This window comes from Rhizobium sp. B230/85, from assembly GCF_019355735.1.
Classification (GTDB): Bacteria; Pseudomonadota; Alphaproteobacteria; order Rhizobiales; family Rhizobiaceae; genus Rhizobium; species Rhizobium rhododendri.
Genome location: NZ_CP072156.1, coordinates 761,266 through 989,795 on the forward strand (window position 1 = coordinate 761,266; position 228,530 = coordinate 989,795).

214 protein-coding genes, 1 tRNA gene, 1 pseudogene and 1 riboswitch (2 of these 217 only partly in view) are annotated in these 228,530 nt (G+C 60.8%); of the genes and pseudogenes, 108 read left to right on the plus strand and 108 right to left on the minus strand.

Annotated elements, in window-relative coordinates:
• Window positions 1-883, minus strand: the 5' portion of a protein-coding gene (locus J5289_RS03625; protein ID WP_209206791.1) for a recombinase family protein. It extends 662 nt beyond the left edge of the window; the window shows 883 of its 1,545 coding nt (coding positions 1-883); its start codon is at window positions 881-883; its stop codon lies beyond the left edge, outside the window.
• Between the two features lie 33 nt (window positions 884-916).
• Between J5289_RS03625 and J5289_RS03630 the strand changes: the two are divergent.
• Window positions 917-1,819, plus strand: a pseudogene (locus tag J5289_RS03630) (YifB family Mg chelatase-like AAA ATPase); the annotation flags it as partial.
• Window positions 1,820-1,876: 57 nt separating this feature from the next.
• On the opposite strand, the gene cysK reads toward J5289_RS03630, so the two are convergent.
• On the minus strand, window positions 1,877-2,845 hold the full coding sequence (gene cysK, locus J5289_RS03635) for a cysteine synthase A (RefSeq protein WP_209182539.1): 969 nt from the start codon (window positions 2,843-2,845) through the stop codon (window positions 1,877-1,879).
• Window positions 2,846-3,102: 257 nt separating this feature from the next.
• Here cysK and J5289_RS03640 point away from each other — a divergent pair, with 257 nt between their 5' ends.
• Complete coding sequence (locus tag J5289_RS03640) at window positions 3,103-3,684, plus strand: hypothetical protein (protein WP_209182839.1); 582 nt, start codon at window positions 3,103-3,105, stop codon at window positions 3,682-3,684.
• A 25-nt stretch (window positions 3,685-3,709) separates the two neighbouring features.
• Here J5289_RS03640 and dut read toward each other — a convergent pair whose 3' ends face one another.
• On the minus strand, window positions 3,710-4,180 hold the full coding sequence (gene dut, locus J5289_RS03645; RefSeq protein ID WP_209182540.1) for a dUTP diphosphatase: 471 nt from the start codon (window positions 4,178-4,180) through the stop codon (window positions 3,710-3,712).
• Window positions 4,181-4,276: 96 nt separating this feature from the next.
• Between dut and J5289_RS03650 the strand changes: the two genes are divergently transcribed.
• Window positions 4,277-5,860 carry a peptide chain release factor 3 gene (locus J5289_RS03650; RefSeq protein ID WP_111216208.1) on the plus strand — a complete coding sequence of 528 codons (1,584 nt, stop codon included), beginning with the start codon at window positions 4,277-4,279 and terminating at the stop codon, window positions 5,858-5,860.
• On the opposite strand, the gene J5289_RS03655 is transcribed toward J5289_RS03650, so the two are convergent.
• The gene (locus J5289_RS03655; RefSeq protein WP_209182541.1) at window positions 5,839-6,879 is read right to left on the minus strand and encodes an AraC family transcriptional regulator; all 1,041 of its coding nucleotides are present in this window, start codon (window positions 6,877-6,879) and stop codon (window positions 5,839-5,841) included. The two genes, J5289_RS03650 and J5289_RS03655, sit on opposite strands and share 22 nt — an antisense overlap.
• A gap of 148 nt (window positions 6,880-7,027) precedes the next feature.
• Here J5289_RS03655 and J5289_RS03660 point away from each other — a divergent pair, with 148 nt between their 5' ends.
• Complete coding sequence (locus tag J5289_RS03660) at window positions 7,028-7,735, plus strand: hypothetical protein (RefSeq protein WP_209182542.1); 708 nt, start codon at window positions 7,028-7,030, stop codon at window positions 7,733-7,735.
• A gap of 39 nt (window positions 7,736-7,774) precedes the next feature.
• Here J5289_RS03660 and otsA read toward each other — a convergent pair whose 3' ends face one another.
• From otsA to J5289_RS03685, 5 genes are all read right to left on the minus strand, one after another.
• Window positions 7,775-9,163 (minus strand): alpha,alpha-trehalose-phosphate synthase (UDP-forming), encoded by a 1,389-nt coding sequence (gene otsA / locus J5289_RS03665; RefSeq protein WP_209182543.1) that lies wholly within the window; start codon window positions 9,161-9,163, stop codon window positions 7,775-7,777.
• 39 nt (window positions 9,164-9,202) lie between these two features.
• Window positions 9,203-9,997 (minus strand): trehalose-phosphatase, encoded by a 795-nt coding sequence (gene otsB / locus J5289_RS03670; RefSeq protein WP_142823746.1) that lies wholly within the window; start codon window positions 9,995-9,997, stop codon window positions 9,203-9,205.
• A gap of 172 nt (window positions 9,998-10,169) precedes the next feature.
• Window positions 10,170-11,402, minus strand: a complete 1,233-nt coding sequence (locus tag J5289_RS03675) for an MFS transporter (RefSeq protein WP_209182840.1) — start codon at window positions 11,400-11,402, stop codon at window positions 10,170-10,172.
• Window positions 11,403-11,443: 41 nt separating this feature from the next.
• A complete protein-coding gene (locus tag J5289_RS03680) occupies window positions 11,444-12,121 on the minus strand; it encodes a FadR/GntR family transcriptional regulator (protein ID WP_209182544.1) in 678 nt (225 codons plus the stop codon).
• A gap of 78 nt (window positions 12,122-12,199) precedes the next feature.
• Window positions 12,200-13,111 (minus strand): pirin family protein, encoded by a 912-nt coding sequence (locus tag J5289_RS03685; protein WP_209182545.1) that lies wholly within the window; start codon window positions 13,109-13,111, stop codon window positions 12,200-12,202.
• 259 nt (window positions 13,112-13,370) lie between these two features.
• On the opposite strand from J5289_RS03685, the gene J5289_RS03690 reads away from it, so the two are divergent.
• On the plus strand, window positions 13,371-14,189 hold the full coding sequence (locus tag J5289_RS03690; RefSeq protein ID WP_209206790.1) for a class II glutamine amidotransferase: 819 nt from the start codon (window positions 13,371-13,373) through the stop codon (window positions 14,187-14,189).
• Here the strand turns inward: J5289_RS03690 and coaBC are convergent.
• From coaBC to J5289_RS03705, 3 genes are all read right to left on the minus strand, one after another.
• Entirely contained in the window at window positions 14,176-15,387 is a 1,212-nt protein-coding gene (coaBC, locus tag J5289_RS03695; RefSeq protein ID WP_209182547.1) for a bifunctional phosphopantothenoylcysteine decarboxylase/phosphopantothenate--cysteine ligase CoaBC, read from the minus strand. The genes J5289_RS03690 and coaBC overlap by 14 nt on opposite strands.
• 113 nt (window positions 15,388-15,500) lie before the next feature.
• The gene (locus J5289_RS03700) at window positions 15,501-16,121 is read right to left on the minus strand and encodes a J domain-containing protein (RefSeq protein ID WP_142823751.1); all 621 of its coding nucleotides are present in this window, start codon (window positions 16,119-16,121) and stop codon (window positions 15,501-15,503) included.
• 167 nt (window positions 16,122-16,288) lie between these two features.
• A complete protein-coding gene (locus tag J5289_RS03705) occupies window positions 16,289-17,170 on the minus strand; it encodes a LysR family transcriptional regulator (RefSeq protein ID WP_209182548.1) in 882 nt (293 codons plus the stop codon).
• A gap of 94 nt (window positions 17,171-17,264) precedes the next feature.
• Here J5289_RS03705 and J5289_RS03710 point away from each other — a divergent pair, with 94 nt between their 5' ends.
• Window positions 17,265-18,527 (plus strand): MFS transporter, encoded by a 1,263-nt coding sequence (locus tag J5289_RS03710; RefSeq protein ID WP_209206789.1) that lies wholly within the window; start codon window positions 17,265-17,267, stop codon window positions 18,525-18,527.
• A gap of 25 nt (window positions 18,528-18,552) precedes the next feature.
• Here J5289_RS03710 and J5289_RS03715 read toward each other — a convergent pair whose 3' ends face one another.
• On the minus strand, window positions 18,553-19,443 hold the full coding sequence (locus J5289_RS03715) for a DMT family transporter (protein ID WP_209182550.1): 891 nt from the start codon (window positions 19,441-19,443) through the stop codon (window positions 18,553-18,555).
• A 237-nt stretch (window positions 19,444-19,680) separates the two neighbouring features.
• Between J5289_RS03715 and cobF the strand changes: the two genes are divergently transcribed.
• The 5 genes from cobF to J5289_RS03740 all read left to right on the plus strand — a co-directional run bounded on the left by cobF (window position 19,681) and on the right by J5289_RS03740 (window position 24,060).
• A complete protein-coding gene (gene cobF, locus J5289_RS03720) occupies window positions 19,681-20,451 on the plus strand; it encodes a precorrin-6A synthase (deacetylating) (protein ID WP_209182551.1) in 771 nt (256 codons plus the stop codon).
• Between the two features lie 78 nt (window positions 20,452-20,529).
• Window positions 20,530-21,930 carry a precorrin-3B synthase gene (cobG, locus tag J5289_RS03725; protein WP_247748977.1) on the plus strand — a complete coding sequence of 467 codons (1,401 nt, stop codon included), beginning with the start codon at window positions 20,530-20,532 and terminating at the stop codon, window positions 21,928-21,930.
• 2 nt (window positions 21,931-21,932) lie between these two features.
• A complete protein-coding gene (locus J5289_RS03730; protein WP_209182552.1) occupies window positions 21,933-22,565 on the plus strand; it encodes a precorrin-8X methylmutase in 633 nt (210 codons plus the stop codon).
• Window positions 22,562-23,299, plus strand: coding sequence for a precorrin-2 C(20)-methyltransferase (locus tag J5289_RS03735; protein WP_209182553.1), 738 nt, complete (start codon window positions 22,562-22,564; stop codon window positions 23,297-23,299). The genes J5289_RS03730 and J5289_RS03735 overlap by 4 nt, the downstream gene beginning before the upstream one ends.
• Window positions 23,296-24,060 carry a precorrin-3B C(17)-methyltransferase gene (locus J5289_RS03740; protein ID WP_209206787.1) on the plus strand — a complete coding sequence of 255 codons (765 nt, stop codon included), beginning with the start codon at window positions 23,296-23,298 and terminating at the stop codon, window positions 24,058-24,060. The genes J5289_RS03735 and J5289_RS03740 overlap by 4 nt, the downstream gene beginning before the upstream one ends.
• Here the strand turns inward: J5289_RS03740 and J5289_RS03745 are convergent.
• A complete protein-coding gene (locus J5289_RS03745; RefSeq protein ID WP_209182555.1) occupies window positions 24,024-24,794 on the minus strand; it encodes a cobalt-precorrin-6A reductase in 771 nt (256 codons plus the stop codon). The two genes, J5289_RS03740 and J5289_RS03745, sit on opposite strands and share 37 nt — an antisense overlap.
• Between J5289_RS03745 and cbiE the strand changes: the two genes are divergently transcribed.
• From cbiE to J5289_RS03760, 3 genes are all read left to right on the plus strand, one after another.
• Window positions 24,793-26,046, plus strand: coding sequence for a precorrin-6y C5,15-methyltransferase (decarboxylating) subunit CbiE (cbiE, locus tag J5289_RS03750; protein ID WP_209206785.1), 1,254 nt, complete (start codon window positions 24,793-24,795; stop codon window positions 26,044-26,046). The genes J5289_RS03745 and cbiE overlap by 2 nt on opposite strands.
• Complete coding sequence (gene cobM, locus J5289_RS03755) at window positions 26,043-26,801, plus strand: precorrin-4 C(11)-methyltransferase (protein ID WP_209182557.1); 759 nt, start codon at window positions 26,043-26,045, stop codon at window positions 26,799-26,801. Before cbiE ends, cobM begins: the two co-directional genes overlap by 4 nt.
• Before the next feature lie 136 nt (window positions 26,802-26,937).
• Entirely contained in the window at window positions 26,938-27,816 is an 879-nt protein-coding gene (locus J5289_RS03760; RefSeq protein WP_209182558.1) for a DMT family transporter, read from the plus strand.
• Window positions 27,817-27,834: 18 nt separating this feature from the next.
• Here the strand turns inward: J5289_RS03760 and J5289_RS03765 are convergent, their stop codons facing one another.
• The 6 genes from J5289_RS03765 to J5289_RS03790 form a co-directional block, all read right to left on the minus strand.
• A complete protein-coding gene (locus J5289_RS03765; RefSeq protein WP_209206784.1) occupies window positions 27,835-30,111 on the minus strand; it encodes a polysaccharide biosynthesis tyrosine autokinase in 2,277 nt (758 codons plus the stop codon).
• Window positions 30,112-30,247: 136 nt separating this feature from the next.
• Window positions 30,248-31,450 carry a polysaccharide biosynthesis/export family protein gene (locus tag J5289_RS03770; RefSeq protein ID WP_209182560.1) on the minus strand — a complete coding sequence of 401 codons (1,203 nt, stop codon included), beginning with the start codon at window positions 31,448-31,450 and terminating at the stop codon, window positions 30,248-30,250.
• A 316-nt stretch (window positions 31,451-31,766) separates the two neighbouring features.
• On the minus strand, window positions 31,767-32,936 hold the full coding sequence (locus J5289_RS03775) for an acyltransferase (protein WP_209182561.1): 1,170 nt from the start codon (window positions 32,934-32,936) through the stop codon (window positions 31,767-31,769).
• Window positions 32,937-33,009: 73 nt separating this feature from the next.
• Window positions 33,010-34,308 (minus strand): lipopolysaccharide biosynthesis protein, encoded by a 1,299-nt coding sequence (locus J5289_RS03780; RefSeq protein ID WP_209182562.1) that lies wholly within the window; start codon window positions 34,306-34,308, stop codon window positions 33,010-33,012.
• Window positions 34,309-34,369: 61 nt separating this feature from the next.
• Window positions 34,370-35,380 (minus strand): glycosyltransferase family 2 protein, encoded by a 1,011-nt coding sequence (locus J5289_RS03785; RefSeq protein WP_209182563.1) that lies wholly within the window; start codon window positions 35,378-35,380, stop codon window positions 34,370-34,372.
• 15 nt (window positions 35,381-35,395) lie between these two features.
• On the minus strand, window positions 35,396-36,295 hold the full coding sequence (locus tag J5289_RS03790) for a glycosyltransferase family 2 protein (RefSeq protein ID WP_209206780.1): 900 nt from the start codon (window positions 36,293-36,295) through the stop codon (window positions 35,396-35,398).
• A 250-nt stretch (window positions 36,296-36,545) separates the two neighbouring features.
• On the opposite strand from J5289_RS03790, the gene J5289_RS03795 reads away from it, so the two are divergent.
• The 8 genes from J5289_RS03795 to J5289_RS03830 are packed head-to-tail and all read left to right on the plus strand — an operon-like array spanning window position 36,546 to window position 45,776.
• Entirely contained in the window at window positions 36,546-37,562 is a 1,017-nt protein-coding gene (locus tag J5289_RS03795) for a glycosyltransferase family 2 protein (RefSeq protein ID WP_209182565.1), read from the plus strand.
• Complete coding sequence (locus J5289_RS03800) at window positions 37,559-38,758, plus strand: glycosyltransferase (RefSeq protein WP_209182566.1); 1,200 nt, start codon at window positions 37,559-37,561, stop codon at window positions 38,756-38,758. The genes J5289_RS03795 and J5289_RS03800 overlap by 4 nt, the downstream gene beginning before the upstream one ends.
• Before the next feature lie 60 nt (window positions 38,759-38,818).
• Window positions 38,819-39,895, plus strand: coding sequence for an acyltransferase (locus J5289_RS03805; protein WP_111216253.1), 1,077 nt, complete (start codon window positions 38,819-38,821; stop codon window positions 39,893-39,895).
• A 54-nt stretch (window positions 39,896-39,949) separates the two neighbouring features.
• On the plus strand, window positions 39,950-40,873 hold the full coding sequence (locus J5289_RS03810) for a DUF6492 family protein (RefSeq protein WP_209187306.1): 924 nt from the start codon (window positions 39,950-39,952) through the stop codon (window positions 40,871-40,873).
• Window positions 40,874-40,888: 15 nt separating this feature from the next.
• Window positions 40,889-41,542, plus strand: coding sequence for a hypothetical protein (locus tag J5289_RS03815; RefSeq protein WP_209182568.1), 654 nt, complete (start codon window positions 40,889-40,891; stop codon window positions 41,540-41,542).
• Between the two features lie 57 nt (window positions 41,543-41,599).
• Complete coding sequence (locus J5289_RS03820) at window positions 41,600-43,474, plus strand: acyltransferase family protein (RefSeq protein ID WP_209182569.1); 1,875 nt, start codon at window positions 41,600-41,602, stop codon at window positions 43,472-43,474.
• Window positions 43,475-43,500: 26 nt separating this feature from the next.
• Window positions 43,501-44,448 carry a glycoside hydrolase family 16 protein gene (locus J5289_RS03825; RefSeq protein ID WP_209206779.1) on the plus strand — a complete coding sequence of 316 codons (948 nt, stop codon included), beginning with the start codon at window positions 43,501-43,503 and terminating at the stop codon, window positions 44,446-44,448.
• Entirely contained in the window at window positions 44,445-45,776 is a 1,332-nt protein-coding gene (locus J5289_RS03830; RefSeq protein WP_209182571.1) for an O-antigen ligase, read from the plus strand. Before J5289_RS03825 ends, J5289_RS03830 begins: the two co-directional genes overlap by 4 nt.
• A gap of 20 nt (window positions 45,777-45,796) precedes the next feature.
• Here J5289_RS03830 and J5289_RS03835 read toward each other — a convergent pair whose 3' ends face one another.
• The 5 genes from J5289_RS03835 to J5289_RS03855 form a co-directional block, all read right to left on the minus strand.
• Window positions 45,797-46,768, minus strand: coding sequence for an ABC transporter permease (locus J5289_RS03835; protein WP_142823777.1), 972 nt, complete (start codon window positions 46,766-46,768; stop codon window positions 45,797-45,799).
• Between the two features lie 26 nt (window positions 46,769-46,794).
• Window positions 46,795-48,348 (minus strand): sugar ABC transporter ATP-binding protein, encoded by a 1,554-nt coding sequence (locus J5289_RS03840; RefSeq protein WP_142823778.1) that lies wholly within the window; start codon window positions 48,346-48,348, stop codon window positions 46,795-46,797.
• Window positions 48,349-48,468: 120 nt separating this feature from the next.
• Window positions 48,469-49,449 carry an ABC transporter substrate-binding protein gene (locus J5289_RS03845; protein ID WP_209182572.1) on the minus strand — a complete coding sequence of 327 codons (981 nt, stop codon included), beginning with the start codon at window positions 49,447-49,449 and terminating at the stop codon, window positions 48,469-48,471.
• Window positions 49,450-49,756: 307 nt separating this feature from the next.
• Entirely contained in the window at window positions 49,757-50,776 is a 1,020-nt protein-coding gene (locus J5289_RS03850; RefSeq protein ID WP_209206778.1) for an aldo/keto reductase, read from the minus strand.
• Window positions 50,777-50,809: 33 nt separating this feature from the next.
• Window positions 50,810-52,315 (minus strand): UxaA family hydrolase, encoded by a 1,506-nt coding sequence (locus tag J5289_RS03855; protein ID WP_161990927.1) that lies wholly within the window; start codon window positions 52,313-52,315, stop codon window positions 50,810-50,812.
• A 225-nt stretch (window positions 52,316-52,540) separates the two neighbouring features.
• On the opposite strand from J5289_RS03855, the gene J5289_RS03860 reads away from it, so the two are divergent.
• From J5289_RS03860 to J5289_RS03870, 3 genes are all read left to right on the plus strand, one after another.
• The gene (locus tag J5289_RS03860; RefSeq protein WP_209182575.1) at window positions 52,541-53,449 is read left to right on the plus strand and encodes a GntR family transcriptional regulator; all 909 of its coding nucleotides are present in this window, start codon (window positions 52,541-52,543) and stop codon (window positions 53,447-53,449) included.
• Window positions 53,446-54,549 (plus strand): mannitol dehydrogenase family protein, encoded by a 1,104-nt coding sequence (locus J5289_RS03865; RefSeq protein ID WP_209182576.1) that lies wholly within the window; start codon window positions 53,446-53,448, stop codon window positions 54,547-54,549. Before J5289_RS03860 ends, J5289_RS03865 begins: the two co-directional genes overlap by 4 nt.
• A 104-nt stretch (window positions 54,550-54,653) precedes the next feature.
• On the plus strand, window positions 54,654-55,463 hold the full coding sequence (locus J5289_RS03870) for a phosphate/phosphite/phosphonate ABC transporter substrate-binding protein (RefSeq protein WP_209182577.1): 810 nt from the start codon (window positions 54,654-54,656) through the stop codon (window positions 55,461-55,463).
• 27 nt (window positions 55,464-55,490) lie between these two features.
• On the opposite strand, the gene J5289_RS03875 is transcribed toward J5289_RS03870, so the two are convergent.
• The 5 genes from J5289_RS03875 to bcsN all read right to left on the minus strand — a co-directional run bounded on the left by J5289_RS03875 (window position 55,491) and on the right by bcsN (window position 64,485).
• Window positions 55,491-57,782 (minus strand): tetratricopeptide repeat protein, encoded by a 2,292-nt coding sequence (locus tag J5289_RS03875; protein ID WP_209182578.1) that lies wholly within the window; start codon window positions 57,780-57,782, stop codon window positions 55,491-55,493.
• On the minus strand, window positions 57,779-58,831 hold the full coding sequence (locus J5289_RS03880) for a glycosyl hydrolase family 8 (protein ID WP_209182579.1): 1,053 nt from the start codon (window positions 58,829-58,831) through the stop codon (window positions 57,779-57,781). Before J5289_RS03880 ends, J5289_RS03875 begins: the two co-directional genes overlap by 4 nt.
• Complete coding sequence (locus tag J5289_RS03885; RefSeq protein ID WP_209182580.1) at window positions 58,828-61,245, minus strand: cellulose biosynthesis cyclic di-GMP-binding regulatory protein BcsB; 2,418 nt, start codon at window positions 61,243-61,245, stop codon at window positions 58,828-58,830. The genes J5289_RS03880 and J5289_RS03885 overlap by 4 nt, the downstream gene beginning before the upstream one ends.
• Window positions 61,242-63,434 (minus strand): UDP-forming cellulose synthase catalytic subunit, encoded by a 2,193-nt coding sequence (bcsA, locus tag J5289_RS03890; RefSeq protein ID WP_111216292.1) that lies wholly within the window; start codon window positions 63,432-63,434, stop codon window positions 61,242-61,244. The genes J5289_RS03885 and bcsA overlap by 4 nt, the downstream gene beginning before the upstream one ends.
• A gap of 130 nt (window positions 63,435-63,564) precedes the next feature.
• Complete coding sequence (gene bcsN, locus J5289_RS03895; protein ID WP_209182581.1) at window positions 63,565-64,485, minus strand: cellulose biosynthesis protein BcsN; 921 nt, start codon at window positions 64,483-64,485, stop codon at window positions 63,565-63,567.
• A gap of 264 nt (window positions 64,486-64,749) precedes the next feature.
• Here bcsN and J5289_RS03900 point away from each other — a divergent pair, with 264 nt between their 5' ends.
• A complete protein-coding gene (locus J5289_RS03900) occupies window positions 64,750-65,892 on the plus strand; it encodes a fumarylacetoacetate hydrolase family protein (protein ID WP_209182582.1) in 1,143 nt (380 codons plus the stop codon).
• A 21-nt stretch (window positions 65,893-65,913) separates the two neighbouring features.
• On the opposite strand, the gene treY is transcribed toward J5289_RS03900, so the two are convergent.
• From treY to J5289_RS03960, 12 genes are all read right to left on the minus strand, one after another.
• A complete protein-coding gene (gene treY / locus J5289_RS03905; RefSeq protein ID WP_209206777.1) occupies window positions 65,914-68,562 on the minus strand; it encodes a malto-oligosyltrehalose synthase in 2,649 nt (882 codons plus the stop codon).
• Between the two features lie 202 nt (window positions 68,563-68,764).
• Entirely contained in the window at window positions 68,765-69,238 is a 474-nt protein-coding gene (locus J5289_RS03910) for a Crp/Fnr family transcriptional regulator (RefSeq protein WP_111216298.1), read from the minus strand.
• Between the two features lie 36 nt (window positions 69,239-69,274).
• Window positions 69,275-71,992: an ABC transporter ATP-binding protein gene (locus J5289_RS03915; protein ID WP_142823791.1), complete on the minus strand. Its 2,718-nt coding sequence runs from the start codon at window positions 71,990-71,992 to the stop codon at window positions 69,275-69,277.
• 169 nt (window positions 71,993-72,161) lie between these two features.
• The gene (locus J5289_RS03920) at window positions 72,162-73,292 is read right to left on the minus strand and encodes a glycosyltransferase family protein (protein ID WP_209182584.1); all 1,131 of its coding nucleotides are present in this window, start codon (window positions 73,290-73,292) and stop codon (window positions 72,162-72,164) included.
• The gene (locus J5289_RS03925; RefSeq protein ID WP_209182585.1) at window positions 73,289-74,554 is read right to left on the minus strand and encodes a glycosyltransferase family 4 protein; all 1,266 of its coding nucleotides are present in this window, start codon (window positions 74,552-74,554) and stop codon (window positions 73,289-73,291) included. Before J5289_RS03925 ends, J5289_RS03920 begins: the two co-directional genes overlap by 4 nt.
• A gap of 10 nt (window positions 74,555-74,564) precedes the next feature.
• Window positions 74,565-75,779, minus strand: coding sequence for a glycosyltransferase family protein (locus J5289_RS03930; protein ID WP_209182586.1), 1,215 nt, complete (start codon window positions 75,777-75,779; stop codon window positions 74,565-74,567).
• A gap of 99 nt (window positions 75,780-75,878) precedes the next feature.
• The gene (locus J5289_RS03935) at window positions 75,879-77,021 is read right to left on the minus strand and encodes an ABC transporter permease (protein ID WP_161990930.1); all 1,143 of its coding nucleotides are present in this window, start codon (window positions 77,019-77,021) and stop codon (window positions 75,879-75,881) included.
• A 29-nt stretch (window positions 77,022-77,050) separates the two neighbouring features.
• Window positions 77,051-78,049 carry an ABC transporter permease gene (locus J5289_RS03940; RefSeq protein WP_142823796.1) on the minus strand — a complete coding sequence of 333 codons (999 nt, stop codon included), beginning with the start codon at window positions 78,047-78,049 and terminating at the stop codon, window positions 77,051-77,053.
• The gene (locus tag J5289_RS03945; RefSeq protein WP_209182587.1) at window positions 78,042-79,961 is read right to left on the minus strand and encodes an ABC transporter substrate-binding protein; all 1,920 of its coding nucleotides are present in this window, start codon (window positions 79,959-79,961) and stop codon (window positions 78,042-78,044) included. The genes J5289_RS03940 and J5289_RS03945 overlap by 8 nt, the downstream gene beginning before the upstream one ends.
• Window positions 79,955-81,841: an ABC transporter ATP-binding protein gene (locus J5289_RS03950; protein WP_209182588.1), complete on the minus strand. Its 1,887-nt coding sequence runs from the start codon at window positions 81,839-81,841 to the stop codon at window positions 79,955-79,957. The genes J5289_RS03945 and J5289_RS03950 overlap by 7 nt, the downstream gene beginning before the upstream one ends.
• A gap of 153 nt (window positions 81,842-81,994) precedes the next feature.
• Window positions 81,995-83,335, minus strand: a complete 1,341-nt coding sequence (locus J5289_RS03955) for an adenylate/guanylate cyclase domain-containing protein (RefSeq protein WP_209182589.1) — start codon at window positions 83,333-83,335, stop codon at window positions 81,995-81,997.
• A 139-nt stretch (window positions 83,336-83,474) separates the two neighbouring features.
• Window positions 83,475-84,683 carry a DUF3095 domain-containing protein gene (locus tag J5289_RS03960; RefSeq protein ID WP_209182590.1) on the minus strand — a complete coding sequence of 403 codons (1,209 nt, stop codon included), beginning with the start codon at window positions 84,681-84,683 and terminating at the stop codon, window positions 83,475-83,477.
• A 156-nt stretch (window positions 84,684-84,839) separates the two neighbouring features.
• On the opposite strand from J5289_RS03960, the gene J5289_RS03965 reads away from it, so the two are divergent.
• Window positions 84,840-85,319 carry a class I SAM-dependent methyltransferase gene (locus J5289_RS03965; protein WP_209182591.1) on the plus strand — a complete coding sequence of 160 codons (480 nt, stop codon included), beginning with the start codon at window positions 84,840-84,842 and terminating at the stop codon, window positions 85,317-85,319.
• 3 nt (window positions 85,320-85,322) lie between these two features.
• On the opposite strand, the gene J5289_RS03970 is transcribed toward J5289_RS03965, so the two are convergent.
• Window positions 85,323-86,198 (minus strand): FkbM family methyltransferase, encoded by an 876-nt coding sequence (locus J5289_RS03970; protein WP_209182592.1) that lies wholly within the window; start codon window positions 86,196-86,198, stop codon window positions 85,323-85,325.
• A 28-nt stretch (window positions 86,199-86,226) separates the two neighbouring features.
• Entirely contained in the window at window positions 86,227-87,951 is a 1,725-nt protein-coding gene (locus J5289_RS03975) for an adenylate/guanylate cyclase domain-containing protein (RefSeq protein WP_209182842.1), read from the minus strand.
• Between the two features lie 231 nt (window positions 87,952-88,182).
• Here J5289_RS03975 and J5289_RS03980 point away from each other — a divergent pair, with 231 nt between their 5' ends.
• Window positions 88,183-89,277 (plus strand): glycosyltransferase family 4 protein, encoded by a 1,095-nt coding sequence (locus J5289_RS03980; RefSeq protein ID WP_209182593.1) that lies wholly within the window; start codon window positions 88,183-88,185, stop codon window positions 89,275-89,277.
• A complete protein-coding gene (locus tag J5289_RS03985) occupies window positions 89,267-90,013 on the plus strand; it encodes a polysaccharide deacetylase family protein (protein WP_209182594.1) in 747 nt (248 codons plus the stop codon). Before J5289_RS03980 ends, J5289_RS03985 begins: the two co-directional genes overlap by 11 nt.
• Here the strand turns inward: J5289_RS03985 and J5289_RS03990 are convergent.
• Window positions 90,010-90,840: an MBL fold metallo-hydrolase gene (locus tag J5289_RS03990; protein ID WP_209182595.1), complete on the minus strand. Its 831-nt coding sequence runs from the start codon at window positions 90,838-90,840 to the stop codon at window positions 90,010-90,012. The two genes, J5289_RS03985 and J5289_RS03990, sit on opposite strands and share 4 nt — an antisense overlap.
• A 355-nt stretch (window positions 90,841-91,195) precedes the next feature.
• On the opposite strand from J5289_RS03990, the gene glgX reads away from it, so the two are divergent.
• The 4 genes from glgX (at window position 91,196) to J5289_RS04010 (ending at window position 95,566) form a co-directional block, all read left to right on the plus strand.
• A complete protein-coding gene (glgX, locus tag J5289_RS03995) occupies window positions 91,196-93,361 on the plus strand; it encodes a glycogen debranching protein GlgX (RefSeq protein ID WP_209182596.1) in 2,166 nt (721 codons plus the stop codon).
• 12 nt (window positions 93,362-93,373) lie between these two features.
• Window positions 93,374-94,408: a DNA topoisomerase IB gene (locus J5289_RS04000; RefSeq protein WP_142823808.1), complete on the plus strand. Its 1,035-nt coding sequence runs from the start codon at window positions 93,374-93,376 to the stop codon at window positions 94,406-94,408.
• A gap of 70 nt (window positions 94,409-94,478) precedes the next feature.
• Window positions 94,479-94,730, plus strand: coding sequence for a hypothetical protein (locus tag J5289_RS04005; protein ID WP_142823809.1), 252 nt, complete (start codon window positions 94,479-94,481; stop codon window positions 94,728-94,730).
• Between the two features lie 2 nt (window positions 94,731-94,732).
• Window positions 94,733-95,566: a Ku protein gene (locus J5289_RS04010; RefSeq protein WP_209182597.1), complete on the plus strand. Its 834-nt coding sequence runs from the start codon at window positions 94,733-94,735 to the stop codon at window positions 95,564-95,566.
• An 18-nt stretch (window positions 95,567-95,584) separates the two neighbouring features.
• Here the strand turns inward: J5289_RS04010 and J5289_RS04015 are convergent, their stop codons facing one another.
• The 3 genes from J5289_RS04015 to J5289_RS04025 all read right to left on the minus strand — a co-directional run bounded on the left by J5289_RS04015 (window position 95,585) and on the right by J5289_RS04025 (window position 97,523).
• On the minus strand, window positions 95,585-96,391 hold the full coding sequence (locus tag J5289_RS04015) for a Ku protein (RefSeq protein ID WP_209182598.1): 807 nt from the start codon (window positions 96,389-96,391) through the stop codon (window positions 95,585-95,587).
• Window positions 96,392-96,415: 24 nt separating this feature from the next.
• The gene (locus J5289_RS04020) at window positions 96,416-97,150 is read right to left on the minus strand and encodes a glutathione S-transferase (protein ID WP_209182599.1); all 735 of its coding nucleotides are present in this window, start codon (window positions 97,148-97,150) and stop codon (window positions 96,416-96,418) included.
• Between the two features lie 106 nt (window positions 97,151-97,256).
• On the minus strand, window positions 97,257-97,523 hold the full coding sequence (locus tag J5289_RS04025; protein WP_209182600.1) for a DUF2934 domain-containing protein: 267 nt from the start codon (window positions 97,521-97,523) through the stop codon (window positions 97,257-97,259).
• 322 nt (window positions 97,524-97,845) lie between these two features.
• On the opposite strand from J5289_RS04025, the gene J5289_RS04030 reads away from it, so the two are divergent.
• Both J5289_RS04030 and J5289_RS04035 read left to right on the plus strand, forming a co-directional pair.
• Complete coding sequence (locus tag J5289_RS04030; RefSeq protein WP_209182601.1) at window positions 97,846-99,309, plus strand: phosphatidylserine/phosphatidylglycerophosphate/cardiolipin synthase family protein; 1,464 nt, start codon at window positions 97,846-97,848, stop codon at window positions 99,307-99,309.
• Window positions 99,310-99,400: 91 nt separating this feature from the next.
• On the plus strand, window positions 99,401-100,228 hold the full coding sequence (locus J5289_RS04035; RefSeq protein WP_209182602.1) for an endonuclease/exonuclease/phosphatase family protein: 828 nt from the start codon (window positions 99,401-99,403) through the stop codon (window positions 100,226-100,228).
• A gap of 9 nt (window positions 100,229-100,237) precedes the next feature.
• On the opposite strand, the gene J5289_RS04040 is transcribed toward J5289_RS04035, so the two are convergent.
• Genes J5289_RS04040 through J5289_RS04055 form a run of 4 tightly spaced genes read right to left on the minus strand, consistent with a single transcriptional unit; the run spans window position 100,238 to window position 104,048 of the window.
• Window positions 100,238-101,284, minus strand: coding sequence for a sulfate/molybdate ABC transporter ATP-binding protein (locus tag J5289_RS04040; RefSeq protein WP_209182603.1), 1,047 nt, complete (start codon window positions 101,282-101,284; stop codon window positions 100,238-100,240).
• A 9-nt stretch (window positions 101,285-101,293) separates the two neighbouring features.
• Window positions 101,294-102,166, minus strand: a complete 873-nt coding sequence (gene cysW / locus J5289_RS04045) for a sulfate ABC transporter permease subunit CysW (RefSeq protein ID WP_209182604.1) — start codon at window positions 102,164-102,166, stop codon at window positions 101,294-101,296.
• The gene (cysT, locus tag J5289_RS04050) at window positions 102,156-103,013 is read right to left on the minus strand and encodes a sulfate ABC transporter permease subunit CysT (protein WP_111216351.1); all 858 of its coding nucleotides are present in this window, start codon (window positions 103,011-103,013) and stop codon (window positions 102,156-102,158) included. The genes cysW and cysT overlap by 11 nt, the downstream gene beginning before the upstream one ends.
• Before the next feature lie 6 nt (window positions 103,014-103,019).
• Window positions 103,020-104,048, minus strand: coding sequence for a sulfate ABC transporter substrate-binding protein (locus J5289_RS04055; RefSeq protein ID WP_209206776.1), 1,029 nt, complete (start codon window positions 104,046-104,048; stop codon window positions 103,020-103,022).
• A 285-nt stretch (window positions 104,049-104,333) separates the two neighbouring features.
• On the opposite strand from J5289_RS04055, the gene J5289_RS04060 reads away from it, so the two are divergent.
• Window positions 104,334-105,563 (plus strand): nucleotide sugar dehydrogenase, encoded by a 1,230-nt coding sequence (locus J5289_RS04060; RefSeq protein ID WP_247749748.1) that lies wholly within the window; start codon window positions 104,334-104,336, stop codon window positions 105,561-105,563.
• Here J5289_RS04060 and J5289_RS04065 read toward each other — a convergent pair.
• Window positions 105,560-106,486, minus strand: coding sequence for an SDR family oxidoreductase (locus J5289_RS04065; protein ID WP_209182607.1), 927 nt, complete (start codon window positions 106,484-106,486; stop codon window positions 105,560-105,562). The two genes, J5289_RS04060 and J5289_RS04065, sit on opposite strands and share 4 nt — an antisense overlap.
• 192 nt (window positions 106,487-106,678) lie before the next feature.
• Here J5289_RS04065 and J5289_RS04070 point away from each other — a divergent pair, with 192 nt between their 5' ends.
• The 8 genes from J5289_RS04070 (at window position 106,679) to J5289_RS04105 (ending at window position 114,603) form a co-directional block, all read left to right on the plus strand.
• Complete coding sequence (locus J5289_RS04070) at window positions 106,679-107,254, plus strand: sugar transferase (RefSeq protein ID WP_209182608.1); 576 nt, start codon at window positions 106,679-106,681, stop codon at window positions 107,252-107,254.
• Between the two features lie 186 nt (window positions 107,255-107,440).
• Window positions 107,441-108,778: an O-antigen ligase gene (locus tag J5289_RS04075; RefSeq protein WP_209229140.1), complete on the plus strand. Its 1,338-nt coding sequence runs from the start codon at window positions 107,441-107,443 to the stop codon at window positions 108,776-108,778.
• Between the two features lie 203 nt (window positions 108,779-108,981).
• Window positions 108,982-109,461 carry a chemotaxis protein CheW gene (locus tag J5289_RS04080; RefSeq protein ID WP_209182610.1) on the plus strand — a complete coding sequence of 160 codons (480 nt, stop codon included), beginning with the start codon at window positions 108,982-108,984 and terminating at the stop codon, window positions 109,459-109,461.
• 235 nt (window positions 109,462-109,696) lie between these two features.
• Window positions 109,697-109,906, plus strand: a complete 210-nt coding sequence (locus tag J5289_RS04085; protein ID WP_111216365.1) for a cold-shock protein — start codon at window positions 109,697-109,699, stop codon at window positions 109,904-109,906.
• A 225-nt stretch (window positions 109,907-110,131) separates the two neighbouring features.
• A complete protein-coding gene (locus J5289_RS04090; RefSeq protein WP_111216367.1) occupies window positions 110,132-110,374 on the plus strand; it encodes a DUF982 domain-containing protein in 243 nt (80 codons plus the stop codon).
• A 194-nt stretch (window positions 110,375-110,568) separates the two neighbouring features.
• On the plus strand, window positions 110,569-111,780 hold the full coding sequence (locus tag J5289_RS04095) for an efflux RND transporter periplasmic adaptor subunit (protein ID WP_209182611.1): 1,212 nt from the start codon (window positions 110,569-110,571) through the stop codon (window positions 111,778-111,780).
• Window positions 111,781-111,783: 3 nt separating this feature from the next.
• Window positions 111,784-113,745 (plus strand): MacB family efflux pump subunit, encoded by a 1,962-nt coding sequence (locus J5289_RS04100; protein WP_209187311.1) that lies wholly within the window; start codon window positions 111,784-111,786, stop codon window positions 113,743-113,745.
• 387 nt (window positions 113,746-114,132) lie between these two features.
• A complete protein-coding gene (locus tag J5289_RS04105; protein ID WP_209182613.1) occupies window positions 114,133-114,603 on the plus strand; it encodes a hypothetical protein in 471 nt (156 codons plus the stop codon).
• 26 nt (window positions 114,604-114,629) lie between these two features.
• Here J5289_RS04105 and J5289_RS04110 read toward each other — a convergent pair whose 3' ends face one another.
• Together J5289_RS04110 and J5289_RS04115 are read right to left on the minus strand one after the other, a co-directional pair.
• Window positions 114,630-115,901, minus strand: a complete 1,272-nt coding sequence (locus J5289_RS04110) for an ATP-binding protein (protein ID WP_209182614.1) — start codon at window positions 115,899-115,901, stop codon at window positions 114,630-114,632.
• Window positions 115,898-116,629, minus strand: coding sequence for a response regulator (locus J5289_RS04115; protein WP_209206775.1), 732 nt, complete (start codon window positions 116,627-116,629; stop codon window positions 115,898-115,900). The genes J5289_RS04110 and J5289_RS04115 overlap by 4 nt, the downstream gene beginning before the upstream one ends.
• A 203-nt stretch (window positions 116,630-116,832) precedes the next feature.
• Here J5289_RS04115 and J5289_RS04120 point away from each other — a divergent pair, with 203 nt between their 5' ends.
• Entirely contained in the window at window positions 116,833-117,270 is a 438-nt protein-coding gene (locus tag J5289_RS04120) for a hypothetical protein (RefSeq protein ID WP_209182615.1), read from the plus strand.
• Between the two features lie 132 nt (window positions 117,271-117,402).
• The gene (locus J5289_RS04125) at window positions 117,403-117,663 is read left to right on the plus strand and encodes a DUF2934 domain-containing protein (RefSeq protein ID WP_209182616.1); all 261 of its coding nucleotides are present in this window, start codon (window positions 117,403-117,405) and stop codon (window positions 117,661-117,663) included.
• Between the two features lie 93 nt (window positions 117,664-117,756).
• On the opposite strand, the gene J5289_RS04130 is transcribed toward J5289_RS04125, so the two are convergent.
• The 3 genes from J5289_RS04130 to ubiE form a co-directional block, all read right to left on the minus strand.
• Complete coding sequence (locus tag J5289_RS04130; protein ID WP_209187312.1) at window positions 117,757-118,434, minus strand: spermidine synthase; 678 nt, start codon at window positions 118,432-118,434, stop codon at window positions 117,757-117,759.
• Window positions 118,435-118,521: 87 nt separating this feature from the next.
• On the minus strand, window positions 118,522-120,096 hold the full coding sequence (gene ubiB, locus J5289_RS04135) for a 2-polyprenylphenol 6-hydroxylase (RefSeq protein ID WP_209206773.1): 1,575 nt from the start codon (window positions 120,094-120,096) through the stop codon (window positions 118,522-118,524).
• Window positions 120,097-120,160: 64 nt separating this feature from the next.
• On the minus strand, window positions 120,161-120,937 hold the full coding sequence (gene ubiE / locus J5289_RS04140; protein WP_209182618.1) for a bifunctional demethylmenaquinone methyltransferase/2-methoxy-6-polyprenyl-1,4-benzoquinol methylase UbiE: 777 nt from the start codon (window positions 120,935-120,937) through the stop codon (window positions 120,161-120,163).
• 175 nt (window positions 120,938-121,112) lie between these two features.
• Here ubiE and mutM point away from each other — a divergent pair, with 175 nt between their 5' ends.
• From mutM to dnaA, 4 genes are all read left to right on the plus strand, one after another.
• On the plus strand, window positions 121,113-122,003 hold the full coding sequence (gene mutM, locus J5289_RS04145) for a bifunctional DNA-formamidopyrimidine glycosylase/DNA-(apurinic or apyrimidinic site) lyase (RefSeq protein WP_142823834.1): 891 nt from the start codon (window positions 121,113-121,115) through the stop codon (window positions 122,001-122,003).
• Between the two features lie 15 nt (window positions 122,004-122,018).
• A complete protein-coding gene (locus tag J5289_RS04150; protein WP_209182619.1) occupies window positions 122,019-122,792 on the plus strand; it encodes an enoyl-CoA hydratase in 774 nt (257 codons plus the stop codon).
• A 204-nt stretch (window positions 122,793-122,996) separates the two neighbouring features.
• Window positions 122,997-123,272 (plus strand): 30S ribosomal protein S20, encoded by a 276-nt coding sequence (gene rpsT / locus J5289_RS04155; RefSeq protein ID WP_142823836.1) that lies wholly within the window; start codon window positions 122,997-122,999, stop codon window positions 123,270-123,272.
• Between the two features lie 860 nt (window positions 123,273-124,132).
• Window positions 124,133-125,692 (plus strand): chromosomal replication initiator protein DnaA, encoded by a 1,560-nt coding sequence (dnaA, locus tag J5289_RS04160; RefSeq protein WP_209182843.1) that lies wholly within the window; start codon window positions 124,133-124,135, stop codon window positions 125,690-125,692.
• 91 nt (window positions 125,693-125,783) lie between these two features.
• On the opposite strand, the gene J5289_RS04165 is transcribed toward dnaA, so the two are convergent.
• The 5 genes from J5289_RS04165 to rph form a co-directional block, all read right to left on the minus strand.
• On the minus strand, window positions 125,784-126,287 hold the full coding sequence (locus J5289_RS04165) for a cysteine hydrolase family protein (protein WP_209182620.1): 504 nt from the start codon (window positions 126,285-126,287) through the stop codon (window positions 125,784-125,786).
• Window positions 126,288-126,447: 160 nt separating this feature from the next.
• Window positions 126,448-127,647: a radical SAM family heme chaperone HemW gene (gene hemW / locus J5289_RS04170; RefSeq protein ID WP_257623407.1), complete on the minus strand. Its 1,200-nt coding sequence runs from the start codon at window positions 127,645-127,647 to the stop codon at window positions 126,448-126,450.
• Between the two features lie 15 nt (window positions 127,648-127,662).
• Entirely contained in the window at window positions 127,663-128,307 is a 645-nt protein-coding gene (gene rdgB / locus J5289_RS04175; protein ID WP_209182622.1) for an RdgB/HAM1 family non-canonical purine NTP pyrophosphatase, read from the minus strand.
• A gap of 12 nt (window positions 128,308-128,319) precedes the next feature.
• Window positions 128,320-128,733, minus strand: coding sequence for a VOC family protein (locus J5289_RS04180; protein ID WP_209182623.1), 414 nt, complete (start codon window positions 128,731-128,733; stop codon window positions 128,320-128,322).
• Between the two features lie 16 nt (window positions 128,734-128,749).
• A complete protein-coding gene (gene rph, locus J5289_RS04185; RefSeq protein ID WP_111216399.1) occupies window positions 128,750-129,466 on the minus strand; it encodes a ribonuclease PH in 717 nt (238 codons plus the stop codon).
• Between the two features lie 163 nt (window positions 129,467-129,629).
• On the opposite strand from rph, the gene hrcA reads away from it, so the two are divergent.
• Both hrcA and grpE read left to right on the plus strand, forming a co-directional pair.
• The gene (hrcA, locus tag J5289_RS04190; RefSeq protein ID WP_209182624.1) at window positions 129,630-130,718 is read left to right on the plus strand and encodes a heat-inducible transcriptional repressor HrcA; all 1,089 of its coding nucleotides are present in this window, start codon (window positions 129,630-129,632) and stop codon (window positions 130,716-130,718) included.
• A 125-nt stretch (window positions 130,719-130,843) separates the two neighbouring features.
• On the plus strand, window positions 130,844-131,479 hold the full coding sequence (gene grpE, locus J5289_RS04195; RefSeq protein WP_209182625.1) for a nucleotide exchange factor GrpE: 636 nt from the start codon (window positions 130,844-130,846) through the stop codon (window positions 131,477-131,479).
• 276 nt (window positions 131,480-131,755) lie between these two features.
• Here the strand turns inward: grpE and ptsN are convergent, their stop codons facing one another.
• The 6 genes from ptsN to J5289_RS04225 all read right to left on the minus strand — a co-directional run bounded on the left by ptsN (window position 131,756) and on the right by J5289_RS04225 (window position 136,978).
• Window positions 131,756-132,220: a PTS IIA-like nitrogen regulatory protein PtsN gene (gene ptsN, locus J5289_RS04200; RefSeq protein ID WP_111216405.1), complete on the minus strand. Its 465-nt coding sequence runs from the start codon at window positions 132,218-132,220 to the stop codon at window positions 131,756-131,758.
• 67 nt (window positions 132,221-132,287) lie between these two features.
• Window positions 132,288-132,863 carry a ribosome hibernation-promoting factor, HPF/YfiA family gene (gene hpf, locus J5289_RS04205; RefSeq protein WP_142823841.1) on the minus strand — a complete coding sequence of 192 codons (576 nt, stop codon included), beginning with the start codon at window positions 132,861-132,863 and terminating at the stop codon, window positions 132,288-132,290.
• A 243-nt stretch (window positions 132,864-133,106) separates the two neighbouring features.
• Window positions 133,107-134,669 (minus strand): RNA polymerase factor sigma-54, encoded by a 1,563-nt coding sequence (gene rpoN, locus J5289_RS04210; protein WP_209182844.1) that lies wholly within the window; start codon window positions 134,667-134,669, stop codon window positions 133,107-133,109.
• Window positions 134,670-134,825: 156 nt separating this feature from the next.
• A complete protein-coding gene (gene lptB / locus J5289_RS04215; RefSeq protein WP_142823843.1) occupies window positions 134,826-135,620 on the minus strand; it encodes an LPS export ABC transporter ATP-binding protein in 795 nt (264 codons plus the stop codon).
• A 27-nt stretch (window positions 135,621-135,647) separates the two neighbouring features.
• Window positions 135,648-136,301, minus strand: coding sequence for an LptA/OstA family protein (locus tag J5289_RS04220; protein ID WP_142823844.1), 654 nt, complete (start codon window positions 136,299-136,301; stop codon window positions 135,648-135,650).
• A gap of 14 nt (window positions 136,302-136,315) precedes the next feature.
• Window positions 136,316-136,978, minus strand: coding sequence for an LPS export ABC transporter periplasmic protein LptC (locus J5289_RS04225; RefSeq protein WP_142829111.1), 663 nt, complete (start codon window positions 136,976-136,978; stop codon window positions 136,316-136,318).
• Between the two features lie 232 nt (window positions 136,979-137,210).
• Here J5289_RS04225 and sppA point away from each other — a divergent pair, with 232 nt between their 5' ends.
• The 3 genes from sppA (at window position 137,211) to J5289_RS04240 (ending at window position 138,973) form a co-directional block, all read left to right on the plus strand.
• Complete coding sequence (gene sppA / locus J5289_RS04230; RefSeq protein WP_209182626.1) at window positions 137,211-138,167, plus strand: signal peptide peptidase SppA; 957 nt, start codon at window positions 137,211-137,213, stop codon at window positions 138,165-138,167.
• A gap of 25 nt (window positions 138,168-138,192) precedes the next feature.
• Window positions 138,193-138,498, plus strand: a complete 306-nt coding sequence (locus J5289_RS04235) for an integration host factor subunit beta (RefSeq protein ID WP_142823847.1) — start codon at window positions 138,193-138,195, stop codon at window positions 138,496-138,498.
• A 142-nt stretch (window positions 138,499-138,640) separates the two neighbouring features.
• Window positions 138,641-138,973, plus strand: coding sequence for a LapA family protein (locus J5289_RS04240; protein WP_209182627.1), 333 nt, complete (start codon window positions 138,641-138,643; stop codon window positions 138,971-138,973).
• Between the two features lies 1 nt (window position 138,974).
• Here J5289_RS04240 and J5289_RS04245 read toward each other — a convergent pair whose 3' ends face one another.
• Together J5289_RS04245 and J5289_RS04250 are read right to left on the minus strand one after the other, a co-directional pair.
• Window positions 138,975-139,382 carry a GNAT family N-acetyltransferase gene (locus J5289_RS04245; RefSeq protein ID WP_142824439.1) on the minus strand — a complete coding sequence of 136 codons (408 nt, stop codon included), beginning with the start codon at window positions 139,380-139,382 and terminating at the stop codon, window positions 138,975-138,977.
• A gap of 78 nt (window positions 139,383-139,460) precedes the next feature.
• A complete protein-coding gene (locus J5289_RS04250) occupies window positions 139,461-139,913 on the minus strand; it encodes a carbon monoxide dehydrogenase subunit G (protein ID WP_209182628.1) in 453 nt (150 codons plus the stop codon).
• A gap of 111 nt (window positions 139,914-140,024) precedes the next feature.
• On the opposite strand from J5289_RS04250, the gene J5289_RS04255 reads away from it, so the two are divergent.
• The 10 genes from J5289_RS04255 (at window position 140,025) to murJ (ending at window position 154,702) form a co-directional block, all read left to right on the plus strand.
• A complete protein-coding gene (locus J5289_RS04255; RefSeq protein ID WP_209182629.1) occupies window positions 140,025-141,188 on the plus strand; it encodes a class I SAM-dependent rRNA methyltransferase in 1,164 nt (387 codons plus the stop codon).
• A complete protein-coding gene (locus J5289_RS04260) occupies window positions 141,185-142,045 on the plus strand; it encodes an RNA methyltransferase (protein ID WP_209182630.1) in 861 nt (286 codons plus the stop codon). Before J5289_RS04255 ends, J5289_RS04260 begins: the two co-directional genes overlap by 4 nt.
• Window positions 142,042-142,554, plus strand: a complete 513-nt coding sequence (gene lspA / locus J5289_RS04265; RefSeq protein WP_209182631.1) for a signal peptidase II — start codon at window positions 142,042-142,044, stop codon at window positions 142,552-142,554. Before J5289_RS04260 ends, lspA begins: the two co-directional genes overlap by 4 nt.
• A gap of 55 nt (window positions 142,555-142,609) precedes the next feature.
• Window positions 142,610-144,892 carry a hybrid sensor histidine kinase/response regulator gene (locus tag J5289_RS04270; RefSeq protein ID WP_209187315.1) on the plus strand — a complete coding sequence of 761 codons (2,283 nt, stop codon included), beginning with the start codon at window positions 142,610-142,612 and terminating at the stop codon, window positions 144,890-144,892.
• 121 nt (window positions 144,893-145,013) lie between these two features.
• On the plus strand, window positions 145,014-145,892 hold the full coding sequence (locus J5289_RS04275) for a GNAT family N-acetyltransferase (protein ID WP_209182633.1): 879 nt from the start codon (window positions 145,014-145,016) through the stop codon (window positions 145,890-145,892).
• 137 nt (window positions 145,893-146,029) lie between these two features.
• Window positions 146,030-146,911: an alpha/beta fold hydrolase gene (locus J5289_RS04280; RefSeq protein WP_209182634.1), complete on the plus strand. Its 882-nt coding sequence runs from the start codon at window positions 146,030-146,032 to the stop codon at window positions 146,909-146,911.
• Between the two features lie 208 nt (window positions 146,912-147,119).
• Window positions 147,120-149,777: a DNA mismatch repair protein MutS gene (gene mutS / locus J5289_RS04285; protein ID WP_209182845.1), complete on the plus strand. Its 2,658-nt coding sequence runs from the start codon at window positions 147,120-147,122 to the stop codon at window positions 149,775-149,777.
• 21 nt (window positions 149,778-149,798) lie between these two features.
• Window positions 149,799-150,101, plus strand: a complete 303-nt coding sequence (locus J5289_RS04290; protein WP_209182636.1) for a hypothetical protein — start codon at window positions 149,799-149,801, stop codon at window positions 150,099-150,101.
• Window positions 150,102-150,218: 117 nt separating this feature from the next.
• Window positions 150,219-153,116, plus strand: a complete 2,898-nt coding sequence (locus J5289_RS04295; protein ID WP_209182638.1) for a [protein-PII] uridylyltransferase — start codon at window positions 150,219-150,221, stop codon at window positions 153,114-153,116.
• The gene (murJ, locus tag J5289_RS04300; RefSeq protein WP_142823858.1) at window positions 153,113-154,702 is read left to right on the plus strand and encodes a murein biosynthesis integral membrane protein MurJ; all 1,590 of its coding nucleotides are present in this window, start codon (window positions 153,113-153,115) and stop codon (window positions 154,700-154,702) included. Before J5289_RS04295 ends, murJ begins: the two co-directional genes overlap by 4 nt.
• Here the strand turns inward: murJ and J5289_RS04305 are convergent.
• The gene (locus J5289_RS04305) at window positions 154,659-155,384 is read right to left on the minus strand and encodes a TetR/AcrR family transcriptional regulator (RefSeq protein WP_209182640.1); all 726 of its coding nucleotides are present in this window, start codon (window positions 155,382-155,384) and stop codon (window positions 154,659-154,661) included. The genes murJ and J5289_RS04305 overlap by 44 nt on opposite strands.
• Window positions 155,385-155,486: 102 nt before the next feature.
• Between J5289_RS04305 and J5289_RS04310 the strand changes: the two genes are divergently transcribed.
• Together J5289_RS04310 and J5289_RS04315 are read left to right on the plus strand one after the other, a co-directional pair.
• A complete protein-coding gene (locus tag J5289_RS04310) occupies window positions 155,487-156,872 on the plus strand; it encodes a cytochrome P450 (protein ID WP_209182642.1) in 1,386 nt (461 codons plus the stop codon).
• A gap of 403 nt (window positions 156,873-157,275) precedes the next feature.
• On the plus strand, window positions 157,276-158,145 hold the full coding sequence (locus J5289_RS04315; RefSeq protein WP_209182644.1) for an aldo/keto reductase family oxidoreductase: 870 nt from the start codon (window positions 157,276-157,278) through the stop codon (window positions 158,143-158,145).
• A 40-nt stretch (window positions 158,146-158,185) separates the two neighbouring features.
• On the opposite strand, the gene J5289_RS04320 is transcribed toward J5289_RS04315, so the two are convergent.
• Window positions 158,186-158,686, minus strand: coding sequence for a GNAT family N-acetyltransferase (locus tag J5289_RS04320; RefSeq protein WP_209182647.1), 501 nt, complete (start codon window positions 158,684-158,686; stop codon window positions 158,186-158,188).
• Window positions 158,687-158,824: 138 nt separating this feature from the next.
• Here J5289_RS04320 and J5289_RS04325 point away from each other — a divergent pair, with 138 nt between their 5' ends.
• The 16 genes from J5289_RS04325 (at window position 158,825) to trmB (ending at window position 172,852) form a co-directional block, all read left to right on the plus strand.
• Window positions 158,825-159,220: a VOC family protein gene (locus tag J5289_RS04325; RefSeq protein ID WP_209182649.1), complete on the plus strand. Its 396-nt coding sequence runs from the start codon at window positions 158,825-158,827 to the stop codon at window positions 159,218-159,220.
• 99 nt (window positions 159,221-159,319) lie between these two features.
• Window positions 159,320-160,384 (plus strand): tryptophan--tRNA ligase, encoded by a 1,065-nt coding sequence (gene trpS, locus J5289_RS04330; RefSeq protein ID WP_142823864.1) that lies wholly within the window; start codon window positions 159,320-159,322, stop codon window positions 160,382-160,384.
• An 88-nt stretch (window positions 160,385-160,472) separates the two neighbouring features.
• Window positions 160,473-160,964, plus strand: a complete 492-nt coding sequence (locus J5289_RS04335) for a universal stress protein (RefSeq protein WP_111216455.1) — start codon at window positions 160,473-160,475, stop codon at window positions 160,962-160,964.
• Window positions 160,965-161,079: 115 nt separating this feature from the next.
• Window positions 161,080-161,646 (plus strand): NifU family protein, encoded by a 567-nt coding sequence (locus J5289_RS04340; RefSeq protein WP_111216957.1) that lies wholly within the window; start codon window positions 161,080-161,082, stop codon window positions 161,644-161,646.
• Window positions 161,647-161,671: 25 nt separating this feature from the next.
• Window positions 161,672-162,340, plus strand: a complete 669-nt coding sequence (gene tsaB, locus J5289_RS04345; protein WP_209182657.1) for a tRNA (adenosine(37)-N6)-threonylcarbamoyltransferase complex dimerization subunit type 1 TsaB — start codon at window positions 161,672-161,674, stop codon at window positions 162,338-162,340.
• A gap of 3 nt (window positions 162,341-162,343) precedes the next feature.
• Window positions 162,344-162,832, plus strand: coding sequence for a GNAT family N-acetyltransferase (locus J5289_RS04350; protein WP_142823867.1), 489 nt, complete (start codon window positions 162,344-162,346; stop codon window positions 162,830-162,832).
• Between the two features lie 38 nt (window positions 162,833-162,870).
• Entirely contained in the window at window positions 162,871-163,299 is a 429-nt protein-coding gene (locus tag J5289_RS04355) for a Fur family transcriptional regulator (RefSeq protein ID WP_111216460.1), read from the plus strand.
• A gap of 125 nt (window positions 163,300-163,424) precedes the next feature.
• Window positions 163,425-164,222 (plus strand): 1-acyl-sn-glycerol-3-phosphate acyltransferase, encoded by a 798-nt coding sequence (locus tag J5289_RS04360; protein WP_209182659.1) that lies wholly within the window; start codon window positions 163,425-163,427, stop codon window positions 164,220-164,222.
• A gap of 49 nt (window positions 164,223-164,271) precedes the next feature.
• Entirely contained in the window at window positions 164,272-165,663 is a 1,392-nt protein-coding gene (gene miaB / locus J5289_RS04365) for a tRNA (N6-isopentenyl adenosine(37)-C2)-methylthiotransferase MiaB (protein WP_209206766.1), read from the plus strand.
• A 29-nt stretch (window positions 165,664-165,692) separates the two neighbouring features.
• Complete coding sequence (locus J5289_RS04370; protein ID WP_142823870.1) at window positions 165,693-166,748, plus strand: PhoH family protein; 1,056 nt, start codon at window positions 165,693-165,695, stop codon at window positions 166,746-166,748.
• A 15-nt stretch (window positions 166,749-166,763) separates the two neighbouring features.
• Window positions 166,764-167,270: an rRNA maturation RNase YbeY gene (gene ybeY / locus J5289_RS04375; RefSeq protein WP_209182668.1), complete on the plus strand. Its 507-nt coding sequence runs from the start codon at window positions 166,764-166,766 to the stop codon at window positions 167,268-167,270.
• An 8-nt stretch (window positions 167,271-167,278) separates the two neighbouring features.
• Complete coding sequence (locus J5289_RS04380) at window positions 167,279-168,454, plus strand: hemolysin family protein (protein ID WP_209182670.1); 1,176 nt, start codon at window positions 167,279-167,281, stop codon at window positions 168,452-168,454.
• Between the two features lie 93 nt (window positions 168,455-168,547).
• The gene (gene lnt, locus J5289_RS04385) at window positions 168,548-170,149 is read left to right on the plus strand and encodes an apolipoprotein N-acyltransferase (RefSeq protein WP_209182672.1); all 1,602 of its coding nucleotides are present in this window, start codon (window positions 168,548-168,550) and stop codon (window positions 170,147-170,149) included.
• A gap of 158 nt (window positions 170,150-170,307) precedes the next feature.
• Window positions 170,308-170,727 (plus strand): helix-turn-helix domain-containing protein, encoded by a 420-nt coding sequence (locus tag J5289_RS04390; RefSeq protein WP_111216473.1) that lies wholly within the window; start codon window positions 170,308-170,310, stop codon window positions 170,725-170,727.
• Between the two features lie 179 nt (window positions 170,728-170,906).
• Window positions 170,907-172,145, plus strand: a complete 1,239-nt coding sequence (metK, locus tag J5289_RS04395) for a methionine adenosyltransferase (RefSeq protein ID WP_142823874.1) — start codon at window positions 170,907-170,909, stop codon at window positions 172,143-172,145.
• Between the two features lie 5 nt (window positions 172,146-172,150).
• The gene (gene trmB, locus J5289_RS04400; RefSeq protein WP_209182674.1) at window positions 172,151-172,852 is read left to right on the plus strand and encodes a tRNA (guanosine(46)-N7)-methyltransferase TrmB; all 702 of its coding nucleotides are present in this window, start codon (window positions 172,151-172,153) and stop codon (window positions 172,850-172,852) included.
• 73 nt (window positions 172,853-172,925) lie between these two features.
• Here trmB and J5289_RS04405 read toward each other — a convergent pair whose 3' ends face one another.
• The 3 genes from J5289_RS04405 to J5289_RS04415 form a co-directional block, all read right to left on the minus strand.
• Window positions 172,926-173,363, minus strand: a complete 438-nt coding sequence (locus J5289_RS04405; protein ID WP_209182676.1) for an N-acetyltransferase — start codon at window positions 173,361-173,363, stop codon at window positions 172,926-172,928.
• A 125-nt stretch (window positions 173,364-173,488) separates the two neighbouring features.
• Complete coding sequence (locus tag J5289_RS04410) at window positions 173,489-173,746, minus strand: DUF1150 family protein (RefSeq protein ID WP_142823877.1); 258 nt, start codon at window positions 173,744-173,746, stop codon at window positions 173,489-173,491.
• Between the two features lie 49 nt (window positions 173,747-173,795).
• Entirely contained in the window at window positions 173,796-174,227 is a 432-nt protein-coding gene (locus J5289_RS04415; protein ID WP_142823878.1) for an Hsp20 family protein, read from the minus strand.
• 241 nt (window positions 174,228-174,468) lie between these two features.
• Here J5289_RS04415 and J5289_RS04420 point away from each other — a divergent pair, with 241 nt between their 5' ends.
• Entirely contained in the window at window positions 174,469-175,407 is a 939-nt protein-coding gene (locus J5289_RS04420; RefSeq protein ID WP_209187317.1) for a nucleoside hydrolase, read from the plus strand.
• A gap of 139 nt (window positions 175,408-175,546) precedes the next feature.
• Here the strand turns inward: J5289_RS04420 and J5289_RS04425 are convergent, their stop codons facing one another.
• Both J5289_RS04425 and J5289_RS04430 read right to left on the minus strand, forming a co-directional pair.
• Window positions 175,547-176,446: a ribokinase gene (locus tag J5289_RS04425; protein WP_209182680.1), complete on the minus strand. Its 900-nt coding sequence runs from the start codon at window positions 176,444-176,446 to the stop codon at window positions 175,547-175,549.
• Window positions 176,447-176,493: 47 nt separating this feature from the next.
• Complete coding sequence (locus tag J5289_RS04430) at window positions 176,494-177,687, minus strand: DNA recombination protein RmuC (protein ID WP_209182681.1); 1,194 nt, start codon at window positions 177,685-177,687, stop codon at window positions 176,494-176,496.
• A 208-nt stretch (window positions 177,688-177,895) separates the two neighbouring features.
• Between J5289_RS04430 and J5289_RS04435 the strand changes: the two genes are divergently transcribed.
• The 7 genes from J5289_RS04435 to truA all read left to right on the plus strand — a co-directional run bounded on the left by J5289_RS04435 (window position 177,896) and on the right by truA (window position 183,516).
• Window positions 177,896-179,401 (plus strand): globin-coupled sensor protein, encoded by a 1,506-nt coding sequence (locus J5289_RS04435; protein ID WP_209182684.1) that lies wholly within the window; start codon window positions 177,896-177,898, stop codon window positions 179,399-179,401.
• 87 nt (window positions 179,402-179,488) lie between these two features.
• Window positions 179,489-180,004 (plus strand): peptide deformylase, encoded by a 516-nt coding sequence (gene def, locus J5289_RS04440; protein ID WP_209182686.1) that lies wholly within the window; start codon window positions 179,489-179,491, stop codon window positions 180,002-180,004.
• Window positions 180,005-180,065: 61 nt separating this feature from the next.
• Window positions 180,066-180,329 carry a plasmid stabilization protein gene (locus J5289_RS04445; protein WP_209182688.1) on the plus strand — a complete coding sequence of 88 codons (264 nt, stop codon included), beginning with the start codon at window positions 180,066-180,068 and terminating at the stop codon, window positions 180,327-180,329.
• Window positions 180,326-180,745, plus strand: coding sequence for a type II toxin-antitoxin system VapC family toxin (locus tag J5289_RS04450; protein WP_209182695.1), 420 nt, complete (start codon window positions 180,326-180,328; stop codon window positions 180,743-180,745). Before J5289_RS04445 ends, J5289_RS04450 begins: the two co-directional genes overlap by 4 nt.
• Before the next feature lie 129 nt (window positions 180,746-180,874).
• A complete protein-coding gene (locus J5289_RS04455) occupies window positions 180,875-181,591 on the plus strand; it encodes a hypothetical protein (RefSeq protein WP_307877412.1) in 717 nt (238 codons plus the stop codon).
• 183 nt (window positions 181,592-181,774) lie between these two features.
• The gene (gene fmt, locus J5289_RS04460; protein WP_209182699.1) at window positions 181,775-182,713 is read left to right on the plus strand and encodes a methionyl-tRNA formyltransferase; all 939 of its coding nucleotides are present in this window, start codon (window positions 181,775-181,777) and stop codon (window positions 182,711-182,713) included.
• Window positions 182,713-183,516 (plus strand): tRNA pseudouridine(38-40) synthase TruA, encoded by an 804-nt coding sequence (gene truA / locus J5289_RS04465; protein WP_209182701.1) that lies wholly within the window; start codon window positions 182,713-182,715, stop codon window positions 183,514-183,516. The genes fmt and truA overlap by 1 nt, the downstream gene beginning before the upstream one ends.
• Before the next feature lie 3 nt (window positions 183,517-183,519).
• Here truA and J5289_RS04470 read toward each other — a convergent pair whose 3' ends face one another.
• From J5289_RS04470 to dapD, 3 genes are all read right to left on the minus strand, one after another.
• Window positions 183,520-184,122: a hypothetical protein gene (locus J5289_RS04470; protein WP_209182703.1), complete on the minus strand. Its 603-nt coding sequence runs from the start codon at window positions 184,120-184,122 to the stop codon at window positions 183,520-183,522.
• Window positions 184,109-185,302, minus strand: a complete 1,194-nt coding sequence (gene dapE / locus J5289_RS04475; protein ID WP_209182705.1) for a succinyl-diaminopimelate desuccinylase — start codon at window positions 185,300-185,302, stop codon at window positions 184,109-184,111. Before dapE ends, J5289_RS04470 begins: the two co-directional genes overlap by 14 nt.
• Window positions 185,303-185,434: 132 nt before the next feature.
• Window positions 185,435-186,292, minus strand: a complete 858-nt coding sequence (gene dapD / locus J5289_RS04480; protein ID WP_209182707.1) for a 2,3,4,5-tetrahydropyridine-2,6-dicarboxylate N-succinyltransferase — start codon at window positions 186,290-186,292, stop codon at window positions 185,435-185,437.
• Window positions 186,293-186,512: 220 nt separating this feature from the next.
• Here dapD and J5289_RS04485 point away from each other — a divergent pair, with 220 nt between their 5' ends.
• From J5289_RS04485 to J5289_RS29150, 3 genes are all read left to right on the plus strand, one after another.
• Window positions 186,513-187,373, plus strand: coding sequence for an LOG family protein (locus tag J5289_RS04485; RefSeq protein WP_142823891.1), 861 nt, complete (start codon window positions 186,513-186,515; stop codon window positions 187,371-187,373).
• Window positions 187,374-187,440: 67 nt separating this feature from the next.
• Window positions 187,441-187,520, plus strand: a riboswitch (Fluoride riboswitch).
• A 79-nt stretch (window positions 187,521-187,599) separates the two neighbouring features.
• Window positions 187,600-189,009, plus strand: a complete 1,410-nt coding sequence (locus J5289_RS04490; protein WP_247748961.1) for a voltage-gated chloride channel family protein — start codon at window positions 187,600-187,602, stop codon at window positions 189,007-189,009.
• Window positions 189,006-189,410 (plus strand): DUF190 domain-containing protein, encoded by a 405-nt coding sequence (locus J5289_RS29150; protein ID WP_247748962.1) that lies wholly within the window; start codon window positions 189,006-189,008, stop codon window positions 189,408-189,410. Before J5289_RS04490 ends, J5289_RS29150 begins: the two co-directional genes overlap by 4 nt.
• Window positions 189,411-189,422: 12 nt before the next feature.
• On the opposite strand, the gene J5289_RS04495 is transcribed toward J5289_RS29150, so the two are convergent.
• From J5289_RS04495 to argB, 4 genes are all read right to left on the minus strand, one after another.
• Window positions 189,423-190,301: an aminoglycoside phosphotransferase family protein gene (locus J5289_RS04495; protein WP_209182708.1), complete on the minus strand. Its 879-nt coding sequence runs from the start codon at window positions 190,299-190,301 to the stop codon at window positions 189,423-189,425.
• A 174-nt stretch (window positions 190,302-190,475) separates the two neighbouring features.
• Complete coding sequence (locus J5289_RS04500) at window positions 190,476-191,087, minus strand: EF-hand domain-containing protein (protein WP_142823893.1); 612 nt, start codon at window positions 191,085-191,087, stop codon at window positions 190,476-190,478.
• Window positions 191,088-191,201: 114 nt separating this feature from the next.
• Entirely contained in the window at window positions 191,202-191,906 is a 705-nt protein-coding gene (locus J5289_RS04505) for a pyrimidine 5'-nucleotidase (protein ID WP_209182710.1), read from the minus strand.
• A 52-nt stretch (window positions 191,907-191,958) separates the two neighbouring features.
• On the minus strand, window positions 191,959-192,846 hold the full coding sequence (gene argB, locus J5289_RS04510; protein ID WP_209182712.1) for an acetylglutamate kinase: 888 nt from the start codon (window positions 192,844-192,846) through the stop codon (window positions 191,959-191,961).
• A gap of 185 nt (window positions 192,847-193,031) precedes the next feature.
• Here argB and J5289_RS04515 point away from each other — a divergent pair, with 185 nt between their 5' ends.
• The 3 genes from J5289_RS04515 (at window position 193,032) to J5289_RS04525 (ending at window position 195,058) form a co-directional block, all read left to right on the plus strand.
• Window positions 193,032-193,571 (plus strand): sigma-70 family RNA polymerase sigma factor, encoded by a 540-nt coding sequence (locus J5289_RS04515; protein WP_209182714.1) that lies wholly within the window; start codon window positions 193,032-193,034, stop codon window positions 193,569-193,571.
• Entirely contained in the window at window positions 193,568-194,290 is a 723-nt protein-coding gene (locus J5289_RS04520; protein WP_209182716.1) for an anti-sigma factor domain-containing protein, read from the plus strand. Before J5289_RS04515 ends, J5289_RS04520 begins: the two co-directional genes overlap by 4 nt.
• Before the next feature lie 210 nt (window positions 194,291-194,500).
• Window positions 194,501-195,058 (plus strand): fasciclin domain-containing protein, encoded by a 558-nt coding sequence (locus J5289_RS04525; RefSeq protein ID WP_111216520.1) that lies wholly within the window; start codon window positions 194,501-194,503, stop codon window positions 195,056-195,058.
• Window positions 195,059-195,135: 77 nt separating this feature from the next.
• On the opposite strand, the gene yihA is transcribed toward J5289_RS04525, so the two are convergent.
• From yihA to rpmH, 4 genes are all read right to left on the minus strand, one after another.
• Window positions 195,136-195,795, minus strand: coding sequence for a ribosome biogenesis GTP-binding protein YihA/YsxC (yihA, locus tag J5289_RS04530; RefSeq protein ID WP_142823898.1), 660 nt, complete (start codon window positions 195,793-195,795; stop codon window positions 195,136-195,138).
• A gap of 128 nt (window positions 195,796-195,923) precedes the next feature.
• Window positions 195,924-197,735, minus strand: a complete 1,812-nt coding sequence (yidC, locus tag J5289_RS04535) for a membrane protein insertase YidC (protein ID WP_142823899.1) — start codon at window positions 197,733-197,735, stop codon at window positions 195,924-195,926.
• Entirely contained in the window at window positions 197,735-198,127 is a 393-nt protein-coding gene (rnpA, locus tag J5289_RS04540) for a ribonuclease P protein component (protein WP_111216526.1), read from the minus strand. The genes yidC and rnpA overlap by 1 nt, the downstream gene beginning before the upstream one ends.
• A gap of 33 nt (window positions 198,128-198,160) precedes the next feature.
• Complete coding sequence (rpmH, locus tag J5289_RS04545; RefSeq protein ID WP_111216528.1) at window positions 198,161-198,295, minus strand: 50S ribosomal protein L34; 135 nt, start codon at window positions 198,293-198,295, stop codon at window positions 198,161-198,163.
• A 445-nt stretch (window positions 198,296-198,740) separates the two neighbouring features.
• On the opposite strand from rpmH, the gene J5289_RS04550 reads away from it, so the two are divergent.
• From J5289_RS04550 to J5289_RS04565, 4 genes are all read left to right on the plus strand, one after another.
• Window positions 198,741-200,753 carry a methyl-accepting chemotaxis protein gene (locus J5289_RS04550; RefSeq protein ID WP_209182718.1) on the plus strand — a complete coding sequence of 671 codons (2,013 nt, stop codon included), beginning with the start codon at window positions 198,741-198,743 and terminating at the stop codon, window positions 200,751-200,753.
• A 214-nt stretch (window positions 200,754-200,967) separates the two neighbouring features.
• Entirely contained in the window at window positions 200,968-202,437 is a 1,470-nt protein-coding gene (locus J5289_RS04555; protein WP_247749751.1) for a HAMP domain-containing sensor histidine kinase, read from the plus strand.
• 122 nt (window positions 202,438-202,559) lie between these two features.
• Window positions 202,560-202,636 (plus strand) — tRNA-Arg (locus J5289_RS04560).
• 228 nt (window positions 202,637-202,864) lie between these two features.
• Entirely contained in the window at window positions 202,865-203,260 is a 396-nt protein-coding gene (locus J5289_RS04565) for a hypothetical protein (RefSeq protein WP_209206762.1), read from the plus strand.
• A 78-nt stretch (window positions 203,261-203,338) separates the two neighbouring features.
• Here the strand turns inward: J5289_RS04565 and J5289_RS04570 are convergent, their stop codons facing one another.
• The 4 genes from J5289_RS04570 to J5289_RS04585 all read right to left on the minus strand — a co-directional run bounded on the left by J5289_RS04570 (window position 203,339) and on the right by J5289_RS04585 (window position 206,341).
• Window positions 203,339-203,857, minus strand: coding sequence for a DUF992 domain-containing protein (locus J5289_RS04570; RefSeq protein WP_209182728.1), 519 nt, complete (start codon window positions 203,855-203,857; stop codon window positions 203,339-203,341).
• Between the two features lie 307 nt (window positions 203,858-204,164).
• The gene (locus J5289_RS04575) at window positions 204,165-204,878 is read right to left on the minus strand and encodes a hypothetical protein (RefSeq protein ID WP_209182730.1); all 714 of its coding nucleotides are present in this window, start codon (window positions 204,876-204,878) and stop codon (window positions 204,165-204,167) included.
• 212 nt (window positions 204,879-205,090) lie between these two features.
• On the minus strand, window positions 205,091-205,423 hold the full coding sequence (locus tag J5289_RS04580) for a chaperone modulator CbpM (RefSeq protein ID WP_142823905.1): 333 nt from the start codon (window positions 205,421-205,423) through the stop codon (window positions 205,091-205,093).
• 3 nt (window positions 205,424-205,426) lie between these two features.
• Complete coding sequence (locus J5289_RS04585) at window positions 205,427-206,341, minus strand: DnaJ C-terminal domain-containing protein (protein WP_142823906.1); 915 nt, start codon at window positions 206,339-206,341, stop codon at window positions 205,427-205,429.
• A 386-nt stretch (window positions 206,342-206,727) separates the two neighbouring features.
• On the opposite strand from J5289_RS04585, the gene J5289_RS04590 reads away from it, so the two are divergent.
• Window positions 206,728-207,606 carry an aldo/keto reductase gene (locus J5289_RS04590; protein WP_209182732.1) on the plus strand — a complete coding sequence of 293 codons (879 nt, stop codon included), beginning with the start codon at window positions 206,728-206,730 and terminating at the stop codon, window positions 207,604-207,606.
• A 424-nt stretch (window positions 207,607-208,030) separates the two neighbouring features.
• Here the strand turns inward: J5289_RS04590 and J5289_RS04595 are convergent, their stop codons facing one another.
• Entirely contained in the window at window positions 208,031-208,414 is a 384-nt protein-coding gene (locus J5289_RS04595; protein WP_142823908.1) for a hypothetical protein, read from the minus strand.
• A gap of 224 nt (window positions 208,415-208,638) precedes the next feature.
• Here J5289_RS04595 and J5289_RS04600 point away from each other — a divergent pair, with 224 nt between their 5' ends.
• Genes J5289_RS04600 through J5289_RS04610 form a run of 3 tightly spaced genes read left to right on the plus strand, consistent with a single transcriptional unit; the run spans window position 208,639 to window position 211,674 of the window.
• Window positions 208,639-209,889, plus strand: coding sequence for an FAD-binding oxidoreductase (locus tag J5289_RS04600; RefSeq protein WP_209182734.1), 1,251 nt, complete (start codon window positions 208,639-208,641; stop codon window positions 209,887-209,889).
• Between the two features lie 10 nt (window positions 209,890-209,899).
• A complete protein-coding gene (locus J5289_RS04605) occupies window positions 209,900-210,610 on the plus strand; it encodes an SDR family oxidoreductase (protein ID WP_142823910.1) in 711 nt (236 codons plus the stop codon).
• 14 nt (window positions 210,611-210,624) lie between these two features.
• Window positions 210,625-211,674, plus strand: a complete 1,050-nt coding sequence (locus J5289_RS04610) for a proline racemase family protein (protein WP_209182736.1) — start codon at window positions 210,625-210,627, stop codon at window positions 211,672-211,674.
• Window positions 211,675-211,734: 60 nt separating this feature from the next.
• On the opposite strand, the gene J5289_RS04615 is transcribed toward J5289_RS04610, so the two are convergent.
• Together J5289_RS04615 and J5289_RS04620 are read right to left on the minus strand one after the other, a co-directional pair.
• Window positions 211,735-212,661, minus strand: coding sequence for a carbohydrate kinase (locus J5289_RS04615; RefSeq protein ID WP_209182738.1), 927 nt, complete (start codon window positions 212,659-212,661; stop codon window positions 211,735-211,737).
• A 78-nt stretch (window positions 212,662-212,739) separates the two neighbouring features.
• The gene (locus J5289_RS04620) at window positions 212,740-213,438 is read right to left on the minus strand and encodes an orotate phosphoribosyltransferase (protein ID WP_209182846.1); all 699 of its coding nucleotides are present in this window, start codon (window positions 213,436-213,438) and stop codon (window positions 212,740-212,742) included.
• A gap of 356 nt (window positions 213,439-213,794) precedes the next feature.
• On the opposite strand from J5289_RS04620, the gene J5289_RS04625 reads away from it, so the two are divergent.
• Window positions 213,795-214,697 (plus strand): GGDEF domain-containing protein, encoded by a 903-nt coding sequence (locus tag J5289_RS04625; protein WP_209206760.1) that lies wholly within the window; start codon window positions 213,795-213,797, stop codon window positions 214,695-214,697.
• Here J5289_RS04625 and J5289_RS04630 read toward each other — a convergent pair.
• The 6 genes from J5289_RS04630 to J5289_RS04655 all read right to left on the minus strand — a co-directional run bounded on the left by J5289_RS04630 (window position 214,687) and on the right by J5289_RS04655 (window position 220,806).
• Window positions 214,687-215,883, minus strand: coding sequence for a GGDEF domain-containing protein (locus tag J5289_RS04630; protein WP_209182742.1), 1,197 nt, complete (start codon window positions 215,881-215,883; stop codon window positions 214,687-214,689). The two genes, J5289_RS04625 and J5289_RS04630, sit on opposite strands and share 11 nt — an antisense overlap.
• 143 nt (window positions 215,884-216,026) lie before the next feature.
• Window positions 216,027-217,067: a dihydroorotase gene (pyrC, locus tag J5289_RS04635; protein ID WP_209206758.1), complete on the minus strand. Its 1,041-nt coding sequence runs from the start codon at window positions 217,065-217,067 to the stop codon at window positions 216,027-216,029.
• 98 nt (window positions 217,068-217,165) lie between these two features.
• The gene (locus tag J5289_RS04640) at window positions 217,166-217,792 is read right to left on the minus strand and encodes a nucleoside triphosphate hydrolase (RefSeq protein WP_142823916.1); all 627 of its coding nucleotides are present in this window, start codon (window positions 217,790-217,792) and stop codon (window positions 217,166-217,168) included.
• The gene (locus tag J5289_RS04645) at window positions 217,789-218,571 is read right to left on the minus strand and encodes an ATP-binding cassette domain-containing protein (RefSeq protein WP_142823917.1); all 783 of its coding nucleotides are present in this window, start codon (window positions 218,569-218,571) and stop codon (window positions 217,789-217,791) included. The genes J5289_RS04640 and J5289_RS04645 overlap by 4 nt, the downstream gene beginning before the upstream one ends.
• A 1-nt stretch (window position 218,572) precedes the next feature.
• Entirely contained in the window at window positions 218,573-219,637 is a 1,065-nt protein-coding gene (locus J5289_RS04650) for an ABC transporter permease (RefSeq protein WP_142823918.1), read from the minus strand.
• A 143-nt stretch (window positions 219,638-219,780) separates the two neighbouring features.
• Entirely contained in the window at window positions 219,781-220,806 is a 1,026-nt protein-coding gene (locus J5289_RS04655) for a sugar ABC transporter substrate-binding protein (RefSeq protein ID WP_209182745.1), read from the minus strand.
• Between the two features lie 232 nt (window positions 220,807-221,038).
• Here J5289_RS04655 and J5289_RS04660 point away from each other — a divergent pair, with 232 nt between their 5' ends.
• Together J5289_RS04660 and J5289_RS04665 are read left to right on the plus strand one after the other, a co-directional pair.
• Window positions 221,039-222,286, plus strand: a complete 1,248-nt coding sequence (locus J5289_RS04660) for an ROK family transcriptional regulator (RefSeq protein WP_142823920.1) — start codon at window positions 221,039-221,041, stop codon at window positions 222,284-222,286.
• Window positions 222,270-222,701 (plus strand): RbsD/FucU family protein, encoded by a 432-nt coding sequence (locus J5289_RS04665; RefSeq protein ID WP_111216568.1) that lies wholly within the window; start codon window positions 222,270-222,272, stop codon window positions 222,699-222,701. The genes J5289_RS04660 and J5289_RS04665 overlap by 17 nt, the downstream gene beginning before the upstream one ends.
• Before the next feature lie 9 nt (window positions 222,702-222,710).
• Here the strand turns inward: J5289_RS04665 and J5289_RS04670 are convergent, their stop codons facing one another.
• From J5289_RS04670 to J5289_RS04695, 6 genes are all read right to left on the minus strand, one after another.
• Entirely contained in the window at window positions 222,711-223,103 is a 393-nt protein-coding gene (locus tag J5289_RS04670) for a VOC family protein (protein ID WP_209182746.1), read from the minus strand.
• Window positions 223,100-224,728: a glucose-6-phosphate isomerase gene (gene pgi, locus J5289_RS04675; protein ID WP_209182747.1), complete on the minus strand. Its 1,629-nt coding sequence runs from the start codon at window positions 224,726-224,728 to the stop codon at window positions 223,100-223,102. Before pgi ends, J5289_RS04670 begins: the two co-directional genes overlap by 4 nt.
• Window positions 224,729-225,148: 420 nt before the next feature.
• On the minus strand, window positions 225,149-226,843 hold the full coding sequence (locus J5289_RS04680; protein WP_209182748.1) for a long-chain-fatty-acid--CoA ligase: 1,695 nt from the start codon (window positions 226,841-226,843) through the stop codon (window positions 225,149-225,151).
• A 177-nt stretch (window positions 226,844-227,020) separates the two neighbouring features.
• Window positions 227,021-227,416 (minus strand): VOC family protein, encoded by a 396-nt coding sequence (locus J5289_RS04685; protein ID WP_142823924.1) that lies wholly within the window; start codon window positions 227,414-227,416, stop codon window positions 227,021-227,023.
• A 46-nt stretch (window positions 227,417-227,462) separates the two neighbouring features.
• Window positions 227,463-228,212, minus strand: coding sequence for an ABC transporter permease (locus J5289_RS04690; RefSeq protein ID WP_209182749.1), 750 nt, complete (start codon window positions 228,210-228,212; stop codon window positions 227,463-227,465).
• A protein-coding gene (locus J5289_RS04695; RefSeq protein WP_209182847.1) for an ABC transporter ATP-binding protein crosses the window boundary here: on the minus strand, window positions 228,209-228,530 show its final stretch. Its footprint extends 617 nt past the window's final position; 322 of the gene's 939 nt are visible here — the last part of the coding sequence; the start codon falls outside the window, past its right edge; it ends in the stop codon at window positions 228,209-228,211. Before J5289_RS04695 ends, J5289_RS04690 begins: the two co-directional genes overlap by 4 nt.

Consider the following 228,530-nt stretch of genomic DNA (forward strand, 5'->3'; position numbering starts at 1 on the left):
TGCTGGACATAGCCGCCACCTTATCGAAGTCCTCAGGGCTCACTACCGCTGGATAGTAATTCTCTAGTGGCTCTAGTGGCACTCTGGTCTTGCGCCCATCAACAACATCCAACTTGTGAGGAATGTACGTCCCAATCACAGCGGGGTTCTCCAAGATTTTCTTGACGTAAGATCGCTGCCACATCTCCGAGCCCTTGAACGTGGCAGTACCCGAGCTATTCAGCCTCGCCGCAATGGAGTGTTGTCCCATGCCCGCCAGACACATTGCAAAGATACTACGGATCACCTCCCCCCTGTCTGGGATAACTTCGTATCGCTGCCTGTCTGCGCTCAGCACCATCCAACCGGGGCAAATTGCAGTGAGCGGTCTCGTCGCTGCCGTAAGGCGCTTGCCTTCCCAAGCAGTCTTCAGCCGTCTGGATTTGGTGGCGCTTTCCTCGTTTGCGCGAGAGAATAGCATCAGCGTTACGATGAGGTTCGTGAAGTCGTTGTTGATGTTTTCAGTAGTGTACGCCCGCTCGTTGTCCAATGTAACAACAGTGATGCCTTCTCGCATGATGGCGCGAAGAGTATCCAGAGCATCCAAAGGGCTTTGGCGAGACAGACGATCCAGCGCTTCAATCAGCAACAGCGATCCTGCAGGGACATCACCGGACCTCACGTGTTCGAGGAAAAAGTTAAGTGCGCCGGTCTTTGCGTTCTGACCACGAAAGGCCGAAATACCTAAGTCCGTTAGCGATAGGCTTTCATCTAGCCACAGGCCATGCTTGGCGGCGTACGTTTGCGCCATCGTGTACTGACGTCGGAAGCTATCCCCTTTCATCTGATCGGGGGTAGAAAAGCGGATATATGAATAGGCTTTGACTTTTTGGGACTGAGGCATATCGATCGAATGCCTAAAGAGAGGTCTCTTGTCAACACCATGTTGATGGTCGGCCCTCCAGGGTCGGGAAAATCGATGCTGGCTGCCCGTTTGCCATCGATCCTGCCGCCGCTGTCGGCTGCCGAATTGCTGGAAGTCTCGATGATCCATTCCATTGCCGGGCAACTGTCGGGTGGCAAGCTCTCCGACCGCCGGCCATTCCGGACCCCGCATCACTCGGCCACCATGGCGGCGATGGTCGGTGGCGGGATACGCGCCCGGCCCGGGGAGGCTTCGCTCGCCCACCACGGCATCCTCTTCCTTGACGAGTTTCCGGAGTTTTCGCCGCAGGCACTCGATGCGCTGCGCCAGCCGCTGGAAACCGGAGAATGCATCATAGCTCGCGCCAATCACCGCGTCTGCTACCCGGCTGTGATCCAGCTGATAGCCGCGATGAACCCTTGCCGCTGCGGCATGGCCGGCGAACCCGGCCACAGCTGCGCCCGGGGACCGCGGTGCATGACAGACTATCAGAACAGAATTTCCGGACCGCTGATGGATCGCATCGACATCCGTATCGATGTGCCGGCCGTATCCGCCGCCGACCTTATCCGGCCGATGCCGGCCGAGAAGAGTGCCGATATCGCCAGACGTGTCGCAAGGGCGCGGGAATGGCAGCAGGAGCGGTTCTCGCAAGCCGGCATGCGCGGCGTGTCGACCAATGCGCGCTGCTCGACATCGATGATCGAGGTTCTGGCCGAGCCCGATGCCGGTGGCCTTCAATTGCTGCGCGACGCCGCCGAGAAGCTGAAGTTCTCCGCCCGAGGCTACCATCGCGTCCTGAAAGTGGCGCGCACGCTCGCCGATCTCGACGGTAAGCAGACTGTCGGCCGGATCCATCTGGCCGAAGCGATTTCCTACCGCATAGCCGGCACCCGCCTGTCAGCCGTCGCCTGAGCCGCAGATACTGAGAAGGGCGCCTCCGCCCTTCTGTTCTTTGAAAAGTGAAGAAAGTTAGCCGCCGAGGCCTTCGAACAGCGCTGTCGACAGGTAGCGCTCGGCAAAGGACGGAATGATCACGACGATCGTCTTGCCGGCATTCTCTTCGCGTTTACCGATCTCGATGGCCGCAAACAGCGCAGCACCGGAGGAGATGCCGACCGGCACGCCTTCGAGGCGGGCGACGTGCCGGGCGGTCTCGAGGGCTTCCGCGCTGGCGACGGTGATGATCTCGTCATAGATTTCGGTGTCGAGAATGGCTGGCGCGAAGCCGGCGCCGATCCCCTGGATCTTGTGCGGGCCGGGAGCGCCGCCGGACAGCACCGGCGATTCCGCCGGCTCGACGGCGATAACCTTGAGGCTGGACTTCTTGGATTTCAGCACTTGGCCGACACCGGTGATCGTACCGCCTGTGCCGATGCCTGCGACCAGGATATCGATGCTGCCCTCGGTGTCGTTCCAGATCTCCTCTGCCGTCGTCTTGCGGTGGATCTCGGGGTTTGCCGGGTTTTCGAACTGCTGCGGAATGACCGCGTTCTCGATGCTTTCTGCCAGTTCCGTCGCCTTGGCGATGGCGCCCTTCATGCCCTTGGCGCCTTCGGTCAGCACCAGTTCGGCGCCCAGCAGCGCCAGCATCTTGCGGCGTTCCACCGACATCGTCTCCGGCATGGTGAGGATCAGCTTGTAGCCCTTGGCGGCGGCGGCAAAGGCCAGCGCGATGCCGGTGTTGCCGGAGGTCGGCTCGATCAGCGTCGTCTTGCCGGGCGTGATCTTCCCCTGGGCCTCGAGGCTCTCGATCATCGCCACGCCGATACGGTCCTTGACCGAGGCAATCGGGTTGAAGAACTCCAGCTTGGCGAGCAGGTGGGCCTTTACGCCGTTCTCCCTGGCCAGCTTGTCGAGGCGAACGATGGGCGTGTCGCCAATGGTGTCGGTGATCGACGCATAGATGCGACCGCGGCCTGGCTTACGGGTGTCGGACATAGAACTCTCCCTTGGTATTTATTGGCGGGAGAATAGGATCAAACATGGCACTAGGCCAGAGTGCGTTTGTCCAACCAAGGCCACGAAGTTGGCATAAAAATCTCCGCCAAAGGCTTTTGGTAAAACGCAGCACAGTACCATTGGCAGGATGCCTGTCGCTGCAGCACGGAAAAACACTCATGGATGCAAAAATGCTATCGTTCTGTCGACCAGTGCCGCAACTGCGGGCACTCGTTCCGTTGCTCCTGATGATAACTATGACCCCAGCCGGTCCCGTCAGCGCTGCCTCTCCGCCGGGAGAGGAGACGATCGTCTTCCTGCGCCACGGTGAAAAACCTGTAGCAGGGCTCGGCCAATTGAGCTGCAAGGGCCTCAACAGGTCGCTGGCGTTACCCGCCGTGCTTTCCCGTCAATTCGGCAGGCCGGACGCCGTCTTTGCGCCCGATCCGTCGAAGCAGAAGGTCGATGACGGCATTCTCTATAGCTATGTCAGGCCGCTTGCGACGATCGAGCCAACGGCGATCGCCGCTGGACTGCCTGTCGATACCACGTTCGGCTACGACGAGATTACCAAGCTGCAGGCAGCACTGACGGCGCCGAAATATCGCTCGGCACTGGTCTTTGTCGCTTGGGAGCACAACGAGATTCAGGATCTCGTTGCCGCATTGCTGAAAGACAATGGCGGCGATCCGGCGGCTATGCCGAAGAAGTGGAAGGGCAAGGATTTCGACAGCCTCTACGTCGTCCGGATCAGGACCAGCGGGGCCGGGCCATCTGCGACATTCGAGGCAAAGGCTGAAGGCCTCGATCATGTCGCCGACGGTTGCCCGGTCAAATAGCGATCAACAGACGGGCATCGTGGTATCAGACACCGGTGGAGCCGAAGCCGCCGGCGCCCCGCGTGGTTTCACCGACATCCGTTGTTTCGACGATTAGAACCTGCGTGACCGGCGCGATCACCATTTGCGCGATGCGCATGCCGCGCGTCACGACGAAATCCTCGTTGCCATGGTTGATCAGCAGAACCTTCACTTCGCCGCGGTAGTCGCTGTCGATGGTTCCCGGCGTATTCAGGCAGGTGACGCCGTTCTTGAACGCCAGGCCGGAGCGCGGTCGGATCTGCGCCTCATAGCCATCAGGCACAGCAAACACGAAGCCCGTCGGCACCAGCGCGCGCATGCCCGGCGACAGCACCAGCGGCTCGCCTTCGCCGACCGCAGCCCTCAGGTCCATGCCGGCGGCACCGGATGTTTCGTAGGACGGAAGCGCGAGGCCATGGCCGTTGGCAAGGCGAACGATGGATAAGCTCGGACGGTTGTCTGTGTGAATATTCATGCCCTTATTAGCAATTCGGCGACGGTTCGGGTCAATCCGATTTGCAAGTTATCCACGGAGTCGCTAGATACGCGGCAATTCACAGGATCCGACATCATGGCCGAAAGTCTCGCCGAGGCGGTCTCCCGCCGCCGCACATTTGCTATTATCTCCCACCCGGACGCCGGCAAGACGACGCTGACCGAAAAGCTGCTGCTGTTCGGCGGCGCCATCCAGCTGGCCGGCGAGGTCAAGGCGAAGAAGGATCGCATCCAGACGCGCTCCGACTGGATGAAGATCGAGCGCGAACGCGGGATCTCGGTCGTCACCTCGGTGATGACCTTCGAATATGACGATGTCGTCTTCAACCTGCTGGACACGCCGGGCCACGAAGACTTCGCCGACGACACCTATCGCACGCTGACTGCCGTCGATGCCGCCGTCATGGTCATCGATGCTGCCAAGGGTATCGAGCCCAGAACCCTGAAGCTGTTCGAGGTCTGCCGTCTTCGCGACATCCCCATCATCACCTTCGTCAACAAGATGGACCGCGAAAGCCGCGATATCTTCGAGATTCTCGACGAGATCGAGGTGAAGCTGGCGCTCGATACCGCTCCAATCACCTGGCCCATCGGCCGCGCCAAGAGCTTCTGCGGCTCCTATCACCTTGCCAAGAACGAGGTTCGCGGCAACGACAAGGAGGCCGATACCACGCCCGTCAACGGCCCGCAGGCGGTGGCCGAGCGGCTGCCGGAAAACGAGCGCCAGGCATTCATCGACGAACTGGATCTCGCGCGTGATGCCTGTCGGCCGTTCGAGCGCGAGGCCTTTCTCGAAGGTCACCTGACACCGGTATTCTTCGGCTCGGCGCTGCGCAATTACGGTGTGCGAGACCTGATCAATGCCTTGGCCGAGATGGCGCCGCCGCCGCGCGACCAGGTCGCCGATATCAAGACGGTGCATGCCACCGATCCGAAGATGACCGCCTTTGTCTTCAAGATCCAGGCGAACATGGACCCGAACCATCGCGACCGTATTGCCTTCGTGCGCGTCTGCTCGGGTACGCTTGCGCGTGGCATGAAGGCGCGCCTGTCGCGCACCGGAAAGCAGATGAGCCTGTCCGCGCCGCAGTTCTTCTTCGCCTCGCAGCGCCACATCGCCGACACCGCCTTTGCTGGCGACGTCGTCGGCATTCCGAACCACGGCACCCTGCGCATTGGCGATACGCTGACAGAAGGCGAGGATCTGGTGTTCCAGGGCGTGCCGAATTTCGCCCCGGAAATCCTGCGACGCGTCCGTCTCGAGGATGCGATGAAGGCCAAGAAGCTGAAGGAAGCGCTGCAGCAGATGGCCGAAGAAGGCGTTGTGCAGCTGTTTTCCCCGGAAGATGGTTCGCCGGCTATCGTCGGCGTCGTCGGCGCGCTGCAGCTCGACGTCCTGAAGGAGCGGCTGCAGGGGGAATATGGCCTGCCGGTCTCCTTCGAAATGTCGCGCTTTTCAGTATGTCGCTGGGTGTCTGCCGATGCACCCGCCGACATGGACAAGTTCGTCACCGCCAAGCGTGGCGACATCGCCCGCGATCTCGACGGCGACCCCGTCTTCCTCGCACAGGACGGTTTCTCGTTGCGATACGAATCCGAACGCTATCCGGCCATCAAGATGGTCGCCATCAAGGAATATCACGCCATCAAGGCGGCGTGATTTTTCGATCGCCAGAGCGTCGGGCTGGTTCCTGTGATGCGCAGGAATTCGCGGTTGAAGTTCGATTTGCTGAGAAATCCGGCATCGAACATGATGGATGTCACCGGCGCGTCGGTTTCTGACAGCAACCGGCACGCCTCAGCGATGCGGAAGTTGTTGACATATTGCGACACGCTGGCGCCGTGCACGCGGTTGATCGCTATCGAGACGCTGCGGGCAGGGCAATTCAGCTTCCGCGCCAGCCGCCCGAGATTGAGTTCCGTATCCCTGTAGAGCGCCTTCGTCCGCATCAGGGCGTCGACAGCGGCAGCGGTTGCCGCAACGTCTTCCGGCGCTGACCCGGCTATGGCGGCCGTCGGTTCGGTTTCGCCGCGGTCGTGCACTGTGGCGCCGGAGCTTGCAACCGATGCTGCGGCGCCGAGCGCCAGCAATGCAAGCACATTTCCCACCGCCACCACTTCGCCGGCATGGCTGCCATCGCTCCAGGAGAAATCAAGGCTGATGGCGATGTCGGCAACCGCGGACATGAGCACGGCTGCTGCGGTGAGCTGCAGGGAGCGATAGGACCTGAGCGCGCCGTCTAGGCGGGAGGAGACGAGACCGTCCGGCCCCGTCAGGCACAGCCATGTCAGCGCAGCGCCATAGCCGAGAAAAACGAGGATAATGACGAGGCCCACCGGCTCCGGCCATACGATCCGCAGCAGGACAACTGTGGCTGTCGGCAGGCAATGTCGCCACGTCGTCCATGTTCGAAAGATCGATCCTTCGCTCGCCAGATCGTAGAAACTCAAGAAAGCCAGGGTCGCGATCACGGTGGCCAGCACGGCCTGGAACGGCAGCACCGCGGAAATCCCGTATCCCCAGCGCAGGCCGATCAGCACCGATTGCATTGCGTAGGCTCCGATCAGCAATGCAAACAGGGGCTGGTCGCGCAGGCCGTCGTCGCTCCGCCTATGCATCTGCAGCAGCAGTGTGAGGAGAAAGAGCGTCTCGACAAAGGGCAACGGGATAAAAATCATGGTGCGTTGTTCTGGCTGCTGAAACTGGATCAAAACGTCAGAATGCCCCGGATGGCGATCGAGGTCGACCCGCATCGCGTTCGAGGTCGCGACGGACAGTGATTTTCGCGAATTTGCGCTCAGCCCGATGACGGGACAGGAGCACATCATGAAACGAATTCTTTTGACAGGCATCGCGCTTTTCGCAGCGGCGACCGTCTGCAATGCGAGCCAGCCGCAGGGTCTGCCGTTGGATATTTCCGGTATCACGGCCGTGGCCATTGGCGGCGAGGCCAGTTCCATCGACATCACCACCGCGCCGGATCGACCCTATCAGGCAACTCTCATGCGCCATCGCTCGGGCTGGTTTGCGCGATGGAATTCGATCTGGTCCTACGATGACTGCAGTTCTTCCAGCCGAATGTGGATCGAGGGAACGCTGTTGCACATCGATGTAGGCCCATCCACCTGGTTCGGAGTGTCCGATTGCAGCTACGACATTAATCTGAATGTCAAAAAGGATGCGGCAGTCGCGATCCATCAGCAGGCATTGCGAGTCCGACTTACCGGGCAGTTCTCGGAGGTGACGATAGAATCGAAGGCCGCAGACGTCGCCCTGTCCGGCCACGTAGAAACGATTTCCGTGAACAGCGATGCGTTACGACTGGGGATCGTCCTTCATTCGCCCGGCAGGGCGGAAGCTGTTACCGTCAATGCCCGCATGCTAGAGGCCGATCTCGACTTCTCAGCGGTACCGCAGCTTGCCTACGCCGTAACGGCAAAGGCATCCTTCGTCGACACGTCAAGACTATCCACGCCGGGAGCGCCGGTCTCGCTGACGATTGCCGGCGAGTTGGTGCACGCGACGATCCGATGATGCATGCCTCTGCCCGCCGGCGCTCTCGCGCTGCCGAACTCAGGCGGCTTCGTCTTGCTCGGTAAGATCCTTCAGGAAATCGTCGCACCAGCGCACGACGTCGTGCTCGAGCAGATGCGTCATCATGCCTTTCCAGCGCTGGCGACGTTCCTCGAGCGGCATCTCCAGGGCCCTCGCTATGGCATTGGCTGTCGCCTCGACGTCGTAGGGGTTGACGATGATTGCACCGTAGAGTTCCCGCGCGGCTCCGGCAAAGCGGGACAACACCAGAACACCGGGATTTTCAGGGTCCTGCGCGGCGACGTATTCCTTGGCAACGAGGTTCATCCCGTCGCGCAGCGGCGTCACGAGGCCGATCTTTGCAAGCCGATAGAGGCCGGCTAGCACTGTGCGCGGGATCGAACGGTTGATGTAGCGGATCGGCACCCAGTCCACCGTGCTGATGGCACCGTTTACCCGGCCAGCCTGCTCGGCGACCATGCGCTGCATCTGCTCGTATTCAGGCACTTCCGAGCGCGATTTCGGGGTGATCTGCAGATAGGTGACCTTGCCCTGATGAGCGGCGTCGGCGGTGATGAAGCGTTCGAATGCGTCGATACGCTGGGTAATGCCCTTCGAGTAGTCCAGCCGGTCAACGCCGATGATGAGGTCGCGGCCCTCGACGCTTTGCCGCGCCTTGCGAACCATGACGTTGGTTGCCGCCTTGGTCGCGAATTCGGCAAAGGCCGCAGTCTCGATGCCGATCGAGTAATATCCGCCCTTGAATGTCCGTCCGTGTGCGCTGAACAGGCCTTTGCCGAGTTCGTCGCCAATGCCTTCCCGACGCAGGCAGCCGGCGAAGTTCTCGAGGTCATGGTCGGTCTGGAAGCCGACAAGATCGTAGTGAGAGAGCCCGCGCATGATTTCCTCATGCACCGGCATGGTGAAAATCACATCGGCCGGCGGCCATGGGATGTGCAGGAAGAAGCCGATCTTATTCTTGAACCCCATCTGGCGCAGCTCTGCAGCCAGCGGGATAAGATGGTAATCGTGGACCCAGATGATGTCGTCCGGCTGGATCAGCGGCGCCAGCCGATGCGCAAAGAAGCGGTTGACGCGGAAATACCCGGCCATCTCCTTGCGTCCGTATTCGGCCAGATCGAGCCGATAATGGCAGATCGGCCAAAGAACACGATTGGCAAAGCCGTGATAATATTCCTCGACGTCGGTATCAGTGAGATCTGTAAGCGCGTAGGTGATTTTGCCCTGCTCGTTCATGGTCAGAGGGCCTGGCTCGGCATCGCCGCTGGAATTGCCGGACCAGCCCATCCAAACGCCACCCTGTGCTTCGAGCGCAATCTTCAGGGCAACCGCGAGGCCGCCTGCCGGTGCGGCGCCGCCCTTTTCGGGCACGGGAACACGGTTGGAGACAATGATAAGACGGCCCATGGGAAAATCCCTTCAGAAGTTCGGTCGGGTATTGTGTGGTCAGGACGCAAGCTGTGCCAGAATCTGGCGAAGAATGGCCGGAGAGGCGACGCGGTTGCGTGCCTGGGTCTCGACGCTGTCGAGGCCGATGAACAGCGATTGCCCGCCGATGCGATTGACGGTGCGAAACATTGCCTCGTCGGTAAAATCGTCGCCGGCCGCAAAGGCGCGCCTTCCCTTGAAAGGCGCCTCGCTCAGGAACGCGGTGACGGCATCGCCCTTGCCGGCGCGCGCCGGGCGGATTTCAACGACCATCTTGCCGCGCTGCAGCGACCACTCAGGCCCGGCTTCCCGGAAGTAGCGCTCCATCATGGCTTCAACCAGATGCTGGCATTCCGGCGCAAGCCGGTAGTGTGCAGCCACCGCAGCACCCTTGTCCTCGACGAGGACGCCGGGCCACTGGCTTGCCTCTTCGGTCATGCAGCGCTTCATTTCGGTAAAGGCCGGGGTGACGGTGACCCGCTGGACATTGCCGGCAGCGTCGCGCCGCTCCGCTCCGTGGAGGCCGGCAACGGGGAACTGGAATGGATAGAACAGCGGATCGACGAACGACAGCGATCTGCCGGTTACCAGTGCCAGCGCGCCGCCAAGTTTTTTCGACAGCGCATCGAGATCGTAAGGGAGGGAGGAGGGGACGGTGATCGAGCTCGGCGTCTCCGCCAGATCGACAAGCGTGCCGTCGATATCGAGAAAAAGCGCCCATTCGGAGGGATGGGCTGCCAAAGCCGAAAGGGCTGTGCTTTCCATCACCGCCGCAACGGTCGCTTCGGTTGCGGGTTGTATTTGCTCAGACATGGCTACCTATTTATGGCGCGTTCGCCTCAAGGCAAGGCCGAATTGTGGTGAACGACCATTCTTTTGTTGCGCTGCAGCATCGTGTTGATGGCTCGTACAGCATAGCACTTAACCGCCGGAGCGCCACAGTGTCCATCGATGAGCGCGCGCTCCGGGATCTGAAAGGTGACTATCACGTAGCCAGCGGCACGCTCTTCGATCGCACATATTTCGACCTGCCGGCACCCCAGCCGTTGACGGCCGCGATGAGCCCGATAGCCACGAACAGGATAGCGCAGGGGCCGAAACTTCCGGTCCAGCTGCGGATCAGGCCGACGATCAGAGGCCCGATAGCGGCGAGCAGATAGCCGACGCATTGCGCCATGCCGGAGAGATGGGCGGCGATGTGGGCATCCGGCGATCGAAGAACGATAACCGTCATGGCAACCGCAATCAGTCCGCCCTGACCGATACCCTGCAGCACAGCCCAGAGCCAGACGGTCGACAGCGGCGCGAACAAGAGCCCGAGCAATCCGCCGACCGCAAAAAGGCAAAGTGCAACGTTGATGATCCGCTGGTCTTTGCCGCGTACAGCCAGATGCGGCATGAAAAGGCATGAAGCAGCTTGCACCATGACCGATGCCGAAACGATACCCCCGGCAGTGATGCCATCCAGGCCGCGTTCCCGCAGGATGGGGGCCAGCCAGCCGAATACGCTGTAGGCCAGCGCCGACTGCAGACCCATGAACAACGTCACCTGCCACGCTAGCGGATCGCGCCAGAGCCCCTCGACGCGAAACGCCGTCTTGCGCGCCCGGCTCTTCGTCGAGATCGCCTGCGGCAACCACAGCAGAGCGGTCGCCAGCGCCGGCACGGCCCAGACGGCAAGAGCAGCGCCTGTGGATCCGCCGAAAAGGCGTTCGGCCGGTAGGCTGAGGCCTGCGCCACAGGCTGCACTGGCGCAGAGCGCCATGGTATAAAGGCCGGTCATCAGCGCCGCCTTGTCCGCGAAGTCGCGCTTGACAAGGCCCGGCAGGAGAACGTTGCCAACGGCGATGCAGGCACCGGCCAGCCCCGTGCCGATAAACATGAGCGGGATCGAGCCCAGTCCGCGAAGGGCAATGCCGAGCGTCAGCAGGAAAAGGATAGCGAGCAGCGCCCGTTCGGCGCCCATGCGTTGCGCCAGTCTCGGCGCCAACGGGGAAAACAGGCCGAGGCAGAGGACCGGCACGGTGGTCAGCAGGCTGGCGCCTGTTGCCGACAGGTCGAATGTACTGCGGATCTCCGGCAGCAGCGCCGACGCGCTCGAAAACAGCCCGCGCAGATTGAAGGCGATCAGTACCAGGCTGATGCCAAGCACCAGACGCGAGCCCTTGGCGCTTGCGGCCGGCTGCGGAGCATCGTCGATTTCGGCGTCAACCAGCATTGCAGTTTCGGCGGCCAGCGTGTCACGTGAGAGGGAGACGGTCACGCGAACAGGCTCCGATCGAGAGCGGCAATGACGGGTGCCATGAAACTCCGCACCGCCGCATCGGCCTTGTCGGGGTCGCCTGTCTCGATGGCGTCGACAATCGCTGCATGGGCCAGATGATCGGGTTCCGGCACGTCGTCGCCTATGCTGGCCTCGATGGTCTGCTGGATCGAGGCCGAGAAGAAGGCATAGATGTCGATCATCGCATCATTGCCGGAGGCGGCGATGACAGCCTGGTGAAAGGCGAGGTCACGGGCGATAAATCCGGTATCGCCTCTTCCCTGATGGGTGCCGCGCAAAGCCAGCAATTCGCGCAGCTTGGCAATGACTGCCGGCGTATGCCGGAGTGCTGCCAGCCGCGCACCTTCGACATCCAGCGCGCATCGCGCCTCGAACCGGTCGCGCAGGCTCGCGCGCCGTGCCATGTCGAGACTATCGGTCCTGTCGACGGCCGAGCGCAGGTAAGTGCCGGATCCCTGCCGCGTTTCGAGGTATCCCTGGGAGACCAGAACGCGCACCGCCTCGCGGATCGTACCGCGGCTGACCGACAGCATCGCCGAAAGCGCGGCCTCGTTTGGCAGCTTTTCGCCCACAGACCAACGATTGGCCCGGATTTCACCGCGTATGATGTTGGCCGCGGTCTCGGCGAGGTTGCTTCGGGGGAGAGGTTGCATGATCGCACCAGTCATAAAGTCATCGGATGACTTTATGACTAATATGCGTACGGCCGGCCGTCAAGCCTGTAGGTCGTTTCAGTGCGCGGCCTTGATGAACGTGCCGTTTTGCAGTTCCTTCATCGCCTGCATGATTTCCTCACGGCTGTTCATGACGATCGGCCCATGCCAGGCGACGGGTTCCTGTATTGGTTTGCCGGAAACCAGCAGGAAGCGGATGCCCTCGTCACCTGCCTGCACGGTAACTTCATCGCCGCTGTCGAACACCACCAGCGTTCTATTGCCGGACATGTCGCGAATGTTCAGTTCTTCGCCGTCGACTTCCTTTTCAATGCGGACGCCAAACGGCCTGGAGGCATCCCTGAAGGTGCCCGAACCGGCAAAAATATAGGCAAATGCGTTGCGATAGGTGTCCACCGGCAGACGTTTCCTGACGCCGGGCGGGACGGAGACATCAAGATAGATCGGCTCGGCTGCAACGCCATCGACCGGTCCGGCCTTGCCCCAGAAGTTTCCGCAGATGATCCGGACAGCCGTGCCGTCATTGTCGATCACGAGGGGAATGTCCGTCGATTTGACGTCCTGATAACGCGGCGCGGTCATTTTCAACACCGACGGCAGGTTCGCCCAGAGCTGGAAACCGTGCATGCGCCCGGCAAAGTCGCCCTTCGGCATTTCCTGATGCATGATGCCGCTACCGGCCGTCATCCACTGGATGTCGCCGGCATTGAGGTCGCCGCGATTTCCGAGGCTGTCACCGTGCTCCACCGTGCCCGCCAGCACGTAGGTGATCGTCTCGATGCCGCGATGCGGATGCCAGGGAAAGCCCCTGATGTAATCGCTCGGCACATCGTTGCGGAAGTCGTCCATCATCAGGAACGGGTCGGTGAGCGAAGGATCTCCGAAGCCGAAGACGCGGTGCAGCTTGACACCCGCGCCTTCCATGGTCGGCGTGGCCACGCTTTCATACTTGACGGGACGGATGGACATCGCAGGCTCCTCATTTGGTTGACCATGCTGTCATACAACCAACCCACCGATGCCGCGAGCTTGGGCTCAAGAACGCACCGTTCACAAAAAGAAATTGCTGCGTTGCAAAATCGTGATCTGACTTGCGTCAAAAATATGTCATGCTCAACGGCAAGCTGCGGAATCATTAAGGTTTTGTTATCCATTCCGCTCAACAATCGTCCTTGATTTCGACTTTCTTCCGCCGGAGTAAATACAGGCGAGAATCGGAGCAAAAAGCATGTGTCGCTGGGCAGCCTATTGTGGAGACCCCCTCTATCTGGAGGAGCTCGTCTCGTCACCGGCCCACTCTCTAATCGAGCAATCGCACTGCGCTACCCGCGCCAAGACAGCGACAAATGGCGATGGTTTTGGCATAGCCTGGTATGGCGACAGGCCTGAACCCGGCCGATATCGCGACATTCTTCCAGCCTGGTCCGACTGCAATCTGAAGAGCATGGCGCGGCAGATCCGCTCTCCATTGTTTCTGGCCCATGTTCGCGCCTCAACCGGCGGCGGCACGCGGCGCGACAACTGTCATCCGTTCGTGTGGGACAACTGGTCCTTCATGCACAACGGCCAGATCAACGACTTCGAGCGTTTGCGTCGTCCGATGGAAGCCATGCTCGACGACGAGCTTTTCAATGCCCGCTCCGGTACGACGGATTCCGAGCTGATGTTTCTGCTGGCGCTGCAGTTCGGCCTTTGCCAGACACCGATGTCGGCTATGGCCGATACGATCAGCTTCGTCGAAGGCCTCGCCGAGCACATCACCGGTACGGCTCTTGTTCGCTTCACCGCCGCCTTTTCCGATGGCAAGTCGCTCTATGCCATCCGCTATGCCACGGATCGCAAGGCGCCGACGCTCTATGCCGCTCCGCTCGGCGCCGGCAAGGGCTATTGCCTTGTGTCTGAGCCGCTGAACGACGACATCGACAGCTGGGCCGAGATCCCGAACGGCAGCGCTGTGACGATCACACCTGCCGGTGTCGATGTTGCTGTTTTCCAGCCCGAACGGCGCGAAGTGGCACAATCGGTCGCGTTGGCTATTCCGGCCTAAACCGCTCGGCGATCAGTGCCGCCAGCCTTGCCGCCACTTCGTCCTTGCTCATCTCCGGCCACGCTTCCGTGCCTTCAGCGCGGATCAGCGTCACGCTGTTGCGATCTCCGCCCATGATGCCGGTGCCCGGCGAGACATCGTTCGCCACGATCAGGTCGGCACCTTTGCGGGCAAGCTTGGCCTTGCCATTGGCCAGTACATCTTGCGTCTCAGCCGCAAAACCCATGACGAACGTGGGGCGCATAGGGTGATGGCCGATCGTCTTGAGGATGTCGGGGTTTTCGACCAGCGACAGGCTCGGCAGCGGTTGGCCCGCCACCTTCTTGAGTTTCTGGCCAGAGGCATTTTCAACGCGCCAATCTGCCACAGCGGCGACCATGACAGCAATATCGGCCGGCAATGTCTTCACCACAGCCGCAAGCATGTCCTCTGCGCGCTCGACATGGACCGTCTGCACGCCCGATGGATCGGGGATCGATACCGGGCCGGACACCAGCGTCACGTCGGCGCCGAGATCAGCCAGAGCTGCGGCGATGGCGTGTCCCTGGCGGCCTGAGGAGCGGTTGGCAATATAGCGCACGGGATCGATGGGCTCATGCGTCGGGCCGGACGTGACGATTGCGGTGCGGCCTGCAAGCGGCAGTGGCCGGTCCTGGAACAATGCTTCGACGGCGGCGACGATCTGCAGCGGTTCCGCCATGCGGCCGGTGCCGGCCTCACGGCTTTCAGCCATTTCTCCCGCCATCGGTCCGATGAAGCGAATTCCGTCGCCCTGAAGGGTAGCCACATTGCGCGTCGTTGCCGCGTGCGACCACATCTTCGGGTTCATCGCCGGCGCCACGAGCACAGGCCTGTCTGTGGCGAGCAAGATTGTGGAGGCGAGGTCGTCGGCAAGGCCGTGAGCCATCTTGGCCATCAGGTCGGCGGTGGCCGGCGCCACGAGCACGAGGTCGCATTCGCGCGCCAGACGTATGTGGCCGACATCCTGTTCGTCCTGGCGGGAAAACAGGTCGGTGTAGACGTGGTCTGCGGCAAGCGCTCCGACGGCAAGCGGCGTGATGAACTGCTGCGCTCCCGCCGTCATCACCGGGCGCACGGACGCGCCGCGTTCACGCAAGCGACGGATAAGGTCGAGGCTTTTATAGGCCGCGATACCACCGGAAATGATGAGAAGGATGCGTTTGCCCGAAAGAACCATCGCCTGAACCTGTCGCCTGGGTTATTCAGAACACCTAGGGCTTCGACAGGCAACATGCAATCTCCGCCACGGATGGAGAAAAGACCGGTAGCGTCAAAGCTCCCGGGGTCGTATCAGCAGAAACCGTTCAGCTTCAGGATCTTGTGGGCCTCGATAGCGGCCTGCAGGTATGTCTCCGAGCCGCGATCGCCCTCGTTGGCGTCGGGGTGGTGGAGCTTCAGTTGTTCCTTGTACTTGGCCTTGATCTCTGCAGCCGTTGCCGTCTGCGGCAGGCCGAGCGTCTCGAATGCCTTGGCCTCGAGCGTCTTCAGCTTGCGACCGCGCACCTGCGGCTCGTATCGGTCGGCACTGTTGCGCTTTGCTGCGGGGCGTTTGAACTTGTAGGCCTGTGCCGCGCCCGATTTCACCTCGGACTGCGCCGGCGCGTCCTGCGCACCCTTGTTGACGCCCATGCTCCATGTCGGCCGCCCGCCGGTCGCGGCTTCCCGCTGATACCGGGCTATCTCCGCGTCGGAGAGGCCGGACATGAAGTTGTAGCCCTTGTTGTATTCCTTGACGTGCTCGAGACAGAACAGAAAGAATTCTCCTTCTGCCTCGCGGCCGACCGGTGCGCGATGAGTGCCCTTTTTGTCGCAACCGTCCCAATGGCATTTCGGCCCGGAATCGTCCGGTTGCGAGGCAGGCCGCTTGCGTTTTGTCCGGATGCTGTCGAATATTTTTGAATCAAGTCCCATGCCTCCTTATGCAGGCAAGAGCCGTTTCCGGCAAGAACCGCAGAAAAAAATCGTCTGAAATCCGGAGATCAATTCTTATCGGTCAGACATTGCCGCCTCCGATAGGCGTGGCTGCCAGATGACGTCGAGGGTTCGCTCAGGCCAAGGGCTGGCAGAATACGGCTCGTCTACAGAGCCGGCAGCAGGCTCATCAGATTGTCGGTCACGGGCGATCGCTGGCTCTTCAGCATGGCCAGGCCCAGTCGTGCCACCAGAGGCGGGCCGTCGATTTCGCGGTAGACGACGCCGTCGAGCTTGATCTGGGCGATAGAGGCCGGAACGATCGAGACGCCGAGATCGGCCGCCACCAGGTTGACCACCGACGGGATTTGCGGTGCCTCCTGGCTGACCACGAGTTCGAACCCCGCTTCGCGGCAGGCAGCGGCGATGTCGTCGTAAAGGCTGAGGCCCGCGACGCGTGGAAAGAGAATGAACTGTTCCTCGGCAAGCGCCGAAAGCGGCAGACGCGGGGCGGCGGCCAGTCGATGCCCGGTCGGCAATGCGATGACCATGCTCTCGACGGCAAGCATCCGGAGACGCACCTCACGCGGGTTTTCGAGGCCGGGCCGGATGAACGCGGCATCGATCTCGCCGCGCATCAGCCGCTCCATCAGCCCCTTGCTGTTCATCTCCGTCAGCGACAGGCGCACCTCGGGCCAGCGTTTGCGAAACTGGCGTATTGCGCCGCTGACATGGGTATTGAAGGCGGAGGACGCGGTGAAACCGAGCGCCAGGCGGCCGGTTTCACCTCGGTTTGCGCGCTGCGCCGAGAGCTTTGCCCTCTCGGCCGCATCGATCGCCGCCTGCGCCTCCGGCAGGAAGGCCTCCCCGGCGGCGGTCAATTCTGCGCCGTGCGGCACACGGTGAAACAATTGCACGCCGATTTCGGTTTCCAGATCGCGGATCTGCTGGCTGAGCGGTGGCTGGCCGATGCCGAGTTTCCCAGCTGCACGTGTGAAGTTGCCTTCATCCGCCAATGCCAGAAAGTAGCGCAGGTGACGCAACTCCATCGCTATCTCCAAAACAGATTGAAAACGTCTCTTTCATATATTGGACACATGAAGGCGGTTTGACTAGATCAGGGACAAGAAAAGGTTGGTGCTCATGTCCCTTGCCACTCCCCTAAAACCTCTCGCTGCCACACGCCCCGCACTGAAGATCGTTGCAACTTCCGAGGCGCCGCAGTTTCTCATTCGTGGTACGCCCGAATACAAGCGCGCCAGCCTTGCGCTTTTCCTGTCGGGCTTCTCGACCTTCTCGTTGCTTTATTGCGTGCAGCCGCTGATGCCCGTTTTCGCCAACGATTTCGGCGTTACTCCTGCTGCAAGCTCTCTGTCGCTGTCGCTGTCGACAGGCTTTCTCGCCTTCGCCATCTTCATCGCTGCGGCCATCTCCGAAGGCGTCGGCCGCCGCAGCCTGATGTTTGCCTCGCTGCTCGGTGCAGCGCTCTGCACACTCGGCTGTGCGCTCGCGCCCAATTGGCAGACCCTGCTGGTGATCCGTGCCCTGGAAGGTTTTTTGTTGGGCGGTGTTCCGGCCGTCGCCATGGCATACCTGGCGGAAGAGATCGATCCGCGCGGTCTTGGCGCTTCCATGGGCCTCTACATTGCCGGCAATGCGTTCGGCGGCATGGCAGGTCGCGTGGTGACGGGGATGATTGCCGAAAACTTCTCCTGGCGCCCGGCACTGGCAACGGTCGGCATGCTGGGCCTTGCTGCTGCGGTCGGATTTCTCCTGCTGTTACCAGCCTCGCGTAATTTTACGCCCCGTAAGGGCTTCAATGCGGCGTTCCATATGAGCGCCTGGCTCGGCCATCTCCGCAACCCGGCGCTTCCTTGCCTGTTTGCCATCGGCTTCCTGATCATGGGATCCTTCGTCACGGTCTACAACTACGCCGGCTTCCGCCTAGTCGCCGCTCCATTCAATCTCAACCAGACGGAGCTTGGCCTGATCTTCACGGCCTACTTGTTCGGCATAGCCGCCTCCTGGGCAGCTGGATTGCTGGGCGACCGATTCGGGCACTTCCGCGTCATGCCGGTCGGCATCCTGATTGCCGCAATCGGTGGCCTCGTGACGTTGTCATCATCGCTTCCGCTGATCATCTTCGGAATCGTAATGGTGACCATCGGCTTCTTCGGAGCCCATTCGGTCGCCAGTGCGCTCGTCGGACGGCTGGCACGCGACACCAAGGGCCACGCCTCGTCGCTCTACCTGCTGTCCTACTATTTGGGTTCCAGCATTGCCGGTTCGCTTGGCGGTTATTTCTGGCTGGCAGACGGCTGGTCGGGCGTAATCAGTTTCAACCTGCTGCTGCTCGTCGCCTGCATGACGGCGGCGCTCGCGGCGGCGAGGTTTGCCCGCCGCTAGTCCGATACCTGTTGCAGATACAACATCAAAACGGCTGGCCGGCCCGGGCAACGGCTGCCTTGCGCGCTGCCGAGTTTCGAAGGCCGCTCCACAGATACCATGCCACTGCCACCAGTATCAGGCTGGCGCCTGCAATCGTCGAATTGCCTGGCCATTCGGAAAAGGCAAGCCATACCCAGAGCGGGCCGAGAACGACGTCCATCAATCCGATCAAACCGGCTTCGCCCGACGGAATATAGCGGCCGCCGGTCATGTAAAGCAGGTAGGCGATCCCTGAGGTCGTCGATCCAAACAGGGCGAGGATCGCGAGATCCGACGGGCTCGGTAATGCATGCGACATCAGCGGCAGGCAGAGCAGCACGCAGAGGCCGGAGCCTAGGGCGTTGACCGGTGCCATCCGCAACGAGGGGTGTTTGCGCGCCATGACCAGGAGGATGCTGAAGGTGACCGTCATCAGCAGGGCGAGTGCGTTGCCTGCGAGATCTGTCAGTCGCGCCGCAAAGCCCGCGACCACGAGAACGCCGAGGAAAGCGACGCAACTGGCACTCAGAACGCGCCGCTCCACTTTTTCGCCGATCAGCAGATAGGCAAGCCCTGCTGCGATGAAAGGCACCGTGGCGTAGATCGACAGGACATTGGCAACGGTCGTCAGTTTCAGCGATGCCACGTAACCAAACATCGACAGCGCCGAAAACAGCCCGAGCAGGGCGTATATTCCATAAGGCGTGGCTGCGGTCGGCGGCGCGGCGCGCCGTCCGAACAAGGAAATTATGACCAGCGTCAGCCCGCCGAAGAAGGAACGCCAGCCCAGCGTTGTCCAGACATCCATATCGAGCATGCGGACAAAAAGTCCGGCGCTGCTCCACATCACCGTCGCAACGGTGACGAGCACGAGTCCGTAGGTACGGGGTTTCATTGATTCTCCGCATGTCTGGAGCTTAATGATCTGAAAAATATGTAGAAATATATCGTGTCTGTACCGGTCGCGCGCCTGGGCCAACCACCTTGCAGATAGCCTAGCAGATGTCGGCCCGAACGCAGGATATTGCTGGCGACAATCGATTTCGCAATTGGGACCGTTGCGACATGATGGCGTCGCTCATAAACAGGGCGGGAGCCGACGCACCAGGCAGGTCGGCGGCAGGAGCATGTCTTGAGACATCTGTATCTGATCGGGATCGGCACCGGTAATCCGGAGCATATGACCGTTCAGGGCATCAACGCCCTGAACGCCGCAGACGTCGTGTTCATAGCCGAAAAGGGAGACGCCAAGAGCGGGCTCGCCGATGCTCGCCGTGAAATCTGTGCCCGCTACCTGACACGTCCGGAAACACCCGTGATCGCCTACGATGTGCCCGTGCGCCAGACGAAAGACCGATCCTACCGCGAGGGCGTCGATGCCTGGCACGCCGACATCGCCCTGGTCTATGAGAAAATGCTGTCGGAGGCGATGACAGAGGATGGCTGCGCTGCACTTCTAGTCTGGGGAGACCCGGGCCTCTACGACAGTACCATCCGCATCCTGCAGCGCGTGATGGCCCGGGGCAATGTCGCCCTCGACTACAGCGTCGTTCCCGGCATTACGAGCATTCAGGCCTTGACGGCCAGGCACCGTATCCCCCTCAATCTGGTCGGCAAGCCGGTCGAGATCACCACCGGGCGACGACTGGCAGCGCGCTTTCCGGAACTGGAAGGCACAGCGGTCGTCATGCTTGACGGCGAGCAGGCCTTTGCCAGGCTCGACGACCCCGATGCCTATATCTATTGGGGTGCCTATCTCGGGAGCAAGGACGAGATCGTCCTTTCCGGTCGTCTTCACGAAGTGGCGCAGACGATTGTCGAGACCCGCGCTGCGGCCCGTGCCCGGCACGGCTGGATCATGGATATCTACCTGCTCCGCAAGGGGCAGGATTTCGACGACTGAGCAGGCCCAGCCGTGCCTGCCAAATTGTTTGCCTCAAGGACGGGATGATGTAAGGAGACAACAGGAAAGGGTGTGGATATGGCGATAGATGGGCAAACGATGGCCGAAACGGGTCTCGCTGTGCCGCGCGTCGGTCTTGGCCATGACGTGTCGTTGCCGTCCCGCCTCGTCCGCGGTGCCTGCCCCTCGCTGGCCACCCCCATGCAGACCGGCGACGGCCTGCTCGTCCGGCTCCGGCCGTCGACTGCGGGCCTGACTGTCTCCCAGTTTCGCCAGCTCGCCAGCGCCGCCGCAAGACATGGAAACGGCCTGATCGAGGTCACCGCCCGTGGAAACCTGCAATTGCGTGGCCTCGCCTGGGAGACGGTGCCGCGCCTCGAAGCCGACATAGCCGCTGCCGGCATCGTGCCCGTTACCGGCCTGACAATCGAAACGCCACCGCTGTCCGGCCTCGATCCCGATGAAATCGCCGATGCGCGCAGCATGGCCGCACGCCTCGGCGAGGCCGTTGCGAGTCTTCCCGCGCAACTGGTGCTAGCCCCAAAATTGTCGATCATCGTCGATGGCGGCGGCCAATTGGTTCTCGATCATGTCACCGCCGATATCCGCCTCTCGGCAATACCGAGCGTCGATGCAACGCCGCTCTGGCAGGTGGCCGTGGGAGGAACGCGTGCCACGGCGCTCCCGGTGTTGCTCGGTTCAGACGAGCAGGCCCTGTCGGCGGTCCTCGATCTGCTGAAGAGCCTAGATGCACGTGGCCCCCGCGCGCGCGGCCGTGACTTGGCCGAAAGCTATCGTGGCGAAAAGGAGAGGCTCGCCAATGCCTCTTTGGATATTCAATCTTCAAAGTCCTGTGTCGGCATCCATCCGCTGGGTCCGACGTCGGTCGCACTTGGCCTGCAACTGGCTTTCGGTCAGATCCACGCCGTCGAGCTGACTGCCTTTCTCGATGTCGCAAAGGCGAAGGGCATTACTGAAATCCGGACGGCACCCGACCACGCGCTTCTGCTCTTGGGCGCGTCGGCCGATGTCATGGCCGAGATACAAGCACAGGCTGCGGACTTCGGCTTCTGGACCGACGCCAATACTCCGGCCGGCTCCATTGCCACCTGCGCCGGCGCCGGCGGGTGCGCTTCGGGCACATACCGTACCAAACATCTGGCGGCCAAGGTGGTAGGCTGGGTCCCCGAATTGCTGGATGGCTCAGTCGTGCTCCACCTTTCTGGCTGTCCAAAAGGCTGCGCCCACCCCGCCGCGAGTGCCCTTGCGGTCGTCGGCATGCATTCCGGTTTCGGCATCGGCGTCAATGAGAAAGCCTCGGGCGTCCCAGCCGTTTTCGTCGACGAATACGGACTGCAAACCGCCCTGGAGAGTCTGGCACGAATGGTCGCAGCTACGAAAGCGGCTGGCGAATCGGTCGGGGACTGCCTTACACGGCTTGGCAGCGACGCGACCGTCGCCGCGTTGAGACAGGAATAGGCATGGTTGACTACGATTATATCCATCAGGGCGACGCGATCTACGAAAAATCCTTCGCGATTATCCGGAGCGAGGCGGACCTGTCACGCTTCTCGGAAGACGAAGCCGATGTCGCCGTTCGGATGATCCATGCCTGTGGCCTCGTCGAAGCGGCCGCCCATTTCCAGTTTTCTCCCGATTTCGTGACCTCGGCCCGTGCAGCGCTTGCTGCCGGCGCTCCGATCTTCTGCGACGCCGAGATGGTGGCGCAGGGCGTCACCCGCGCCCGGCTGCCCGCCAAGAACGATGTCATCTGCACGCTTCGCGATCCGCGCACGCCTGGCCTCGCGAAGGATAGCGGCAACACCCGTTCGGCTGCCGCCATGCATCTCTGGGGCGAACGCTTGGGCGGCTCCGTGGTGGCCATTGGCAACGCGCCGACGGCTCTTTTCCATCTGCTCGAAATGCTGCGCGACGGCGCCCCGAGGCCGGCGGCGATCATCGGCATGCCGGTCGGCTTTGTCGGCGCTGCGGAATCGAAGGATGCGCTGGCGGAATATTCCTATGGCGTTCCCTATGGCATTGTCCGTGGTCGGCTTGGCGGCAGCGCCATGACTGCGGCAGCCGTCAACGCCCTGGCGCGAGGCGGCCTATGACCCTTGTTTCGACCGGTTGCCTGATCGGCGTCGGCACCGGTCCCGGCGATCCCGACCTACTGACCGTCAAGGCCGTCAAGGCTCTGGAGCGGGCAGATGTCGTCGCCTATTTTGCCAAGGCCGGTCGCCATGGCAACGGACGCACGGTTGTCGATGATCTCCTGCGGGCGGACGTTACGATGCTGCCGCTCTACTATCCCGTCACCACAGAGATCGACCGACACCACGAGGATTACAAGCGGCAGATTACCGCGTTCTACGATCTCTCGGCCGAGGCGGTCGCCGCACATCTCGACGCCGGACGCACCGTTGCCGTCCTCAGCGAAGGCGACCCGATGTTCTATGGCTCCTACATGCACCTGCATGTCAGGCTTGCGCACCGTTACCCGACAGAGGTTATCCCCGGCATCACGGCGATGTCCGGCTGCTGGTCGCTGGCCGGCATGCCCATCGTCCAGGGCGACGATGTGATGTCCGTGCTGCCTGGCACTATGGAGGAGGCCGAGCTGGCCCGCCGTCTGGTGGACACGGAGGCCGCAGTTATCATGAAAGTCGGCCGCAACCTGCCCAAGATCCGCCGTGCGCTTGCCGCCTCCGGTCGGCTTCACCATGCCGTTTACGTCGAGCGCGGTACGATGAGAAATCAGTCGGTGACGCAGATGATCGAGCGCGACGACAGCGAGGCGCCGTATTTTTCGCTGATTTTGGTGCCCGGCTGGGAACGCGGTTCATGACCGGCCGCCTTTATGTAATCGGCACGGGGCCGGGCAATCCCGAGCAGATGACGCCGGAGGCCATGGCAGCCGTCGAGGCCTCGACCGAGTTCTTCGGCTACGGCCCTTATCTTGACCGGCTCTCGCTGAGGCCGGACCAGTTGCGGATCGCGTCTGACAACCGCGAGGAAATCGATCGCGCCAAGGCATCGCTGGAGCGGGCTGCGGCAGGTTCGACAGTCTGTGTCGTCTCCGGCGGCGATCCCGGCGTATTCGCCATGGCCGCCGCCGTCTGCGAGGCGATCGACAATGGGCCGGAACACTGGCGCAATATCGACCTTGTCATCGTTCCAGGCATCACTGCGATGCTGGCGGTGGCAGCGCGTCTTGGAGCGCCGCTCGGCCATGATTTCTGTGCTATGTCGCTGTCCGACAACCTCAAGCCATGGGATCTGATCGAGCGGCGGCTGATGCTTGCAGCGCAGGCCGGTTTCGTCATCGCGCTCTACAATCCGATCAGCAAGGCACGTCCCTGGCAGCTGGGTCGCGCTTTCGAGATTTTGCGCCTGGCCCTGCGGCCGACGACACCCGTGATTTTCGGCCGTGCGGCAGGACGCCCGGACGAGAGGCTGGCCATTGTCCCGCTGTCGGATGCCGATGCGTCGGTCGCAGACATGGCGACCTGCGTCATCATCGGATCGCCGGAAACGAAGATCGTCAGACGGCCGGTCCTGCCGGACCTGGTTTACACGCCGCGTTTTGCTTCGCCGGAGACAAAATGATCGATCCGTGCCAGCGCAGTCTCGAGCGAAAAGACCGATGCCACGTTGGTGGCCGCGCTGCGGGCAATCATCAGCACGGGAATGCCGAGCAGCCTTGCCGCCTCGATCTTGGCATAGGTGGCGCTTCCACCGCTGTTCTTGGCAATGACGCAATCGATCAGGTGCAGCTTCATGAGGCGCAGTTCGGCGTGAAGGTCAAAGGGCCCGCGTTCCAGGATGCTGACGACATCGGGTGCGAGCAGAGGCGGATCGACGGGATCGACGCTGCGCACAAGATAGAAGTGCTGCGGGAAGAGATCAGCCCTATGCGCCTCCTGCCGGCCGACGGCCAGAAATACGCGGCGTGGTATGGGTCCGAGCGCGGAAAGGGCGGCCGTCACATCCGCTACCTCGTGCCAATGGTCGCCGGCAACGCGCTGCCAGGCTTCGCGGCTGAGGGCAAAGATCGGAGTGCCCGATATCGTCGCGGCGGTAGCGGCGTTTGCGGATATCTGGGTGGCAAAGGGGTGTGTGGCATCGACCACGAGATCGATGGCTTCAGCCTTCAGAAACGCGGCCAGGCCTTCGCTGCCGCCAAACCCGCCGGTGCGAACCGGAGCGTTCTGGGGGAGGGGATCCTTCGTCCGTCCGGCCAGCGACAGCAGCACGTCGATGCCATCGCGTTTCGCCAGCGTCTCCGCCAGCAGCCGCGCCTCCGTCGTGCCACCCAGAATAAGGATGCGAGTCCTGCCCATGTCTGAGACGCTTTCTTCGTTGCCAACGCAATGGCTCACCCTTATCGGCCTCGGCGAGGACGGTCCAGCCGGCTTGACCGAGGAAACCAGGCAACGGATTGCCTCTGCACCGATCGTCTACGGTGGGGCCCGCCACCTGGAGCTGGTGGCGCCACTGATCGGCGGCGACACCCACAGCTGGCTCAGCCCGTTCGAGCGCTCGATAGATCACCTGCTTGCCCGGCGTGGACGGCCTACCGTCGTCCTGGCATCGGGCGACCCCTTCTGGTTCGGGATCGGCGCCACCCTCTCGCGCTTCATTCCGCCCGAAGAAATGTACGTCATCCCGGCGCCGTCGGCTTTCAGCCTGGCAGCAGCAAGGCTGGGCTGGCCGATGCAATCGGCGACGCTCCTGTCTCTGCATGGCCGTCCCATCGATCTTCTCCGGCCCCATCTCCATCCCGGCCGAAAGATCATCGCGCTGACCTCTGATGCCACCAGTCCGGAAGCGATAGCCGCACTTCTGACAAGGCTCGGCTTCGGTCGCTCGACGCTGACGCTGCTGGAGGCGATGGGCGGACCCCGCGAGCGGGTAACCCTGCACCAGGCATCAAGCTTTTTACTCGAGGATATCGACGCCTTGAATGTGATGGCGGTCGAGGTCGTCGCCGACCGGGATGCACGGCTGTTGCCGCTGGCGCAAGGCCTGGACGACGCCCTGTTCAGCCATGATGGCCAGATCACCAAGCGGGAGGTCCGGGCGATGACGCTGTCGGCGCTGGCCCCCCGTCACGGCGATCTACTCTGGGATATAGGCGCCGGCTCTGGCTCGGTCTCCATCGAATGGTTGCTGGCCGATCCGAGCCTGCGGGCAATCGCCATCGAGGCGGTGCGGGAACGCGCCGCGCGTATCCGCCGGAATGCCGACGATTTCGGCGTGCCGATGCTGCAGCTGGTCGAAGGCATGGCGCCTGAAGCCTTGACCGGGTTGGCCCAGCCAGATGCGATCTTCATCGGCGGCGGCGGCAGTGAGCCCGGGGTGATGGAGGCTGCAAAGGCAGCCTTGAAACCGGGAGGCCGGCTCGTTGCCAATGGGGTAACCACCGAAATGGAAGCCGTGCTGCTTGCTCAATATGCCCGTCACGGCGGATCGCTGACAAGGATCGACATCTCACGTGTCACAGCCATCGGCACGATGCATGGATGGCGTCCGGCGATGCCGGTGACGCAATGGTGCTGGACCAAGCCTGAAACCACAGAGATTGCCCAATGACAGTCCATTTCATCGGCGCCGGACCTGGCGCCGCCGACCTCATCACCGTGCGCGGCCGCGACCTCATCGCAAAGTGCCCGGTCTGCCTCTATGCCGGCTCGCTGGTGTCGAAGGACCTGCTTGCCTACTGCCCGCCGGACGTGCGCATTATCGATACGGCGCCGCTATCGCTCGATGAAATCGAGACGGAATTCCGGCGCGCCAATGAGGCAGGCGAGGATGTTGCGCGCCTGCATTCCGGCGATCTGTCGGTCTGGAGCGCGGTCGCCGAGCAGATCCGCCGGCTGAACGCATGCGGTATCGACTACACGATGACCCCCGGCGTTCCGGCATTTGCTGCGGCAGCCTCGGCGCTCGGTCGCGAGCTGACCATACCGGCCGTGGCGCAGAGCTTGGTGCTGACCCGCGTCTCCGGCCGTGCCTCACCGATGCCATCGGGCGAGACATTGCAGGCTTTTGCCGTGACGGGGTCGACGCTTGCCATTCACCTGGCCATCCATGCCTTGCCTAAGGTGGTCGAGGAACTGATGCCGCACTACGGCGCCGATTGCCCCGTTGCCATCGTCGTCAAGGCGTCCTGGCCCGACGAGCGCATCCTGTGCGGCCGGCTGGATAATATCGAAGCAAAAGTTGCGGCCGAGCCGATAGAGCGCACCGCGCTGATTTTTGTCGGGCGGTCGCTTGCATCCGACGACTTTCGCGAAAGCGCGCTGTACGACCCTGCCTACCAGAGACGGTTTCGCGACCGGGAGTAGCGCAATCCCCTATCTCCCGACTGGCGCAAATAACTATGAACCAGAACGGATCTCGCTTAAACTCCAGCGTGGAAATCGGTTCTGTAGCGGCCGATTTTCTCCCCACTGCTATTTCCAATGTTTGCCGCGAGTAATCATGAACGTCACCAAGAGCGGCTATATCTTCACGATCGTCGCTATCACGCTTTTTTCCATCCAGGACGGCATATCGAAGCATCTGGCCGGCGCCTATCCTCCCTTTCTGGTGGCAATGATCCGCTACTGGACATTCGCCCTGTTCGCCATCGCCCTTGCCGCCCGTTCACGCGGCGGTCTCGCGGTGACGGTGCGCACCAAGCGCCCGTGGCTGCAGATCCTCCGCGGCCTGCTTCTTGCGGCGCAGATCGTCATCGTCATCCAGTCCTTTGCGATGGTGGGGCTTGCCCGTTCCCAGGCGATTTTCTCGTCCGGCCCGTTGATCGTTGCGCTGCTATCGGTGCCGATCCTCGGAGAAAAAGTGGGCTGGAGGCGCTGGACGGCGATTTTCGTCGGTTTTCTCGGCGTATTGCTGATCCTCAAGCCGGAAAGCGGATTTTTCGACGTCCGGTTTCTGGTTCCGTTGTCCTCGGCCCTTCTGTTCTCGTTCTACGTCATCGTTACCCGCCTGGTCAGCCGGCAGGACACGTCGATGACCAGTTTCTTCTACACCGGAGTGGTTGGCGCAATCGCCATGAGCTGCATCGGGCCGTTCTTCTGGATGCCGCTGACGCCCCATGACTGGATCTGGATGGGGCTGCTCTGCCTGACGGGCATGTCAAGCCATTACTGCCTGATCCGCGCCTATGACCTGCTGGATGCCGTCGTTATCCAACCGCTGACCTATCTGCAGCTGGTCTACGCCGCCATCATCGGGGTCGTCGTGTTCGGGGAGGTCTTGACGGCAAACATGGTGGTTGGCGCCGCAATCGTGGTCGGTGCCGGGATGTTTACCGTGTGGCGGGAGAATGTCCTCGCCAAACGAAGGGCCGGGCACTGAGGCCCGGCCGCGCAAGGATCAGTTTTCGTGGTAGTATGATGTGTAGCGCGAGTAGTAATATTCGCTCGAGCCGTGGGCACGATAGAGCTTCATCTTCTCCGTATCGACCTTGTTGAGGATAACGCCTGCGCACTTGCTGGCGATTGCCGGTTCCGAGGTGAACATGCTGCGGACAACCTTGCGCGATGTCTTGCCCCACTCGACGACGAACAGGAAGGCATCGATGTTGGGGCTGATTGCCCGCGCATCGACGACGGGTCCGAGCGGCGGAAGGTCGATGACGATATAGTCGAAGTTCGCCCTCGCCATGTCGAGCATCGCGTTCATCGCCGGTGACGACAGCAGTTCTGACGAGTGTGGCACCCGCCGCTTGACGATGGCAGGCAGGAAGGCGAGCTTGGTCTTTTGGTCGATCAGCAGCAGATCCTGGATCGGTCGGCGTTCCAGAAGTGCTTCCAGCAGGCCGGCCTCCGCATGCCGGCCGATGCTCCGGGTGGCACCAGGATTGCGCAAGTCGGCGTCGATCAGCAGTGTTCGCGCACCTTGCATCGCAAGCAATTGCGCAAAGTTCATAGAGATCGTCGATTTCCCTTCGCCCGGCAGGCTGGACACGATGCCAACGACCTTGGCCATCCGCTCGCCGCTTTCGACATCGATGGCGATCTTGGCGCTGCGCATCGTCTCGGCGAAAGCTGAAAGCGGATGCTCGGCAACATAGTTCGAAACGCCGTTCACCTGCCTGATACTGCGCGGATGATCCTGTACGATCTCGGCGGCCGTTACCGGTTTGACGATCGGCGCGATACCGAGATACTCCTGATGCAGGCTGTCGCGTACCTGGTCGCCGGTGCGGAAGAAGCGGTCGCGGAATTCCCTGAACACCCCGATGCCGCCACCGACGATACCGCCAAGGATGATCGACAGTGCAAGCACGATGATCTTCTTCGGCTTGCTGGCGCCGATCGGGAAAGTCGCCTTGGTGATCACGCGGGCTTCGGTGATCGGAAACGACTCCTGCTGGGAAGCCTGCTGGTAGCGGGTGAGGAAGCTCTGATAGAGATCGCGGTAGGTATCGCGCGTCCGCTCCAGTTCGCGCAATTGCACCTGCGCATCGCTGGCCGTCGCCGAAACCGTCGTCGCCGAGGCAACGCTGTCGGCCAACGACTTCTCGCGCGCCTTGGCGACATCGAGGTCGTTGCGATAGCTCTGGGCAATACGACCGAGCTCCTCGAACATCAGGCGCTGGTATTCCTGCATTTCACCACGCAGACGCACCGCCTGCTCGTGATCAGGCCCGAGCCGGCGGGCAATGTCCGCCTGCATCTTCGAGGCGTCGAGATACTTCTTGCGCAAGTCGTTGATCGTCGTGCTTCCCAGCACATCGGAAACCACGGCATCCATGTTCTTGGACTGGATGATGGATTCGACGCGGTCATATTTTGCCTGCGCCGCTGCCGTGTCTCCCTGGGCCGTTGTCAACGCAGTATTCAGCTGTGACAGCTGCTGGTCGCTGACAAGCTGGCCACTGGTCTCCACCAGTCCGTTGTCGGACCGGAATTTCTGGACGGCCAGGTCGGATGCGAGCGACTTCTTGCGCAGTTCCTCGATGCGGTCCTGCAGCCAGTCGCTGGCACGCCGGGTCGCGTCGTATTTCGAATTCAGCTTGTCGACTAGGTAGGCATCCGCGATGCCGTCCGCGATCTGCTGGGCGAGCTTGGGCGAGGGGGATGTGTAGCTGATCGAGAGCACGAAGGAGCGGTTGACGCGCTCGACAAGCATGTTCCGCTCGATCTGGGCTGCAGCATTCTCAAGTTTTACTTCGGCTTCGTCGACAGGAACTGGAGGCGTTCCAAGCCCAAGCCAGGATTTGATCTTGATAGACCCGATGAGCTTGCTGATCCAGGAGGGGCCCTTGCCGACGAAATCGGGATTGTTCAAGAGGTCGAGCTTCTGGATAACGGCAACCGCAATCGTGTCCGATCGAAGCACTTCGACCTGGGTGAGGATGTTGCCTTCTTCGTCCACGGACCCCGGTGGCACGGTCGTGTCCGTCATCTGGTTGACGATGGTGGACGTGCCATGGTCGATCAGCACGCTGGTGTTTGCCGTATACTGCGGCGTGGCCAGCAGCAGGTAGACGATACCCAGCACGATAAAGGCGCCGATGGCAGCGGCAACGACCTTCCATTGCCGCCGGGCGGCAGCAAGGATGCGGTCGAGATCGATGATCTCGGAAATCTCGTCGTGGTCGAAGCCGGCCCAGCTGTCGGTGTTGGACTTTTTGGGTGATAGCAAAGAGCGATCTCCTACTCTCGGTGGCTGAGCGTTTCATCCTCCGGCCACGCCGGAGGAGCACATAAAAGAGGCAAAAGCCCTGGGTCTGGCCGGTCTTGCCGAACCGCGTTTCAGGCGGTCCGGCAAATTTGTCGGTCTATAGTTCGCGTATCGATTTGCGCGTCGTAACGGCATCGCTTGTCGTTCCCGCCGCCGTCGATGTGACGGAGTTGGCGATGTCGAGGAACTTCAACAGTTCGACGGAGTCGGAGTTGGAGATGTAGATGACATCCTTGTCCTCCATCGCGAACTTCTGAGCAGCAAAGAAGCCGGCTGGATCACGCAAGTTGGCACGGAAAACGACAGGCACCAGTTCGTCGCGGAAGTGCGTGGTGTCGACTCCCATTTGACGCAGCAACGTCTTGTCGACCAGGCGGTACAGCAGCACCTGCGCCGGATTTGCCTGCGTATCGAGCGCGCCTCCGGCCTTGCCCAGACCATCCGCCAGGGTCAGGTTTTCATCGTCGAAGGTGTAGCGTCCGTTGGCGCCGGTCGCACCGAAGGCGACGTAGCTACGCGGATGATGATCGGCAATGACGGTGTCCATCGGCGACACGAAGATGTTTTCCGACGGGTTCTTCAGCAGTGTCTCGTAAGGAACGGTGACGGTCTTGCCCCGGCGCTGCAGGGTGATGTTTGTTTCCATCGCCGCAGTCGACAGGCCACCGGCCTGAGAAATGGCATCAAGGACGCGTTCACCGGCCGGGCTGAGTTCTACCTTTGCCGGTGCGTTTACGTCACCGAGAACGGAGACCTGGCTTGAGTTGCTGGTGACCGTCGTGATCACCACCTGAGGCTCGATTGCCCGGCTGGAGAGCTTCTTGACGATATCCGCCTCGACCTGCTCCTTGCGCTTGCCGGCAGCGACGATGCGTCCGGCATAAGGAACGCTGATCGTTCCGCCACGGTCGATCGTCTGACTTGGAATGGTCACAAAATTGCCGGCGCGGCTGCCGGCATCTGCAGGAATGAACAGGCCGCCTGCCTGGGATTCAAAGATCGTCACCTGCACCACGTCGCCATAGCCAAGCGGGATGTCAGGAGCAGAGGAACGCGAAGTGCCGAAGGTTGCCTTCAGCGATGCACTCGCCTTCCCGTCGAAGTATTTCAATGTGTTCTGGTTGAGGTCGACCAGCGCGTAGTCGATGCCAACCTTGCGGTCTTTCGACGAAACCTTGACGAGCGCCTGGGTGTCGATCAGGCCGGCATCCGGTCCCGAGCGAGGGAGCGAGGTGCAGCTGGACAGCATGACCATCAGCGCAACAACGGAGCCTCGACGTATACGGATAGTGGTCTTCATGCCCAATCCCATCTTCATCCCCCCGTAAGCAGCCCCCTGGGCAGATCGATAGCAGGCTTTATTTATAAATTCGATGAGCAACCGGCCGCGCCACTTCAGGTTTTTGCCAGTGGCACCATGGAAGACGATCGGCGGAGTGGGATTTGGCGTGGAGAATGACAATCCTGCTTTCGACTGGATGGTGGAAGACGTCCAGTCCTTCATCGCAGGTACGCTGTCGGTTACAAACAAAGCATTCATAGATCGCGGTACTCTTTATTCGCCTGCATCAGGCTCGGGATAACGAAAACACATGGCAGCTCGATGTCAGTTGGCATCAGACGAACCTCCTCAGGATAGTCTTGCGGAACGGGATCTCGATAAATCGGCAGGTGAGCCAGCCCAGGATCACGGCAGCGACGATCGCCGCCAGGAAGCATAGCCAGCTTGCAACGGGCTTTGTCGGATCGATGCCCAGGACGAGCGGTGCCAGTTTCATCCACAAGCTGATCCCCACGACGCTGACCAGGGCGTGCGTCATATACAGGCTGTAGGAAATCTTGCCCAGAAACAGGGCAGGTCGGTTTGTGAACACAAGCGCGGACCCCGGAGATTGCAGGACGGCGAGGACGAGAACCGGCGCCAGCAGCACTGAAAACGAGGCGATGGACGGAGCGCTCAAGATGACAAGAAGCGCGGCGATGACTGCCCAGACGGTCCATCGGGCGGACAAAAAGTGACTATAGGAGAGATTGAGGCGAAACAGCGCCATCCCGGCAACAAATAGCGGCAGCACGCGCAGCAGGACCACGGGCGAGTTGGTCGGATACTGATCGGTGTGCATGTCGATGTTGTAGAGCGCGAACGCGCCGAGGCAGCAGAGCGTCAAGATCACCACGGAAAAACGCGCGCTCCACCGGCTGGCAAGAACTGCCACGAACGGAAAGATCACATAGGCATGCCATTCGGCACTGATCGACCAGGATGGGAAATTCCATGTCCGATGATCGATCCACGGACCATGCAGCATGAAAAATGCCGCGAGCGCAGAATTCCATGAGTAGCGCCCGTCGATCGAGGTGAAATCCGGTTTGGCGTGAATGAACGGCAGCAGCGCCAGTATCAGGATGCCCATGGCAAACAGGTGCACGGGATAGAGGCGCGCGATGCGGGCCGCAAAGAAGTCGCGAAAGTCTGCCCAGCGCACTTTATCTGAGAATGCCGTTCCATAGACGTACATCATCACAAAGCCGCTCATGATGAAGAACACGTCTACCGAAAACCAGGCCTGCGACAGGATCGGCAGATAGGCCGTCAGGGTGCCTGCGACCTGCGCGAACGGATCCTGCAGGTGATACACCACGACGAAAAGTGCTAGGATGCCGCGAAGGCCATCCAGTTGCTCCAGTCGTGCACGGCGCTGCTTCGGCGCGTTTCCCCCGCGAACGTCGGTCGCTGGTGCCGCGTCTGCATTGGCTACGGCTATCGCTGCTGCTTGCGAGGTCATGCAGAAAATCCTCCTGTCAGAGGATCAGTAAAGCAAGCGGCGTGCCGTGTGCGGATAAGGGAGACGTTATCGCTCAAGCGGCGTTCTCCTCGGCTGTCGCGGCGAACTCGGGCGTCGCCTTGTCCTCGACCAGGAAGGCTGCCAGCCACATCGCTCCCGCAAGGCAGGCGTGACTTGCAAGGAACGCCATCACCAGGCCGGGAACGCCGGCAATGTTCACCCCGAGTGCCATCAACAGTCCGAAACCGAAAGTGGCGCAGAGCGAGATGAAGGCGCGAATGCCCTGCTTTCCCGCACCGGTGAGCGCGTCGGCCGGCGGATATTGCAAGGCGATCAGCGGTAGGGCAAGCCCGAGCATAGCAGAGATATTCGCCATGCTGGCAAAGTCCTTGCCGAGCGCAAAGGGCGCAAGGTAGCCGGCGGCAGCGACTGCGATACTGGAGGCAATGCCCACTCCGAAGAGCATGGGCGTAATCTTCAGCGCATAGCTGCGGCTCGCAGCAAGTCCGCTTTTGCCGTGAACGAAGAAATTGGGATAGGTGATGCGGGTGACCACCTGGAGGGGGAACAGCCCGAGCGCCAGCACGCGCGAGGCGGCGCCGTAGATCCCGACGCTGGCCGCATCGGCGAACCGGCCGAGAATGATGCGGTCGAAGTTTCCCTGCGATGCACGGGCCGCCTGGTTGACGCAGAATGCGCCGCCGGCCTTCCACTCCTGTCGCTTCAGCATGAAATCCGGCCGCCCGTAGAGCTTCACCACGAGCGCGATGTAGACAAGCGAAGTCACTGCGCATTGTGCAAACGCGACTTCTATCCAGCCGCCGAGATCGGTCAGCCCCAGAAGGCCGAAATAAACGAGTGCAAGCAGCATCCGCACGGAGGCTGTGGTCAGCCGTATCCAGCCCGCCCTTACGGTATGGCGATGCGCAACCATGATCAGCTCGACGGACGCGGCAATTCTGTTGAGCGCCACTTCGCCGACAATGATTGCCAGCACATGCCAAATCTCGATCTGCGTCTGCATGAAACTGACCGCAACGACCACACCCGCGGCAACGACGACAGGGAACGTGGCTGCAGCAAGAATCAGGAGGTTGCCGAAATAGGAAGAGAATTTCTGAGGCTCGCGCGACACCGCCCGCACCAGCAGGTCGGCGCCACCGAAGCCGACCAGTTCGACGCTGACGACCGTGACGGCAAGGATCGCAGTGTATGAGCCGAAAGCCTCGACGCCCAGGCCGCGTGCCGTTACCGCAAAGGCCACAAGCTGTACGGCAAGCGCTGACACCGTCGGCATCAGGGCGCCAACGAAGGTCATCAGTTTGAAGCGGCTCTCGAGATGACGGACAAACGTCATCAGTCGTTTCAGCATGCCTTCCCGGCTCCTTGCTTGGTCCTAAAACAGGCGGGCGTGGCAGCCCGTCCTCGCTGCATCAGCGGCAAACCCTGCCGCTGTCTTCCGGTTTCTGGGTGTCGGACGGCTTGGCTTCGTCGGGCTTCGGCCTGGCATATTCTACAAAGACATCACCGAAATGTGCATTGTAGCGACCGCGAACCTTGTCGTATTCCAGCATCCAGCCGAGCATTCGAGATTCAGGCTCGCGCTGCAGGAGAGGATAGAGAACCAGCCGCGCTGTCAGCCCGAGTGTCTTCGCCAGGCTCTTGCGCCCGCCGCCACCGAGGCTCTCCCAGCGAACGGCATGGTTGCCGACGCGAAAACGTCGCTGCCGCATCCAGGCGATGGAAGCGCGAGATTGCGGCACTTCCTCATAGACGAAGGCTTCTTCCGACCAGGCCATCTTCATGCCGGCAAAGAACAGGCCACGGAAGAACACCGTGTCGCCGCCGCCCGAAAGTCCGAATTCCTCATCGAAAAGCGGCCTCGGGATGGCCGCAACAGCTTGCAGGTCGATCAGGAAGTTGCAGGTGCAGAACACGAACGGCTTGCCGTTCAGGAACTGCTTATCCACTGACCAGTAGCGGGAATATTTGCGCAGATGGGCTGCGTTGTCCGGGAATACCGGGCGCACCGGACCGCCGACCACGGCAGCGCCCTCGGACGCTTGTGCCTTCAGCATTTCGCTGAGCCACTCCGGCGACGGCCATTCGTCGTCGTCGATCATAGCGACGAACCGCAGGTTCAGCTTTTCGGCTTCGTCAAAAACGGCGTTTCGGGCTGCCGAGATGCCCGGATGTGTCTCGATCCGGTAGTGGACCTTCAGTCCCGATTGCTCGGAAAAAGCGGCAACGCTCGCAGCAACAGCGGGATCCTGCCCGTCGTTGTCGGCGATGATGATCTGCGGCGGCGACGACAGTGCCTTGGCGCTAATGGCAATGTGATCGAGAAGCCTCATCAGCGATGGCAGGCGCTTATAGGTGCACAGGCCAACCGCCAGACCCTCGCGGGGCCCCTTCGTACTCACATGTGTGTCAGGTGTCGTCACGGTCTCTCCTTGACGTTAAGTGTATCGCGCGGTGCTTCCGCCGAGCAGGCCGACGGCCCGTCCTGCGTAATGCGCCGTTGAAAGCATTCCCTGTGCGACCGCGTTCCGGTCGCGGCGAAACCCGGCGCCGATCGTTCGCAGCAACGAAGAGGCAAAGCCCTTGAACGCTGTGGTGTATGTCTTGCGCGGCCCGTCGTAGAAGCGATCGATCTGCGACATGTAGATCCCGGTCGTATAATATCGCGAGAGCACGCTGCCATGCGACAGCCTGTTTTCAGGCGTCGGCTCGAAGACCACAGCCTCGTCGCACCAGACGATCCTGCCACCGCTCTGCCTTACCCTGCGGAACAGATCGTAGTCCTCGCCCCCGGACGCACTGTATTCGTTGCGAAACAGCGGTGCCGGGGCAAGCGCCAACAGTTTTCGCGAGATCAGCAGGTTTTGTGTTGTGTTCAGTGAATCAACCAGGCCGGTCTTCCAGCGCCGGCGCCGGGCAAAAATGCTGTTGCGGGCGAGAATATTTGCGCCCTCGGGCAGCACCCCCTCGACCGGTCCGCCGGTGAGATGGGCATCATAGGTTTCGCCGCACGCGACGATACGAGCCAGCCAGCCTTCGGACACGTAGCCGTCATCGTCGAGCATCGCCAGCCAGCGCCAATCCGGCACAAGATCGGTCACCGCGCTCACCAGCCCGTTACGCACTGGAGCCAGCCCGCGTTCCGGAATTGGGACATAAAAACAACGCGGAAAATTCGCCGCAAAGGCAGTGACAACTGCCTTCGTATCGTCGGAACATCCATTGTCCGCTACAACCAGCCATACGCTCTGGTTAATTTCGTTAACCAAACTCGACAGAAGTTTTTGCAGCAGTTCCGGCCGCTTAAAAGTGGGAATGCCGATCACAATATCAGCCATCTAGTGCAATCTCGTTTGTCAAGGTTGTCGTCCTAGCCTGGGTCCAGTCTATAGTGCAATGCAGCATTAGGCTATGGCAAATCGGTAAATTTTCCTCTACAGTCCGCTTCTAAGTGCGGGTCTTTGGCCGGTTATTCAATGAATACGCTATTATTATCAATGGCATATATCTCGGTGTAGGCCTGTCGAAGATGTCGATGCGTAAGCCCTCGGAACACCACCTGAGAAACCAAGCGGGATGGGAATTTAGATGGTTCGAAGTGTTTTGGTTGCTATTCCGACGCTGAACGAAGCTGCTCATATAGAGGCTGTCCTGGATCAGCTTTACGTCGATCTTCCCGACTGCAATATACAATTTGTAATTGCAGATGGCGGAAGCACCGATGGCACCGTGGATGTCGTTCGGCGCCTCGAAAAGCAGCGTGATCACCTTTCGCTCGTTCACAATCCGCAGCGTCTCCAGAGTGCCGGTGTAAACCTCGTCGTGCGCCAGTTTGGGCAGGATAAGGACGTGTTGGTTCGTTGCGATGCACATGCGTCTTACCCGAGGGGCTTTCTCCGCTCACTGGTCAATAGCCTGCACGGGGTCGAAGCAGACTCCGTCGTCGTGCCGATGGATTCGGTCGGAAACGGCTGCCTGCAGCGCGCTGTCGCCTGGGTTTCGGACTCACCGATAGGCTCCGGCGGATCTGCGCACCGGGGCGGTCGCCAGAGCCGTTTCGTCGATCACGGCCATCATGCCGCTATGCTGATGGAAAGTTTTCGCCGCGCAGGCGGATATGAAGAGACGTTCACCCACAACGAGGACGCGGAATTCGATTGCAGGCTGCGCGCGCTCGGCGGCAAGATCTATCTCGATACCGATATCCGCATCGAGTACCAGCCGCGCGCAACATTCGCCAAACTTGCCAGGCAGTATTTCAATTACGGCAAGGGTCGCTCCCGCACTGTTCGCCGTCACCCGACATCGTTCAAGATCCGCCAGTTCGCCGTTCCGGCTTTCATGAGTGCCTGTGCTGCGGCAATCGTTCTGAGCCCGCTGTTTCCCCTGCTGCTGATGGTGCCGGCCTTCTATGTCTTCGTACTGGCGGTGACCTCGGTTGCCATCGCCTTCAACAAGCGATCTGCCTGCGGCCTGCTGGCCGGGCCTGCCGCTTTTACAATGCATGCCTCATGGGCGCTTGGCTTCATCACCGGGATCCTGACGCTGCGGGAAGCCCAGTGGCAGCCGGACAAATCCTATAGTGGCCTGGGAGAAGCTGTTTGAATTCCGTAACGGAAAAAACGCCCATGCGGGCCTTGCTGATCGACCCCTCGCTGTTCACTCCGGCCTACGACGCCGGATTGACGCGTGGGCTGCGCGCCGTCGGTGTGGCGCCCTATTGGGCAGCGCGGCCGTTGCGCAAGGGGGAGCAATCCGAGATCACGGTCGCCGATATCGGCATCACCTTCTATCGCGGCGTCGAAGCTATCCCCGCGAAATGGAACAAGCTGCGCGGTCTGGCCAAAGGCCTGTCGCACATCGTCGATCTGGTTCGCTTGGTAGCCCATGTCCACCGTCGCCGCCCGGCGGTCATGCACGTGCAATGGGCCGTCCTGCCTTTGTTCGATGCCTTGGCGATGCGCCTTGTGCGCCGTGTTTGCCCGGTCATCATGACCGTCCACGACACGGTACCATTCAATGGCGAGAAGATCTCCTTTCTGCAGAACTCTGGCTTCGACATGCCGATTGCTGCTGCAGACCACGTCATCGTCCACACTCGCGGCGCTCGCCAGAACCTGATTGCGCGCGGCATCGCCGAAAGCAAGGTCTCCATCGTCCCGCATGGTCCGCTGACGCTCAATGTCGAGCCTGCCCCTCTCGCGCCCGGTGCGATCCGCGATCCGCGCTGGACGTTCGTCATGTTCGGCCAGATCAAGCCGTACAAGGGACTTGATGTGTTGATCGAGGCGCTCGGCCAAGTGCCGCAGGCACTCCGCCAGCGTGCCCGCGTCGTCATTGCCGGTGCAGCCCACATGGACATGGCGCCGATCAAGGAGCGCATTGCAGCCCTCGGTCTGGAGGATGTCGTCGAATTGCGCCTTGGCCGGCTGGACGAAACCCAGATGGCATCGCTTTTCGAGGAAGCCGACAGCTTCCTCTTTCCCTACCGGCAGATCGACGCCAGCGGCGTCTACTTCCTCTTGAAACCGACCGGCAAATGGATGATTGCATCCGACGTCGGTATCTTTGCCGAAGACATGCAGGAGGCCAACGGCGCGCTGGTGCCACCGGCGGATGCCAATGCGCTGGCAGCAGCCCTTGCCGATGCCATCGAGCGTCGTCCGGAGATCAGGATCACCGCCGGCGGCGATTGGACCAGCATCGGCGAGCGCACCTTGGAAATTTATCACGAGGCGATGCGCCAGCGCGGCGCCGTCGTGGCTGGCCTGCCGTCGCCGGCCCGTTCCTCCGTTCTCTAGTCCCAGAAGGGTTCTTCCCACTTGCAGCAGCCCCAGAAGAAGCAAATCCAGGAAATTCAGGTGCTTCGCCTCGTGGCGTCGATGATGGTGCTGATCAGCCATCTCCAGCACGAAGTGATGGATCAGTCATTTGTCGATACGGCAAACTTCAAGCCATTCGATCCGGTCTTCTGGGCCGGGGGTGTCGACCTGTTCTTCATCATCAGCGGCTTCATCATGTACCACCTGTCGCGCAACAGCTTTGGAAAGCCGGGCGCGCCGCTTCAGTTCATCCTGCGCCGCATCGTCCGCGTCGCGCCGCCCTACTGGTTCTTCACCATCGCCATGCTATGCGCCATGGTGGTGTTTGCAAGCTCGATCCGCTACGGCAGCCCGTCACTCGAGCAGATCGTCGGCTCTTTCCTATTCATTCCGCTGCCTGATCCATATGGCCATTTCTATCCGGTCCTCATCCTGGGCTGGACGCTGAATTTCGAGATGTTGTTCTACGTCGTCTTCGCGATCGGCCTTTTCTTCAGCAAGGGCTGGGGCATGACCTGGGTCATCGCGGCGCTCCTGGTACTCGGCGGCTTGCCGTATTTTCACGTTGTCCAGACGCCACCGTTTGCCTTCTGGGCCAATCCTATCGTCTTCGAGTTCTTGTTCGGCATCGCGCTGGCGCATCTGCGCGACCGCGGCGTCCGCCTCGGCGCGTTGGCCGGCTGGTCGCTGTTCGTCGCCGGCATGCTGCTGATGGTGGTCTTCAAGTCGACAGGCCTGACGGAACTCGGCGGTCTCTGGCGGCCGCTCTGGATGGGGCTTCCCGCCTTCGTCGCCTGCGCCGGACCTGCCTTGCTCGATGAAAAGCTCGACAACGCCCTGAAGCCGTTGATGCGCGTTCTGGTGTTTGGTGGCAATGCGTCCTTCGCGCTCTATCTGTCGCATCCATTCTCGATCAACCTGGTGGCGCTTGTCGCCCCGCGCATCGGCATCCACAGCCCCTGGCTTTACATCTTCGTCGCCGGTGGCTTTGCCATGTTCGTGGCAGCCTTCGTCTACCTGTTGCTCGAACGGCCAATGACCGGCTGGCTGCACCGGCGCTTCTGGGGGCCGAAGGTTCCCAAGAGTTTCGACGTTCCGGCGGTGGGTCCAAGATGACGTGCGCTCGCTATCTTCATACGGCCACGACCCACACGCTATCGGGAGCCATCCATGACTAACGCCAAGGTCGCCATCATCACGCCGTCCTATCGCAACGATTTCGAGAACGCCGTCGACCTCTGCCGCAGCATCGATACTTTCTGCCAGTTCGACTTCGAGCATCTGGTCATCGTGCCCCAAAGCGACATGAAGCTGTTCGCCTCGCTGCAAGGGCCGCGTCGCCGGGTCATGGCGCGCGAAAGCATCCTGCGGCCACACGGGTTTATTAGGCTTCCCGTGCCGACTATCATCAAGCTGCCGTTCGGCAAGACGCTGCGCCTCCGCGAGCAGTATTATCTGCCCGGCGTCGGGCGGATCAGCGGTTGGCTGGTGCAGCAGATCGTCAAGCTCTGCGCGGGCGATCTTACCAAGGCCGACATCTTCATCTTTGCCGACAGCGATGTCTTCCTGGTCCGCCCATTCTCGCTCGAAGCGCTGCAAAGCGGTGGCCAGCTCATCCTGCAGCAGCATGTCAGGGGTCGCGATCTCGATACGCACCGGCTCTGGAGAAAGACGGCGCACGAGCTTCTCGGCGTCGGCAAGCCCCGGGAGACCGAGCATTTCAACTATATCGGCCAGCTGATCCCTTGGGATCGCGCTACCCTCGATGGGCTCATTAGACGCATCCAGTCGGTGAAGGGCCCGGACTGGCAGCGCGCCATAGCCAAGGCCAAGACCGTCTCGGAATACATTCTCTACGGCGAATACGTCGTCGAGATCGCCGCCGTCGCCGAACCGCGCCCGATCAAGGACATGAAGCTCGCAAACTCCGTCTGGTCGCCGGATGCCGTGATCGACGTCGAGGCGATCATTGCGGCCATGGAGCCGGAAAATATCGCCGTCCACATCCAGTCGACGAACCCGCTGCCCATCGCGGAAAGACGTGCAGCCATCGCGACAATCAGCGGCCGGGTCCTGGATCCGCAAGTTGCCTAGTTTCAAGGAAACAGCATGAACCGATCCCGCAAGATTCTCGCCATGCTCATCTCGCGCTTGCCTCACAAGGCTTTGCGCGCGGGAGCATACCGTATGCTGATGGGTTACAGCCTGGGCCGGGGGGCAAGCATCGGCTTCGGCGTGATCATCGCTGTCGACCGCTTTTCTTGCGGACCCGATGTCATCATTCGCCGCGGCACAAGCTTCATGGGCCCCATTTCGGTGACGCTTGGCGAAGGCACGTTTATCGGCCGGTGGAACCGCTTCGAATGCGGTGACGCCGCTGCCGATCCGCGCCAGGCGCATATGGGCTATGCCCGCAGCTTCGAGACCGGGCGCGATTGCCTGATCAACGAAAGCCACCTGTTCGATATTCTCGGCAGCATCTCCATCGGCGACGGCACCTGGGTCGCAGGCTTTGCCTCGCAATTCCTGACGCACGGCGCGGGCACGATGAACCGTGACATCGTCATCGGCGAAAAGAGCTTCCTCGGCACCGCCGTACGCTTCGCCCCAGGCAGCGGTGTGGCCGACCGGGTGATCGTCGGCATGGGTGCGGTGGTCACGAAAAGACTTCCGGAGAGCGACGTCATTGTCGGCGGCTTGCCGGCCAAGGTGCTGCGCGTACGCAGCGAAGCCGATGTCTATTCATTCGAGCGGACGTGGTGAAGGTAAGCGCGCGATCGTGAGATCGGGCCCTGGGCAACGTCAAGGAACGAGTGCGGAATGAGCAATGTGAAATATCGCGGCGATATCGATGGCCTGCGTGCCGTCGCTGTCTTGTCGGTGATCCTCTACCATTTTCAGTCAGGGATTTTTCGCGGCGGCTTCGTCGGGGTCGATGTATTCTTCGTCATCTCCGGCTATCTGATCACCAGCATCATCAGCCGCGAGATGCTGGCCGGCCAGTTCTCCTTCATCAAATTCTATGAGCGGCGCGTGCGGCGCATCTTTCCAGCACTTGCCTTCATGCTGGTGGCGTCGGCCATCGCCGCCTTCGTGCTGCTTTACCCGTCGGAACTGATCGACTACTCGAAAAGCATCATTTCGACGCTGACCTTCACCTCCAACTTCTACTTCTACGGTTTTCGCGGCTATTTCCTCAGCGATGTCGAGACCAAGCCGCTGCTGCACACCTGGTCGCTGGCGGTCGAAGAACAATATTACATTTTCTTTCCGCTGCTGCTGCTCGGCCTCTATCGCTTTTTGCCGCGCTTCGTCACTGCAGCTATCGCCGTCCTGGCCGTCCTTTCCTTCGGCCTCGCGCTCTGGCTGATGCACACGCAGCAGCCAGCGGCATTCTATTTCTCTCCGCCGCGATTTTGGGAGATGCTGGCCGGCTCGCTGCTGGCGCTGGCAAAGATCCCCGTCTTTCCGCAGCGCATCCTGCGCGAGGGTGCCGGCGCGGCGGGTCTGTTTCTAATCCTTGCCGCCGGTCTCCTCTACAAGCCGACGACGGCCTTTCCGGGCATGACCGCTCTTGCTCCGGTGCTCGGGGCGACGCTGGTCATCTATTCCGGCTCCGGTCCCGCAACCCTTGTCAGCCGGCTCCTGTCGCTCCGGCCCATCGTCTTCATCGGCCTGCTCTCCTATTCGCTCTATCTCTGGCACTGGCCGGTTGCCGTCTTCTATCATCTGTTTGTCGAGCGGCCGCTCGAGCCGAAGGACATCGTCATCGTCGCGCCGATTACGGCGGTTCTTTCCTATGTGTCCTGGCGTTTCGTCGAGCAGCCTGCCCGTGATCGTGTTGCCGTGCCGCCAAGGCGGCTGTGGATCGCGAATTTCGCGATCTCGGCGCTCGGTATCGTCTTCGGCCTCTGGTGCATCGTGGCGTCCGGCCTGCCGCTGCGCTTTTCGCCCGAGGTCGCCCGGCTGGCGACCTACCTGCAATACGATGATCGTGCTGCCTACCGCCGTGGTACCTGTTTCCTCGATGGCGAATTGCAGACGCCGGCCGATTACGACACGCAGTCCTGCCTTCGCTTTTCGGACACAAAGCCGAATTACGTTCTGATCGGTGACAGCCACGGTGCCCACTGGTGGAGCGGTCTCAGCAAGACGATGACCGACGTCAATCTGATGCAGGCGACGTCGTCGGGCTGCAAGCCGCTGATCTCGGGCAACGGGCTTAAAAATTGTCGCGCCTTTATGGAAGGTATCTATGACACGCTCGGCAAACAGCATCCTCAGGCCGTGATCATCTCGGCACGCTGGGTGGCAACCGACCTGCCGGACCTGCTTGCGACCATAGATCGGCTCAAGTCTTTCGGCAGCCGGGTCTACGTTCTCGGGCCGATCCCGGAATACAAGATCGGACTGGCGCGCCTTCTGGCCACGCAGGCGCTCTGGGGATCGGCAGACCTTGCCCAGGAGAGGCGGGTGCCCGCCATGAAGACTATCGACGAACAGTTCGCCGCCGCTCTGAAGACAACAGGTGCGACCTACGTTTCGATTTATGACCTGCTCTGCCCGCCCGGCACAGCCACATGTCAGACGACCACCGACTCCGGCGTGCCGATGCAGTGGGACTATGGCCATCTGACTGCGTCGGGATCCGTTGTCCTTGCCCGCCGTGTTGCACCGGAATTGATGCCTCACTGAAGTCGAAAATCACCGAGGATTACCCCATGAGCCACAGCCCTCTGAAAGCTTTCGCCACCGGTTTGCTCTTCGTCTCTTTTGGCGCCCAGGCATGGGCCGCGGAGGAGACGATAACCTTGCCCCTTTTCTCCAAGCCGGCGACCGCGACATGCCAGCCGGCGACCGCCACCGGCGACGTGCCGGACGTTCACCTCACCCGCACGTTCTTCGACAATTTCGACAAGCTGGACCTTTCCGACAAGAAATGGACGCCGCACTACGATGGCGACTACAGCTGGATGACAAAGCGCACGTTGCAGGGCAACAAGGAGCAGGAAATCTACGTCGATCCGGGCTACAAGGGGCAGGGACAGACGCCGGTCGGTATCAATCCTTTCAAGATCAAGGACGGCGTGCTCTCGATCATAGGCGACCGTACCCCCGATCAGTTCAAGCAGGCGCTCTACAATTACCAGTTCACGTCGGGTGTGCTGACGACCCGCCAGTCGTTCTCCCAGACCTACGGCTATTTCGAGATGCGCGCCAAGATCCCGGCTGGTAAGGGGCTCTGGCCGGCCTTCTGGCTGCTGCCGACCGACAAGAACAAATGGCCGCCTGAGCTGGATATTCTCGAGGTTGTCGGCCAGCAGTCCGACAAGATGGTGATGACCGCCCACTGGAAGGCCGGCGGTACCGGCGCCTATCAGCATTCCGGCTGCCGTGTGCCTTTTGCGCAGGCGACCACGGGTTTCCATACCTTCGGTGTGCTCTGGCAGCCGGATCGCCTCACCTGGTATATCGATCGCAAGCCCGTGCAGGTCCTGACAACACCACCCGGCTATGACATACCGATGTACATGATCGTCAACCTGGCAATCGGCGGCAAGATGGTCGGCGTGGCAGATGCAGAAACGCCGCTGCCTGCCGCCTTCCAGATCGACAAGATTGCTGCCTACCAGATCGACGGGTTGCCACACCCGGGAGCGAATAAATGACGCAGGCCTACATGGCTGAGGACGTCTACACACCGGTCTCGATGAAAGAGCGCGACTTGCCCGTGCTGGTAAGGCTCGGGCTGGTCGTGCTGCTCGTTCTCTGCCTGATCCAGTTCTCCGGTGCCTGGTACTGGGGCGGGGTGGATCTGACGCAGGAAGACCTGGAGGGCGTTCAGCCCTTCGGCGTGCCCTTCCGCTATGGCGTATGGTTGTCGATCAGCATCGCCATCTTCTATTATTTCACTTCCCATTCCTACAAAGCCGTCGGCACGGCACTGATGCCGTTCCTGCCTTTTGTCGGTATGGGCTTCATATCCGGCGTGCATGGCTACTCGTTCATCAACTCGTTTCGCATCGAGATCTTCTGGCTGTTGATGGCGCTCAGCGGCACCATTATCGGCCTGCTTTTGCCTGCCAACCTCATGGCCCGGGTGATGTCACGCTATCTGACCGTGATCCTCATCCTGTCGATCGTGCTGGTCATCGCTATCCCGAAAGCCGGCACGGAGGTCTACGGCGGCGCCAGCGTCTGGAAGGGAGCGTTCCAGCAGAAGAACTATCTCGGCGCCCTTGCCATGTGGGCGGCCGTCTTCGCCTTTTTCTTCTCGAAGGCCGTCGGCCGCTGGAAAAGCCTGCTGTTGTTTCTGGTTGCCGCCATATGCCTGGTCGGCTCGGACTCGAAGGGGTCGCTTGCCGTCGCCTTTGCCGCCATCGGCTACTATGTGCTGCTGATGTCCATGTCGAGGTCGCGGCTGTCGCCCTTTATCGGATCGGCGGCACTGATCGGCACGGTCCTGCTCCTGGCGGTGGGCGTCTATTTCCTTTGGGTCCCGATTACCGGCGCATTCGGTCGCGATGCCACGCTGACGGGAAGAACGGATATCTGGATGGCCTATCTCGCCCGCGTGGTGGACCACTGGTTCCTGGGGCAAGGTCCGGGGGCCTTTACCTCCGTGTCTCCGGTGACGGAAGACCTGTTCTACCAACTGGCCGCGCTTGGCTCCATTCGCCAGCCGCATAACATTTTCATCGCGGTAGTTGGCGACGGCGGCGTGGTCGGGCTGTTTCTATTCGTGTCCGCGCTCTTTTACGTGGCTTTCGTCCTGCCGTTCCAGAAGAGGACGTTCGAAGCGCGGCTCTGCGCAATCGGCGCCTTCCTCATCATCGTCGGCGGTATGGTGGAGGGCCGGGTCGGATACAATGCCAGCCTCGACAGCTTCTTCCTCTCGTTGCTGCTTGCCGCCAGGGTCCGGGCAGAGCGTGCAGTGTTGCGGCGCCAGCGGCAATCCCAGGTCGCGACCGACGAGGATGCCCTGCTGGCGCCCTAAGTCTCAGGACGGCCCGGGAATTAACCCCGACGCCGGCGCAGCTGGTCGAAATAGACGATCAGGATGATCAGGAAACCGGTGATGACGCGCTGCCAGAAGGAATTCAGGTTGAGCAGGTTGGCACCGTTGTTGATGGTGGCAAGGATGAAGGCGCCGATAAGCGGACCGTAGGCTGTACCCACGGCTCCAAACAGGCTGGTGCCGCCGATAACGCTCGAGGCAATGGCCTGCAGTTCCCAACCGTCGGCCTGGGTGGCATTGCCGATAGCGATACGCGAGGCAAGCAGAATGCCCACGAAGGCCGCAAAAGTGCCTGAGAGGATGTAGGCAAGGTAGATCATGCCCCTGACATTGACGCCTGAAAGGCGTGCCGCCTCCGGATTGGAGCCGACGGCAAAGAGATAGCGGCCCCAGCGGCTGAGATGCAGGAAGACAAAGGCCGGCACGGCCATGATGATGACCATCCAGAACAGGCTGGGCACGCCCAGGAAATCGGCGCGGGCAAAGTTGCTGAAGGCTTCGTTGGTGATGTTGATCGAAGAGCCGTTGGTGATGAGCAGGCCGATGCCGCGCAACGAAGTGAGCGTCGCCAGCGTGATAATGAACGGCGGCAAGCCCATGCGGACGATCCCGAAGCCGTGGAAGGCGCCGATCGCCGTGCCGAACAGCAGCGTGATGATGATCGACACCCAGACCGGAAAACCAGCCTGCAACAGCCAGGCGATGATGACGCCGGCGAAGCCGACGATGGCGCCGACCGAGAGATCGATGCCGGAGGTGATGATCACGAATGTCTGGCCGAGTGCCAGGATGGCGGTCATCGAGCCCTGACGCAGCAGGTTGCTGATATTCAGCGACGTCCAGAAGCTGTCAGTCGCAAAGGCCAGTACCAGCCAGAGGAAAAATAGCAATCCGATCAGCGTCAGGCTGAAGAGCATATTCATCCGCTTGCGGGGGACGGGCGCTACGGTTTCTGTAGGAGTGACTGTCATCGAATTCTTCCCTTAATCTTTATGTCTCACGCGCCGATGGCTTCGCCGAGGACTTCCTCGTGCGATGCGGCATGGAAATCATGGCTTGCCACCAGTTGGCCGCTACGGAAGACGTGCAGCCTGTCTGCGAGCTCGTAGACTTCCGGCAGGTATGAGGAAATCAGGATGATGCCCGCTCCCTGTTTCAGAAGCGTCGCGAACAGCCGGTAGATTTCCGCTTTGGTGCCGACATCGACGCCGACGGTCGGTTCGTCGAAGATGAAGAGCTTGGCACCGTGGCTCAGCCATTTGCCGATCACCACCTTTTGCTGGTTGCCGCCCGACATGCTGGCGGCGGGCACGCGCCGGGTAGGCGTCTTGATGCTGAGGTCGCGGATCTGCTTGTCGGCATTGGCAGCCTCCTTGCTGCGGTTGATGACAGGCCCCATGCTCAGGCGCTGGAACACCGGCAGGTTGATGTTGAGGCCAATCGGCAGATTGAGGCACAGGCCCTGGTCGCGCCGGCTCTCTGGGGCAAGCGCAATGCCGAGCGCCATGGCGCTCCGCTCGTTCTTGATGTCGACCTTGCTGCCCTTCCAGTGGATTTCACCGGCAGTTGTCTTCTCGCGGCCATAGAGGCCGAGTACGAATTCACTGCGGCCAGCGCCGATCAGCCCGTAGAGGCCGACGATCTGGCCCTCCTTGACTGTCAGCGAAACATCCTTGAAGCCCGGCCCGGACAGGCCACGAACGTCTAGGATCGTCTCGCCGATCGGGATCTCTTCCTTGTGGTAGATCTGCTCGATGGAGCGGTTGATCATCATGGTGATCAGCTCTTCGTCGTTCGTCTCGCCGATCAGGCGCGTGCCGACGTGGGTCCCGTCGCGCAGTACCGATACGCGGTCGGCCAGCTCGAACACCTCTTCCATGCGATGGCTGATATAGACGATGGTGACGCCCTCGGCCTGCAAGCGGCGGATGAGCTTGAAAAGCTGGGCCGATTCCTGCCGCGTCAGATAGGCGGTAGGTTCGTCGAAGATCAGGAATTGCGTGCCACGCATCGCCGCGCGCGCCGTGGCAACGAGCTGTTGCTGGCCGATCGTCAGTGAATTCAGCGGCGCTGCGGCGGGCAGTCCGAAGCCGAGGTCGTTCAGCACCGTCTGCGCCATTGTCTCCATCTGCTTCTTGCGCATCACGCCGAAGCGACTGACCTCGTCGCCGAGAAACAGGTTGGCTGCAACGGAAAGATGCTGGCACAACACGACTTCCTGATGGACGGCATTGATGCCACGCTCTATCGCCTCGTTCGGCGTCGCCAGCGCGACTGGATGTCCGCACCACACGATTTCGCCCGACGTCCTGCCGATGACGCCGGTCAGAAGCTTGATGAGCGTCGATTTGCCGGCGCCGTTTTCACCGACGATGGCGTGGATTTCGCCGGCGAGGAATGTCAGCGTCGCAGGCTTCAGGGCCTGGACCGAGCCGTAATTCTTTTGAAGCGCCTTCAGTTCGAGAATGGGTGATCCCGGCGGAACACGGTTTGCTTCCTTGAGGGCGGCGTTGTCATCGTGGCGATGACTGACCTCTTCCAATCCGGCCATGGGCCTATCCTCTCCACTGCATCAAACGCCTTTCAAAAGCGCTTTCGCATTTCTTCAAAGTCGGTTTGTCTTTGGGTGGAAAGGCCGCGCGGGTGTCCGCACGGCCTCCGGCGATGGCTGTTACTTCAGCTTCGGGTTCAGGAGCGCATCGATCTTCGGATCGCTCATGTTTGCCTTGGTGACGAGGTTGGCACCTGTGTCGACCGTAGCGGGGACCTTTTCACCCTTGGAGACGGCGAGTGCGGTCTTGATGCCGTCATAGCCCATCCGGTAGGGGTCCTGAACGACGAGGCCTGCAATGGCGCCGTCCTTGAGGAAGCCGATCGTCTTGTCGTCGCTGTCGAAGCCGATGACCTTGACCTTGTCGCCGAGCTTGTTTTCAGCGATTGCCTGGCCGACGCCCTGCGCCATGATCAGGTTGGAGGCGAAGACGCCAACGATCTTCGGGTTAGACGTGATCAGGTCGGTCATGATGTTGAGACCGGTGGTCGCCTGACCGTCGGCATACTTGTCAGCAACAACCTTGAGGCCCGGATACTTGGTCTTGATTTCATCCAGGAAGCCCGCGCGGCGCTGCTCGAGAGAGCCAGCACCAGGTGTGTTGGTGATGATGACGACGTCGCCTTCTTCCTTGCCGGTCATGCCTTTGATGGCAGCGGCAAGACCGTCGGCAGCAATGCGGCCGCCCTGGGTGTTGTCTGTCGTCAGGAACGACTTGAACGCCTTGGAGTCGGCACCGGAATCGATACCGATGATCGGAACCGACTTGGCGGCTTCATCGACGGGCTTGCCGAGTGCCTTGGATTCAGTGGGCGAGATCACGATTGCAGCCGGTTTGCCGGCAACGGCATTTTCCAGGATGCTGATCTGGCCGTTGACGTCTGTCTCAGCCTGGGCGCCGAGTTCCGGCACCTTGACGCCGAGGTCCTTGCCGGCCTTGCGGGCGCCGGCGAGCACGATCTGCCAGTAGAAAGACGTGGTGTCCTTGACGATGATCGGGATCGTCACTTCGGCGGCGAAGGACGTGACAGGTATCGCTGTGGCAAGGACGGCAGCGCCGGCCAGGGCGGCAAATGCACGGCGGGAAAGAATGGATTTCATGATGTGAGTTCTCCTCTCAGGTGCGTTCTCCTCCAGATAAATCGTGCCGCTGAACGCATGCGGACGACCTTTGTCGATAGTCTCTTGATTGTTCGGCGCGAAAGGGAGCCCGCGTCTGGCGTATCAGCCAATGGTGGCTCGAATTGTTTTGAAAAACGGACGGCGTCCGTGGCTTCCCCTCCCTCTCCAAGGCCGTCTCCCCACGGCCAGTTGTCTCAACGAAACATAAATTCCACAAAGGTGTCAAGATGGAATATATGTTCCAAATAGCGGTTGCGGCGCTTTCGGCCCGGTAATCCGTGCAGCGTTAGACGCGCACAGCATCTTCTCCCAAAGGTGGTGCTACCAGCACGTAGGGCTCAAATTGCGGATAGACGCTTTCCGGAACCGGCTGCGCGAAGTTTTCCATGTTGCGATACAGACTTGCAGCCTTTCCCGTGCCGATCAGCACCGAGGCAACAAGCGGGTCTTGCAGCGGAAACTGCAGCGCCGGTGCCGCCAGAGGAACCCCGCTTTTCGAGGCTATGGCTTCCATCGCAGCGACCTTCTCGAGCACCTCTTCCGTTGCCGGCATATAGTCGAAATTTGCACCGGCAACCGGTCCTGTTGCCAGGATGCCGGAGTTGAACACTCCGCCGATGACAAGCGAGGTTTGCGCTGCCCGGCAAAGCGGCATCAGTTCTGCTACCGCCGAGCGATCAAGCAGCGTGTAGCGTCCGGCCAGAAGAATGCAGTCGAGCGGGGCGGCGCGCATGACGTCGAGGCAGACCGGAACTTCGTTGACGCCGAGACCGTAGGCAGAGATGGCGCCCGAAGATTTCAGCTGCTCCAGCGCCTTCAGTCCGGAGCCGAGCAACTGTCCGAGGTAATGTTCGTTCGCTGCCCGCCCGTGGGTGTAGGCGCCGATATCGTGGACGTAGAGGATGTCCATATGGTTGAGGCCGAGGCGTGCATAGCTGAAGTCGACCGAGCGCATGATGGCGTCGTAGGAATAGTCGTAGTCGGCATCGAAGGAGAGCGGGTCAACATAGCTGTAGTCGGGGACCGTCCCGGTCGGCACCGGCCGGAGCAATCGGCCGACCTTGGTCGACAATACGTAGCTGCCATCCGGCTTGTCGCGCAGGAAATCCCCGACATAGCGCTCGGCAAGGCCGAGGCCATACCACGGTGCGACGTCGAAATAGCGGATGCCGCTATCCCATGCCGCCTGCAATGTCTCCATAGCCTGATCGCGTGGGCAGGTGCGGTACAGACCGCCGAGCGCCGCGGCACCGAAACTGATTTCGGTGACTTCGAGCGCCGTCCTGCCGATTTTCCTCCTGTTCATCATCTCTCCTCAGACGATTGCAGATCTTCAGTCTTAAAGCGTCGCACCCAAATGCCAAGGCACAAACTCGTTGTCGCCATAGCCGAAGGCTTCGCTCTTGGTTTTCTTGCCCGATGCCGTTTCGATGATCAGCTCGAAGATCTCGCGGCCCTTGGCCTCGATGGTCGTCTCGCCGGTGGCAATCGTGCCGCAGTCGATATCCATGTCCTCTTCCATCGCCTTGTAGAGCGCGGAGTTGCTGGACAGTTTGAATGACGGAGCAGGTCGCGATCCGAAGCAGCTGCCACGTCCAGTGGTAAACGCGATCATGTTGGCGCCACCGGCAACCTGTCCGGTTGCCGATACGGGGTCGTAACCGGGCGTATCCATGAACACCAAGCCGCGTCCGGTGACCCGTTCGGCATAGCCATACACGTCTGTTAGCGGTGACCGGCCACCCTTGGCGACGGCGCCAAGCGACTTTTCGAGGATAGTCGTCAGGCCGCCGCGCTTGTTGCCGGGCGACGGATTGTTATCGAGCGATGCGCCGTGCAAGGCGACATACTTTTCCCACCATGTGATCTTGGCATCGAGCTTGGCAGCGACCTCTTCGCTCACCGCCCGGCTGCGCAGCAGGTGTTCTGCGCCGTAGATTTCCGAGGTTTCCGACAGAATGGCGGTGCCGCCGGCAGCAGCCAGGATATCTGCCGCAGCCCCCAGTGCAGGATTGGCGGTGATGCCGGAAAAGCCGTCCGAGCCGCCGCACTGCAGGCCGATGATGATCTCGCTGACGGAGATCGGCTCGCGGCGAGCGGTGCCCACTTCCTCGCAGATTTCCTTGAGCACGCCCATGGCAAGATTGACGGCACGGCGCGAACCACCGGCATCCTGAATGTTGAAATGACGCTTGCTGGCACCGGCACCGCTCTGACCGTAGAGCGTCAGCTGATTGACCTCGCATCCAAGCCCGATCATCAGCACGCCACCGAAATTGACGTGACGCGCGTAGCCGGCCAGTGTCCGGTGCAGGATATGCATGCCATCGCCGGTCGAGCTCATTCCGCAGCCCTGATCGTGGACGATCGGTACGAACCCGTCGATACCATCATAGTGCGGCAGCAGCGTCCGGTTTGCCTCTTCTGCGATGGCGCGGCAGACCGTGGTGGAACAGTTTACGCTGGCAAGGATACCGATATAGTTCCGCGTTGCCGCGCGTCCGTCGGCGCGACGATAGCCCTGGAACGTCCGGGCCTTTTCAGCCTCGGTGGCCGGCTCCGGCGCGGCTGCTGCCGTCACGGAAAGCCGGTCGTTCTCGAAATGGAGGTTATGGCTGTGCACATGATCGCCGGCCTTGATCTCTGCCGTCGTGCGGCCGATCGCCTGTCCATATTTGACCACAGCTTCGCCCAAGCCAAGATCCTTCAGCGCGAACTTGTGGCCTGGGTCGATCTTTTCGCGCGTCGTCAGCAGTCCGCTAAACGCAGTTCCGGCTGCGATCGGTGCAGTCGCAACGGCGACGTTGTCACCGTTGGACAAGATGATCCAAGGCTGGTTGTTCAACTTCGTCTCCCTGTCCAGGCGCCTGCTGCATTGGCAATCGCGCATTGATTTTGTTTTTTATCTACAATAAACATTTTGAAGTCAACGGGGAATATCGCCGCTGACGAGGGAGAATGCGCCAACAACAAGCGCTTGTGAAAAGGCGCGCTACACTGGCCACGCAAGCTTTGCCGCCTTAAGAGGTGGCCGGGTTGCGCGGGGTCGTGCAGGCAGCAGGGGGTCGGCATGGCCAGACAAAATACAGTGTTCAAGGAGGCGTTCAATCGCTATGCGGCGACGCTTGTCCCGCATGCAGCCTTGCCGTCCGAGCCTGATATCGCGGCCCAGCTCGGCATCAGTCGCAGCACCGCGCGCGCAATTCTCCTGCGGCTAAGCGATGTCGGGATCATCCAGTGGAACAAGCGCGAGAAGACAGTGCTCCGGCCGCCTGTGGCAGCCGACCTGTTTCCCGAGCAGGAAACCAATTCGCTGCACGACATCATCGAGCGCAGCTTCATGCTGCGCATATTATCGGACGAGGCCCAGCCGGGCATGCAGATCAACGAGCTGGAACTCGCCCGCGAAATAGGCACCGGCACGACCAGCGTGCGCGAGTTCCTCATTCGCTTCTCGCGATTCGGCTTGATAGAGAAACGCCCCAACAGCCATTGGACGCTGAAGGGTTTTACGCGCGAGTTCGCGTTGGAACTGGCTGACGTCCGCGAAATGTTCGAGCTGCACTCGGCAGCGGAGTTCGGGCGGCTGCCGGCCGATCATCCGGCCTGGGCAAGCCTTGCCGCCATTCGCAAGGAGCACGACGAGTTGCTTGCCGACTTCGACGAACGATATCGTAACTTTTCACAACTCGACGAGAAATTTCACCTGCTGATCCAGCGCGCCTCGAACAACCGTTTCATCGCCGATTTCTACGACGTCATCGCCATCGTTTTCCACTACCACTACCAGTGGAACAAGGCACAGGCCCGGCAGCGGAATGCCAGGGCGATCGCCGAGCACCTGGCCTATATCGACGCCCTGCAATCGCGCGACATCGGTCGTATCGATGAGGCTTGCCGTCATCACCTGAGGTCTGCCCGGCAGACATTGCTGCAATCGATACCGCAGGCCCCGAGCGAGGAAGGAAACCCAAAGTGAAGACCCCCATAATGCAGTTCGGCACCAGCCGCTTTCTCCAGGCCCATGCCGATCTCTTCGTCAGCGAGGCGATGGAGAAAGGCGAAGCCCTCGGGCCCATTACCGTCGTGCAGACGACAGGTGCAAGCGAGCGCGCCGAGCGCCTCAAGGGGCTCGCCGTCGAAAGCGGCTTTCCTGTCCATATCCGTGGCATTGAAGACGGCCGCCCGGTGGACCGCGTACAGCAGGTGACCAGCGTCAGGCGGGCACTCTCCGCATCTGCAGATTGGGCAGAGGTCGAGCGCGTGTTTGTCGAGCAAGTCCAACTGGTCCTCTGCAACACCGCAGACCGGGGATACGATATTTCCCTGGAGCCCGCGACGCTCCCGGCGGATCTGCCGGTGTCCTTCCCCGGAAAACTGACGGTTTTGCTGCATCGTCGGTTCGGGTCAGGGCGGGCAGGTCTGACAATCCTGCCTTGCGAGCTGATCAGCAGGAATGGAGAGGCACTGCGAGCCATTGTGACCGGCCTTGCCTCCAGCTGGTATGCGGACGACACCTTCAATGCGTGGCTCTCGACGAAAGTGATCTTCTGCAACACGCTGGTCGACCGTATCGTCTCCGAACCGCTGGCGCCGGCCGGCGCGGTTGCCGAGCCCTATGCTCTCTGGGCGATACAAAGGATGCCGGGGCAGGCCTTGCCCTGCATCCATCCGGATATCGTCGTGGCCGATGACATCGAGCCCTACGAGAAACTCAAACTCTTCATCCTCAACCTCGGCCATACCTATCTTGCCAATCGCTGGATCGAGCAGGGTCGCACGGAAGCGATGACCGTGCGCGAAATGCTCGGCGATCCGGCAACCCGAGGCGCCCTCCTGTCGCTCTACGACACTGAAGTCGTTCCGGGTTTTGCACGAAGGAAGATGCAGGCCGAGGCGGAGGCCTATGTGGCCGCGACATTGCAACGCTTCGACAATCCGTTTCTCGACCACAAGCTTTCCGACATCGCCCAGAACCATGGCGAAAAAATTCGGCGACGTTTCCAGGGTTTCGTGGAGTGGTCGGGCATCACCGCGCCGACATTGCAAGCCATCATCCGCTCCAACGCCGAAGCGTAGCTGCTTCCCGGCGTGTCCAGGGTGGCCGGCAACGGTTTCCTCTGGTCAAGGGCTTCGAACGGCGTGTATCACATTCGCTCCTGAAGCCGTCGGATCGATGCACCATGCGCCTTGCAAGCCTAGCCATGTACACCACGCCAGCCCCGGTTGCTGCTGCCAACGACGCACTATGGGCTTATCTCCGAAATCGGTTGCGCCAGCTAGGGCTCGATGGTGTCCCGGACGATCTGGGCAGGCTTGTGGTCTACGATCAGGCGTGGCTACGTCCAGACCTGCTGTTGGCGCAGACCTGCGGCTTCCCCTTCGTGACGAAGCTGCTTGATCGTGTTCGCTTGCTCGCAACCCCCGTTTATGATCTGCCGGGCTGCAACGGGCCTCTCAACCGCAGCAAGATCATCGTCGCCGGAACTAGTCCTGCCACGGGCCTCGAAGATCTGCGCGGATTGACGGCGGCCATCAACGAGCCCGGCTCGAACTCCGGCAGCAATCTTTTTCGCGCAGCTATCGCACCGCTTGCGCGAGACGGCAGATTTTTCGGCTCGGTGATAGAGACCGGTGGCCACCTCGCCAGCATCGAAGCCGTCGCCTCCGGCAAGGCCGACGTGGCCGCTATCGACTGCGTTACCTTCGGCAACACGCTCCGCTTCGATCCGGATCGGCTTGCCAATGTACGCATCCTTGCCGAGACCCCGGAGGGCCCCGGCCTGCCTTTGATCACGTCGGTCAGGACGACGGACGACGAGATAGCGGCAATCAGGCTCGTTCTGGATGAGGTCGCTTTGGCAACGGAACTCGTTGAAGTCAGGGAAGTCCTGTCGCTTCGACGTTTCGAGGTCCTGCCCGAAAGCGCCTACCAGCGTCTCGCCGAACTGGCACGCGATGCCGTGTCTCTCGGCTATCCCGTCATCGCCTGATCTCGAGTAGGTCTCACCCGACGACGATCAGTTCGAGGGATGCGCCTGTTCGTTTCGGGCATTGGTCAGGCCGGTGATGGCATCACGGTCGCCGGTGGCGGCTGCAGCCTCGAAGATGCGGATGGCATCGGAATAGCGCTTGAGGTTCAGGTAGGCGTAGCCGCGCAGCACCATCAGGCCGATCTGTTCGGGCTGGATCTGGTTGAGCTGGTCGAGATACAGAATTGCCTCGCGATACCGTTTTTCGTCGTAGGCGGACGAGGCGCGTTTGGTGAGGATTGCGACTTGCAGGCTCAGCGCCCGCTCGCGGCTCTGTGGCGCCTTGATTGCCGAGACTGCGGCGTTGCTGGCGAGATTGAGCTGCAGATAGGCGAGGCTCTGGCCATAAGCAGCGTCCTGGCGATCCTTCGGCAACGGGCTCCGCAGCGCAATTTCAAAAGTTGCGGCGGCCTCGACCGGCCGCTTCTTGCTCATCAGGCACCAGGCGCGGGGGAGTGCGGCCTCTGGCGATAGCATGGCGGGATCGATGGTCGTCGTGCAGCCGGCGCTGGCAGGCCTACGGGCTTCCCGTACCCTTACGACCTGAGCCTCCTGTCGTGGAGCAGACGAGAGATAGCTTGTCTCGCGAACCGGTGCCGGTGGCTGCCGTCGGGTGCCCTGGGGTGCAGCTTCGATCGCCTGCGTCTCGCCACCATCGACACGGGCCTGCCGCGGGGCTGCACCGGTGTCGCGGAGCGTGGCGATCCGCTCGGATCGCCCGGCCCACTGACGCTGGATATCCGTGACGCCGGCCTTGTCGTTCAATTGGGCAAGGGTGATGGTCAGGCCGTAGGCTGAAGGCTCATCGTCTGCCTTCCACCCGAGCGCCGTCCGGAACCACTGTGCCGCCGTCTGCGGCTGGTTGAGGCCGCGCGCATACCAGCCGAACTGCTGTGCGCTGGGCACATCGCGGGCCTTGAGGACCGCACCAGCGATCCGCTGTAGGACGTCGACCTTGAGGATAACCGGGGGGTCGATTGCCAAGAGGTTCGCCGCCGCCGCGAGGTAGGTGGCATTTGCGTCCTTGGAGTCGTCACGCCACTTGAACATGACCTCCTCGGCCTCCTCCGGAGACTTGCGGGCAATGAGGGTCAGGGCAAGCCCCTGCGATGCCGACGCGGTGTCCTCCTTGGTGCGCGCAAGACGAAACCACTTTTCCGCGTTCGTCAGGTCGCCGCGCGGATAGTTGTACCAGCCGAGCAGCAGCGCGTCGGACGCCAGTCCTTGCGTCTCGCTCAGGCGCTCGAGGCGGCTCAGATATTCGGGGGCAATCACGAGTTTGGGGTCGGCATTGGCCTCGGCCACGAAACGGCGGGCGAGATCGTCGCGGATGCTCTCGAACTCCCGCGTCCCGTCGGCCATGGGCTTTTCCTGCGCCATCAGGTCCTGCATGGTGCTGTAGGGCAGCAGCGCCGAGGCTTTCTGGATCGTCGCCAGCCGCTCGGCAGCATTGGTGCAGTTTTTCATGACGTACATGTAAGCGTCGCGCGCACGGGTCAGGCGGTCGGTGTGACCGAAGGCATCCGCCACCCGCCACAGCACGTCGACTTCGCTGCAGGTCAGCAAGCTCGGAGTTTCTGAGGCCACGCTGACAACGGTCTCGTATTGCTTCAGATCTGAAGCGTTGATGAGGCGGGTGCGTGCCTCCGCGACATTCAAGCGCTCGGTAAGGTCCGTAGGTGGCTGCCAGCCGGGCTCGGCGGCCTGACGGTCGGAGATTGCCTTGCGCACTTCCGCATAACGAGCCTCCGAATAGAGCTGCCACATCGATTCCAGCTGCTTGTCCTGGTTCTGGGGCACGGCCAGCGGATCGGTCGGCGGGGTCCATGTCGGATAGAGGGCCTGCAGCCTGGAGATTTCGGCCTGCAGCCGCGCCTTGTCGCCGCGGCTGGCAAAATACCGTAGGGCGCTCTCGTCGACGGCCGGTTGGGCAGCGGCAGGTGGGCTGGATGGCGGAGGTGCTGTCTGAGAAACCGCGGCAGGCTGGTCGGCGGCAGTAGCCGGCGTCGTCGCGTCGGGAGCTGCCATATTCTGGGCGAGGTCCACGGCCGGTGCCGTATCCACATCGCGCGCCAGGCCCGGCTCCGTCGTCTGCCTGTCGAAGGGATGGAAGTCAGGGCCGCTGATACGCCCCATGCGCATCAGCTGGGGTATCTCACCAGGCGTGTTGGTGCCCAACAGGTCTGACACCCTGTCGGCTATCTGCGAGCGGTCCTTGAGTGCGGCTATGCCCACCGTCATGATGAGCGTCGCCGACAAAAGGACTAGGGACGGTCTCATAGGCACTCCGGATGCTTTTCCGTAACAAAGGCAAGCCCCAGCAAGTGGAGCGTGGACGGGAAATACAAAGTCGGAACAAATGATTTGGCCGACGCTGGGAGTTTCGTCCCCGCAAGCATACAGGCCATAATATGGTTAATAATCTGATAACCGGGGTCGTCCAGCGTCGTCTTGACGCTGTCGTTGCTGAGGTCGATGAGCCGGATGGAGCCGTCGGCAGCGCTCATTCCAGACTGCAGCCGACCCAGCAGATCCCTGTCGTCGATGCCGCCGCGCATCAGGTAGAGCGGAATCCGGATTGCGTTGTAGCCGAACTCCGGAACGAAGCCTTCAGCGGGCTTTGCCTGCCTCTTCAGGCTGACCCAATCTGCCGGAAGTTTTTCTTTTCCGAACTGCATCTGAGATATCAGAACGTGGCCATCATCGGAAAGCTGCTGCCACTTCGGCGATGGCAGCAGTGAATTCATCACCGGGAAGGCCTCAAAGATCCAGTAGGACGGGTTGATCACCGGTCCATCTGCACGGTCGGCCGCCGCAAAGCCTGAGACGCCCGGCAGCAGCAATGTCCGGCCGCCGCTTTCAACGATAGCCTTGTCGAGCAGCGTCGCCGCAATCTTCGTTGCCGCCTGCGTATAGTCTGCCCGGCCCCAGGCCGCGCCAGCGCGCGCCAAGGCGTAGGCAATCAAGAGGTCGCCATCGGTGGCATCGTTGATGTCGTCGACATGCGGGGTCTTGTCGGGGCTCCAGCTCCAGGCGGCGAGCCCGTCATCGCGGATCAGCAGTTCGGTTCGCGTGAAATACCAGATCTGCTCGAAATCGGCGGGGCTTTCGGAGAGATAGGCGAGCAGCAGTCCGTAGCCTTGTCCCTCGCTGTGGCTGATCCCGCCGTTTCCGTCGTCCACGATGCGGCCGGAGGGATCTAGAAACTTCGCCTTGTACGCCTGCCAGGACTGCGTCTGTATCATCGGCTCCTGTGCTCCGGCCGGGTTTTCGCAGACAAAGAAGAACAGCACTCCGATGACGCAGGCGGTGACCTGCCTCAAAGTCATCGGCGCCGTCCAAGATTGGATAGAAGCGCGGCAGTCGCAAGTCCCATCAGCATCGTCAGGGCTGCAAAGAGCAAGGCGTAGGAGAGGATGTTGGTCGACAGCCAGTTGGCGGCAACGAGCCGGTAGTTGGAGAAGGAGAAATCCTGCGTCGGCACAAAGGCAAACCGTGCGACCGGCACCGTCTCGATTTTCTTGGTTCCTGCCGCATAAGTCGTGATGCGACCGGAAAGCTCCGGCCACGTGTCTTCTGCGGACAGAGCCGTCAGGCCGGATCTGAGGTCGCCAGCCGTTGGTGACGTGACGATGGTCCAGGTTCCGTTGCCGTCCGGGCTGGCGCCCTGCGCGACCATGATTGTCGCAGCGTTGCTCGGCATGAACGTTGCCTCGGCACTCGGTGCGAACCGCAGGGAGCTGAAGGAAATATCGAAATTGCGCCGCATCCATTCCTCGAACGCGGAGATCTGCCCGGTCCAACTTCCGCCACTGACCATGGACCGCCATTGCTCGAATGTTGCGCCGGTATCCACATCTGCCGGCTTTCCAGCCGTATTCGGTCTCCAGCTGACCTGGCTTGCCGGCGCAATGTTCAATTGCGTGAGTGCTGTCGGCGGGATCTGCGAAATGGGGCCAATGAACAGCGCGTTGCGATCGCCGATCCCGGCGGGCGAGGTTGCGACCTCGATGGGAATGGGTCGGCCAGCCATCAGGGCCAGCCTCGCGAGGAAGGTCGCCGATGCGGACAGCGTATCGGCGTCCACCCGGTCGAGATAGACCGGGAGAACATTCTCGATAAGGCCGTAGGGGTAGCCGGTGCCGCCGGTTGCCGCGAGATTGGGACGTTGGCCGACGCGGGCGAAGTCAGGCATGCGGAATTCGGATGTATCGAACAGCGCGAAATGGGGCGTTGCCGATGCGTTCGAGCCCGGAGCGCAGGCGGCGTCGGCGCTCGTCAGAAGGGCGGCCTCCACCGCAACGTGGTTCAGCCCGGGCTTGAAGTGTCGGAGCGTAACACGGATCGGCAGGTGCCGGAAAATGCCACCGCCCTTGTTGGTGATCGGCACGGTCGAAGCAACGCTTCCGTTGACGAATACGTCGATATGGCTGCCGGGCAAGACGTCGGGGGAATAGGCAGCGTCAAGCAGTATGGTCGCCTCGCCGTAGGCGTTGGCATAGAAATCGGCCGGTACGCCGATCCCGAAATCTGTCCGGAATCGGCGTCCGGTAAATTGTGTCGTGGAGACGCCAAGCTGCGAAAACGGCAGGACAGTATTGCTGAAAATCAGTGGCACATCGGGTGCCTGCCATCGCTGCGTCGCCAGCACGTCGCGGCGGTTGTCTACTGCCCGGTCAGTGGATGTGACCAGGCTGTCGATGGCGGTGTCTATCGATTGCCACGAAGGACCCGTGACCAGCAGAACCGGTCCGCCGCTACGGGGATCGTTGACGAACGTTGCCACAGGGGCCACTTGTGCCGCCGGTGGCAGTGACGGAAAGAGTGGCTGCAGTTCGCTTGCCGTCCCGACAAGAACAGTGAGCTTGCCCGGTGCCAAGGCTGGCAGGCCGGCGGTCTGGAAGTTGAAGGACTGGTTGGGCATGCCGCTCAGTACCGAAAGGCCCTGCGCCAGTCGCATGAGCGGTTTCGTGGTGCCAGGCTGGGCAAGCCCAGGCACGACGAAGTCGAATTCAGTCGCGCCCTTTTCGTCGACGCCCACCGCGCGGACACCATCGGTGCTCACCAGCCGCGCGGCTTCCGTACCGCCAAAACTCAGATAAGTGCGGCTCGGGTCGATATCCGTCCAGAGTTCGTAGGTCGAGGAGATGCTGCAGTCCGTCCGGTGGCGCTGTTGCGTCTCGAAGCTCACCAGGTTGGAGCCTGCCTGCAACAGCCCGGGCGGCACGTCGAAGCTGAGCTCTTCCGGCTTTTCGGAAGAATGTATGGGCGTCGATCCGACCGAACGGCTGTTGATGAGAACAGTCAGTTGAGACGCTTCGGGCGCGACGACGATAGCGTTCTGATAGGCGAGGTTGAGCTTGACCGGAGCGGCCGCTTGCGCCGGCGTCAGATAGATCGACCACGTCTTCTTGTCGATTTCGCCGTTCAGGCCAAGATCCGAAGCCGGGACGAGGAAGCGCCTGAAGCGCTCTGTCGTGACAGGCTTGCCAACCGGAGTACCTGCGCTTTTTTGCGGGGCCGCGGCGGCCGGCACGGGTGGTGGCTTTGCGGCGGTCGGCACCGGTGTAAAGGGCGGTATGGCCGGCTGCGCGGCAGGTGCCGGCTGAACCGATGGGCTCGCGGGTGCTGCACCCTTCGGCCGCTCAGGCGTCATGTCGAAGGGCGTCGTCTGCGCGAGGGCAAATGGCGCGAGCCATGTTGTAGCGAGCGCGGCTACGACCGCGATACGACCCGGCCTCATTGTGCGCCCGCCTTCACTGGCTGGATCTGCTCCTCGGGCTTGCCTCTGAAACTGCGGAAGAAATACACAAGCCCGCGGCTCGTCTGGTAGGCCGATACACCGAGAAACCAGATCGTTCCCCTGATCAGCCCGGGATTGCGGCGACGGGAGAGCTGGAATTGCGTCCACTGGTCTGAGTTTGCAAAGATCAGATCCGCGATCAGGCGGTGATCCAGCGCGCTTTGTGGATTGTAGAGGCAGCCGATCGCCGTGATTTCGCCGCTAGGCTGGGTGTTGCGCACGGTGACGATCAATGTCTCTTCCTGGGCGCCGCTGTAGGGCCTGAACTTGATCGTCGCGCGAGTGTCCACTCCCAGCGGATCGAAGGTCTTGCTGAAGACGTGCAGCCTCGCACCATGAACGGATACGTCCTCGATAGAAGCCGGATACCAGCGCCCGTCGACGCCGAATTCGCACCGTCGGTTAACACGCACCCGCCGCGACGAAGACCGCTCGCCGCGCTCGGAGACAACGCCGAGAGCGCAGCCGGCCATGATCAGGTTGAGCAAGGTCCAGCCGGCAACGACCAGCGTCACGTCTGCCTTGTAGGGCTCGGCGTAAAGGCGGTAGATCGCCATTCCGAAAGCTACCAGCAGAACCCCAAAGATGACGAAGAACGGTCGGCTGATTTCGGAAAGGCGCGCGACGGCAATGGATTCGTCCTTGGCCGTCACCTTGAATGTCGGCTTGCGCGGATTGAGGATGACCGAGATCACCGCCGGCAGCAGATGCACCGTCTGCACATATTCATAAAGCTCTGAGATCCAAGGCCAGCGGAACGAGCCGTAGAGATAGTTCTGCATCATCATGTTCACGACCATGTAGGCGAGCGAATAGGCCAGGAACTCGCCGCCCGACGAGGTGAAGATCTCGAGATTGAAGAAAAGATAGAACAGCGGCGCGAACAGGAACATCGTCCGTGGGAACGGGAAGAGCCAGAACAGCGTCGACGACATGTAGCAAAGCCGCTGCGGCAGGGAGAGCCCGCGCTTGAAGAGCGGGAAGCGGAAACGCAGGATCTGCATCATGCCCTGCGCCCAGCGGCTGCGCTGACCGATGAAGCTGGCAAAGGTCGCCGGCTGGAGGCCCGCGATCAGCGGCTTGTCGACATAGATGCTGTTCCAGCCTCGCGAGTGCAGCTCGATCGCCGTTTCGCAGTCTTCGGTGATGCTGACGCCACTGAACCCGTTGGTTTCAGCCAGCGCCTTGCGCCTGAGGACGGCAGCGGAGCCGCAGAAAAACGAGGCATTCCACTTATCGAGACCGCGCTGGATAATGCCGTAGAACATCTCGTTCTCGCTCGGCATATGGTCGAACGTCTGCAGATTGCGCTCGATCGGGTCAGGGTTAAGAAAGAAATGCGGTGTCTGGCACAGGAAGAGCTTCGGATCGTCGTCGAAGTAGCCAACGGTTTCGAGCAGGAAATCACGTGCCGGCGCGTGATCGGCATCGAAGACGGCGATGAGCTCGCCCGTCGAGTGCTGCATGCCGTTGTTGAGATTGCCGGCCTTGGCATGCTCGTTGCGATCGCGGGTCATGTAGCGAACGCTGAGTTGCTCGCACAGTTCCTGAAGCTGGATGTGGCGGAGGGAGGCGGCTTGCGCATCTAATATGTTGTTGGCATTGCGCTTCTGCAGTGTACTACCGTCGTCAAGCAGCCAGACGGTGACCTTCTCGGGTGGATAGTCCATCGCCTTGGCCGCCGCCAGCGTATTGCCGAGCAGCGCCGCATCCTCGTTATAGGTCGGCACGAAGACATCGACATGCGGAAACTTGCCTTCGGTGGCGGCACGAGACGGTCGTGGCGGCAACGGCATGGCAACGACAAACAGGCTGAGCGCGCCCATCATCACGCTGTACATTTCGGCGAGATAGACGAGGAAGCCCGGAATGAAGTTTTCAGGCTGATTGATTGGCGGCAAGGTGCTGGTCGTCCGCCAGAACACGTAGCGCAGGATGATCGAGCTTCCGAAGGCGAGCGCTACGAGGCGCCATTTTCCCTCGCCCTTGAACAGCTTGATCAGCGCCATGATGATGACCACCGTGACGCTGACGATCAATTGCGTCTGGAGGCTGATCGGCAGGGTGATGAGGGTAATTACGCATACCGCGACGATCATCCAGATCAGGATACTGGCGGCTTTGCGCATGGTTATTCCTTTACCTCAAGTCAACACTTAAGCACGACGCGATCATGGCGACGACACCAAGCACCGTGACACCGGATGGTTGACAAACCGTTCATGCTACTCGTCTCTTGATCGATATAATCGCAAGACCTTAGTTAGGAGCAGGCACAATGACCGCCGGAGCCGCTGTCGTGCTGCTTTTGTCGTCGCCGATCGGCGACGGAACGACCGGCCCCCTGGGCGCCGGCGCGGGTGCCTGCTGTTGCGCGACCGGACGCGGTGCTGCGCGCGGTTCTACGCTGCGCGGGCTTTGCGGTGGGATGCCAGGTGACGTCGCCGGCAATTGGAAAGCGGCTGGCAACTGGCCGGCGCTCGTAGGCGATACCACCGGGTAGATGGGGTTGCCGGTGCGGCCAAGCGTCGGATCGACCGGTGGAGCGCTGTCATACGGGTTCCAGCCGGGTGCCGGGAAAGTGCCTGTGATGGTGTAGCCATACATGACACGAAGCAGTTGCTCGGCGGTTGCATGGGTGTCGCAGAGTCGCAGCCGGACCTGCACGGTACCGCGATTCTGAAAAGCACCACGAGCATTGTCGCTGGAGCGCACCTGCTGCCAGGCATAGAGGCAGGTGTCGCCTTGTGCACTTTTGCCCGTGGCATAGCCGAACGGTCCGTAGTTGTTCTGGACGTAGATGCCGGACCGAACCATCGCCACGCCAGGCAACGCACGACGCATATCCCTGTCGACCGTGCTGTCGCGGATCGAGGCATAGCCGAGGCCCTTGCGGTTGTCGTAGTCGAGACCGACCGGCCCGAAGAACGTCACCTGCAGATCGTTCTGCCCCGAGGTTGCGGCTGAGGTAAAGAGGTAGATGTCCTGCTGGACGGCGTTGTTGTAGGAGTGCTGCACGACATTGACGATCGAGGGACCGCCCGGAGGTGGCAGCGCGAAAGCCTTGTCGCTCGTCACCGTCTCCGCGGGACCGGGAACCCGGATCCCATCCTTCGACGCGCAGCCGGATATCGCCAGCGCCGCCGTGAGCCACAGCGCGCCATAGACACCTTTTGTCATGCGTGACGGCGCGACATGCCGAATCAGAGAACGAGGGACCATGCGCATGAAATAGCCAAATGCGCTACATAAGCAACATGAACATCGTTTTGCGGGTATTGGTGGGTGCGCTGAAGGGCCCCGTCGCGAATGAAATCTTCTGCCACGCGTGCCTTTCCGGCGACAATTGACAAGCCAGCGTGGATGAAGAACATGCCCTCGAGATTGCGTGATGCCCGGGAGTGCAGCGCGCCATTCAGAAAAATCAGGGCAGGAGACGGCAAAATGGCAGGCGATATCGGCATGTTCGAAGCGGGAAGCTTCATCGGGCGCATCTGGGATGCGGCCAAGGACGGTCCATCCGTTGTCGTTATCCGCGACGGCACTGTCTACGACGTCACGTCACGAGATATTCCGACCGTCTCCGCCCTTCTGGAAATGGACGATCCCGTCGCTTTTCTAAGCACGCAGGTGGGCGAAGCTGTCGGCAGCCTCGAGGCGCTGTTTTCGGCGGACGCCAAATCGCCCCACAGCTTGCTGGCGCCGATCGACCTGCAGGCCGTCAAAGCTTGCGGCGTCACGTTCGCGCGCTCGATGCTGGAGAGGGTAATCGAGGAGCGCGCTGCCGGTAATCCGGATCTAGCGAACAGCATTCGCGGCCGCATCACGTCCATCATCGGCGACAGCCTTCGCAATCTGAAGGCGGGATCGCCGGAGGCCGCAAAGGTCAAGGCGGCGCTGATCGAGGATGGCGTCTGGTCGCAATATCTGGAAGTCGGCATCGGCCCGGATGCCGAGGTCTTCTCCAAGGCGCAGGTGCTCTCCTCCGTCGGTCACGGTGCCGATGTCGGCTTGCACCCCATTTCCAAATGGAACAACCCAGAGCCGGAAATCGTGCTGGTCGTCGATAGCCAGGGGCGCGTCAAGGGCGCAACGCTCGGTAACGACGTCAACCTGCGTGACGTCGAGGGCCGCTCTGCCCTGCTGCTCGGCAAGGCCAAGGACAACAATGCTTCCTGCTCGATCGGGCCGTTCATCCGGCTGTTCGACGATACTTATTCCATCGACGACGTCCGCAATGCCGACCTCGATCTCACAATCGAGGGAGAGGACGGCTACGTGCTGCACGGCAAGAGTTCGATGAAGGAGATCAGCCGTGATCCGCTCGATCTTGTCTCCCAGACAATCGGGCGGCATCACCAGTATCCCGACGGAATGGTGCTGTTCATGGGGACGCTTTTCGCGCCGGTCGAGGACCGCGACGTGCCGGGGCAGGGCTTTACCCACAAGATCGGCGATGTCGTGACGATTTCGAACGACAAGCTGGGCGCACTGCGTAACCGCGTCATGCTGTCGACCGATTGCCCGCCCTGGACTTCAGGCATTACAAAACTCATGCGCAATCTGGCGTCGAGGGGCCTGCTTTAGGAAGCCGCTCGCTCGCTGCGGCTACTCGGAGACGAGCAGCGCCACTGGTGAAGTGGCCAGCAGAGCTGCCAGTTTCAGCGGCTGGCCTGTCTCGTGGACCGTACCGTCGATGAAATTTCGCACTCTGCCGACAGCGCGCTCGGGCAAGGCGATCGCACTGTCTCGCCAGTAATCGCCGCACGGCCATTCGCTTTCGCCCAGTCCGAAAACAAGCCGAGGAGCAATGGCGACGACCATTTTGTTCTCGTGGCTGCGCAGGAATGCGATGGCGTTGGCGGCGCGTTCACCGGTGACGGCCAATGGCTGATAATCGCCTTTAGCAAACAGCGTTGGCTCTGCGTTGCGGAGCGCAAGGCCCTTCTGGACGAGGCGCTGCTTGAAGAGTCCCCGGGCAAGCGCGCTCTCATCGCGTATCTGGAGGGGCACGGCCAGGTCCTCACCCAGGCGTGCAAAGTCCGGCAGGCGGCGATTGTCGGGGTCGACGAGGCTGAGATCCAGTTGCTCTGCGCCCTGGTAAATGTCGGGTATGCCTGGAGCTGCCAGCTTGATGAGCGTCTGTGTCAGGCCGTTAAACAGGCCCGCCCGCACGAACGGCTGCAGCGTCTTGCGGAAGTCCTGCAGAAAAGCCGCATTGTCGCTTGCAAGCAGATTGGCCGCGAAAGCCTTTACGGCGTCCTCGTAGGCACCATCCTCCTCGCCCCAGTTGGTGCGCTGCTTGGCCTCGCGCAGCGCTTTCTCGACATAGGCAAGGAAACGGTCGGGCAAGTCGGCCGGAGCAGGCGCTTCGAGCGCGAGGTCGGCCGGCCAGGCACCGGCGAGTGCCTGATAGAGCATCCATTCGAGCCGTGGTTCCGGCGCGGCGCCACCCGGCAGGGAAGCGCCGGTGGCGGCATTGATCTTGCGCCAGCGCTCCACGCCATCCAGCCATGCCTCCGGCGCTTCGGTAAGCGCATAAAGCCTCGCCCGCCCGTCCTCGCCGCGTTTCGTGTCATGTGTCGATGTTGCGGAGAGGCCGGCCGGCTGCGTCTCCATCCGCTTGGCCATCTCATTGTGGAAGCGCTCGAGTGCAAATTCACTGGCGGCAGGTTCGCCGCCGACCTCGTTCAGGCCGATCAGGCGGTTATATCGATAGAACATCGTGTCTTCGATAGACTTCGCCGTCAAAGGCCCCGTCAATTGCTGGAAGCGCCGTCGGAATTCGAGCGCATCCGCCTTGGCCTCCGGTGGCACATTGCCTTGAAATACCTTGTCGACGAAGGACAACGCGGCGTGGTCCGGCTTTTCGGATGAGCCGCCCGCAGTTTCCACGATAGTCCTCCACATCGCGCCATCGGCCGCGTCGAGGGCGCCATCCGTCCCGTAGGTCCGATACACCGGGCAGGCGACAAGCAGAGACACCAGCGCCTGTTCCAGTGCCGCTTGCTCGGGCACGTCGCCATTGATCGTTCCGACACTCAGAGGCAGCTTCAGCAAATTGTTGGTTTCAACAGCGAAGTTTTTCCGGGCAAGCATCGCCTTGACAGCCAGCGCGCCCTCGGCAAATTCCGGCTCACCATCGGCAATTTCCCGATAGGTCTCGGTGATTGCCTTCATTCCAGACGTGTTCACCAGAACGTCGGGCAAGGTGGTGATAAATTCATAGCCTGTGGTTCCGGAGATCGGCCACGCCTCCGGCAGCGTCTCTCCTTCGGCGAGGATTTTCTCGACGACGATATAGGTATCCTCACCGACGGCACTCCGCAGACGCTCGAGATAGCCGGCCGGATCTGCCAGCCCGTCGATATGATCCAGCCGCAGTCCATCGACTGCACCGCTGCGCACCAGTTCGAGTGTCAATCGATGTGCATCGTCGAAAACAGCCGGGTCTTCGACGCGCAAGCCTACAAGGCCAGTCACCTCGAAAAAGCGACGATAGCTGAGCTCGCGCGGTGCGTCCTTCCAATAGATCAGCCGCCAGGGCTGCTCATCCAGCACGGCCTGAAGCGAAGCCGGGTCGCTGAACTTTTGCTCGAGCGCCTTGTTTATGTCTGCCGCCTCGCCAGAGAGCATGTCGCGCATGCTTTGGTGAAATTCCGTCTCCCGCCGTGGATCTGCATCAGACGCCAGAGTGCACATTGCAGCGACGACCGGGAGATCAAGTCGCGACAGCACGGCGGCATAGGTGCTCGGCGACAGTGGCAGCCGCTGCTCGTAGTAAGCAACAGTGAGCGTGCCGGCATCCGCGTCCATCGTCAGCTTCAGTTCGCCTGCCCCCAACGCATCCTGCAGCGGCTTTCCGAGGATAGGCAACGTCAGCTTTCGGCTCCAGTCGATGTCGAAATGCTGGCTGAAGGGGCTTTCCTCACCCCACTCGACGACGCTGCGCCACCACGAATTTTCCAGCGAGGCGGCCATATGGTTTGGAACGATGTCGACCAGCAGGCCGATGTCGGCTTCCCGAAGTGCCTCCGACAACTTGTCGAACCCCTCGCGGCCGCCAATCGCGGGATCGATCTCGTTGGTGTCGGTGACGTCGTAGCCGTGGGTGGAACCCTTGGTCGCGGTGAAGATCGGTGACGCGTAGAGGTGACTGATGCCCAATTGGCGAAGGTAAGGAACCATTTTCCGGGCATGGTCGAAAGTCATGCCGTCGCGAAACTGGATGCGGTAGGTAGAATTGGGCAAAGTCATGGGGATACCTGGCAGAGTGGGAAGGCCGTCGGGTAGCGTGGTCAGCAAGTTACGCTCCCAGGAGCCAATTTCAGGCCGCATGGAAACGAATTAACCGGCAACGCAATGCCCTTAGCCTCTCGGTGAAGCCTCGACCTGCAAACTTGCGGAAGCAAAATAAGTTCCGTCCACTGACGATGCGGGGTGGCGCAGGCGCCTCGGTCTAGTGGGTCGGTGCCGGTTGCAATGCCGGCTGGCTGCGCGCAGCAGTCAGTTCTGCGGTGGTGTGGTTGAGGCGGTCGGCTAGCACCCTCATGATATCCACGGCCATTTCGGGGAAGTCGGAGAGCAGCTTGAGGAAGTGCTCTTTGCTGATCCGCAGTGCCTCGACATTCGAGGTGGCCTTGACGGTCGCAGTACGGGAGACGTCGCAGAGGATGGCGATTTCTCCGACAATCGAATTGACATCGACATCGGCGACCTTGATCTCACCGGTCGGCGTATCGACCAGGATATCGGCGGTTCCTGCCAGCACGACATAGGCAGCGTCGCCAAGATCGCCCTGGTGGAAAAGTATTTGGCCAGCACGGTAGCTGACACGATCGGAGGTGAAGGCAAGCAGTTTCAGCTTCGCCGGCGCAATGCGTGCGAAAATCGGCACTCGCCGCAACATTTCGACTTCATCTCTTAACAGCATGCGCGTTCAACCCCGGGATCACCGCCGCCAGATAGCCTATAACGATAAAAGTTCTTTGAACATCCCGTCGTGCTGCAAAAGATCTTCGGTTGTGCCGCTTTCGGCCAGCGTGCCGCCCTGAAATACCAGGACGCGGTGGAACTGCTCCGCTAGCGCGACATTCGACAGAACCCAGATGATAGCCGGGTTGTGGTCGCTGTTTTCGATGTCGCGTAGAACGGTGCGGACGATCTGGTCCTGGATGCGATGGTCGAGCGCAACCAGCGGCCTGTTGAAGATCAGGTAGTCGGCGCGCTTCAGCAGCGCGCGGGCAAGGTTCAGCTTCTGGCGCTGGACGTTGGTCAGGCGCTTGCCGCCGGAGCCGACGTCGAAATCGAGGCCGATTGCCAATACGCTGTCCTGCAGGCCCAGCCTGTCGAAAAGATCGCGCATGATCACATGGATCTGCTCAGGCGCATCGGCCTGCTGGTGGGCGATACGCCCAAACAGCACGTTGTCCATCAATGTGGCCGAAGCCGTGAAGCGCTCGGGGTCATAGCGTTCGATGACAGCGTTCAGATCGGCCGGGATATGCTTGTGAAACTCCGTACGTGCCTCGACGATCTTGTTCATCAACTGCTTGGTGAGCAGACCGAAGCGGTGGCGTGGCTCGATGTAGGAGAAACTGAGACGAATGATCGATGCCCGCTCTTCGGGCGTCGCCGTCTCGAAGTTGCGGCCGCCCCGCTTCTGCAGCAGCGCCTGATAGTCGGGAATGTCGTCCGCCGTCATGAAGGTGAGCTGCTGGAAGAAAGGGTGGTCCGGCGGCAGGTCGTTGAACAACTCGACTGTATTTTCGGCGATCTCGATGCCCATGTCGTAGAGTTCGCTGTTCAGGCCGCTGTCCTGGAAGAGCTTGATGAAATAGGGATGTGCAGCGAGCTTCCTGTTGGTCATCAGCGGACGCTTAAGCGTGCCGAACAGCAGGTTTTCACCCACCGTCGCCTGCGTATTGTAGGCGGTGAATTCGAACGGCACGACCAGCCCGTCGAGATCCTGCTCCTTCAGCCGCTCGATCAGCGCATGGCGCAGTTCGACGATCCGTTCGGTCAGGTCCTTGTGCGTCTCAGTATCGACTGTGGAGCGCAGCGCCATGTCGAGAATATCCTGCGACATCAGCACCGAATCGAGCACTGGTCGGATGACGCTGTAAAGGTCGTCCGGCCCGGTCGCCCCGGCAGATGTGTAGTCGACCCAGTCGCTGTCGAGGCTGAGAGACGGGTTGCCGGCGCGTTTGGCCTCCGAAATCGCCCACTTGTTGCGCACCGCGGCCTCGCCCTCATAGGTGACGGTCGTCAGCGGGGCATGCTTCAAGCCGTAGAGAATGTTGTCGCGCAACGTTCCGTGGAAGAAGTAGGTGTCCGAGCCGGCATAGGCGATCCGTCGGCCGGTCACCGATTCCGGTAATTCCAGGATGTCGTGCCCATCGACGGTCACCTTGCCGCTGTCCGGCCAGACCAGCCGTCCGAAGGCCTCGGCCAGATACTCGCCCCCACTGCCGCTCTCGCCTACGATCGCCACGGTTTCACCGGGCTGGATCTCGAGCGAGACATGGTCGAGAACACGGGCGCCGCTGTCGTCGCTGATTGTCAGGTTGGTGGCGACAAGCGCATGCTCCAGCCGTGCCGGAGATTTGGGGTCCATGACCTGGATGCGCGGGTCGATCAGCCGGTCAACGCTGAATTGCTCGACCACCTGATTGTATTTTACCTGGACATCCTGACGCGACTGGTCCCAGTCGATCAGTTCCTTGAGCGGTCCCGGCAGATCCTTGTAGGCGTTGATGACCGCGACCAGCTGGCCGATGTCCAGGCGCCCCTGCAAGGCGAGAAACCCGCCGATCGAATAGAACAGGAACGGCGTGACCTGGGCCAGGAAGTTGTTGATGAACTTGACAAGGAATTTCCACTGATAGAGGTCGTAGCGGATCGAGAAGATCAGCCCCAGCCGGGCAGCAATATCGGCCCGCTCGAAGTTGGACGTGTCGTTGCCATGGATGGTGCCGATGCCATCGACGATCTCGCCAACTCGGCCAGAAAGTTCGCGCGCCGTCAGTTGGCGCTGGCGGCCAAGCTCAAGCAGTCGCTTGCGCATGCGGGGAATAACGACCGCCTGCACCGCGACGATGCTGGCGGCGATCATACCGAGCCAGAAATTCTGCATGATGATGAAGATGAGAGCGGTGACCGCCTGCCCGCCGAGCAGCGCGGGCTGGACGAATGCGTCTCCGGTAAACCCGCCGAGAGGCTCCACCTCGTCCTTGATCATCGTCGCGATTTCAGCCGCCTTGACGCGCTTGAAATGCGAAGGCGGAAAGCGCAGCACCCGATCGACAAGCTCGAAGCGGATGCGACGCAGCATCCGCTCGCCAAGCCTACCCTTGTAGGTATTGATGTAGAGTTTGAAGAGGCCGTTCAGCACCACCAGGGCCAGAAACACCAGGCTGAGAGCGATCAGCATCTCGAAACGGTCGAGCTTCAGGCCTTTGAATACCTCGATATGGCCAACAAAGGGGATGTCGTAGGCGATATGCATGAAGGACTGCGTGGCGCCTTCGCCCTCGAAGCCCTTGCCCTGGATCGGGCCGTTGACGATCTGCTTTGGCAGGTCGAAGGACAGGAAGTAAGGCACCATGGACGCAGCAACGACGAGCAGGATCCATATCTGCTCGAGGCGCGTGTTCGACCAGATATATTTGGCGAGGCTTTTTTCCATTGCTTACCGCATGCTTCTAAATTCGGGGGTCGCCACGCTCGTCTTCCTCTCGCATGCCGCTTTTCCCTGTCGCTCGAAATGCGAAATGCCATGGCGGCGATCCATTCCGATTCCCCGCCTTCGAGCTTATATCACAACAGTCTGCAAAACGAGGTCAAAGCTGCAACGGTCAGGCAGCATCTTGAACGATAACGGCCGTCTTTTCGGCGCCATCCAGGTCGATAGAATGCGAAGCCGGCTTTGGTTTCTGCAGTGCTGTTGCAACTGACTGTTCCAGCATCTCGGCCGTAAGCCCTGCCTCCGGCAAAGCTGTCGCCAGACCGAGTGCTTCCAGCCGTTCGGCGCGGACGGATTGCTCCGTTTCACCACCGGCGGTGAACGGTACGAGGATAGAGCGGCAGCCGGTCACGAGCAGGTCGCAGACCGTATTGTACCCCGCCTGCGAGATCGATAGCTCGGCCCCACGCAGCAGCGACGGGAAATCGCTGCGAAAACGAACCAGTTGCGTATTGGCCGGAGCTTCGTTCTGAAGGGCCATGAAGTCCGCCTCGGGCATGTTCGGCCCCGCGATCAGGCACCAGCGCCGGTCGGTCGCCACGCGTCTCGCCGCGTCGAGAGAGGCGCGGACGAGATCGCGCCCAACCGCGCCGCCGCCGGCGGACACGACGATATCGAACACCTCGGCCGGCTCCGGTGGCATCGCCGGTGCCACAAGTCCGGTGTAGCGTATCTTGCCAGCGATATCGGCGGCCAATGGAAACGTTTCCTCAAGACGTACGAAACGGGGGTCGCCATGGACCAGCACGCCGTCGAAATGGGCGTCGAGCGTGGCAACGGTTTCAGCGTCGCGCCCCGCCTTCTTCTGCTGCTGCAGGATGTCGCGCACCGAGGTGAAAAGCTTTGGCCGCGGCTTTGCCGTCTCGATGGCGTCGAGCAGCGGCAGCAATTCGAACCGCATTTGCCGACGGCCGAAGGGAAAGGCCTCGATGACGACGACGTCCGGTCGCGTCGCATGAAAGGTCGCAAGCAGCCGGTCGCGGCGGTCGTCCAGGAATGCCTGGTCAACCGGCGTGCCATCCTTGTGGGCAAGTCCTGAAAATCCCGATGTCGCAGCCACCACCGGAGGCAGGGCAATTGAGGTGACGTCGTCGCCCGGAAATCCAGCGACCGGCAAACCGCCGGTCACCAGCGTAACGCTGCAGCCGCGACGCGCGAGCGCGCTCGCAATGCGGCTTGCACGGGCGATATGGCCGATGCCGAGCAGATGCTGAACGTAGAAGAATACCTTTGGTCCACTCACGCCGATTGCTTCCGGTTGTCGTCTTTTTGCCATTCCTCTTCGAACAGCCGGCTGAGGTGTCGGATGCTGGAATGATAGTCGAAGTTCTCGCGCACCCGCCGCTCGGCAGCCAAACCCAGACGGTCGCGAAGGGCAGGGTCGCGGATTGCGGTTTCCAGAGCCCGGGCCAGGCCGGTTGGGTCTTCGGAAGACACCAGCAGCCCATTCTCGCCGTCGATCAAAAGTTCCGGAACGCCGGAAACCCGCGTCGAGATGCAGGCGAGACGCTGGCTGGAGGCCTCGACCAGCACGTTTGGCAGCCCATCGCGGTCGCCGTCGGCAGCAACGCGGCAGGCAAGCGCGAACACATCGGCACGTCGATAGTGTGCCAGCACCTCTTCCTGCGCCATCGCACCCTTCCAGATGATGCGGTCGGCAATACCGAGACTGTCCGCCAGTGCTTTCAGGTCAGCCAACCGGTCACCGCCGCCGATATGCTCGAAGCGCCAGTGGAGCGTCTCAGGCAACAGCGCCAGCGCCCGCAGCAGCACGTCGTAGCCCTTTTTCTCGACGGCGCGGCCGACGCTGAGCAGCAACACGGGTGCAGCGGGATCGCTGCCGTTGCGGTTGGAATGTTCAACTTCGGAAGGGCTGAAACGGGCGAGGTCGAGACCGTGGTAGCTTAGGTACACACGCTCCTTGAATGGCGTCAAAGTTCGCATGTGGTCAAAACCGCTATGGGTGCAGGTCACCGCCCATCGCGCCTGTCCGAGCTTTTCGGTCAGTTCCCAGTCGGGTGACGTCCAGATATCCTTGGCATGCGCAGAGCAGGTCCAGGGGGTGCCGGTGAGAATGCTTGCATAGGCGGTGACGGAGGCGGGGGTGTGAATGAAATGGGCATGCAGCCACTCGGCTCCGTCAGGCCATTCATGCGCCAGCACCATCGCCTGGCCGAGACGGCGAAATCGGTTGCGCGTCGGGTCACGCTTCAGGTCGGCCCAGAATTGGCGCAGCAGCTGCCGAAAGCCGGGTCGGTGCCTGACCGATAGTAGCGCCTTGACGACGCGCAACGGCTCTTCGTGCAGATATTCCGGCAGGTAGACGACACGCGCCTTGATCTCGTCGTGGACCGGGTGCCGCTTCTTGTCGGTGGGACGGCGCATCGAGATCAGCGTCAGGTCGAAGCCCGCCTGCTCCAGCCCAAGCAGCTCCTGGGCGATAAACGTTTCCGACAGCCGGGGATAGCCCTTGAGGACGACCAGTATTTTCTTTCGGATAGGCAATGGCTGCGCTCTACTCACCGACGACGGAAAGCGAGGGATAGCTCTCCCGCCCGTCGAGCCACTCGCCGACGATCTGCGAGATGTTGACGAGACCCTCGAGCCGCATGTTCTTCTCACCGCTCTTGGATGGAGGTGCACGATTGACCAGCTTCTTCAAGGCTGCCGATAACTGCAATGCGTCCTCGGACTCCTCGGGCAGCAGCATGTCGACCAGTCCCATTGCACTCGCCCGCTGGGCGCGGATCAGTTGTTCCTCGCGCGGCCGCGTCCGCGGGATGATAAGCGCCGGCTTGTCGAAAGACAGGATTTCGCAATAGGTGTTGTAGCCACCCATGGCGACCACGGCCGTCGCACCATCGATCAGTTCTTCCATGCGCTTGTCGAACTCGATCACCTCGAGACAGCTGATCTTGTTGGCACGCTCGACAAGTTCGGTCCGCTCACGGGCCGGCATGTAGGGTCCGAGCACGATCAGCGTCTTGTACTGCAGCGAGCGATCCTGTTCGTAGGCATTGACGATATCTCGCACGAGATCCGCGCCATCGCCGCCGCCGCCTGTTGTCACCAGAATGTAGTCCTCATCCGGCACGTGCTCGGATTTCTTGCCTTGCGGAACGCTGCGCTGCAGGAAGCCGACAAAGTCCATTTTCCGCCTTACGCCGGCGGGAACGTCGAGGCCGAGAAGCGGATCGTAGAAATCGGGCGGCCCGTAGACCCATACCCGGTCGTAGTACTGGTCGATCTTTTCCAGCATGTTGCTCTTCTTCCACTCGGCATCGAGCAGATGCGGTGCATCCATCACATCGCGCATGCCGAGCACCAGCGTCGTGCCGCGTGCCTTCAGGTATTGCAGCGTTTCCTCGACCTCGCCCTTGAGGCCGAGCGGTTCCTTGTCGACGATGAAGATGTCCGGCTGGAAGTTTTCGGCCGTCTGGCGGATGATCGCCTGGCGCATCTTCAGCGTGTCTTTCAGGTCGACGTCGCCGGCCATGGAGGTGTATTCGCCGTCCTTGAGCTTGATGACGCTCGGCACCTGGACGAAATCGACGCGGGCACGGTAGTCGAAGGCACCGGCGATGGTTGCGCCCGAAATAATGAGGACGTTCAGCCCGCGATAGTCGCCGACCAGCGAATGCGCGATCGTCCGGCAGCGGCGCAGGTGTCCGAGCCCGAACGTGTCATGGCTGTACATGAGTATGCGTGCATCTTCAACGCGCCGTTTCATGGGCAAAACCTCAAGTCCAAACGTCTTTCGCAGTTAGTTTGCAAGAGGGAGCCAATGCCGTCATGCGCCGTGCGCGCTGTTTTGCGTCCGCACCACACGCTATTTGTAGGGATCGGCAGCATCGCGCAAGCCATCTCCCAGAAAATTGAAGGCAAGTATCACAAGAATTACTGGAATCATCGGGAACAGAAGCCAAGGATAAAACGCGATAACGCTGACGCTTCGGGCCTCTGTCAGCAGGATACCCCAGCTGGTGATGGGGGGTCGCAGGCCAAGGCCCAGAAAGCTCAGCGCGGTTTCTCCGAGGATCATGCTCGGGATCGAAATCGTCGCGGTAGCGATCAGGTGCGACATGAAGCCCGGTACGAGATGGCGGCCGATGATGCGTCGCGATTTGGCGCCCATCAACTGTGCCGCCAGCACATAATCCTCTTCGCGCAAGGACAGGAGTTTTGAGCGGACGGCGCGCGCAAGCCCGGTCCAGTCGAGAATGCCGAGAATGATGGTGATCCCGAAGTAGACCAGGATCGGGCTCCAGGTCACCGGCATGATCGCCGCCAGCGCCATCCACAGCGGCAGGCTCGGTAACGATTGCAGGACTTCGATAACCCGCTGCACAAGGAGATCGAACCAGCCACCGTGATAACCGGCAAGTCCGCCGAGCACGATGCCGAGGATGAAGCTGATGGATATGCCGATCAGGCCGATGGTGAGCGAAATGCGTGCACCGTAGATGATCCGCGAGAACACGTCCCGCCCGAGCCTGTCCGTTCCCAGCAGATACATCTGCCCGCCCACAGCCGGGCAGACCAGATGGATGTTGGAGGGAATGGCGCCCCAGAAATTATAGGCATCCCCACGGCAGAGGAAGCGGATCGGCTGCACGTCGTCAGGCTTGTCCGTATAGGACCTGCGCAGCGTCTCGATATCGAGCGACATGGTGCGACCGTAGACAAAAGGCGCCACGAGCTTTCCGTCATGGAAGATGTGGACCGCCTGGGGCGGTGCATGGATGAAGTCGACATTGCGTGTGTGTAGGCCGTAGGGCGCAATGAACTCGGCGATGATAACGACGCCGTAGAGGAAAAGCAGGAATATGCCGGAGGCGACAGCCACCCGGTGGCGCTTGAATTTCCACCACATAAGCTGCTTTTGCGACGCCATGTGATAGCGCGTCTGGCCGGCCGACATCGCCTCGAACTGCATCGGGTCGAATGGCGCTGTCGAGACGTAATGCTGCATCGGCGCCCCGGGTTCTGGCAAGGATGAGGTCAACGGATGCTCCTGCCCTGCAAGCGGATACGGGGGTCGAGAAAGCCAAGGGCTATGTCGGAAATCAGCACGCCGATGACATTGAGGACGGCGAGGAACATCAGGAACGATCCGGCAAGATACATGTCCTGGCTCTGCAACGCCTTGATCAGCATAGGCCCGGTGGTCTCCAGCGACAGCACGATCGCTGTTATTTCAGCGCCCGAGATGATCGACGGCAGGATCGAACCGATATCGGCGACGAAAAAGTTAAGAGCCATACGCAGCGGGTATTTGATCAGCGCACGCAGCGGGTGAAGACCCTTGGCCCGCGCCGTGATGACGTATTGCTTCTGCATCTCGTCAAGCAGGTTGGCGCGCAGCCTCCGGATCATGCCGGCGGTACCGGCCGTGCCGACGATGACGACGGGGATCCACAGATGCGAGAGGATGGAACTCGCCTTCTCCCAGCTCATCGGTTGGGATAGATATTTCTGATCCATAAGGTGGCCGATGGAGACGCCGAACCAGACATTGGCGAAATACATCAGGATGAGCGCCAGCATGAAGTTCGGAATGGCGATCCCGAGCAGCCCAAGAAACGTCAGGCTGTAGTCGCTCCAGCTGTACTGATGCGTCGCCGAATAGATGCCGATGGGAAACGCGATCAGCCATGTCAGCAGGATGGTGGTGAACGACACGAGGATGGTCAGCCAAAGTCGGTCGCCGACCACCTGAGAGACGGGTAGCTGATACTCGAAGGAGTAGCCAAAATTGCCGTGCAGCATGCCGGCCACCCAGTAGACATACTGGACCGCCACTGGCTTATCCAGGCCGTATTCCTTGCGAAGCTCCTGTATTTCCTGAAGGTTGGCGGTCTCGCCCTGGGCTTGCAGTTCGGCAATCTGGCTTTCGAAGAAGTCGCCCGGAGGCAGCTGGATGATGGTGAACACCAGCATCGAGATAACCAGCAGCGTCGGGACCATGACGGCAATACGCCAGACGATATATCTAAGCACCGGGACGGTCCTCCGTCAGCCAGAAGGTATCGGGCATATAGATGCCGAGGAAGCATGTCGGGTCAAAGCCGTAGAGTGCCTTTTCGGGCACGTTCTGCAGCCGCCTGGAGTGCAGGATGGGCTGCAGGGTGCCATTGATCAACCCGATCGAAAAGACCTGCTCGGTATAGATCGCCAGCATCTTTTGCCAGATTTCCGTCCGCTCCTCGAATGAGGCCGCGATACCCCATTGTGCCAGGAGCTCGTTCAACTGCGCAGCCTCGGGAACATCGGGGGCGACCCCCTGGCTTCCGCCGGACAGGTAATACATGCCCCAGAGCGGCCATTGAAGCTGGTCGTCCATCGTCGGTGCCAGTTCGCCGGGGTTCATGTCTGCCGTCGGTACGCCGTTGTCGAGCCCGTACCAGATGGACATCATGATGCGCCCGCCCATCGCCCGGCTGCGGAAGATGTCGCGCTGCGACGAGCGCGTGAAGGCCGCAATGCCGATCTTCCGCCAATGGTCGGTGACCAGCTCCATCACATCGGTGTCGAGCGTGCTTTCGCCCGCTGTCTCAACGGTGATTTCCATCGGCCGCCCGTCGGGCAGCAGGCGCAGGCCATCTGCGTTGCGCTTGTCGAGGCCAGCAGCATCGAGCAGGGCATTGGCCTGGGCCGGGTCATGGTTCACCCAGGCCTTGGCGTATTCCGGCTTGAAAAGCGGGCTTTCGGGCAGCACGGTGTCGGCACTTTCAGCACCGAGGCCATAGAAAGCCGCCATGTTGATCTCGTGACGGTCGATCGCCATGGACAGCGCCCGGCGTACCCTGACGTCGCGGAATACATCGCGCCAGACCTTGTCGGCACAATTGAGGTTCGGCAGCAGCGCCACGCGCGATCCGCGCGCCATTTTCCAGAGGTTGACCTTCACCGGGTAGCGCTTTTCGGCGTCTTTCAGGAACGCATAATCGTCGAAATCGATGCCGGTCGCCTGCAGGTCGCTTTCGCCGGCACCGGTTTTGGCGGCAATGATCGACGACGAACTGACGTTCAGAACGAAGCGATCGATATAGGGAAGCTGCCGCCCGTTCTCGTCGACGCGGTGAAAATACGGGTTGCGCTCGAAAACGAACTGCTCGGCCGGTGGCGCGGTGGTGTTATGCCAAGGATCCAGCACCGGCAGGGCCGGATTTTCCGGACGGTAGGCGCGACCCATCTTGATGTGCATCTCCTGCCACTTGCGCGCATGATTTTCCTTCATGAGCGAAGACAGCCTGATCTCGTCCTGATATTTCTTGTGGAACTGCTTCAGGTAGTGGGCAGGCCCGGCAAGCACCAGCGGCTGCGGGGCAGCAATGATCGGCAGAAAATTGGGGTTCGGTTTGTCCCAGGAGTAGCGCACAGTCAGGGAATCGATCACCTCGAACTTCGGCAGGCTGCCATGCGGCCTCAGTTCCAGAGCACCGCCGCCCGGAGTGAGCTGCTTGTTGAGGATGACGTCTTCCCACCAGTAGCGAAAATCGTCGACGGTGAACGGTGCGCCGTCCGACCATTTATGGCCGGGCCTGAGGTGGAACGTAAATACACGGTCGTCTTCGACGTCGTAGGATTCGAGGATGTCCGGCTGCATCTGCAACTTTTCGTCATAGCCGATCAGTCGCGCGTAGCCGTAGATCGTCATGAACCGGAGATCGCTCTGCCCACCGATGATGGTCCGCACCGAGCCGCCATATTGGCCGGGCTGGCGCCCCATCGCCTTCAGTTGGACAACCCGAGGGCGGTCCGGCAGGCGGTCGGCCATAGCTGGCATCTGGGCTGCATCGAGCCATGGCCGAAGATATTCCGGCTCGATATCGCGATCTGCAGCGCGCGCCGAAAACGTCGGCAGCATGGTCGAGGCGATTGCACCAAGGAACGTCCGACGGGTTACCACGTGCGCAATTCCTGGATGTTGGCGTCGCGATGGGCGCGAACGAAATGGCCATCGCCGAGATCTGCGTAGGCAAGTTCCTCGCCTTCGGCCTCGGCGAAGTTAGGCCCCCAGTCTCGCTTCGAGCTCGGGCCGACTGCTTGCAGCCCGGCAAAATCCAGAGGACGGTCGAGGTCGGGGAAGGGGACGGCGGAAAGCAGCGAACGTGTATAGGGATGCACCGGGTCGCGCAGGATGATGCCCCGGGGCGCGATCTCGACGATGCGTCCGCGATACATCACGGCAATGCGGTCGGCCATGTAGTCAACGACGGCGAGATTGTGCGAGATGAACAGGTATGTGAGCCCGAGTTCCTTCTGCAGGTCCTTCAACAGGTTGAGAATCTGCGCCTGCACGGAGACATCGAGCGCCGAGACCGGTTCGTCCAGGATCAGCAGCTTCGGACCGAGAGCCAGTGCCCGGGCGATGCCGATACGCTGGCGCTGCCCGCCGGAAAAGCTGTGTGGATAGCGGCTGAGGTAGCGTTCGTCCAGGCCGATGGCGCGCATAAGCGCCGAGACCTTCTGTTTGCGGTCTGCGCTGTCGCCGCGCCCATGTATCTCCAGAGGCTCGCTGAGAATATTGCGCACCGTCATGCGCGGCGAGAGCGACGAAACCGGATCTTGGAATACCATCTGGATGTTGGTGCGCATTTCCATCAACTCGTCGCCACTCGCCGACAGCACATCGACATCGCCGTGGCCGTCGTTGAAAACGACGGTACCGCTGTCCGGCTGGACGGCGCGCATCAATATCTTGCTGACCGTTGTCTTGCCGCAGCCGCTTTCGCCAACCAGTCCCAGGCATTCGCCCCGACGAATATCGAAGCTGACATTGTCGACAGCGCGCATCTCGGACCCGGTACCCCTGTCGAAAAGGCCGCGCCTTTTTGTTTTGTAAGTCTTGGCAAGATTGCGGACCGTCAGCAGCACTTCTGGTCCTGCCGGCTCGCTCTTGCGCTTTGCGGAGAATGTATCGATGTTGACAGGCACGTCGCGCAGCGATTTCAGCCGCTCGCCGGGCTTCATGTCAAAATGCGGTACGGCAGACATCAGTCCTTTCAGGTAGGGATGTTGCGGGTTCCTGAAGATTGTCTCTACGGGACCGGCCTCCATCACCTCGCCGTGGTAGATGACAACCACTTCGTCGGCCATGTTCGCGACCACGCCGAGATCGTGGGTGATCAGCAGCATCGCCATCTGCATCTTGCTTTGCAGATCGCGGAGCAGGGTGAGGATTTGCGCCTGGATGGTCACGTCGAGCGCCGTCGTCGGCTCGTCGGCGATCAGCAGCGCCGGGCTGCAGATCAGCGCCATGGCGATCATCGCTCGCTGGCGCATCCCACCGGAAAGCTCGAACGGATACATGTTGAAGGTACGCTTGGGGTCCTGAAAGCCCACGAGCTCCAGCATTTCCTCGGTCTTGAGGCGCTGTTCTTCTTTGGTCGCGGTGCTGTGTATCCGAAGCGCTTCGCTGATCTGGTTTCCAACCGTGTGAAGCGGGGACAGCGACGTCATCGGCTCCTGGAAAATGGTCGCCATCCTCCCGCCGCGAAGAGCCCGCATGGGGGCGCTGTCGCGCGACAGGCTCAAGATGTCGGTGGTGACGCCGTTTTTTGGGTCGGTGAACAAAATCCTGCCGGATGCAACAGCCGGAGTGGGCAGAATGCCCATGATTGCCTGGCTTATGATCGACTTTCCGGACCCGGATTCGCCGACCAGTGCGGTCACCTTGCCCGGTAGGATCCGAAGGCTGGCGCCTTTGACGACGGAGAGCTTGTCGCCGTAAAGCGAAAACGATACGTCGAGATTTTCGATACGCAGCAAGTCCGTCTCAGGCGCCATGCAAAAGAATTTCCCCGTATCACCTGTGACCCGCGCCGGCACACTAACGTAGGCTATAACGGGTGTCCAGTTCGCCGGTTCCAGTCTCCCGACAGAAATCTGCTTCGTCTTCAGATACCTATCAGAATGGCGCGAAGGAGCTTATGCTTGGCTCTACTGGACGATTTTTCCGGGTTGCCGCCGGATATCCTGTTTCTTGGCGTCGCGATGCAGAAGAATAACTTGCTCTGCCTCGGATAACCCGTCCGTCGCGGCATCGTAGAAAACATCCTGATCACCCTGCGATGTAACGACCGGCTTCGGGTGAAGTACAGTCAGTTTCTGGCGTACGCCGCGAAGCTTTTCTTCGCCGAGCGTTACCCAATCGCCGCCGCTATAGCCAACGAATGCCTTGCTGGCGACCACTTCGCGGGAATACTTCTTGGTCAGCGATTGCAGTCGTTGCACTTCGTTGACGGCGGAGCCGAAGGCGGAGAACGTCAGCCGGTCCCTGAGGCCGACGTTGCCGAACATAACATTGCCGACATGCAAGCCGATGCCATAGCTGATCGGGTTTAGCTTCCTGGACAGGCGATCCTCGTTCAGTTGCGCGACACGCATCTGCGCCTGCGCTACCGCGGCAAGCGCTGCCCGGCAGGCAACCTTCGACGGGTCCCTGTGCCTGTCGCAGGGATACACCGCCAGAAATCCGTCCCCGAGAAAACTCATGATTTCGCCACCGTTCCGGTTGAACGGCGCGGCTATCGCGTCGAAGAACGCGTTTAGCGTGTCGATATACGCCTGGCGCCCCTCTTTCTCGGCAAATACCGTCGATTGACGCATGTCTCCCATCACCAAGGCGGCGCGGATAGTCTCGCCGTCGCCGCGCCGGATCTGGCCGTTCAGCACGCGTCTGCCCGCATCGCCTCCGAGATAGGTGGTCAGCATATTGTTGGCGAGCTTGCCGAGCACCGCCATCTTGGCTGCCAGCGCCAGATGGTTCTGCATCCGCAGCAGGGCGCCGATCATCTCTTCGCTGAAGCCGCTTGCGCCATCTGTCGCCCACGAACCCATCATGCCTTGCGCCGAGCCGTCACCGAAGGTCTGCACGAAGGCAATGTAGTCGGTAACTTTCTCCTTGCGAAGTTCCTCGAAGATCGGGAAGTCAAGCGGCCCGTCGCCGTCGATGCGGCGGCGCATATAGTCGAGATTGCTGGTCAGCAGATGGTAGTAGGGGCTTTGCAGGAACCGCTCCGGCTTCTCGCCGGAATGGCGATAGCCTTCGATCGTCAGCCCGCTGGCGCGACGCCAGGTGAAGCCCAGCGCATCATAAAGCGGATGCAGCATCGAAAACGTCAGATGCACACGGGCAATCGGTAGGCCGGATGCGGAAATCCGGTCGCAGAAACCGCGCACGACGTTCTCGAGGTTTTCACCTGTCAGCGCCGCCTGCGTCAGCCACTCCGCCACCTTGTCGAGAAAAATGTCGGAGACGCTGGGAAAGGAGTTCGTCATGCAAGCGGTTCTCTGGAGTGGCGTCGGTTGCCGGGTGCAAGGGGCAACTGTTACGGAGGCAGATAAGAACATTTCAGGTTGAGGCAATGGGCACGGCAAAGCCTGTCGCGTAAAACACTATTCCTCCTGACGAACAGTGTCAGACCGGGCCCGATGCATTAGTCGGCCAGCTTCCGGCGGGCATGTCGGCACCAGACTGCGGCTTGGCACGAAGATCCGCGGCAGCCATGGCGTAGCCGCCATTGGCGCCATCGATGAAATGCATGTGGTCGCGCGACAGGGGTGTCGGCACGAAGCAGGTCATCAGCGCCGAGGCCTGCCGGTGCAATCCGTAGCGGCATATGCCTTTTGCTTCCGCTTCCTTCAAGATTTTCTCCAGTCGCGCCAAGCGGTCGGCATCGAGGTCGATCGTCATTTTCAGGCCGTCGTCGAATTTCCGGAAGTCGGAATTGGCCGCGACGTCCCGCTTGTAGCGGCGTGCATCGAAGGACCCCAGCGTGAGCCGAAGCTTGTGTAGGGCGATGGTCAGGCCGATCTGTGCGGCGATGGCGAGCTTGCGGCGCAGGATCCGTCCGTCCAAGGCCGTCGCGCGCGCTTCGTCCGCCACCCCGCCAAGCGCCAGACCCAGTTCGGGGCCGTCGACCGGCACCGGATGGCCGTCGCGACCCTGCTCGGCGGCGATTGCAATGATGCCGGCGACGAGGCTCTGGAACTCCAAACCATGGCCGCGCACATCCGGTACCGCGATGACGGAGACGATTTCGCCGTTGCGCGCCTCGATCGGGTTCCAGCGACAGGAAAGACCGGTCAGGTCCGGACGCATCTGCGTCTGGTCGGCTTCGACACCGTAGTTGCCAGCCTTCATCTGCGCCTCGGCCCAGGTCGTGCCGCCGCCAGCGAACATGGCGTATGAGACAAAATCCGTTGGGCTGAAGCGCGCCACCCGAACGTCCATTCCCTGTGCCCGGATGTCGGCCATCGGCACGAGCGCGCATCGCAGGCTCAGGTGCAGGTCGGCGGCCACGAAGGATTGCACGGAGGCCAGCGCCTGGCGTGTGCGGTCCAGGCCGCCCGACGGAATGGCGATGCACGCTCCGTCTCCGCCGAATACGAAAGGGTAGTCGGCGCGTCCGAGTGCGTTGAGAACGGCGGAGATAACGCTGGCTCCGGCCATGTTGACGGCCTTGTAGCGACCGGCTGCAATCGCTTCCGTCGAGGAGACAATATCGGCAAGAGCCAGATACCAGTCGTCGGGCAGGGGACGATAGTTGCCGTCGTCAGTCACCCCTTCGAAGCGGGTGAAGACCGGCAGGGCACTGAAGAACGCATCATGTGTCAAATCGTCCATAATCCATCCCTAGCATATCCCTTTATGTTGAACGAGTGCAGTGACGGATGAGTTGCACGCGACGCGACAGACCGAAAACGTTGTTGTCCTGTCGACGGGGCCGTCCTGACCTGCTAGGCGGACACACTCAATTGCCAACCCTGGAAACTCCCGACCATGAGCCGCCTCGACAGTTTCATTCGACGCCTGAGCGCCCAGCGCGACATACTCGATCATCTGACCAGAGATATCGCCGCTCTCGAGGGCCCGATCCTCGAATTGGGACTGGGCAACGGTCGCACCTTCGATCATCTGAGGGAGCGTTTTCCCGGCCGTCGGATCATTGCCTTCGACCGCGCCGCCAATGCCTCCGCCCATTCAATGCCGGCGCCGGAAGATCTGGTCCTTGGCGAAATCCAGCAGACGGCCCAGGCATTTCTCGGTGTGGATGCGGCACTCGCCCACGCCGATATCGGCACCGGCTACCCTGACAAGGACGAGATCACGCTGCGCTGGCTGCCCCAGTTGATGGCCGGTGTGCTGAGATCGGGTGGCGTGGCAGTCAGCGGCCTGCCGGTTGTCCACGCCGACCTGCAGCCGCTTCCGCTGCCGGATGGCATCCACGAGGATCGCTATTTTATCTATCGCCGCAGATAAGACTCAGCCGTAAAAGAGCACGTCGAACTGGTCGCCGGTAACCGGCAATTCGTCGACCTGCATGTCGATCTGACGATCTTCGCTGAACATGATGCAGGTCTGGTAGAAGCCTGCCAGCTGCCGCTTGAAGTCGGCAGCCTGCTCGCGCCCATAGAATGCCGGCGTGAACTCCATGTAAAGCGGCACGCGACGAGCCATCAGGGCGTGCATCGAGCGACAGGCCACCGGCTCGTAGCCTTCTATGTCCATCCAGATCAGCCCGACCTGACCGACCGCCACGCCGGCCTCTTCGAGAATCTGCGCCACCGGCCTGACCGGAACGGAGATCTTCAGGGATCCGCCGGCCTTGCTGATTGCGCTGCTTTTGCCATGGTTACTGTGATGCTGGAAGAATTCGAGGTTGCCCGTGCGGTCGCCCGCAGCACAATTGACCAGCGTGACGCGGTCTTCGAGCTGGTTTTGCTGGATATTGCAGCTGAGCAGCCTGACATTGCGCGGATCTGGCTCGACCGTGACGATCCGGCGATAGGCCTGGCTCAGGGCAAAGTAGATGGTCTGCGTGCCGATATTTCCGCCGAGTTCGAGCAGCACGTCACCGCGGCGCTGCAATCCGCGCTCACGCAATACAGCCAGCAGGCGGTCTACATGGTCGCGCTCGAAATGCCCCTTCCGGAACACCTTGCGGCCGATATAGTCCGATGGCGAAACGCTCATGATGTGATCGCCGCAGTCGACCGTCAGCGTCAAAACCCGCGACCCTATCCCGCCGATCAGCAGTTTGCGGCCGAACGGCATGTCGAACAGGCGCGTCGCCAGACGGTCGCGTAGCTTGCGCAGGCGTCGCTTGTAGTTTTTGCGTATCCAAAGGAGAGGGCTCATCATCGCCTTCCCTACACCGGCCGCCGGCTCATGCAAAGCGGCGGCACTCGTTCTTCGGCACGATATAGACCTGCAGAGGCTGCGCACGACCGCGCACGGCGATCTCACGGCTTTCGATGCCTGCAGTGTCGACGCCGGAGAGCAGCGCGACCGGCTCCGAGAATACAAGCGCGGTCTCGAACTCCTTGGCAGCGCTCTCGAGCCTGCTCGCGACGTTGACCGTATCGCCGATTGCCGTCAGAGATTTCACGTTGCCATAGCCCATCGATCCGACAACGGCCCGCCCGGTGTGGATGCCGATGGCGATCTGAAGGGGCGCCGAGAGTTCATCCGCCAGTTCCGCCGCCAGCTTGTCGAGCTCGACCACGATCGCAGCCGCAGCCTTCAGCGCCTGCCGGCAGGCAATCTCCGGCGTGGTGCCAAGGCCGAACAGCGCCATCACTCCATCGCCGATGAATTTGTCGATACGGCCGCCTTGCTCCTCGATGACGCGTCCGACAATGGAGAAATAGCGGTTGAGCAGAAACACGATATCGAACGGCAGGCGCGATTCGGTGAGCGTTGTGAAATGGCGGATATCGCAGAACAAAACGACGATCTCACGCTCCCGACCCGGGCTTGCCGCCTGGCTGAAAGTGGGAATGGCCGTCTCGGCGAGAGGCACGAGCATCGGCACGACGGTGACGTTATGGGGCGGCCGCAGCTGGCAGGCGAGCCTGACTTCAGGTGCCGCACCAATCCTGGTCAGGGTTTTCTGCTCAAGGGAATCAGGTGGCGGCAGGTTCTTGCCACCTTCGATCACCTGGACGCGGCAGGTCGAACATTGGCCCTTGCCCCCACAGATCGAATAATGCGGAATGCCCCCGAGGCGGCTGGCTTCGAGCACTGTAAAGCCACGCGGAACCTCGATGGTTTCGCCGCCGGGATAGCGAATGGTAATCTGGTGCGCCCGCTCGCTCCACCGACGTCTGGCCCGTAGCAGGAACAGTCCAACTATCGAGACAGCGAGGATTCCGTAGAGCGCCAAGCGGTATGGGGCAAGCGCCTCCGACACGCCGCGGGGTGCAGAGCCTGCGACGCTCGCAGCCTCCCGGGCTCCGTAGTAGCCGCCGGGATAGCCGTTGGGGACCTCATGGGCGATCTGGTAGGCAATATTGCGGCCCATTGCCGCAAATCCCAGCAAACCCAGCACCGGCAGGAGGATTGCGAACGCCAGCAGGGCAGGTGCAAGGCGGCTGTACCATGGGCGATATCGCAGCCAGAAATGCAGCCCGATGCATCCATGCACCCAGACGACGACCAACGCGATCGCCTGGCGCAAGCCAACATAGGGCGAGTTGACCCATAGGGACCGGACGGTGGAATGGTAGGTGTCGGCAAAGCCGTAGAGGCTGTAGACGACCCGCGTGGCGACGACATGGTCGATCAGGAGCAGCGGCACCAGCAACCCGGTGATAATCTGGAATGCCTCGCCGACAGGCATCCGGAGCGTCCTGCGAAGATACAGCGCCCGGAACACCAGAAGGACATGAATGACGACCGCACCGTAGAAAAGGCCGGTGCCGATCGGATTGCGCCATATCAGCAGGAAGATGAGGCGACCTTTTTCCGCTGCATGAACTGAAATCAGCCCGAGCGCATGGTTGCTGATATGCATCAGCACAAACAGGAACACGACCAGACCCGAGCCCAGTCTGGCTCTCCGGATGGATCGGTCGGAAAGCAGGGTATGTCGCGCCGCTATGGTTTCAATCCGCCTCTGGATGGCTGTTCACAAATGCGCTCGGATAGGCTAACCAAAACCGGCCATGAATATCGACATGCCACATTTGTCTATGGTTTATCTAGCGAATAACCGGGAAGCTGTCGAGGATCACCCCGCAATACAAGGTCGCATCATCCTGTCGTTCACGAAGGCTTTATGGGTTTTCCACGCCGTTCGACGGCAACGCGACAGGGGAGACGTCAACAAACTGGCGATGCCATGAAAATTGCCTTCTATGCGCCGCTAAAATCGCCCCACCATGCCGTCCCCTCTGGCGACCGCCTGATGGCGAGGCAGCTGATCGCAGCGCTCGAAATGGCAGGCCATAGCGTCGAGGTCGTGTCTGAACTACGCAGCTTCACGGCAACGCCGGATCCGGATTTGCGCGCGCAAATGACGACAATGGCAGGCGAGGAGATCGCGCGCCTGCTGGCAATGCCGACGTCTACCAAGCCACAGCTCTGGTTCACCTACCACCCTTATTACAAGACGCCGGACCAGATCGGCCCTGCTGTCGCAAGTGTGTTTGGTATTCCCTATGTTACCGCCGAAGCCTCATACTCCGGGCGTCGCGATCAGCAGGGCTGGCACGAAAACCAGCGTCTGGTGGCTGACGCCGTCCGACAGGCTGCCGTCAATTTTTGCTTCACCAAGCGCGATCGGTGCGGCCTGATGAAAGCCATCCCCGAGGGTGTCTATGCTCACCTTCCCCCGTTCATCGACCCGGCGCAGTTTGCGTCGCCTGCCGCAGAGGCGCCGCACCGGCTGATAACTGTCGCGATGATGCGCGATGGCGACAAGCTCGACAGCTACGCGATGCTGGCGCGCGCGCTCGATCTGATCCGCGAGAAGGACTGGACGCTGACGATCATTGGCGATGGCCCCAAACGTCCGGACGTCGAGGCAATGTTCGCACCGTTCGGAGACCAGCGCATCGATTGGCTCGGCCAGAAAAATGCTGATGAACTCGCCATCGAGCTTTCGCGCGGCGGCATCTATGTCTGGCCGGGGTGCGGCGAGGCCTACGGTCTCGCCTATCTCGAAGCCCAGGCAGCGGGCCTTCCCGTCGTTGCCCAGGCAACAGCCGGCGTTCCGGAAGTCGTCGTGAACGGCAAAACGGGCATCCTGACGCCGGATGGCAATTTAGAGGCATTTGCGGCAGCGATTGCCGAGCTTCTCGACGATCCCCAGCGCAGTGGGGAGATGGGGGCCGCTGCGCGTCAATTCATTTTTGCCGAACGGTCGCTGGAGGCCGCATCGAGCCGGCTGGACGCGCTCTTGCACCAGCATCTGGGAGAACGACATGCGCGATGAGCCGCACTGGAAAAAATTGGGTGACATGCTCGAGAGGCTGTCCGATACAAATCGCGGTGTTCGGCTGTGGCTGCGCGATGACGATGCTATCGAACCGACGCCGGCCCTCGAGCGCCTGCTGGACATGACAAGGCATGCCTCGGTGCCGCTAAGCCTTGCCGTCATTCCCGCCTTCACCGGCCAGCCGCTGGCAGACAGGTTGGAGGGCGAGCCCCACGCCGCCGTGACCGTTCACGGCTGGAGCCACGAAAACCATGCCGGCAGCGGTGGCAAGAAGTGCGAACTCGGTTTGGATCGCCCGGCCGACGTCGTGCTTGGAGAACTCGGTGACGGTCTGGCCAAACTCCGAGCGCTCTATGCCGCCCGGCTCGATCCAGTGCTCGTCCCGCCATGGAACCGCATCGACAAGACACTGCTGCCCGAACTGAAGCCTCTCGGCTTTCGCGCCGCATCCGTCTATGGCAAGGCAGACATCGCCAGCCCTATCGAATTGATCAATACCCATGTCGACATCATGGATTGGTCAGCAGGCCGTTGCCGCCCTCACGCGGACCTCGTGGATCTGCTGGTCGCCGAACTCGCACGTCGCATGGACGGCAGCGATGAGCCGATCGGAATTCTGACCCATCATCTCGTGCACGACGAAGCCTGTTGGGATTTCATGGAAAAGCTGTTCGAAGTGACGGCTACCAGCGACGCCGCGCGCTGGCATTCGCTGCGCGATCTATTGGGTTAAACAGCCACCGTCTGGCCATCGAAAGCGGCAAATGCGCCGGGCAGACGTTCGCGAGCTTTTGCCTGCATGGCGTCCAGTTCATCGTCCGTGCGCGATGGAGCGTGATGAAAGAGGGCCATGCGCTCGACACCGGCCATCTTTGCGAGCTTGACGCCTTCTTCCCAGGTCGAATGGCCGAACCCGCGATATTTCGTCATTTCCGGTTCTGTATAGGTCGTGTCGTAGACCACCAGATCGGCCCCCTGCATCAGGGCCAGAGCCGCTTCGTTGATCTGGTCGTCGCGGTGCTCGGTGTCATAGACAAGGGCGATGATCCGGCCGGCCCATTCGATGCGGTAGCCGACGGCCCCGCCTGGATGATTGAGCAGCGCGGTGTGGATGACGATCCCCGCATGGGGCTCGATCACGTCGCCGGGTTTGAAATCGCGAAAGCCGAGTGTCGCCCGGCAGATATCAGGCTCGACTGGAAACCATGGCGGCCGCATGAACTGGTCGATCATGCCTCTCGTGGTCGTCTTGCCGGCGAGATGTCCCGACCACAGGTTGACGGTGACGTTTGGATTGTAGATGGGCTCGAAGAAGGGCAGGCCTATGATGTGGTCGTAGTGGGAATGGGTGAAAAACAGGTCGATGTCCGTGACTCCGCCCTGTCGCAGCGCAGCCGACGCTTCGCGCACGCCTGTGCCAGCGTCGAACAGCAGGTGCCTGTCGCCAAATTTGATTTCGATGCAGGACGTGTTGCCGCCGTAACGCTCGAATTCCGGGCCGGAAACCGGGATACTTCCCCGGACGCCCCAGAATTTGAGTTCAAGCAGATCGCTTTTCATGCTCGTTTTTATACCAATTCCCCATTGCCGACAACGTAACCACACTTTTTCCTCCGTGCGAAGCCAGCAATTTCCATAAAAGTTTCCATCAGGCGAAAACCAAATCACCGAAAACCCGGCCCCGACCTTCGGCGCGCGCGCGTAAGGTCGGCTTTGTGCGTTTTCGCGGGAACCTAAGCATCTTCTTAACGTTTAAATTGTCGGCATCGTAATGCCTGCCGATCCAGAAATTTTGCAAACGGTGCATCATCTCCTTGTCGATATTCCTTCGCATAATGCCAGCAGGCCTGTGCTCGACAAAGCGATGGGCGCGTTCGCCTGAACTGACAACCAACCCAAGAACGGACATATCCTTATGAGTTTTTCATTCTCGGAACTGGACTTCATGAAGCCGGAACTCGGCGCCGAATACACCGGCGCCGGAACGCATTTTGCGGTGTTTTCGGCCAATGCCGAGAAGATTGAACTTTGCCTCTACACGGATGACGGCAAGACAGAAACAGCCCGCATGGCGCTGCCAAAGCGGGAAGGCGATATTTGGTCGGGTTATATCGCCGGCCTCGGTCCCGGCACAGTCTACGGCTACCGCGCGCACGGGCCCTACGATCCAGCCAACGGCCACCGCTTCAACCCCAACAAGCTGCTTCTCGACCCATACGCCAAGCAGATCATTGGCGACATCAAGTGGGATGACGCACTTTACGGATATACGATTGGCGCTGAGGATGGCGATCTCTCGTTCGACGAGCGTGACAGCGGTCCGTTCATGGTCAAGGGCGTTGTCCAGGATTCCGATTTCGACTGGGATGGAGACAAGGCAATCCGGCGCCCCTGGACGGAAACCGTTATCTACGAAGCCCATGTCCGCGGCATGACGATGACCCACCCGGACGTTCCGGACGCCCTGCGCGGCACCTTTCTCGGCATGTGCAGCGATCCGATTATCGAGCACCTGACCAAGCTCGGTATTTCTGCCATCGAGCTCTTGCCGATCCAGTCCTTCGTCGATGACCGCTACCTCGAGGAAAAGAACCTGCGCAACTACTGGGGCTACCAGACCCTTGGCTTCTTCGCGCCGATGAACCGCTTCATGTCGAGCAACAAGATCACCGAAATCAAGACGATGGTGCGCAAGTTCCACGCCGCCGGCATCGAAGTGATCATGGACGTCGTCTATAATCACACGGCCGAAGGTTCCGAACGCGGACCGACAATGAGCTTCAGGGGGCTGGACAACCAAAGCTATTACCGCCTGTCGCCGGACGACCAGCGCCACACCTTCGATACAACCGGCACAGGCAACACCCTGAACGTGTCGCATCCGATGGTGCTGCGCATGGTGCTCGACAGCCTTCGCTACTGGGTTGGCGTCATGCACATCGACGGTTTCCGCTTCGATCTGGCGAGCACGCTCGGCCGCGAGGAAATGGATTTCGACCGCCAGGGCGGCTTCTTCGACGCCATTCGCCAGGACCCGATCCTGGCCGGCGTCAAGCTGATTGCCGAGCCGTGGGACATCGGCGAGGGCGGTTATCAGGTTGGCGGCTTCCCCTATCCCTTCCGCGAATGGAACGACAAGTTCCGTGACACCGTCCGGACCTACTGGACAGGCGAGGGCGGTCAGATTTCAAAGCTTGCGACGCGTCTCGCCGGCTCGGCAAGGCAGTTCAACCACTCCGACCGTGGCGCCACCACGTCTATCAACCTGCTGAGCGCCCATGACGGCTTCACATTGATGGACACCGTGTCGTTCAACGAGAAGCACAATGAGGCCAACGGCGAAAACAACAATGACGGCCATTCCGACAATCACTCGGACAACATGGGCGTGGAGGGCGCGACAGACGATCCCGAGATCAACGCTGCCCGCGCCCGTCGCCGTCGCAACATGATCATGACGCTGATGCTGAGCCAGGGCGTGCCGATGATTGTCGGTGGCGATGAAGTCGGCAATAGCCAGGGCGGCAACAACAACGCCTATTGCCAGGACAATGAGATCGGCTGGACTGACTGGAGCGGCCTGAAAGATCCCTTTCTCGAATTCTGCCAGAAGGCCGTCGCCTTCAGGAAGGCTCACCCCGTCCTCCGCCAGGAGCGCTTTCTGACCGGTGACACCTCGGAAGACGGTCGCGCTGAGATCGCCTGGTTCAAGCCCGACGGCAACCAGATGGACGACGGCGCCTGGGATGATGGCGAATTGCGCGTCCTGGGTGTCTACATCGGCAAGAGTGTCCACGCTACCGATAGCGAAGTCCTCGACGACCTGTTCATGGTGTTCAATGCGGGCGGCGACTGTGAATTCCATCTTCCTGAATTGGGGGAAGGTGAAAAATGGTGCCGCGTCGTGGACACTGGAACGGAAGAAACCTTCACAACCCATGAGGTCGAAAACACGGTTGTCGTCTACGCCGCGAGTGTCGCGGTATTCGCACCGAAAGCCGACGAGCCGGATCAGCCGAAGACTGCCGAGCGCAAGCGTTGGTTCCACTTTGGTCGTCAGGCTCAACCCGACAGGAAATAGCAGGCAGCTTCGATGAGCGAAATATCGATCACAGATCTTGGTCTTGTGTATGTGAACGACAGCGAACCTGGTATTCGCCGCCATCGAAGAGGCACAGGCTTTTCCTACAGGCTGCCGGACGGCAGCGTGCTCAACGACGCGGTCCATCGCAAGCGGATCGCGTCGCTCGGTCTTCCGCCCGCCTATGACAATGTCTGGATCTGCCTGCAGGAAAACGGCCACCTGCAGGCAACCGGCATGGATGCGCGCGGACGCAAGCAATATCGCTACCACAAGGAGTGGCAGTCGCACCGGAGCGTGGAGAAATTCCACCAGCTTATCGAGTTCGGTCAGGCGCTGCCGAAAATGCGCCGCGCCGTCCTGCGTCACCTCGATGGTGGCATGGACGACATCCATGGCGTCCTTGCCGCTCTGGCCACGTTGCTCGACGAGGCGCACCTGCGCGTTGGCAATCAGAGCTATGCGCGCGAAAACGGCACCTATGGCGCCACCACCCTGCTGAAACGCCACCTTAAGCTTAACGGTGGGCGTATCGAGCTTCGCTTCATCGCCAAGGGTGGCAAGAGGGTGCAGCGAAGCCTGAAGCATCCGCGTCTGCAAAGGATGCTGGAAGAGATCGCCGATCTGCCCGGTCGCCAGTTGTTTGCTTGGAAAGACGAACACGGGTTGCTGAGACCAATCGATTCGGGCCGCCTCAATCTTTACCTCGGAGAAATCTCCGGCCTTTCAGTCTCGGCAAAGACATTTCGAACCTGGGGCGGCTCGCTCGCCGCCTTCACCTCCGCCCGCAATGCGCTGGAAAAAGGCATGCGGCCGACGGTCAAGGAAATGTCCGAGGCGTCTGCCGAGGTGCTCCACAACACCCCGGCAATTTCACGGTCGAGCTATATACATCCGTCGATCATTGCTCTCGCAGACAAGCAGCATTCTCTCGACGAAGAGGTCTTCGCGCCCCTCGTCGAACCCCTGCGTGGTCTTCGGGCTGACGAAAACCGATTGCTCGATTTTCTGATCAGGCGCAGTGAAGAGAGCAGTCCATCCGCATAGTAGGTCTTGGCTCCAGGAACCATTTGCCCCTGCAGCAGTTGCACCTGAATGATGCGTTGTGGAGGTAGTGATGAAAGACGTCCAAGACAGCAAGGCCTCCAGGCAGCCGGATCCCCGCGACCGTCTGATCGTCGCGCTCTACGCGCAGCTGAAGGCGGAACGTGAAACCCGCGAGGCGCTGGAATGGCTCATCCATAACGGCACCTTGTCGAGCGCGGTTTTGGAGGCGGTCGCTGGCGATGCCGTGCCCGCTGCCAGCAGTGACGAACTGGCTGCTGTCGAAAAGATCGTCGCCTTAGACAACCGTCGTCGCGGACACTGATCATGACAGCACGAGCAAGCTGGAAGGGGCAGTTGACCATCGGCGCACTAAGCTGCTCGGTAGGGCTTTACACTGCAGTATCGTCCTCCGAACGTCTTTCATTCCACATCATCAATCGCAAGACCGGCAATCGCGTCGAGCGCCAGTTCGTAGACAGCGAGACCGGAAAGCCCGTGGAGCGGGACGATCAGGTCAAAGGCTACCTGCTGGACGATGGTGAGTACCTCGTCATGGAGGGCGACGAGCTCGCCTCGATAGTCCCCGAAAGCGATAAGGTCCTGTCGATCGAGAGCTTTATTGGCTGGGACGATATCGACAGGCTGTATTTCGACCGTCCCTACTTCCTCATGCCGGTCAGCGACGATGATCGCGAGGTCCTGGCGCTTGTCATCGAAGCGATGAACCGCGAAAAGGTCGCGGCTCTCGCCCACGCTGTCCTGTTCCGCCGGTACCGGACGTTGCTGGTCCGTCCCTATGAAAAGGGTCTCGTCGCCACAATGCTCAATTTCGACTACGAGGTCCGTTCCGAGGCCGATGCCTTCGAGGATATACCCGAGCTCGAGGTGACAGGGGAAATGCTGGAGCTGGCAAGCCACATCATCGATACCAAGAAGGGCACCTTCGACGCCTCGGCCTTTGACGACCGATACGAAGAGGCATTGGTGGAACTGGTCAAGGCGAAGGTGGAGGGCAAGCCTCTGCCGAAGAAGCCGCCGGTGAAAGAAGAGAAGGTCGTCGATCTCATGCAGGCCTTGCGCGAGAGCGCGGGCATGGCGAAGCCAAAGCCCGGGGCAAAGACAAAGAAAGCGCCAGCGCAGACGAAGAAAGCCGGCTAATCAGTTTTTCGGCGCGCGTTATCGCCCCTTGGTTGTCTGGTTTGCTTCGATGCTCTTCTTCAGCGCATCCATGATGTTGATGACGTTGCCTGATGTCGCGGGAGCTTCTTTGCGAGTAGCTGCCGGCTTCTTGCCGCGTCCCCTCTTCTTGGCCTTGATCAACGCTGCGAGTTTGTCCTGGATAGGGTCCAGCGTCAGCTCGGGAGACCATTCCACCTTGCGCTTGTCGATCAGCGTCTTCATCAGGGCAAGCGCCTCCGCTTGCGGCTTTTCTGCCACCGCAAAGGATTTGTCCGGCTCGCGCACCTCGTCGCCATAGCGCAACGTCCAGAGGATAATGCCGTTGCCATTTGGCTCCAGCAAGACAGCACGCTCGCGCCTGTTCAGCACAAGCCGCGCGATGCCGACCACCGCGCTTGCCTTCATGGCCTCCCGGATAACGCAGAAGGCTTCCAGGCCCACCTTGTCCTCAGGCGCCAGAAAATGTGGAGTGTCGTAGTAGATCCAGTCGATCGAGTTTTTCGGCACGAAGGTGTCGATACTGATGGCACGATTGCTTTCGAGGGCCACCGCCTCGATCTCCTCGTCCTCGAGGAAGATGTAATCGTCGTCGCCGCGCTCGTAACCCTTCACCTGCTGATCGTCCGGCACAGGCTTGCCCGTGCCGGAATCGATGTAGTGGCTTTCCAGCCGGTTTCCACTCTTCCGATTGATGACATTGAACCGGATTTTGGCGTTGTCCGTCGTCGCCGGCGTCAGCGATACCTGGCAGGTCACCAGGGAGAGTTTCAAATAGCCTTTCCAGTATCGGGGCTGTTTTGCCAAAATTTGTCTCCTTGCCTTCCGCGACTACGCGATGTCCTGATCCAGCTCGGGGTAGTGTCGGAATATGCCGTCCTCGTTGAACGGGAGGCGCCTCTCGGATTGCAGGTAACGTGCGATGTTGGGTCTCTGTGCAACAGCATCGCGAAGCGCGATCAGCAAAGGATATCGAGGGGCGTAGCCTTTCATGGCGCGCGGAAACGCATAAGTCAGGCCTTCGACGACCTGGAACAGAGACAGGTCCACATAACTCAGCGATGGCCCCACGCTGTATGTGGGGCCGGAAGTATTCGCCTTCAGGATACGCTCGAAATAGCCGAGGTACTTCGGAATGCGTTCCTGGATGAAAGCTTCCGCCCGCAGCTTTGCCGCGTCTTTCTGGTCTTCGTAATATTGCGATGTGGAGATTGGGTGGTGCGTGTCGTGAACCTCGGACACGAGGTCCGTGATCGTCAGCTGCAAGCCGTTGGCAACAAACCGTTGCTCGTCTCCCGCCGGCGCCAGGCCGAGCTTCGGCCCCAGATAAAGAAGGATATTGGCAACATGCGACACGAAGAGCTCGCCATCCTTCAGGAACGGCGGTGAGAATGGAATCAGGGGGCGCTTTTCACGCTTCATAATCTCCAGCATGGCACCCGTTCCCCGGCCGGGACCGTCGGCGCGGGTCACATCGACGTAGTCAGCGCCAGCTTCTTCCAAGGCGAGGCGGACAAACTCACCGCGGCCCTGCAGTCCGTCCCAGTAATACAACTCATAAGTCATCGAATCTCACCATTGCCATTGGGTCGTTGGGGTCGCCGCTGCAGACCTTCGGACCCGCTGAAAGACTAGTGCTTAACGGATGACCGTGCAGTTTACGGAGGTGGTGCTACGCTTTCGCGCTCACATCCTTCTTGGTCGACCGCTTCGGCGAAATGGCTGGCGGTGGTGTTGACCCATTGGCTTTTGCCGCCTTGGAAGAGGGGGTCTTTGCTTTCGGCTTCACAGCCAGGCCATGTGGCGCCGTCGTTTCCATGACGGCCCGTTCCTTGGTCGCCTGCTCCCAGTGGATTGAGTCTCTCCCTGTTGGATAGCCTTCCTCTTCCCAGAGTGCGTAAGCGCGTTTCATAATCCATTCGTCTCGGGATTCCGTCATCGCTTTTCTCCTTGGCAGCTTGGAAAGTTTAACTTCTTGGGAAATGCAAAGTTCCAGCTCCGCTGACACGTCTGTTCGATATCGGGTCGCAGCGTCGGGACGGCGCTGCCAGAACTGGGGCGATATTGGGACCAGGGAAACCCGCTCGTCGCGAACATCAGGTCGCATCAACATTGCCGCAAAATCAATATGAGCCGGCAATGGCGCTTGTTCAATTCAAAAACGTAATCCCTCGTTTTTTGCAGTGCAAAACCGCCCCTCTACACCCCTCTCCTCTCAACCCTTCGATTGCGCACAATTCCGGCACCGTTATAGTCGCCCGATGTTCAGTCTTATCATTGCCTACTGGCCCCATATCCTTCTCATTTTGTCGGTTGTCATGGGGGCAACTGCGGCTATTCATGCCGCCATGACGAAGGAAGACGTGCGTGCCGCCATCGGATGGGTCGCTCTCATCGTGCTGTCTCCCATCGTCGGTGCGCTTCTATACGCCGTCGCGGGCATCAACCGCATCCGGCGGGCGGCGCTGACGTCCCAGCGAGACATGCTTTTCAGGCAGGAAACGCGCAGTGAACTGGCGATCTTCGAAGCTGACAGCGAGGCGCTGCGGATTGCCTATGGGCAGCGTTTTGGCGCGATGAAGGTGCTGGGAGACCGCGTCACCCGCCATCCCATGACCAGTGGCAATTCCATAAAGATGCTGGAGGGCGGCGATATCGCCTATCCGGCGATGCTGGAGGAAATCAATGCCGCGGAGCGCAGCATCATCCTCGAGACCTACATCTTCGATCGCGATCCCATCGGGCTGAGGGTCGCCGATGCGCTGATTGCTGCCGTCCGGCGCGGGATCACTGTTCGCGTGCTGATCGATGCCGTCGGCGCCCGCTATTCGGTGCCGAGCATCATGGGGCACCTGAAGGAGGGTGGGGTTACCGTCGATGTCTTCAACGGCAATGTCATCATCGGCCTCCGGCTGCCCTATGCCAACCTTAGAACCCACCGAAAGATCCTGATCGTCGACGGCCGTGTTGCGTTGACCGGCGGAATGAACATCCGGAAGGGCTTCACGACAGAGTTTGCCGGTGAGCAGGCCGCCCACGATGCGCATTTCCGCGTCACCGGTCCGGCCGTAGCAGACCTGTTCCACACCGCTTCCGAAGACTGGCGTTTCGCCACCGGGGAAATCCTGCAGGGCGATGAATGGCGGATGGCAGAGCAGCAGAGGGATCCGGATGCACCGATCCTGATGCGTATCGTCTCATCCGGTCCAGACCGTAGCCTTGAGACAAACCACAAGATGCTGATTGGCGCCTTTTCAGTCGCCCGCAGCTCGATCCTGATCATGTCACCCTATTTTCTGCCGGATCGCGAATTGATCAGCGCCCTGATCACAGCGGCGCGACGCGGCGTAACGGTCGATATCGTCGTGCCTGCGGCCAATAATCTGGTGCTCGTCGACCGCGCCATGACGGCGCAGTTCGATCAGATGCTGAAGAACTACTGCCGCATCTGGCGCGCCAAAGGCGCTTTCAATCATTCGAAGCTGCTGTCGATCGACGATGTCTGGGCCTATGTCGGCTCGTCCAACCTAGATCCTCGCTCTATGCGGCTGAACTTCGAGGTCGATATGGAGGTCATCGACCGGGGTTTCGCGAAGAAGATCGGCGATCACATCCGCGAAGTCCTGTCGACTTCGGAGCAGGTCGAGCAGCATGCGCTTCGCAAGAGACCGTTCCTGGTGCGATTGCTGGAAAAGGTGCTCTGGCTCGGATCACCTTTTCTTTAGCGCCAAACGCCATCGAGGGCTGGCAGTCGCGTCGGCCGGCCCTATAGTCGGCAGAAGCGACATCGCGGTCGCCAGCAAGTGGTCGAGTGAAATGCATACCAAGAACCACCAAAGCCTGCGCAGAAGCATTTTGCATTCCATCCGCAACCGGAAGATCCATCGCGCGCACGCCCATGCGGACGACCATGAACGCATGCCCGGCACCGTGATTGCCTCCTACAATGTTCATAAATGCGTCGGCTCGGATCGCCGTTTCGATCCCGATCGCATTCTGCGGGTCATCCAGGAAATCGATGCCGACATCATGGCCTTGCAGGAGGCCGATAGCCGGTTCGGAGAACGCACCGGCCTGCTCGATCTTTCCAGGCTCGAGCGCGAGACAGGGTTGGTCGCCGTGCCGGTCGAAGGGGTCGCGAAGGCTCATGGATGGCATGGTAACGTGGTGCTGTTCAAGCAGGGAACGGTCCGCGATGTCCATCAGATCAAGCTGCCAGGCCTCGAGCCCCGTGGCGCGCTGGTGGCGGAGATCGAGTTGTCCAACGGCAGTGCCTTGCGCATCATCGCCGCCCATTTCGGCCTTCTGCGTCGGTCGCGCGCCCAGCAGGCGCGTGTCCTCGTCGATATCATGACCAGGGACGATGAAACGCCGACCATCCTGCTGGGCGATCTCAACGAGTGGCGCCTGGGTAACCGCTCGTCTCTGCACACGTTTCACGCGGCGTTCGGTCCGCAGCCGGCTGCGGTGCCGAGCTTTCCCGCCAATATGCCGATCCTTGCGCTCGATCGCATGATCGCCAACAAAAGCGGCCTGATCTCGGCAATAGAGGTCCATAACACGCCTCTGGCGCGTATGGCCTCCGACCATCTGCCCATCAAGACAACGCTGGTTACAGAGCCGCTGGTCGCCGCAAGCGTCTGATCGTCGGCTTCAAGCCTTGTCGCGAAACAGTTTCCAGCGTGTCGGCCTGAAGGCGATGCGGCTGCGGTCGAGCTCGCCGACTTTTTCGGGTGGTAATTCGATCTCGACCCGGGGATGACCGGCGCCGATATCGATTTCGATATGACGCGTGCCGGCAACGCGCCGGCTTGCGGTAAGCAGCCCCGCTATGCAACCGCCGCATCCATCGCGCAGTTCGACATCGTGAGGCCGGAAATAGAGATTGGCTGGACCGTTCGGCTCGCCTGCCGCTGTCAGTCCGAGCGGACGATCCTCGAACCAGATCTCGCCGTCGGTAACCTGCACCTTCAGGCAGTTCGACTGGCCGATGAAGCCGAAGACGAAGGGCGAATTCGGGGTGTCGTAGATATCGTCGGGCGTGCCGATCTGCTCGATGGCGCCCTGGCTCATGACGACGACCCGGTCGGCGAGCTCCAGCGCCTCGTCCTGGTCATGGGTGACGAAGACAGTCGTGTGGCCCGTCCGATCGTGAATTTCCCGCAGCCATTTGCGCAGATCCTTGCGAACCTGCGCATCGAGTGCCCCGAAGGGCTCGTCGAGCAGAAGCACGTTGGGCTCGACAGCCATGGCGCGGGCAAGCGCCACGCGCTGCCGCTGGCCGCCTGAAAGCTGCGCCGGATAGCGTTTCTCAAGGCCCGAAAGCTGCACGAGATCGAGCAGTTCGAGCGCCCGCCGACGGATCTCCGATCGCGCCGGGCGGCGGGCCGAAGGGCGGACCTTGAGGCCGAAGGAGATGTTGTCGAGCACCGTCATGTGGCGGAACAGCGCGTAATGCTGGAACACGAAGCCGATATTGCGTTGCTGCACGGTCTTCATCGAGGCGTCTTCGTTGCCGAAATAGATCTCGCCTTCCGTCGGCGTCTCTAGCCCGGCGATCAGCCGCAGCAAGGTCGTCTTGCCGGAGCCGGAGGGGCCCAGCAACGCAATCAACTCGCCGGAGCGGATGTCCAGCGTAACGTCGTGCAGGGCCGGAAAGCGGCCGAAATCCTTGCGGATGTTTTGAACGCGAACTTCCATCAGTCTTCCTTAGTGACGCCGGCTCGCAGCGATTTCCTCGCTGAAGCGCATTTCCAGCAACGTCTTGAGAATAAGCGTCACCAAGGCGAGCAGCGCAAGCAGAGTTGCCACGGCGAAAGCGCCGGAGAAATTGTAGTCGTTGTAGAGAATTTCGATCTGCAGCGGCATGGTGTTGGTCTCGCCGCGGATATGACCTGACACCACCGAGACTGCGCCGAATTCGCCCATGGCGCGGGCGTTGCAGAGCAGCACGCCGTAGAGCAGCCCCCATTTGATATTCGGCAGCGTCACGTACCAGAAGGTCTGGAAACCGCTGGCGCCGAGCGAAAGGGCGGCCTCTTCATCGGCCGTGCCCTGTTCCTGCATCAGCGGGATCAGTTCGCGGGCGACAAACGGAAAGGTGACGAACATCGTCGCCAGTACGAGCCCCGGCACCGCGAACAGGATCTTGATGTTGTTTGCCTCCAGCCATGGGCCGAGCAGGCTGTTGGAGCCGAACAGCAACACGAACACCAGTCCGGCGATGACCGGGGATACCGAGAAGGGCAGGTCGATGAGCGTCGTCAGGAACGCCTTGCCTTTGAATTCGAACTTGGCGATCGCCCAGGCCGCACCCACGCCGAAAACCAGGTTGAGCGGCACGCTGATGGCCGCGACAATCAGCGTCAGCTTGATGGCGGAAAATGTCTCCTCGTCCTGCAGCGCCTCGAAAAATGCGCCAGCGCCCTTGCGAAACGCTTCGACGAAAACGGCTGCCATCGGTAGCAGCAGGATCAGCGCCAGGAAAACCAGCGAGATTGCGATCAGCGTCCAGCGGGCGAACCGACTCTCGGTAACGGCAGACGTCACCTCATGAGGCGGCACTGTTGGATCATGCGCCATAGCCGTACCTCCGCCTGCTCCAGGTCTGGATGAGGTTGATCACCAGCAGCATCACGAAGGAGATGATCAGCATGATCGCGGCGATGCCGGTCGCTGCGGCATAATTATATTCCTCGAGCCGTATGACGATCAGTAACGGTGCAATTTCCGACACGTAGGGCAGGTTGCCGGCGATGAAGATAACCGATCCGTATTCCCCGACCGCGCGTGCAAAGGAAAGCGCGAAGCCGGTGAGCACGGCAGGAGCTAGCCCCGGCAGCAGCACCCGGGTGATGGTCTGGAAGCGGTTAGCGCCGAGCGTTGCTGCAGCCTCTTCGACCTCGCGGTCGATTTCTTCCATGATCGGCTGTACCGTGCGCACCACGAAGGGCAGGCCGACGAAAATCAGTGCAATCACTACGCCCACGGGCGTGAAAGCGACCTTGATGCCGAGCGGCGAGAGAAACTGGCCGATCCAGCCATTCGGCGAATAGAGTGTGGTCAGCGCGATACCGGCGACGGCCGTCGGCAGCGCGAAGGGCAGGTCAACGACGGCATCGATGATCCGCTTTCCGGGGAAATTGTAGCGGACCAGCACCCAGGCCAGAATGACGCCGAAAATTGCATTGACGACGGCAGCGACCAGGGCGCCGCCAAAGCTCATTCGCAACGCCGCGAGAACCCGAGGGTCTGACGCGATAGACCAGAAGGCTCCCCAGCCGAGCGAACTCGTCTTCAGCAGCAGGCCTGAAATCGGAATGAGAACGATGAGGATAAGCCATATCAAGGTAAAACCGAGCGCCATTCCAAATCCTGGAATGACGCTCGGTTGCCTGAATTGCCACCGTCTACGGGTTGGTGCCTGCATCTAGTCTTACTGTCCCGGCTTGTAGATCTTGTCGAAGATACCACCATCCGCGAAGAATTTAGGCTGCGCCACCTTCCATCCGCCAAAATCGTCGATCGAGGCGAGCTTGAGGTTGGGGAAGCGGGCAATGTTTTTCGGGTCGGCGGCTGCAGGCTTGATCGGACGGTAATAATGCGCAGCCGCAATCTTTTGTCCATCGTCCGAATAGAGATAGTTCAGATAAGCCTCGGCCAGCCTGCGCGTGCCCTTCTTGTCGACATTGCCGTCGACAACGGCAACCGGTGGATCGGCCCGGATCGATACCGACGGGGTGACGATCTCGAACTTGTCCGGCCCGAGTTCCTCGAGCGACAGGTAGGCTTCGTTCTCCCAGGCAAGCAAGACGTCGCCGAGGCCGCGTTGCACGAATGTCGTCGTCGCGCCACGGGCGCCGCTGTCGAGAACCGGCACGTGCTTTAGCAGCTTCGAGAGGTATTCCTCCGCCTTGGCATCGTCGCCGCCATTGGCTTCCTTTGCCCAGGCATAGGCTGCAAGAATGTTCCAGCGCGCGCCACCCGAGGTCTTGGGGTTCGGAGTGATGACCTGGACGCCGTCCTTGATGAGATCGGGCCAGTCCTTGATAGCCTTGGGGTTCCCCTTGCGGACGAGGAAGACGATCGTCGAGGTGTAGGGCACGCTCTTGTTGGGAAACTTGGTGTTCCAGTCCGCCGGGATCTTGTTGGTCGCCTTGGAGATCGCATCGATATCGCCTTCGAGCGCCAGCGTCACTACATCGGCGTTCAGGCCGTCGATGACCGAGCGAGCCTGGGCCCCCGAACCGCCGTGCGAAGCCTTGAGCTCGACGGTCTCGCCGGTATCCTTCTTCCACTTGGCAGCGAAGGCGGCGTTGAAATCCTTGTAGAGTTCGCGCGTCGGATCGTAGGACACGTTGAGCAGCGTCTGTTCGGCTGCAAAAACGGGTGCCAGTTCGGAGAGCGAAAAGCTGCCGATCAGCACTGCGGTGGCAAGAAGTCTGGATAGCCGTAGCGTCTGCATGAACACCTCCCTGATTGTGCCTCAACTCTACCAATCTGGTCGTATAATGTAACGGCGATTGTTCCCGCGACGCCCGCCAACGTGGAATTTCATCCCATAGACTCGCGGAAAATGAAATCACATTGCTGAGCGAAGCCGCAGAGACTGGATCTCATCGATCCCGATCATGATTTAAGCTGACATTGCCGGTCCCTTTGCGTTAATTGCTCGAAATGCCTGAGGAATAAGTTCGTGAGCGAAAAAATTGCAGTGATAGGGCTGGGCTATGTCGGCCTGCCGGTCGCCATGGCCCTGGCCGACAAATACGCCGGGGTCATCGGTTTCGATATCAACGACGCGCGGGTCGAAGACCTGAAAAATGGCCGGGACTCGACCCGGGAAGTTTCGCCAGACCGCCTTCGCGAGACTTCGCTGCGCCTGTCGAGCGGCCTGGAAGACCTTGGCGATCGCACGGTATTCATCGTCGCGGTGCCGACGCCGATCGACAAGAACCGCCAGCCGGACCTGCGGCCGCTGATCGCCGCCTCGCGCACCGTCGGCAAGGTGCTGAAGCCGGGCGCAATCGTCGTCTACGAATCGACGGTCTTTCCCGGTGTCACGGAGGAAATCTGCGGCCCGGTGCTGGCTGAAGTCTCCGGCCTGAAACAGGGCGAAGGCTTCCATCTCGGCTATTCGCCGGAGCGCATCAACCCCGGCGACCGCGAACACACGTTCGAGCGCATCGTCAAGGTGGTGTCCGGCGATACGCCGGAAACGCTCGAACGGGTCGCGGCGATCTACAGCAGCGTTGTCGATGCCGGCATCCACCGCGCGACCAGCATCCGTGTTGCCGAGGCTGCCAAGGTCATCGAGAACACCCAGCGCGACCTCAACATCGCGCTGATGAACGAGCTGTCGATCATCTTCGAAAAGATGGACATCCGCACCGCCGACGTTCTTGAGGCAGCGCGGACCAAGTGGAATTTCCTGCCCTTCACGCCAGGGCTGGTCGGTGGCCACTGCATCGGCGTCGATCCCTATTACCTGACGGCCAAGGCCGAGGAACTTGGCTACCATCCCGAAGTCATCCTGTCCGGCAGGCGGATCAACGACGGCATGGGGGCTTTTATAGCCCAGAAGCTCATCAAGATGCTGGTGTCGGCGGAAAAGCCGATCAACGGTGCGCGGATCGGCATCTTCGGCCTGACATTCAAGGAGAATGTCCCCGATCTGCGCAACAGCCGCGTGCCAGACATCATCCGCGAGTTGCACCAGTTCGGACTCAAGCCCCTTATCCACGACCCGATGGCCGATGCTGACGAGGCCGAACATGAATATGACGTTCGCTTCACCGCCCTCGATGCATTCCCGCCACTCGATGCTATCGTCCTTGCCGTCCCGCACCGCCAGTATCTCGTCGACGATGCCGGAGCCCTGCTAGACCTGCTGAAACCCGGCGGCGTCGTGGTCGATGTCAAATCGGCGCTCCAACTCGACAATCCAGGCCTTGTGGGCCATGCCGTCTGGAGCCTCTAGCCTGGGAAGGCCTGCACCGTCAGCGCCAGACCCTGTTCGCTTGAAAACGGTGGCGTCCAGCCGGTAATGCGTCGGGTCTCGCCGATATCGACTTGCAGCGAACCCAGCAGCCGTCTCGCCGCCGAACCCTTGCCCAGCATTGCCGCAGCCGCTTCGATGAGGCGGGGTGGCACGGGCAGCAGCCAGGTCTTGCGACCCATTGCGCCAGAAATGCCGGCGATCAACTGCCCGATGGAAAGGTCCTCGCCGTCGCTGACGAGAAATGTGCGGTTGGCAGCGTCCGGGTGAGCGACGCAGAGGATGATGAAATCCGTCAGGTTGCCGACGAACAGCAGCGACCTTTTGTTGGAGATGAGGCCGAACGGCAGGGGCAGGCCGCGCCGCGCAAGGCGCATCAGGCTCGCAAAGTTGGCTTTGACACCCGGACCGTAGATAAGTGGCGGACGAATCACGACGATGTCCATCCCCGTCTGCCTGCCGAGGTCAAACAGCGCCTGTTCTGCCTCCCATTTCGAAAGCCCGTAGGGATCCCTGGGCTCCGGCACGTCTGCGGCGGTGAAAGGCCGGCCTGGGGCCGTCTCCTCGCCGTTTACCTTGATCGAACTCACGAAAATGAAGCGCCGAGCGCCGGCCGCTGCGGCCTGGTGTGCCAGATTGAGCGTGGCGTCGACATTCGCGGCACGAAACGCAGCCAGCGGATCTGCCGCCGTATCATCCATGACATGCACGCGAGCGGCTAGATGAACCACGCAATCGATGCCGGCCAGCGCTTCGGTCCAGTCCGTGCGGGCGTCGATCGCGCCCACCGGATGAAACCCTGACGTAGGCAGGCGACTGGCCGGACGAGAGGCAATCCCGCGCGCAGTAAGGTCCGCACAGAGCGCTGTGCCAACGAACCCGGTTGCCCCGGTCACCAATATCATGCGCCGGCCCCTGTGGTAGTTTCAAGCATTCGATCATCCCGCGTTTCTGTCTGCTATTAGCGCTATCAGCACTCAGGCGATAGACGTCGGGATGCGATCCGAAACCGGGAAAACAGGGTGCAAACGACAATCTGATTGTGAAATCGCCCGGGATATGAGATTCACGCCGAAATTTCTCTCCGGCAGTTCCAGATGTTGTACACCGTCTCCAAACGCAGTTTCGACCTGTTCGCAGCCCTTGCGGCAGCGATCCTGTTTTCGATTCCGATCCTGGTCGTGGCAATCTGTGTCCGTGCAACCTCGAAGGGGCCAGTGCTGTACTGGTCCGATCGGGTCGGCCGGGACAATCGCATTTTCCGGATGCCGAAATTTCGCAGCATGCGCGTCGATACGCCAGCCGTTGCGACCCATCTGCTTTCCGACCCGACACGTTACCTGACGCCGATCGGCTCCTTCCTGCGCCGCTCCAGCCTCGACGAGTTGCCGCAGCTCTGGTGCATCCTCAAGGGCGAGATGAGCCTTGTCGGTCCGCGTCCAGCCCTCTTCAACCAGCAGGACCTGATCGAGCTTCGCACTGCCAGCGGCGTCCACGCTCTGGTGCCGGGCCTGACCGGCTGGGCCCAGATCAACGGCCGCGATGAGCTGCCCATTCCCGACAAAGTACGGCTCGACGCCGAGTATCTGAAGCGTCGATCCTTCGCGTTTGATCTATGGATCATTCTCCTCACCGCCATGAAGGTGCTGGGGCGGGATGGCGTAACGCATTGAGCCGAGTGCGATCTTCTTGCCATGACGGCGTGAATTTCGAGCCCTGCTGCAGCTGAAACCCCGATCCCCTCTTTACAGCCAGCCGGCACCTCGGGATAAGCGTCAGGAGATTGTCCGGTCGGACACCCGAAGACCTCGGCGAGGCCGGGGTCAATGCCCACCTACCTATCGGAGCGGTCAAGGGATATGATGACTACATCGACTGCAGCGAAGCCGAATGCCCTTCTGACGGTTATCATTAGTATCGCCTGGCTTTTCGCTGCCTCCGCGGTGTTCGTCGAAACGGATGCCTATCGCTATGCATCGGCAGTTCTCGCCATCATTGCTCTGGTCCATTTCCTGAAGATGCCGAACCGGCCCGCTACAAACTGGCTTGGCTGGCTCTGCATGGCGTGGGGCATCTATGTCGCGGTCCGCTTCCTTCGCTTCTACATCATGACGCATCCGCACGAGAGCGGCGCATCCGAGTGGCTCTACGCTTTCCCGTTTTTCTTCCCGATCCTGGGTGTTGCCTTTTCGATGACGGAAGGGCGGATCGAGCGCATCGTCGCAGCGTTTTTCGCGGTCGCCCTAGTGATGCTCGCGACCACCACCGGATACGTGCGGATATTTGCCGGCGAAACGGTCAAGCCCCTGATCATGAACAACCAGATTCACGGGGCGGTCGCCTGCGGCCTCATCCTTTTGTCGGCCTATTTCTGGTGGCTTCACTACCTTTCCAACAGCGATGCGAAGCCGCTCCTGCGCCGATTTGGCCTTGTCGTCGCACCTGTTGTGATGGTCCTCTGTCTCATCGCTATCTATGGCGCAAAGTCCAAGGGCGTCTGGCTGGCGCTGACCTTGACGTTGCCGATCGCCGGCTTGTTGTCCCTGACCTATCTGCGTCTGCGTACCGGGCTGATCACCATTGTCGCCGCATCCATCCTTCTCGGTTGCGGTGCCTATGCCGTACGCCACAATCTCAACAAGACGGCCGGGCCGACTGTCGATGCGGCGATTTCCATGCTTGAGGGCTTTCACGCGCGTCGCGACTTCAACGGGGTCGTGCTCGGAACGATCGATTCACCGACGACACCTGTCTCGATGGATGAGCGTTTGCAGCTCTGGTACGACGCCGGCGAACTCATTTCCTCGGCGCCGGTGTTCGGCTGGGGAAGCAAATGGGTCGACCAGTTGAATGCCGCGCGCTATCCGAACGTCAGGTATACGCTGTTCCACAACGGCTATCTCGAAATCCTGGTGCGCTTCGGTATCTTCGGCGCGGTCATCATGTCTGTCATCCTCGGCGCGCTGTTCGTTTCGGTGTTTCGTGCCTTTCGTGCCGGCGTCATCCCGCGCGCCGCCTTCCACGTCTACACGGTCGGCCTGTTCTTCTTCGCCCTGACGCTACTCAGCAACTCGAACAACAGACTGGCGATCGGCGAAAGCCTGGCCCTCCTCAGTTCGGCCTTTGCCTGCTGGTGCAACATGCGAACGGCGCACGACTACGACGCATTGCGGGAAGAGCCCGGCGCGAGAGGCTGAAAGCGCAATGCGCAAGCGAAGGATTGTCGCTGTCGGGATGCGAATATTCGAAAACTCTGCCGTTTGCTTAAAAGGGCAACCGCCCGTTTAATCAAAACGCAATTGTTACCCGTCATGGTAAGAGCGTCCAGGCGCCGCCATCCGCCTGTCAACGTTCGGGTCATTCGCTGGCAACGCAGCCGCCTCGGCCGGCAGGAGTTTTGATGAACATCGTCAACAAGCAATCGCATTCGAGCGGCGATACCCTCGAAATCCTTTCCTTCCACCTCAATGGCCAGGAATTTTGCGTACGCACGACGGCCATTCGCGAGATCCGCGGCTGGGATGCCGCAACGCCGATCCCCCATTCGCCGGCTGAGGTCATGGGCGTGATGAACTTGCGCGGCACGGTGATCCCAATCATCGACCTTTCGCTCAAGCTCGGCATGAAAAGCACCGTGCCGACCGAGCGCAGCGCCATCGTGGTCGCCGAAATCAACGAAACATCGATGGGCCTGATCGTCGACAGCGTATCCGATATCCTCACCATCGATGCCGCCCTGCTGCAACCAGTTCCCGACATGAATGTCCCAGGCGGCACGAGCTATTCCGATGGCATCATTGCTCAGGATAGCGGCATGATCTGCTTTCTCAATCTTGAGCGCATGTTCGAAGCATCCGGACTGGAAAACCTGGCCGCCTGAGCCGGCGGCTGACCACATTTGTGTTCGGTGACTTGCCCTGGTTGCCCCGGCTGATGGTCGACAGGTTGACATCAGGGCCACCGAACCCTATCTAAAGGTTGTCGATATTGCTTGTCTGACTTTTGTTATTGCGCGCATCTTGCGTGCCCTGGACGAACTTCCTTTCAAAATCGGGACTTCACCTCGCGGCGCTTTTTGCGCGGCGATCCTTCAAATTACATGAAAGGGTTTCGTCATGGCCACTGGCACAGTTAAATGGTTTAATTCCACAAAGGGCTTCGGCTTCATTCAGCCTGACAACGGCGATGCCGATGTTTTCGTTCACATCTCGGCCGTCGAACGCGCTGGCATGCGCGAAATCGTCGAAGGCCAGAAGCTCTCCTACGAGCTTGAGCGCGACAACAAGTCGGGCAAGATGTCTGCCGCTCAGCTTCAGGCTGCTTAAAGGTCTTTCTGTCCCGGCAGCGGCAACGTAGCCGGGGCATGAACACCATCGGAAGGTCAGGCAATATGCCTGGCCTTTTTTGGTTGCAGTCGGTCTTCTCGCTGCAGGCAAACGCCTTCGTGTCAGGCATCTCGAGCCGACACGCGCCAGCCTCCCGATCTAACCAAACAATCTGTACCGGCAACTTCATCCGAAATGGGTGACGATTGCGGCATTGGAGATATCATGCGCCCTACACGATGGAGCGAAATCGTCACCCTGACGGTCAAGCCAGGCGAACTCATAACCCTCAAGAACCCTGCCGAAGCGCTCGAGTTTCTGGACGGCCCATGGCCGGGCAGTCCCGGTCCACGCCATGCCGCCGCGCGCCGCTTTTGCCGTGCTGCTCTTGCAGGCAACAAGGATTCGGAAGACGCCCGCAAGGTCTTCGTCGAGGCAGCCCAGGAGGCCAACCTCAAGCCTCGCTGATTTCCAGCCATATCCAGCGGATCGTCGCATGAAACAGGCGGCATCCCTAAAAAATACCAGTCCGGACACTTTTGGAAATATTCGGAAAAACGCCGTTCGCCGATGGATGTTATGCCCGGCGCAATGGAGAGTTTGATGATCCGATTGCTGCAGCCTGCCTGTCCCGCCTTTGACTTCGACGGGGAGAATTCCTGATGCACCGTGCACTTTTATTCGTGCTCCTGCCGCTGCTGGTCGTCGCTGCGGTAGTCTTTGTTTTTCGCGGCCGGCTGTTTGCGGCCGACGGACCGTCTTTCATCGCGGCAGCCGTCACGCGCGGCGATGTCGAGGAGACAGTTCTTGCTTCTGGCACCTTCAAGCCAGCGCAGATGGTAGCCGTCGGCGCGCAGGTTTCCGGCCGCATCACCGCCCTCAATGTCAAGCTTGGTGATACGGTCCAGAAAGGTGCGCTGGTTGCCGAGATCGATTCCGTCACCCAAAGAAACGAACTTCGCACGGCGCAGGCCTCCCTTGCCAACGTCAAGGCGCAGCGCGACGAGAGCGAAGCTGATCTCGAAAACGCCGAGATAACCCTTACGCGCCAGCAAGCGATATTTGCCAAGCAGGCCGGTCCTAAGTCGGACCTCGACAGCGCCGTAGCAACCGTCAAGAAAACGACCGCCGAGATCGCAGCTCTCGATGCCCAGATAACCTCTGCCCAAGTCGCCGTCGAGACAGCAGAAGCCAACCTTGCCTATACCCATATCACCGCGCCGATGGATGGCACCGTTCTGGCGATCGTCAATCAGCAGGGCCAGACAGTCAACGCTGCACAGTCGGCTCCGACCATTGTCATTCTCGGCCAATTGCAGACGATGACGGTGCGGGCCGAAATTTCGGAGGCCGATGTCGTCAAGGTCAAGGTCGGCCAGGCGATCGACTTTACTATCCTCGGCGATCCCGGAACGATCCACCGCACGGTACTGCAATCTATAGAGCCGGCTCCTGAATCGATCACCAGCGACAGCAGCATCAGTTCGTCGAGCACGACATCGAGTTCGTCCACCACTTCGTCGACATCGACCTCTGCGATCTACTACAACGGCATCTTTGATGTTCCCAATCCCGACGGCCGCTTCCGGACCTACATGTCCGCCGAGGTTCACATCGTGCTGGGCTCGGCGCGGGGCGTCCTCACCATACCTTCAGCAGCCTTGGGCGCCATAGGCGCGGATGGCCAGTACGATGTGCAGGTCGCCGCAGCCGACAATTCGACGTCGATGCGCAAGGTGAAGATCGGTCTCAACAACAATGTCAGCGCCGAGGTCCAGTCCGGGTTGTCGGAGGGCGAGCGGGTCGTCGTCGGCGAGAGAAGTGCCACCCAGGCGACGACGAAAATGGGCGGGCCGCCACCGATGGGACTTTAGGCCATGGCCGAGCCAATCATCCGGCTAACCGATCTCAGGCGTGACTACAGTTCGGGCGACAGCACGATCAGCGTCCTCAAGGAGATCAACCTGTCGATCGAAGAGGGCGAGATGATCGCCATTGTCGGTCCCTCGGGATCCGGCAAGTCGACGCTGATGAACATTCTGGGGCTGCTCGACAGGCCGACGTCGGGGACATATGCCGTCGCCGGCCAATCGACGCAAACGCTCGACAGCGATGCTCTGTCGAAGCTGCGCCGCGAGCATTTCGGGTTTATCTTCCAGCGCTATCACCTGCTGTCCGAACTGACCGCTCTCGGCAATGTCGAAGTCCCGGCCATCTACGCCGGCCAGTCATCTGCGCGCAGCATCCGCGCGCGGGAACTGCTTGTGCGGCTTGGTCTTGGAGATCGTCTCGGTCACAGGCCCGGCCAGCTTTCCGGCGGCCAGCAGCAGCGTGTCTCTATCGCGCGGGCGTTGATGAACAACGGCAACGTCATCCTCGCCGACGAGCCCACCGGCGCGCTCGACAGGCAGAGCGGTGAAGATGTCCTGCGCATTCTCAACGAGTTGAATGCCGAAGGACATACGGTCATCATCGTCACCCACGACATGTCGGTCGCGGCCCATGCCCACCGGATCATAGAAATATCCGACGGCTGCATCGTCGCCGATCGTCCTTCGGAAAAAGCCGCGTTGCCGACCGGCCCTGTATCCGCGATGGTGAGACCAGCGCCGCAATCCGGCCCGGGCTGGCGGGCTGGCCTCGCCAGTTTGCGCGAAGCCTTCATCATGGCGATCCTGGCGCTCAAGGCGCACCGCTTGCGGACTTTCCTGACTATGCTCGGCATCATCATCGGCATTGCCTCGGTCGTCTGCGTCGTCGCTCTGGGGCAGGGAACGCAGCAGAAGGTGCTTTCCAATATCAGTGGCCTCGGCACCAACACGCTGGAGATATTTCCGGGCAAGGGTTTTGGCGATCCCCGCGCAGGTCGCATCAAGACCCTGGTGGTCTCGGATGCCAACGCGTTGAAGCAGCTGAGCTATGTCGCAGCGGTGACGCCCACGGTTTCGACCAGCACCACCGTTCGGTTCGGCGCCAAGGAGGCCAATGCCCTGGTGAACGGCGTCGGCGACCAGTATTTTGTAGCCAAGGGCTCGAAGCTGACGAAAGGCCGGTTCTTCGATGACAGGGATGTGCGGGACATTACCCAGAACGCCGTCATCGACCAGAATACCGCATCGTCGCTGTTCGACAATACCGGGCTCGATCCGGTAGGCCAGATCATACTGGTCGGCAAGACGCCGATCCGCGTCATCGGCGTCATTGCCATGCAGCAGGGCGGGTTCGGCTCCAGCGACAACCTGTCGGTCTATCTGCCCTATACCAGCGTCCAGGCACGCTTCCTCGGCGATATGTCGCTGCGCAGCATCACCGTGCGGGTGTCCGACGATGCATCAAGCTCGGTTGCCGAGGATGCCATCACGCAATTTCTGAAACGTCGCCACGCGGCGCAGGACTTTTCCATTCTGAATACGGACGACATCCGCAAGACGATCACCGCCACGGCCGAGACCCTGACGCTGCTGGTGGCGGCCATCGCCGTCATTTCCCTGCTCGTCGGCGGTATCGGGGTAATGAATATCATGCTGGTGTCGGTGTCCGAGCGGGTGGGTGAAATCGGCGTGCGGATGGCCGTCGGCGCCCGGCGCAAGGATATTCTCCAGCAATTCCTGATCGAAGCCGTGATTGTCTGTGCGCTCGGCGGCGCGTTAGGCATTGCCACCGCGATGACCTTCGGCGCGGTCTTCAATGCGATCAGTACCAATTTCTCGCTGATCTATTCCGATGGCTCGATCCTGCTGGCGATCGGCTTTTCATGCCTGATCGGCGTGGTGTTCGGCTTCATGCCGGCGCGCAACGCCTCGCTGCTGGATCCTGTCGCGGCGCTGGCGCGCGATTGACGCGAAGTGTCTGTGGCTTTCAAGGGGAAAAGCCAGCTTCGCCAAGATGTGGGGCATGGTGACGAAGCTGGCCGATCGATGCTAATCAGGAAGCAGCGAACCACCAAAATTTACAGCACTGCGCGGCAGAAACATTTCCAAGCATTGCTGAAAGAAGGTCATTCTGCGGAAATTGGTGTCTCAATATGCCCGCCTCTTTTACTGTTGACCCGACATGCGTTCATGACAGCTATCTCAGTTGGTTAAGTAATTGATTTAAATTACTAATAATCAATATCCTGAGGCGCGTCGAAAGTGCGGTTGCAAAGGAGCCAAAACGGGCCGTTTACCACCGCTTAATTGAACGCGCGCGAACGTGATGTCTCAATTCATCACGGGGGTAGCATCATGGTCAGCGCGGTCTCGAGTTCCACAATCTCGCTCTTTACGGCATCAACGACGTCTTCTTCGTCTTCCTCCTCGTCTACCGGCGCGAGCGACGAGACGACCATCAAGGCGCAGATCGCGGCCAAGAAAACGGAGCTAGCCGATACCAAGGATGCCGACGATGCCAACGCGTTGAAAGCGGATATCGCGACATTGCAGGCAAAGCTCGACAAGATCGAGGCCGCAGCCACCGCAAGCGCGCAGTCCGGCACGGCTGCTGGCGGCAAATCTGGCGGCACACAGTCATCCGCTACTGCGGGTCCGGCTCAATCTGTTGCGTCCGCCAAGGCAACACCGTCCGATAGTGCAACGGCAAACAGCACCAGCGCGGATGACGAGGCATCGTCGCCGATGTCCGGCGAAAGCGACCGTATAGGCACCACCAACTTCACCGCCGATACAAGCTTCGGCCAGCGCACGGCCTACGTCTGAAATGGCAGTGTGTGGGGCAGCAAGCCCTAGGACTGCGCCTCCTGTAAGGCGGCCGCCTTGAATGTGATCACCTGAGCAAGGCCGCCTGTGGTTCTGTTGCGAACCGCAATCTCGCCATCGAAGCGGGAGATGATTTCCTTGGCGATTGCCATCCCGAGCCCCGCGCCAGGGAAGGATTTCTGCCGGGCGATGTCGATCCGGAAGAATGGCTCGAACACCTGGCTCAGTCGCTCCTCGGGAATGCCCGAGCCTGTATCGTTGATCTCGACCTTGGCAATGCCATTGGTCGCGGTCACCGAAACGGTGGCGGATTCACCGTGGGTAGCAGCATTGATCAGCAGGTTTCTTAGCGCCCGCGTCAGGGCCAGCGGCCCGACACGCACAATCGTCTGCTCTGTCGTTGCCACCGAGACATCCATGCCGATTGCCGCCAGTTCGTCGACGATATCCGTGACGACAAGATCCAGCCTGATGTCCTGAAGGCTGTCGTGATTGACTTCTTCCCGTACGAGGCCGATCGCGCTGTCGGCGATCTGGTCGAGTTCCTCCAGGTCGGCAAGCCATTTCCGGCGCTCGATATCGTCGGCGATGAACTCGGCACGCAAGCGCATCCGGGTCATCGGCGTTCTAAGGTCATGGCCGGCTGCAGCGACCAGCCGCATGCGGCTTTCCGTGGCGCGCTTGACCTTGGCCGACAACCGGTTCAGCACCTGCGCCGTCACGCGGATTTCGCCAGGACCTGTTTCCGGTACATGCGGCAGCGTTCCATCCGGGCCGATCTCGCCCAGCACTTTCTCCAGCAGGCGCAACGGTTTGATGATTTTCGAGGCGGCGACGATGGAGATCACGACGCTGCCGGCGACGATGAGGCTGAGCCAGCCGATGAGAATTTTCCAGCCGCCAGGCGGCGGGCCGAAATTCGGCATCGGCACCAGTAGCCATTTTCCGCTGGCAAGCTTGATCGATGCCGTTGTGCCGGCTGTCTCATCCTGTCTGGTGACGAAGGCTTCCAGCGGGTCGCCGGTACGGCTCAGTCCTTCCGTCAGGAAATTGGAAAAGCGCTCATCGCGCTCACCTGCGGCAGGTTCATCAGAGATCACCATGCCGCGGGATGCCGCTTCTTCGGCGTTATGCTCGGCGACATTGGCAAGCCAGTGCATCTGCCGCGCCACGGGGTCCATGGTCTCCTCAGGCCTGGGCCCACGCATGACAAGCGCTGCGGCCAGCGACGAGGTTATGACGACCAGCACGATGGCGGTTACCAGCAGCAGTGCAAGGCGCGTACCGAGCGATTTCATGCCTCGCCCTTTACGGCTGTCACCGGAACGACGAGCTGGTAGCCGCCGTTGCGGATCGTTCGGAAAATCGGCATGTCCGGCGTCTCGCCGAGTTTTCGCCTAAGGCGGCTCATCAAAACGTCGATCGACCGGTCGGCCGGATCGCGGTCACGGCCCTGGGTGACATCGAGCAGTTGGTCACGTGACAGAAGGCGCCCGGAACGCTCCAGGAATGCCTTCAGCAGGTCGAACTCGGCGCCGGTCAGGCCGATGATCTCGCCGGTGTCCCGGGTGACGCGCCGCAACTGCGGATCGAGCTTCATGCCTGCGAACTCGTAACTCTGGCGCTGGGGCTCGGTTTCTGCTTCGTCGTTGGAACGGCGCAACACGGCGCGGATGCGTGCGGCCAGCTCGCGTGGATTGAAAGGCTTGCCGAGATAGTCGTCGGCACCAATCTCCAGGCCGAGAATCCGGTCGATATCTTCCTTCAGCGCCGTCAGCAGGATTACCGGCACCCGCGGCCGTCGGCCCCAGAGATCGCGGCAAAGGTCGAGCCCAGAGCCATCCGGCAGCATGACGTCGAGAACCAGCAGATCGGGGGTGCGGCGGCTCATCGCCTCGTTACAGCCGCGCAGATCGCCGGCCGTCGATACCCTGAACCCCTGCTCTTCGAGATAACGGCTGAGCAGCGTCCGGATTTCATGGTCGTCGTCGACGATGAGGATGTCGGGGGAAGCATTGTTGTTCATGATCAAAAATCCAGTTCAGCAAAGCTTTATACAAACCGGGCGGTATGAGAAGGGCATCGACAACTGCGGCCAGCCAGAAAATAGCAGGGACGGCCAGGTTCACAAAAAATCCTTTTGCGAGAAAAGTTCAGACATCTAGGGAAAGGTGCCGTTCACACGCCATGGTTAGCGTCTGCACCATAGAAGCGAATCAAGGAGCGGAAATGCGCCATTCCCACGATCTTTCAGACACGTCACTTGGCCATGTCAGCCATGTTTCCAATGGCGACGCCGATCTCGTTGACCTCTGCTCCCGGATCCGGACGGCAAGCGGCTCCTCTGCCAGGGAGTTGCCGGCGTTGGTGCTGCGTTATCTGGCAAGCAGCCTGCATCGGATCGAAATCGACATCTATGTCGAGGAGTGCCTGCCGATGGTTTGCGACGCATCCCATGCTTTCGTTCGCGCTATGGGTACGTTCAGCCCGCGCAAAGCCGATGACAGCCTTGTGGAGCAGAGCCGTATGCGGCTGATAGAAGCTCTCGAGACGCTGGCCGACGAGATCAGGCTTTGCAAGATCCGCACGGCACCTTTTGCGCACATCGGGCAGCGGCCGATTGGCCAGCAGGACGTGGACGACCGGTCTCTGGCCTCGGCAAGGTAGGTTTTTTGTATCGCTCGTTGCCGGTCAGTGATCTGCGTATCCGGTCCTAAAACCGTTGATCCGGGAACTTCTTCCCGTCCTTTTGGTTTATCGCTGCCGAGAGGCAGTTTTTGCCAAGAGGAGGAAATGACTATGCAAGACGACCGCGAACAGCAGATCAGGGACCGCGCGTACAGCATCTGGGAAGAGCAGGGACGCCCCCAGGGTGAAGACATGCGCCACTGGCTACAGGCTTGGCAGGAAATCTCGAACGCAGATATCCCGGCGGAAGATGCCAACGCAATGACGCTTCCCGATAGCGCCGAAGCTACCATCAAAAAGCCAGCGGCCGCTAGTGCCCGCCACGGCAATGGCGCTACACAACCCAAAGCCAGCCGCAAAAAGAAGTCCTAAACAGGCGGCGATGAGGGGCTCCGGCGCCGTCGCGCCATGCGATTGAATGCCGGCTAATGATCTATCATTGCGCCTCTCCCGTCGAACCAGCTCCTACTGCGATTTGACGGCTATCCAGATCATATGGCGGGCGCCGCCACGTTTGCCGTTAGCGCGCGTGGCTACTTCTTCCGCAGAAAACCGCGCGTCCCGCAGCCGTTTGGTAAAACGCGTGTCGGGACCAGAGGACCACACTGCAAGAACACCGCCGGGGCGCAGGGCGTCACGGGCGGCGAGCAAGCCCTTCCTATTGTATAACCCGTCATTGGCCGCGTGAGTCAACCCATCCGGGCCGTTGTCGACGTCGAGCAGGATGGCGTCGTAGCTCTCGCGGCCGCTCTGGATAGCGGCGGCCACATCTCCCTCGTGGACCGCAACGCGTGGATCGTCGAGGCTTCCGGAGAAAATCTCTGCCATCGGGCCGCGTGCCCATGCGACCACGGCCGGCACAAGCTCCGCCACGGTCACCCGGGCATCGCTGCCGATCGCACCCAGTGCCGCCCGCAATGTGAACCCCATGCCGAGCCCGCCGATCAGCAGGTGCGGCGACGGCCGAGCGGCAATCCTCTCGCAGGCAAGTGTTGCCAGGGCTTCTTCGGAGCCGCTGAGCCTGCTGTTCATCAGTTCGTTGCTGCCGAGCATGATCGAGAACTCCCGGCCTCGTTGCTTCAGCCGCAGCTCGCCGCCACCGTTGGGGATGGATGCGGTATCAAGCAGGGTCCATGGGATCACAGGGCGGCTCTTCGATGTTGGTCGCGTTGATGGTCAGCGATGCCGGCGTCCGGCTACGGCGTCGCAGCTGCTCAGCCAGGCCGCTCGCTAGCTCAGTTTCCAGGCAATGTAGATCAGCGTCAGCGCGATCAGCCAGAGGGCCAGGCGACCAGACCGCGTGTGGCGCGCCTCAGCCTTGCCGATCGCCTCGGCGGTCTCGTTGTCGAAGCGCAATCCGTTCTGGCTCATGGCCAGCAGCTGCCGGTGGAACAGCTCGGTCTTGGCGGCGATTTCGGGCACGGCCTCGGCCAGTTTGACCCCGGCCTTCAAGGCATCCTGCAGGTCGCCGATAATGCGTTTCGGACCGAGATTGTTGCGGATCCATTCGCCGACGACGGGCTCCGACGCCTTCCACATATTGAAGCGCGGATTGAGCATGCGGGAGACGCCCTCGACCACGACCATGGTCTTCTGCAGCATCACCAGTTCGGGTCGCGTTTCCATGTCGAACAGCTCGGTCACCTCGAACAACAGGGTCAGCAGCTTGCCCATCGAGATCGTTTCTGCCGGCTGGCCATGGATAGGCTCGCCGATGGCTCGGATCGCCTGGGCGAAGCTCTCCGTGTTGTGGTGGGCCGGTACATAACCCGCCTCGAAATGCACTTCGGCGACGCGCAGGTAATCGCGGGTGATGAACCCGTAGAGGATTTCCGCGAGGAACCGCCGTTCCTTCTTGCCCAGACGACCGACGATTCCCATATCGACGGCAACGATGATGCCCTGCGGATCGACGAAGAGATTGCCTGGATGCATGTCGGCATGGAAAAAGCCATCGCGCAGCGTGTGGCGCAGGAACGACTGGATAAGCGTGTCTGCAAGGCGGTTGAGATCATGTCCGGAAGCGCGCAGCGCATCGACATCGGACATCTTGATGCCATCGATCCACTCCATGGTGATGACGTCGCGACCGGTGCGCTCCCAATCGACTTTCGGGACGCGGAAGCCTTCGTCGCCTGCGGTGTTCTCTGCAATTTCCGACAGTGCCGAGGCTTCCAGCCGGAGGTCCATCTCGACCCTGGTCGTCTGCTCCAGCGCCTTCGTCACCTCGACAGGGCGCAGCCGCCGGCTCGAGGGGACGAACCGTTCCTGCAAGCCTGCCACCAGATACATGACGGCGATATCGTTGGCGAAGCGCTGGCGCACGCCCGGCCGTATGACCTTGATCGCCACCTTGCGAAGGCCATCGGCCGTCCTCACCTCGGCCGGGTGCACCTGTGCGATCGAGGCTGCGGCAATCGGTTCGCCGACGCTGGCATAGAGATCGTCGAGCGACCGGCCCAGCGAGCCTTCGATATTGGCCTTGGCGGCGGCCATCGGAAAGAACGTCATGCTGTCCTGAAGCTGCGAAAGGTCATTGGCAAATTCGATACCGACGACATCCGGCCGCGTTGCCAGGAACTGGCCGATTTTCGCATAGGAAGGTCCGAGCCGCTCGACTGCCTTAGAAAGCCTGTCGCTGCGCGCCTTGGTTTTCGAGCGGCGGCGGGCAAACAGCGCCACGAAGGACTTGGCGAGGCTGACCGATGGCGGCAAGCCTTCGGAGGGTAGGGCCTCGACAACGCCTTCCCGCACCAGGACCCAGCCAACCCGGATCAGGCCAAAATATCCGCCGAAAGAGCTCATGCTGTTGTTTCTCTGTCTGCTGCGCCGGGCAGCGCCAGCTTCTGGACCTCTGTCCGCCCCATGCCTAGAGCTTCCAGCCGGAATGCAGTGCCGCAATGCCGCCGGTGTAGTTGGTAAAGGTGACGCGACTGAAGTCGGCCTGGCGGATCATCGTTGCAAAGTCCTGCTGGTTGGGAAACTTGCGGATCGACTCCACCAGGTACTGATAGGGCTCGGCCTCGCCGGTAATGGCCTTTCCAAAGCGCGGAATGGCGTTGAACGACCATGCGTCGTAGACTTTGTCGAGCAAGGGCAGGTCGACCTCGGAAAATTCCAGCACCAGCAACCGGCCGCCGCGCTTCAACACCCGGTGGGCTTCCTTCAACGCCACGTCGATGCGCGGCACGTTTCGGATGCCGAAGGCGATCGTATAGGCGTCAAAACTGTTGTCTTCGAACGGCAGGTCCTCGGCGTTGGCTTCGACGAAAGTCAGGTTCTCCGAAATCTTCTTTTTTTCGGCGCGGTCGGCGCCGACCGCCAGCATCGAGCCATTGATGTCGAGCACGGTAGCGTGGGCCAGCTTGCCGGATGCCTCAACGATACGCAAGGCGATATCGCCCGTGCCGCCAGCAACATCGAGCACCTTGTAGGTCGCGTCCTTGCGCGGATGAAGGGCTGAAATCATCGCGTCTTTCCAGGCGCGGTGCAGGCCCATAGACATGACATCGTTCATGACGTCGTAGCGTTTGGCGACCTTGTGGAACACGTCGTTGACGAGGGCTTGCTTTTCGCCTTCAGCCACGTCGCGAAATCCGTAGGATGTCTCCATGCCGCCATCGGCGGCGGTGCGGCTCTTTGCCATCACTCAACTCCCTTATCTAAATCGCCGCCGGCTGTGGCGAAAATGCTGGTGCCACGCTATCTGACTGGCTGATGCCACGGCACGTTGTCGTTGGTTTAGAACATGGCCGCTGGAAAGCAAAGCGCATTTGGTCGCGGTCCCTGCTGCTGCTGGTCACACCTGAAGATGGATTGTCATGCCCGAATTACCAGAGGTCGAAACCGTGCGGCGTGGCCTTGCCCCGGCGATGGAAGGGGCAGTGATAGAGCGGCTGGAGCTGCGCCGGGGCGACCTGCGCTTTCCGTTTCCGCTAGAATTTGCAGCATCCATAGCGGGCCAGCGGATCGCATCCCTTTCGCGCCGCGCCAAGTATCTGTTGATCGATCTTGACAACGGCATGACCGTCGTCGCCCATCTCGGCATGTCCGGCTCGTTCCGCATAGAGGCTGGGGAGGCGGCCGTTACGCCCGGCGACTTTCACCACCCGCGCTCCAAGAACGAGGTTCACGATCACGTCATCTTCCATCTGGCGCGCAATGGCGAAGCCATGCGTGTCGTCTACAACGATCCACGGCGTTTCGGGTTCATGGATATCGTTGCCCGGGCGGAGATGGCTGCACACCCTTTTTTCCGTGATCTCGGTCCCGAGCCGACGGGCAATGCGCTGAGCCCGGAAGGGCTGGCAAAGCGGTTTTCCGGCAAGGCCCAGCCGCTGAAAGGCGCGCTGCTCGACCAGAAAACGATTGCCGGCCTCGGCAATATCTATGTCTGCGAAGCTCTCTGGCGGGCTCACCTGTCGCCTTTGCGTGCCAGCGGAACATTGTCGACAAAGACCGGCAAGCCGCGCGAGACGCTGGTGCGGCTGGTGGCCTGCATACGTGACGTCATCGCCGATGCGATCGCTGCCGGAGGGTCGTCGCTGCGCGATCATATCCAAACGGACGGTTCGCTCGGCTATTTCCAGCATTCCTTTTCTGTCTACGACCGGGAAGGCGAGGCTTGCCGGACAGAGGGCTGCGGCGGTAAGGTCGGCCGAATAGTCCAGGCCGGCCGCTCTACCTTCTATTGTGCCACCTGCCAGAAATGATGCGAGGAGATGTCGATGGCCTATGAAACCCTGATCGTCGAAACCCACGACGCCGTCGGCCTGATCAGGCTCAATCGCCCGCAGGCGCTGAACGCGCTGAATTTGACCATGCTCTCGGAGTTGAAGACAGCCTATGCGGCTTTCCACGCGGACGACGCCATCGGTGCCATCGTCCTGACAGGCTCGGACAAGGCCTTCGCCGCCGGCGCCGATATCAAGGAGATGCAGTCGCTGGACTTCGTCGATGTCTACAAGAGCGACTTCCTGGGCGGCTGGGACGAGATCGCCAAGGCACGCAAGCCGGTGATCGCGGCCGTTGGCGGCTTTGCGCTGGGCGGAGGCTGCGAGCTCGCAATGATGTGCGATTTCATCATCGCCGCCGAGACTGCAAAATTCGGGCAGCCCGAGATCACGCTCGGCATCATCCCCGGCATGGGCGGCTCCCAGCGCCTGACGCGGGCTGTCGGCAAGGCCAAGGCCATGGACATGGTGTTGACCGGCCGGATGATGGATGCGGCTGAGGCCGAAAGGTCGGGGCTGGTGGCGCGCGTTGTACCGGCCGAGGCGCTCGTGGAAGAAGCGCTCAAAGCCGCTGCGAAGATTGCCTCGCATTCGCGTCCTTCCGTGCTGATGGCCAAGGAGGCTGTCGGCCGCGCCTTGGAAACGACACTGGAGGAAGGACTTCGCTTCGAGCGTCGCCTGTTCCAGAGCCTCTTTGCCACCGAAGACCAGAAGGAAGGCATGGCGGCTTTCGTTGCCAAGCGTAAGCCAATGTTCAAAAACCGCTGATGCTAAAAGCGCCGGTGGAAAACGCGCTGCTGATTGGTTTTTGGCGAAACCGCGTTGACGGACCTCCGCTTTAAGGCTATATGCCCGCCACAGTTTGGAAAGCCTATCTGGTTTTCCGCGATTGCTCCCGCATTGCTGGATGACAGGACCACACGGTCCGGCACGACGGTGACGGGACTTTGTTCGAATTCTAGAGAGGCATACATGGCCAATACAAGCTCGGCAAAAAAGGCGACCCGCAAGATCGCTCGCCGCACAGACGTCAACAAGGCGCGCCGTTCGCGCGTTCGTACTTTCGTTCGCCAGATCGAAGAAGCAATCGCTTCCGGCGACGTGGCTCTGGCAACTGCAGCCTTCAAGGCTGTCGAACCAGAACTGGCACGCGCTGCCAGCAAGGGCGTGGTACCGGCCAACACGGCATCGCGCAAAGTCTCGCGTCTTGCCAAGCGTGTTAAGGCTCTGTCGGCTCCTGCCGCTTAAATTACAGTAACGATTGCAGCGTTTAGCTCCAAGCCCGGTCCTTAGCCGGGCTTTTTGGATTCGGATTTTTTCCACCGCCTGATGACGGCAGCATGTCTGATTAATGTCTTTCCTGTGACACGAAAAGAAGTTGTAAATCAGAGGCTTGGCTCAATTGCATAAGGTGAATTGCGGCTTTTTCTGACAAATTCCGCCGCTCACTGAGTCAAGAACTTTATTATTTTTTTTGATTCCAGACGTGTCGAATTTGCATCAGAGGTGAATCCCCTTGATTCAAAAGCGATTCTTTTTTGACAGGGGCGTGACAGCCAAAATTGGCTCCCGGAGTCAATGGCAAACCCTCCGACAAGCGCAAAAATGCCCGTTGATCTTGGCAGCCGATCCTGCCTAAATGATTTCCAACAAGGGGCACGGCTTAATCCGAAACGGCTTTGGCGAACGCTGCCAGTTCAGGCAGGGTGGATAGTTTTGTTTCTTGTGGCGGAGCGTTAGTTTCCGTTTTTTCATAAAGTTGACGCGTTCGGACAAGATGACAGCAATGTCTCCTGACGGCCGACGTGTGTCCTGATGGCACGGTCCATATGCCGGATTGTCAGGAGCTGTGACAAGATTGAACAGCCACTCTGGCGGGTCGGTCGGTAAGCGAGGACCGAGAGACTGCGCTTGGGCGAGACGATCGAAGACGGGGGCCGCTTGAGTGCGGTGTTCGTCACAGGTCTTGCGCTGGCTCTATGAGGAGCTGTGGAGAATAAACGATGCGCGATGCGATGACTCAGTGCGAGCCGGACCCCGCCATCAGACGAGATAATATCGGGCGGCGTTCCTTCGCCCGACATGACGAGATTCTGGAAGGCGGCGAAATGCAGATGAATACGATGACGACCGGTGCACTGGCGAAAAGCGGCGACGGTGCGCAGCAGGCGTTGAGCTCGGTTTGCCTTGAAGTGGCGGGAGACAAAGCAGACATGAAGCATAGTGTACTGTTCGAGCGTGTGAGCGCACGTTTGAAGGCGCAGGTCGGTGCCGACGTTTATGCCAGCTGGTTTGCCCGTCTCAAGCTGCATTCGGTGTCGAAGAGTGTCGTCCGCCTGACGGTACCGACCACGTTTCTGAAGTCATGGATCAACAACCGCTACCTGGATATGATCACAAGCCTGTTCCAGGCTGAAGATGCCGAAATCCTCAAGGTCGAAATTCTTGTCCGTACCGCCCAGCGGCATGGCACAAAGGCCCCTGCGGCTGACGAGCAGGTCGTCGTGCCAGATACGGGCGCCGTGGCCCCGATGCGCCGCCAGACCGCCCAGGCGGCAGGCCAGGCCGTCGCCCAGGCTGTCAATGCCGCTGGCGCTGCCCGCACGCCGAGCTTCGGCACACCGCTCTTCGGTTCGCCGCTCGATCCTCGCTACACGTTTGACACCTTCGTCGAAGGCGGTTCCAACCGGATCGCGCTGGCCGCAGCCGAAACCATCGCGGAAGCCGGTGCCGGTGCCGTGCGCTTCAACCCGCTGTTCCTGCATTCGAGCGTCGGTCTCGGCAAGACCCACATGCTGCAGGCGATCGCCAACGCTGCCGTGCGCAATCCGCGCGCCCTCCGGGTCGTTTACCTGACGGCGGAATACTTCATGTGGCGCTTTGCCACCGCAATCCGCGACAATGATGCGCTGACCCTCAAGGATTCGCTGCGCAACATCGACCTTCTAATCATCGACGACATGCAGTTCCTGCAGGGCAAGATGATCCAGCACGAATTCTGCCATCTGCTGAATATGCTTCTCGACAGTGCCAAGCAGGTCGTCGTTGCCGCCGACCGCGCTCCCTGGGAACTTGAATCGCTCGATCCCCGCGTCCGTTCGCGCCTGCAGGGCGGCGTTGCCATCGAACTGGAAGCACCGGATTACGAGATGCGCCTCGAGATCCTCAATCGGCGGCTGGCCGCTGCCCAGGTCGAGGACCCGTCGCTTGAAATCCCGGCAGAACTGTTGTCGCACGTTGCCCGCAGCGTCACCGCCAGCGGCCGCGAGCTGGAAGGCGCCTTCAACCAGCTGGTTTTCCGCCGCTCCTTCGAGCCGAACCTGACTGTCGAGCGCGTCGACGAGCTTCTTGCTCACCTGGTAGGGTCCGGCGAGCCGCGTCGTGTGCGCATCGAAGACATCCAGCGCGTTGTCGCCCGTCATTACAATGTGTCGCGCCAGGAGCTGGTCTCCAATCGCCGTACCCGAGTCATCGTCAAGCCGCGCCAAATCGCCATGTATCTGGCAAAGACCCTGACACCTCGTTCATTCCCGGAAATCGGCCGTCGCTTCGGCGGACGCGATCACACGACCGTGCTGCACGCCGTGCGCAAGATCGAGGAACTGATCTCCGGCGACACCAAGCTGTCGCATGAGATCGAGCTGCTGAAGCGCCTGATCAACGAATAGTCATCTAGGCGGCATAAATCGAAACGGCCGGCGAAAGCCGGCCGTTCTGTTGTAAGATACGCTCTTGGACGTTGCCAAGCGTTCTCCGTCATCATTTCCAAACGTCCGCGGCGACCAGCACCGGAAGTTTTGAACCGAGCGCGTTGAGCGCGATACGGTGAACGGTTTCGGTGGGCGCGGTGCAGAGATCGCCGATCACCTTCACCACCATTCCGTCTGCAGCCCTCGACATCGCGGTGAAGACGACACAGTTCTGCGTCATCATTCCGCAGATCAGTAGCTCGTCAGTGCCGTCTAGATGTCCGGCAAGGTCGGTATCCTGAAAGGCATCTGCACTGCTTTTGATGACGACAGGCGCATTGTCTGCAGCCTTCAGGACATTGTCGCGAATGGCTGCTCCGGCCCCGTCCTTTGCAAAGAGACCGGCGCTCGCTGCCGAAATGTGCTGGACCAGCACCACCTTGTCGCCGGCAGCCCTGGCTTTCGCTATCGCCGAGAGAATGTTGCTTTCGGTTTCGTCCGCTTGCCACAGGGGCAGGGCACCTCCCGAAAAATAATCATTTTGAATGTCGATGACGAGAAGGGTGCGGTCCATCCTGGAATTCCTTTGCAGGTCTGGAGACATCCCTCGGGGATACCAGACGTTTCAGCAGCTTTGGTAGCGCGGGCGCGTAGCGTTCATGTCAAGGAGTGGAGAGATGGGTATCGACCTATCGGGCAAAGGGTTTCTTCTCCCGATCAGGCTTGGCTATCCCTTAGCACGCCAGATCGGCCACCACGGAATCCAGGATCAGCATGCCCGCCGGCGTGCAGCGCAGGCGCGAATTGCCGATGCGCTCGATAAAGCCGTGCTCGAGCAGGAACTCTTCGCGCTTGGGATCGGGATCGCGGCCCGAAAAATGCCGCCATCGAACGAGGTCGATGCCTTCCTTCAGCCTGAGCCCCATCAGCAGCAGTTCATCGGCCTGCTCGTCGTAGCCAAGCATTTCCTGCTCGAGGATGCCGTGGCCGTCGCGCTCGACCATGTCGAGCCAGCTTTCAGGCTTGCGCTCGGTCGCCGTCGCCAGCTTGTCGCGGCCTTGCGTCAGCCGCCCGTGGGCGCCGGGGCCTATGCCCGCATAGTCGCCATAGCGCCAGTAGGTCAGGTTGTGGCGGCTTTCGGCGCCGGGGCGGGCATGGTTGGATACCTCGTAGGCCGGCATCCCCTCGCGCTCGGTGATCTCCTGCGTCGCCTCGTAGAGCAGCGCCGACTGGTCGCCATCCGGCACTACCAGTTTGCCGGCCTTGTGCAGGCCAAAAAACGGCGTGCCTTCCTCGATCGTCAACTGATAGAGCGACAGGTGATCGACAGCGTACGACATCGCCTGTTTAAGTTCGCGCTCCCATTCCTCAACCGTCTGGTCGGGGCGGGCGTAGATGAGGTCGAACGACATGCGCGGAAAGATGTCCCGCGCGAGCCCGATGGCCTTCAGCGCATTCTCGGTGTTGTGCAGCCGGCCGAGAAATTTGAGGTCACGGTCGTTCAGCGCCTGCACGCCGAGCGAGACGCGGTTCACACCGGCAGCCCGATAGCCGCGAAAGCGCTCGGCCTCGACGCTCGATGGATTGGCTTCAAGCGTAATTTCGATCCCATCCGGCACGTGCCAATGGGTGGCAATGCCGTCGAGAATGGTGCCGACCGTTTCCGGCGTCATCAGCGATGGCGTGCCGCCGCCGAGAAAGATGCTGGTGACCGTCTTCGCGCCGCTGATCTGGCGCATCGATGCCATTTCCCTAAGAAAGGCGGCCGTAAAGCGCGGCTGGTCGACCGCCTGATGACGGACATGGCTGTTGAAGTCGCAATAGGGGCATTTGGCGGCACAGAACGGCCAATGCACGTAGACACCAAAACCGGGCTCGCCGGTATCGGGCAGGAGAGGGGCGTCACGCAAAAGCGCGCTATGCGAATCGACAATGTTCACCGGACGATCCTACGCTTCCAGCCCGGTTTCGACAAAGCGCTTGAAGGCGCGTGCCCGGTGCGACAGTGCTTCCGGGTCACCGGGCTTCCAGCCGTGCTTTTCCTGCGCCGTCATTTCGCCGAATGTCGCGTCATAGCCTGATGGCTGGAAGATCGGATCGTAGCCGAAGCCGGCCTCGCCACGCGGCGGCCAGACGATCGTGCCCTCGACTTCGCCGCGGAAAAGCTCGGTGTGTCCATCCGGCCAGGCGAGGCAGAGCACGCTGACGAAATGCGCGCTGCGCTTGTCCGCCGTCGTTGCGCCAACCTTCTGCAGGGCCGTCTCGACCTTCTGCATCGCCATCGCAAAATCGCGGCTGCCGTCGGCTGTTTCGGCCCAGTTGGCGGTGTAGACGCCGGGATCGCCGCCGAGCGCATCGATCACCAGGCCGCTGTCGTCGGAGAGCGCCGGAAGGCCGGAGGTCTTGGCCGATGCCAGAGCCTTGATGCGGGCATTTTCCTCAAATGTCGTGCCGGTTTCGTCGGGTTCGATGAAGCCAAGTTCGGCAGCAGATTTGGCAACAAACCCCATCGGGCCGATCAGGTCGGCGATTTCGCGGATCTTGCCGGCATTATGGCTGGCAACGACGATGGTCTTTGTTTCGAGCTTGCGCATGCACTATTCCTGTCAGATCGCCCAGAGGCCGGGTTCGGCGCATTCCAGACTGTTGCCCGCGGGGTCGCGGAAGTAAATCGACCGCGCTCCGTTCGGCCAGAGAAAATCGGCTTCGATGGCGACGGCAGCGGCTGTCAGGCTTTGCACCATCCCGTCAAGCTGGTCGGCAGCGACGCGAAAGCATGCATGTCCGCTTCCTGCTGTCCCGTGGGATGGCACCGGCAAGGCCCCCGCCGGCGCAGGCTTTACCGTTTCCGCGCGATTGAAGATCAAAAGCACGCCGGGTCCGCAGCGAAAGAAGACATGCCGATCACCCTGACGGGTAATCCTGGGCAATCCCAGGATCGTCCCGTAAAAGCTATCCGCCTCGTCGAGATCGTCCACGTAGAGCGCCGTTTCGAGAATGCCGTCTATTGCAACGGGCATCTGGTATCTCCGTCGATCAGCCGATCGCCTGCTTTTGCATCGCGACGAGCTCGGTGCAGCCATTCTTGGCGAGGCCGAGTAGCGTCAGGAATTCTTCTTCCGAGAATGGCTTGCCTTCGGCCGTGCCCTGGATCTCGACTATACCGCCGGAGCCAGTCATTACGAAGTTGGCGTCCGTCTCAGCCGAGGAATCCTCGAGGTAGTCGAGGTCGATGACCGGCTGGCTGGCAAAGATACCGCAGGAAATGGCAGCGACGTGATCCTTGAGGACCCGGTCGAGCTTGATCATGCTGCGGCCTTCCATCCACTTGAGGCAGTCGTGCAGCGCGATCCAGGCGCCGGTGATCGACGCGGTACGGGTCCCGCCATCCGCCTGGATGACATCGCAGTCGAGGCTGATCTGGCGTTCGCCGAGGGCCTGCAGATCGACAACGGCACGCAGCGAGCGGCCGATCAGGCGCTGGATTTCCTGAGTGCGACCGCTCTGCTTGCCGCTGGCGGCCTCGCGCTTCATACGTTCGCCAGTGGCGCGGGGCAGCATGCCGTATTCGGCGGTCACCCAGCCCTTGCCACTGTTGCGCAGCCATGGCGGTGTCTTTTCTTCAAGACTTGCCGTCACCAGAACATGGGTATCGCCGAACTTGACCAGGCACGAGCCTTCGGCGTGCTTGGAGAAGTTGCGCTCGAACGAGACCTTGCGCATCTGGTCGGTTTTTCTGCCTGAAGGCCGCATGTTATACTCCTGATGGTGTTGCACCGCTTCTACGATTGACGGCCCGCTTTTGCAAAGAAAAAGCGGCCTGCGCCGGCCGGCCGCCGATGATGGCATTTTCCTTTGTCATTGCGGGATGAGCAGCTATACTTGGAAAGGATCAATGTAGGGGCACCACGGCGAAATGGGATTTTTGACATCGTCGATTTCGGACGCCGTTTCGGCACTCGACGAAAGATCGAAGGAAGTTTTTCGTCGCATCGTCGAAAGCTACCTCGAGCATGGCGAGCCGCTCGGTTCGCGCAGCCTGTCGAAACTGCTCCCGATTTCGCTCTCGCCAGCCTCCATCCGCAACGTGATGAGCGATCTCGAAGAGCTCGGCCTTATCTATTCGCCGCATATCAGCGCCGGCCGGCTGCCGACCCAGATCGGCCTGCGGTTCTTCGTGGACGGTTTCATGCAGGTCGGCGATCTCTCGGCCGAAGACCGCGCCACGATCGACCGGCAGATCCGCGGCAGCAACCGCGACCAGCCGATGCAGTCGGTAATGTCGGGAGCCAGCCAGATGCTCTCGGGCATTTCGCGCGGTGCCGGTATCGTCATCACCAACAAGAGCGATCCGGTCCTGAAGCATGTCGAATTCATCCGCCTGGAGCCGACCAAGGCGCTGGCCGTGCTCGTCGGAGACCACGATCAGGTGGAAAACCGGATCATCGAGCTACCCGCCGGCATCACGTCGTCGCAGTTGACGGAGGCGGCCAATTTTCTGAACGCCCACATGACCGGTCAGACGCTGCCGACGTTGCGCAAGCAGCTCCAGACCCTGAAGAACGACGTGCGCCACGAACTCGACGTGCTTTCGCAGGATCTGGTCGAGCGTGGCATTGCTGTCTGGTCCGGCGACGACGACGCCAGCAAGCCGGGACAACTCATCGTCCGCGGCCGTGCCAATCTGCTGGATGGCCTCGCCGATGCGGCAGATCTCGACCGGCTGCGCATGCTCTTCGATGATCTAGAAAAGAAGGACAGCCTGATCGAACTGCTCGATCTGGCTGAAACCGGCCCGGGCGTGCGCATTTTCATCGGTTCTGAAAACAAGCTGTTTTCGCTGTCAGGCTCGTCGCTGATCGTTGCGCCGTACCGCGACGGCGACGATAAGATCGTTGGTGCCGTCGGCGTTATTGGCCCGACGCGACTGAACTACGCCAAGATCGTGCCGATGGTCGATTATACCGCCCAGCTGATTTCACGCCTTTCGCGCAACGGATTGTAGCGCCTCCCCATTCAATCGCGGCGATTGCCGGCAAATCGCCGCTTCTTCATCGGCAAGCCTTGATTTTTCGAAGTCAAACCTCGATATCGGGCACATCCTAGAGACCACGCAATTCGGAGACCGTCATGATCGTCGACACGACCAATGATACACACGACGCAACGCCCAACGAGAACCTCGAAGAGTTCGCGCCTGATGTGGACGATGCTGCCGAGACAGCGCCGTCGGAGCCGGATCCCGTCGAGGTCCTGAAGGGCGAAAATGCCGAGCTTCGTGACCGCTACCTGCGGCTTGCTGCAGAGATGGACAACCTGCGTCGTCGCACCGAGCGGGAAGTCAAGGATGCCAAATCCTATTCCGTCGCAGGCTTTGCGCGCGATATGCTGGCTGTCTCGGACAACTTGCGCCGCGCTATCGATGCTATCCCGGCCGACGTCCGCGAAAATGCCGATGCGGGCCTGTCGACGCTGATCGAAGGCGTCGAGATGACCGAACGCTCGATGCTGTCCACCCTCGAGCGCCATGGCGTCCGCAAGCTCGAGCCGGTCGGCCAGAAATTCGATCCGAATTTCCACCAGGCAATGTTTGAGATCCCCAACACGGAAGTGCCGAACAACACTGTCGTGCAGGTCGTACAGGATGGCTACAGCATCGGCGAACGCATCTTGCGCCCGGCAATGGTAGGCGTCGCCAAGGGGGGTCCGAAGGCCGTAGATGTGGAAGTCGGCGCCAACAGCCCGTTCGACGAAAAAGACGCCTGATTTGCAGCAGCCTGAATGCCAGATTTCAATGGCAATTGGCTGCTTTCCAGTCCTTCTCATCCCCGCCCTCGCGGCGGGGATCGACAATGCCTTTAGGCGACGCGGGCATCTCTTGCCATCTCAACGCTCTACAACCGCGCAGCTGCACGATTGCTTATGGCCTGTGGCAGGCAAAAAACTGAGGTTGGGATGCGCCTACCGAGATGCATTTCAGCCGTAGGGATTGGCGCGAGCCTTTGGTTCAGGCCCGCGCAGTTTTGCGCGGCACGAGAAACGTCACGCCGCGTTAGAGGCCTGTTCCTCGTTGAGGAACGCGTAGATCGCCGAGGCTGATTCGGTGGCCCTGAGCTTGGCGACGAGATCCTGGTCTCGCAGCACGCGGGCGATGCGCGAAAGCGCCTTCAAATGGTCGGCGCCGGCGCCCTCGGGTGCAAGCAGCAGGAAGACGAGATCGACCGGCTGGTCGTCCAGCGCTTCGAAGTCGACGGCTGAATCCAGCCGCGCGAAGACGCCGGTGATGGTCTTGACGCTTGGCAGCTTGCCGTGCGGGATGGCAATGCCATTGCCCACGCCCGTTGAACCGAGACGTTCACGCTGCAAGATTACTTCGAAGATATCCCGTTCCGACAGTCCCGTCAGCTTGGCGGCCTTGGCCGCCATTTCCTGAAGCAACTGTTTCTTGGAATTTGCCTTCAAGGCAGGGATGATCGCATCTTGCTGCAGCAAATCTGCCAAAGCCATTCTTTTTTCCTCGTGTGCCGGGATGCTCCCGAAGAGCGGCGGCGGAACCGCCGCTCTCCGTGCTGTCTCAGCCCTTGATGCTGGCTGCGTCTATCCAGCCGATGTTGCCGTCATGACGACGATAGACGATGTTCAGTTCCTTGCCGGTGCTCCGAAACATCAGCACCGGTTCGTCGGTCATGTCGAGCGCCATAACGGCCGACGCAACCGACATCGTCTTCAATTGCTTCGAGCTCTCGGCGATGATTGCGGGCGCGAAATCCTCGGCGACCTCATGGTCTTCATCCGGCATGCCGTCCATCACGGTGTAAGCGACTTCACCAAAAGCATCGTCTGCCGGATTGGTAGCGTGGTGATCCTTCAGGCGGCGCTTGTAGCGGCGCAGGCGCTTCTCGATCCGCTGCTGTGCGGCATCGAAGGCCAACTGCGGATCCATCGCTTCGCCGGCCGCGTGCAGGATGACGCCGCTGTCGAGATGAAGCTTGCAATCCGCCGCGAAGCGCGAGCTGGACTTTTGCACCGTGACCTGCCCCGAATACCCTCCGTCAAAGTATTTGGTGACTGCCATATCGATCTGCTCTTCGATCCGCTGACGGAAGGATTCGCCGATTTCCATATGTTTACCGGATACACGCACACTCATGGAGTTTCCCTTTTTGTAGTGGTTGCGCCTGTCAGCTTACGCCAAGCGTCCTTCTCATCCAAGCACTTCGCACGATCTTTGACAAAAAGCCTGGGTCGCCGACATGCGCTTAAAAGCGAGATTCCTGTGTGTGGTGATGCCTTGCACCGATTGCGGCGGGCTTCTAGCGCTGCCGCATGGAAGAGTCAACAGGCTCGCCGCGAACCCAAGCAGATGAACACCTAAAGGTTGAAATTCGAGGCTCTAGAAGCCTGCAACCCTGGCCAGTGCACGCTTTTCGCGGCGACGCTGCACGGAGGAGGGGATGTTCATGGCCTCCCGGTATTTTGCCACCGTACGCCGTGCGAGCTCGACGCCATTCTTCTTGAGGTTGTCGACAATGTCGTCGTCCGACAGCACGCTGTCGGGAGCCTCCTGGACAATCAACTGCCGGATGCGATGACGCACGGCCTCCGCAGAATGGCTGTCGCCGCCCTCGACGGCGCTGATCGAGACGGTGAAGAAATATTTCAGCTCGAACAGTCCGCGCGGCGTTAGCATGTATTTGTTGGAGGTGACGCGGCTCACCGTCGATTCGTGCATCTTGATGGCATCCGCAACGGTCTTGAGGTTCAGCGGCCGCAGCTGGCTGACACCGTTCACCAGAAATGCGTCCTGCTGCCGGACGATTTCCGTCGCCACCTTCATGATCGTCTTGGCACGCTGGTCGAGGCTGCGCGTCAACCAGTTCGCGGTCTGCAGGCATTCGGACAGGAAAGAGTAGTCGTCACCCGTCTTCGAAATCTTGGCGAAGTAGGACTGGTTGACCAGTACCCGCGGCAGGGTGTCCGGATTGAGCTCGACCTGCCAGCTTCCGTCCTGGGCCGCACGGACGACGATGTCGGGCGTAATGGCTTCGGACATGCCGGTCTCGAAGCTGCTGCCGGGCTTCGGGTTAAGCTGGCGGATCTCGGCCATCATGTCGAGAAGATCTTCCTCGTCCACGCCGCAGAGCCGTTTCAGCGTTGCAAAGTCGCGCCGGCCGAGGAGCTCCAGATGCTGCAGAAGCTGAGCCATTGCCGGATCCAGCCGGTCCTTCTGTCGAAGCTGTATCGCCAGGCATTCCGAAAGCGACCGCGCAAAGACGCCGGGCGGGTCGAGGGTTTGCAGGCAGGCCAGCACGCGCTCGACCTCCGCGCATGCGGTTCCGACGCGCGCAGCCGTCTCTGCGACTTCGCCGCGGAAATAACCGGCATCGTCCAGCTGATCGACCAGATGCTCGGCCAGCATCCGGTCGGCGCTGGCTGGCAAAGCGAAGGGTATCTGCTGGTTGAGATGGTCGCGGAGCGAAATCTGGCCGGCGACGAAGTCGTCGAGATCGTAGCGTTCGGCTGCCTCGGTGTTGCCGGGCATCGACTTCCACTGGCTGACGAGTTCGGGCGCGTCCAGGCGCTGCGGCTGTCCGTCGTCGGGAAAGACATTGCTGAAATTGCTGTCGAGCTCGTCGTTCAGCCGTTCGGCATGGCCGGTGTTGCTGCTCTCGTACCAGTCGCTTGCAAGCTCGCCAGAGTTCCGCTCGGCGCCATCTTCACTCCGGCCATCCTCGGAGACGCCGCGTGCCTCTTCTTCAGGCTCGCGGCTGTTACCGCTGCCCAATTCGCCGTCATTCGATGAAAATTCGAGCAGCGGATTCTTTTCGACTTCCAGTGCGATGAACTGGTTGAGCTCCAGATGTGTCATCTGGAGCAGCTGAATGGATTGCATCAGCTGCGGCGTCATGACCAGACTTTGGCTCTGGCGCAGGAAAAGATTGGCGGACAAGGCCATGACGGACGCAAAACTCCCCTTCAATCCCTCCTGGAAAACGCTGTTATCGCTTAAAAGCGGTCAGCCTTTTCCAACTGGCCCAAAAATTGCTTTTTTATTGGGTTTGGTCAAGGGCATGTCGGGGGCAGAGGCTAATTTCTGTGCCAGAATAATCTATCAGAGGCTGAAATTGTCGCCAAGGTAGAGCCGGCGAACCTCAGGATTATTAACGATGTCGTGGGCTCGCCCATGCGTCAGCACTTCTCCCGCATGAATGATGTAGGCGCGGTCGATAAGTCCCAGCGTCTCACGGACGTTATGGTCGGTGATCAGTACGCCAATGCCGCGCGCAGTTAGATGGTGCACCAAGTTCTGAATGTCCGAAACCGAGATCGGATCGACGCCTGCGAAAGGCTCGTCGAGCAGCATGAACGTCGGGTCGGTGGCGACAGCGCGAGCAATTTCCAGGCGCCTGCGCTCACCCCCGGAAAGGGCTATGGCCGGCATGGTGCGCAGGTTGCGGATGTGGAATTCCTCGAGCAGGTCGTCGAGCTTGCTTTCGCGCTCGTCCTTGCTCTTGATATGCACTTCGAGCACGGCGCGGATGTTTTCCTCGACGCTCAGTCCGCGAAAAATCGAGGCTTCCTGCGGCAGATAGCCGACGCCGAGCCGCGAGCGGCGGTACATCGGCATCGTCGTCACATCGTTGCCATCGATTTCGATGGTGCCTTCATCGACCGGAACCAGTCCGGTGATCATATAGAAACAGGTCGTCTTGCCGGCCCCGTTCGGGCCGAGCAGGCCAACGGCCTCGCCGCGCCGGACGACGAGCGAAACGCCGTTGACGACACGCCGCGTCCGGTAGGTCTTGGTCAGTCCGCGGGCAATCAGCGTGCCCTGATAGCGGGCCTTGTCGCCTGAAGGGGCTTGCGTCGAGGCCGACGGCTCGGAGGTGCCGAAGTTAGTGGTCATGTCTGGCGCTGTCACTCGAAGTCGCGATCAGTTCGTCTTGGCAGCGGCAGGCTGCTTTGACTTCGGATCGAGCTGGATCTGTACTCGGCCGCCGCAGCTGTCGAGCTGAGCTTCGCCGGTGTCCATGTGAACTGTCAGCATGCAGCCGGTGAACACATTGGGACCGTCTGTCAGGATGACCTTGTCGCCCTTGAGGATGGCGAGCTGGGCTGCCATGTCGAAGGATCCGTTGTCGGCCGTCGCGGTCTGGGTGCCGGAGGTCAGGTAGACCTTCTCGGATACCAGGATGTGGTCGATATCGGTATCTCCGGAAACGACCGAGTTGCCCGCAGCTGGCTTCTTCGTTTCGGCCACGGGTGCCGGCTTGCCGTTGGCATCCGGCTGCGGCTTCTTCTTGTAGAAGACGATCATCTTCCCGGCCTTCATCGTCGTCGTGCCCTGGACGACGTTGACCTTGCCGGTGAACACGGCGTTGCTTTCCGAATCATGGATTTCCAGCTTGTCGCTTTCGATCTGGATCGGTTGGTCCTTGTTGAGGTTCAGGCCAGTCATCTTGGTGGTGGTCGACTGCTGGGCGCTGGCGCCTACCGCTGTCATCAACGCGAAAATGCCAATCGCGCCGGCCAGAGCGGCTTGACGGAGACCAGTGTTGGAAAAGTGCATGCGACAATCGTTTGTCATGGTCCGCCCGGCGGTTAGCTGCCCGTATTGTGGATGGTGGAAGCATCGATATGCATTTTCACCTGTCCGTCGAATTCGATTACATTTCCCTTATCCGTCATCTTGAGCGACTGTGCAACAATTGACGCGAGGCCTTTGAAGATTGCGACGGGCTGTTGCGTAACGAGCGATCCGCCCTTGATATCGAGGAAGGCGCCCTTGAATTCCGCACGCAGGCCGTTGTCGAGCGTGACGGTAAAGGGCTCCGTCAGCTTCATGGTATCGGCAGCACGGTCGAAGTCGCCGCTAAGGGCGGTGACATGCGCGACACCGTCGCTGACGGGCATGGCTGCCTTGATGTTTTTCAGCGTTATCAAGTTCGGGTTCTTGATGTCCTGCAGCGCTTTTTCCGCAAGCATGGAGTAGTTGATGCCGTCGGAGTTGCGCCCGGCAATCGCCGGTCTCTGCATGACGATCTTGCCGTCCTCGATGGATGCGCCCTGGATCGAGATGTTTTCCGGCATGTAGGCGCGCACCACCGAAACGGTAATGAAAATCAGCGAGATGATGACGGCTGCGATCGGCAGCAGGATTTTCAGTCGGCGGACACGTCCCGAGTTGGCGACCGCGGCGTCGTAGGCGCGCAGTTCGGGCGTCAATTGGCGGCCCGGGCCGGTTGATTCGGCAGTGTTTGACATCGGCGGTCCGTCTCTCTGGTTCCGGCAGCGCAGTTTGTGCAGCGCACTTACAGGATTGCAATCACATTTCGCACGCTTGCATTAGCTTGCCAATACGCATTTTTTTCGGCAACAAAAGGCATCGGGTGCAAACGACGACGTCATCTGTCCGTCGACCATATGCTGCTTTAAGTTAACAACGCCGCGCTCTCGGCGATTATCTGGTTATTGTCATAAAAGGAAATAGGACCTCATGGAGAGTTCTGCAATTGCGGACCGTCGACAATTACGCCGCAAGTTAAGCTTCTGGCGCATCGTTGCAGTCCTCCTGCTGGTCGGTCTCGGCTTTGCGCTTTATCGTTTTGCCGGTGGCGAACTCGGTGCCGGCCGCAAGCCGCAGATCGCTCGCGTCGCAATCACCGGCGTCATCCAGGATGACAAGGAACTTCTGGAGCGCCTGAAGACGATCGAGGACGACAACCAGGTCAAGGCACTGATCGTGTCGATTTCATCGCCGGGTGGCACCACTTATGGCGGTGAGCGCATATTCAAGGCTATCCGCGCGGTGGCCACCAAGAAGCCGGTCGTGTCCGATATCCGGACGATGGCCGCATCCGCCGGCTACCTCGTCGCCGCTGCCGGAGACACGATCGTTGCCGGCGATACCTCGATCACAGGCTCGATCGGCGTGCTCCTCCAATATCCTCAGGTCAAGGATCTGCTCGACAAACTCGGTGTCTCCATGGAGGCGATCAAGTCGTCGCCGATGAAGGCCGAGCCTTCGCCGTTTCATCCGCCGAGCGACGAGGCCAAGGCGATGATCAACAATATGGTGATGGACAGCTATGGCTGGTTCGTCGATCTCGTTGCGGATCGCCGTAAATTGCCGCGCGATCAGGTCCTGAAGCTGGCCGATGGCAGCATCTTCACCGGTCGTCAGGCGCTGGCAAACAAGCTGGTCGACAGTCTCGGCGGCGACGATGACATCCGCGCCTATCTCGAAACGCGAAAGGTCGCCAAGGACTTGCCTGTCGTCGATTGGGATGCGCCACGCCGCACATCGCCATTCTTCCTGCCCGGCGCTGCGGCCGATCTCATCACATTGCTCGGTTATGGCGATTTTATTAAGGGTGATGGCGCGCAGAAGCTGTTGTCCGAGAAGTTGTTTCTTGACGGCCTGCTTTCTGTTTGGCAGGGTGATGCGCATTGATAAATCAATGATTTAGGGGGCCACCGTGATCAAATCGGAATTGGTGCAGATCGTTGCGGCGCGAAATCCGCATCTTTATCACCGTGACGTCGAGAATATCGTCAATGCGGTCCTCGACGAGATCACGGATGCCCTGGCTGGCGGTAACCGGGTCGAGCTGCGTGGTTTCGGCGCTTTTTCGGTTAAAAACCGCCCGTCGCGCTCCGGCCGCAACCCGCGCACCGGCGATACGGTCTTCGTCGAGGAAAAATGGGTACCGTTCTTCAAGACTGGAAAGGAGCTCCGCGAGCGCCTCAATCCTGGCAGCCATGACGAAGACGACGACAGCTGAGACCGCTATCCAAGCCGTTGCCTCTTGAAGTTGCCCCAATCGTTCTTATCCTGTCGCCGGGATGAAGAGGAACTTCAGAAAGCCGGTATGGCGCCTAATAACGGTAGCGCTAGATTGCCTGTCGTCGACAAGGAGACTGTGAATGGCAAAGAAGATCGTCAACCTGTTGGTGCTGCTGCCAATCGGCATCATCCTCATCATCTTCTGCGTCGCCAACCGGCAGCTCGTGACGATGGCGTTCAATCCGTTTCGCCCCGAAGATCAGGTCCTGTCTCTTAGCGCACCGTTGTTCGTGTTCCTTTTCGTGACACTGATTCTCGGCATGGTGATTGGCTCGGCAGCGACGTGGTTCACGCAGGGGCGTTATCGTAAACGTGCCCGCACGGAAGCCCGCGAGGCCGTCCGTTGGCAGGCCGAGGCTGACCGCCATCGCAATCGCGCCGAACAGATCGCCGGCCATCTGCCGGTAAAGTGAATTACAAATTCCAGTCTGTAACCGGCCTGAACACCATGTCGTTGTAGTCGCCCTCGGCGGACGTACCGAGGCCGGTCACGACAAACCCTCTTTGCTCGTAAAAGCTCCGGGCAGCCTTGTTCTTCACCAGGCATTTCAGGCGGTAACGCCGCCGTGGCCATCCGGGCAATGCCTGCAGCAAGGCCGTTCCCGCTCCGGCGCCCTGCCATTCCGCGCGGATGTAGAGCATGTGGATGAACGCGTCCGCATCGAGAATAGCGATAAACCCTGCAATCGTCCCATCAGCATCCTCACAGACGAAAATGCTTTCGCCCTTCGAGTGAGTGGCGAAGTCTTCGAGGAGGAAGCGGGCGGGATCGACCCAGGTAAATGTCGCGCGCCGAGCCTTCAGATAGATATCTGAAAGCATCGGCTGATCGCCATCGACCGCCGGTCGGATATTCCATTGTCGTGTCGTCAAGCGGATGCCTTGGGATAGAGCCTGTCTTTAAGCTTCGATCTTGCCATTGATTGCAGCGTTGAAGTCATCGAAGAATTGCTGGGCCAGTTTCTTGGCGCTGGAATCGATCAGTCGCGAGCCCATATGGGCGATCCGGCCGCCGATCTCGCCGCGCGCTGTATAGTGCAGGATTGTCTCCGCGCCGTCTGCCTCGAGCACGACGTCGGCGCCGCCCTTGGCAAAGCCGGCGATGCCGCCCCTGCCTTCGCCCTCGATGGTGTAGCTGTCGGGTGCATTGATGTCGGAGAGCTTAACATCCCCATGAAACGAGGCGGACAGCGGGCCGATGCGGAATTTGATCAGCGCGACAAACTCCGTCGGCGACACGCGTTCGAAGCTTTCACAGCGTGGAATGCATTGCTTGATGATCTGGGGGTCGTTGAGCGCGGCCCACACGGCATCTCTTGATGCGGAAATCCGCACTTCGCCGGTCATGTCCATCGTTCATCTCCCTTTAGGCCTGCACTTCGGCCGACAATTGCAGATCGGAAAGCGCTTTGCCAAGAGCCGCCCAGATGCTATTTGCACGCCGACGTCAATATCGAGACAACAATGGTGAAACAAAAGGAACGCCGGCCTGGACAACGGTCGAGCGCTGGCCCGGGTGGCAAAGCCCCGCGCACGGACGCCCCGAGCGGCCGCGCCAAGCCCTATCCCCAACCGGCGCGTGACACGAGGCCGGTGCGCGACGAGCGCCCCCGCGAAGCGCCGCCCCGTGCGGAAGCCGCGCGCAGTGAACGCATCGCCGAAACTCAAGGTGGACCCGCCGCTGCCGAGCGTCCATTGCTGGTGCGCAGCGGCGAGCGACCGCCGGAGCGCGTGCCGATCATCCTGGAATCCTCGGGCGCTGGCGATTTCCATCTCATCGACATGGGCAATGGCCTGAAGCTCGAGCAATACGGCCCTTACCGGATCGTTCGCCCGGAGGCCCAGGCGCTTTGGCCGCCGACTTTGCCTGCGTCGGTCTGGGAGAATGCCGACGCCATCTTCACCGGGGATACGGAAGAAGACGGCATGGGCCGCTGGCGCTTTCCGCGCGCAGCGCTCGGCGAAACCTGGCCGCTGCAACTGCTCGACGTGGATTTCCACGGCCGCTTCACATCGTTTCGCCATGTCGGCGTTTTCCCGGAGCAGATCGTTCACTGGGAATGGATGAAACAGCAGATCGAGGCGTCGAAACGGCCGTTGAAGGTGCTGAACCTGTTCGGCTACACCGGCGTTGCCTCGCTGGTGGCTGCCCGTGCCGGTGCAGAGGTCACCCATGTAGATGCCTCCAAGAAGGCGATCGGCTGGGGTCGCGAGAACCAGGCCCTCGGTCATATGGAGAAGCTGCCGATCCGCTGGATCTGCGAGGATGCCATGAAGTTCATCCTGCGCGAGGAACGGCGCGGCAATACCTACGACATCATCCTGACCGATCCACCGAAATTTGGTCGCGGCCCGAATGGCGAAGTCTGGCACCTGTTCGAGCATCTGCCGATGATGCTGGATATCTGCCGGCAAATCCTGTCGCCCGACGCCCTCGGCCTCGTGCTGACCGCCTATTCGATCCGTGCAAGCTTCTACTCGATCCATGAGCTGATGCGCGAAACCATGCGCGGTGCCGCCGGCGTTGTTGAATCCGGCGAACTGGTCATCCGCGAGACCGGCCTCGACGGCAAGCAGCCGGGCAGGGCGCTCTCCACTTCTCTTTTCAGCCGCTGGGTGCCGCAATGAACGACGATTTTCGCGACACGGGCGCGCGCCGGGTCGGCCAGGTCAAGGAAGTGACCTCGCTTGCCAATCCCATCATCAAGGACATCAAGGCGCTGACCGACAAGAAGGCGCGTCAGGAAACCGGTACCTTCATGGCCGAAGGCCTGAAGCTGGTGATCGACGCCATCGAGCTCGGCTGGACCATCCGCACGCTGGTTTATGCCAAGGCCGCCAAGGGCAAGCCGCTTGTCGACAAGATGGCAGCCCGCACGGTGGCCTCCGGCGGGCTCGTGCTGGAGGTCAACGAAAAGGTGCTGTCCAGCATCACCCGACGCGACAATCCGCAAATGGTCGTTGGTATCTTCGATCAGCGCTGGCGGGCCCTGAAGGACATCCGGCCTAAGGCGGGCGAGACCTATGTGGCGCTCGACCGCGTCCGCGATCCCGGCAACCTCGGCACGATCATCAGGACAGCCGATGCTGCCGGCGCTGCCGGTGTCATCCTTGTCGGCGAGACGACCGACCCGTTCTCGCTGGAAACCGTGCGCGCCACCATGGGCTCGGTGTTCGCCGTGCCCGTCACCCACGCATCGGTCGATGAGTTCCTCGCCTGGAAGAAGAATGCCGGCGTATCTGTCGTCGCCACCCATCTCGCCGGTGCCGTCGATTACCGCACCATCGACTACAAGAAGAAGCCCGTCGTGCTGCTGATGGGCAACGAGCAATCCGGCCTGCCGGAAGCTCTCGCGACCCAGGCGGATGCCTTGGCGCGGATTCCTCAACAGGGACGTGCCGATTCTCTCAACCTTGCGGTGGCGACAGCCGTGATGCTGTTTGAGGCCCGCCGACATGTCCTGACGCTCAGCGAGGCAAGATGACCGAAGTCAGCTCCACCGCACCGCAGCGGCAAGCACTGTTCTCCAGGCCGCTGCCGATCCTGATCTTCATCGTCATCGCCGTCATACTCGATCAGGCGATCAAGATCGCCGTAGACCATTACCTGCCGCTGCAGCAGGCCGTCCCCGTCATTCCGATGCTGGATCTCTATCGCACCTACAATCTCGGCGTCGCCTTCTCCATGCTTTCGGGCCTGGACGGCTGGCTGATCGTCGGCATGCGGTTGATCATCGTGGTCTTCGTGCTCTATCTCTGGCGCCATGCCGCCAAGGATCGCTGGCTTGCCCATCTCGGTTTCGCGCTGATCATATCGGGCGCGCTTGGTAATCTGGTCGACCGTTTTCTCTACGGCCACGTCATCGACTACATCCTGTTCCACACCGAAACGTGGTCCTTTGCCGTCTTCAACCTGGCCGACAGTTTTATTACGGTTGGCGCCGGGGCGGTAATTCTCGATGAACTGCTGCTTCCGAAAAAGCCCAAAACCTAAAATTTGAAAGGTTTCCGGAAGGCGTTGAGAACGGTGGTCATGGTAATTCGAGACCATGAACACACCGGCAGATCTCCAGAAACGTCTGTCTTCGGCCTTCGGGCAGGCCCTGAGCGAGCCGCCGGGTAACCCTGCCGTGACGCCGGTGGACAATGCCGGATTCACTGCTCCCGACGCATGGCTCTCCTCAAGCCGTTTAGGCCGCTTATGGCTCGGCGGCGCCGGTGTTGTCGCCGGTGGACTGTTGCTTGCCGCAGGCTATGTGGCAGGCGCCGCAGCCCTGGCAGGTGTCGTCGGCATCTTTGGTCTCGCGGTTTTGTCTGCGGCCGTCATCGGCCGGTCGGTCACCAGATCAGCACCGTTGGCGTCAGCTGAACCGCACGCAAGCGCAACTGCGATCAATCACCAGCCTGCACAGCCGCTAAATTTCTTGTCGGATATCCACGACGCCCTCGGTGATATCGCCGTTACGCGCGGTTTGAACCGGCGCATTCTCCACGCCAATGCGACGTTCCGGCTGGTGACGGGCAAGGCGCGGCCCGAAGGCATGACCTGCGACGAGATCGGTATTGCCTTCCGACCGGACGACCGGCCCGATCATTACGATGTGGAGATCGCCACGCCGCAGGGGCAGCGCATCTATTCCTGGCGCGATGTTATGATGCGCGATCCAGCCTCCGGCCAGTTGCGCATCGAGAGCATTGCTCGCGACATCACCGACCAACGCCTTGCCACGCGCGAACGCGAACAGGCCCGCCTGAAGGCGGAGCATGAGAGCGCGGCAAAATCCCAGCTCCTCGCCACCGTCAGCCATGAAATCCGCACGCCGCTGTCGGGAATCATGGGCATGAGCCACTTGATCGGCCAAACGGGATTGACCCCCGCGCAGGAAAGCTACCTGGATGGAATACGTCAATCCGGCCAGGCGCTGGTGCAACTGGTCGAGGACCTGCTGGATTTTTCGACGCTCGAAAGCGGCCGTTTCCAGATCCATCCGCGCGCCGAATCACTGCGCCGGCTGATCGAGAGCGTCGTCGAGATGCTGGCCCACCGTGCCCACGAGAAGGGCATCGAGATCGGCGCGACCGTTCATTCTGACATTCCCGAGCTGATGAGCTTCGACCCCGCGCGGTTGCGCCAGGTTTTGTTCAATGTCATCGGCAATGCGGTCAAATTTACCCAAAGAGGCGGCGTATTGGTGCGCGCGGCCTACGACGACGGAGACTTGGTCATTACAGTTCAAGACAGCGGCCCGGGCATGACGCCCGAAGAACAAACCCGCGTTTTCGGCGCATTCGAGCAGGCCGGCGACGCTTCGGAAAAGAGCGGCGGCACGGGCCTCGGCTTGACTATTTCCGCCCGCATAGTCGAAGAATTCGGCGGCAGGATGTCGGTCGTCAGCGAAAGAGGCGTCGGTAGCCAGTTCATAGTGCGGTTCCCGGTCGAGCTGCCCGCCGACCAGCGCAGTCGGAACCATCGTGCCACGATGCTGAAATCCTCCCGCGTGCTGCTGATTGCCCCGGACGGTCCCGCCGCCACGGCCACAGCAGAGACCATCCGCATGCTTGGCGGCACCTGCCGGCTGATCGAGGCCGGCGATGCCGGGAATTTCACGCTGGATACGCTGATGGAGGCCGAGGGGCCTCCGACGGACGTCATCGTCGACAATCGCATGGCGCCGCAGTTTCTCTCCCAGTTTGCCGATCGTCTCGGTGTCATTGCGCCCGGCCTGCGCCGCATTTTCCTGGTGACGCCGGAGCAGCGCAACGCAGAGGAATTCGACATGTTCGATGCCTGGCTGATCAGGCCGTTGCGCGAGCAGTCGCTGATCGACGTCCTGCGCGGCCGTATGCGCGGTATGGAGCGACGCGATGCCATCAATGACAACCAGCCCGGGTTCATGACCTTGCCCGAGCTTCCCGAGGGTACTGGAATTTCCATCGTCTTGGCTGAGGACGACCCGGTCAATGCCATGCTGGTGCGCGCCGTACTCACCAAGGCGGGACACGCCGTCGATGTCGTGCAGGATGTCGAGAGCCTGCTCGACCGGGCCTGGCATGCCGGCCACAGTCGCCCCGACATCATCGTCACCGATCTGTCGATGCCTGGTGGCGACGGGGTCGAAATGCTGGGACGGCTGCGCGCCCACGAGCGCCGGCAGGGATTGTCGCCGGTGCCCGTCATCGTCCTGACAGCTGATAGCCGCGATGAAACCCGCCGCGCCGCGCTTTTGAACGGTGCCAGCATCGTGCTTGCCAAGCCCGCCGATCCACAGCGGCTGATCCAGGAGGTCGAGACGCTGGCTGCAATGACGGTCGACTTCGCACGACTGTCGTAAAGCTGCCAATTAGCGCTTCCGATGCTGCTGCGTCGCCTTGCATTTGGCGACGCAGCATGTCACTTTCTTGTCGCAAGAATTTGCTTTATGGCGATCAAACAACCCAAAGTCGGGAAACGCCATGTCCATCGAAATGTTAAATCGCGAAGTTCAGGGCGACACTGTTCAAAATATCAAAAAAACGAGCGCCCCAGTGACTGGGGACGTGTTCGGCCGAATCGGTAATCTGGAAACGCGCCTTGCCCGTAACGAGCGCGAAATCGACGCTGCCCAGGCGGTGCGCTATCGCGTATTCGTCGAGGAGATGCACGCCCAGTTGCCAGCCGAGGCGATGCGCCTGAAGCGCGACGTCGATAGCTGGGACGCCATCTGCGATCATCTGCTGGTGCTCGATCACTCCATCGAAGGCGATACCGAGGACCAGATCGTCGGCACGTACCGGCTGTTGCGCCAGGAAGTCGCCATGGCCCACGGTGGTTTCTACTCCGCTTCGGAATTTGCCACCGATGCCCTGATCGCCCGTCATCCGGACAAGCAGTTCATGGAACTCGGCCGCTCCTGCGTGCTGCCGGCCTATCGCACAAAACGGATCGTCGAGCTTTTGTGGCAGGGCAACTGGGCTTACGCGCTGAAACACGGCATGGGCGCCATGTTCGGCTGCGCTTCCTTCCCAGGCATACGGCCGGAAGAGCATGCGCTGGCTTTGTCTTTCCTCTACCACAACGTGCGTGCCCAAGGCGAATGGGCGGCCGATGCTCTTCCGGCGCTTGCCCGCACAATGGACCTGATGCCGGCCGAGGCGATCAATGCACGCAAGGCGCTGATGGCGATGCCGCCGCTGATCAAGGGATATCTTCGCCTCGGTGCGATGGTGGGCACGCAGGCCGTGGTCGATCATGCCTTCAATACCACCGATGTACTGATCGTGCTGCCGATCGCCAGCATTTCCGATCGCTATGTCAACCACTACGGCGCGCAGGCGGATCGCTTCCTGAGCTAGGCGCCGGCCTGGCGCTTCTGTCCATCTTCAGGAAATCAACACCTTGATCGATGCAATACCTTGCCTTGGCGGCCAGGCATCCTAAACTTCAACGCAAGCGTGAATTGTCGCGATGAGGGGGAGGGGTCGCAAGCGCCATGAGAACTGTAGTCGCCGGCGTTCTGGACATCGCCTATTACGAAACGGGCCGCGTCGACGGAGCGCCCGTCATACTCCTCCACGGATTTCCCTACGACGCCCATGCCTATGAGGCTGTCGCCGAGCGGCTGGCGGCAGCCGGAAAGCGCTGTATCGTCCCCTTTTTACGCGGCTACGGCGCCACCCGCTTTCTCGATCCGGACACGCCGCGCTCAGGCGAACAGGCAGCGCTCGGTGCCGATCTGCTTGCCTTGATGGATGCGCTGTCGATCCCTTCGGCAGTTCTCGCGGGCTATGACTGGGGCGGTCGCGCAGCTTGCATCGTCGCGGCACTTTGGCCCGACCGGGTGCGGGGACTGGTCAGCGGCGGTGCCGGATACAACATCCAGAACATCGCCAGATCTGTGGAACCGGATACGCCGGAGGCGGAATACCGTTTCTGGTACCAGTATTACTTTCACAGCGAACGCGGCAGGATTGGGCTGGCCGCCGACCGGCGAGGTCTCTGCCGGCTGCTTTGGCGCCTGTGGTCGCCGACTTGGTCCTTCGACGAGGAGACGTTCGCCCGCAGCGCTTCCGCCTTCGATAATCCCGATTTTGTCGCCACCGTGATCCATTCCTATCGCCACCGTTTCGGCCTCGTTGCGGGCGATCCCGCCTATGCGGAGATCGAGCGGTATCTGGCGGCCCAACCGACCATCGCGACGCCCACCATCGTACTGCAAGGCGGCGACGATGGAGTAGACCCGCCGGGTCCCGCTGATACGGCACATGCTCACTTCACCGGGCCGTACGAGCGATTGGCCGTGCCGGGCGCCGGCCACAACCTGCCGCAGGAGGCGCCTGAGGCTTTTGCGGACGCGGTGCTGGCAGTGGGCTGAGAGCAACCGGGCTGCAAACCGCAAAACGTCCTGTGGGCGATCCGTAGTGGCGTCCCGATTGCTGTTGTCTTGCCCGCCTCCGCGCGGATAGGGTGCCGGCTTGTTTTGGGACAGAAAAATCACAGTGAACGAACGCATCGCACCTAGGATCGAGCCTTACTCGGCAACCGAGCTTGCCACTGACGCAAGCCGCGCGTCGGCAACGCCGATGATGGAGCAGTACATAGAGATCAAGGCGAACAATCCCGGTTCGCTGCTGTTCTATCGCATGGGCGATTTCTACGAGTTGTTCTTCGAGGATGCCGTCGAGGCGTCGCGTGCGTTGGGCATCACGCTGACGAAACGCGGCCAGCACATGGGGCAGGATATCCCGATGTGCGGCGTGCCCGTTCACGCCTCCGACGACTACCTGCAGAAGCTGATCTCGTTGGGTTTCCGTGTCGCCGTCTGCGAGCAGATCGAAGACCCGGCCGAGGCAAAGAAGCGCGGTGGCAAATCCGTTGTCAGGCGGGATGTCGTGCGGCTGGTGACGCCAGGCACGATCACCGAGGAAAAGCTGCTTTCGCCGTCCGAATCCAATTATCTGATGGCACTGACCCGCATCCGGGGCGGCAGCGAGCCGCAACTGGCGCTTGCCTGGATCGACATCTCGACCGGCATTTTCCGGCTGGCCGAGACGGATCAGTCGCGTCTGCTCTCCGACATCATCCGCATCGAGCCGCGCGAGTTGATCCTGCCCGACACGATGTTTCACGATCCGGAGCTCAAACCCGTGTTCGATGTGCTCGGGCGAGTGGCGGTGCCGCAGCCATCGGTGCTGTTCGACAGCGCTAGTGCCGAAGGACGTATCACCCGCTATTTTGGCGTCGCGACGCTCGACGGCTTTGGCAGCTTTACCCGCGCCGAGCTTGCAGCTGCGGCTGCAGCGGTTGCCTATGTCGAAAAAACCCAGATCGCCGAGCGCCCGCCACTCGGCCGGCCGGAGCGCGAAAGCGGCGCCTCGACGCTGTTCATCGATCCCGCCACCCGCGCCAATCTGGAACTGGTACGGACCCAGTCTGGAGACCGCAACGGCACGCTGCTGAAAGCCGTCGATCGCACCGTGACAGGCGGCGGTGCTCGGTTGCTGGCCGAACGGCTGATGTCACCGCTGACGGATCCCGCGCGTATCAATGCCCGGCTTGATTCGATAGGCTTCCTGCTCGAGGAGCCCTCCCTCTGCAGCGATCTGCGGTCAGCCTTGAAGCACGTGCCGGATATGCCCCGCGCCCTCTCGCGACTGGCGCTCGACCGGGGCGGACCACGCGACCTGTTTGCGATTGCCAAGGGGCTGGGCGCGGCTTTCGCGATTGCCGAGATGCTGGGCGCAGCGCTGCTGCCGGGCGAACTCGACGATGCTCTTGCCGGGCTGAAGACGCTGCCGAAAGAGCTCGAATCGCTGCTCACCGGCACGCTCGCCGATGAGCTGCCGCTGTTGAAGCGTGATGGCGGCTTTCTGCGACAGGGTGCCGATGCTGATCTCGATGCGGTCCGGGCCCTGCGCGATCAGTCGCGCCGGGTGATCGCCGGGCTGCAGCTGCAATATGCCGAGGAAACCGGCATCAAGTCACTGAAGATCAAGCACAACAATGTGCTCGGCTATTTCATCGAAGTCACCGCCGGCAGTGCCGGCCCGATGATCGATACACCAGAGGCCAAGGGACGCTTCATCCATCGCCAGTCGATGGCGAATGCCATGCGATTCACGACGCCGGAACTGGCCGATCTCGAAAGCCGTATTGCCAATGCCGGCGGCCAGGCGCTGGCGATCGAACTGAAGGCTTTCGACGAAATGGTGGCAGCCGTGGTTCGCAAGGCCGAGGCGATCAAGGCAGGTGCCCGGGCGCTCGCCGTCATCGATGTCGCCGCCGGCCTGGCGTTGCTGGCCGAAGAGCAGGCCTACTGCCGGCCAACGGTGGACGATTCGAAAATGTTTGCCATCGGTGGCGGCCGCCATCCCGTGGTCGAGCAGGCCCTGCGTCGCCAGTCGGCAGGTCCTTTCGTCGCCAACAACTGTGATCTCTCACCGCGCGACGGCGGGCGGGACGGCGCCATCTGGCTGCTGACTGGCCCGAACATGGGCGGCAAGTCGACCTTCCTGCGCCAGAATGCGCTGATTGCCATCCTCGCCCAGATGGGCTGCTTCGTGCCGGCAACGTCGGCCCATATCGGTATCGTCGACCGCTTGTTTTCGCGCGTCGGAGCATCTGACGATCTTGCCCGCGGGCGCTCGACCTTCATGGTCGAAATGGTCGAGACAGCGGCCATCCTCAACCAGGCCAGCGACCGTTCGCTGGTCATTCTGGACGAGATCGGCCGTGGCACAGCCACCTTCGATGGCCTGTCGATCGCATGGGCGGCGGTCGAGCACCTGCATGAGGGCAATCGTTGCCGGGGCCTGTTTGCCACCCATTTCCACGAACTGACCGCACTGTCGGAAAAACTCGGGCGTCTGGCCAACGCCACGATGCGGGTCCGGGAGTGGGATGGCGAGGTTATCTTCCTCCACGAGGTCGGACCGGGTGCCGCCGATCGCTCCTACGGAATCCAGGTGGCGCGACTGGCCGGCCTGCCGGCTTCCGTCGTTGAGCGCGCCCGCGATGTCCTGACGAGGCTCGAGGACGCCGACCGCAAGAACCCGGCATCCTCGCTGATCGACGACCTGCCGCTATTCCAGGTGGCGGTCCGCCGCGACGAGGCGTACCGCGCACGGGGAACGTCCAAGGTCGAAGAGGCGTTGAGGGCCATCGACCTCGATGACCTGACACCGCGCGCGGCGCTTGACGCGCTCTACGAATTGAAGAAGAAGCTCAGTGAGGCCGGCTGAAGTCGGAAACGGGATCGCGTCATGCATATCGAAAAACTGCTCACCGAAGTTCGAAATCTCTCCGACCGTTTTGTCATGCCCGAAGCGCGACCGAAGCCGGAAGCGCCCATCGAGTGGCATTCCGCCCGTGGCCTGCTCGACATCGTGCTTGCCTGCGGCCGCATCTCGGATATTTCCACCCGCATTTCGGCTGCCGGTTATTGGGAGTGCGACCGCGAACTGCTGGCACAGATCGGTGCGCAGTCTCGACAGATCCTCTATCATATCAATGACATGAAGGCTATCGAGGCAAAGAATATCGCTGAAGGCCGCAGTGAAGCCTAGGCGGGACATCAGGTGTGCACGAATGCTACCCGCGACCGGCTTCGTCAACCTTCGTCAAATATAAACACTCTGGTTTTTATGATGCCTGTCATCGGCGGGTCAGAAGGGCTATAGCGCATGGCGACGAAGAGTGAGGCGCTCCAGCAGAGGATGGCCGACAACGAGAAGCACCTCGGTCGGCGCAGGATGGCTGTCATCGATTATCCCGGCATTCTGGACGTGACCGCCGTCAGAGCCGAATGCGACGCCGTTATCGCCGCCCACAAGGGCACCCGGATAGACCTGCGAAACGCGCTGTTGCCGCCGCTGAAAAGGGCAAGCCAAGAGGCACGCGAGCGCGCCCGGTTACGGTTTTTCGCCCATGGCAGCGGACTTGATTGCGCACACGAGATTTCCTGGCTGCAGGACCAGCTGATCACTATCCTCTATGATGTCGCGGTCACGCAGGTCTACCCCGGCCAGAAGGACAAATTTGCCGTCGCAGCGGTCGGTGGCTATGGTCGCGATACGCTGGCACCGGGATCCGATATCGACCTGCTGTTCCTGTTCCAGCCAAAGCCCGAGGACGATACCCACAAGGCCGTCGAGTTCGTGCTCTACGTTCTCTGGGACATGGGCTTCAAGGTCGGTCACGCCACCCGCACCATCGAAGAGTGCATCCGCCTGTCGAAGTCGGACATGACGATCCGCACCGCCATTCTTGAAACCCGCTTCATCTGCGGTTATCGGCCTCTGGCGACCGAACTCGAGGGCCGCTTCGACAAGGAAATCGTCATCGGCACCGGGCCGGAATTCGTTGCTGCCAAACTGGCCGAACGCGACGAGCGTCATCGCAAGGCCGGCGACACCCGCTATCTGGTCGAACCCAACGTCAAGGAAGGCAAAGGCGGTCTGCGCGACCTGCACACGCTGTTCTGGATCTCGAAATACTATTATCACGTCCGCAACACGATCGAACTCGTCAAGCTTGGCGTACTCTCGAAGAGCGAATACCGGCTGTTCGAAAAGGCCGACGATTTTCTCTGGGCGGTGCGCTGCCACATGCATTTCCTCACCAACAAGGCTGAGGAGCGGCTGTCATTCGACATCCAGCGCGAAATCGCCGAGGCGCTCGGCTACCACGCCCGTCCCGGTCTTTCGGCCGTCGAACGTTTTATGAAGCACTATTTCCTGGTGACCAAGGATGTCGGCGACCTCACGCGCATCCTCTGCGCCGCACTGGAGGACGAGCAGGCCAAGGCGACCCCGGGGCTGTCCGGCGTGCTCAGCCGCTTCACTCACCGCTCGCGCAAGATCGCCGGCTCTATCGAGTTCGTGGAGGATCGGGGCCGCATCGCGCTTGCTAATCCCGATGTTTTCAAGCGTGATCCTGTCAGCCTGATCCGACTGTTCCATGTCGCTGACATCAACAACCTGGAATTCCACCCCGATGCGCTGAAGCTGGTGACGCGCTCGCTGTCGCTGATCGATATCCGGCTGCGCGAGGACGAGGAAGCCAACCGGCTGTTCCTGTCGATCCTGACCTCGCCCCGCGATCCGGCGCTGATCCTGCGCCGGATGAACGAGGCCGGCGTGCTCGGCCGCTTCATTCCCGAGTTCGGCAAGATCGTCGCGATGATGCAGTTCAGCATGTATCACCACTATACGGTCGACGAGCACCTGATCCGCGCCGTCGCCATCCTGTCGGAGATCGACAAGGGCAAGGCCGAGGAAATTCATCCGCTCGTCAACAAGCTGATGCCCCACGTAGAGGATCGCGAGGCCCTCTACGTCGCCGTGCTGCTGCACGATGTCGCCAAGGGTCGGCTCGAGGATCACTCGATTGCCGGCGCAAGGGTCGCCCGCAAACTGGCGGCGCGCTTCGGCCTGTCGCCGAAGCAGACCGAACTCGTCGTCTGGCTGATCGAGGAACATCTGACGATGTCGATGGTAGCCCAGACCCGCGACCTCAACGACCGCAAGACGATCATCGATTTTGCCGACCGTGTGCAGTCGCTCGAGCGGTTGAAGATGCTGGTCATCCTGACCGTCTGCGACATCCGCGCCGTTGGCCCCGGGGTCTGGAACGGCTGGAAGGGCCAGCTGCTGCGCACGCTCTACTACGAGACAGAGCTGCTCCTGGCTGGCGGCTTTTCGGAAGTGTCGCGAAACGAACGCGCCAAATACGCTGCCGAGGCCTTGTTCAATGCGCTGTCCGACTGGAGCGAGCACGACCGCGAAGCCTACGTCAAGCTACACTACCAACCCTATCTGCTGTCCGTCTCGCTGGAAGACCAGATCCGCCATACCGGGTTCATTCGCCAGACAGACAAGGCCGGACAGGTGCTGGCGACCATGGTCCGGACAGATAGTTTCCACGCCATTACCGAGATCACGGTCCTGTCGCCCGACCATCCGCGCCTGCTGGCGGTGATTGCCGGTGCCTGTGCGGCGTCCGGTGCCAACATCGTCAACGCGCAGATTTTCACCACAGCTGACGGCCGCGCGCTCGACACGATCCATGTCAGTCGCGAGTTTCCGGACGATGCCGACGAGCTGCGTCGTGCGGCCACCATCGGCAAGATGATCGAGGACGTTTTGTCCGGTCGCAAGCTTCTTCCCGAAGTGATCGCCAATCGCACCAAGCTCAAGCGCAAGAGCAAGGCGTTCGTCGTCTCGCCGTCGGCAACGATCTCCAACAGCCTGTCGAACAAGTTCACCGTCGTCGAGGTCGAGGGTCTCGACCGGACCGGACTTTTGTCGGAGGTGACGGCGGTACTTTCCGATCTGTCGCTGGACATCCAGTCGGCCCGCATCACGACCTTCGGTGAAAAGGTCATCGATACGTTCTACGTTACCGATCTCGTCGGCCAGAAGATTTCCAACGAGAACAAGCGCGGCAACATCATCGCCCGGCTGAAGGCTGTGATGGCTGGCGAGGAGGACGAGCTGCGCCAGCGCATGCCGTCGGGCATTATCGCCCCCTCGGAGACGCCGCTCGACGATCATGAAGAAAAGGCCGGTTCCGCAGCATGAGTCTCGTACGTAAATTTGCGACCGTCGGTGGCGCGACGCTCGGCAGCCGCATGTTCGGTTTCGCCCGCGAAACGCTGATGGCGGCAGCGCTCGGTACCGGGCCGATGGCCGACGTCTTCTACGCCGCCTTCCGATTTCCCAATCTGTTTCGCCGGCTTTTTGCCGAGGGCGCTTTCAATGCTGCCTTCGTGCCGCTGTTTGCCAAGGAGATCGAGGCGAACGGCATCGACGGTGCAAAGCGCTTTTCCGAGGAAGTCTTCGGCGTGCTGTTTTCCGTGCTGTTCCTGATCACGGTGGTGATGGAACTCTGCATGCCGCTGCTGGTTCGATTTGTCATTGCGCCGGGCTTTGCCGACGACGCCGACAAGATGTCGATCACGGTGCGCATGGCGGCGGTTATGTTTCCCTATCTGATGTGCATGTCGCTGACGGCAATGATGAGCGGCATGCTGAATTCGCTCCATCATTTCTTCGCTGCCGCCATCGCGCCGGTTTTCCTCAACGTGGTGATGATCGGCGCGCTGCTCTACGCGCTCTATGTCGGCGCGCCACCGCTTTCGACTGCCTGGTACATGTCCTGGGGTGTGCTGGTCGCCGGCATCCTGCAGCTGGCTGTCGTCTATTTTGGCGTGCTGCATGCCGGCATCTCGATCGGTATTCGCTTTCCGAAAATTACGCCTAACGTCAAGCGGCTGCTCATTCTGGCAGTTCCTGCCGCGATTACTGGCGGCATCACCCAGATCAACCAGATGATCGGCCAGGCCATCGCCTCCAGCCAGGAAGGCGCCATTGCCGCCCTGCAATATGCCGACCGGATCTACCAGCTGCCGCTCGGTGTCGTCGGCGTCGCAGTTGGCGTCGTGCTGCTGCCGGAACTTGCGCGTTCGCTGAAGGGCGGCAACCTGCGCGAGGCGGGCAACCTGCAGAACCGCTCGATCGAATTCGTGCTGTTTATGACCATTCCCGCCGCCTTCGCGTTGTGGATCCTCTCCGACGAGATCATCCGGCTGCTCTACGAGCGGGGCGCTTTCCACGCGCAGAACACCGCGGTCGTCGGCGCTATCCTTGCCATCTACGGCATCGGCCTGCCTGCCTTCGTCATGATCAAGGCGCTGCAGCCGGGCTTTTACGCCCGCGAGGATACGAAAACGCCGATGCGCTTTTCCGCTGTCGCCGTCGCTGTCAATTGCGCCACCGCGCTGACCCTATTCCCGCATATGGGCGCTCCCGGCATTGCTGTGGCCGAGGCGACGGCAGGCTGGATCAGCACGGTACTGCTGTTTGGCACGCTCCTGCGTCGCGGCCACCTCGTGTGGGAATGGGCGCTGGCCCGCCGTGCAGCGCTGCTGGTCGTGGCCGCCTGCGTCATGGGTGCCGTCATCTTTTATCTGAAGCAGCGCTGGGCACCCGAACTGGCGTCCAGTGCATCGCTGCCGACCAAGCTCGGCACTCTCGGCTTGTTGATCGCCATTTCGATGGTCGTCTATTTCGCGACCGCATTCCTTATCGGCGGCGCAAATCTTGGCATGATCCGTCGAAACCTCAATCGCAAGCCGGTGGCAAAGGATGAGGGGCCAACAGCGTGACGACTGCCTGGGGCGACAGGGGTGTCTCGCGGATTTCTTCGAATGCCTGCCTTGCGGCGGGGCTGAGATAAGGACGGAAAAGCGCGGATACCTGGTTAATACCCCAGTCCAGGTGCTCCTCTCCGAGCGCCGATACCCGCTGCTGCAGGTTGAGATACACGGCCCAGTAGGTGGCGACGATCCACACATTTGCCAGCAGAGGCGCCCTGTCGTCGGCTGGTACGTTGATCAGGGCCTCGCTTTCCATACGCTTGAGGATTTCGTCCAGCGCGTGGCCCATCAGCGTGCTGACACTCCGGATCGCCTCGGCGAGCGATGGAGCAACCGCAAGCAGGTCGACAAGGTCGCGAAACAGGAAGCGATAGTCCCAAACGAGCGAAAACCACTGGCGCAGAAGGCCGGGATAGCTCGCCGGATCGTTGGCAGGAGCGGAGTGCGCGCTTGCGACAAAGCCGGCCGCCGCCGTCTCGAACCCTGAAAACAGGCTGGTGATCAGCGATTCTTTGGTGCGGAAGTGGTAATAGAGGTTTCCCTCGTTGATCCCGACCATGCCGGCAATCTCGGCTGTAGTCACACGACCGGGGCTCTTTTCATTGAACAGTGAAAGCGCTGCTACCAGGATCCTGTCGCGCGTGGGCATGCGTTTCTTCGACTTTCCTGCCGGCAAATCACCATCGACCATATCCGCCCCTTGCAAATATAAGGTATTCACCTTATTTCTCTTTAAGGTAATCACCTTAGGCAGACGCTACCGCAGTTTCTGCGTTCGAACAAGGAGCCAGACATGCAAGCCGCAACCGCAGTGCCCTCATCGTCCAACTTGCCGTTTATTCCCCGCCGGTCCACCGCCGCAGCAATTGTCGCGGTGATCAGAAATCCGCTGCAGGCCTTGCCCCCGCAAGTGTTCACGGAACGCGTGGTTTTCGCCAAGCGCGCCGGCAAGACCCACGTCTATCTCACCGATCCCGTCCTTATTCACGAAGCTCTCGTTGGCAATGCGGATGCGCTGAGCAAGGGCGAGAATGTGCGCAGGGCGCTGGGTCCGGCCCTCGGCGAAGGGCTTCTCACCGCCGATGGGTCGCACTGGAAATGGCAGCGACAGGCAGTCGCCGGCGCATTTCGCCATGATCGGCTCGTCGAACTGCAACCCGCCATGATCGCAGCGGCGGAAACCACCCGGGACCGGCTTCTGGCAGCCGAGGGCAGCACCGTTGATATCGGCCACGAAATGATGCGCACCACCTTCGACATCATCGTCGAGACCATGATGTCGGGCGGCCATGGAATCGATGTGGCGCGGGTCGAGCAAGGGATCACCGACTACCTGAAACCGAGCGGTTGGACATTCGCACTCGCCATGCTCGGCGCTCCGGAATGGGTTCCCTTTCCCGGTCGCGGCAAGGCGCGGGAGGCAGTGGCGTTTCTTCGCTCAAGCCTCGCCAGGGTCATCGCCGAGCGCCGGGTTGCGCCCGATGCCCGTTACGACCTCGTATCGATGCTGCTCTCCGCCTCCGATCCGGAGAGCGGCCGTAGCATGAGCGACGGCGAAATCGTCGATAACCTCATGACCTTCATCACGGCCGGACACGAGACGACGGCGCTGGGCCTTGCCTGGACACTCCATCTCCTGGCAAAGCACCCCGAACATGAAGCCGCTGTCCTCGCGGAAATCGCAACGGTGACCGGGGGAGGCCCGCTGCGCCCGGAACACGTCGCGAGGCTCGGCTACACCAGGCAAGTCTTCTCGGAGGCCATGCGGCTCTATCCGCCGGCCCCCATCATCACCCGGACGGCCGTGCGTGAGTTCGCACTGGGCGAATTCAGGATCCCGGCAGGCGCGGATATCTACGTGCCGATCTACGCACTCCATCGTCATCCGTCGCTCTGGTCCGATCCCGAGACATTCGATCCCGCCCGGTTTGCCCCGGATGCCGCCAAGGCCCGCCACCGCTACGCCTACATGCCGTTCGGGGCAGGGCCACGGGTCTGTATCGGCAATGCTTTCGCCGTCATGGAGGCCGTCGCTATCCTCGCTGTACTCTTGCCAGCGGTGAGGCTCGGCAATCATGGTGCGGCAGATAAGAAGGCCATCATGAAAGTCACGCTGCGTCCCAAGGAAAACCTGATGATGGTCGTGCGTAAACGTGCCGCCCCATCTCGGTCTTCCTAGGCGTTGCGAAGCTGAAAGCGGTACAAATGCTATACGCAAGTTTCGTAATATACCAAGCTCAGGCGAGGATGCGGCTCGCTGCTGCCGCGCTCCATGGCAATGATTGCTGAGGACGCGATAAGGAGAGGGCTGCTTGATGCAGTACGATTGGACAGGTGTCCGCACAAAAAGGGTAAGACGGTTTAAACAGGTCTCGCTGACACTCCTTAGCATGCTGATGCTCTATTGGGTGAGCCTGCAGATACGCTGATGTTCCCGCTTTCGTGCAGCGCTCGGTAATCCATGATGCCATGCAGGCGGGCGCTGTCATTGTTCACGGTGCCGCACAGCCTGTGCGGATTGCGGTTATTTCCAGATGGGGTAGCGAGCCCTATTTCTACCTCCTGCTTCACAGGAGAAAGCCATGTCCGCTACCCATCAGCCAGACACATTCACCCTCGGCAGTCACAGCGTCAAACGCATGGGCTACGGCGCCATGCAGCTTGCCGGACCCGGCGTTTTCGGGCCGCCCCGTGATCGCGACGCCGCCATCGCTGTGCTCCGCGCCGCTGTCGAGGCCGGGGTCGATCACATCGACACCAGCGACTTCTACGGTCCGCATATCACCAACCAATTGATCCGCGAGGCGCTTCACCCCTATGCCGACGATCTGGTGATCGTCACCAAGATCGGTGCCAAGCGTGGCCCGGACGCATCGTGGAACCCGGCCTTCTCTGCCGCCGAGTTGACTGAGGCCGTTCACGACAATCTGCGCAACCTCGGCCTCGATGTGCTCGATGTCGTCAACCTGCGCCTGATGTTCAGCGCCCATGGGCCGGCCGAAGGCTCGCTCGAGGCGCCCATGACCGTATTGGCCGACCTGCAGCGCCAGGGCCTCGTACGCCACATAGGGCTCAGCAATGCCACCCCGACGCAGATTGCCGAAGGCCGGCGTATCGCCGACATCGTCTGCATCCAGAACATGTACAATCTTGCCAATCGCAGCGACGACGCGCTGATCGACGATCTCGCCCGCGATGGCATCGCCTATGTGCCGTTCTTTCCGCTTGGTGGTTTCAGCCCGCTGCAGTCCTCGGCTCTCGACAGCGTCGCTGCGAGCCTTGGTGCGACGCCGATGCAGGTTGCCCTTGCCTGGCTCCTCCGCCGCTCTCCCAATATCCTGCTCATTCCAGGCACCTCGTCCGTCGGGCATCTCAAGGAAAATCTGGCTGCTGCCGACCTTCAGCTTACCGAAGATGTCCTCAGGGCCCTCGACGGCGTGTCTGCTGGCTAAGGCAAACGCGGGGCGCCGCACTGCAATGGTGCGGTGCCCTCTAGCTGGATAGCCTCGCCCACCGCTCATGGTCGCGCCATTCGCCGGCGATCTTGAGGTATCTTTCGGAAAAGCCTTCGCGCTGAAATCCGGCTCGCCGCACCAGGGCCAGTGACGCAACATTATCCGGCTGGATGTTTGCTTCCAGCCGATGCAAACCAATTTCGGCGAAAGTGTGTTTGCAGACGCTATCGACCGCCTCGGTCATAAAGCCTTTCCGCGAAAGCCCGGAAATGCCGTAATAGCTGAGGTATCCGCTTCGGAACGCGCCCCAAACAATCTCGCTGATATTCACCACGCCGACGATGGAACCGCTTGCTCGCTCGCGTGCGACGAAGTCGAGGTTGGGTCCGGTTATCGTCCTGGCGTACCACGCGTCGAAGCCATCCATATCCGTGAATGGAGCAATCCAGGGCGCATGAAAAGCTCTGCTCTTCCTGTTTGCCTCGATGAGGTCTTCAGCATCCGAAATATGGACGCGATCGATTTGAATGTTCGGCATATGCTTCCTTTAGTTCCGCCGACAACGCCCGTAAAGTATGGTTGCTGTCGATATGCCGACGACCTTTGCCTAACTCGACGGTGGGCGTCCGCCCTAAGTAACCCACGACACCATCGCCCAGATAATTGAGAGCCCGACATGTCCGACCGATCCGTCTTCCTCGTCACGCTCGTCGTCGACGACTACGATGCTGCAAAGGCATTTTACTGCGACGCGCTTGGATTTGATTGCCAGCAGGATGAGGTCCAGGACGATGGCAAGCGCTGGGTCGTGGTGCGGCCTCCGGGGACGGATGGGGCGGCGTTGCTGCTGGCGAGGGCGGAGGGCGAAGATCAGCGTGCGGCAATCGGCAACCAGACCGGCGGCCGCGTCGGCTTTTTCCTGAAGACCAGCGATTTCGCCCGCGATCATGCAGTCATGGTGGTCCGTGGCGTCGCCTTCCTGGAGGCGCCCCGGCGCGAAATCTATGGCACGGTCGCGGTGTTTGCTGATCCCTATGGCAATCGCTGGGATCTGATCGAGCATTCTGCCTGAGATCCCTCTTGCTCGGCAGGTTATCGCCGTGCATAAGCCGCGATGTTGCAACATGGGCGGAAAAGCCCTGGGGCCTTCCACAAGCCTATTGAGGACGACATGACCGAATTCAAGAAACTCGTATTTTCCGGCGTCCAGCCGACCGGCAACCTGCATCTCGGTAATTATCTCGGCGCCATCAAGAAATTCGTGGCTCTGCAGGACAACAACGACTGCATCTACTGCGTCGTCGACATGCACGCATTGACCGCGCAGCTCGTCCACGACGACATGCCCGGCCAGATCCGCTCGATTACCGCAGCTTTCCTCGCTGCCGGCATCGACCCCGAAAAGCATATCGTCTTCGCTCAGTCGTCCGTGCCCCAGCACGCCGAACTCGCCTGGATCTTCAATTGCGTTGCCCGCATCGGCTGGATGAACCGCATGACGCAGTTCAAGGACAAGGCTGGCAAGGATCGTGAAAATGCCTCGCTCGGGCTCTACGCCTATCCAAGCCTGATGGCGGCCGATATTCTCGTCTATCGCGGCACGCATGTGCCCGTCGGCGATGACCAGAAGCAGCATCTGGAGCTTGCCCGCGACATCGCCATGAAGTTCAACATCGACTACGCCGAGCACATCCGCCGCGCTGGCACCGGGCTTGATATCGTCGTTGGCGAACAGCCGGTGCATGCCTTCTTCCCGCTGGTGGAACCGCTGATCGATGGCCCTGCGCCGCGTGTCATGTCGCTGAAGGATGGCTCCAAGAAGATGTCGAAGTCGGATCCATCGGACCTGTCGCGCATCAACCTGATGGACGACGAGGAGACCATCTCCAAGAAGATCCGCAAGGCGAAGACCGATCCGGATGGCTTGCCGAGCGAGATCGCCGGACTTGCCGGGCGCCCGGAAGCCGACAATCTCGTCGGCATCTACGCAGCACTTGCCGACAAGACCAAGGCGGAGGTCCTTGCCGAATTCGGCGGCCAGCAGTTCTCGGTTTTCAAGCCGGCGCTGGTCGATGTTGCGGTTGCTACCCTGGCGCCTATCACCGGCGAAATGCGCCGGCTGATGGCCGACCCCGGTCATATCGATGCCGTCCTGCGCGATGGTGGAGCAAGGGCCCGTGCCCGTGCCGAAGTCACCATGCAGCAGGTCCGCGATATCGTCGGCTTCATCTCCTAGGTCACGTGTCCAATCTCCTTCTCCCTGCTGGGGAGAAGGAGAAGACGGGGGCTTGCAAAAATCGGCCATCACGTGTCAGAGTCCGGGCATGGTATCACAGCGACTTTCACGGCTAGAAGGCCATCGCCGCAAGTTCATGGCGGTGATCGACGGCACTCCCGAATGCCAGCGTGCCGTGCACTATGCCGGCCGGCGGGCGAAGAATTCCAATGGCGGTCTGCTGCTGCTTTACGTTATTCCCGATGGTGATTTCCAGCAATGGCTGGGGGTCGAGGAAATCATGCGCGCAGAAGCGCGTGAGGAGGCCGAGGCTGTTGTCGCCAAGGCTGCCCAGCTTGTGCGGGAGACCATCGGCATCGAGCCCGAAACGGTCATCCGCGAGGGCGATGTTGCGGAACAGCTGAATGCAGTGATCGACGAGGACCGCGACGTCGCTATTCTTGTTCTGGCAGCGGGATCGAACAAGGAAGGTCCGGGGCCGCTGGTATCGTCCGTCGCCGGTCGCTCCGCAGCCTTCCCGATCCCGGTCACGGTGCTGCCGGATTCGCTGACAAACGAGGAAATCGACGCTCTTTGCTGATCCCGTTGCCGATTTGTTGAGTGTGGCGGTCTTGATTGGTTGGCCGAAAAGGCCTATTTTCTTTTGAAGAGTTCTAAACGACGGACAGGCTCATGCCGCCGTCATGGAGATGACGATGTTCATTCAGACCGAGTCCACGCCGAACCCCTCAACGCTGAAATTCCTGCCTGGCAAGGTTGTCATGGAAAATGGTACGGCCGAGTTCCGCAGCGCAGCCGACGCGCAGGTTTCGCCACTCGCGGCCCGCCTGTTCACCGTGCCCGGAGTCACCGGCGTCTATTTCGGCTATGATTTCATCAGCGTCTCCAAGGACGATCAGGAATGGCAGCATCTGAAGCCAGCCATCCTAGGCTCGATCATGGAGCATTTCATGTCCGGCAAGCCCGTCATGGGCACTTCCTCGGCATTGTCGGAAGTCACGGATGCCGATGGCGAATTCTTCGCCGAGGGCGATGAGTCCATCGTCTTGACGATAAAGGAACTGCTGGAGACCCGTGTCCGTCCGGCCGTCGCCCAGGATGGCGGCGACATCACTTTCCGCGGCTTCCGGGATGGCACCGTCTTTCTCAACATGAAAGGCTCATGCGCAGGCTGCCCTTCGTCCACCGCCACGCTGAAGCACGGCGTCCAGAACCTCCTCCGCCATTTCGTGCCCGAAGTGCTGGAAGTCGAGGCGGTCTGATCGGGATTTTCCGGAAACGTCGAAAATGATCGTACTGGCGCTGGATACCGCAGGCACGGATTGCGCCGCCGCCGTCTATGACAGCGACGGCGACCGCGTGTTCGCCGAAATTACCGAAACCATCGGCAAGGGCCATGCCGAACATCTCATCGCACTGGTCGATCGTGTGCTCGACAAGGCTGGCCTGAAGCTCGATGCAGTCGAGCGGATCGCCGTGACCGTCGGTCCCGGCTCCTTCACCGGCATCCGGGTCGGCGTCGCTGCCGCCCGTGGTTTTGCCCTTGCGCTCGGCATCCCGGCTGTCGGCGTCACGACACTCGAGGTGATCGCGGCCGCCCATCGCCCGAAGGCTGCGGGCCGGCCGATGCTGGTGGCAATGGACGCCAAGCGGGGCGAAGTCTACCTGCAAACATTCGGCGTCGACGGAATGCCTCTTAGCGAGTCTGCGGCGGTGCTTGTGGAGGATGCTCGAGCGCTGGCCGCCGAGTTCGATGGCCTGTTGGCCGGCTCGGCCGTGCCGCTTTTGAGCTCCACGGCGGAGGATGTGCCGGCAGACGCGGCTGGCAATGCCTTTCCGATCTCGGATGTTGCGCGGCTCGGTGCAAAAATGCTTGTCGGCGAGAAGCCGAAGCCGCTTTATCTGCGCGGCCCCGATGCCAAGCCGCAGCTCGGCTTCGCCGTCGCGAGGCAATAGGCGATGCTGCCGTCATTCCTTAGAAGTAAGCCCGATTACGAGATCGTCGCCATGGTCTCGCGCGACTGCGCCGACGTATCCGCGCTGCACAGCGCCCGCTTTCCGAAAGCCTGGGGCACAGGCGAATTCCACAGCCTGCTGTCGCAGGAGCCGGTGTTCGGCTTTGTTGCCCGCCAGACCAACGGCAAGCCGGCGCTTTGCGGTTTCGTGCTCGCTCGCCATGTCGCCGACGAGGCGGAGATCCTCACGGTTGCGGTGCAGCCGAAGCTCGGTCGCGCCGGTCTAGGCTGGCGGTTGATGCAGGCAGCGATGCGCGAGGCGCACCGGCGCGGCGGGGAAAGCATGTTTCTGGAGGTCGATGCCGGCAATGTTGCGGCAGTCGGGCTCTACCGCAAGCTGGGCTTCGCCACGGTTGGCGAGCGCAAGGCCTATTACACGGATGCATCCGGTACAAAATCGACGGCGCTTGTCATGCGCCGCGATCTTCGCTAGTCCCTAGGGTCGGATCCACGGGCCAGAAGACGACATCGATGACAGATATTGCCAAATCGCTCGAGGAGCTCTGTGCCGAACGCGGCATGCGCATGACCGAGCAGCGGCGCGTCATCGCTCGAATCATTGCAGATGCCGAGGATCACCCCGATGTCGAGGAACTGCATCGCCGCTCGGTGAAGATCGATTCGAAAATCTCCATCTCCACGGTCTACCGCACGGTAAAGCTGTTCGAGGACGCCGGCATTATTACCCGCCATGATTTTCGCGACGGGCGTTCGCGCTACGAGACGGTTCCGGAAGAGCACCACGACCACCTGATCGACCTGAAAACCGGCGACGTCGTCGAGTTCCATTCGCCGGAAATCGAGGCTCTGCAGGAACGTATCGCCCGCGAGCACGGCTTCCGCCTTGTCGGCCACCGGCTGGAGCTCTATGGGGTGCCGATCAAGAAGGACGAGCACTGAGTGCCTGATGTCTGCGACAGGGCCGGACGAAGCTTCTGCATTCGGAAACCGCAGCTTTGCGGTAAGGGTATTATGGGGGAGGCGGTGGTAGGTACGCACCCCAAAACACTTTATGAGGCACGGCCTTGATCCACCGCTTGCGCCTTGTTTTCGGTGGATTTCTTGTGCTGGTCGCCAGCGTTTTCCTGCTGCCGCTGCAATGTGTCTGCCTCTATTTTGACTGGAGGCTGCGTCGCTACCTGCCGCGCCTCTGGCACCGCCTCGTCTGCTATGCCTTCGGGCTACACATCCGCGTTCACGGCGCGCCGGATCGTCGAAGGCCGTTGATGCTGGCATCGAACCATTCGTCCTGGCTGGATATCCTGGTGCTGTCGGCGGTGGCCGATGTTGCCTTCATTGCGAAGATCGAGGTGCGCGGCTGGCCTATCTTTGGGCTTTTCGCGCGCTTGCAAAAGACGGTGTTCGTTGTCCGAGAGCAGAAGCGCAAGACGGGCGAACAGGTGAACGAGATTGCCGAGCGCATGGCCGGCGGCGAGATCGTCGTTCTGTTTCCGGAAGGCACAACGTCGGACGGCAACCGCCTGCTGGAGGTGAAGTCCTCGCTGTTCGGGGCGGCGGCGGCTGCTCTTCCGGCCGCACCCGAAGGCGTGGTGCACGTCCAGCCGGTCGCGGTCGCTTATACAGGCATCCACGGCATGCCGATGGGGCGTTATCACCGGCCCGTTGCCACATGGCCGGGAGACATCGAGATGCTGCCGTCGCTGAAGGGCGTGCTTGCCTGCGGCGCAATCGATGTCGACGTGCATTTCGGCGAGACGGTCGATTATCGCGCCGACAGCAACCGCAAGCAGGTCGCAGCGGAAGTCACCGAGCGCATTCGTGCCCTGCTTTCGGGCCTGCTGCTCGGTCGCCACAAGACCTGATACTCAAGATTGTCTTTTCACACCGTCAAAAAACCACTAGATAGCCGCCATGACCCAGGACAGCGCCCTTCTGATCGCCCCGGAAACCCGTGATGGCAACAACAGCCGCAAGGTCTTCATCAAGACCTACGGCTGCCAGATGAACGTCTACGACTCCACGCGGATGAGCGACGCGCTGGCCAAGGACGGCTACGAGCAGACCGACGATATGGAAGAGGCCGACCTCGTCCTCCTCAACACCTGCCATATCCGCGAGAAGGCGGCCGAAAAGGTCTATTCTGCCCTTGGCCGGCTGCGCGACATGAAAAAGCGCAAGGCCGCAGACGGTCGCGAGATGATGATCGGCGTCACCGGCTGCGTCGCCCAGGCCGAAGGTGAGGAAATCCTGCGCCGGGCGCCGGCCGTCGATGTCGTTATCGGCCCGCAGACCTATCATCGCCTGCCGGAGGCGCTGCGTCGCGCCAAGCAAGGCCAGCGCGTCGTCGATACGGAATACGCCATCGAAGACAAGTTCCTGCATCTGCCGATGGCCGAAAGCGCGAAGATCCGTGCCCGCGGCGTCACGGCCTTCCTCACGGTGCAGGAGGGCTGCGACAAGTTTTGCACCTTCTGTGTCGTGCCTTACACACGCGGTTCCGAAGTTTCCCGGCCAGTGTCGCAGATCATCGACGAGGCGGAGAAGCTGGTCGCCGGCGGCGTGCGCGAAGTGACGCTGCTTGGCCAGAACGTCAACGCCTGGCACGGCAAGGGACCGGATGGCGAGGAGTGGAGCCTTGGCGACCTGCTATATCGGCTTGCCGACATTCCGGGTCTGGCGCGGCTGCGCTATACCACAAGCCATCCGCGCGACATGGATGACAGGCTGATCAATGCCCACCGCGACCTCCGCATGCTGATGCCCTATCTGCATCTGCCGGTGCAGGCCGGTTCCAACCGCATCCTAAAAGCGATGAACCGCCGCCACAGTACGGCCGACTACCTGGCCCTGGTCGAGCGCATCCGGGCCGCGCGCCCGGATATCGCGCTGTCCGGAGATTTCATCGTCGGCTTTCCGGGGGAGACAGACAAGGATTTTGAGGATACGCTCACCCTCGTCAAGGCCGTGCGCTATGCACAGGCCTACTCGTTCAAATATTCGACGCGTCCCGGCACCCCCGGCGCGGACTTGAAGGATCAGGTGCCCGAAGGGATCAAGGCTGAACGGCTGGAACGGTTGCAAGCGCTTCTCATGCGCCAGCAGCAGGAATTTGCCGAAGCCTGCGTCGGCCGCGTGGTCGATGTGTTGCTCGAAAAGCCCGGTCGCATGCCAGGACAGTTGATAGGTCGCTCTCCGTGGCTGCAATCCGTGAATGTTGATGCAAAGGCATCGCAAATCGGTGACATTATCAATGTACGAATCACCGGGACAAGCACCAACAGTCTCTTTGCAGAGCAGGTGTAGGTCCGAGATTGGCAAAGGAGCTTGACCGCTTGAACGCACAAGAATTGGTTTCCTCTACTCCGCGCCAGTCCCCTGCCGCGACCGACGCCAATCACTTCGTTCTGACTTTCGAAAACAACAGGTTCGCCAGCGAGCTGTTCGGTCAGTTCGAACAGAACCTGAAGCTGCTCGAGGAGCGGCTGAAGATCAACGTCCGCGCTCGCGGCAACTCCGTCGTCATCACCGGCGATGTGCTGGCCACCAATCAGGCCCGGCGCACCCTCGATTACCTCTACGAAAAATTGCAGAAGGGTGGCAGCGTCGAGCCGTCCGATGTCGAGGGCGCCATCCGCATGGCGCTGGCGGCCGATGACCAGCTGATCCTGCCGACCATGGAGCGCAAGGCCAAGCTGACCATGGCCCAGGTTTCGACCCGCAAGAAGACCATCGTCGCGCGCACGCCGACGCAGGATGCTTATCTCCGTGCACTCGAGCGCTCGGAACTTGTCTTCGGCTGCGGCCCTGCTGGTACCGGCAAGACCTATCTTGCCGTGGCCCAGGCCTGCCAGCTGCTGGAACGGGGCGCGGTCGAAAAGATCATCCTGTCGCGCCCGGCTGTGGAAGCTGGCGAACGACTGGGCTTCCTGCCCGGCGACATGAAAGAGAAGGTCGATCCCTATCTGCGGCCGCTCTATGACGCGCTTTACGACATGATGCCAGGCGACAAGGTCGAGAGGGCCATTATCGCCGGTGTCATCGAAATCGCGCCGCTCGCCTTCATGCGCGGCCGTACGCTGGCCAACTCCGCCGTCATCCTCGACGAGGCGCAGAATACGACCTCGATGCAGATGAAGATGTTCCTTACCCGTCTCGGCGAAAACTCGCGGATGATCGTCACCGGCGACCCGAGCCAGATCGATCTGCCGCGCGGCGTCAAATCCGGGCTCGTCGAGGCTTTGCAGCTGTTGACCGGCGTCGAGGGCATTTCGGTGATCCGCTTCAAGGATACCGACATCGTCCGCCATCCGCTCGTCGGCCGCATCGTGCGCGCCTACGATACGATGTACGCGACGCCCGAAAGCGAAGAGGCCGATCGGCAGAGCTGATGCCGGCATGACGCCATGACCCGACTGGACATACAGATCAGCATCGAGGAGGGCCGCTGGCCCTCCGAGGAAACACTTCAGGCGATGGCCGAGCGCGTGCTTGGCGATGCCGCAGATTTTCTGCAGACGGAGGTCCATCAGCCTTTTCCATCGATGGAGCCCGAACTCTCGCTGGTTTTCACCGACGATGCCTCAATCCGGGCGATCAACGCCGAATGGCGGCAGCAGGACAAGCCGACCAATGTCCTGTCGTTCCCTGCTTTTCCGCTTGCTCCCGGCGGCATGCCAGGCCCCATGCTGGGCGATATCATCATCGCTCGCGAGACGGTGGAGCGCGAGGCGGTTGATCTCGACAAGGGTGTCGACGAGCATCTCACCCATCTGATGGTGCATGGATTGTTGCATCTGTTTGGCTACGACCATATGAATGATGAAGACGCCGAACTGATGGAAGGCCTTGAGACTCGTATTTTGGCGAGACTTGGCCTATCAGATCCCTATGCGGGTCAAGACCCGATCTGATTGGAACCATGAGCGACTTTACAGCAAAACCGGCCACTGACGCCAAAGAGCAGGACGCAGCCTCCGAAGAGGCGGCGAGTAGCAACGGCAGGGCGGGGCACAGATCCCAATCCACCTTCTGGAGCCGAGCGGCGCGCGTGCTGCGTCCGGCCCAGGGCTCGCGCCTGCGCGAGGACCTCACCGACGCCCTGATGGTGAACGGCACCGATGATGACGGTTTTTCGGCCGACGAACGGGCGATGCTGCACAATATCCTGCGCTTCCGGGAGGTGCGTGTGGCCGACGTCATGGTGCCGCGTGCCGATATCGAGGCGGTCGACCAGAGCCTGACCATCGGGGAACTGATGATCCTGTTCGAGGAAAGCGGACGTTCGCGCATGCCCGTCTATTGCGATACGCTCGACGATCCGCGCGGTATGGTGCACATCCGAGACCTGCTTTCCTATGTGGCCAAGCAGGCGCGCAACAAGCGCCGGGTCGGCGCCAAGGCTGCGGCAATCGATCCGCAGGTCGCCGCTGTTGCTGCCGAGAAGGCCGAAAAGGCACCGCGTTCCGCCAAGCCGAACTTCGATCTCGCCCGGGTCGATCTTCGCAAGACCGTTGCCGAAGCCGGCATCATCAGGAAGATCCTGTTCGTGCCGCCGTCGATGCTGGCCTCCGACCTGCTTCGGCGCATGCAGGTCAACCGCACCCAGATGGCGTTGGTCATCGACGAATATGGTGGAACCGACGGCCTCGCCTCGCATGAGGACATCGTCGAGATGGTCGTTGGCGATATCGACGACGAGCACGACGACGAAGAGGTCATGTTCAAGCAGGTATCGGAAGACGTCTTCGTCGCCGATGCCCGCGTTGAACTCGAAGATATCGCCCGGGCTATCGGCTCAGACTTCGATGTCAGCGAGGAAGTCGACGACGTCGATACGCTGGGTGGCCTTATCTTTTCGGCGCTCGGTCGCATTCCGGTTCGCGGAGAGCTTGTCCAGGGGCTTCCCGGGTTCGAGTTCCAGATCCTCGAGGCTGATCCGCGCCGCATCAAGCGCGTCCGCATCACCCGCAAGCGCCATCCGGTCCGTCGTCGCCCCGTCAAGGGTGAAGTGGAGGCATCCGGTAATGACAAAGACCATCCGGCTGTCGACGGGCCATCCGATGGCGGTGCCGTCAATCGCAACGCAGCCGGCTAGGGCCGCTGCTCTAAGCCTTCAAGGGACAAACCGCGCCTTTTTTGAAACACTGCGCAACGGGTTTGATTCGTGGTGTTTCAAGGGAGAGCGTGCATGGAATGGCTTGCGGACAGGGTCATTCTGGTCTGGGGTTTCAGGCGTGCCCTGCTTGCCATGGGTGCCGGCGCTATCGGCGTGCTGGCGCTCCCGCCCTTCGGCTTCTTTGCCGCGATGTTCGTCTCCTTCACCCTGCTTGTCTGGCTGCTTGACGGCGCCACTGCCGCTCCAGGCAGCGGCATCCTCCGCCGTCTATGGCCAGCTTTCGTTACCGGCTGGCTGTTCGGTTTCGGCTATTTCGTCGCCGGCCTGTGGTGGCTAGGCCATGCGCTGATGATCGATGCGGAGCAGTTCGCGTGGGCCCTGCCTCTGGCGATCCTCGGCCTGCCGGCATTTCTCGCGATCTTCTACGGGCTCGCCGCCGCGCTGGCGAGGCTCGTATGGTCCGACGGTCTGGGACGGATCGCAGCACTGGCCTTCGCATTCGGTTTTATCGAATGGCTGCGCAGTTTCGTCTTCACCGGCTTTCCCTGGAATGCCATCGGCTATGGCATGATGCCGACGCCGCTGATGATGCAGTCGGCCCACATGATCGGCATGCTGGGGGTGACGGTGCTGTCCGTCTTCGTATTTGCGGCGCCGGCGCTGTTAGGCACCCGCAACGGCGCCATCCCCGGCATTACACTCGCGGCCCTCCTGTTCGCTGCCCATCTCGGCTACGGCTACTACGCGCTGAGCCAGCCGGAGCCTGCCTTCCGTGCAGATGCAAAGGCGCCGGTTGTGCGCGTCATCCAGCCCGATATCGACCAGGAGGCCAAGCAGGACAGCGACGGCGATCGCACCGCGATCTTCGAGAAGCATCTGGCGTTGTCGGCGGCGCCACCCAAGGATGGTGGCAAGCGGCCGGACATCATCGTCTGGCCGGAAACGGCACTACCCTTTCTCCTGACCGACAACCGGGACGCCCTGACCCGCATTGCCGACGTGCTCGCCGCCGACCAAATTCTCATCACCGGCGCCGTGCGGGCCGAGGACATGGGCCCCGGGACGCCGCCGCGCTATTACAATTCGATCTACGTGATCGATGGCCGCGGCCAGATCATTGGCGCTGCAGACAAGGTGCATCTGGTGCCGTTCGGCGAGTATGTGCCCTTCGAGAGCATCCTCCAGAATTTCGGCATAGCCAACATCGTCGAGATGCCGGGCGGTTTTTCCGCTGCCGCCCGTCGCTCGCTGTTGACCCTGCCATCGAGCATCCGGCTTTACCCGCTGCTCTGCTACGAGATCATCTTTCCCGACGAGATGACGCCCGATATCGCCAAGGCCGACGCTATCGTCAATGTCACCAACGACGCCTGGTTCGGCAATACCCCTGGACCCTACCAGCATTTTCAGCAGGCCCGTGTCCGCGCCGTCGAATACGGCCTGCCGCTCATCCGCAGCGCCAACAGCGGAATTTCTGCTCTGGTCGATTCTCATGGACGTCTCGTCGCCGGCCTCGATCTTGGTCAGCAGGGATTTGTCGACGCCACCTTGGGTAGCGTAGACCAAACTAAAATAGGCGAAAAACTGCGGGTTCTGTACTTTTGGTTGGCACTTGCGTGCATGGGCCTGATTGCAGTGATTTCACGCATGGGTTTTATTTCAGCCCTGAATTGACCTAAAACCCCTAAAAATGCATAGTGGTCCAGGACGCTAATCTGTACGTAAGATGGCGATCAAGCGAATATAGCTCTGCAACGTGGCGTTATATAAGCATGGTCGGGGGTAGTGGGGGCGAAGAAGCCGATTCAACCAGAGCTAGTTAGGGCATTATAATGATCGAAAATAAGAAGAAGCCGAATCCAATCGACATCCATGTCGGTAGCAGGATCCGTCTCCGTCGCACCATGCTGGGCATGAGCCAGGAAAAACTTGGCGAAAGCCTCGGCATCACGTTCCAGCAAATCCAGAAGTACGAAAAGGGCACCAACCGCGTTGGCGCCAGTCGTCTTCAGAATATTTCCAGCATCCTCAACGTGCCGGTCTCGTTTTTCTTTGAAGACGCACCGGGCGATCACTCGACGTCCGCCAGCGGCATGGCTGAAGCCTCGAGCTCCAACTATGTCGTGGACTTCCTCTCGTCCTCGGAAGGCCTGCAGCTCAATCGTGCTTTCGTCAAGATTTCCGATGCAAAGGTCCGCCGCAAGGTCGTCGAACTGGTCAAGGCATTGGCTGCCGAAGCCGACGCCGAGTAAGCGCCGGCTATACATGAAGACGCAAAGGCGGTCATTTTGGCCGCCTTTTGCATGTTTGGCGCAAAAATCTTAACCGGAAAGTGGGATATAAAGATATATCCATGTCCTTCTGTGCCTTGTCATTCGGCTTTGAACTGACTAACACAGACCCAGCTTTATTCTTTGAGGGGAATTCCCGCATGCGTGCCAACTACCTCTTTACCAGTGAGTCTGTTGCCGAAGGTCACCCGGACAAGGTCTGTGACCGCATCTCCGACGAAATCGTCGATCTGGTCTACCGTGAAGCCGCAAAGACCGGCATCGATCCCTGGAGTGTCCGCATTGCCTGCGAAACCCTGGCGACCACCAACCGGGTGGTTATCGCCGGCGAGGTCCGCCTGCCGCCGAGCCTGATGAAGAAGGACAAGGACGGCAAGGACGTCATCAATCCGGCCAAGTTCAAGACAGCCGCCCGCAAGGCGATCAAGGACATTGGCTACGAGCAGGAAGGCTTTCACTGGAAGACGGCGAAGATCGATGTCCTGCTGCACTCGCAGTCGGCCGACATCGCGCAAGGCGTCGACAACGCGTCCGACAAGCAGGGCGATGAAGGCGCTGGCGACCAGGGCATCATGTTTGGTTACGCCTGCCGCGAAACGCCGGACCTGATGCCGGCACCGATCTACTATTCGCACCTGATCCTGCAGCTGCTTGCCACCGCCCGCAAGAAGCATGAAGGCGAAGCCGGCAAGCTCGGCCCGGATGCAAAGAGCCAGGTCACCGTCCGCTACGTCGACGGCAAGCCTGCAGAAGTCACCTCGATCGTTCTGTCGACCCAGCATCTCGACGAAAGCTGGGATTCGAAGAAGGTCCGCTCGGTTGTCGAGCCCTACATCATGGAAGCATTCGGCGACCTGCCGGTCGCTGCCGATTGCGCCTGGTACATCAATCCAACCGGCAAGTTCGTCATCGGCGGTCCCGATGGCGACGCCGGCCTGACAGGCCGCAAGATCATCGTCGACACCTACGGCGGTGCTGCTCCGCACGGCGGCGGCGCCTTCTCCGGCAAGGACACCACCAAGGTTGACCGCTCTGCTGCCTATGCAGCCCGCTATCTCGCCAAGAACGTCGTTGCCGCCGGCCTCTCCGACCGCTGCACCATCCAGATCGCCTATGCGATCGGCATTGCCCAGCCGCTGTCGATCTATGTCGACCTGCACCAGACCGGCAAGTACACCGAGGACCAGGTCGAAGCTGCCATCCGCAAGGTGATGGACCTGTCGCCGACCGGCATCCGCCGCCATCTGGACCTCAACAAGCCGATCTACGCCAAGACCTCCGCCTATGGCCACTTCGGCCGCAAGGCAGGTCGCGACGGTTCCTTCTCCTGGGAAAAGCTCGACCTCGTCAAGCCGCTCAAGGAAGCCATCAAGGCCTGAATGTCATGAACGATACCGAGCGCCGATCGCGGGCAACGGAAGCCTTCTACGGTCGGCGCAAGGGCAAGCCCCTGCGTGGCCAGCAGGCCGGGCGGCTGGAAACCCTGCTGCCCGCCTTCATGGTTGATCTCGACACGCCTGTGCCTGCTTCTCTCCAGGCGCTGTTTCCAGTTCCGGTGGAACGACTGCGGCTCGAAATCGGCTTCGGCGGTGGCGAGCACCTGATCCACCGGGCCAAGGAAAACCCGACGACCGGTTTCATCGGTGTCGAGCCCTTCGTCAATTCGATGCAGAAGCTGCTTGCCCATGTCGAGGAAGCGGGTGTTCAGAACATCCGCGTCTACAACGACGATGCTACGCAGTTGCTCGATTGGCTGCCGGACGCCTGTCTCGACCAGATCGACCTGCTCTATCCGGATCCCTGGCCGAAAACACGCCACTGGAAACGCCGCTTCGTCTCCGCGGTCAATCTCGCCCGCTTTCACCGAGTCCTGAAGCCCGGCGCAATATTCTGCTTCGCATCCGACATCGACACCTACATCAACTGGACGCTACAGCACTGTAAGGCCCATGGCGGCTTCGAATGGACGGCGAAAAACGCCGCCGACTGGCTCACCCCTTATGACGGCTGGCCCGGCACGCGCTACGAAGCCAAAGCCAAACGCGAAGGCCGCTCCTCGGCCTATCTGACGTTTAAGCGGGTGTAGGACGATCTGGGCAGTTTGCCTTCGCAGGGTGGAATTGACGATTATCGGGCTATCGCAAAAGCGTCAGGCGCATTCAGCTCGATTGCTTCCACTCGAATAACACATCCGGCGCTTTTTCCTCGTTGGTCGCACCATCGGTTTCATCAATGATCGCAAAACCGTTTCGCTCATAGAAGGTGCGGGCCCGTTCGTTTTGCTGGAAAGTCCAGAGTTTCAGAGAAGGTGATCGTCCTTTTGCTATATCGAGCAGCGCCCGTCCGACACCGATGCGCTGAAAGTTGGGCAGAACGTAGAGTTGTTCGATCCACTCATCTGTGAAGGCTATGAAGCCGAGCATCACCTGGTCGAATGCGCCCCACATTTCGCATTGGGTAAAGAGATGCTCCCGAAAATAGAGTCTGTCCTCTTCGGCAGTATGAAGGCCGGACAATGCAGGCATCCGCTCGTCAAATGAGCGGCGTAGAACGACGGCAGCTTCATCCATATCTTCTATCGAGAGCTGTCTTGTCATGAACTTCATCTGCAAGGACACCCGGAGGGCAGACGCGCGCGCCCGCACTGGCTCTGAGGATACAATCCGGCGCGCGTACATTGAATCGGGATCGGCTGATCTGGAGGTCGTCCCCAGCTGCAAACTCAGTGCAGGCTGACGGTTTTCAACTCGTCTTCGGCAGCCTTGAAGAAGGTGCTGGAACGGTTGTCGGTCAATAGGATGGGGGTGCCGTCGGCGCCGAAAAGGGCCCACAGATCAACTGTGGGATCGATGTCCGGAGCTTCCGGGAAGCAACGGGACACTTCCTCCTGGCGGATCTTGCGGACATAGGCGACTTCGCCGCTGCCGAGCGATACGAGTTCGTTTTCGGTGAGGCGTGCGGTGGCTTCTTTGAGTAACATTTCCCGTTCCTCCAGCGTGGGGGACCAACGGCTCGGATTCGCCGTTGCCTTACTCTGGGACCGAAATGTTAATTTTCTTCACCCCACGCGGCGGTTCCGGTCTGATAAGATCGACCGAAAGCAAACCGTTTTTCAATGCCGCGCCAAGGACATGCATCCCTTCGGCCAATACGAAGACGCGCTGGAACTGCCGGGCGGCGATGCCCCGATAAAGATAGTCACGTGCCTCCTGCTCGATCTGCCGGCCGCGAATGATCAGCTGGTTTTCTTCCGTTGTGACTTCGAGTTCGTCCTCGCTGAAGCCGGCAACGGCAAGCGTGATGCGCAATCGCTCCGGTTCGCCAGTTGCCGGTTCGGCCTGCATTCGCTCGATATTATAGGGTGGGTATCCATCGCTGATCTTGGAAATCCGCTCGAGGGTCTTTTCCATGGCGTCGAAGCCCAACAGGAGAGGGCTGGCAAAAGGCGTCATACGGCTCATCTCTACAAGTCCTTGGTTGTCAAGCGACCCTGCCGGACCTGCATCTCAGCATCCGGATGGCCGCAATATGGGCATTGCCTGCTTTCGGCGCAAGCACGTCGCCTGACGCAATCGGAATCCAACGGCATATTCGCTGCCCCTATGGTTGCAGCGCTTGCTTGACAAAGGCAGTTCGAATGGCGTCAAAAAGGGGTGGAAGAGGCGCAGGGACGCCGCAGTGACAAGGGAAGAGGACGCGCGTTTGGCAAGGAAGATCATCATCGATACCGATCCGGGACAGGACGACGCAGCAGCCATCATGCTGGCGTTCGGCAGCCCGGAGGAGCTTGAAATTCTCGGTATCACCACCGTAGCCGGCAACGTGCCGCTGCCCATGACCAGCCGCAATGCGCGGATCGTCTGCGAGCTTTGCGATCGCCGCGATATCAAGGTCTTTGTCGGTTGCGACCGGCCGATTGCCCGGCCGCTGGTGACTGCGGAGCACGTGCACGGCAAGACGGGGCTGGATGGTCCGGAGCTTGCCGAGCCGACGATGGCGCTGCAGCCGCAACACAGCGTCGACTTCATCATCGAAACACTGTTGCACGAGCCCGCGGGCACGGTGACGCTTTGCACCCTCGGCCCGCTCACCAATATCGCCACGGCCTTCCGCAAGGCGCCGGGAATCGTCGGTCGCGTTCAGGAACTGGTGATGATGGGCGGCGGCTTCTTCGAGGGCGGCAACATTACGCCGGCCGCCGAGTTCAATATCTTCGTCGATCCCGAGGCGGCCGACATCGTTATGCGGTCGGGCGTGCCGGTGGTCATCATGCCGCTCGATGTCACCCATCAGCTGCTGACCCGCAAGGACAGGGTCCGCAAGATCGCCGACATCGGCACCGCGCCGGCCAAGGCCATGGCCGAGATGCTGGAATTCTTCGAGCGCTTCGATATCGAGAAATACGGCTCAGACGGCGGCCCGCTGCACGATCCGACCGTCATTGCCTACCTGCTGAAGCCAGAGCTTTTCGACGGCCGCACCTGCAATGTCGAGATCGAGGTCAGTTCGGAGCTGACGATCGGCATGATGGTCGTCGACTGGTGGCACGTGACAGATCGCAAGCGCAACGCCCGGTTCATGCGATCGGTCGACGCCGACGGATTTTTTGCGCTGCTTACGGAGCGCTTTGCGCGGATCTGAGAATTCGGAACAGAGTTTAAGGCCGCCGGATTGTCCCGGCGGCCTTTGGTCATTTAGGTGGAGTGCCACCTTTTATAGCACTGCTAAGTTCGTCATAAATTCCGGGCGGAACTACACCAGATTATCCGTGAGACACCGATCAGAGCCTCGCGGCGACCGATTCGGCCAGGGGTATCGATGGCTGAGCTCCGGCTGAAAGGCAGGCGAGGGAGCCGGCGACGGCGGCGCGACGGAGTGCGGCCTCGAAGTCGAGCCCTTGGTCGAGGCTGGCAGCGAAATAGCCGCAAAACGTGTCGCCGGCACCGACCGTGTCGACGGGCTCGATGACGAGGCCCTTGGCGCGCGACAGTACGCCGTCCCTTATGGCAACCACGCCATCGCCACCCAGAGTGACGATCAGCGTCTGCCCGGTTTCCCCATGCAGGCGGGTCATTGCCGCTTCACGATCGGTAGCCGTCATTCCGTCCTGGCCTGCCAGAAGCTCGAATTCCGTTTCGTTGGCGATGACGATGTCGGCTAGCCGCCCGAGCCGTTTGGCATCTGATGTCAGCGGCGCGAGGTTGAGGATCGTCCGGATACCGGCGGCCTTGGCAGCGCCAAGCGCCGCCTCCACCGCATTCCCGGGCACCTCGAGCTGCAGCATGAGGATATCGCCGGCCTTCAGTCCGGCCACCGCAGCAGTGGCGTCTTCGGCGGTGACGGCACCATTCGCAGCGGGCACCACAACAATCACGTTTTCACCGTCGCCGCCGACAAGGATGAGTGCCGTCCCGGTTGGGCCCTCGACATGCTTTACCGCGCCGAGATCGGTGCCGGCTTCTGCCAGCAGCGCCAACGCAGGCTCGGCAAAGCCATCGGTGCCGACAGCGCCGGCCATGCGCACCGTTGCGCCGGCGCGGCGGGCGGCCAGCGCCTGGTTTGCACCCTTGCCGCCGGCAGCCGTTGCAAAGCCGTTGCCGGCAACGGTTTCCCCGGGCTTCGGCAGCCGGTCCGTGGTTGCAACGAGGTCCATGTTGATGGAGCCGAATACTGTGATCATGGGAATGCCTGCTCTGCTGGAATATCGGCGCGACACTGCCGAAGCGCTTAGTCCTCGTCAACCACCCTCAGCTTCAGAAGTCCAGTACGGCTTTCGACTCCGCGTGATGGTTCTGCCGGCTCGCGTACCGCCTCGGAGTGCTCTGTCAGGTCCAGTGCCTCGATCTTCTGGCCGCGCCTCGCAAGCTTCGAGGAGGACGTGGCAATCATCTCGACATCTTTCTGGGCAGCGGAGAAATGTCCCTGGAGTTTGGTGACGCGCTCATCGAGACGACCGAGATCGGCCATCAGCAGCGCCACTTCGCCCTGGATGAGATGCGCCTGCTCACGCATCCGCTGGTCCTTCAGGACAGACTGGATCACCTGGATCGACAGCATCAGCAGGGACGGGGAGACGATGACGATCTGCGCGCGGTGCGCTTTCTGGATAACACCCTCGAACTTTTCGTGAATCTCGGCAAAGATCGATTCCGATGGTACGAAGAGAAAGGCAGTGTCCTGGGTCTCGCCCTGGATCAGATATTTTTCGGAGATATCGCGGATGTGGACTTCCATGTCGCGGCGAAACTGCTGGCCGGCGATGCGTACCATTTCCGGGCTGGAGGCCGCGCGGATGGCGTTCCAGGCTTCCAGCGGGAATTTTGCATCGACCACCAGCGGCGGCAGTCCGTTTGGCATATGGATGATGCAATCGGGCCGCGACCCGTTGGACAGCGTGTGCTGGAAGGCATAGGCGCCGAACGGCAGGCCGTCGGCAACGATGGTCTCCATCCGTGCCTGGCCGAAGGCGCCGCGCGTCTGCTTGTTGGACAGGATCGCCTGCAGCCCGACGACATCCTTTGCAAGCGACTGGATATTGGACTGTGCGGCATCGATGACCCCGAGCCGTTCCTGCAGTTTCTGCAGGTTTTCATGCGTCGATTTTGTCTGTTCGTTGAGCGTGCTGGTCACCCGGTGCGACATCCCGTCGAGACGCTGGTTGACGGCGTGGTTGAACTCCGCCTGGCGACTGCCGAACACCTCGGTCATCGTCGCCAGACGGCCCTGCATCTCGGCCTGCAGCCGCAGCATCTCCGCCATCCGTTGTTCCGCCTCTGCAGCGCGAAAATCCATCTCGTCGTCGCTCTGCCTTTTGCCGGCACTGCGGACCAGCAGGATCACGATGACAAGAACGAGCAGGCCGACCGCGCCGTACAGCAACTGCACCGTCTGGAAGTCGGAACCAAAAAGGGAGATCGTCATGGCATCCTGGCGATAGTTGGAGATCGCCGGACTATAACGCCAGTCAGGGTAAAAGCCAGATCAAAACGTGAACAATGTAAACTGTCCGTATCGGGCGAAATCTGGGTAACAAAGTTAACGGATGGTCAATGCAAATCGGTCAAGTCTGGCAGATTGCCTTTACCCTGCACGCTTGGCGTGCGGAAGCCTCATTCAGACCGAGATCAAGATGAAAGCTGCGCCCGATACATCCACCCTCAGACAACGCCTGGACTTCATCGAGATCGACGACGCCACCCGCGAGACCCTGCGCGAACTGCGCCCGACGCTGTCGGAGCTTCTCGGCGGCGCGCTCGACAAGCTCTATGCGAAGATGGGCAGGACACCCGCGATTTCCCATTTCTTCCGCGACAAAGCCCACATGGATGGCGCCAAGGCGCGCCAGGAGAGCCACTGGGGACATCTGTCGAATGGCCAATTCGATGCCAATTACGTGGCCGGCGTGACTGCTGTCGGCAAGACCCATGCGCGCATTGGCCTCGATCCCAGCTGGTACATCGGCGGCTACGCCCTGGTGCTGACGGAATTGATGCATGGCATCCTGCACAAGCATTGGCCATCGCGCTTCGGCAAACGCCACGCCCCAGGCTTGTCGAACAAGCTGGCGGCCGTCGTCAAGGCGACTTTCCTCGACATCGACTACGCGATCTCCGTCTATCTCGCCGAACTGGACGAGAAACGCCAGGTCCTGGAGCAGGATCGAACCCGCGCCGAAGCCGATCAGCGCATAGCCATGGAGCATTTGAGCCGCGGCCTCGAATCTCTGTCCAAGGGTGACTTCGAGGCGGTATTGCCGGAGAACCTCCCGGGCGCCTTTCAGAAGATGGCCAGCGACTACAACAACGCGGTAGCGGCTCTCCGCCATTCCATCGGTGGTGTCCGCGCTACGTCCGAAGGGGTGCTGAGCGGCACGGACCTTATGTCGAAGGCGACGGATGACCTTTCCATGCGCACGGCGCAGCAGGCCGCCGGCGTCGAGCAGAGTTCTGCAGCACTGCAGCAGCTGGCCGTCAGCGTCGGCCAGACGGCGTCTAATGCGGCCAGGGCCTCCGTCGCCGTAGGCGAAACCCAGCAGCAGGCGAAAAGCTCGGGCGATCTGGTCAACAGCGCCGTTGCCGCCATGGCTGAAATCGAGAAATCCTCCACCGAAATCTCGAAGATCATCGGCGTCATCGACGAGATCGCCTTCCAGACCAACCTTCTGGCGCTTAACGCCGGCGTCGAGGCAGCCCGGGCCGGCGATGCCGGAAAGGGCTTTGCCGTGGTGGCGCAGGAGGTGCGGCAGCTGGCGCAGCGCTCGGCCAGTGCCGCCAAGGAGATCAAGGACCTGATCTCGCAGAGCTCGACCCAGGTCCACGCCGGCGTCACCATCGTGTCCAGCACCGGCGTCGCTCTTGCGGACATGATCAGCCGGATCGACGGCGTCAACAAGTTTGTCGGCGACATTGCCGCTGCTGCCAAGGATCAGGCAATCGGCGTCGCCGAGGTCAGTGCCGCCGTGCGCAACATGGATACGATAACCCAGCAGAACGCAGCGATGGTCGAACGCACCTCTGCCGAGACACGGCACCTGCGCAATGAGGCGAATACTCTGGTCGCCCTTCTCAGCGGCTTCAAGACGCAAGCCGATATCCGCAATGGCAACATGCAGGGCGAGAAACGTCGGGCGGCCTGAGCGGTCATCAAACATGGCCGCAAAAAACCCGTTTTGCGGCCATGTTCATAATTCCCTCCCAAACAAAGATGGGCTATGGGAGACTTTATGACGATCAAGCCTCTTATCATTCTCCCCGATCCGCTGCTGCGCGTAGTCTCGAAGCCGTTCGAACGCTTCGACGCCGAGACGAAGCGGCTGGCGACCGATATGCTGGACACGATGTACGACGCGCCGGGCATTGGCCTTGCCGCCGTGCAGATGGGTGTCGACCGGCGCATGCTGGTCATCGACCTTTCGCGCGAGGGGGAGGAAAAGACGCCGCTGGTGTTCATCAACCCCGAGATTGTCGCGTCGTCGGAAGAGCGGTCGGTCTATGAGGAGGGCTGTCTCTCCATCCCCGACTACTACGCCGAAGTCGAGCGCCCGGCAGAGGTGACGGTCGAGTATTTCGATGTCGACGGCGTCAAGCAGACCGTCAAGGCCGACGGCCTGCTCGCGACGTGCCTGCAGCACGAGATCGACCACCTGAACGGCGTCCTCTTCATCGACCACATCTCGCGGCTGAAGCGCGAAATGGTCATCAAGAAGTTCACCAAGGCCGCCAAGACCAAGGCGGGCTGAAGCCCAGATTGAAAGTCTTGGCAGCCTCACCTATGATACAGGAGATATCAAGGAGGCGCCTATGGGTAACTTACTGCTGCGTGGCGTAGACCAAGCCTTGAAGATGAGGCTTGAGGAAACTGCGCGCCGCAACGGACGCAGCGTTTCCGAAGAAGCTATCGACCAACTGCAACGAGCATTGCCAACTCCCGACGATACCGGTACCTCCGCCGGTGGGCGTTTGCGAGCTATCCTTGGCGAAGAGCGTTTCGACGACGCCGACATCGAAGCTATTTCAGCTTTCCGCCATCAGCCTGATCGTGAGCCGCCCCGGTTCGACGGATGATCGTCCTCGACACGAACGTGATTTCCGAGTTGGAGGGGCGAACGCACAGCGAAAGGATCTTGGCCTGGCTGGATGACTACGCGATCGAGCGGATTTTCCTGACGACGATTACTGTCGGAGAAGTTCGGTACGGCATAGCACTGCTACCTGAAGGCAAGCGGCGCCAACAACTGGCATCGACTTTTGATCGCATTGAAGCTGCATTCTCCGGACGTATTCTCGATTTTTCGCTGGATGCGGCACACCTTTATGCAACGATCAGTGCCGCAAGAAAAAATGCAGGACGCTCCATCGAAACCAAGGACGCCATGATCGCCGCGATCTGCCTCTCGCATGGCGCAACGCTGGCGACGCGCAACACGAAAGACTTCGAGGGGCTTGATCTCGTGCTGATAAATCCGTTTGAAGGTGGCTAAATCGTAACGACGGACAATCGCATTTCGTGAGATGTGCAGAACAGGTTTCGGACGTGTCGAGAAAAAGGCTTTGTCATGGTGAGCATTTCGTCTCGGAACAACTATCAAACGGATACGACACGCTCGGACTTGGAAAAAGCCCGTATTTGCGCCGCGAACAATGCCGACCTCTATCAGGCAATGTTCCGTTCCCACGGACTGGCCGACCAGCGAACCACGGCATTCTGGTCCAGCGATGCGGTCGCGCCGCCGTATTATTCCAACATGACAACACTTGAGCCTCATTCGACCGAGGAGCAGCTGTTTGAAATTGCTCGGCTGACGGAGCGACTGGGAAGACGACCCGGCTTGAAGGATGGCTTTTCCAGGCTCGATTTGGTGAGAAGGGGGTTCAAGATGTTGTTTTCCGCCTCATGGATTTGGGCTGAACCCCACGACCTGCCGGCGGATATCCCTCATGGCTGGGGACGCATAGGCGACGGGGCGGCGCTGGCTCGCTGGGAACAATCCTGGAAAGAGTCTGGTAGCCCGACTGATGCCAATGTCTGCACACCCGCACTGCTTCTGGATCCCGACATACATATCTACGGTCGACTGGCCGGCGGCGGCTTTGATGCCGGATGCATCGTGAACCAATCGCCGAAGAGTGTCGGCGTCTCCAACATCTTCAGCCTGAATGGTACGCCAGATGCATTCCGAGACGCAGTTTCGCTGGCAGCGACAGCGTTTTCAGGCAATGCGCCGCTTGTTGGATATGACAGCGGCGACGCGCTCGGTGAAATGACTAAGCTTGGCTTCAGGGCGGTCGGCGAACTCAGAGTCTGGTTGCCCGACGAGAGTGCCTAAGCGGCGGAGATCTGAGGGTAAAAATGCCGGCCCCTCCGTCGAACCAAGAACGCGATGATCACCGGATCATGCCTCCCACACGGTGCGACATTGTCGACGCGCAAGACAAAAGACTGCGAGGGGCTTGATCTCACGCCGATAAAGCCGTTTGAAGGCGGTTAAATCGCAACGACGGACGATCGCATGTCTCTCAGCATCATCTTCATGGGAACTCCGGCCTTTTCGGTGCCGACCCTGCGCACCCTGGTCGACGCCGGTCATCGCATCGTCGCGGTCTACACGCAGCCGCCGCGCGCCGGCGGCAGGCGCGGGCTGGAACTGCAGAAGTCGCCCGTTCATCAGGCTGCCGAACTCCTGGGCCTGCCCGTCTACACGCCGGTCAACTTCAAGGACCCCGAAGAGCGCCAGCGCTTTATCGACCTCAAGGCAGATGTCGCCGTCGTCGTCGCCTACGGGCTGCTGCTTCCGCAGGCGATCCTCGATGGCACGGCGCTCGGCTGCTACAACGGCCATGCGTCGCTGCTGCCGCGCTGGCGCGGGGCGGCGCCGATCCAGCGGGCGATCATGGCAGGCGACACCAAGACCGGCATGATGGTGATGAAGATGGACAAGGGACTCGATACCGGCCCGGTGGCGCTCACCCGCGAGGTCGAGATTTCAGAGACGATGACGGCCGGCGAACTGCACGACAGGCTGAGCCAGGTCGGAGCCAAGGCGATGGGCGAGGCCATGGTCCGGCTGGAGATGAACGATCTGCCGCTGACGCCACAGCCAGCCGAGGGCGCGGTCTATGCCGCCAAGATCGACAAGGCCGAGACAAGGATCGACTTCCACAAATCCGCAGCCGATGTGCACAACCACATTCGCGGCCTGTCGCCGGCGCCCGGCGTCTGGTTCGAGATGGAGATCTCCGGCAAGCCGGAGCGCATCAAGGTGCTGGCATCCGAGGTGGTCGCAGGCGGCGAGGGCGTTGCCGGCATGGTAATGTCCGACGATCTCACCATTGCCTGCGAGGCCGGCGCGGTGCGGCTGACACGTTTGCAGAAGGCTGGCGGCAAGCCGCTGGCTGCCGTCGATTTCCTGCGCGGCACGCCGATCCCAAATGGCACGAGGCTCGCCTGATGCCGCGATACCGCATGACTGTCGAATATGACGGCACACCCTATGTCGGCTGGCAGAAGCAGGACAACGGCCATTCCGTCCAGTCGGCCATCGAGAACGCTATCCTGGCGCTGACGGGCGAGGCCGTTCTGGTGCGCGGCGCAGGCCGCACCGATTCCGGTGTGCATGCGATGGGGCAGGTGGTCCACGCCGACCTGTCGAAGACATGGCCGCCGCATACCCTGCGCAATGCCCTGAACGCCTATCTCGGCAAGGCCCGCGAGCGCGTCTCGATCATCGATGCCGCCGAGGTCGATGAACGCTTCGACGCGCGCTTTTCCGCCCATCGACGGCACTATCTCTATCGTATCATCAGTCGCAAGGCGCCGCTGGCGCTGGAGGCAAAGCGCGCTTGGTGGGTATCCAAGGATCTCGACCATGTGCCGATGCATGCGGCAGCCCAGACGCTGATCGGCTATCACGACTTCACCACCTTCCGCTCGATCCATTGCCAGGCCAACAGCCCGCTGCGCACCCTCGACCGGCTGGATGTCACCCGCAACGGCGATCTGATTGAAATCCGCGCCACGGCGCAGAGCTTCCTGCACAACCAGATCCGCTCCTTTGCCGGGACGCTGAAGATGGTCGGCGAGGGAAAGTGGTCGGTCGAGGATGTCCGCGCTGCGCTCGAGGCGCGCGACCGTAAGGCCTGCGGCCCGGTGGCGCCGCCGGAGGGACTGTATTTCCTGCAGGTCGACTATCCCGCAGATCCCGATGCCCGCCGCATTCGCCAGAGCGAGCAGCCACGCCCGGCCCGGGAATAGGCGTCAGGAGCCGGGCGGATAGATGCCGAGGAAATGCTGCAGGAAGTCCGTCAGCAGCATCGGCGGAACCATCATCATCAGCGTCATCGCCGCGACGAACAGCGGATGCGGACCGCAGATCATCCGCAGGATGCGGGCAAGCGCGAAGATCAGCGCCATCATCAGCACCAGCCACAGGATGGCGGTGAGGCCGGCCGATCCCGGCACGAAGGCGATGAGCGCGATCAGCAGCGCGTTCAGGTAGGAAAGCGGCAGGCCCAGCCAGTTCATGGCGACGACGACAGGCTGGAATTTTTCGCCGCTCCTGAAAAGCAGCAGCAACAATCCCGCCATGACCGGCGGTACCAGCCAGTTTGCCGCCTCCACGAGGCCGAGGCGGAAGAAGAAGGCAGGCCCGGTGGCGCTGCCCGGCGGCATGGCCGACAGATAGGTCTGCTGCCACCAAAGCCAGGAAATGCCGATCGGCGGCAGGCACCAGAGGACGGCCCAGAAAGACCGTGTCAGGCCCCGATCGGAGATGTCGAGGTAGTTGAAACCGCGCGCGTCATTGCGCACCAGCAGCCAGAGCCCGGCCAGATAGTACTGGACTTCCCTATACGTCGGCATTCTGGAACCAGCGTTCGAGGAATGTCTCGTAGATTGCCGTCAGCGTTTCGAGATCGGCCACCGCAACGCGCTCGTCGACCATGTGCATGGTCTGGCCGACGAGGCCGAATTCTACGACCGGACAATAGTCCTTGATGAAACGCGCATCCGACGTGCCGCCGGTCGTGGACAGTCTGGCCGCCTGCCCGGTCACCGTCTCCACAGCTGACGAAAGCGAGGCGATCAACTCGTTGTTGCGGGTGAGGAACACATGGCTCGGCCGCTCCGCCCAGGCGATCTCGTAGGATGCCGGCGGACGACCCGGACGCAGCGTCTGGTCGGCTGCCGCCCGGTCGAGCCGTGCGACGATCTCGGCCTTCAGCGTATCTGCCGTCCAGGTATCGTTGAAGCGAATATTGAAGCTTGCCGTCGCCTTCGCCGGGATGACGTTGGTAGCGCCGTTGCCGACGTCGAGCGTCGTCACTTCGAGGTTGGATGGTTGGAAATTGTCAGTGCCCGCGTCGAACGGCGGATGCATCAGCGCCTGCGTCAGGGCCAGAATACTGCGTACCGGATTGTCGGCGAGGTCAGGATAGGCCGCGTGGCCCTGGACGCCTTTAACAGTGATTCTGCCCGACAGCGAACCGCGCCGACCTATCTTGATCATGTCGCCGAGCCTGTCGGGATTGGTCGGTTCGCCCACCAGGCAGGCGTCCCATGTCTCGCCCTTTTCGGCAGCCCATTTGAGTAGCTTGGTGGTGCCGTTGATCGCCGGCCCTTCCTCGTCGCCGGTAATCAGAAACGAGATCGAGCCCTTTGGCGCGCCGTGCCGGGCGATATAGCGGGCAACAGCAGCAGCAAAGCAGGCGATACCGCCTTTCATATCGACCGCGCCGCGCCCGAACATCTGGCCATCGGCGATTTCGGCGGCAAAGGGCGGATGGCTCCAGCTTGCTTCGTCGCCAACAGGCACGACGTCTGTATGGCCGGCAAACATCAAATGCGGCCTCTCATGGCCGAGCCGGGCATAGAGATTGTCGATGTCGGGGATGCCCGGTTCGCTGGCGGTCATCCGCTCGACGACGAAGCCGAGCGGCAGCAGCATGTCGGTCAGTGCCGAAAGGGCACCGGCGTCGGCGGGTGTTACCGACGGGCAGCGGATCAGGGTCTGGAGATTGGCGACGGGATCGGTGGTGTTCATGACAACGATGTATCCGGCGGGAAATGGCAAAGCGATGGCAATTGTCGGAACGGCGAGAAATACTCAGGCTCGAAATGGATCTTTTCCTGTTGGCGACGCTCCCGTTGCCGGGAGCGTCCATCCAATTGCCGCTCAGTCGCGCAAAAGTTCGTTGATACCGGTCTTCGAGCGCGTCTGTGCATCGACGCGCTTGACGATGACGGCGCAGTAGAGACCGGGGCCGGGCTGGCCGTTAGCCATCGGCTTGGCTGCCGGCAGTGATCCAGCGACGACGACTGAGTAGGGGGGCACTTCGCCATAGGTAATATCGCCGGTGGCGCGATCGACGATCTTCGTCGACTTGCCGATGAACACGCCCATGCCGAGAACCGAGCCCTCGCGGACGATGCAGCCCTCGACGACCTCCGAGCGGGCGCCGATGAAGCAGTTGTCCTCGATGATCGTCGGGCCGGCCTGCATGGGCTCCAGTACGCCGCCGATGCCGACGCCGCCGGAAAGATGCACATGTTTGCCGATCTGGGCGCAGGAGCCGACCGTCGCCCAGGCGTCGACCATGGTGCCTTCGCCCACATAGGCGCCGAGATTGACGAAGGACGGCATCAGGATGGCATTTGGGGCGATATAGGCCGAGCGCCGTACGACGCAGTTCGGTACGGCGCGGATGCCCGCTTCGCGGAAGCGGTTTTCGCCCCAGCCTTCGAACTTCGAGGGGACCTTGTCCCACCAGGTCGATCCGCCAGCACCGCCCTCGATGATCGTCATGTCGTTGAGGCGGAAGGACAGCAGCACCGCCTTCTTCAGCCATTGGTTGACCTTCCAGACACCGTCGTCACCGCGTTCGGCAACGCGCACCTTGCCGCCGTCAAGCAGTGTCAGCGCCGTGTCGACTGCATCGCGGATTTCGCCTGATGTCGAGAGGTTGACGCTGTCGCGCGCGTCGAACGCCGCTTCGATGGTCTTTTCAAGCGAGGCAAGATCGGTAGCGCTCATGACAATTCCTTGAACATCTGTGGATTTCGTCCCGGCCGGTGGATCATTCGCAGATGTGATCGCTTGGCCGGTGATCTGCTCTACAACAGCCGTCCCGGAAATGGAATGATCTTTCCTGCCGCATTGCATCTGGATCGGGCGCCCGATCGCGGCATATCTGGAGATGCGGAGGCTGCGCCGATTCGGGTTGCGGCCCCATCGGCTTATGGAAGGCATGACAATGGCTAAAGGCAGAAACGGCAAGCTGCGGCGCAAGGACGGCGTCTGGGATCCGCTGAAGACCAGCGGCGCCGACAAGACCCGCGCCGAAGCCATTCCGAAGACCCCGCAGTCGCTGTCGCCATCCTACAGGCTTGCCTATGCCGACGAGGATTTTCTCTGCCGCGAGGAATTGCGGCCGGTCCGGCTGCAGCTGGAGCTGATGAAGACCGAAATGGAGCTCACCGAACGCGGCATCAAGTCGACTGTGGTGATGTTCGGCGGCGCCCGCATTCCAGCACCCGGTCAGAGTGCCTGGGCCGCGCGCAACGATGTCCAGCGCGCCAATCTCGAGGCCGCCTCTGTCTATTACGAGGAGGCCCGCAAGTTCGCCCGGCTCTGCGCTCGCTATTCCGCAGCCTCAGGTTTTCACGAATATGTCGTCGTCACCGGCGGCGGCCCGGGGGTCATGGAAGCGGGAAACCGTGGCGCTTCGGAGGAGGGGGCGCCGTCGATCGGCCTCAACATCGTCCTGCCGCACGAGCAGGCCCCGAACGCCTATGTTACCCCGGAGCTGAGCTTCAATTTTCACTACTTTGCGATCCGGAAGATGCATTTCATGCTGCGTGCCAAGGCCATCGCCGTTTTTCCCGGCGGTTTCGGCACGCTCGACGAATTTTTCGAATGCCTGACCCTGATCCAGACCGGCCGCATGGCCCGCCTGCCGCTGATCCTTTTCGGCGAAGCCTTCTGGCGCAAGATCATCAATTTCGACGCACTCGCCGAGTTCGGTACAATCGCCCCCGACGACGTCAACCTGATCAGCTTCGTCGATACAGCCGAAGCCGCATGGAAGATTGTCAGCGATTTTTATGAGCATTGAAAAATGCGCGAAAGTCTCCATCGCGGCGCTCCAACCCGGTTGACACGCAATCACCCGTTCGCTTATCACAGCGAACGGTAATGGATTCTGCCGGACCAGAAAAGGTCGAACCGCTTCCTTGATGAAGCTGATGACTCCTACTCAACGCAATTATGCGAAGGAGTAGAGTCTTGCCTGATATCCAGAACCAATCCTCACATGTAGTGCATGCCGGAGCGACCTCCTGATGGTTTTCTCCGATATTCTTGGCATACGCCTGCAGCAAGCTCGCAGCCTTTTGAAATGGATTGCGGTCGTGACCCCGATGGCGGTCACCATCGGATCTCTCGTTGCACTGTTTCTCTGGAGCCTCGACCGGGCGACGGAGGCCCGGTTTGCCTATTCCTGGCTCATTTATGCTTTGCCGGTTGCGGGTTTCCTGATGGTTTTCGCGTATGGTCGCTTCGGCGTTTCTGCCGAGGGTGGAAATAACCTCATCGTCGACCAGATCCACGAGCCAGGCGGCGGGGTGCCGTTGCGGATGACGCCTTTCATCCTCGTCTCCACCGTTCTGACGCACTTGGTTGGCGGCTCCGCCGGTCGCGAAGGCACCGCAGTCCAGATGGGGGGTAGCCTTGCCAGCGCCTTCGGCAGGGCATTCCGGCTGGACCGAGCCGATGTCCGGATCCTGCTGATGGCAGGGATTGCGGCCGGATTCGGGGCTGTCTTCGGCACGCCGATTGCCGGAGCCGTCTTCGCGCTGGAGGTCTTGACGATAGGACGGATGCAGTACGAGGCGCTGCTGCCCGCACTGATGGCGTCGGTAATCGCCGACTGGACATGCCAGGCTTGGGGGATCACGCATGTCCGCTACGCAATTTCCTATCTGTCGGCTTCGGGGACCACGGGTAATTTCCATCTCGAGCCGCTTCTTCTCCTCAAAGTCGTTGCGGCGAGCGCGGCCTTCGGCATTATTGCGCATCTCTTCGCTGACGCCTCCCATCGCCTCTCCGCTCTCCTGAAGCGGCTGATACCCTATGCGCCGCTGCGCCCGGTGCTGGCAGGCTTGGTCATACTGGGCTTGGTGCACCTGCTTGGTACGCGGGAATACCTTGGCCTCGGCGTCTGGTCTCCTGATCGCGCCGACGCGACCATTCTCGGCTTTTTCCGCCCGGATCACATCGACAGCTGGAGTTGGCTCTGGAAAATGGTCTTCACGATCATAACGTTGAGCGCCGGTTTCAAGGGCGGCGAAGTCACCCCGCTATTTTTCATCGGGGCAGCGTTGGGAAATGCTCTGGCAGGTCTGATGGGCGCTCCCGTCGATCTGTTCGCAGCTTTGGGCTTCGTCGCCGTATTTGCTGGAGCGACGAACACGCCGCTTGCCTGCATGATCATGGGCATCGAGCTCTTTGGCGCAACACACGCTGTCTATATCGCGGTTGCCTGCTTCGTCGCCTATCTCTGCAGCGGCCATTCGAGCATCTATCTGTCCCAGCGGATTGCCATCCCCAAGACCTCGGCCGGCAGCCATATTCCTCCGGGCACGGCGGTTCGGCATCTTCGCGATTTGGAGAGGCGCGCTCCGGTCGGAATGAACGGCGGATCGATAGCTGCCCAAGCCTCCGATCATTCAGCCAGGAAGGACCAGCCATGACCCGGCATTCCATCTCACAGAAAGAAATCGGTATGGTGCGCATCTACATGAAGCCTCGCGAAAAGGTGCCTGGCAAGAGCGGCTGGCTTCGTGGATCCCTGCTCTATCGCGAACTGATCCTGCAGGCGAAGGCTGCGGGCATTCTGAACGCCGTCGCTCATTCCACCCACTTCGGATACAGCAATGGCGGCAGGGTGGCAGACGACGGATTCGAGATATCCAACCCCGATCTCACCATGTGCGTCGAGCTTATCGGAGACCGCCACGACCTTGAAAATTTCTGTCGGACGCATGGAGGCATGTTGAAAGGCAAAGTCATCATCTTCAAGCACATCGAGCACTGGGATATCACCGGGCACGGCGTCAAAGTTGAAGACGTCCTTAAACCGTCGGTGCCTTGATAACTGGTTCAGCTATTGGAGCAAAAGCCCGAGCCGGGCGAGCGTATAGCGTGACTGCTGGCACAGGGGCATATTATCTCGATTGCGATAGTAGCTGAGAGCGATCACCGCCCCATAGAGTGCCCAGCCTTTCGCGCGACACCATTCACTTTCATCCAGTTCCAGCGCCTCGCGGAATATTTGGCAGGCCGAGGGGTCCACCCAGGACCAGGCTGACGCATAGTCCGCCGCGGGGTCGCCAATTGCTGACAGACCCCAGTCGATAACGGCTGACAGCCTGCCGTTCTTCACAAGTAGGTTGTCGGCCTTGAGATCGCCGTGCAGCCACACCGGAGACGGGTGGCATCTTGCGGCGATTGCGGACGTCCACATATCCAACGCCGCGACAGTATCGATTTCGTCCGACAGTATCTCGATGGCGGCAACCGTGATACCGGTCATCTCCGCAAGAGGGACGCCGCGCCTGTTGTTCAGCGGTCCCGCGCGGGGAGCGCCGTCGGTCGCTTTCAGCTGGAGCGCTCTGAGGAATCCCGCCAGAGCCATGGCTGCCTCACGGGTATCGCTGACATTATCAGGCGTGGCGACCTTGCCCGCCATCCAGTCGTAGATACCAAATTCATAGCCGGCTCCAACGCCTCGGTACCGTATTGTCGGGGTTTCAAGGGGGAGGTTGGCAAGGTGAGGGAGCCAGTCCAGCTCCTTAGAGAGCAGCGGTACAGCGGCTTGTCTGATCGGGATTCTGAGGACCAAGCCGTCGCCAAGGCGAAAGAGTGCATTGTCCGTTCCGGATGAGTGAACGCGGGTGATGGGCAAATCGGCCCACTGTCCCGCCTGATCCGACAGCAGTTTACGGATCACCGTTTGATCGATCGCAAAATCCGGGCTGTTCATGACCGCATTATACGGCGGTGTTTGTGAAGCCGGAATGACGCGGGTAAGCGACGAACAAAAGTGTGACGGGGCCGATCTCTGCACAGTTGTTTCAGCTCAGCCCTGTACGAAAAAGCCCGCCATCGCAAGACTGCGAGGCGGGCTTCCGTTTGTCCTGCTAGGACGTGCCGTTCCTTACAGGAGCGGCATCTTCGGCATATCGTCGAGCGCGATGAAGCCGTCGTGGTTGCGGTCCATCCGGTCGAAGAGCTTGGCCATGGCGGCTTCGGCTTCGGCCTTGCTGATCTGGCCGTTCTGGTCGGTGTCGATGCGTTTGAACAGCATCTCGCCCATCATGCCGCCGCGCATGCCCTTGCCGTGGCGACCTTCGCCGCGCGGGCCGTCCTTGCCGTCACGCGGAGGCTTGCCGCCTTCGTCGTCATTCATCGCCTGGTCAGGCTTTGCCTTGTCCTTGTTGTCTTCCATCATCTTCTTGCGCTCTTCCCACATCGCCTTCATCTGGGTCTTGCGGTACTCGCGGTATTCACCGGGGGTGATGGAGCCATCCTTGTTGGTGTCAATGGCATCGAACAGCTTGTCGGCGCCGGCTGTCGCTTCGTCCTTGGAGATCTTCATGTCGCCGTTGGTGTCGAACTGCTGCAGCATGCGCACGAAGATGACTTCAGGGGGAATACGCGGGCCGTGCCGTCCACCCATGTGATGGCCGTTGGCTGCAAAAGTTGCCGCCGCGCCGCCAAGGAGGAGGGTCGCGGACATTGCTGTAATGAGAATTTTCTTCCCGATCATTGGGTGTTTCCTTTGGTTGCCGTGGTGATAACTCAAAGGTAGGGCGGCGGACCCGAAACACCCAATTAAACATCGGTAAGATGGATGAAACTTTTGTAATTAAAGCAGTTTTCGTCAGACGAGCGCCGACAGGAACGTTGTCAGATCGTCTGTGATGTAGTCGATATGCTGGTCGTCGTCGCTGTGGCGCTCCCACCATTCGGTGAAACTGCCTTCGATATTCTGAGGCACCAGCAGCACGGTTTTCATGCCCAGTGCCTTAGGTACGGTCAGGTTGCGCGGCAGGTCTTCGAACATGGCAGCGTTTTGCGTGTCGATCTTGTGCAGGCCGGCAAACTTGTCATAGGTGCCGGCAGCCGGCTTCGGCAGATAGTCTGCCGCGACGATATCGAATATTTCGTCGAAATGGTCGAGGATGCCAAGCGCTCCGGCCGTATCCTGCGCGTGCTTGACGCTGCCGTTGGTGAAGATGAACTTGCGGCCAGGCAGCGCCTTGATGGCGGCGGCAAGCGCCGGCTGCGGCGTAAGACTGGTATAATCGATCGCATGCGCCTTTTCGAGAAAGTCGTCGGGGTCTACGCCGTGATGCAGCATCAGCCCCTGCAGCGTGGTGCCGTGTTCCAGATAATACTGCTTCTGCAGTTTGCGCGCCGAAGCCCTGTCCGTCTGCAGCAGATCCGCGACATAGCTCGTCATGTTGACATCGACCTGCGAAAACAGGTCGACATTGTGCGGGTAGAGCGTGTTGTCGAGATCGAATACCCAATCACGGATATCAGCGAAATCGGCGGCGGCGGGCATGTTTCTTGGCTGTGTCATGGCCGCCCTTATGCCATGCGCCAGCCTGCCGGCAAACCGCATTTTATCGTGATCAGGGAATGATCAGCGTGCCCGCGCCATGCTCCGTGAAGATTTCGAGCAGCACCGAATGGGCAGTCTTGCCATTGAGGATGACGACGCCCTGGACGCCGGCCTGGATCGCCTCGATGCAGGTCTCCACCTTCGGGATCATGCCGCCGGAAATCGTGCCGTCCTTGATCAACGCCTGGGCCTGGGCCACCGTCAGTTCCTTGATCAGTTCCTTGTTCTTGTCCAGCACGCCCGGAACGTCGGTCAGGAACAGCAGGCGCGTCGCATTCAGCGCCCCGGCGATAGCGCCGGCAAAGGTATCCGCGTTGATGTTGTAGGTGGCGCCATCGCGACCGGGGGCGACCGGGGCGATGACCGGGATCATCTCCGACTTGGCGAGCAGGTCGAGCAGCGTCCGGTCGACTTCAACGACCTCGCCGACGAAGCCCAAATCCAGCACCCGCTCGATATGCGAATCCGGATCGACGATGGTCTTCTTGGCCTTTTCGGCAAACACCATGTTGCCGTCCTTGCCGCAAAGGCCGATTGCCCATTCGCCGGTCTGGTTGATGAGAGCGACGATTTCCTTGTTGATGGAACCGGCGAGCACCATTTCGACGATCTCGACCGTCTTCTGGTCGGTTACGCGCAGGCCGCCTTCGAATTTCGATTCGATGCCCATCTTGGTCAGCATCGCACCGATCTGCGGGCCGCCGCCGTGTACGACGATCGGGTTGACGCCGGACTGCTTGAGAAGGGCAATGTCTGCCGCGAATGCCTTGCCGAGTTCCGCATCGCCCATGGCATGGCCGCCATATTTCACCACGATCGTCTTGTTTTCGTAGCGCTGCATGAACGGCAGGGCTTTTGCCAGCAAGCGTGCCTGCAGTTCGTTTTCGGATTCGGCCATGACACACCCCGCTGAAATTGTTCGCGGGGTTTTATCTCAAGTTTTTGACAGAGGGAATAACGTCGAGACGATAAGTTTTGATCGGGAAATCCACCGCAAGGACGATGCCTGAAGTGTTATTCGTCTTGCCCGGCCGCTCAAACATCCTAATATGACGGTATTCGGAATGGGAGCGGGGATCATGGATGGCCACTGACGATATAGCCACCCTCGTCAGCCGCGTTGCAATGCGTGACCAGAGTGCGTTTTCCGAACTTTATAAGAAGACAAGCCCGAAACTATTTGCCGTATGTTTGCGTATCCTGAAAGACAGGACAGATGCGGAGGAAGTTCTTCAGGAAGTCTTCGTCCGGATATGGCAGCGTGCAGATCGTTTCGTCGCTTCGGAAAACCCGGCAATGGGATGGCTGACGTCTATTGCCCGCAACCGGGCCATCGACGCCATCCGGGCTCGCAAGCCCGTGGCGGACGAGATCGACGCGGTGTATGATCTGGCTGACGACGAGCCGGATCCGGAGACGCAGGCTGTCATCAAGGGCGAGGGCAGGCGCATCGATGTCTGCATGGAAACCCTGGAGGACGGCCGCGCTCAGGCAGTTCGCAGTGCCTACGTCGAGGGACTGAGCTATCAGGAACTCGCCGATCAATACGCAGTGCCTTTGAATACCATGCGCACATGGCTGCGCCGAAGCCTGATCAAACTGAGAGAGTGCATGGACCGATGAGTTCACCCGATCAAAGCAAGGGAGGCCGCTCCCGCGACGAGGTACTGGCCGGCGAATACGTGCTGGGTGTTCTGTCGCTGGAAGACCGGCAGAAGGTCGAGACGCGCATGCGCAGCGATCGCCCCTTTGCGGCGATCGTCAACCGCTGGGAACAGAACCTGTCGTCGTTCAACGACGAATACGAAGCGATCTTGCCGCCGGCATCGGTGTTTCCAAAGGTCGAAAAACGGATTTTCGGCGAACGCCCAAAGCGCCGCGGCGGCGTCTGGAACTCGCTCCCGGTCTGGCGCGGGCTGACGCTTGCCTCGCTCGTGCTGGCTGCCGGTGCGATTTTCTACGATGCAAACGGTGGTCTGAAGGTCGGGTCCGGCTCCAGGCCGATGGTGGCCGACCTCGCGGTCCCCGCCAGCGTCAACGGTGCCCTCAACCTTGTCGCGAGCTACGACGCTTCAAGCGGACGCCTGAAGATAACGCCGGTTGCAGCAGCGCAGACTGAAAAGAAATCGCTGGAGCTATGGTTGATCAAGGGCAGCGACCCAGCAAAAGCACTGGGCGTTCTGCCCCAGAGCGGCGAGGGCGAAATCGCCGTGCCAGCCAATATGCGCAGCCAGTTTGGCGAAGGCGCCACCATCGCCATCAGCGTCGAGCCCTTCGGTGGGTCACCATCCGGCGCGCCGACCGGACCCGTTATCGCTGCGGGTAAAACCCGTAGCCTTTAGTCATTTCCCCAGATTGTCGACACCATGCGCCGCGAACTCCAGTGTTTGCGGCGTTTTTCATGGTTTTTACGTTTTATTTGAATTTGTTAAAAATCAGCGAGCGGTTTGAAACTGTTTTCAGGAGCGTTCCGTACTACCAGTGTCCCCGGCGGATAGGGCACAAGCCCAGGTGAGTTGGATCGGGGATATAAGAGGAAGAGGAATCAGATCATGATGAAGACCACGCTTCGCATTGCCGCTCTGGCCGTCGCATTGTCCGCCGCCACCGGCGCAGCTTACGCCAAGGACCCTATGGTCGGCGGCGCAAAGATGTACGCCTCGAAGAACATCATCGAAAACGCCGTCAACTCGAAAGACCACACGACGCTTGTTGCCGCTGTAAAGGCTGCAGGCCTCGTCGAAACGCTGGAAGGCAAAGGCCCTTTCACCGTATTTGCCCCGACCAATGAAGCATTTGCAAAACTCCCGGCCGGCACGGTCGAAACCCTGCTGAAGCCTGAAAACAAGGCCAAGCTCGTCAAGATCCTCACCTGCCACGTCGTCTCCGGCGACATCATGGCATCCGCTGTCAAGAAGATGGTCAAGGACGCCGGTGGCGAATACGACATCAAGACTGTCGGCGGCTGCGTGATCAAGGCCATGACAAAGGGCAGCAAGGTTACGCTGACCGACGAAGCCGGCGGCACGGCCCATGTCACCATCGCCGACGTCAAGCAGTCCAACGGCGAAATTCACGTCATCGACGCAGTTCTGCTGCCGAAGATGTAATCAACATCGACTTCGAAGGCCGTCGCTCCGGTAATTCACCGCGCGGCGGCCTTTTTGCGTTCAGTCACGTCAGATAATCAGGCGCCGTAGCCGACGGTCTCGATGATCGCCTGGCGCAGATCATCCATACCTTCGTTCTCTTCGGAAGAGGTCGGTATGATGCCGGGGAAGCAGGCCGGGCGCTTGCGGGTCATCTCGGCTGCCTCGGCAACCACCCTCGGCACGCCGGCGTCCTTGATCTTGTCCGTCTTGGTGAGGACGATCTGGTAGGAAACAGCAGCCTTGTCGAGCAGGGCCATGACGTCTTCGTCGTTCTTCTTGATACCGTGGCGGGAATCGATCAGCACGTAGACGCGCTTCAGCGTCGCCCGGCCGCGCAGGTAGTCGAACACCAGCCTCGTCCAGGCATCGACATTGTCCTTCGGTGCCTTCGCATAGCCATAACCGGGCATGTCCACCAGAGCCATCGGCGGCAGGTCGCCGGCTTCCCCGGAGTAGCCGTCGGGCACGAAATAGTTGAGTTCCTGCGTCCGGCCCGGCGTGTTTGATGTCCGGGCAAGCCCATGGTGGCCGACGAGCGCATTGATCAGCGACGACTTGCCGACATTCGAGCGTCCCGCAAAAGCAATCTCCGGCGGGCCTTCCGGCGGCAGGAACTTCATCGAGGGCACGCCGCGAATGAAGATCCAGGGGCGGCCGAACAACGGCTTTTCGGTGGGTACGGGTGCTTCGGCCATGGCTCGCGATCGTTTGTTGATGGTTTGGCTTCACGGTTTTGGCAGCCGATGTCAAGACTTGCCGCTCTTGGGACAAAGGCCCCCCGCGTTGAAAAAGAAAACCCCGGACTAAGCCGGGGTTTTCAAGGCTATTTCGTTTCCGCCGGTTTCTTCCGCTTGAACAACCCGCGCATATTGTCGAACAGCTCCACCTTGGCGCCATGGCGGCGCATGATGATCGCCTGCTGGATGACCGACAGGGTGTTGTTCCAGGCCCAGTAGATGACCAGGCCGGCCGGGAAGCTCGACAGCATGAACATGAATACCAGCGGCATCCAGTTGAAAATCATTGCCTGCGTCGGATCGGGCGGCGTCGGGTTCATGCGCATCTGCAGGAACATGGTCACGCCCATGATCATCGGCCAGACGCCAAGATGCAGGATAGTCGGAGCCTCGAACGGCAGCAGGCCGAACAGGTTGACGATAGACGTCGGATCGGGTGCCGAAAGGTCGCGGATCCAGCCGAAGAACGGCGCATGCCGCATCTCGATGGTGATGTAGATGACCTTGTAGAGCGAGAAGAAGATCGGGATCTGCAGAGCAATCGGCCAGCAGCCGGCGACCGGATTGATCTTCTCTTCCTTGTAGAGCTTCATCGTGGCCTGCTGCAGGCCCATCTTGTCGTCGCCGAACTTTTCCTTCAGCTCGGCCATGCGCGGCTGCATCTTCTTCATGTTGGCCATCGACGCATATTGCTTGCTGGCCAGCGGGAAGAACAGGAGCTTGACGACGATGGTCGTGCAAAGGATGGCGACGCCGAAGTTGCCGAAGTAGCGGAAGAAGAAGTCCATCAGCTTGAACATCGGCTTGGTCAGGAAGTAGAACCAGCCCCAGTCGATCAGGCGGTCGAAGCGCGGGATCGAGTAGCTTTCCTCGTAGCGGTCGATGACCGGGACTTCCTTGGCGCCGGCAAATACCAGGTTCTTGAGATCGACGGACTGTCCGGCAGCGATGCTGATGGCATCCTGCTTGTAGTCAGCCTGGTAGCGGGGCTGGCCATCGGTAAAATGCGAGAAGCGGGCATCGTAGGGGGTCGTCTGCGGCGGCACGATGGTGGCTGCCCAGTACTTGTCGGTAAAGCCGAGCCAGCCGGTGGTTGCCTTTGCCGGGGTTGTCGGTTCCTTGTCGACAGCCGTGTACTTGGTTTCCAGCAGGCCGTCGTCGCCGATTACGCCGATGAAGCCTTCGTGCAGCACGTAGGCGGACGGCGTGGTCGGCAGGCTGTAGCGGATGACGCGACCGTAACTGGCAACCGAGACCGGCTGCTGGCTGGCATTGGTGATCTTGTCTGCAACCGTGAACATGTAGTGGTCGTCGACGGAGATCGTACGCGAGAAAGTCAGTCCCTTGTCATTGGTGTAGGTCAGCGTCACCGGCGTCTTGTCGGTGAGCTTTGCACCTTCAGGTGCCGTCCAGACGGTCGAAGGGCCAGGAACAGCGCCGGTCTTGTCGTCACCGATGTAGCCGAGTTCGGCGAAGTAGCCGTCCTTTGTTTCGGCCGGACTGAACAGCGTGATGATCGGGCTCATGTTGTCGACCGTCTCATGGTACGACTTGAGACGAAGGTCATCCAGGCGCCCGCCGGCCAGATTGATCGAGCCGAGAAGCGATGTGGTCTCGATGGCGACACGCGGCGTTTTTGCCAGCGCCTGCTGCAGCGTCATGGTGCCGATGGCGGCCTGGCCGGAAACGGGGGCGCCAGCAGTGGTGTTGGTGCCGGGGGTCGGTGCGGCTGCGGTGCCGTTCGGCTGAACCTGCTGCGTCGTCTGCTGCTGCGCCTTGAGAGCCGCATCGGCCTTGCGCTGCGCTTCGATGCGCGGGTTCATATAGAAGAACTGCCACCCGAGGACGATCACCACCGACAGGGCGATCGCGATGAAGTAATTGCGGTTCTTTTCCATCATTCTTTCCTGGAGCGGTCCGGTTGCGACCGGCGGTGTTTCGGCATGGCTTCAAAGCGGGCTGACAACTCCCGGGCCAGCGCTTCGAAGGGCGCAGTCAATACATCGCGGCGCGCGACAACCACATAGTCGTGTCCCGGCTGCATTGCAAACCCGGCCTTCAGCCGTACCGCTTCTTTCAGGCGGCGGCGCATGCGGTTGCGCTCGACGGCATTGCCATGTTTTTTGGTGACAGTGAAACCGACGCGTGGCGGCTCATCAGGCAGGGCGCGATCGAGCGCCTCGACCAGAAAGAAATTGCCCCGTCGTTTCTCTCCCACGCGCACGGCAAGAAACTGCGGCCGGCTTTTCAGCCGCCCGACAGTTTTGGTATTGGGTCGTTTATTCGTCATTCGCCCGCCATCGCGACAGGGCCTATTCGGCGATTAAGCCGAAAGACGCTTGCGACCGCGGCCACGCCGGGCGATGATGACCTTGCGGCCGCCCTTTGTTGCCATACGAGCACGAAAACCGTGGCGACGAGCGCGAACGAGCTTCGATGGTTGGTAGGTACGCTTCATTTATTTTAACACCGCGGAGTGCGGCCCTTCTTGGGTTTGCATAGTGCAAGGAGCGTTGTTGGACGCACGGAAGTAGCCCGCTAGGCAGGCTCCGAAACCGGACGTGCGGCGGCTTATAGGGATGAAGGCCGGAAAAGTCAATTATCGGGCCCGGGATTCACAGTTTGCCGCAACGCATGCCGCCAGTGTCGATTTCGCGCGCACTCCATACTTTGGGGGCGCCCCGGATTTTCCGCCAATGCTGCACACGCGAAGAGCTGATATAATCCGTTCGGCATGAAGCTGATGTGTAATGTCTTAACTTACCAATTGGCGCCAATAGAAGCAAGTTTATCTCGTATTTTATATTTCAATATAGGAAAGGCTACCTTAACGATTGGCCTCGATAATACAAAATGAATGGGCTCTCCTGTTTTGAAGCCCATATATTTTGGGGGGTATTTAGTTGAAAATCCGTGGCAAGATCAATTTGCTCGTTGCTGTCATGGCAGGCGCAGCAATGCTTATAGGCGCGACCGCGCTGTTTGCCATAAACCAGTATGACAGCCAACTGAGGATATATGAACGCGCTTCGACCCGCGCTTATCTCGGTGAGCGCCTCAACCGTTATGTCACGGCGGTCGTCATGGAAAGTCGCGGCATCTACGGCGCCCCCGATATCAAATCCGCCAAGGGCTTTGCCGACGGACTAACTGCCGATCTCGTCGAAATCGACAAGATCATCGCCAAGTGGGCGCCGCTGGTGCCGGAAGGTCAGAAGGCCGATTTCGCTAAGCTGCTCGATAAGTCCAAGGAGTTCAACGGGTTCCGTAGCGAGACCGTGCGTTTGCTTTTGGCGGAGGGGCCGCCTGCAGCCAACAAGCAAGGCAATAACGAAGACAATCGCGCCAATCGCAAGGCCTTTCAGGCCGACATCGACGCCGTCGTGAAGGCCGATACGCAGGAACTGACCGCTGTCCGTGCCGACATCGATTCGTTCGGCGACATGATTTTTTGGCTGGTGCTCGCGGCCACCGGCCTTGGTATCGTCAGCGGCATCGGCTTTGGGCTCTATATCGGCACAAACCATCTGACCCGCCCGATCAACAAGGTCACCGATACCATCAAGCAGGTGGCAGGTGGCGATTTCAACGTCGACGTTCCCTATGTCGGTCGCGGCGATGAGATCGGCGACATGGCAGCGGCCGTCGAGGTGTTCAAGCAGAGCGGCCTTGCGGTCCAGCGCATGCATTCCGACGAGGCAGTGCTGCGCGCCAAGAGCGACGATCTGCAGTCGGGCATGTCGCATGTGGTGGCCTCGGCTGCTGCCGGAGATTTCAGCCGCCGGATCGAAAAGACCTACAACGACGAAAATCTCGATCGCTTCGCCCGCAACGTCAACGAGCTTGTCGCCAGCGTCGATGCCGGGATTACGGAGACCCGACGCGTCATCGCCGAACTCGCTGCCGGCGACCTGACGCAGACCATGCGCGGTACCTATCAGGGTGCATTTGCCGAACTCCAGCAAAACGTCAACGCGACCCTGTTGACACTGCAGGACACCATGCGCGAGGTTCGCGATACGACGGGTTCGATCCATGGAAATGCCAACGAGCTGCGCGTTGCCGGCGACGATCTTGCCAAGCGCACCGAGCAGCAGGCTGCAGCCCTCGAGGAAACTTCGGCTGCGCTCGACGAGATCACTGCCGTGGTGCAGAACTCGACCACCCGCGCCCAGGAGGCTAGCGTCATGGCTACCGAGGCCAAGGACAACACTGCCAGGTCCGGCATTGTCGTGCGCAATGCAGTCGATGCGATGGGCCGCATCGAGCAGGCATCGCGTGAAATCAGCCAGATCATCAATGTCATCGATGAGATTGCCTTCCAGACCAACCTGCTGGCGCTCAATGCAGGGGTGGAAGCTGCCCGGGCAGGCGAGGCTGGCAAAGGCTTTGCCGTCGTCGCCCAGGAAGTGCGCGAACTGGCCCAGCGCTCCGCAAAGGCAGCCAAGGACATCAAGGGGTTGATCACCAAATCGGGCAGCGAGGTGCAGGCCGGCGTCAAGTTGGTGCAGGAAACCGGTGAAGCGCTCGGCGACATCGAAACCCGCGTGCTGGCGATCAACGACCATATCCATTCGATCGCCACCTCGGCGCGTGAACAGGCAACCGGTCTTGCCGAGGTCAACACCGCCGTCAACCAGATGGACCAGGTGACGCAGCAGAATGCTGCCATGGTCGAGGAAACGTCGGCGGCAACCCACAAGCTCACCGCCGAAGCCGATAGCCTCGTGCGGCTCGTTGCTGGCTTCAAGGTCACCGGCGCTCGCAATATTGCTCCGGCCGTTGCGCGTCTGGACACGCGCCGCCCGGCAGCCGCGCCGCCTCGCCAGATGGCTGTATCAGGTTCCCGCATGATGTCCGGAGGACGCGGCGGTGCGGCGGCCCAGCCCGCTTCTCAGGAATGGGAAGAGTTCTGAGAGTAGGCAGGCTTTAACGTTCGCCCAGGCGCGGCACCCGGTGCCGCGCCTTTTTTCATCGGTCTGCCAGCAGCATAAGGACGGCCGCGTTACGATGGCGCATTGAAGACACCGGCAAAAACTCTTATCGTATTGGCTAATTGACCAAGGCAATCTGCATTGCCGCTGAATGGGATGGCCGGAAATGAAATTTCCGCTGGGTACCAAAGCCGGCATGGGTACCAGGATATGCGCGTCGCGACCGACCGGTCTTTTTGGCGGCCTGTCCGGCAAGCTCCTGTCGCTGACCGTCGTTTTCGTCATGGTCGCGGAAATCCTGATCTTCGTGCCCTCTGTCGCTTATATGCGGCTGCGTTGGCTGCAGGACCGCCTCAACACAGCTGCGGCTGCGGCGATCGTTATCGACGGCCTGCAGCCCGTCGAGCTGCCGCGTTCGCTGCAGAAGGAAACCCTGATGGCGACCGGCACCCGGGCCATCATCTTGCGCAAGGACGGCACCTCGCGATTGCTTGCCACCGCCGATATGCCGACATCCGTCGACGACCAGTTCGACCTGACCGACGTCTCGCTGCCGACGGCTGTCCACGATGCGCTGAATACGTTGCTGTTCGGCGGCGAGCGGATCATGCGCGTCTACGGCCCGGTCGGGGAAACGAAAATGGGCGTAGAGGTCGTGCTCAAGGACGCCAGCCTGCGCAAGGCCATGCTGCGCTATTCGACAAACGTGCTGCTTCTTTCGCTCTTGCTTTCCTTCTTCACCGCAACCCTGATTTTCTTTGCCATCAACCGAATCATGATCAAGCCGATCCGCAAGCTGACCGACAGCATGCAGTCCTACTCCGACGATCCGGAGGATCCTGCGCGGGTTCTGGTGCCGGATGACGGGCGCGACGAACTCGCCGTTGCCGGCCGCCATCTGGCGACGATGCAGGCGCAGTTGCAGAAGACGCTGAAGCAGCAGAAGAACCTTGCCGCTCTCGGTCTTGCGGTGTCGAAGATCAACCACGACATGCGCAATATCCTCGCCTCCGCCCAGCTGATGTCCGACCGGCTTGCTGACATCGACGACCCGATGGTCAAGCGTTTCGCGCCGAAGCTGCTGCGTACCATCGACCGCGCCGTCGGTTATACCAACGAGGTGCTATCCTATGGCCAGGCATCCGAATCGGCGCCTCGCCGCCGTCGCCTTAAGCTCCACGATCTCACCGCCGAGGTGAGGGACATCATGGCGATCGATCCCGAAAGCGGCATCGAGTTCGTCGAGGTGGTGTCCCACGAGCTCGAGGTGGATGCCGACAGCGAGCAACTCTTCCGCGTTATCCACAACCTCTGCCGCAACGCCCATCAGGCACTCATCGCCTATGGAGAGCAGCAGCCGCAGAGCGTTCGCCGCATCACTGTCGCGGCCCACCGGATCGGTAGTGTCGTCGGGATCACCATCGACGACACCGGTCCGGGCATGGCTCCGAAGGCGCGGGAAAACCTGTTCACGGCCTTCCGTGGCTCGGCGCGCTCCGGTGGCACCGGTCTCGGCCTGACCATCGCCCGCGAGCTGGTGCTTGCCCATGGCGGCACCATCGCTCTTGTCGAAAAGCCGTCCCCTGGGACCCAGTTCCGTATAGAGATCCCGGACCGCCCGATTTCCCTCGAGGCCTATCGCGGCCGCAGCGCCACCGAAACCTGAGGAAGTTCGGCGCTTTCCACAGTCGCCAACCGAAAAACAGCAGATTTTCGAGAAATCCGCTTGCTTTCACTCTGCGGACGTTTTAGAGGATCGCCACGCAAGCGGCTCAGCCACTTGCTTCCGCACCCGTAGCTCAGCTGGATAGAGCACCAGACTACGAATCTGGGGGTCGGGCGTTCGAATCGCTCCGGGTGCGCCATTTTCTCCTAATGTTTGTGTATGCAAGTGTCGTGACAGAAGCCGCGTAAGATCGATATTTGATCGCCAGGCTCCTGAAACCCTGTCGTTTGTGTCGAACTCCTGCGCATCTCCACGCACGCGACACAGCCGAAAATGAACCGGCACTACCTACAGAACCATCGCGAAAGCGAGCTCCGGTTGAGCTACTCTCAGGGCTGTAAATGCCACTGTGATCCCGGAGGACGAGATGCTTTTTCGTACGCTGATGACTTCCTGCATATTGCTTGCTCTGCCTGCACTGGCGCTCGCCGACCCTACCGGAACGTTCGACGTGACCGGAAGCGGCGATGGGAGCGCTTATTCCGGGACCGTAAAAGTCAGCCGCACCGGCGGTACCTACGATGTGCAATGGACCATTGCCGGCGAAAAATTTGTCGGTACGGGGATCGGTGCGAAGTTTACCGGCGACCGCTTTGAGATGGGGCCGGCATCGTCAGACGACACGGCAATCTCGGTCGGATACGCATCGAAGAACAATTTTGGCATCGCCATGTATTTCGAACAGCCCGACGGAACGTGGCAGGGCGTCGGGACTTATGGTGGCGCTAAAAAGGTCAATATGGAGACCTGGACACGCAGATAGCGCCAACGATCACAACGGCGACCATAAAAAAACGCCCGTGCTGCGGCGGCAGAACGGGCGTTTTTCGGTATTGAGGACTTAGCTGGCGGATGCGAGCGTCATCGATGTGCCGGTGGCAGCGATGTTCAGGCCGAGCTGGCCGGTCACGCTGATTGTCTGCAGGTGGATTGCACCTGTCGTGCCGCCGAAGAGCACGTTGGCGCCGACGCCAGCGCCGACGGTGGCTTCAGCAGTGGCACCCTGGTAGAGGCCGGCAAGTGCGCCGTGGTGATAGCCTGCGGTTGGTGCGAACACAGCCCAGACCAGACGACTGCGTGTTGTGAAGCCGAGGTCGACACCAAACTTGCGGATGGCGCCAGTGTAGTGATCGACGCGGCCGCTACCGTTCGCAGATGTATAGGTGCAATCGACGCTCTTGGCCGAGCCGAGGACGTAGCCGACACCGCCAGCGATATCGCAGGTCAGGTAGCCGATCTTGACGCCGTTGCTGTTGTCCTGATCTTCATAGTTGGTGACCATGTCGGCAGCAGACACAGCCGGAGCAACGGCGAAGGTCAGCGATGCGGCGGCCAGCGCCATTGCAATTGTCTTTTTCATTTTTCTCTCCTGTTTATCGTCGTATCGGCGCCAAACGCCGGGTAGTCTTTAATGAATATCGCGATTGCTAACGGATGAGCCGCGAGCAGGTTCCCGATCAGAACGATGAAGCCGGTGTGTTCGCCAAAAATTGATTAACGGATCCCATGAGCCCAGGATCAGCGTTCATCCTTCATTAGGACATTTCGAAGGCGGGCGCGTTGCCGCTTCGAAATATTGCCGCCAGCAATTGTGCCAAGCAAGCGACGCCCTGGAATTTGATGTGCCGCCGGGTCTGCATTAGGCATGGGGCCGGAAAGAGCGGCCGTCAGGCGGTGGCAGCGTCTGTCGCAGGAGTGCCTGTGCTGGAAGTGCTGTTGGCGCCTGTCCAGCTCAGATAGTAGAACTGCGTGCCGACCTGGCCGAAATAGGCGGCGTTGCCGGTGGTTTTGTCGATGAAGCTGTTGTCGGCGGCGCGGCTGAGCGTGCCGTCGCCGTTGCGCTGCAGATGCGCCTTCAGATAGTCGTTCCAGTCGCTGGTCGGGATGGCTTTGGGGCTATTGGCTGTCGCGGTTGCGTCAGCGCTGCTGCTGGTTTTCGATTTTGGATCCCAGGCAGCGATCGATACTCCGTGTGTCGGATCGGAAACGCTGAGGGTGCCGGCGTTGAGCGCATCCAGCATCGCCTTCGCCTGTTTTGCGCCGTCGCTGGTTCCGGCTGCGGTCGCCGTCAGGTTCTGCTTCAGCAGTGCCATGAACGAGGTCGTAGTGATGTCGGTGCTCGCCGTGTCCGAGTTGTCTGTCGAGGATGTCGTCGCAGTTTCGTCGGACTGGCTGTTCGACAGGCTGTTGAGCATGCTGGCAAGCGATGCCTGAGCCGATGACGGCAGGCTCGAGACATTTTTTCCGACGCTCGATCCGTCTAGCAGCGAACTGTCGGACGTGCCGCTGCCGCTGCTGTCGCTGTTGGTATCCCCGGAGGTCAAAACCTTGAGTGCCAGTTGGGCGGCGATCAGTCGCGTGGAGGAGAGGGCGGTAACCATCTGGGGCTTTCCTGGGCGATGCCAGCCCGCCCGTTTGCGTGCTCGGCCTGGCGTGTGAACGCTGCCGCTTGCGAGGAGGTCGTTGCTAAAGGGCCACTGCGTGGTACCCCCGGACAACCCTCGCAGCGCCGGCAGCGCGACTGTCCCAAGGCTAGGCGAAAGGGCTTGCCCGGAGCTTGCCCGTCAATCGGCGCAGGTTGACGGGCCTCAGCTCAGCTGTTGTGAAAATCTCTCCGCTGCTCGATCTCGGCGATGAGGCGCTGTTGCACCTCGTCGCCTTGCGCCTTGATGCCATCGACCAGATCGCGAAGCGTGCCGCGCAGGCCGTGGACCTGGTCGACGAGTTCCATCACCACATCGACACCGGCCTCGTTGAGCCCCATCGTCTCGATCAGGTCGAGTATCAGCCTGCCGCGCGCGACATCGGCTTCGCGGAACGCTCTTCCCCCTTCGGTGGCATCGGGCACAAGCCATCCCTGCTCGATCCAGACGTCAAGAACCGAGACTTCGATATGCAGCGACTGGCGGAATTCACGATCGTCCATGGTTCAGCCTCCCATGCTGGCTCTGGGTTCGTGTTTCTCCCCGGCTGCCCAGTCTTTCACGAAGGCCGTCAGTTCGGCATCCGGTGTCTCGGGCAGCACGATCTTTAATGTGACATAGGCGTCGCCATGTTCGCCGCCACGCTTGGGAACGCCTTTTCCTTTCAGGCGCATCACTTTGCCCGTGTTCGAGTTCGGGGCGAGCGTGATGGCGACGGCGCCCGATGGCGTGGGTACACGCACCTTGCCGCCCAGCACCGCCTCACGCAGGCTGATCGGCATGTCGAAGCGGATGTCATCTCCGTCCCGCACATAAAATTTATGCGGCCGGACCTTGATGTCGATCATCGCGTCGCCGGCCGGAGCGCCGTTCAAGCCCGGATCGCCCTTGCCGCGCAGTCGCAGTGTCTGGCCATCGGCGGTGCCCGGCGGGATCTGCACGTCGAGCGACGGGCCGTTCGGCAATTTGACTTGCGTCTTGGTGCCGTTGACGGCGTCGAGAAAGTCGACCTCCATCGAAAAGCGTCTATCCTGGCCCTTCATTTGCTGGGCTCCCTGCCCACGGCGCGAAAAGAAACTGGAGAATATATCGTCAGCACCGCCAAAGTCGGCAAAACCGCCGCTGTTCTGGTAAGGCCCGCCGCGTCCTTCGTTCGAGGCATAGTCGCGGTAATACTGGCGCTGCTGAGCTTTTTCGCTGCCGCCGGCATCGATTTCTCCGCGATCGAAGCGCGCCCGCTGTTCCTCGTCGCCGAGGATCGCATAGGCGGCCGAAACCTCCTTGAATTTTTCTTCTGCCTGCTTGTTTCCCGGATTGAGGTCCGGATGAAGCTTCTTGGCGAGCTTGCGGTAGGCGCTCTGGATGTCCTTCTGCGCCGCGTCCCGCTTGACGCCGAGAAGCTGGTAGGGATCACCACTCATGGATTTCTCCGTCTCGTAAAGAATTTAGCCCGGCAGAAACTACCTCGTCGGCGCGCTTCCCGGGCCTATCGAATCACAGATAGGCATTGATGCCGCCGTTCACACCATTGGAAGCCTTTTTTCCGCAGAAGACCAGCGGCTTGGCATGGAAGCCCCCGGCCAATTCACACGATCGCTGCCGGTCCGACAGGGGACGACGGTACTGCATCCGGGGAGCGGTCAGTGACGACGATCGCGGAGGGCTAGAACCAGCCGTTTCGGCGTCGCTTGTTGTATCTTCGTCCCGCCTACCCATCTCCCTCTACGCCGGGCAGCGAATGGCCTTGCGCAGGACATGCCGCCGGCCTCGAAGAATTTCCGAAAGATAGATTGAGAAAGAGACGATCATGACCGAATTGAATGCATCCAAGTCCGGGACCTTCAAGATTGGCGGCGATCTCACCGTCAACCGTCTTGGTTTCGGCGCTATGCGCATCACAGGTAAAGGAATCTGGGGCGACCCCGCCGATCGCGAGGAAAGCATCCGCACCCTCAAGCGACTGCCCGAGCTTGGCGTCAACTTCATCGATACCGCCGATTCCTACGGCCCTGATGTCTCAGAGCAGCTAATCAAGGAGGCATTGCACCCCTACGGAAAGATGGTGATCGCCACCAAGGGCGGTCTGACGCGCACCGGTCCTGAGGTCTGGATACCCGTCGGTCGCCCCGAATATCTCATCCAGCAAGCCCACAAGAGCCTGCGTAATCTCGGTGTCGAACAGATCGACCTCTGGCAATTGCACCGCATCGATCCAAAGGTTCCGGCGAAGGAACAGTTCGATGCCATCAAGTCGTTGCTGGACGACAAGATCATCCGCCACGCCGGCCTGAGCGAGGTGTCCGTGGCCGAGATCGAAGCCGCCTCGAAGGTCTTCAAGGTATCGACGGTGCAGAACCGCTATAACCTCGTCGACCGCACCAGCGAAGACGTGCTCGATTACTGCGAGAAGCACGGAATAGGCTTCATTCCCTGGTACCCGCTCGCCGCCGGCGATCTCGCCAAGCCCGGTTCGCTGCTGGATACCATCGCCAAGCGCCACAACGCAGCCCCGAGCCAGATCGCGCTTGACTGGGTGTTGAAGCGCAGTCCCGTGATGCTGCCGATCCCCGGGACGTCAAAGGTCAAGCATCTGGAAGAGAACGTGGCGGCGGTGAACTTCACCCTGTCCGAGGATGAGTTCAAGGCCCTCGACGCGGAAGGCAGGAAGGTCTTCAAGGCCGCCTGAGTCAGAGCGGCGAAAGTGACAACAGCCGAAAGTGACAAAAGCAACGCCGTCACTTTCGGCATTATCTCACGAAACCCATAGACATACAGTCGTGCGAGCATTTGCCCGCCGCTCTGTCAATATCTCAAACGCTCACTTTCTCGGCTGCTAATTAGGCGAATTGTCGCAGAGGCATGCTCTAATGCAGGCGCTGGCTCAATAAGCCTGACTTACTCATGCATCAGGCGCATTGCTGCAATGCAATGTCAGTCATTTTAAAAAGCGGGCAGTGACTGTACCTATTGTTTCGAAGGCAGCGCACTCCTCCTCCCAGCGCTTCCTTCTTCGATCGGCAGCACTCCTCCTCCCAGTTGCCGATCTCTATTAAGAGCCCGACGCATCCTCCTCCCGCGTCGGGCTCTTTAAGTTTCCAGCTCAGCTAATATCAGTCTCCAATACGCGCCACGCCTGTCTGGCCGTTGTCGCGCGTCCATTTGACCTTGCCGGCGCCGTCCCGTTCGAGCACGAAGCACATCGGCGCGCCGTCGTACCAGGTTTTGAATTGCTGGCAGAGCCGGTCTGATTTGATCCACCATTTCCCGACGTCGTTCGGCTTGATGAACTTGCCAAGGCCGACCGCCTCGCCATTGCCGTCGACGGTTCCGGACTTGTGGTAGGTAAGGGGCATTTCGCCACCGAGCGGGGCTGCGAGATAGATCGTGCGGCCAATGATATCGCTGCGGATATCGTTGTCCGTCATAGCTTCGGCCCGGGCGGAGACTGGAAGGAGCGCTGCGAGCGCAAGGAGTGCAGGGAGCAACGGCTTCATCTTTGACCTCTGGTCGGTTGATACAAAGCCATTTACGTCGCAACCGGCAATTTGGTTTCACCATCTCCCGACAAAGCCATCGTTTCTACCGGCCATTCGCTCCATCGGACGTCTGGGATGGTGAGGTCCAGTCTTTCAAAAATCTATAGGCACCAGGGCAGCGCCTGATATATCTCTGCGATTGATTTGCTGCGCAGCGCAGCCGTGTTCGGATATGCAGGCCCATGACGGAAAACACCCGGAAGACCACCATCGTCATCGGCGCCGGCATTGTCGGCGCTGCCATCTCTTTCGAACTGCAACGACGTGGCCACCGGGTGACGCTTGTCGACAAGGGCGAGCCGGGGAGGGGCACGTCGTTTGGCAACATGGCCAGCATCGCGCTCGATTTTGCCGCCGGCTCCGGCCCCTCGACATGGCGCAAGATGCCGGGCTGGTTGCTCGATCCGGAAGGGCCCGTCTGGCTACGGCCTTCCTATGCGCCAAAGATATTGCCGTGGTTCCTGCGTTTCCTCGCCGCCGGCCGTCCATCGCGTCTGCGTCAGATCGAGGATGCCGGGATGGCCCTGTCGGCTCCTGCACTTGCCGATTTTCGCGCCATGCTCGATGCTGTAGGCGCACCCGAATTGATGACCGAGGACGGATGCCTTGCCATCTACGAAACCGAGGCTGAATTTGCGGGCGATCGCGGCCATTTGGAGATGATGCAGCGCTATGGTTTCGAGCATTCGGTCGTCAGCGGTGCCGACCTCCGCGCTCTCGAACCGGCCCTCTCTCCCCACATTGCCAAGGCGGTGCTGCTGCCGAACAACAAGTCCATCCGCAATCCCTATCATCTGGTTCTGAAGCTGGTCGATGCTGCGAAAGCGGCTGGTACAGGCTTCGTCTCCGGCGAAGCCACCATGATTGAGCGCCGGGCGGGCGGCGGTGTCACAGTCATGCTCGCCGATGGCCGCAGGCTCGATGCCGACGATGCGGTGGTTGCTGCCGGCGTGCCGACGCGGGTGATCGCCAAGGCTTTGGGCGAGCCTATCCCGCTCGAGACCGAACGGGGTTATCACACGCAGATCATGGCCCCCGGCATTTCCATGCGCCACTCGATCATCTGGCCGGCCCGCGCCTTCATGGTGACGCCGACCGCCGGCGGCATCCGCGTCGGCGGCAACGTCGAGCTTGCAGGCCTCGATGCGCCGCCGGATTATCGCCGTCCCCGCGTCCTCGTCCGCCATGCCCAGAGGGCGCTGCCCGGCCTCAAGGTAGAGGAGGCCACCGACTGGATGGGCCATCGCCCCTCGTTGCCGGATACCATCCCCATCATTTCCGCGTCCTCCCGACTACCGGGCGTCTGGTATGCAACCGGTCACGGTCATCTCGGTCTCACCTATTCCGCCACGACAGCCCGCCTGATGGCGGATATGATCGGTGGCATGAAACCGTCGATCGATATGACGCCGTTCCGCATCAACCGTTATTAGGAGAAAGCCGATGTCCGATACCCAAAAGCCAGTCGCTCTCATTACCGGCGGCGGCCGGGGCATGGGCGAGGCGATCGCCCGCGAACTGGTGGCCACCGGCTATCGTGTCGCGCTGATGTCGCCCTCCGAAAGCTGCGAGAAGCTGGCTGCCGAACTCGGCGGCGTCGCCTCGCGCGGCGTGGCGGAAAAGGCGGAAGACATCCAGGCAATCTTCGACCTGACCATGAAGACCTATGGTCGCATCGATGCGGTGGTCAACCATACCGGCCATCCGCCGAAGGGCGATCTCCTCGACATCTCCGACGAGAACTGGACGCTCGGCTCCGACATGATGGTGCTCAGCGTCGTGCGCATGGCGCGGTTGGTCACCCCGGTCATGCTGCGCCAAGGCAAGGGTGCCTTCGTCAACATCACCACCTTCGCCGCATACGAGCCCTCGCTAGTATTCCCGGTCTCCTGCGCCTACCGCGCCGCAGCCGGTGCCTTCACGAAGCTCTATGCCGATCGCTACGCTGCCGACAATATCCGCATGAATTGCCTGTTGCCGGGCTACATCGATAGCCTCGCCCACAAGCCTGAGACGGCCGAGAAGATCCCGATGAAGCGCATTGGCCAGATGCAGGAGGTCGCCAAGACCGCAGCCTTCCTGCTGTCCGATGGCGCCGGTTACATCACGGGGCAGAATATCCGCGTCGACGGCGGCGTCACCCGGCACGTCTGATTGGAGAAGATGATATGAGATGGAAGCGGACGATCCAGCTGCTGGATGTTCATTGCGAAGGTGAGATCGGCCGGGTCGCGATCGGCGGGGTGCCGAAGATCCCTGGCAATACGATAGCCGAGCAATTGCACTGGATGAACACCGATCCGAAAGGCGAAGAGCTCCGGCGCTTCCTGGTGCTCGAACCGCGCGGCGCGCCGATCGGCTCCGTCAACCTGCTGCTGCCGGCAAAGCACCCGGATGCAGATGCCGGCTTCATCATCCTGCAGCCCGACCAGGCCCATGCGAGCTCCGGCTCGAACTCGATCTGCGTCACCACGGCGCTGCTGGAATCCGGTATCGTCGAGATGCACGAGCCGGAAACCACAGTCACGCTCGACACCGCCGCAGGCCTCGTTCGGGCGGTTGCCACCTGCCGCGATGGCCGCTGCGAGAAAGTGCGGCTGACGATGGTGCCATCTTTCGTCCACCAACTCGACGTGCTGCTCGACACGCAGGAATGGGGCGCGATCAGCGTCGACATCTGCTATGGCGGCATTTTCTACGCCCTGGTCGATGTCGGACAGGTAGGCCTCACCATCGAGACGTCGAAGGCGGCCGAGCTGGTGAAAGTTGGCATGGTCCTGCGCGATCGTATCAACCGTACGATGGCCATCGTCCATCCGGAAATCCCGGCGATCTCGGGCGTTGCCTACGTGATGTTCCGCGATATCGATGCCGACGGTGCCATCCGCACTTGCACCACGATGTGGCCCGGCCGGGTCGACCGCTCGCCCTGCGGCACCGGCAACTCCGCCAATCTCGCGACACTGCACGCGCGCGGTAAGGCAAAGGTCGGCGACGTCTTCAAGTCGCGCTCGATCATCGGGTCGGAATTCGAAGTTGGCCTCTCCGCCGTTACGGAGGTAGCCGGCAAGCCCGCCATCATTCCGACAATCACCGGCCGAGGCTTCACCTTCGGCCTGTCGCAGGTGTCGCTGGACCCCTTCGATCCTCTGGCTCAAGGTTTCGCGCTGACGGACGTCTGGGGCCCCTCCGCCGGCGAGATCGGCGCAGGTAAATAACCTTCCCCTTCTCCCCTAGGGGAGAAGGTGCCCCAAGGACGGATGAGGGTATCTAGCCTTCTAAAGCCCGATTTCCCGTGCCCATGGCGGATTGGCGCCGGCGCGCGATACGGTGACGGCGGCGGCTTTGGCGCCGAGCGCCAGGGCATCGCGCAATGCCTTCTCGTCGAGCGAGGCAACCTGCGCCTTCGTCAGCAGATTGTTCATCTTCAGCGAGGCGAGAATGCCGGCATCGAAGGTGTCGCCGGCGCCGACTGTGTCGACCACCGTGACGCGTTCGCTCGGCACGGAAACCTTCTGCGACTTGGTGTATCCCGTCGCGCCCTCGGCTCCCTTGGTGATGACAACCAGCTTGGCGCCATGGTCGAGCCAATGGGAGGCCAGTTGGTCATGGTCGCCGGACATGCCGAACCATTCCAGATCCTCGTCCGAGAATTTGAGGATGTCCGACATAGCCGCCATGCGCTTGATACGCGCCATATGGGCCGGCTTGTCCTTGATGAAGCCCGGCCGGATATTCGGATCGAGCGAGATGACGCGGCGGGCCTGCTCGCGCGCCATCAAGGCCTCGTATGTTTCGCCGCAAGGGCTGGGGATGAGGCTGATGGCGCCGAAATGCAGCGCCTCGCAAGTGTCGCCGAGGTCCGGCAGATCGGCTTCGGTAATCATCCGGCCGGCGGTGCCTTCGTCGTAGAAGGCATAGGTCGCCTGGCCGTTGACCAGCTTCACGAAGGCGATGGTGCTGGGCCGCGAAACGATGGCGCAGGGGCTGGAATCGACGTTGCTCGCCTTCAGCGTCTCGATCAGGATTTCGCCCAGCATATCGTCGGCAAGGCCGGTGAAGAAGGCAGTCTCGACGCCAAGGCGACCGAGCGCGATAGCGGTGTTGAAGATCGCACCGCCGGCATAGGGCGCAAAGGCCTTCTCACCCAGCGTCGTTTCCCGGGGCAGCATGTCGATCAAAGCTTCGCCGCAGCACAATATCATTCCGGCCTCCCAGAGAGCGTGTCTCTATCTTGTACACTGTCAAAAACGGTTAGAGCGATTTCGAAGAAATGCAAAGCGTCACGTCGCCGAAAGCTGGGTGATGCCGCCGTGCGCGCCTGACCAGGCGAGCGGTGCATCGAGAAACGCCTCGACGGCGGACAGCGTCTTGTCGTCGAAAAGCTTCTGCGCCTTGGCGACGGCAAGCACGTTGCGCCATGTGGCGATATGATGGAAGCGCACCTTGCCGTCGGCAAACCGCAACGCTCCTTCGTCAAAAATGCCGTAGTAAAAAAGCGCGATCGCGTGGTCGACGATGCCGCCGGCAGCCCGGATCGCGTCGATGAATGTGAACATGCTGCCGCCGGCCGTCGTCAGGTCCTCAATGACCAGCACGCGCGCGCCAGCCGGCATGTCGCCTTCGATCTGGGCGTTGCGGCCATGGCCCTTCGGCTTCTTGCGGACATAGATCATCGGCAGGCCGAGGCGGTCCGCGAGCAGCGCTGCAAAGGGGATCCCCGCCGTCTCGCCGCCGGCAATGCAGTCGAACTGCTCGAAGCCTGCATCGCGCAACAGAACGCTGGCAGCAAAGTCCATGACCGTCGAGCGGACGCGCGGATAGGAAAGCAGTTTGCGGCAATCGATATAGACGGGGCTGGCCATGCCCGAGGCAAATTTGTAGGGCGTCTCGGCGTTGAAATGCACCGCCTTGATTTCCCAGAGCATCTTTGCCAGAAGTTCAGCCATCACGGCGCGGTCGGGAAATGTCGTCTGCATGATGCGGCTCTCCTCAGGCTTTGAACGTTGCCTGCGGCATAGCAGCAAGGCGCGGCGGTTTCCAGAAGGCGACCACGTTTACGGGCTTAAATTACGCGGGGCGCCTGTTAAAAATGAGGCCATCAGGGGAGGCTCAGACCTGTTCAAGCCGTGATGCGGCGCCATATGGGCAGCTTCGCCTCATCCACAGCGAAGTTTGTTATTAAGTAATATCTAAAAAATATATATCCTAGTCGTTTCCTTGCCATTATGGGTTGCGGTTGAAAAATTCATTAAAATGCTTGGTATTTGCTTAGGATTGAGGTTTCTAAATTACCCTTAGTTTCCACCCGCCAAATGGGGCATGCAAGGAGACCGGAATGCGCCTGCCACGATCTGCGGCACTGAAGAAATTTGGTTCGTCGCTTACGCTGAAGATCTTCTCGATCTGCTTCCTGGCGACGCATCTGCCGCTGCTCGCGCTGATCGCCTATCTCCTGACGGGCTATGAAGCGGCAGCGATGCCGATCCTCGCCACTGCACTGCTGGCGACGTTACTGGGCACGGGGCTCTGTTTTCTCTCGGTGTGGCTGTTGCTGCGTCCGCTGGAGGCCGTGACGAAAACAGTGCAGGCCTACCGGGAAACCGGTGCGGTATCGACGATCCGCAGCCAGCGCCGCGATGAAATCGGCGTCGTCGTCAACGCGGTGTCGACGCTGATTGCAGAACTGCATGCGACGCTATCCCAACTGCGCCGCCAGGCGACGACCGATGTGCTGACCGGCCTCGGCAACCGCCGCTGGCTGCGCGATATCGGCACTTCGGAACTCCAGCGCGCAGAACGCGAAAATGAGCCGCTTTGCGTCATTGTCTTCGATCTCGATCACTTCAAGACCATCAATGACGAGCATGGGCACGAGGTCGGTGATCAAGTGCTGACCGTCACCGGCGCGATCATCCAGCACAACATGCGGCCTTACGATATCGCAGCGCGGATCGGCGGCGAAGAGTTCTGCATCCTCTTGCCGCGCACTGACACGGCGCAGGCGATTGCCATTGCCGAACGTTTGCGAAGGGAGCTGGCAACCCGGGCGGTCGGCCCCGTGCCCGCCGGGCGGATTACCGCCAGCTTTGGCGTCTACTGCGGCGATCCGACCACCGAGACACTGAAAACGATGATGATGGCAGCCGACCGCAAATTGTATGCGGCCAAGAACGGCGGACGTAATGCCGTTCACTGGGATACCGCCAGGCCTGTCGCGGAAGTCGCAGTCAGGCAGTAGCGGATTCAGTTTCCGGTGGATTTTCCGTCTCGCTCGTGACGACATGAAGATACTCAGCGGTCTCCACGCGGTTTCGGCCGTTACGTTTTGCGGCATACAGCGCCCGGTCGGCAGCCTGGAGGACGCCTTCGAAATCGGCTCCCTCGTTCGAACCGAAGGCGATGCCGGCACTGACGGTACATTTGACGGTCTTGCCTTCGAAGGAAAAGTAGCGTGCCGCAAAACACTCGCGTATGCGGTCCGCGATCTGTTCGGCCCGGCCCGGCATGACATTGTCGAGCACCAGCGTGAATTCCTCGCCGCCGAGACGGGCCACGACGTCGTAGGCCCTGAGATTGGTGACGAGTTCTTCGGCGAACAATTTTAGAACGGCATCTCCAGCCGCATGGCCAAATTCGTCATTGACCGCCTTGAACCGATCGATGTCGAAGATGACAGCGGCCATCACCGTCGAAAAGCTCCTGTTTCCGCAACGATCGAACAGCGCCCTGCGGTTCATCAGACCCGTCAGCTGGTCCGTCATGGCATCCGACCGGTGACGGGTCGCCTGGCGCCACTGATGGAGGGCCAGCGACAGGGCGCCGATTCCCGTCATGGCCGCGATGGCAACGGCGATGCTGAGGTTTTCCGCCCAGTTTTGAGGCGCCTTGCCAATCACCATCTTGCCGTCGGAGATGAGGACGGCGGAGCAGAGGACGAAGGTGAACGCGGTCAGGAGGTAGAGGGTCGTGATCCCGTAGATCGGAGCGGGCGCTTCGGCGCGGCCGAGCCAATATTCATAAGCTGTGGCTGACAGCATCGCGGCGATGACGAGATTGTAGACGATGAAGGCCAGCCCGTCATAACCGAGCAACATCGGCGGCACGCTTATGGCCAGCCCCAGGACAGTACCGGCGACGATCCTGACGGGAGACAGGCGATCCTTCCTGAACTGGTAGCCTGCCGCCCAGATGACGGAGAAACCGGAGAGAGCGATGGTGAAGGAGACGATCGCGAGGCTCATCGTCGGATGAGCTACATAGAAGCTGTAACAGCAGATCGCGGCGACGACCAACAGCAACCCAATGGCGCAGGTCAGAAGGAATGTTTCAGGTCGGCGGTTGAGCCAGCTACCCAGCAACGTCACCGCAAGGCAAAACGTCGATGCACCGAGCGCGATCAGAAGAGAATTATAGTCGAGCATCATGCCGTCTCTCTACGGGTTCATTCCGCGATGCATGGTATCAGCGCGAGACTATTCTGACATAGGTATCCAATCGGTTACCATCATGCGCAAAAAGCCTGGTTTTGTCGCATGAAGGCATGTCCAATCACGGACATTATAGCTGCCTAAGGTTCGACGGCCCAATGCAGCGGGAACATCGGGTCGAAAACTGTCACTGGACCCGCTCCTGTCTCTATTTTCTCCGGAAACGCAATCGATTCGACCCGGCGGACCAGCGTCATCGTCTCCGTATTCGGCTGCAGTCCATACCATGCCGGTCCGTTCAGCGAGACGAAGGCCTCCAGCTTGTCGAGTGCGCCTTCCTGTTCGAAGACATGCGCAAGGCAGCTCATTGTGTTGATCGAGGTGTAGATGCCGGCGCAGCCGCAGGCACATTCCTTGAGCGGGTCGACATGGGGCGCGGAGTCGGTACCAAGGAAAAACCGATGGTCGCCGCTTGTCGCTGCCGCCCGCAAAGCCAGCCGATGGCTCTCGCGCTTGGCGACCGGCAGGCAATAATAGTGCGGCCGGATGCCGCCGACGAGGATGGCGTTGCGATTGATGATCAGGTGGTGGGTGGTGATCGTCCCGGCCAGGTTGGCGGTTGCCGACTTGATATAGTCGATCCCGTCGGAGGTGGTGACATGCTCCATCGTCACCTTCAGCTCGGGCAGGCGCTGGCGCAGCGGATCGAGAACTGTCTCGATGAACACCGCCTCACGATCGAAAATATCGACGTCGGCAGTCGTTACCTCTCCGTGGACGCAGAGCGGCAGGCCAATCTTCGCCATCCGCTCCAGTACCGGCATCGCCTTGTTGAAATCTCGTACGCCGCCGTGGGAGTTTGTCGTGGCACCCGCCGGGTAGAGTTTGACGGCGGTGATCAGGCCGGTGTTCTTGCCCTCCTCGACATCGTCGGGGCTGGTGTGTTCGGTGAGATAAAGCGTCATCAGTGGCTGGAAGCTGTCGCCCTCCGGCAACGCCGCCATGATCCGCTGCCGGTAGGCTATTGCATCGGCAGTGGTAACCACTGGCGGCACCAGATTGGGCATGATGATGGCGCGGGCGAAGTGGCGACTGCTGTCGCCGATCACGCCCTCCATCATTGGACCGTCGCGAAGGTGCAGATGCCAGTCGTCGGGGCGGCGGATGGTAAGCTTTTGCATCGATGTCTCCCGGCGGCGGGCTTATGGCGTCGCGCCGGGATAACATTCATGCACCGCCGATGACAACTGTCTTCGTCAAGGTGCTGCCAAGTAAGGGATCAGGCGATTTCCAGCGTCACGTCTGCCGGGCGCCTGTTGCCGAGGATCAGCCGGCCGTTCGGCAGGTCGTTGTCGTAGACCTTCGCGTGGGCTTCTTCCTCGCTCAGCTTGTAGCCGCGCCAGCGCGCCCAGAGGCGTTCCTCCAGCACTTCCATCGGCGGCGCCATCAGGATCGAAAAATCGAACATCCCCTCCAGTTCAGCCCATTTTCCCTGGCTGAACAGGAGATAGTTGCCCTCGACGATAATGAAGCGATGATCGGGTGAAACGACCCGGGCAGAAGCAATCGCCAGTTCGCGCGAACGGTCGAAAACCGGCACGAGAACTTCCTGGTCGCCAGGTCGTACGGCCTTGACGATGTCGAGGAAGGCGCGCACGTCGAAAGTTTCCGGCGTGCCTTTGCGGGCAAGCTGGCCCCGGGCGATCAGGATGGCGTTGTCCATGTGGAAACCGTCCATCGGCAGCACTTCGGCGCTTTCGCCGCGTGCTTTGAGTGCATCGGCCAGGTTATCGGCCAGCGTCGATTTGCCGGCCCCGGGAGGACCGGCAATCGCCACCATGAACCGCTTGACCGATCCAGCCCTGTCGATGATCTGACCGGCCATGTCCTCGACAGTCGGGCTCATGCAGCGACGGTCTCGGCGGGCACGCCCTTGGCGCCTGTCATGAAAGCAACGGCGTCGGACATCGAGTAGTCCTTCGGGTTGATGACAGTGAGGCGCTTGCCGAGCCTATGGATGTGGATGCGATCGGCCACTTCGAAGACATGTGGCATGTTGTGCGAGATCAGAACGATCGGAATGCCGCGTGACCGCACGTCGAGGATCAATTCGAGAACGCGACGGCTTTCCTTGACGCCGAGCGCTGCCGTCGGTTCATCGAGGATGATGACCTTCGATCCAAAAGCTGCAGCGCGTGCCACGGCCACGCCCTGGCGCTGGCCGCCGGAGAGGGTTTCGACGGTCTGGTTGATATTCTGGATCGTCATGAGCCCGAGTTCCGAAAGCTTGTCGCGGGCCTTGGTTTCCATGGCCGGCCGGTCAAGCATGCGAAATACGCTGCCGAGAATGCCAGGCTTGCGGATTTCCCGGCCGAGGAACATGTTGTCTGCGATCGACAGCGCCGGCGAAAGCGCCAGGTTCTGGTAGACCGTCTCGATGCCGGCTTCGCGGGCCTCGAGCGGCGACTTGAACTGAACCACACGGCCTTCCAGCTTGATCTCGCCTTCGTCGACGATAGTAGCCCCGGAAATAGCCTTGATGAGCGACGACTTGCCGGCGCCGTTGTCGCCGATGACCGCCAGGATCTCGCCCGGATAAAGGTCGAAGTCGGCATGGTCGAGGGCGGTTACGCGGCCGTAGCGCTTGACGAGGCCACGGGCGGTGAGAATGGGTTGAGCGGCCATGTTACACCGAAACCTTTCTGATCCACTGATCGATGGCGACAGCGGCGATGATGAGAACGCCGGTGAGCAGAACTTTCCATTGCGGATCGGCGCCGAGCATGTTGAGGCCCATCGATACGACGCCGACGATCATAGCGCCGAACAGCGTTCCGAGGATCGAGCCACGGCCGCCGAATAGCGAGATACCGCCGATAACCGTTGCCGTGATGGCCTGTAGGTTGAAGTCGGTGACGGCCGAAGACGGGGAAACCGAACCATTGCGGCCGATCGACACCCATGCTGCAAGCCCTGCGATGACGCCGGAGATTGCGTAGACTGTGAGGAGAACTTTCTTGGTCTGGATGCCGGCAAGCTTCGCAGCCTCGGGATCGTCGCCAACCGCATAGACATGGCGTCCCCAGGCCGTGTGGTTCAGCACATACCAGAGCAGGATAACCAGCAGCACCATGGCGACAACGCCAAGCGTCAGGACCGCGCTGCCGAGCTTGAAGCTGACGGCAAAGAGATGCAGCAGGGGCGCCTTGTCCTGGACATCGGTGTCGCGAATGGTCTCGTTGGCCGAATAGATGAAATTCGTCGCCATCACGATGTTCCAGGTGCCGAGCGTCACGATAAACGGCGGAAGCTTCATATAGGCGACGAGGAGGCCGTTGAGCAGTCCGCAGACGCCGCCGGCAAACATGCCTGCCACAACCGCAATCGGTGTTGGCAAGCCATAGGTAATGGCAAAATTACCCATGATGACCGAAGAGATGACCATGATGACGCCGATCGACAGGTCGATACCCGCCGTCAGGATCACCAGCGTCTGGGCGGCACCGAGAATGCCGACGATGGCGATCTGCTGCAGGATGAGCGTCAGCGTGTAGGACGAAAAGAACCGTCCGCCGATCGCCAGTCCGAAAACCACGATGGCAAGCACGAGAACGATCAGCGGCACCGCCGCAGGCGTCGAATGCAGGAAGTGCTGGGCGCGCTTCAAAAGGGAAAGTTTTTCGTTCTCGAAGGAGACGACATTCTTGTCGCTGTCGTCGAGAACACGTTCGAATTCCTGTGCTCCGGTCATATTTCCTCCTCTGCGCGCCAAACGGCGCAGAAAGCCTCACCAATGTCTCCGGGCGTGATGCCGGCAGGCGGCGAACGTTCGTTGGCTAGTTACGAAATTCCGGCCGGGGCTGACCCCGGCCGGATGAAGATGTCAGACGAGTATCAGCCCCAGCACTTCGCAGTGCCTTCCTTGACGTCGATCGACGGTACGCCGGTAACGGGCTTGTCCGTGACGAGCGAGACGCCAGTGTCGAAGAATACCTTGCCAGGTGTCGGCTTCGGCTTTTCGCCCGTGTCGGCGAACTTCTTGATGGCTTCGACGCCCATGGCTGCCATCATCAGCGGGTACTGCTGCGATGTCGCTCCGATGACGCCTTCCTTGACGGACTTGACGCCCGGGCAACCGCCGTCGACGGAAACGATCAGCACGTCTTTTTCCATGCCGACAGCCTTCAGTGCCTGGTAGGCGCCGACTGCAGCAGGCTCGTTGATCGTGTGGATGACGTTGATCCCTGGATCCTTCTGGAGAAGGTTTTCCATGGCTTTGCGGCCGCCTTCTTCATTGCCGTTGGTCACGTCGTGACCGACGATGCGCGGATCGGTTTCGTCGCCGATCTTGTTCGGGTCCTTGGGGTCGATGCCGAAGCCGATCATGAAGCCCTGGTCGCGCAGGACGTCGACGGAAGGCTGCGATGGCGTCAGGTCGAGGAAGCCTACCTTTGCGGTCTTGGCCTTGTCGCCCATGGTGCCCTTGGCCCATTCGCCAACGAGCTTGCCGGCAAGCAGGTTGTCGGTGGCAAAGGTTGCGTCGGCAGCATCTGCTGGCTCAAGCGGAGTGTCGAGCGCGATGACAACGAGCCCGGCGTCGCGGGCCTTCTTGACCGAGGAAACGATGCCCTTGGTGTCCGATGCAGTGATCAGGATGCCCTTTGCGCCGCTGGCAATGCAGCTCTCGATGGCAGCAACCTGGCTTTCGCTGTCGCCGTCGATCTTGCCGGCATAAGCCTTCAGGGTAACGCCGAGTTCCTTGGCCTTGGCCGTGGCGCCTTCCTTCATCTTGACGAAGAACGGATTGGTGTCGGTCTTGGTGATGAGGCAGACAGTCGTGTCGGCGGCATTTGCCGGCATGGCGAAGACGACGCCAAGAGCAAGTCCGGCGAGCGCTGCAGTGATAACGGATTTCTTCATGCGATCCTCCCAGGATGTGAACAGGCCGGCCCAAACAGGGTCCGGGATGCAGTTGCGGCAAATGCTTTAAATTTGATCTGCACGCTTCCTCCAAAGCCGTGCCGCGCCTCCATATCGGCGATTTAAAGCGGAAAGGTTGCGCCCTGTCAATAAATAAATCCAATTGAATTATTAATCGACTGTGGCATGATGCTGAAAAATGAGGCATGGCCATTACGGGAGGAGTCGGCCGATGTCATCCGTGGAAGATCCGGCAAGCACATTGCCGTCGTCATACAATCTGGAAGCCAGCGGCGGAGCCAATCAGGTTCGCGTCCGCGCCTACAATGAGCGGCTGGTGCTGTCGCTCGTGCGCCGCCACGGAGCACTTTCGAAGGCCGATATCGCCCGGCGGACAGGTTTGTCGGCCCAGACCGTATCGGTGATCATGCGGGTGCTGGAAAAGGAAGGCTTGCTCTTGCGTGACGAGCCGGTACGCGGCCGTGTCGGCCAGCCCTCGACGCCGATGCGTCTCAACGCCGACGCCGTTCTCTCCTTCGGCGTCAAGATCGGCCGGCGCAGTGCCGATCTCGTTTTGATGGATTTCGTCGGCAACATCCGCAAGCAACTCCACCAGACCTACGCCTATCCGCTGCCGCACGAGATAATCGAGTTCGTCACGCGCGGTATTCGCCAGATCGAAGGCGAGATGAGTGCCAAGGAACGCGGCAATATTGCCGGGATCGGCATAGCCGCACCCTTTGAACTCTGGAGCTGGGCCGAGGAAGTCGGGGCTCCCGATGGTGCGATGGAGGTCTGGCGCGGCTTCGACCTGCAGATCGAGGTCGGCGCGCGCGTGTCGCATCCGGTCTATCTGCAGAACGATGCCACCAGTGCCTGTGGAGCGGAACTGGTTTTCGGCGCCGGCGCCCGCTATCCGGATTTCGTCTACATGTTTATCGGCTCGTTCATCGGCGGCGGCATCGTCCTCAATTCGTCGATCTTCGTCGGTCGTACCGGCACAGCCGGCGCCATCGGACCGCTGCCCGTGCGCGATCGCCACGGGGAGACACGCCAGTTGCTGAAGATTGCTTCGATCTTCGTGCTCGAAAATCTCCTGCGCGAGCATGGCATCGATCCGCAGCCGCTGTGGTATTCCGCTAACGACTGGATCGACTTCGGGCCGCCGCTCGAGATCTGGATTCAGGATACGGCTGCAGCCCTGGCGCAGGCCATCGTCGCAGCGGCATCGATCATCGATTTCAGTGCTGCGGTGATCGACGGCGGGTTCCCCGATTGGGTCCGCCAGCGCGTTGTTCAGGCCACCATCAAGGCTGCTGCCGAACTCGACCTGCAGGGCGTCGTGATGCCCGAAATCGTCGAGGGGTCGGTCGGCACCCAGGCACGCGCCATTGGTGGCGCCAGTCTGCCGATCTTTGCCCGCTATCTCATAGACCAGAACATTCTCTTCAAGGAAATTGACAATGCTGAAGCACATTGACCCGCTGCTGAGCCCGGAACTTCTCTTCGCCCTCAGGGCCATGGGACATGGCGACGAAATCGCGCTGGTGGACGGCAACTATCCCGGCCTGACCGACGCCCGCCGCCTCATTCGGCTCGATGGTCATGGCGTGATTGCTGTGCTGAATGCTGTTCTGAGCGTCCTGCCGATCGACGAATTCGTAGACGAAGCCATCTTCCGCGCCACCGTCAAGCAGGACCGCGACACCCTCGATCCAGTCCACCGGGAGATGGTCGAATGCTGCGCCCGGCACGTGCCGGACATCAAGGTCGTGCCATTGCTGCCCGCCGATTTCTACGCTCGCGTCAAAGGCGCCCACGCCCTTATCCAGACAAGCGAGCCTCGGCTCTACGGCAATATCATCCTGCGCAAGGGCGTTATTTACCCGGCTTAAGAAATCTCATTATCGGCTCCAGGCGGCCTGCTGCAGAACGACGCGGTAGCCGTCCGGATCCTCGAACGTCTTTCCCCGGACGTCCCAATAGTCGTTATACGACGTCACCGGCACGCATCCCGCAGCTTGCATGCGATCCACGGCGGCTTGCCACTGTGCAGCGTCAGACAGGTACAACACCAGCAGGTTATCCTGCGTCGGAGCCCGGCCGACAATGTGGCCGCGGTGATGGGTGAATTCCAGGTGATAGGGCCAGTGCGGGTGACCTAGGACCAGCCCGTCAAAGCCGTTGTGACCCTCGAAGGCAACGAGAACCTCAAATCCCAGCCCCGCCTCGTAGAAGGGGCGGAGCCGGGCGATGTCGTCCGTCGGTCTTGCGACACGCAGGACAGGGACGGTCATGACTTGGCGCGGGCTTTCAGCGCGGCGACGAGACCGATGGTCGAGGAATCGTGGCCCTCGGCACTTTCCTTGCCTTCGACGACAGGTAGAAGGCCGGTCGCCAGTTCCTTGCCGAGTTCGACGCCCCACTGGTCGAAGGAGTTGATGCGGAACAGCACGCCTTCGACGAATACGCGGTGTTCGTAGAGCGCAATCAGCCTGCCGAGCGCAAACGGCGTCAGCTGGTCGTAGACGAAGGTGATTGACGGACGATTGCCGGTAAAGACGCGGTGCGGCGCGATGAAGTCGGCCTTCTTGTCTTCCATGCCCCTGTCGGTCAGCTGCTTCTTGGCTTCCTCGAAAGTGCGGCCCTTCATCAGCGCTTCCGACTGGGCAAGAACGTTGGCGATCAGCAGCTGGTGCTGGTGGCGCAGTTCCGGCTCGAAGGAGTTGGCGGCAATCATGAACTCCGCCGGGATGACGCTCGTGCCCTGATGGATCAGCTGGTAGAAAGCGTGCTGGCCGTTGGTCCCAGGCTCGCCCCAGACGACGGGGCCGGAATTGCCCTCAACCGGGGTGCCGTCGATGGTGACGCCCTTGCCGTTCGATTCCATGTCAAGCTGCTGCAAGTAGGCCGGAAAACGCGACAGGCGCTGGTCATAGGGAAGGATGGCGCGCGTCGCATAGCCGAGCACATTGCGGTCGTAGTAGCCGATGAGGCCCAGCAGCACCGGCAGGTTCTTCTCGATCGGTGCCGTACGGAAATGGTTGTCCATCGCATGTGCGCCATCGAGGAACTTGCCGAAGTTCTCAGGACCAACGGCGATCATCAGCGGCAGGCCGATGGCCGACCAGATCGAGTAGCGTCCGCCAACCCAGTCCCAGAAGCCGAAGACGCGGGCGCTGTCGATGCCGAAGGTCGCCACCTTGTCGAGCGCTGTCGAGACGGCGCAGAAGTGATGCTCCACGGCCGCTTCGCCGAGTGCCTTGGAAATGAAGTCGCGCGCCGTCTGCGCATTGGTCATCGTCTCGATGGTCGTGAACGTCTTCGAGGCGACGACGAACAGCGTGGTTTCCGGCTGCACCAGTTTCAGGATATCGGCGATATGGGCGCTGTCGATATTGGAGACGAAATGCGACTTCGGGCCATCGTGGAAAGGCGCCAGCGCCAGCGTCGCCATGACCGGGCCGAGATCCGAGCCGCCAATGCCGATGTTGATGACGTCGGTTATCGCCTTGCCCGTGGCGCCCTTGATGTTGCCGGAGCGGATACCATCGGCAAACTTGCCCATGGCGGCAAGCACGCCGTTGACGTCAGGCATGACATCCTTGCCGTCGACCATCACCGGCGTGTTCGAGCGGTTGCGGAGCGCGGTGTGCAGCACGGCGCGTCCCTCGGTGAAATTGATCGGCGCGCCCGAAAACATCTCGTCGCGCTTCTTCTCGACGCCACCCTCGGCGGCAAGCTTCAGCAGCAGCGCCATAATCTCGTCGTTGACCGCCGTCTTGGAGTAATCCATCAGCAGGTCGTCCAGCGAAGCGGTGTAGCGGGAGAAACGGCCGCTATCGGCGGCGAATGCCGCGCGAATGTCGGTGGCATTGGTGGCCGCAGCCGTGCTCTTCAATTGTTCGACGATCGCTTGCATGGGAAGCTCCTTAGGGGTTCGGAGAAGGTCGCGGAAACTATTCGCTTTGTGATGCCTAAATCAAGTTGGGTCACAAACTATTCGTAAAAAAGCGGAGAGGTGCCGGACTTGAAGAGCAGGCTCTTCCGGGATATGTTAAAGGAATGGCAGGCGGAGTTGGTCCTCCGCCTGCCTTCGCTAAGTTGTAATAAATGCGACCCGGACGGTGACTGACCAGTTCGTCCGGGTCTTTCTCACAACAAGCGTAATGCTAAGCGGCAAGAACCACATCGCATCACCTTCGTTTCAAAAGCAAGGCTCTTGCCAAAGTCGGTGCGGCCCATCCTCACCGATGTGCCGGCTGGTCGCGGCCCCTACTGCTTCTGCTGTGAAACAGGGTGATACAACCACTCTTTCTGGTTGCTTTCAATTGAAGTATTTCTACCCACGCAATTCCTTCCGCAAGATCTTACCGACATTCGATTTCGGCAGTTCGTTGCGGAATTCGATGAAGCGTGGGCGTTTGTAATTGGTGAGGTACTGGGCGCAGTGGGCCTTGATGTCAGCCTCGGTGAGTGCGGGATCGCGGCGGACCACGAAGAGCTTGACGGCCTCGCCGGAATGCTCGTCTGCTACGCCGACCGCAGCCGCCTCGACGATCCCTGCATGCATCGCGGCGACTTCCTCGATCTCGTTGGGATAGACGTTAAAGCCCGAAACGAGGATCATGTCCTTCTTGCGATCGACGATCTTGGTATAGCCGCGAGTATCCATGAAGCCCATGTCGCCGGAGCGAAAATAGCCGTCCGGTGTCATAGCCCGCGCAGTCTCTTCCGGCTGCATCCAGTAGCCGGCCATCACCTGCGGTCCGCGTATGCAGATTTCGCCGACGGTGCCGAGCGGTAGCGAATGGCCCTCGTCGTCGCGAATATCGATATCGGTCGATGACAGCGGCAGGCCTATGGTGCCTGAAAATTGTGTACTGTCGAAACGGTTGGCGCTGGCTACCGGAGAGGTCTCGGAGAGGCCGTAACCTTCGGTGATCCAAGCCCCAGTCAGCGTATGCCAGCGCTCCGCGATCGGCCGCTGCACCGCCATGCCGCCGGCAAGCGTGCTCACCTGCGACAGGTCCAGCTTGCCGAAATCCGGATTGTTCATCAGCGCGTTCAGGAGCGTGTTCAAAGCCGGGAAGATGTCGACGCGATGCTTGCCCAGTTCCTTGATGAAGCCCGGGATGTCCCTTGGATTGGCGATCAGCACGTTGTGTGCGCCAAGCGATACACCCATCAGGCAATTCACCGTCAGCGCAAAGATATGGTAGAGGGGCAGGGCGCAGACGAAGGTCAGGATCTCCGGCCGTGGCTTGGAAATATACGCCGAGTTCAGCCACAGCTGCAGCTGGAGCTGGTTGGCGAGTAGATTGGCGTGGGTGAGCGTCGCCGCCTTTGCAGTGCCAGTCGTCCCGCCAGTATATTGCAGGAACGCGGTGTCGCCTTGCGTAAGTGCCACCCGTTCCAGCTTCAGACCTTCGCCTTCGGCCAACACCTTCGAAAACGCTATGTGAGACGGGATGGACCAGGCCGGCACCAGCTTCTTGACATGTCGGACGATGAAATTGACGATATGCCCCTTGAGGCCGATCATCTCTCCGAACGAGCTGACGACCACATGGCGAAGCGCGGTGTGATCGAGCACTTGCTCCACCGTATGGGCGAAATTTTCGAGGACGAAGATCGCCTTGGCGCCGCAGTCGCGCAGCTGATGCTCGAGTTCGCGAGGCGTGTAGAGCGGGTTGACGTTGACGACGATCAGCCCCGCCCGAAGAATGCCGAAGGTCGCGACCGGGTTCTGCAGCACGTTCGGCATCATCACGGCGACACGGTCGCCTTTGACAAACCCACGGCTCTGAAGCCAGGCGGCGATCTTGCGTGTCTGCCGTTCCATCTCGCCATAGCTCATCGCCCGCCCCATGCTGGTAAAGGCCGGACGGGTGGCGTAGCGGGCGCAGCTGTCCTCGAAAAGTTCGCTCAGTGACTGATGCTCGAGTGGCGGCAAGTCTGCCGGCACGCAATCGGGATATGACGAAAGCCAGATCCGATCCTGTGCCGGTCCGGTGTAGGTGGGCGCTTCGCTCATGCCACTCTCCTCCCGCAGCTCAACCGCTGCAGTGATTTCGCCGGTGGTTGTGGTGGAAGCCTCCCGCTGCCACCACGCCGACGCCTGTCTCGCGTGAAACTAGGCCGACTGCACGCCGGGGGTCAATCGCTGCTGTCGCATTGGCCACCTGACAGGTCGGCCAAGGGGCACTTCATTTTACTGATACCGACCATGGCGCTGCAGTACCTCGATCTTGTAACCGTCAGGATCGGTCACGAAGAAAAACAGCGCGAGCAAGGTTCCGTCGCGGTTGAGCTCGGTGATCTTGCCGGGATTGAGGCCAAGTGCCGTGAAGCGTGCATGCTCCTCCTTGATGTCGTCGACCGACACCGCCAGGTGACCATAGGCCTCGCCGATGGCATAGGGCTCGACGCGCTGGAGGTTGATTGTCAGCTCCAGCTCGAAACCGGTCTCGCGATTGCTGAGATAGACCAGCGTGAACGTCTCGAACGCAATCCGGTCGGCCACTTCGAGGCCGAAGGCCTTTTCGTAGAATTCGACCGACCGCGCCTCGTCGAGCACGCGGATCATCGAATGAATCATCTTCGCCATGGCATTCTCCTCTGATGTGCCGAAATCTGCGGGCGTCCGGCAGGCCTTATGCCGTACGCTGGTCAGTTCGTCTGGCGAACAGCCGCTCGACCTGCGCCATCGCATCATAGATCAACACGGCCATCAACCCGACGATCAGCCCGCCCTGCAGGATGAAGGCGGTGTTGTCGGAAATTAGTCCGGCTATGATCACCTCGCCCAGCCCCTTGGCGGCGACAGTCGAGCCGATTGTCGCCGTACCGATGTTGATGACGGTAGCGACCTTCAATCCCTCGAGTATGAGAGGCATGGCCAACGGCAGCTCGACCGAAAAAAGCCGTTGGCGCGGGCTCATGCCCATCCCGTCTGCGGCCTCGAGCAGGGATGGCGGTACTTGCTGCAGCCCGGCTACGGTATTCTCGAAGATCGGCAACAAGCCGTAAAGAAAGAGCGCGATCAGTGTCGGCGCCATCCCGAAGCCCGTGGCCGGCACGGCCAGTGCCAGCACGGCGACGGGCGGGAAAGTCTGGCCGGCATTGGCGATGGCCCGGGTCAGCGGCAGGAAATCGGCGCCGCTCGCCCGCGTCACAAATATGCCGCCTAGAACGGCCAGCACCGCGCTGCCGGCAATGGAGATCGCCACAAGCTCGAGGTGGTTGGATGCCAGCAGTGCCAGACTGTTCTGCGTATAGACCGGCGGCGCGCCGTAGTTGGTAAGCGGCGCCAGCAGGAAGGTCAGCCACTCCGTCCTGAACAACAGGATGAGCAAAAGCGCGAGCGCGGCAAGCCTGAAGACGTTGGCGATGAAGAGCCTCATGCGCGCTTGCCCAGTTGCAAGAGCCGCTGCATCGAGATCGAGCCTACCGGGTTCTCGTTCTCGTCGCGGACGGAGGCCTCGTCTATCCCTTGCCAGATCATTTCCGACAGCGCGTCGCGCAAGTTCAGAGTCTCGGGAAGGTCGAAGCCAAGACCTGCCTTTGCCGGCTCCATGCCGACTTTCAACGGCAGCATGGCCATCAGCTTCAATGCCTTGTCGGAAGTCCCGGTGAGTTGCTCCACGAAGCTGTCGGCTGGCTCGGTCAGAATAGTCTCGGGTGAGGCGCACTGCAGCAGCTTGCCCTCGCTCATCACTGCG

Bases quoted from the DNA above. Each gene is read 5' to 3' on its own strand.
- cysK (WP_209182539.1), bottom strand. From the start codon at position 2,845: ATGTCCGACACCCGTAAGCCAGGCCGCGGTCGCATCTATGCGTCGATC.
- J5289_RS03640 (WP_209182839.1), top strand. From the start codon at position 3,103: ATGACCCCAGCCGGTCCCGTCAGCGCTGCCTCTCCGCCGGGAGAGGAG.
- dut (WP_209182540.1), bottom strand. From the start codon at position 4,180: ATGAATATTCACACAGACAACCGTCCGAGCTTATCCATCGTTCGCCTT.
- J5289_RS03650 (WP_111216208.1), top strand. From the start codon at position 4,277: ATGGCCGAAAGTCTCGCCGAGGCGGTCTCCCGCCGCCGCACATTTGCT.
- J5289_RS03655 (WP_209182541.1), bottom strand. From the start codon at position 6,879: ATGATTTTTATCCCGTTGCCCTTTGTCGAGACGCTCTTTCTCCTCACA.
- J5289_RS03660 (WP_209182542.1), top strand. From the start codon at position 7,028: ATGAAACGAATTCTTTTGACAGGCATCGCGCTTTTCGCAGCGGCGACC.
- otsA (WP_209182543.1), bottom strand. From the start codon at position 9,163: ATGGGCCGTCTTATCATTGTCTCCAACCGTGTTCCCGTGCCCGAAAAG.
- otsB (WP_142823746.1), bottom strand. From the start codon at position 9,997: ATGTCTGAGCAAATACAACCCGCAACCGAAGCGACCGTTGCGGCGGTG.
- J5289_RS03675 (WP_209182840.1), bottom strand. From the start codon at position 11,402: ATGCTGGTTGACGCCGAAATCGACGATGCTCCGCAGCCGGCCGCAAGC.
- J5289_RS03680 (WP_209182544.1), bottom strand. From the start codon at position 12,121: ATGCAACCTCTCCCCCGAAGCAACCTCGCCGAGACCGCGGCCAACATC.
- J5289_RS03685 (WP_209182545.1), bottom strand. From the start codon at position 13,111: ATGTCCATCCGTCCCGTCAAGTATGAAAGCGTGGCCACGCCGACCATG.
- J5289_RS03690 (WP_209206790.1), top strand. From the start codon at position 13,371: ATGTGTCGCTGGGCAGCCTATTGTGGAGACCCCCTCTATCTGGAGGAG.
- coaBC (WP_209182547.1), bottom strand. From the start codon at position 15,387: ATGGTTCTTTCGGGCAAACGCATCCTTCTCATCATTTCCGGTGGTATC.
- J5289_RS03700 (WP_142823751.1), bottom strand. From the start codon at position 16,121: ATGGGACTTGATTCAAAAATATTCGACAGCATCCGGACAAAACGCAAG.
- J5289_RS03705 (WP_209182548.1), bottom strand. From the start codon at position 17,170: ATGGAGTTGCGTCACCTGCGCTACTTTCTGGCATTGGCGGATGAAGGC.
- J5289_RS03710 (WP_209206789.1), top strand. From the start codon at position 17,265: ATGTCCCTTGCCACTCCCCTAAAACCTCTCGCTGCCACACGCCCCGCA.
- J5289_RS03715 (WP_209182550.1), bottom strand. From the start codon at position 19,443: ATGAAACCCCGTACCTACGGACTCGTGCTCGTCACCGTTGCGACGGTG.
- cobG (WP_247748977.1), top strand. From the start codon at position 20,530: ATGGCGATAGATGGGCAAACGATGGCCGAAACGGGTCTCGCTGTGCCG.
- J5289_RS03730 (WP_209182552.1), top strand. From the start codon at position 21,933: ATGGTTGACTACGATTATATCCATCAGGGCGACGCGATCTACGAAAAA.
- J5289_RS03735 (WP_209182553.1), top strand. From the start codon at position 22,562: ATGACCCTTGTTTCGACCGGTTGCCTGATCGGCGTCGGCACCGGTCCC.
- J5289_RS03740 (WP_209206787.1), top strand. From the start codon at position 23,296: ATGACCGGCCGCCTTTATGTAATCGGCACGGGGCCGGGCAATCCCGAG.
- cbiE (WP_209206785.1), top strand. From the start codon at position 24,793: ATGTCTGAGACGCTTTCTTCGTTGCCAACGCAATGGCTCACCCTTATC.
- J5289_RS03745 (WP_209182555.1), bottom strand. From the start codon at position 24,794: ATGGGCAGGACTCGCATCCTTATTCTGGGTGGCACGACGGAGGCGCGG.
- cobM (WP_209182557.1), top strand. From the start codon at position 26,043: ATGACAGTCCATTTCATCGGCGCCGGACCTGGCGCCGCCGACCTCATC.
- J5289_RS03760 (WP_209182558.1), top strand. From the start codon at position 26,938: ATGAACGTCACCAAGAGCGGCTATATCTTCACGATCGTCGCTATCACG.
- J5289_RS03770 (WP_209182560.1), bottom strand. From the start codon at position 31,450: ATGAAGACCACTATCCGTATACGTCGAGGCTCCGTTGTTGCGCTGATG.
- J5289_RS03775 (WP_209182561.1), bottom strand. From the start codon at position 32,936: ATGACCTCGCAAGCAGCAGCGATAGCCGTAGCCAATGCAGACGCGGCA.
- J5289_RS03780 (WP_209182562.1), bottom strand. From the start codon at position 34,308: ATGCTGAAACGACTGATGACGTTTGTCCGTCATCTCGAGAGCCGCTTC.
- J5289_RS03790 (WP_209206780.1), bottom strand. From the start codon at position 36,295: ATGGCTGATATTGTGATCGGCATTCCCACTTTTAAGCGGCCGGAACTG.
- J5289_RS03795 (WP_209182565.1), top strand. From the start codon at position 36,546: ATGGTTCGAAGTGTTTTGGTTGCTATTCCGACGCTGAACGAAGCTGCT.
- J5289_RS03810 (WP_209187306.1), top strand. From the start codon at position 39,950: ATGACTAACGCCAAGGTCGCCATCATCACGCCGTCCTATCGCAACGAT.
- J5289_RS03815 (WP_209182568.1), top strand. From the start codon at position 40,889: ATGAACCGATCCCGCAAGATTCTCGCCATGCTCATCTCGCGCTTGCCT.
- J5289_RS03820 (WP_209182569.1), top strand. From the start codon at position 41,600: ATGAGCAATGTGAAATATCGCGGCGATATCGATGGCCTGCGTGCCGTC.
- J5289_RS03825 (WP_209206779.1), top strand. From the start codon at position 43,501: ATGAGCCACAGCCCTCTGAAAGCTTTCGCCACCGGTTTGCTCTTCGTC.
- J5289_RS03830 (WP_209182571.1), top strand. From the start codon at position 44,445: ATGACGCAGGCCTACATGGCTGAGGACGTCTACACACCGGTCTCGATG.
- J5289_RS03835 (WP_142823777.1), bottom strand. From the start codon at position 46,768: ATGACAGTCACTCCTACAGAAACCGTAGCGCCCGTCCCCCGCAAGCGG.
- J5289_RS03840 (WP_142823778.1), bottom strand. From the start codon at position 48,348: ATGGCCGGATTGGAAGAGGTCAGTCATCGCCACGATGACAACGCCGCC.
- J5289_RS03845 (WP_209182572.1), bottom strand. From the start codon at position 49,449: ATGAAATCCATTCTTTCCCGCCGTGCATTTGCCGCCCTGGCCGGCGCT.
- J5289_RS03850 (WP_209206778.1), bottom strand. From the start codon at position 50,776: ATGAACAGGAGGAAAATCGGCAGGACGGCGCTCGAAGTCACCGAAATC.
- J5289_RS03860 (WP_209182575.1), top strand. From the start codon at position 52,541: ATGGCCAGACAAAATACAGTGTTCAAGGAGGCGTTCAATCGCTATGCG.
- J5289_RS03870 (WP_209182577.1), top strand. From the start codon at position 54,654: ATGCGCCTTGCAAGCCTAGCCATGTACACCACGCCAGCCCCGGTTGCT.
- J5289_RS03875 (WP_209182578.1), bottom strand. From the start codon at position 57,782: ATGAGACCGTCCCTAGTCCTTTTGTCGGCGACGCTCATCATGACGGTG.
- J5289_RS03880 (WP_209182579.1), bottom strand. From the start codon at position 58,831: ATGACTTTGAGGCAGGTCACCGCCTGCGTCATCGGAGTGCTGTTCTTC.
- J5289_RS03885 (WP_209182580.1), bottom strand. From the start codon at position 61,245: ATGAGGCCGGGTCGTATCGCGGTCGTAGCCGCGCTCGCTACAACATGG.
- bcsA (WP_111216292.1), bottom strand. From the start codon at position 63,434: ATGCGCAAAGCCGCCAGTATCCTGATCTGGATGATCGTCGCGGTATGC.
- bcsN (WP_209182581.1), bottom strand. From the start codon at position 64,485: ATGACAAAAGGTGTCTATGGCGCGCTGTGGCTCACGGCGGCGCTGGCG.
- J5289_RS03900 (WP_209182582.1), top strand. From the start codon at position 64,750: ATGGCAGGCGATATCGGCATGTTCGAAGCGGGAAGCTTCATCGGGCGC.
- treY (WP_209206777.1), bottom strand. From the start codon at position 68,562: ATGACTTTGCCCAATTCTACCTACCGCATCCAGTTTCGCGACGGCATG.
- J5289_RS03910 (WP_111216298.1), bottom strand. From the start codon at position 69,238: ATGCTGTTAAGAGATGAAGTCGAAATGTTGCGGCGAGTGCCGATTTTC.
- J5289_RS03915 (WP_142823791.1), bottom strand. From the start codon at position 71,992: ATGGAAAAAAGCCTCGCCAAATATATCTGGTCGAACACGCGCCTCGAG.
- J5289_RS03930 (WP_209182586.1), bottom strand. From the start codon at position 75,779: ATGAAACGGCGCGTTGAAGATGCACGCATACTCATGTACAGCCATGAC.
- J5289_RS03935 (WP_161990930.1), bottom strand. From the start codon at position 77,021: ATGCAGCATTACGTCTCGACAGCGCCATTCGACCCGATGCAGTTCGAG.
- J5289_RS03950 (WP_209182588.1), bottom strand. From the start codon at position 81,841: ATGGCGCCTGAGACGGACTTGCTGCGTATCGAAAATCTCGACGTATCG.
- J5289_RS03955 (WP_209182589.1), bottom strand. From the start codon at position 83,335: ATGACGAACTCCTTTCCCAGCGTCTCCGACATTTTTCTCGACAAGGTG.
- J5289_RS03960 (WP_209182590.1), bottom strand. From the start codon at position 84,683: ATGGACGATTTGACACATGATGCGTTCTTCAGTGCCCTGCCGGTCTTC.
- J5289_RS03965 (WP_209182591.1), top strand. From the start codon at position 84,840: ATGAGCCGCCTCGACAGTTTCATTCGACGCCTGAGCGCCCAGCGCGAC.
- J5289_RS03970 (WP_209182592.1), bottom strand. From the start codon at position 86,198: ATGAGCCCTCTCCTTTGGATACGCAAAAACTACAAGCGACGCCTGCGC.
- J5289_RS03980 (WP_209182593.1), top strand. From the start codon at position 88,183: ATGAAAATTGCCTTCTATGCGCCGCTAAAATCGCCCCACCATGCCGTC.
- J5289_RS03985 (WP_209182594.1), top strand. From the start codon at position 89,267: ATGCGCGATGAGCCGCACTGGAAAAAATTGGGTGACATGCTCGAGAGG.
- J5289_RS03990 (WP_209182595.1), bottom strand. From the start codon at position 90,840: ATGAAAAGCGATCTGCTTGAACTCAAATTCTGGGGCGTCCGGGGAAGT.
- glgX (WP_209182596.1), top strand. From the start codon at position 91,196: ATGAGTTTTTCATTCTCGGAACTGGACTTCATGAAGCCGGAACTCGGC.
- J5289_RS04000 (WP_142823808.1), top strand. From the start codon at position 93,374: ATGAGCGAAATATCGATCACAGATCTTGGTCTTGTGTATGTGAACGAC.
- J5289_RS04005 (WP_142823809.1), top strand. From the start codon at position 94,479: ATGAAAGACGTCCAAGACAGCAAGGCCTCCAGGCAGCCGGATCCCCGC.
- J5289_RS04010 (WP_209182597.1), top strand. From the start codon at position 94,733: ATGACAGCACGAGCAAGCTGGAAGGGGCAGTTGACCATCGGCGCACTA.
- J5289_RS04020 (WP_209182599.1), bottom strand. From the start codon at position 97,150: ATGACTTATGAGTTGTATTACTGGGACGGACTGCAGGGCCGCGGTGAG.
- J5289_RS04025 (WP_209182600.1), bottom strand. From the start codon at position 97,523: ATGACGGAATCCCGAGACGAATGGATTATGAAACGCGCTTACGCACTC.
- J5289_RS04030 (WP_209182601.1), top strand. From the start codon at position 97,846: ATGTTCAGTCTTATCATTGCCTACTGGCCCCATATCCTTCTCATTTTG.
- J5289_RS04035 (WP_209182602.1), top strand. From the start codon at position 99,401: ATGCATACCAAGAACCACCAAAGCCTGCGCAGAAGCATTTTGCATTCC.
- J5289_RS04040 (WP_209182603.1), bottom strand. From the start codon at position 101,284: ATGGAAGTTCGCGTTCAAAACATCCGCAAGGATTTCGGCCGCTTTCCG.
- cysW (WP_209182604.1), bottom strand. From the start codon at position 102,166: ATGGCGCATGATCCAACAGTGCCGCCTCATGAGGTGACGTCTGCCGTT.
- cysT (WP_111216351.1), bottom strand. From the start codon at position 103,013: ATGCAGGCACCAACCCGTAGACGGTGGCAATTCAGGCAACCGAGCGTC.
- J5289_RS04055 (WP_209206776.1), bottom strand. From the start codon at position 104,048: ATGCAGACGCTACGGCTATCCAGACTTCTTGCCACCGCAGTGCTGATC.
- J5289_RS04060 (WP_247749748.1), top strand. From the start codon at position 104,334: ATGGCCCTGGCCGACAAATACGCCGGGGTCATCGGTTTCGATATCAAC.
- J5289_RS04065 (WP_209182607.1), bottom strand. From the start codon at position 106,486: ATGATATTGGTGACCGGGGCAACCGGGTTCGTTGGCACAGCGCTCTGT.
- J5289_RS04070 (WP_209182608.1), top strand. From the start codon at position 106,679: ATGTTGTACACCGTCTCCAAACGCAGTTTCGACCTGTTCGCAGCCCTT.
- J5289_RS04075 (WP_209229140.1), top strand. From the start codon at position 107,441: ATGATGACTACATCGACTGCAGCGAAGCCGAATGCCCTTCTGACGGTT.
- J5289_RS04080 (WP_209182610.1), top strand. From the start codon at position 108,982: ATGAACATCGTCAACAAGCAATCGCATTCGAGCGGCGATACCCTCGAA.
- J5289_RS04085 (WP_111216365.1), top strand. From the start codon at position 109,697: ATGGCCACTGGCACAGTTAAATGGTTTAATTCCACAAAGGGCTTCGGC.
- J5289_RS04090 (WP_111216367.1), top strand. From the start codon at position 110,132: ATGCGCCCTACACGATGGAGCGAAATCGTCACCCTGACGGTCAAGCCA.
- J5289_RS04095 (WP_209182611.1), top strand. From the start codon at position 110,569: ATGCACCGTGCACTTTTATTCGTGCTCCTGCCGCTGCTGGTCGTCGCT.
- J5289_RS04100 (WP_209187311.1), top strand. From the start codon at position 111,784: ATGGCCGAGCCAATCATCCGGCTAACCGATCTCAGGCGTGACTACAGT.
- J5289_RS04105 (WP_209182613.1), top strand. From the start codon at position 114,133: ATGGTCAGCGCGGTCTCGAGTTCCACAATCTCGCTCTTTACGGCATCA.
- J5289_RS04110 (WP_209182614.1), bottom strand. From the start codon at position 115,901: ATGAAATCGCTCGGTACGCGCCTTGCACTGCTGCTGGTAACCGCCATC.
- J5289_RS04115 (WP_209206775.1), bottom strand. From the start codon at position 116,629: ATGAACAACAATGCTTCCCCCGACATCCTCATCGTCGACGACGACCAT.
- J5289_RS04120 (WP_209182615.1), top strand. From the start codon at position 116,833: ATGCGCCATTCCCACGATCTTTCAGACACGTCACTTGGCCATGTCAGC.
- J5289_RS04125 (WP_209182616.1), top strand. From the start codon at position 117,403: ATGCAAGACGACCGCGAACAGCAGATCAGGGACCGCGCGTACAGCATC.
- ubiB (WP_209206773.1), bottom strand. From the start codon at position 120,096: ATGAGCTCTTTCGGCGGATATTTTGGCCTGATCCGGGTTGGCTGGGTC.
- ubiE (WP_209182618.1), bottom strand. From the start codon at position 120,937: ATGGCAAAGAGCCGCACCGCCGCCGATGGCGGCATGGAGACATCCTAC.
- mutM (WP_142823834.1), top strand. From the start codon at position 121,113: ATGCCCGAATTACCAGAGGTCGAAACCGTGCGGCGTGGCCTTGCCCCG.
- J5289_RS04150 (WP_209182619.1), top strand. From the start codon at position 122,019: ATGGCCTATGAAACCCTGATCGTCGAAACCCACGACGCCGTCGGCCTG.
- rpsT (WP_142823836.1), top strand. From the start codon at position 122,997: ATGGCCAATACAAGCTCGGCAAAAAAGGCGACCCGCAAGATCGCTCGC.
- dnaA (WP_209182843.1), top strand. From the start codon at position 124,133: ATGCAGATGAATACGATGACGACCGGTGCACTGGCGAAAAGCGGCGAC.
- J5289_RS04165 (WP_209182620.1), bottom strand. From the start codon at position 126,287: ATGGACCGCACCCTTCTCGTCATCGACATTCAAAATGATTATTTTTCG.
- rdgB (WP_209182622.1), bottom strand. From the start codon at position 128,307: ATGCGCAAGCTCGAAACAAAGACCATCGTCGTTGCCAGCCATAATGCC.
- J5289_RS04180 (WP_209182623.1), bottom strand. From the start codon at position 128,733: ATGCCCGTTGCAATAGACGGCATTCTCGAAACGGCGCTCTACGTGGAC.
- rph (WP_111216399.1), bottom strand. From the start codon at position 129,466: ATGCGGCCTTCAGGCAGAAAAACCGACCAGATGCGCAAGGTCTCGTTC.
- hrcA (WP_209182624.1), top strand. From the start codon at position 129,630: ATGGGATTTTTGACATCGTCGATTTCGGACGCCGTTTCGGCACTCGAC.
- grpE (WP_209182625.1), top strand. From the start codon at position 130,844: ATGATCGTCGACACGACCAATGATACACACGACGCAACGCCCAACGAG.
- ptsN (WP_111216405.1), bottom strand. From the start codon at position 132,220: ATGGCTTTGGCAGATTTGCTGCAGCAAGATGCGATCATCCCTGCCTTG.
- hpf (WP_142823841.1), bottom strand. From the start codon at position 132,863: ATGAGTGTGCGTGTATCCGGTAAACATATGGAAATCGGCGAATCCTTC.
- rpoN (WP_209182844.1), bottom strand. From the start codon at position 134,669: ATGGCCTTGTCCGCCAATCTTTTCCTGCGCCAGAGCCAAAGTCTGGTC.
- lptB (WP_142823843.1), bottom strand. From the start codon at position 135,620: ATGACCACTAACTTCGGCACCTCCGAGCCGTCGGCCTCGACGCAAGCC.
- J5289_RS04220 (WP_142823844.1), bottom strand. From the start codon at position 136,301: ATGACAAACGATTGTCGCATGCACTTTTCCAACACTGGTCTCCGTCAA.
- J5289_RS04225 (WP_142829111.1), bottom strand. From the start codon at position 136,978: ATGTCAAACACTGCCGAATCAACCGGCCCGGGCCGCCAATTGACGCCC.
- sppA (WP_209182626.1), top strand. From the start codon at position 137,211: ATGGAGAGTTCTGCAATTGCGGACCGTCGACAATTACGCCGCAAGTTA.
- J5289_RS04240 (WP_209182627.1), top strand. From the start codon at position 138,641: ATGGCAAAGAAGATCGTCAACCTGTTGGTGCTGCTGCCAATCGGCATC.
- J5289_RS04245 (WP_142824439.1), bottom strand. From the start codon at position 139,382: ATGCTTTCAGATATCTATCTGAAGGCTCGGCGCGCGACATTTACCTGG.
- J5289_RS04250 (WP_209182628.1), bottom strand. From the start codon at position 139,913: ATGGACATGACCGGCGAAGTGCGGATTTCCGCATCAAGAGATGCCGTG.
- J5289_RS04255 (WP_209182629.1), top strand. From the start codon at position 140,025: ATGGTGAAACAAAAGGAACGCCGGCCTGGACAACGGTCGAGCGCTGGC.
- J5289_RS04260 (WP_209182630.1), top strand. From the start codon at position 141,185: ATGAACGACGATTTTCGCGACACGGGCGCGCGCCGGGTCGGCCAGGTC.
- lspA (WP_209182631.1), top strand. From the start codon at position 142,042: ATGACCGAAGTCAGCTCCACCGCACCGCAGCGGCAAGCACTGTTCTCC.
- J5289_RS04270 (WP_209187315.1), top strand. From the start codon at position 142,610: ATGAACACACCGGCAGATCTCCAGAAACGTCTGTCTTCGGCCTTCGGG.
- J5289_RS04275 (WP_209182633.1), top strand. From the start codon at position 145,014: ATGTCCATCGAAATGTTAAATCGCGAAGTTCAGGGCGACACTGTTCAA.
- J5289_RS04280 (WP_209182634.1), top strand. From the start codon at position 146,030: ATGAGAACTGTAGTCGCCGGCGTTCTGGACATCGCCTATTACGAAACG.
- mutS (WP_209182845.1), top strand. From the start codon at position 147,120: ATGATGGAGCAGTACATAGAGATCAAGGCGAACAATCCCGGTTCGCTG.
- J5289_RS04290 (WP_209182636.1), top strand. From the start codon at position 149,799: ATGCATATCGAAAAACTGCTCACCGAAGTTCGAAATCTCTCCGACCGT.
- J5289_RS04295 (WP_209182638.1), top strand. From the start codon at position 150,219: ATGGCGACGAAGAGTGAGGCGCTCCAGCAGAGGATGGCCGACAACGAG.
- murJ (WP_142823858.1), top strand. From the start codon at position 153,113: ATGAGTCTCGTACGTAAATTTGCGACCGTCGGTGGCGCGACGCTCGGC.
- J5289_RS04305 (WP_209182640.1), bottom strand. From the start codon at position 155,384: ATGGTCGATGGTGATTTGCCGGCAGGAAAGTCGAAGAAACGCATGCCC.
- J5289_RS04310 (WP_209182642.1), top strand. From the start codon at position 155,487: ATGCAAGCCGCAACCGCAGTGCCCTCATCGTCCAACTTGCCGTTTATT.
- J5289_RS04315 (WP_209182644.1), top strand. From the start codon at position 157,276: ATGTCCGCTACCCATCAGCCAGACACATTCACCCTCGGCAGTCACAGC.
- J5289_RS04320 (WP_209182647.1), bottom strand. From the start codon at position 158,686: ATGCCGAACATTCAAATCGATCGCGTCCATATTTCGGATGCTGAAGAC.
- J5289_RS04325 (WP_209182649.1), top strand. From the start codon at position 158,825: ATGTCCGACCGATCCGTCTTCCTCGTCACGCTCGTCGTCGACGACTAC.
- trpS (WP_142823864.1), top strand. From the start codon at position 159,320: ATGACCGAATTCAAGAAACTCGTATTTTCCGGCGTCCAGCCGACCGGC.
- J5289_RS04335 (WP_111216455.1), top strand. From the start codon at position 160,473: ATGGTATCACAGCGACTTTCACGGCTAGAAGGCCATCGCCGCAAGTTC.
- J5289_RS04340 (WP_111216957.1), top strand. From the start codon at position 161,080: ATGTTCATTCAGACCGAGTCCACGCCGAACCCCTCAACGCTGAAATTC.
- tsaB (WP_209182657.1), top strand. From the start codon at position 161,672: ATGATCGTACTGGCGCTGGATACCGCAGGCACGGATTGCGCCGCCGCC.
- J5289_RS04350 (WP_142823867.1), top strand. From the start codon at position 162,344: ATGCTGCCGTCATTCCTTAGAAGTAAGCCCGATTACGAGATCGTCGCC.
- J5289_RS04355 (WP_111216460.1), top strand. From the start codon at position 162,871: ATGACAGATATTGCCAAATCGCTCGAGGAGCTCTGTGCCGAACGCGGC.
- miaB (WP_209206766.1), top strand. From the start codon at position 164,272: ATGACCCAGGACAGCGCCCTTCTGATCGCCCCGGAAACCCGTGATGGC.
- ybeY (WP_209182668.1), top strand. From the start codon at position 166,764: ATGACCCGACTGGACATACAGATCAGCATCGAGGAGGGCCGCTGGCCC.
- J5289_RS04380 (WP_209182670.1), top strand. From the start codon at position 167,279: ATGAGCGACTTTACAGCAAAACCGGCCACTGACGCCAAAGAGCAGGAC.
- lnt (WP_209182672.1), top strand. From the start codon at position 168,548: ATGGAATGGCTTGCGGACAGGGTCATTCTGGTCTGGGGTTTCAGGCGT.
- J5289_RS04390 (WP_111216473.1), top strand. From the start codon at position 170,308: ATGATCGAAAATAAGAAGAAGCCGAATCCAATCGACATCCATGTCGGT.
- metK (WP_142823874.1), top strand. From the start codon at position 170,907: ATGCGTGCCAACTACCTCTTTACCAGTGAGTCTGTTGCCGAAGGTCAC.
- trmB (WP_209182674.1), top strand. From the start codon at position 172,151: ATGAACGATACCGAGCGCCGATCGCGGGCAACGGAAGCCTTCTACGGT.
- J5289_RS04405 (WP_209182676.1), bottom strand. From the start codon at position 173,363: ATGACAAGACAGCTCTCGATAGAAGATATGGATGAAGCTGCCGTCGTT.
- J5289_RS04410 (WP_142823877.1), bottom strand. From the start codon at position 173,746: ATGTTACTCAAAGAAGCCACCGCACGCCTCACCGAAAACGAACTCGTA.
- J5289_RS04415 (WP_142823878.1), bottom strand. From the start codon at position 174,227: ATGAGCCGTATGACGCCTTTTGCCAGCCCTCTCCTGTTGGGCTTCGAC.
- J5289_RS04425 (WP_209182680.1), bottom strand. From the start codon at position 176,446: ATGATCACAGTATTCGGCTCCATCAACATGGACCTCGTTGCAACCACG.
- J5289_RS04430 (WP_209182681.1), bottom strand. From the start codon at position 177,687: ATGACGATCTCCCTTTTTGGTTCCGACTTCCAGACGGTGCAGTTGCTG.
- J5289_RS04435 (WP_209182684.1), top strand. From the start codon at position 177,896: ATGAAAGCTGCGCCCGATACATCCACCCTCAGACAACGCCTGGACTTC.
- def (WP_209182686.1), top strand. From the start codon at position 179,489: ATGACGATCAAGCCTCTTATCATTCTCCCCGATCCGCTGCTGCGCGTA.
- J5289_RS04445 (WP_209182688.1), top strand. From the start codon at position 180,066: ATGGGTAACTTACTGCTGCGTGGCGTAGACCAAGCCTTGAAGATGAGG.
- J5289_RS04450 (WP_209182695.1), top strand. From the start codon at position 180,326: ATGATCGTCCTCGACACGAACGTGATTTCCGAGTTGGAGGGGCGAACG.
- fmt (WP_209182699.1), top strand. From the start codon at position 181,775: ATGTCTCTCAGCATCATCTTCATGGGAACTCCGGCCTTTTCGGTGCCG.
- truA (WP_209182701.1), top strand. From the start codon at position 182,713: ATGCCGCGATACCGCATGACTGTCGAATATGACGGCACACCCTATGTC.
- J5289_RS04470 (WP_209182703.1), bottom strand. From the start codon at position 184,122: ATGCCGACGTATAGGGAAGTCCAGTACTATCTGGCCGGGCTCTGGCTG.
- dapE (WP_209182705.1), bottom strand. From the start codon at position 185,302: ATGAACACCACCGATCCCGTCGCCAATCTCCAGACCCTGATCCGCTGC.
- dapD (WP_209182707.1), bottom strand. From the start codon at position 186,292: ATGAGCGCTACCGATCTTGCCTCGCTTGAAAAGACCATCGAAGCGGCG.
- J5289_RS04485 (WP_142823891.1), top strand. From the start codon at position 186,513: ATGGCTAAAGGCAGAAACGGCAAGCTGCGGCGCAAGGACGGCGTCTGG.
- J5289_RS04490 (WP_247748961.1), top strand. From the start codon at position 187,600: ATGGTTTTCTCCGATATTCTTGGCATACGCCTGCAGCAAGCTCGCAGC.
- J5289_RS29150 (WP_247748962.1), top strand. From the start codon at position 189,006: ATGACCCGGCATTCCATCTCACAGAAAGAAATCGGTATGGTGCGCATC.
- J5289_RS04495 (WP_209182708.1), bottom strand. From the start codon at position 190,301: ATGAACAGCCCGGATTTTGCGATCGATCAAACGGTGATCCGTAAACTG.
- J5289_RS04500 (WP_142823893.1), bottom strand. From the start codon at position 191,087: ATGATCGGGAAGAAAATTCTCATTACAGCAATGTCCGCGACCCTCCTC.
- J5289_RS04505 (WP_209182710.1), bottom strand. From the start codon at position 191,906: ATGACACAGCCAAGAAACATGCCCGCCGCCGCCGATTTCGCTGATATC.
- argB (WP_209182712.1), bottom strand. From the start codon at position 192,846: ATGGCCGAATCCGAAAACGAACTGCAGGCACGCTTGCTGGCAAAAGCC.
- J5289_RS04515 (WP_209182714.1), top strand. From the start codon at position 193,032: ATGGCCACTGACGATATAGCCACCCTCGTCAGCCGCGTTGCAATGCGT.
- J5289_RS04520 (WP_209182716.1), top strand. From the start codon at position 193,568: ATGAGTTCACCCGATCAAAGCAAGGGAGGCCGCTCCCGCGACGAGGTA.
- J5289_RS04525 (WP_111216520.1), top strand. From the start codon at position 194,501: ATGATGAAGACCACGCTTCGCATTGCCGCTCTGGCCGTCGCATTGTCC.
- yihA (WP_142823898.1), bottom strand. From the start codon at position 195,795: ATGGCCGAAGCACCCGTACCCACCGAAAAGCCGTTGTTCGGCCGCCCC.
- yidC (WP_142823899.1), bottom strand. From the start codon at position 197,735: ATGGAAAAGAACCGCAATTACTTCATCGCGATCGCCCTGTCGGTGGTG.
- rnpA (WP_111216526.1), bottom strand. From the start codon at position 198,127: ATGACGAATAAACGACCCAATACCAAAACTGTCGGGCGGCTGAAAAGC.
- rpmH (WP_111216528.1), bottom strand. From the start codon at position 198,295: ATGAAGCGTACCTACCAACCATCGAAGCTCGTTCGCGCTCGTCGCCAC.
- J5289_RS04555 (WP_247749751.1), top strand. From the start codon at position 200,968: ATGGGTACCAGGATATGCGCGTCGCGACCGACCGGTCTTTTTGGCGGC.
- J5289_RS04565 (WP_209206762.1), top strand. From the start codon at position 202,865: ATGCTTTTTCGTACGCTGATGACTTCCTGCATATTGCTTGCTCTGCCT.
- J5289_RS04570 (WP_209182728.1), bottom strand. From the start codon at position 203,857: ATGAAAAAGACAATTGCAATGGCGCTGGCCGCCGCATCGCTGACCTTC.
- J5289_RS04575 (WP_209182730.1), bottom strand. From the start codon at position 204,878: ATGGTTACCGCCCTCTCCTCCACGCGACTGATCGCCGCCCAACTGGCA.
- J5289_RS04580 (WP_142823905.1), bottom strand. From the start codon at position 205,423: ATGGACGATCGTGAATTCCGCCAGTCGCTGCATATCGAAGTCTCGGTT.
- J5289_RS04585 (WP_142823906.1), bottom strand. From the start codon at position 206,341: ATGAGTGGTGATCCCTACCAGCTTCTCGGCGTCAAGCGGGACGCGGCG.
- J5289_RS04590 (WP_209182732.1), top strand. From the start codon at position 206,728: ATGACCGAATTGAATGCATCCAAGTCCGGGACCTTCAAGATTGGCGGC.
- J5289_RS04595 (WP_142823908.1), bottom strand. From the start codon at position 208,414: ATGAAGCCGTTGCTCCCTGCACTCCTTGCGCTCGCAGCGCTCCTTCCA.
- J5289_RS04600 (WP_209182734.1), top strand. From the start codon at position 208,639: ATGACGGAAAACACCCGGAAGACCACCATCGTCATCGGCGCCGGCATT.
- J5289_RS04605 (WP_142823910.1), top strand. From the start codon at position 209,900: ATGTCCGATACCCAAAAGCCAGTCGCTCTCATTACCGGCGGCGGCCGG.
- J5289_RS04610 (WP_209182736.1), top strand. From the start codon at position 210,625: ATGAGATGGAAGCGGACGATCCAGCTGCTGGATGTTCATTGCGAAGGT.
- J5289_RS04615 (WP_209182738.1), bottom strand. From the start codon at position 212,661: ATGATATTGTGCTGCGGCGAAGCTTTGATCGACATGCTGCCCCGGGAA.
- J5289_RS04625 (WP_209206760.1), top strand. From the start codon at position 213,795: ATGCGCCTGCCACGATCTGCGGCACTGAAGAAATTTGGTTCGTCGCTT.
- J5289_RS04630 (WP_209182742.1), bottom strand. From the start codon at position 215,883: ATGATGCTCGACTATAATTCTCTTCTGATCGCGCTCGGTGCATCGACG.
- pyrC (WP_209206758.1), bottom strand. From the start codon at position 217,067: ATGCAAAAGCTTACCATCCGCCGCCCCGACGACTGGCATCTGCACCTT.
- J5289_RS04640 (WP_142823916.1), bottom strand. From the start codon at position 217,792: ATGAGCCCGACTGTCGAGGACATGGCCGGTCAGATCATCGACAGGGCT.
- J5289_RS04645 (WP_142823917.1), bottom strand. From the start codon at position 218,571: ATGGCCGCTCAACCCATTCTCACCGCCCGTGGCCTCGTCAAGCGCTAC.
- J5289_RS04650 (WP_142823918.1), bottom strand. From the start codon at position 219,637: ATGACCGGAGCACAGGAATTCGAACGTGTTCTCGACGACAGCGACAAG.
- J5289_RS04655 (WP_209182745.1), bottom strand. From the start codon at position 220,806: ATGAAGAAATCCGTTATCACTGCAGCGCTCGCCGGACTTGCTCTTGGC.
- J5289_RS04660 (WP_142823920.1), top strand. From the start codon at position 221,039: ATGTCATCCGTGGAAGATCCGGCAAGCACATTGCCGTCGTCATACAAT.
- J5289_RS04665 (WP_111216568.1), top strand. From the start codon at position 222,270: ATGCTGAAGCACATTGACCCGCTGCTGAGCCCGGAACTTCTCTTCGCC.
- J5289_RS04670 (WP_209182746.1), bottom strand. From the start codon at position 223,103: ATGACCGTCCCTGTCCTGCGTGTCGCAAGACCGACGGACGACATCGCC.
- pgi (WP_209182747.1), bottom strand. From the start codon at position 224,728: ATGCAAGCGATCGTCGAACAATTGAAGAGCACGGCTGCGGCCACCAAT.
- J5289_RS04680 (WP_209182748.1), bottom strand. From the start codon at position 226,843: ATGAGCGAAGCGCCCACCTACACCGGACCGGCACAGGATCGGATCTGG.
- J5289_RS04685 (WP_142823924.1), bottom strand. From the start codon at position 227,416: ATGGCGAAGATGATTCATTCGATGATCCGCGTGCTCGACGAGGCGCGG.
- J5289_RS04690 (WP_209182749.1), bottom strand. From the start codon at position 228,212: ATGAGGCTCTTCATCGCCAACGTCTTCAGGCTTGCCGCGCTCGCGCTT.